172 protein-coding genes and 2 pseudogenes (1 of these 174 cut by a window edge) are annotated in these 181,878 nt (G+C 64.6%); 67 read left to right on the forward strand and 107 right to left on the reverse strand.

Going from position 1 to position 181,878, the window contains the following annotated elements:
• The 4 genes in view from L0976_RS15015 to L0976_RS15030 are tightly spaced (at most 14 nt apart) and all read left to right on the forward strand, a layout consistent with a single transcriptional unit that may run on beyond the window.
• A protein-coding gene (locus tag L0976_RS15015; protein ID WP_234188114.1) for a branched-chain amino acid ABC transporter permease crosses the window boundary here: on the forward strand, positions 1-678 show its 3' portion. Its footprint begins 213 nt before the window's first position; only the last 678 of its 891 coding nucleotides appear in the window; its start codon lies beyond the left edge, outside the window; the stop codon is at positions 676-678.
• 13 nt (positions 679-691) lie between these two features.
• Positions 692-1,720, forward strand: a complete 1,029-nt coding sequence (locus L0976_RS15020) for a branched-chain amino acid ABC transporter permease (RefSeq protein ID WP_234188115.1) — start codon at positions 692-694, stop codon at positions 1,718-1,720.
• The gene (locus tag L0976_RS15025) at positions 1,717-2,385 is read left to right on the forward strand and encodes a cysteine hydrolase family protein (protein ID WP_234188116.1); all 669 of its coding nucleotides are present in this window, start codon (positions 1,717-1,719) and stop codon (positions 2,383-2,385) included. Before L0976_RS15020 ends, L0976_RS15025 begins: the two co-directional genes overlap by 4 nt.
• A 14-nt stretch (positions 2,386-2,399) precedes the next feature.
• Entirely contained in the window at positions 2,400-3,713 is a 1,314-nt protein-coding gene (locus L0976_RS15030; RefSeq protein WP_234188117.1) for an aspartate aminotransferase family protein, read from the forward strand.
• A gap of 73 nt (positions 3,714-3,786) precedes the next feature.
• Here L0976_RS15030 and L0976_RS15035 read toward each other — a convergent pair whose 3' ends face one another.
• The 5 genes from L0976_RS15035 to L0976_RS15055 all read right to left on the reverse strand — a co-directional run bounded on the left by L0976_RS15035 (position 3,787) and on the right by L0976_RS15055 (position 7,524).
• The gene (locus tag L0976_RS15035) at positions 3,787-4,476 is read right to left on the reverse strand and encodes an MOSC domain-containing protein (RefSeq protein ID WP_234188118.1); all 690 of its coding nucleotides are present in this window, start codon (positions 4,474-4,476) and stop codon (positions 3,787-3,789) included.
• On the reverse strand, positions 4,473-5,018 hold the full coding sequence (locus L0976_RS15040; RefSeq protein WP_234188119.1) for a TlpA family protein disulfide reductase: 546 nt from the start codon (positions 5,016-5,018) through the stop codon (positions 4,473-4,475). Before L0976_RS15040 ends, L0976_RS15035 begins: the two co-directional genes overlap by 4 nt.
• A gap of 120 nt (positions 5,019-5,138) precedes the next feature.
• The gene (locus L0976_RS15045; RefSeq protein WP_234188120.1) at positions 5,139-5,855 is read right to left on the reverse strand and encodes a hypothetical protein; all 717 of its coding nucleotides are present in this window, start codon (positions 5,853-5,855) and stop codon (positions 5,139-5,141) included.
• 37 nt (positions 5,856-5,892) lie between these two features.
• The gene (locus L0976_RS15050) at positions 5,893-6,540 is read right to left on the reverse strand and encodes a MarR family winged helix-turn-helix transcriptional regulator (RefSeq protein ID WP_234188121.1); all 648 of its coding nucleotides are present in this window, start codon (positions 6,538-6,540) and stop codon (positions 5,893-5,895) included.
• Between the two features lie 60 nt (positions 6,541-6,600).
• Entirely contained in the window at positions 6,601-7,524 is a 924-nt protein-coding gene (locus tag L0976_RS15055) for a LysR family transcriptional regulator (RefSeq protein WP_234188122.1), read from the reverse strand.
• A gap of 131 nt (positions 7,525-7,655) precedes the next feature.
• On the opposite strand from L0976_RS15055, the gene lysA reads away from it, so the two are divergent.
• From lysA to L0976_RS15095, 8 genes are all read left to right on the forward strand, one after another.
• A complete protein-coding gene (gene lysA, locus L0976_RS15060) occupies positions 7,656-8,972 on the forward strand; it encodes a diaminopimelate decarboxylase (RefSeq protein WP_255695984.1) in 1,317 nt (438 codons plus the stop codon).
• 398 nt (positions 8,973-9,370) lie between these two features.
• The gene (locus tag L0976_RS15065; protein ID WP_234188124.1) at positions 9,371-10,951 is read left to right on the forward strand and encodes an ABC transporter substrate-binding protein; all 1,581 of its coding nucleotides are present in this window, start codon (positions 9,371-9,373) and stop codon (positions 10,949-10,951) included.
• 97 nt (positions 10,952-11,048) lie between these two features.
• Positions 11,049-11,987, forward strand: a complete 939-nt coding sequence (locus L0976_RS15070) for an ABC transporter permease (RefSeq protein ID WP_234188125.1) — start codon at positions 11,049-11,051, stop codon at positions 11,985-11,987.
• Positions 11,984-12,874: an ABC transporter permease gene (locus L0976_RS15075; protein ID WP_234188126.1), complete on the forward strand. Its 891-nt coding sequence runs from the start codon at positions 11,984-11,986 to the stop codon at positions 12,872-12,874. The genes L0976_RS15070 and L0976_RS15075 overlap by 4 nt, the downstream gene beginning before the upstream one ends.
• Positions 12,875-12,880: 6 nt before the next feature.
• Positions 12,881-13,879: an ABC transporter ATP-binding protein gene (locus L0976_RS15080; protein WP_234188127.1), complete on the forward strand. Its 999-nt coding sequence runs from the start codon at positions 12,881-12,883 to the stop codon at positions 13,877-13,879.
• Positions 13,876-14,853, forward strand: a complete 978-nt coding sequence (locus L0976_RS15085; RefSeq protein WP_234188128.1) for an oligopeptide/dipeptide ABC transporter ATP-binding protein — start codon at positions 13,876-13,878, stop codon at positions 14,851-14,853. Before L0976_RS15080 ends, L0976_RS15085 begins: the two co-directional genes overlap by 4 nt.
• Before the next feature lie 89 nt (positions 14,854-14,942).
• Positions 14,943-15,455 carry a L,D-transpeptidase gene (locus L0976_RS15090; RefSeq protein ID WP_203317848.1) on the forward strand — a complete coding sequence of 171 codons (513 nt, stop codon included), beginning with the start codon at positions 14,943-14,945 and terminating at the stop codon, positions 15,453-15,455.
• Positions 15,456-15,467: 12 nt separating this feature from the next.
• Positions 15,468-17,030: a D-aminopeptidase gene (locus tag L0976_RS15095; protein ID WP_234188129.1), complete on the forward strand. Its 1,563-nt coding sequence runs from the start codon at positions 15,468-15,470 to the stop codon at positions 17,028-17,030.
• Positions 17,031-17,181: 151 nt separating this feature from the next.
• Here L0976_RS15095 and L0976_RS15100 read toward each other — a convergent pair whose 3' ends face one another.
• From L0976_RS15100 to L0976_RS15110, 3 genes are all read right to left on the reverse strand, one after another.
• On the reverse strand, positions 17,182-19,869 hold the full coding sequence (locus L0976_RS15100; RefSeq protein WP_234188130.1) for a hypothetical protein: 2,688 nt from the start codon (positions 19,867-19,869) through the stop codon (positions 17,182-17,184).
• 235 nt (positions 19,870-20,104) lie between these two features.
• Positions 20,105-21,574, reverse strand: a complete 1,470-nt coding sequence (locus L0976_RS15105) for an FAD/NAD(P)-binding protein (RefSeq protein ID WP_234188131.1) — start codon at positions 21,572-21,574, stop codon at positions 20,105-20,107.
• Positions 21,567-22,982 carry an LLM class flavin-dependent oxidoreductase gene (locus L0976_RS15110; protein WP_234188132.1) on the reverse strand — a complete coding sequence of 472 codons (1,416 nt, stop codon included), beginning with the start codon at positions 22,980-22,982 and terminating at the stop codon, positions 21,567-21,569. The genes L0976_RS15105 and L0976_RS15110 overlap by 8 nt, the downstream gene beginning before the upstream one ends.
• A gap of 237 nt (positions 22,983-23,219) precedes the next feature.
• On the opposite strand from L0976_RS15110, the gene L0976_RS15115 reads away from it, so the two are divergent.
• Complete coding sequence (locus L0976_RS15115; protein WP_234188133.1) at positions 23,220-24,431, forward strand: acyl-CoA dehydrogenase family protein; 1,212 nt, start codon at positions 23,220-23,222, stop codon at positions 24,429-24,431.
• Between the two features lie 150 nt (positions 24,432-24,581).
• Here the strand turns inward: L0976_RS15115 and L0976_RS15120 are convergent, their stop codons facing one another.
• The 11 genes and pseudogenes from L0976_RS15120 to L0976_RS15170 all read right to left on the reverse strand — a co-directional run bounded on the left by L0976_RS15120 (position 24,582) and on the right by L0976_RS15170 (position 35,437).
• A complete protein-coding gene (locus L0976_RS15120) occupies positions 24,582-25,796 on the reverse strand; it encodes an SfnB family sulfur acquisition oxidoreductase (RefSeq protein WP_234188134.1) in 1,215 nt (404 codons plus the stop codon).
• A 26-nt stretch (positions 25,797-25,822) separates the two neighbouring features.
• A complete protein-coding gene (locus L0976_RS15125) occupies positions 25,823-26,800 on the reverse strand; it encodes an ABC transporter permease (RefSeq protein WP_234188135.1) in 978 nt (325 codons plus the stop codon).
• Between the two features lies 1 nt (position 26,801).
• A complete protein-coding gene (locus L0976_RS15130; protein ID WP_234188136.1) occupies positions 26,802-27,851 on the reverse strand; it encodes an ABC transporter permease in 1,050 nt (349 codons plus the stop codon).
• Positions 27,841-29,373, reverse strand: a pseudogene (locus tag L0976_RS15135) (sugar ABC transporter ATP-binding protein). The gene L0976_RS15130 and the pseudogene L0976_RS15135 overlap by 11 nt, the downstream one beginning before the upstream one ends.
• 156 nt (positions 29,374-29,529) lie before the next feature.
• Positions 29,530-30,531, reverse strand: coding sequence for a sugar ABC transporter substrate-binding protein (locus L0976_RS15140; protein WP_234188137.1), 1,002 nt, complete (start codon positions 30,529-30,531; stop codon positions 29,530-29,532).
• A 402-nt stretch (positions 30,532-30,933) separates the two neighbouring features.
• A complete protein-coding gene (locus L0976_RS15145; RefSeq protein ID WP_234188138.1) occupies positions 30,934-32,295 on the reverse strand; it encodes an O-acetylhomoserine aminocarboxypropyltransferase/cysteine synthase family protein in 1,362 nt (453 codons plus the stop codon).
• A gap of 25 nt (positions 32,296-32,320) precedes the next feature.
• Positions 32,321-32,620, reverse strand: a complete 300-nt coding sequence (locus L0976_RS15150; RefSeq protein WP_234188139.1) for a hypothetical protein — start codon at positions 32,618-32,620, stop codon at positions 32,321-32,323.
• Complete coding sequence (locus tag L0976_RS15155; RefSeq protein ID WP_234188140.1) at positions 32,610-33,398, reverse strand: ABC transporter ATP-binding protein; 789 nt, start codon at positions 33,396-33,398, stop codon at positions 32,610-32,612. The genes L0976_RS15150 and L0976_RS15155 overlap by 11 nt, the downstream gene beginning before the upstream one ends.
• Positions 33,398-33,880: an ABC transporter permease gene (locus L0976_RS15160; protein ID WP_234188141.1), complete on the reverse strand. Its 483-nt coding sequence runs from the start codon at positions 33,878-33,880 to the stop codon at positions 33,398-33,400. The genes L0976_RS15155 and L0976_RS15160 overlap by 1 nt, the downstream gene beginning before the upstream one ends.
• Positions 33,862-34,398: a hypothetical protein gene (locus tag L0976_RS15165; RefSeq protein ID WP_234188142.1), complete on the reverse strand. Its 537-nt coding sequence runs from the start codon at positions 34,396-34,398 to the stop codon at positions 33,862-33,864. Before L0976_RS15165 ends, L0976_RS15160 begins: the two co-directional genes overlap by 19 nt.
• 4 nt (positions 34,399-34,402) lie before the next feature.
• Complete coding sequence (locus L0976_RS15170) at positions 34,403-35,437, reverse strand: ABC transporter substrate-binding protein (RefSeq protein WP_234188143.1); 1,035 nt, start codon at positions 35,435-35,437, stop codon at positions 34,403-34,405.
• Between the two features lie 472 nt (positions 35,438-35,909).
• Between L0976_RS15170 and L0976_RS15175 the strand changes: the two genes are divergently transcribed.
• From L0976_RS15175 to ssuD, 4 genes are all read left to right on the forward strand, one after another.
• The gene (locus L0976_RS15175) at positions 35,910-36,941 is read left to right on the forward strand and encodes an amino acid ABC transporter substrate-binding protein (protein ID WP_234188144.1); all 1,032 of its coding nucleotides are present in this window, start codon (positions 35,910-35,912) and stop codon (positions 36,939-36,941) included.
• Between the two features lie 114 nt (positions 36,942-37,055).
• Positions 37,056-38,240 (forward strand): ABC transporter permease subunit, encoded by a 1,185-nt coding sequence (locus L0976_RS15180; RefSeq protein ID WP_234188145.1) that lies wholly within the window; start codon positions 37,056-37,058, stop codon positions 38,238-38,240.
• Positions 38,237-39,331, forward strand: coding sequence for an amino acid ABC transporter permease (locus L0976_RS15185; RefSeq protein ID WP_234188146.1), 1,095 nt, complete (start codon positions 38,237-38,239; stop codon positions 39,329-39,331). Before L0976_RS15180 ends, L0976_RS15185 begins: the two co-directional genes overlap by 4 nt.
• 95 nt (positions 39,332-39,426) lie before the next feature.
• Complete coding sequence (ssuD, locus tag L0976_RS15190) at positions 39,427-40,596, forward strand: FMNH2-dependent alkanesulfonate monooxygenase (RefSeq protein WP_203317830.1); 1,170 nt, start codon at positions 39,427-39,429, stop codon at positions 40,594-40,596.
• Positions 40,597-40,757: 161 nt separating this feature from the next.
• Here the strand turns inward: ssuD and cysE are convergent, their stop codons facing one another.
• The 5 genes from cysE to L0976_RS15215 all read right to left on the reverse strand — a co-directional run bounded on the left by cysE (position 40,758) and on the right by L0976_RS15215 (position 45,338).
• Positions 40,758-41,606 (reverse strand): serine O-acetyltransferase, encoded by an 849-nt coding sequence (gene cysE, locus L0976_RS15195; RefSeq protein ID WP_203317829.1) that lies wholly within the window; start codon positions 41,604-41,606, stop codon positions 40,758-40,760.
• 53 nt (positions 41,607-41,659) lie between these two features.
• Positions 41,660-42,700 (reverse strand): isopenicillin N synthase family oxygenase, encoded by a 1,041-nt coding sequence (locus L0976_RS15200; RefSeq protein ID WP_234188147.1) that lies wholly within the window; start codon positions 42,698-42,700, stop codon positions 41,660-41,662.
• Between the two features lie 108 nt (positions 42,701-42,808).
• Positions 42,809-43,552: an ABC transporter ATP-binding protein gene (locus L0976_RS15205; protein WP_203317827.1), complete on the reverse strand. Its 744-nt coding sequence runs from the start codon at positions 43,550-43,552 to the stop codon at positions 42,809-42,811.
• Positions 43,549-44,385 carry an ABC transporter permease subunit gene (locus L0976_RS15210; protein ID WP_234188148.1) on the reverse strand — a complete coding sequence of 279 codons (837 nt, stop codon included), beginning with the start codon at positions 44,383-44,385 and terminating at the stop codon, positions 43,549-43,551. The genes L0976_RS15205 and L0976_RS15210 overlap by 4 nt, the downstream gene beginning before the upstream one ends.
• Positions 44,385-45,338, reverse strand: a complete 954-nt coding sequence (locus tag L0976_RS15215) for a sulfonate ABC transporter substrate-binding protein (protein WP_234188149.1) — start codon at positions 45,336-45,338, stop codon at positions 44,385-44,387. Before L0976_RS15215 ends, L0976_RS15210 begins: the two co-directional genes overlap by 1 nt.
• Positions 45,339-46,060: 722 nt before the next feature.
• Here L0976_RS15215 and L0976_RS15220 point away from each other — a divergent pair.
• Positions 46,061-46,396, forward strand: a complete 336-nt coding sequence (locus L0976_RS15220) for a TIGR01244 family sulfur transferase (protein ID WP_234188150.1) — start codon at positions 46,061-46,063, stop codon at positions 46,394-46,396.
• 17 nt (positions 46,397-46,413) lie between these two features.
• On the opposite strand, the gene L0976_RS15225 is transcribed toward L0976_RS15220, so the two are convergent.
• From L0976_RS15225 to L0976_RS15265, 9 genes are all read right to left on the reverse strand, one after another.
• Positions 46,414-47,796, reverse strand: a complete 1,383-nt coding sequence (locus L0976_RS15225) for an FAD/NAD(P)-binding protein (RefSeq protein WP_234188151.1) — start codon at positions 47,794-47,796, stop codon at positions 46,414-46,416.
• Between the two features lie 226 nt (positions 47,797-48,022).
• Positions 48,023-48,724 carry an LrgB family protein gene (locus L0976_RS15230; RefSeq protein WP_234188152.1) on the reverse strand — a complete coding sequence of 234 codons (702 nt, stop codon included), beginning with the start codon at positions 48,722-48,724 and terminating at the stop codon, positions 48,023-48,025.
• Entirely contained in the window at positions 48,717-49,091 is a 375-nt protein-coding gene (locus L0976_RS15235; RefSeq protein WP_234188153.1) for a CidA/LrgA family protein, read from the reverse strand. Before L0976_RS15235 ends, L0976_RS15230 begins: the two co-directional genes overlap by 8 nt.
• Positions 49,088-50,119: an aldo/keto reductase gene (locus tag L0976_RS15240; RefSeq protein WP_234188260.1), complete on the reverse strand. Its 1,032-nt coding sequence runs from the start codon at positions 50,117-50,119 to the stop codon at positions 49,088-49,090. The genes L0976_RS15235 and L0976_RS15240 overlap by 4 nt, the downstream gene beginning before the upstream one ends.
• On the reverse strand, positions 50,109-51,158 hold the full coding sequence (locus L0976_RS15245) for a Gfo/Idh/MocA family protein (RefSeq protein ID WP_234188154.1): 1,050 nt from the start codon (positions 51,156-51,158) through the stop codon (positions 50,109-50,111). Before L0976_RS15245 ends, L0976_RS15240 begins: the two co-directional genes overlap by 11 nt.
• Complete coding sequence (locus L0976_RS15250) at positions 51,155-52,969, reverse strand: hypothetical protein (protein ID WP_234188155.1); 1,815 nt, start codon at positions 52,967-52,969, stop codon at positions 51,155-51,157. The genes L0976_RS15245 and L0976_RS15250 overlap by 4 nt, the downstream gene beginning before the upstream one ends.
• Before the next feature lie 119 nt (positions 52,970-53,088).
• A complete protein-coding gene (locus tag L0976_RS15255) occupies positions 53,089-54,096 on the reverse strand; it encodes an ABC transporter permease (RefSeq protein ID WP_234188156.1) in 1,008 nt (335 codons plus the stop codon).
• Between the two features lie 21 nt (positions 54,097-54,117).
• Positions 54,118-55,686, reverse strand: coding sequence for a sugar ABC transporter ATP-binding protein (locus L0976_RS15260; protein WP_234188157.1), 1,569 nt, complete (start codon positions 55,684-55,686; stop codon positions 54,118-54,120).
• Positions 55,686-56,657 (reverse strand): substrate-binding domain-containing protein, encoded by a 972-nt coding sequence (locus tag L0976_RS15265; RefSeq protein ID WP_234188158.1) that lies wholly within the window; start codon positions 56,655-56,657, stop codon positions 55,686-55,688. The genes L0976_RS15260 and L0976_RS15265 overlap by 1 nt, the downstream gene beginning before the upstream one ends.
• 285 nt (positions 56,658-56,942) lie before the next feature.
• Between L0976_RS15265 and L0976_RS15270 the strand changes: the two genes are divergently transcribed.
• From L0976_RS15270 to L0976_RS15305, 8 genes are all read left to right on the forward strand, one after another.
• Entirely contained in the window at positions 56,943-57,758 is an 816-nt protein-coding gene (locus L0976_RS15270) for an SDR family NAD(P)-dependent oxidoreductase (protein ID WP_234188159.1), read from the forward strand.
• A gap of 36 nt (positions 57,759-57,794) precedes the next feature.
• Positions 57,795-58,658, forward strand: coding sequence for a sulfurtransferase (locus L0976_RS15275; RefSeq protein WP_234188160.1), 864 nt, complete (start codon positions 57,795-57,797; stop codon positions 58,656-58,658).
• 6 nt (positions 58,659-58,664) lie between these two features.
• Positions 58,665-58,985 (forward strand): hypothetical protein, encoded by a 321-nt coding sequence (locus L0976_RS15280; protein ID WP_234188161.1) that lies wholly within the window; start codon positions 58,665-58,667, stop codon positions 58,983-58,985.
• Positions 58,986-59,316: 331 nt separating this feature from the next.
• On the forward strand, positions 59,317-60,363 hold the full coding sequence (locus L0976_RS15285; protein ID WP_234188162.1) for a fatty acid desaturase: 1,047 nt from the start codon (positions 59,317-59,319) through the stop codon (positions 60,361-60,363).
• Positions 60,364-60,434: 71 nt separating this feature from the next.
• A complete protein-coding gene (locus L0976_RS15290) occupies positions 60,435-60,674 on the forward strand; it encodes a hypothetical protein (RefSeq protein ID WP_203317809.1) in 240 nt (79 codons plus the stop codon).
• A gap of 336 nt (positions 60,675-61,010) precedes the next feature.
• On the forward strand, positions 61,011-61,238 hold the full coding sequence (locus L0976_RS15295; protein ID WP_234188163.1) for a hypothetical protein: 228 nt from the start codon (positions 61,011-61,013) through the stop codon (positions 61,236-61,238).
• A gap of 268 nt (positions 61,239-61,506) precedes the next feature.
• The gene (locus L0976_RS15300) at positions 61,507-61,860 is read left to right on the forward strand and encodes a response regulator (protein WP_203317807.1); all 354 of its coding nucleotides are present in this window, start codon (positions 61,507-61,509) and stop codon (positions 61,858-61,860) included.
• A 90-nt stretch (positions 61,861-61,950) separates the two neighbouring features.
• A complete protein-coding gene (locus tag L0976_RS15305) occupies positions 61,951-62,973 on the forward strand; it encodes a sensor histidine kinase (protein WP_234188164.1) in 1,023 nt (340 codons plus the stop codon).
• A 91-nt stretch (positions 62,974-63,064) separates the two neighbouring features.
• On the opposite strand, the gene L0976_RS15310 is transcribed toward L0976_RS15305, so the two are convergent.
• Positions 63,065-63,214 carry a hypothetical protein gene (locus L0976_RS15310; protein WP_234188165.1) on the reverse strand — a complete coding sequence of 50 codons (150 nt, stop codon included), beginning with the start codon at positions 63,212-63,214 and terminating at the stop codon, positions 63,065-63,067.
• A gap of 328 nt (positions 63,215-63,542) precedes the next feature.
• Here L0976_RS15310 and L0976_RS15315 point away from each other — a divergent pair, with 328 nt between their 5' ends.
• Positions 63,543-63,830, forward strand: a complete 288-nt coding sequence (locus tag L0976_RS15315; RefSeq protein ID WP_234188166.1) for a hypothetical protein — start codon at positions 63,543-63,545, stop codon at positions 63,828-63,830.
• Positions 63,831-64,082: 252 nt separating this feature from the next.
• The gene (locus tag L0976_RS15320; RefSeq protein WP_234188167.1) at positions 64,083-65,168 is read left to right on the forward strand and encodes a PHB depolymerase family esterase; all 1,086 of its coding nucleotides are present in this window, start codon (positions 64,083-64,085) and stop codon (positions 65,166-65,168) included.
• A 134-nt stretch (positions 65,169-65,302) separates the two neighbouring features.
• Here L0976_RS15320 and L0976_RS15325 read toward each other — a convergent pair whose 3' ends face one another.
• From L0976_RS15325 to L0976_RS15350, 5 genes are all read right to left on the reverse strand, one after another.
• Positions 65,303-65,701: a hypothetical protein gene (locus L0976_RS15325; protein ID WP_234188168.1), complete on the reverse strand. Its 399-nt coding sequence runs from the start codon at positions 65,699-65,701 to the stop codon at positions 65,303-65,305.
• A gap of 154 nt (positions 65,702-65,855) precedes the next feature.
• Positions 65,856-66,137: a DUF1488 domain-containing protein gene (locus tag L0976_RS15330; protein WP_203317801.1), complete on the reverse strand. Its 282-nt coding sequence runs from the start codon at positions 66,135-66,137 to the stop codon at positions 65,856-65,858.
• Between the two features lie 271 nt (positions 66,138-66,408).
• Positions 66,409-66,648 (reverse strand): hypothetical protein, encoded by a 240-nt coding sequence (locus tag L0976_RS15340; RefSeq protein ID WP_234188170.1) that lies wholly within the window; start codon positions 66,646-66,648, stop codon positions 66,409-66,411.
• A gap of 33 nt (positions 66,649-66,681) precedes the next feature.
• On the reverse strand, positions 66,682-66,825 hold the full coding sequence (locus L0976_RS15345; protein WP_203317799.1) for a hypothetical protein: 144 nt from the start codon (positions 66,823-66,825) through the stop codon (positions 66,682-66,684).
• Complete coding sequence (locus L0976_RS15350) at positions 66,818-67,120, reverse strand: hypothetical protein (RefSeq protein ID WP_234188171.1); 303 nt, start codon at positions 67,118-67,120, stop codon at positions 66,818-66,820. Before L0976_RS15350 ends, L0976_RS15345 begins: the two co-directional genes overlap by 8 nt.
• Positions 67,121-67,716: 596 nt before the next feature.
• Between L0976_RS15350 and L0976_RS15355 the strand changes: the two genes are divergently transcribed.
• The 4 genes from L0976_RS15355 (at position 67,717) to L0976_RS15370 (ending at position 69,601) form a co-directional block, all read left to right on the forward strand.
• A complete protein-coding gene (locus L0976_RS15355; protein WP_003504088.1) occupies positions 67,717-67,926 on the forward strand; it encodes a cold-shock protein in 210 nt (69 codons plus the stop codon).
• Positions 67,927-68,056: 130 nt separating this feature from the next.
• Positions 68,057-68,281: a hypothetical protein gene (locus L0976_RS15360; protein ID WP_203317797.1), complete on the forward strand. Its 225-nt coding sequence runs from the start codon at positions 68,057-68,059 to the stop codon at positions 68,279-68,281.
• 33 nt (positions 68,282-68,314) lie between these two features.
• Positions 68,315-68,695, forward strand: a complete 381-nt coding sequence (locus L0976_RS15365; RefSeq protein WP_234188172.1) for a DUF6481 family protein — start codon at positions 68,315-68,317, stop codon at positions 68,693-68,695.
• A 99-nt stretch (positions 68,696-68,794) separates the two neighbouring features.
• On the forward strand, positions 68,795-69,601 hold the full coding sequence (locus tag L0976_RS15370) for a transglutaminase family protein (RefSeq protein WP_234188173.1): 807 nt from the start codon (positions 68,795-68,797) through the stop codon (positions 69,599-69,601).
• A gap of 103 nt (positions 69,602-69,704) precedes the next feature.
• Here L0976_RS15370 and L0976_RS15375 read toward each other — a convergent pair whose 3' ends face one another.
• The 9 genes from L0976_RS15375 to L0976_RS15415 form a co-directional block, all read right to left on the reverse strand.
• Complete coding sequence (locus tag L0976_RS15375) at positions 69,705-70,463, reverse strand: Asp/Glu racemase (RefSeq protein ID WP_304951718.1); 759 nt, start codon at positions 70,461-70,463, stop codon at positions 69,705-69,707.
• Entirely contained in the window at positions 70,460-71,479 is a 1,020-nt protein-coding gene (locus L0976_RS15380) for a carbon-nitrogen hydrolase family protein (protein WP_234188174.1), read from the reverse strand. Before L0976_RS15380 ends, L0976_RS15375 begins: the two co-directional genes overlap by 4 nt.
• 450 nt (positions 71,480-71,929) lie before the next feature.
• Positions 71,930-72,841, reverse strand: coding sequence for a fumarylacetoacetate hydrolase family protein (locus L0976_RS15385; RefSeq protein ID WP_234188175.1), 912 nt, complete (start codon positions 72,839-72,841; stop codon positions 71,930-71,932).
• Between the two features lie 11 nt (positions 72,842-72,852).
• Positions 72,853-73,977: a cupin domain-containing protein gene (locus L0976_RS15390; protein WP_234188176.1), complete on the reverse strand. Its 1,125-nt coding sequence runs from the start codon at positions 73,975-73,977 to the stop codon at positions 72,853-72,855.
• A gap of 104 nt (positions 73,978-74,081) precedes the next feature.
• Entirely contained in the window at positions 74,082-74,651 is a 570-nt protein-coding gene (locus L0976_RS15395; RefSeq protein ID WP_203317791.1) for a flavin reductase family protein, read from the reverse strand.
• Positions 74,652-74,715: 64 nt separating this feature from the next.
• Complete coding sequence (locus tag L0976_RS15400) at positions 74,716-76,179, reverse strand: carboxylesterase family protein (RefSeq protein ID WP_234188177.1); 1,464 nt, start codon at positions 76,177-76,179, stop codon at positions 74,716-74,718.
• Positions 76,180-76,190: 11 nt separating this feature from the next.
• Positions 76,191-77,381, reverse strand: a complete 1,191-nt coding sequence (locus tag L0976_RS15405) for an acyl-CoA dehydrogenase family protein (protein ID WP_234188178.1) — start codon at positions 77,379-77,381, stop codon at positions 76,191-76,193.
• A complete protein-coding gene (locus L0976_RS15410; protein ID WP_234188179.1) occupies positions 77,378-77,797 on the reverse strand; it encodes a nuclear transport factor 2 family protein in 420 nt (139 codons plus the stop codon). Before L0976_RS15410 ends, L0976_RS15405 begins: the two co-directional genes overlap by 4 nt.
• 44 nt (positions 77,798-77,841) lie before the next feature.
• Positions 77,842-78,270 (reverse strand): cupin domain-containing protein, encoded by a 429-nt coding sequence (locus L0976_RS15415; RefSeq protein ID WP_234188180.1) that lies wholly within the window; start codon positions 78,268-78,270, stop codon positions 77,842-77,844.
• A 373-nt stretch (positions 78,271-78,643) separates the two neighbouring features.
• On the opposite strand from L0976_RS15415, the gene L0976_RS15420 reads away from it, so the two are divergent.
• Both L0976_RS15420 and L0976_RS15425 read left to right on the forward strand, forming a co-directional pair.
• Positions 78,644-79,588 carry a helix-turn-helix domain-containing protein gene (locus tag L0976_RS15420; RefSeq protein ID WP_203317786.1) on the forward strand — a complete coding sequence of 315 codons (945 nt, stop codon included), beginning with the start codon at positions 78,644-78,646 and terminating at the stop codon, positions 79,586-79,588.
• Between the two features lie 338 nt (positions 79,589-79,926).
• Complete coding sequence (locus tag L0976_RS15425; protein ID WP_234188181.1) at positions 79,927-80,841, forward strand: transporter; 915 nt, start codon at positions 79,927-79,929, stop codon at positions 80,839-80,841.
• Positions 80,842-81,145: 304 nt separating this feature from the next.
• Here L0976_RS15425 and L0976_RS15430 read toward each other — a convergent pair whose 3' ends face one another.
• The 11 genes from L0976_RS15430 to L0976_RS15480 form a co-directional block, all read right to left on the reverse strand.
• Positions 81,146-82,531, reverse strand: coding sequence for an NAD(P)-dependent oxidoreductase (locus L0976_RS15430; RefSeq protein ID WP_370643689.1), 1,386 nt, complete (start codon positions 82,529-82,531; stop codon positions 81,146-81,148).
• Between the two features lie 52 nt (positions 82,532-82,583).
• On the reverse strand, positions 82,584-84,017 hold the full coding sequence (locus L0976_RS15435) for an NAD-dependent succinate-semialdehyde dehydrogenase (RefSeq protein WP_234188182.1): 1,434 nt from the start codon (positions 84,015-84,017) through the stop codon (positions 82,584-82,586).
• A 47-nt stretch (positions 84,018-84,064) separates the two neighbouring features.
• Positions 84,065-85,324, reverse strand: a complete 1,260-nt coding sequence (locus tag L0976_RS15440; protein ID WP_234188183.1) for an FAD-binding oxidoreductase — start codon at positions 85,322-85,324, stop codon at positions 84,065-84,067.
• A 24-nt stretch (positions 85,325-85,348) separates the two neighbouring features.
• Positions 85,349-86,131 (reverse strand): HpcH/HpaI aldolase/citrate lyase family protein, encoded by a 783-nt coding sequence (locus L0976_RS15445; protein ID WP_234188184.1) that lies wholly within the window; start codon positions 86,129-86,131, stop codon positions 85,349-85,351.
• Positions 86,132-86,154: 23 nt separating this feature from the next.
• A complete protein-coding gene (locus L0976_RS15450; protein ID WP_234188185.1) occupies positions 86,155-87,846 on the reverse strand; it encodes a GMC family oxidoreductase in 1,692 nt (563 codons plus the stop codon).
• An 11-nt stretch (positions 87,847-87,857) separates the two neighbouring features.
• Positions 87,858-89,336, reverse strand: coding sequence for an aldehyde dehydrogenase (locus L0976_RS15455; protein WP_234188186.1), 1,479 nt, complete (start codon positions 89,334-89,336; stop codon positions 87,858-87,860).
• A gap of 105 nt (positions 89,337-89,441) precedes the next feature.
• Positions 89,442-90,254, reverse strand: a complete 813-nt coding sequence (locus L0976_RS15460; RefSeq protein ID WP_203317778.1) for an amino acid ABC transporter ATP-binding protein — start codon at positions 90,252-90,254, stop codon at positions 89,442-89,444.
• On the reverse strand, positions 90,251-90,907 hold the full coding sequence (locus L0976_RS15465) for an amino acid ABC transporter permease (protein WP_234188187.1): 657 nt from the start codon (positions 90,905-90,907) through the stop codon (positions 90,251-90,253). Before L0976_RS15465 ends, L0976_RS15460 begins: the two co-directional genes overlap by 4 nt.
• Before the next feature lie 92 nt (positions 90,908-90,999).
• Positions 91,000-91,839, reverse strand: coding sequence for a transporter substrate-binding domain-containing protein (locus tag L0976_RS15470; protein WP_234188188.1), 840 nt, complete (start codon positions 91,837-91,839; stop codon positions 91,000-91,002).
• A gap of 45 nt (positions 91,840-91,884) precedes the next feature.
• The gene (locus L0976_RS15475) at positions 91,885-92,877 is read right to left on the reverse strand and encodes a proline racemase family protein (RefSeq protein ID WP_234188189.1); all 993 of its coding nucleotides are present in this window, start codon (positions 92,875-92,877) and stop codon (positions 91,885-91,887) included.
• The gene (locus tag L0976_RS15480) at positions 92,874-93,554 is read right to left on the reverse strand and encodes a GntR family transcriptional regulator (protein WP_234188190.1); all 681 of its coding nucleotides are present in this window, start codon (positions 93,552-93,554) and stop codon (positions 92,874-92,876) included. Before L0976_RS15480 ends, L0976_RS15475 begins: the two co-directional genes overlap by 4 nt.
• A gap of 765 nt (positions 93,555-94,319) precedes the next feature.
• Between L0976_RS15480 and L0976_RS15485 the strand changes: the two genes are divergently transcribed.
• From L0976_RS15485 to L0976_RS15515, 7 genes are all read left to right on the forward strand, one after another.
• The gene (locus L0976_RS15485) at positions 94,320-95,492 is read left to right on the forward strand and encodes an L-rhamnonate dehydratase (RefSeq protein ID WP_234188191.1); all 1,173 of its coding nucleotides are present in this window, start codon (positions 94,320-94,322) and stop codon (positions 95,490-95,492) included.
• A gap of 90 nt (positions 95,493-95,582) precedes the next feature.
• Positions 95,583-96,308: a GntR family transcriptional regulator gene (locus tag L0976_RS15490; protein WP_234188192.1), complete on the forward strand. Its 726-nt coding sequence runs from the start codon at positions 95,583-95,585 to the stop codon at positions 96,306-96,308.
• 25 nt (positions 96,309-96,333) lie between these two features.
• Positions 96,334-97,233, forward strand: coding sequence for an ABC transporter substrate-binding protein (locus L0976_RS15495; RefSeq protein ID WP_234188193.1), 900 nt, complete (start codon positions 96,334-96,336; stop codon positions 97,231-97,233).
• Positions 97,230-98,204: an amino acid ABC transporter permease gene (locus L0976_RS15500; RefSeq protein ID WP_234188194.1), complete on the forward strand. Its 975-nt coding sequence runs from the start codon at positions 97,230-97,232 to the stop codon at positions 98,202-98,204. Before L0976_RS15495 ends, L0976_RS15500 begins: the two co-directional genes overlap by 4 nt.
• Complete coding sequence (locus tag L0976_RS15505) at positions 98,201-98,959, forward strand: amino acid ABC transporter ATP-binding protein (RefSeq protein WP_234188195.1); 759 nt, start codon at positions 98,201-98,203, stop codon at positions 98,957-98,959. The genes L0976_RS15500 and L0976_RS15505 overlap by 4 nt, the downstream gene beginning before the upstream one ends.
• A complete protein-coding gene (locus L0976_RS15510; RefSeq protein WP_234188196.1) occupies positions 98,960-100,216 on the forward strand; it encodes an FAD-binding oxidoreductase in 1,257 nt (418 codons plus the stop codon).
• A gap of 29 nt (positions 100,217-100,245) precedes the next feature.
• Complete coding sequence (locus L0976_RS15515) at positions 100,246-100,635, forward strand: RidA family protein (protein ID WP_234188197.1); 390 nt, start codon at positions 100,246-100,248, stop codon at positions 100,633-100,635.
• Positions 100,636-100,990: 355 nt separating this feature from the next.
• Here the strand turns inward: L0976_RS15515 and L0976_RS15520 are convergent, their stop codons facing one another.
• The 3 genes from L0976_RS15520 to L0976_RS15530 all read right to left on the reverse strand — a co-directional run bounded on the left by L0976_RS15520 (position 100,991) and on the right by L0976_RS15530 (position 103,623).
• The gene (locus L0976_RS15520) at positions 100,991-102,562 is read right to left on the reverse strand and encodes a GMC family oxidoreductase (RefSeq protein WP_234188198.1); all 1,572 of its coding nucleotides are present in this window, start codon (positions 102,560-102,562) and stop codon (positions 100,991-100,993) included.
• 77 nt (positions 102,563-102,639) lie between these two features.
• A complete protein-coding gene (locus L0976_RS15525) occupies positions 102,640-103,170 on the reverse strand; it encodes a gluconate 2-dehydrogenase subunit 3 family protein (RefSeq protein ID WP_234188199.1) in 531 nt (176 codons plus the stop codon).
• Positions 103,171-103,227: 57 nt separating this feature from the next.
• The gene (locus L0976_RS15530) at positions 103,228-103,623 is read right to left on the reverse strand and encodes a VOC family protein (RefSeq protein ID WP_203317765.1); all 396 of its coding nucleotides are present in this window, start codon (positions 103,621-103,623) and stop codon (positions 103,228-103,230) included.
• 213 nt (positions 103,624-103,836) lie between these two features.
• Between L0976_RS15530 and L0976_RS15535 the strand changes: the two genes are divergently transcribed.
• Positions 103,837-104,145 carry a ribbon-helix-helix domain-containing protein gene (locus L0976_RS15535; RefSeq protein ID WP_203317764.1) on the forward strand — a complete coding sequence of 103 codons (309 nt, stop codon included), beginning with the start codon at positions 103,837-103,839 and terminating at the stop codon, positions 104,143-104,145.
• Positions 104,146-104,471: 326 nt separating this feature from the next.
• On the opposite strand, the gene ggt is transcribed toward L0976_RS15535, so the two are convergent.
• The 10 genes and pseudogenes from ggt to L0976_RS15585 all read right to left on the reverse strand — a co-directional run bounded on the left by ggt (position 104,472) and on the right by L0976_RS15585 (position 115,683).
• Positions 104,472-106,064, reverse strand: a complete 1,593-nt coding sequence (gene ggt, locus L0976_RS15540; RefSeq protein WP_234188200.1) for a gamma-glutamyltransferase — start codon at positions 106,062-106,064, stop codon at positions 104,472-104,474.
• An 18-nt stretch (positions 106,065-106,082) separates the two neighbouring features.
• Positions 106,083-106,776 (reverse strand): annotated as a pseudogene (locus tag L0976_RS15545) (ABC transporter permease).
• Positions 106,773-107,486 (reverse strand): ABC transporter permease, encoded by a 714-nt coding sequence (locus tag L0976_RS15550; RefSeq protein ID WP_234188201.1) that lies wholly within the window; start codon positions 107,484-107,486, stop codon positions 106,773-106,775. Before L0976_RS15550 ends, L0976_RS15545 begins: the two are co-directional and overlap by 4 nt.
• A gap of 67 nt (positions 107,487-107,553) precedes the next feature.
• Positions 107,554-108,405, reverse strand: a complete 852-nt coding sequence (locus L0976_RS15555) for a transporter substrate-binding domain-containing protein (RefSeq protein ID WP_234188202.1) — start codon at positions 108,403-108,405, stop codon at positions 107,554-107,556.
• Between the two features lie 91 nt (positions 108,406-108,496).
• Positions 108,497-109,171 carry a GntR family transcriptional regulator gene (locus tag L0976_RS15560; protein WP_234188203.1) on the reverse strand — a complete coding sequence of 225 codons (675 nt, stop codon included), beginning with the start codon at positions 109,169-109,171 and terminating at the stop codon, positions 108,497-108,499.
• Positions 109,172-109,944: 773 nt separating this feature from the next.
• A complete protein-coding gene (locus L0976_RS15565) occupies positions 109,945-110,919 on the reverse strand; it encodes a carbohydrate kinase family protein (RefSeq protein ID WP_234188204.1) in 975 nt (324 codons plus the stop codon).
• A 48-nt stretch (positions 110,920-110,967) separates the two neighbouring features.
• Entirely contained in the window at positions 110,968-111,960 is a 993-nt protein-coding gene (locus L0976_RS15570) for an ABC transporter permease (protein WP_234188205.1), read from the reverse strand.
• Entirely contained in the window at positions 111,908-113,437 is a 1,530-nt protein-coding gene (locus L0976_RS15575; protein WP_234188206.1) for a sugar ABC transporter ATP-binding protein, read from the reverse strand. The genes L0976_RS15570 and L0976_RS15575 overlap by 53 nt, the downstream gene beginning before the upstream one ends.
• 74 nt (positions 113,438-113,511) lie before the next feature.
• Positions 113,512-114,681 carry a substrate-binding domain-containing protein gene (locus L0976_RS15580; RefSeq protein ID WP_234188207.1) on the reverse strand — a complete coding sequence of 390 codons (1,170 nt, stop codon included), beginning with the start codon at positions 114,679-114,681 and terminating at the stop codon, positions 113,512-113,514.
• 87 nt (positions 114,682-114,768) lie between these two features.
• A complete protein-coding gene (locus L0976_RS15585) occupies positions 114,769-115,683 on the reverse strand; it encodes an alpha/beta fold hydrolase (RefSeq protein ID WP_234188208.1) in 915 nt (304 codons plus the stop codon).
• Positions 115,684-115,983: 300 nt separating this feature from the next.
• Here L0976_RS15585 and L0976_RS15590 point away from each other — a divergent pair, with 300 nt between their 5' ends.
• Entirely contained in the window at positions 115,984-116,670 is a 687-nt protein-coding gene (locus tag L0976_RS15590; protein WP_234188209.1) for an HAD family phosphatase, read from the forward strand.
• On the opposite strand, the gene L0976_RS15595 is transcribed toward L0976_RS15590, so the two are convergent.
• The 4 genes from L0976_RS15595 to L0976_RS15610 all read right to left on the reverse strand — a co-directional run bounded on the left by L0976_RS15595 (position 116,657) and on the right by L0976_RS15610 (position 121,214).
• Positions 116,657-117,592, reverse strand: coding sequence for a sugar-binding transcriptional regulator (locus L0976_RS15595; protein WP_234188210.1), 936 nt, complete (start codon positions 117,590-117,592; stop codon positions 116,657-116,659). The two genes, L0976_RS15590 and L0976_RS15595, sit on opposite strands and share 14 nt — an antisense overlap.
• A gap of 92 nt (positions 117,593-117,684) precedes the next feature.
• Entirely contained in the window at positions 117,685-118,677 is a 993-nt protein-coding gene (locus tag L0976_RS15600) for an ABC transporter permease (RefSeq protein ID WP_233290699.1), read from the reverse strand.
• A 35-nt stretch (positions 118,678-118,712) separates the two neighbouring features.
• A complete protein-coding gene (locus L0976_RS15605) occupies positions 118,713-120,203 on the reverse strand; it encodes a sugar ABC transporter ATP-binding protein (RefSeq protein ID WP_234188211.1) in 1,491 nt (496 codons plus the stop codon).
• A 63-nt stretch (positions 120,204-120,266) separates the two neighbouring features.
• Complete coding sequence (locus L0976_RS15610) at positions 120,267-121,214, reverse strand: substrate-binding domain-containing protein (RefSeq protein WP_234188212.1); 948 nt, start codon at positions 121,212-121,214, stop codon at positions 120,267-120,269.
• 372 nt (positions 121,215-121,586) lie between these two features.
• Here L0976_RS15610 and L0976_RS15615 point away from each other — a divergent pair, with 372 nt between their 5' ends.
• Positions 121,587-122,624 carry an alcohol dehydrogenase catalytic domain-containing protein gene (locus L0976_RS15615; RefSeq protein ID WP_234188213.1) on the forward strand — a complete coding sequence of 346 codons (1,038 nt, stop codon included), beginning with the start codon at positions 121,587-121,589 and terminating at the stop codon, positions 122,622-122,624.
• Positions 122,617-124,290: a glycerol-3-phosphate dehydrogenase/oxidase gene (locus L0976_RS15620; RefSeq protein ID WP_234188214.1), complete on the forward strand. Its 1,674-nt coding sequence runs from the start codon at positions 122,617-122,619 to the stop codon at positions 124,288-124,290. Before L0976_RS15615 ends, L0976_RS15620 begins: the two co-directional genes overlap by 8 nt.
• 45 nt (positions 124,291-124,335) lie before the next feature.
• On the opposite strand, the gene lpdA is transcribed toward L0976_RS15620, so the two are convergent.
• The 6 genes from lpdA to L0976_RS15650 form a co-directional block, all read right to left on the reverse strand.
• Entirely contained in the window at positions 124,336-125,781 is a 1,446-nt protein-coding gene (gene lpdA / locus L0976_RS15625; RefSeq protein ID WP_234188215.1) for a dihydrolipoyl dehydrogenase, read from the reverse strand.
• 201 nt (positions 125,782-125,982) lie between these two features.
• Positions 125,983-127,260: a pyruvate dehydrogenase complex dihydrolipoamide acetyltransferase gene (locus L0976_RS15630; protein ID WP_234188216.1), complete on the reverse strand. Its 1,278-nt coding sequence runs from the start codon at positions 127,258-127,260 to the stop codon at positions 125,983-125,985.
• Position 127,261: 1 nt separating this feature from the next.
• Positions 127,262-128,260 carry an alpha-ketoacid dehydrogenase subunit beta gene (locus L0976_RS15635; RefSeq protein ID WP_234188217.1) on the reverse strand — a complete coding sequence of 333 codons (999 nt, stop codon included), beginning with the start codon at positions 128,258-128,260 and terminating at the stop codon, positions 127,262-127,264.
• Position 128,261: 1 nt separating this feature from the next.
• Entirely contained in the window at positions 128,262-129,296 is a 1,035-nt protein-coding gene (locus L0976_RS15640; RefSeq protein WP_234188218.1) for a thiamine pyrophosphate-dependent dehydrogenase E1 component subunit alpha, read from the reverse strand.
• A 2-nt stretch (positions 129,297-129,298) separates the two neighbouring features.
• Positions 129,299-130,624 (reverse strand): NAD(P)H-dependent oxidoreductase, encoded by a 1,326-nt coding sequence (locus tag L0976_RS15645; RefSeq protein ID WP_203317744.1) that lies wholly within the window; start codon positions 130,622-130,624, stop codon positions 129,299-129,301.
• A 310-nt stretch (positions 130,625-130,934) separates the two neighbouring features.
• Complete coding sequence (locus tag L0976_RS15650) at positions 130,935-131,897, reverse strand: sugar-binding transcriptional regulator (RefSeq protein WP_234188219.1); 963 nt, start codon at positions 131,895-131,897, stop codon at positions 130,935-130,937.
• A 279-nt stretch (positions 131,898-132,176) separates the two neighbouring features.
• Here L0976_RS15650 and L0976_RS15655 point away from each other — a divergent pair, with 279 nt between their 5' ends.
• The 3 genes from L0976_RS15655 (at position 132,177) to L0976_RS15665 (ending at position 134,042) form a co-directional block, all read left to right on the forward strand.
• Positions 132,177-132,824: a hypothetical protein gene (locus L0976_RS15655; RefSeq protein ID WP_234188220.1), complete on the forward strand. Its 648-nt coding sequence runs from the start codon at positions 132,177-132,179 to the stop codon at positions 132,822-132,824.
• Positions 132,817-133,404 (forward strand): hypothetical protein, encoded by a 588-nt coding sequence (locus L0976_RS15660; protein WP_234188221.1) that lies wholly within the window; start codon positions 132,817-132,819, stop codon positions 133,402-133,404. Before L0976_RS15655 ends, L0976_RS15660 begins: the two co-directional genes overlap by 8 nt.
• Positions 133,405-133,592: 188 nt before the next feature.
• Entirely contained in the window at positions 133,593-134,042 is a 450-nt protein-coding gene (locus tag L0976_RS15665; protein WP_234188222.1) for a hypothetical protein, read from the forward strand.
• Here L0976_RS15665 and dhaL (L0976_RS15670) read toward each other — a convergent pair.
• The 5 genes from dhaL (L0976_RS15670) to L0976_RS15690 all read right to left on the reverse strand — a co-directional run bounded on the left by dhaL (L0976_RS15670) (position 134,037) and on the right by L0976_RS15690 (position 139,427).
• The gene (dhaL, locus tag L0976_RS15670) at positions 134,037-134,678 is read right to left on the reverse strand and encodes a dihydroxyacetone kinase subunit DhaL (protein ID WP_234188223.1); all 642 of its coding nucleotides are present in this window, start codon (positions 134,676-134,678) and stop codon (positions 134,037-134,039) included. The genes L0976_RS15665 and dhaL (L0976_RS15670) overlap by 6 nt on opposite strands.
• Before the next feature lie 56 nt (positions 134,679-134,734).
• Positions 134,735-136,813 (reverse strand): bifunctional sugar-binding transcriptional regulator/dihydroxyacetone kinase subunit DhaK, encoded by a 2,079-nt coding sequence (locus tag L0976_RS15675; protein WP_234188224.1) that lies wholly within the window; start codon positions 136,811-136,813, stop codon positions 134,735-134,737.
• A gap of 162 nt (positions 136,814-136,975) precedes the next feature.
• Positions 136,976-137,617, reverse strand: a complete 642-nt coding sequence (gene dhaL / locus L0976_RS15680) for a dihydroxyacetone kinase subunit DhaL (protein ID WP_234188225.1) — start codon at positions 137,615-137,617, stop codon at positions 136,976-136,978.
• Positions 137,618-137,631: 14 nt separating this feature from the next.
• Positions 137,632-138,624, reverse strand: coding sequence for a dihydroxyacetone kinase subunit DhaK (locus tag L0976_RS15685; RefSeq protein ID WP_203317737.1), 993 nt, complete (start codon positions 138,622-138,624; stop codon positions 137,632-137,634).
• 29 nt (positions 138,625-138,653) lie between these two features.
• Complete coding sequence (locus L0976_RS15690; protein ID WP_234188262.1) at positions 138,654-139,427, reverse strand: SDR family oxidoreductase; 774 nt, start codon at positions 139,425-139,427, stop codon at positions 138,654-138,656.
• Positions 139,428-139,868: 441 nt separating this feature from the next.
• On the opposite strand from L0976_RS15690, the gene L0976_RS15695 reads away from it, so the two are divergent.
• Genes L0976_RS15695 through L0976_RS15720 form a run of 6 tightly spaced genes read left to right on the forward strand, consistent with a single transcriptional unit; the run spans position 139,869 to position 146,437 of the window.
• Positions 139,869-141,383 (forward strand): sugar ABC transporter ATP-binding protein, encoded by a 1,515-nt coding sequence (locus L0976_RS15695; RefSeq protein WP_203317736.1) that lies wholly within the window; start codon positions 139,869-139,871, stop codon positions 141,381-141,383.
• A gap of 51 nt (positions 141,384-141,434) precedes the next feature.
• Positions 141,435-142,451 (forward strand): ABC transporter permease, encoded by a 1,017-nt coding sequence (locus L0976_RS15700; RefSeq protein ID WP_203317735.1) that lies wholly within the window; start codon positions 141,435-141,437, stop codon positions 142,449-142,451.
• Between the two features lie 54 nt (positions 142,452-142,505).
• Complete coding sequence (locus L0976_RS15705; protein ID WP_203317734.1) at positions 142,506-143,498, forward strand: substrate-binding domain-containing protein; 993 nt, start codon at positions 142,506-142,508, stop codon at positions 143,496-143,498.
• Positions 143,499-143,556: 58 nt separating this feature from the next.
• Positions 143,557-144,459 (forward strand): ribokinase, encoded by a 903-nt coding sequence (locus tag L0976_RS15710; protein WP_203317733.1) that lies wholly within the window; start codon positions 143,557-143,559, stop codon positions 144,457-144,459.
• A 59-nt stretch (positions 144,460-144,518) separates the two neighbouring features.
• Positions 144,519-145,478: a sugar-binding transcriptional regulator gene (locus tag L0976_RS15715; protein WP_233290697.1), complete on the forward strand. Its 960-nt coding sequence runs from the start codon at positions 144,519-144,521 to the stop codon at positions 145,476-145,478.
• A 56-nt stretch (positions 145,479-145,534) separates the two neighbouring features.
• The gene (locus L0976_RS15720) at positions 145,535-146,437 is read left to right on the forward strand and encodes an SMP-30/gluconolactonase/LRE family protein (RefSeq protein WP_234188226.1); all 903 of its coding nucleotides are present in this window, start codon (positions 145,535-145,537) and stop codon (positions 146,435-146,437) included.
• Between the two features lie 398 nt (positions 146,438-146,835).
• On the opposite strand, the gene L0976_RS15725 is transcribed toward L0976_RS15720, so the two are convergent.
• The gene (locus L0976_RS15725) at positions 146,836-147,684 is read right to left on the reverse strand and encodes a transporter substrate-binding domain-containing protein (protein WP_234188227.1); all 849 of its coding nucleotides are present in this window, start codon (positions 147,682-147,684) and stop codon (positions 146,836-146,838) included.
• A 248-nt stretch (positions 147,685-147,932) separates the two neighbouring features.
• Between L0976_RS15725 and L0976_RS15730 the strand changes: the two genes are divergently transcribed.
• The 7 genes from L0976_RS15730 (at position 147,933) to L0976_RS15760 (ending at position 154,977) form a co-directional block, all read left to right on the forward strand.
• A complete protein-coding gene (locus tag L0976_RS15730) occupies positions 147,933-149,330 on the forward strand; it encodes an MmgE/PrpD family protein (protein WP_234188228.1) in 1,398 nt (465 codons plus the stop codon).
• The gene (locus L0976_RS15735; RefSeq protein WP_234188229.1) at positions 149,327-150,151 is read left to right on the forward strand and encodes an aspartate dehydrogenase; all 825 of its coding nucleotides are present in this window, start codon (positions 149,327-149,329) and stop codon (positions 150,149-150,151) included. The genes L0976_RS15730 and L0976_RS15735 overlap by 4 nt, the downstream gene beginning before the upstream one ends.
• A 73-nt stretch (positions 150,152-150,224) precedes the next feature.
• Entirely contained in the window at positions 150,225-151,979 is a 1,755-nt protein-coding gene (locus tag L0976_RS15740) for a thiamine pyrophosphate-binding protein (RefSeq protein ID WP_234188230.1), read from the forward strand.
• 45 nt (positions 151,980-152,024) lie between these two features.
• Positions 152,025-152,762 carry an amino acid ABC transporter ATP-binding protein gene (locus tag L0976_RS15745; RefSeq protein ID WP_234188231.1) on the forward strand — a complete coding sequence of 246 codons (738 nt, stop codon included), beginning with the start codon at positions 152,025-152,027 and terminating at the stop codon, positions 152,760-152,762.
• Positions 152,763-152,804: 42 nt separating this feature from the next.
• On the forward strand, positions 152,805-153,455 hold the full coding sequence (locus tag L0976_RS15750) for an amino acid ABC transporter permease (protein ID WP_234188232.1): 651 nt from the start codon (positions 152,805-152,807) through the stop codon (positions 153,453-153,455).
• 2 nt (positions 153,456-153,457) lie between these two features.
• The gene (locus L0976_RS15755) at positions 153,458-154,117 is read left to right on the forward strand and encodes an amino acid ABC transporter permease (RefSeq protein ID WP_234188233.1); all 660 of its coding nucleotides are present in this window, start codon (positions 153,458-153,460) and stop codon (positions 154,115-154,117) included.
• Positions 154,118-154,269: 152 nt separating this feature from the next.
• The gene (locus L0976_RS15760; RefSeq protein ID WP_203317723.1) at positions 154,270-154,977 is read left to right on the forward strand and encodes a GntR family transcriptional regulator; all 708 of its coding nucleotides are present in this window, start codon (positions 154,270-154,272) and stop codon (positions 154,975-154,977) included.
• A gap of 153 nt (positions 154,978-155,130) precedes the next feature.
• On the opposite strand, the gene L0976_RS15765 is transcribed toward L0976_RS15760, so the two are convergent.
• From L0976_RS15765 to L0976_RS15835, 15 genes are all read right to left on the reverse strand, one after another.
• A complete protein-coding gene (locus L0976_RS15765) occupies positions 155,131-156,327 on the reverse strand; it encodes a CaiB/BaiF CoA-transferase family protein (protein WP_234188234.1) in 1,197 nt (398 codons plus the stop codon).
• 54 nt (positions 156,328-156,381) lie between these two features.
• A complete protein-coding gene (locus tag L0976_RS15770) occupies positions 156,382-157,125 on the reverse strand; it encodes a cyclase family protein (protein ID WP_255695989.1) in 744 nt (247 codons plus the stop codon).
• 2 nt (positions 157,126-157,127) lie between these two features.
• Positions 157,128-158,120, reverse strand: a complete 993-nt coding sequence (locus L0976_RS15775) for an ABC transporter permease (protein ID WP_234188236.1) — start codon at positions 158,118-158,120, stop codon at positions 157,128-157,130.
• Between the two features lie 17 nt (positions 158,121-158,137).
• The gene (locus L0976_RS15780; RefSeq protein ID WP_234188237.1) at positions 158,138-159,664 is read right to left on the reverse strand and encodes a sugar ABC transporter ATP-binding protein; all 1,527 of its coding nucleotides are present in this window, start codon (positions 159,662-159,664) and stop codon (positions 158,138-158,140) included.
• 61 nt (positions 159,665-159,725) lie between these two features.
• Positions 159,726-160,772 (reverse strand): sugar ABC transporter substrate-binding protein, encoded by a 1,047-nt coding sequence (locus L0976_RS15785; RefSeq protein ID WP_234188238.1) that lies wholly within the window; start codon positions 160,770-160,772, stop codon positions 159,726-159,728.
• A 72-nt stretch (positions 160,773-160,844) separates the two neighbouring features.
• Complete coding sequence (locus L0976_RS15790; RefSeq protein ID WP_203317717.1) at positions 160,845-161,705, reverse strand: cyclase family protein; 861 nt, start codon at positions 161,703-161,705, stop codon at positions 160,845-160,847.
• 27 nt (positions 161,706-161,732) lie between these two features.
• Positions 161,733-162,749, reverse strand: a complete 1,017-nt coding sequence (locus tag L0976_RS15795) for a hypothetical protein (protein WP_234188239.1) — start codon at positions 162,747-162,749, stop codon at positions 161,733-161,735.
• 42 nt (positions 162,750-162,791) lie between these two features.
• The gene (locus tag L0976_RS15800) at positions 162,792-163,403 is read right to left on the reverse strand and encodes a DAK2 domain-containing protein (protein WP_234188240.1); all 612 of its coding nucleotides are present in this window, start codon (positions 163,401-163,403) and stop codon (positions 162,792-162,794) included.
• A complete protein-coding gene (locus L0976_RS15805; protein ID WP_234188241.1) occupies positions 163,400-164,398 on the reverse strand; it encodes a dihydroxyacetone kinase subunit DhaK in 999 nt (332 codons plus the stop codon). Before L0976_RS15805 ends, L0976_RS15800 begins: the two co-directional genes overlap by 4 nt.
• An 11-nt stretch (positions 164,399-164,409) precedes the next feature.
• A complete protein-coding gene (locus tag L0976_RS15810; RefSeq protein ID WP_234188242.1) occupies positions 164,410-166,158 on the reverse strand; it encodes an acetolactate synthase catalytic subunit in 1,749 nt (582 codons plus the stop codon).
• A gap of 69 nt (positions 166,159-166,227) precedes the next feature.
• Positions 166,228-167,043 (reverse strand): CoA-transferase, encoded by an 816-nt coding sequence (locus L0976_RS15815; protein WP_234188243.1) that lies wholly within the window; start codon positions 167,041-167,043, stop codon positions 166,228-166,230.
• The gene (locus tag L0976_RS15820) at positions 167,040-167,942 is read right to left on the reverse strand and encodes a CoA transferase subunit A (RefSeq protein WP_234188244.1); all 903 of its coding nucleotides are present in this window, start codon (positions 167,940-167,942) and stop codon (positions 167,040-167,042) included. Before L0976_RS15820 ends, L0976_RS15815 begins: the two co-directional genes overlap by 4 nt.
• A gap of 25 nt (positions 167,943-167,967) precedes the next feature.
• A complete protein-coding gene (locus L0976_RS15825) occupies positions 167,968-168,957 on the reverse strand; it encodes an ABC transporter permease (protein WP_234188245.1) in 990 nt (329 codons plus the stop codon).
• A gap of 54 nt (positions 168,958-169,011) precedes the next feature.
• Complete coding sequence (locus L0976_RS15830; RefSeq protein WP_234188246.1) at positions 169,012-170,073, reverse strand: sugar ABC transporter substrate-binding protein; 1,062 nt, start codon at positions 170,071-170,073, stop codon at positions 169,012-169,014.
• 38 nt (positions 170,074-170,111) lie between these two features.
• Complete coding sequence (locus L0976_RS15835; RefSeq protein ID WP_203317708.1) at positions 170,112-171,155, reverse strand: LacI family DNA-binding transcriptional regulator; 1,044 nt, start codon at positions 171,153-171,155, stop codon at positions 170,112-170,114.
• Positions 171,156-171,382: 227 nt separating this feature from the next.
• Here L0976_RS15835 and L0976_RS15840 point away from each other — a divergent pair, with 227 nt between their 5' ends.
• Genes L0976_RS15840 through L0976_RS15860 form a run of 5 tightly spaced genes read left to right on the forward strand, consistent with a single transcriptional unit; the run spans position 171,383 to position 176,445 of the window.
• Complete coding sequence (locus tag L0976_RS15840) at positions 171,383-172,147, forward strand: ATP-binding cassette domain-containing protein (protein ID WP_203317707.1); 765 nt, start codon at positions 171,383-171,385, stop codon at positions 172,145-172,147.
• 4 nt (positions 172,148-172,151) lie between these two features.
• Positions 172,152-173,087, forward strand: coding sequence for a CoA transferase subunit A (locus L0976_RS15845; protein ID WP_234188247.1), 936 nt, complete (start codon positions 172,152-172,154; stop codon positions 173,085-173,087).
• The gene (locus tag L0976_RS15850) at positions 173,084-173,863 is read left to right on the forward strand and encodes a CoA-transferase subunit beta (RefSeq protein WP_234188248.1); all 780 of its coding nucleotides are present in this window, start codon (positions 173,084-173,086) and stop codon (positions 173,861-173,863) included. The genes L0976_RS15845 and L0976_RS15850 overlap by 4 nt, the downstream gene beginning before the upstream one ends.
• Positions 173,860-174,675 (forward strand): CoA-transferase, encoded by an 816-nt coding sequence (locus L0976_RS15855; RefSeq protein ID WP_234188249.1) that lies wholly within the window; start codon positions 173,860-173,862, stop codon positions 174,673-174,675. The genes L0976_RS15850 and L0976_RS15855 overlap by 4 nt, the downstream gene beginning before the upstream one ends.
• A 39-nt stretch (positions 174,676-174,714) precedes the next feature.
• Complete coding sequence (locus L0976_RS15860; protein WP_234188250.1) at positions 174,715-176,445, forward strand: AMP-binding protein; 1,731 nt, start codon at positions 174,715-174,717, stop codon at positions 176,443-176,445.
• Between the two features lie 11 nt (positions 176,446-176,456).
• Here the strand turns inward: L0976_RS15860 and L0976_RS15865 are convergent, their stop codons facing one another.
• From L0976_RS15865 to L0976_RS15880, 4 genes are read right to left on the reverse strand one after another with little or no spacing between them, the layout of a single operon-like run.
• Positions 176,457-177,188, reverse strand: coding sequence for a cyclase family protein (locus L0976_RS15865; protein WP_203317702.1), 732 nt, complete (start codon positions 177,186-177,188; stop codon positions 176,457-176,459).
• Between the two features lie 26 nt (positions 177,189-177,214).
• Positions 177,215-178,195: an ABC transporter permease gene (locus tag L0976_RS15870; RefSeq protein ID WP_234188251.1), complete on the reverse strand. Its 981-nt coding sequence runs from the start codon at positions 178,193-178,195 to the stop codon at positions 177,215-177,217.
• 10 nt (positions 178,196-178,205) lie between these two features.
• Positions 178,206-179,675 carry a sugar ABC transporter ATP-binding protein gene (locus L0976_RS15875; RefSeq protein ID WP_234188252.1) on the reverse strand — a complete coding sequence of 490 codons (1,470 nt, stop codon included), beginning with the start codon at positions 179,673-179,675 and terminating at the stop codon, positions 178,206-178,208.
• A gap of 29 nt (positions 179,676-179,704) precedes the next feature.
• Positions 179,705-180,673: a substrate-binding domain-containing protein gene (locus tag L0976_RS15880; RefSeq protein WP_234188253.1), complete on the reverse strand. Its 969-nt coding sequence runs from the start codon at positions 180,671-180,673 to the stop codon at positions 179,705-179,707.
• Positions 180,674-181,076: 403 nt separating this feature from the next.
• Between L0976_RS15880 and L0976_RS15885 the strand changes: the two genes are divergently transcribed.
• Entirely contained in the window at positions 181,077-181,340 is a 264-nt protein-coding gene (locus L0976_RS15885) for a hypothetical protein (protein ID WP_234188254.1), read from the forward strand.
• Positions 181,341-181,878: the final 538 nt, after the last annotated feature.

A 181,878-nucleotide genomic window follows, 5' to 3' on the forward strand; every position in this document is an offset into this window, starting at 1 on the left:
ATCGTCTTCGGCATCCTTACCGACTATGTCGCGTTCCGCCCGGTGCGGGCGAAGTCGGTGACGGCCGTGCTGATCACCTCCTTCGCCTTCTCGAACCTCCTGCAGAACGCCGCCCTGCTCTTCATTTCGCCGCGTCCGCGCAACGTGCCGCTGCCCGACATCTTCTCGCAGACGGTCTCGATCGGCGGCGCCATTACGCCGGTGCGCAACCTCATCACCATCGTTGCCTCCATCGTGCTCCTCGCCGCCGTCGCCTTCCTCATGCGCAAGACGACGCTCGGCATCGCCATGCGCGCGGCGGCGACGAACTTCACCATGGCGCGCATGCTCGGCGTTCCAGCCAATCTCATCATCACCTCGGCCTTCGCGCTCTCCGGCTTCCTCGCCGGCGTCGTCGGGCTGCTGTGGATCGGGCGCATCGGCACGGTCGTGCCCGGCGTCGGCCTGGAGCCGCTGCTGGTCGCCTTCATCGCCACCGTCATCGGCGGGATGCGCAGCCTGCCGGGCGCGGTGGTCGGCGGCTTCCTGCTGGCGCTCATCGACACCACGCTCAACTACACCCTGTCGCAGGACCTCCTGAAATTCCGCGACGCCTTCACTTTCAGCCTGGTGATCCTGATCCTGCTCTGGCGGCCGGAGGGCCTGATCAAGGGTCCTGCCAGCGGGCAGCGGACCTGAGGGAAACGAACCGATGAAACATTCCTATCTCACCGCCCTCATCCTCATCGCCGTGATCGCGATCATCGCCGTCGGAAGCCATGTCCTCGGCATCCGTCTCTACGACCGCATCGCCACCAACCTCCTGATCTCGCTCGTGCTCGTCGTGGGCCTCCAGACCTTCATGGGCAATTCCGGCCTGCTCTCCTTCGCGCATATCGGCTTCATGGGCTTCGGGGCATACACCTCGGCCGTGCTCACCATCCCGGCCCAGATGAAGGGCATGGCGCTGCCCGACCTCTACGAGTTCATGAAGGTCGTCGAGATCTCGCCGCTCCTCGCCATGCTGGCGGCGGGCGTGGTGGCCGCGCTGGTCGCGGCTTTCGTCGCCTATCCGCTGATGCGCCTTTCGGATGCGGCGGCCGTCATCACCTCGTTCGCGCTGCTCGTCGTGCTCTACACGATCATGAACAACTGGAGCGCGCTCACCAACGGCCCGCGCACCCTCTTCGGCCTGCCGAAGACGACGGACATGCCGATCGCGGCCATCGTCGCGGGCGTGGTGGTCGTCGTCGCCCTGCTCTTCAAGGAATCGCGCACCGGCAAGCTGCTGCGCGCCTCGCGGGAAGACGAGGTCGCCGCCGCCGCGCTCGGCGCGAACATCCCGCAACTGCGCTGGCGCGCCTTCATCCTCGCCGCCTTCATCGCCGGCGTCGGCGGCGCGCTGTGGGGGCACTTCATAACATCCTTCGCGCCCAAGTCCTTCTACCTGAAGGAGACCTTCCTCATCATCACCATGCTGGTGATCGGCGGGGCGAACACCGTGACCGGCGCCGTCGCCGGCACCATCCTCATCACCTTCGCCTATGAGGGCCTGCGCGGCACGGAAGGCGCGCTGAATGCCGGCGCGACCGGCGCGGGCCAGGTCGTCGGCCTCACCGAGATCGTGCTGGCACTCGCCATGATCGCCGTCATGATCGTCAAGCCCGGCGGCCTCTTCCCCAACCGCGAGATCGGCCACATCCTCACCCGCACCCGTCGCCGGAAGGAGACCTCGGCATGAACTGGAAAACCGACTACCGTTCCTTCTACTATGCCAATGCCGAAGAGCCTGACGACATCGTGCTCGATCCGGAAACGACGGCGCTGCTGGTCATCGACATCCAGAACACCTATCTCGATCCGAAGGACACGCCGGAGGAAACCGCGCGCTGGCAGCCCTTCTACGAGCGGATGCGCAAGACGGTCATCCCGAACACCGCGCGTCTCATCGACGAATGCCGCAGGCGCAAGGTCGAGGTCATCTTCGCCCGCATCGCCTGCCTCAAGCCGGACGGACGCGACCGCTCGCTCAGCCAGAAGAAGCCGGGCTTCAACTACCTGCTGCTGCCGAAGGAACTGCCGGAAGGACAGGTCGTTCCCGAACTGGAGCCACGCGCCGACGAGATCGTCATCACCAAGACGACCGACAGCGCGCTGACCGGCACGAACCTGCGCCTCGTCCTGCACAACATGGGCATCCGGAACGTCATCTGCTGCGGCATCTTCACCGACCAGTGCGTTTCCTCGACGGTGCGAAGCCTCGCGGACGAGAGCTTCGGCGTCGTCGTGGTCGACGATTGCGGCGCGGCCGCGACGGACGAGCTGCACAGGCGCGAACTGGAGATCATCAACATGATCTACTGCCAAGTCGTCCAGCTCGACGAGGTTCTCACCTTCTTCAAGTAGGCAAGGATTGCATCATGGCCGGCCTCTACGCCCGCGAAAGCCGATCGGTCTCGAAAATGGCGCATCTGCGGTTCTTCCCGCAGGCCGTGGTCGGCGGCAGCGGCGCGTACCTGACCGGCGACGACGGCCGGCGGCTGCTCGATTTTTCCGCCTCCTGGGGCGCCGCCAGCCTCGGCCACGCGCATCCCGCGCTCCGCGACGCGGTGAACCGCGCGCTGCGCGACCAGGCGGGCGCGAGCTATCTTTCAAGCGCGAACGAACCCTGCGTGCTGCTCGCCGAAAAGCTGCTGTCGCTGGTGCCGGAGCGCGCCCGCGGCCGCGTCTGGTTCGGCCATTCCGGCTCGGATGCCAACGAGACGGTCGCGCGCGTGGTCGTCGCGGCCACGGGAAGGCCGCGTCTCCTCGCCTTCGAGGGCGCCTATCACGGCGGCACCGTCGGCTCCATGGCGGTGTCGGGCCATCCGGCCCAGCAGGGCGCCCGCGCGGCGGGCCTGACGCTCGTGCCCTATCCGAACAGCTATGCCGCAGGCGGCCCCGAGGCCGCGAAGGCCGCGGCGCTCGCGCATATCGAACAGCTCTTCGCGACGGTGCTGCCGCCGGAGGAGGTCGCCGCCTTCTTCATCGAGCCGATCCAGTCCGACGGCGGCATGCTGGTGCCGCCGGACGGCTTCTTCCAGGCGGTGGAGGCCATCTGCCGCAAGCACGGCATCCTCGTCGTTTCCGACGAGGTGAAGGTCGGGCTCGGGCGTACCGGCCGTTTCAACGCCTTCGAGCATTCCGGCATCGAGCCCGACATCGTCGTCTACGGCAAGGGCCTCGGCGGCGGCCTGCCGATCTCGGCGGTCGTCGGCCCGGAAGCGATCATGAACCACGCCGTCGCCTTCTCGCTGCAGACGGTGCACGGCAACCCGGTCTGCGCGGCGGCGGCGCTGGCGGTGCTGGAAACGATCGAGCACGACCATCTTGCCGAGAATGCCGCCAGCACCGGCCAGGCCCTGCGGGAAGCGCTCCAGGGCGTTGCCGCGCGCCACGCCCTGATCGGCGATGTCCGCGGCCGCGGCCTTGCGCTGGGCGTCGAGCTCGTCGTCGATCGCGCCACGCGCGAGCCGGCCGCGCGACAGACGGCGCTTGCCGTCTTGCGTGCCTTCCAGCTCGGCCTCGTCGTCTACTATGTCGGCGTGAACTCCAACGTGCTGGAATTCACGCCGCCCCTGACGCTGACCAAAAGCCAGGCCCTCGAAGGCGCAGCCCTGCTCGATGAAGCCCTTGCCGACGTCGCAGCGGGACGGGTTGACGAGACGCTCCTGGCCGATTTCGCTGGGTGGTAGACCCCGCGCCGGATGATCCGGGCGCTGATCGACCGGAGCATTCCCGGTCCCGGCATCGTCGTGAGGGAAGCCCTCACGCACCTCCGTCCAGACGCTTCGACCAGTCCTCAACCCGGTTGCTTTCGAGCCGGCGGCGGGCGTGGCTTCGCCAGCCTTCGGCAAGGCGTTCGAGCGCGGCGATGCCGGAGAGCTCCGCCCGGTTGAGCGTGTCGACATAGAAAGCGCGCCAGATGCGCGCGAGCGTCCATTCGGGCGCACGGCGCTCCTCAAGGACGAGGCTGTCCTGCGGTGCGACGATGCCGGGTTCGAGCACGCGGTAGTACCAGCCGGTGCGCCCCGTCGATTGCACGAGGCGCGCCATGTCGGTGCGGCCGAAGCGCTCGTTCAGCTTCCAGCACGGCTGGCGGCCCTGGCTGACTTCGATGAGGGCGGCGCCCAGCCTGAAGACGTCGCCGATCGCGACCGTGTCCTCGGCGAGACCCGATGTCGAAAGGTTCTCTCCGAATGCGCCGGGACCGTCCAGCAGCCGATGGCCGCCGAGATCGCGAGCCCAGCCGGCATAGTGCTCGAAGGGATAGTGGTGCACGGCCTTTTCCGGCCCGCCATGCCGCACGGGATCGCCCTGCCGGTCGCCGGCAAAGCCGGTCGGCGAGAGGGCGAGCGGCCCGGCGACGGCGGATTTCGCAATGCCGCTCGGCGCCGCGCGCGGCCCCAGCGGCGCGATGGCGCCGATGCGCAGGCTGAGCAGCGGAACGGAACTCATGCTCCGGCCTCCCCTGCGGGCGCCTCGCAGCGGCCGTCCGCACAGGCCGCGGTCCCGGCGGGGGACGGGGACGCGGCGAGCGCCATGGCGATCCGTGCGCCGACGGCGATGTCGTCCTCGATACCGAAGACGTGGCTGAGCACGGTGCCATCCCGGCCGATCAGGATGGAGGAAGGCGTGCCGCGCAGCCCGAGGCGGCGCATGGTCACGGGAATCTCCGATCCCTCCTCGGCAAGGTCGACGGCGACGGGGGATGCCAGGCGATATTCGTGGAGGAAGGCCTGCAGCGTCACGGGCGTCATCGCGGCATGATGCTCGAAGACGGTATGGATACCGATCACCTGCAGGTCGGTCCCGGCGAAGGCCCGCTCGATGCGCTTGACCTGCGGCAGGGTCTGCGACACGCAGCCGGGGCAGAGAAGCTGGAATGCGTGCAGGAAGACCGGCCGCCCGCGAAGACCGGCGAGCGTCAGCGGCGCCGGAGTGTTGAACCAGGCCGATGCCGCGATCTCGGGGGCAACGCGCACGTCAGGCTGCGACATGCGCGCCTCCCGTTGCCTTTGACGGGTCGATGGGGATAATCCTTGCCATGTTCTTTCCTTTCATGCCTGGAGGGGAGGAATGGCCGGCCCGGCGATGGCAGTCGCCGGGCCGGCGCTTTCTCATTCCGCCGGCGCGACCTTGCCCGGCAGGCTGAGATCGCCGGAGGCGACCTTGAAGACATTGCTGACGCACAGCAGCGGCGCATGCAGGTTGCCGTCGACCTTCAGGCCCGCCGTGACCCCGTCATAGGAGGCGCCCTTGATGCCGCCGATCAGCGAGAGCGGGATTTCCACGTCCACCGTGTCGCCCTTGAAGGTTGTCCCGTAGTCCGGGCTGTCGATCAGCAGCGGCACGCCCGGCCATGTCTCGGGCACCTTCGGCTTTGCGCCCGCGGGAATGTCGACCACCTTCAGGCCGCCGCCGCAGGCCTTGTCCCCGGCAAGCACCACCCAGTGCGGATGCCAGACATGGCGGTTCCTGCCGCCGCGGGCGGCATCGTCGAAATCCGGGTGGAAGGTGACGGCGAGCGCCACGATGCCCTGCGCCTTGTCGAAGCCGATCTCGCCGCTGTCGAGGCTGGTCGGCCAGACATAGGCGTAGACATCCGATCCCTCGAACCTGCCCGTCGCGTCGGGCTTGTCCTTGCCGGCCTCGCCGCGCACGCGGGTGGTAAAGACGGCCGTGTCGCCCTTCGTCACGATCGTCGTCTCGATGATGTCGAAGGCGGCCTGCACCGCCTCGGAAGGCCCGGCCTCGATGGAATGGGCCGCGGCCGCCGTCAGCCATAGCGCGGCCGTTCCGGCGGCAAGGGCGCCGGTCAGAAGTCTTGCAGACATGGTGGTATCGTCCTTTCGTTTGCCTGGAGGGTTTGGATCATCCCGTTGAAAAGGCATCCCGGGTGGCAGCCCGGAACGCGGGATCGGCTTCTTCGTGTTCGCGGCAATCGATGCGCAGGTCCGGCTGGCCGAAGGCCGCGTCCACGAAATGGCAATGATGCGGGCGTGCCGCATCGGCATGGGCGAAGGGCGCGAAATGGCGACAGGTGACGCACATGCGCTGGACGGGGATGGCGCCCGCCTCCTGCAGGTGGCGGATCAATTTCACGAGGGTGAGAAGCAGATCCGCCTGGGCGGTCTCATCGAGGGCGGCCACCGCCTTTTCGGCGAGGCTCTCCCTGCCTTCCGCCGCTCTCAACGTCCTGCGCCCCTCTTCCGTCACCGCCACACGCACCGCGCGCCGGTCGGCGGCGTCCGTCCGCTTTTCGAGCAACCCCTTGCGCTCCAGCGCATTGATCGAATCCGTCGCCGTCGGCTGCGAGACCCCGAGATGGGCGGCGACATCCTTGACCCCGAGGCCATCCGGGCCGCGCCCTTCCAGAAGACCGAGGATGGCGAGCTGGGTGGGGTTGAGCCCCGTCGCCTTGGCCTTGTTCCACTCGTCGATGCGCATCGCCATGGCCACGCGGGACAGGCCCTCGCGAATGCGGTCATTGATCGAAAGCGGGTCCTTCGGCGTTTCCATGGCCTAATAATATAGGAGTCCTATTTATTATCAAGCCATGTCGTGAGATCTTCCGCGCCGTCAAGTCAGGCTGAGCGCCTGGTGCACCTTCGACCTGATCTCGGCGACGGCGTCATGCAGGCCCCTGGTGAAGCGCAGCGCGAAGGTTGCGCGCGGTGCTTTCGTGGTGCGCCACAGATGGATGCGGTACGCAATCGGGACGGAAAACTTGCGCACCACGAGGCCCCGGTTGAGATTGTGCGCGGCCGTCAGCGGATTGACGATGGAAATGCCGACACCGCGCGCCACCATGGCGCAGACGCTCGAGGCGGTCGTCGTCTCGACGATATAGCGCCGCGTGACGCCTGCCGTCGTGAAGACGTCGTCGAGCTTGCGGCGGTAGGGGTCGTCCTTGGAGAAATAGACGAACTCCGAATCCTCGAAATCGGCCGGCGCGAGAACCTGCTTTTGCGCGAGCGGATGGCCGGCCGGCAGAATGCACACGACGTCGCCCGCGTCGATGGCCTCGGTCGCGACGCCGCCGAACTGCTGTCCCTGCTCGGCAAGCCCCAGATCGAACATCGCCGCGGTCAGCTCGTTCTGCAGCGCCGCCTCCTCGATCGAATGGATCGAGATCAGCGCGCCGGGATGCATCTTCAGGAAGGATTCGATGGCGATGGGCAGCACCGTGTCGGCATAGGCCGGCAGCGAGGCCACGCGCAGTTGCGCCGTGCTGCGCCCGCCGATGGCCGTCGCGGCGCGGCTGATTTCCTCCAGCCCCACATAGGAGCGCCGGACGACGGTGTAGAGCGCCTGGGCCTGTTCGGTCGGCGTGATGCGCTTGCCGAACCGGTGGAAGAGGTCATAGCCGAGATACTGCTCCAGGTCGCGCAATTCGCGGCTGATCGTCGGCTGGGACGTGCGCAGCGATGTCGCCGCCGCGGTAACGCTCTTCTCCGTCATGACGGCGTGGAAAATCTCGATCTGTCTCTGGCTCAGCCGCATCGCATCTGCTTCGGTTCATATTGAATTCGAATAAAACGTCTCTCTAAATGCATTTCCCAGTCACAATGCCCTGTGAGATTTTACGTGCCGCGGCAGCAGGCAGCTACGCCGGGAATGGAGCGGTTGATCTCATGAACAAACACGTCGGTACAAGTGTCTCCGGGGCCGAAGGGGAAGACCTTTCGAAAAATTCCGAGATTCATCTTGATGCGGGATTCATGGCTTCGGTGGCCGGCGCCGTCGGCACGCCGTTCTATTGCTATTCGCCTGAGGTCATAGCACGGGCATATGAAGAATTGTCCGCGGCGCTCTCACCGGTCGACGTGTCGATTTGCTATGCCGTGAAAGCTAACGGGAATCTCGCCATTCTTCAACTGCTCTCCCGGTTGGGATGCGGAATGGATATCGTGTCCGGCGGCGAGCTGGAGCGCGTGCTGGAAGCCGGTGCGCCGGCCTCCCGGGTCATCTTCTCCGGCGTCGGCAAGTCGGCCAGCGAGATCGCCAAGGCTCTTGTGGCGGGCGTGCACCAGATCAACGTCGAATCGCCGGCCGAATTCCATCTCGTCGCCGACATCGCCGCCTCGCTGCGCCGGCGCGCGCCGGTGGCCCTGCGGGTCAATCCGGACGTGGACGCCCGCACCCACGACAAGATTTCCACCGGCAAGAAGGGCGACAAGTTCGGCGTCGCGCTTTCGGAGGTCGCCGGCCTCTTCGAGGCGGCCGCCGCGCGGCCGGAGATCGACATGGTCGGCCTTGCCGTCCATATCGGCTCGCAGATCCTCGACCTTGCTCCCTATCGACATGCCTATGGCGTGCTCGCCGACCTCGTTCGGGACCTCAGGGCCAAGGGCCATTCCGTTCGGCGCCTCGATCTCGGCGGCGGGATCGGCATCGCCTATGGTGCGCAGGGCGCTCCCGAGGTTTCGGAGCTTGCCGCCATCATCGACGAAACGTTGGGCGATCTCGGCTGCGCGCTGACGGTCGAGCCGGGTCGCTGGCTCGTCGGCCGCGCCGGCGCGCTCGTCACGACGGTTCTCTACACGAAGGAGGCGGGGGATCGCATGCTGGCGATCGTCGATGCCGGCATGAACGACCTCATGCGCCCGGCCCTCTACGGCGCCGTGCATCCGCTGGAAGTCGTGCGCAGTGCGGCCGGCGGCGAAGGGCAGTCCTACGGCCTCGTCGGTCCGGTCTGCGAGAGCTCGGATATATTCGGCCTTTACGACGGCCTGCCGACACTTTCGGCCGGCGACCTCGTCGCCTTCCGCTGCGCCGGCGCCTATTCGGCATCGATGGCCTCCACCTACAATGCCCGCGACCTCGTGCCCGAAGTCTTCGTCAGCAACGGCCGCTTCCGCATCGTGCGGCGCCGTCAGACCACGGCGGAGTTGCTGGCACTGGAGAAGGACACGACCTGGCACGACATCGCCTCCAGCCAGGCGCCGTGACTTATGCCGGAACGCGGTATTTGCATATCGAATATGAATAAGTCCGGCGTAGCAATTATTTCCAAAGGCCAGCGTTCTTTGACAGTATCGCGGCGTTGGGGATGGGGCGAAAGCCCCGTTCCTGACAAACAACAAGAAGCAAAAAATGGGAACGAAAAAGTTCAGGGGATGAATCGGAATCACGACTGACGTGCTTCGGTTGGTGGCATTAAGGTCGCAAGCGCGGCGACGAAGATTGCAAGCGTCGCCGCAATCACTCGCCGGCCGGCTGAGTGAGTGTTCGTACTAAACAGATTTCAAAGAACCGATTGGCCTCCGCTTTGCGGCTGGCCTCGCGCTATCTCGCGCCCTGCACCCACCGGAACGGTTCGGGCAGGGCCAAGCCAGGAGGGAATGGAATGCTCACGAAAGTCAAACTCATGATGGCGACGGGCCTTGTCGGGCTCGCGCTCGCGTCTCCGGCCATCGCCGCGGATCTGCGCATTGCCTTCACGGAAGATCCGAAGAACGTCGATGTCCAGCTGACCACCGACTTCTACACGCTGCCGCTCAATGTCTACGACCGCCTCGTCGATGCGGAAACGACGGAGCCCGGCAAGTCCGAGCTGGTGCCTGCCCTCGCCGAGAGCTGGGATGTCTCGCCCGACGGCAAGGTCTATACGTTCCACCTGCGCCAGGGCGTCAAGTTCCACAATGGCGAGGAACTGACGGCCGACGACGTCGCCTATACCTTCGACCGCATGCTTGATCCCAAGACCAAGGCGCTCAGCACCGATATCCTCGACTTCATCGACGGCGCCAAGGAGCGTCTCGACGGCACGGCGACCACGGTGCGCGGCCTCGAGGCCGTCGACAAGTACACCGTGAAGATCACGCTGCGCGAGCCCTATGGCGCGTTCCTGGCGCTGATGGCGAGCCCCGCCGCGTCGATCTACAACCGCAAATTCACCGAACCGCTCGGTGACCAGTACGGCCTCACGCCGGAAACGACGAACGGCACGGGTCCGTTCAAGCTGGAGGAATACAATCTCAACGACAGCCAGGTGCTGGTCGCCAATGACGAGTACTACAGGGGCCGCCCGAAGCTCGACCGGCTCATCGCCCGCGTCGTCGGCGACGCCGAGACGCTTCGCCTGCTGTTCGAGAACGACGAGATCGACATCTTCGACGTGGACGCCGCTCCCACCCAGCTCCCCTATTTCGCGGGCAGCGACCAGTGGAAGGGGCAGATCCGCTCCGGTCCGCGCGTCGGCATCTATTATTACCACATCAACCAGGCGCTCAAGCCGTTCGACGACGTGCGCGTGCGCAAGGCCTTCCAGATGGCGATCAACCGCCAGCAGATCCTCGAGAAGAACTTCTACGGCAAGGGCATGATCGAAAACGGCGTCATGCCGCGCGGCGTCGCCTGCTACGAGCCGGCGACCCCGATCGAGTACAATCCGCAGAAGGCCAAGCAACTGCTTGCCGAAGCCGGCTATCCCGACGGCGTCGACATCAAGCTGACGCAGGTCAGCAGCTGGTCCAGCAAATGGTCGGACATGAACCAGATCATCCAGGCGCAGATCAAGGATGCGGGCTTCAACGCCTCGATCAACACGATCGACGAAGCGGCCTATTTCGCGACGCGCAAGGAAGGCAAGGTCGAAAACTACACCCAGAACTGGTCCGCCGACTTCAACGACCCGGACAACTTCTTCTACACGTTCTTCAGCAAAAGCGGCACGGCCGTGCGCGCCTTCAACAACAACGACGAGACGGTCTTCGCCGCGCTCGACAAGGCCCGCACGCTGACCGATCCGGACGAGCGCTGCGCGCTGTACCGCGAGATGAACAACCGCATCGTGCAGGAAGACGCCGCCTGGGTGCCGCTCTTCAGCCTCGACCATGCCTATGTCGTGCAGCCGCGCGTCAAGAACTTCGTCGTTCCGTGGAACGGCTGGAGCGACATGAGCTACTACAAGATGGAAGTGGAATAAGCCTGCCTTAAAGAGGAAGAGGCGTCGCCACGGCGGCGCCTCTCCCGGCGGGCCGCCTTTGCCGCAGTCTTCCCCCTGTCCATGAAAGAGTTCGTCGATGCTTGTCTTCGCGCTAAAGCGCATCGCGGTTTCGATCCCCGTCCTGATCGGCACAACGGCCCTGCTGTTCGTCATGCTGAACGTCATCCCGGGCGATCCCGTCGCGCTCCTGATGAAGGAACATGCGAGCGCCGAGGTCATCGAGCGCGTGCGCAGCCAGATGAATCTCGACGATCCGATGATCACCCGCTATTTCCGCTTCCTGTTCGGGGCACTGCAGGGCGATCTCGGCGTGTCGATCAAGCTGAACCGTCCCGTCACCACGCTCATCCTCAACGCCTTCCCGAACACGCTGATCCTGGCGCTGAGCGCGGCGGCCGTGTCCTGGGTGATCGGCATCCCCGCCGGCGTGCTCTCGGCGGTCCGCCGCGATTCCCTGCTCGACAATTTCTTCATGGGCTTTTCGCTGCTCGGCGTGTCCATGCCGATCTTCTGGTCCGCGCTGCTCCTGCAATATGTCTTCGCCATGCAATTGAAATGGCTGCCGGTCTCCGGCTTCTACGGGCCGAAATACGTCATCCTGCCGGCCATCGTGCTCGGCTGGAGCTCGGCCGGCGTCATCGCCCGCCTCACCCGTTCCAGCCTGCTTGAGGTGATGCGGCACGATTATATCCGCACCGCCCGCGCCAAGGGCCTGCGCGAAATCCGCGTCATCTCGCGCCATGCCCTGAAGAACGCGCTGATCCCCGTCGTCACGATCATGGCCATCCAGGTGGCGAGCCTGCTTTCCGGCGCCGTCATCACCGAGGCGATCTTCGGCATCCCCGGCGTCGGGCGCATTTCGGTCAATGCCATCCAGGCGCGCGACATGCCGCTGCTGCAGGGTTCCGTGCTCTTCGCCACGGCGCTTGTCATCCTCGGCAACCTCATCGCCGACATCCTCTATTCCGTGCTCGACCCGCGGATCCGCCACCAGATGAAGGGAGGCGTCAAATGAGCCAGGTTGCCGAAATGACCGAAGAGGTGATCGAGACCGGCGGAGAAGACAGCTTCCTGCGCGACGCCGTGCGCGCCTTTCGCCACAATCGCATGGCGATGATAGGGCTGGTGCTGATCTGTCTTCTCATCCTGCTCGCGCTGTTCGCGCCGCTGATCAGCCCGCACGATCCCTACCGCGTCGCGCTCGACGAGCAGCTCCTTCCGCCGTCCTCCAGCTACTGGCTGGGCACGGACAATTTCGGCCGCGACCTCGTCACGCGCATCCTCTACGGCGCGCGCATCTCGCTCGTCGTCGGCATCGTGCCGAGCTTCATCTCCCTGGTCATCGGGGCGGTGCTCGGCATCGTCAGCGGTTACTATGGCGGCAAGGTGGATTTCATCATCATGCGGCTTGCCGACATGATGATCGCCTTCCCCTCGCTGCTGCTGGCCATGGTCGTGATGTACACGCTCGGCGCCAATCTCTTCAACATCTTCATCGCCCTCAGCCTCGTCGGCTGGGCGGGCGTCGCCCGCGTGGTGCGCTCGCAGACGCTGGCGGTGAAGGAGAAGGAATTCATCGAGGCCGCCCGCGCCAACGGCACCTCGCGGGTGACGATCATGTCGCGCCACGTCTTCCCCAACGTGGTGCCGACGCTGATCGTGCTCTTCTCGCTCTCCATCCCCGAGGCGATCATGTGGGAATCCAGCCTCAGCTTCCTCGGCGTCGGCGTGCAGCCGCCGGAGGCGAGCTGGGGGCTGCTCGTGGCCAAGGGCAAGGAATATCTCTTCGCCGCGCCCCTCGTGGCGATCATGCCCGGCGTCGCGATCCTCGTCACGGTGCTGGCGTTCAACTTTGTCGGCGACGGGCTGCGCGATGCCCTCGATCCCTACATGAAGGACTGACGGGGTATGATGCAGCCACCTCCCCTGCTCGCCGTGCGCAGCCTGCGCACCGAATTCTCCTCCCAGAACGGCCCCGTGCGCGTTCTCGACGACGTCACCTTCTCGGTTCCGGCCGGCCGCATCGTCGGCCTCGTCGGCGAAAGCGGCTCGGGCAAGAGCATGACCGCGCTGTCGCTGATGGGTCTCGTGCCCGCGCCGCACGGCAGGGTGACGGCCGAGAGCATAAAGCTTTCCGGCACCGAGATGACGCGCCTTTCGCCCGACGAGATGCGGCGCAAGCGCGGCCGTGAGCTCTCCATGGTGTTCCAGGAGCCGATGACCGCGCTGAACCCGGTGAAGACCATGGTGCAGCAGGTCGGCGAGCCGCTCGCCATCCATACCGGCCTCGGCAGGCGCGAGATCCGCGAGAAGGTGCTGCGCATGTTCGAGATGGTGGGCATTCCGGAACCCGCCGCGCGCCTCGACGTCTATCCGCACCAGCTCTCGGGCGGCCTGCGCCAGCGCGCGATGATCGCCATGGGCCTCATCTGCGAACCGAAGCTGCTGATCGCCGACGAGCCGACGACGGCGCTCGACGTCACGACGCAGGCGCAGATCCTGCGCCTCATGGTCGAGCTTCGCGACCGGGTCGGCACCGCCATCGTGATGATCACGCACGACCTCGGCATCATCGCCGAGATGTGCGACGAGGTGAACGTCATGTATGCCGGGCAGATCGTCGAGCAGGCGAATGTCTTCGACCTCTTCGACCGGCCCTCACATCCCTATACGCGGGGCCTGCTGGCCTCCATCCCGAAGGCGACGGAAAGGCGCACAAGCGCCCGGCTGAACAGCATCAAGGGCGTCGTGCCCAATCTTGCGAAGCTGCCCGGCGGGTGCCGGTTCAATCCGCGCTGCGGCGATGCCATGCCGATCTGCCGGCAGCAGCAGCCGCCGCTCGCCGATCTCGGCGGCGGGCATCTCGCCCGCTGCTGGCTTCATACGAAGGAAGGGGCAAAGGCGTGAGCGACGTCCTCATCTCCACCAAGGCGCTCAGCAAGCACTATACGATCGGCAAGGGCCTTTTCGGGGCCAACAGCCGGGTGGTGCGCGCGGTCGACGGCGTCGACCTCGAAATCCGCGCGCGCGAGACCTTCGCCCTCGTCGGCGAGTCCGGCTGCGGCAAGACCACGCTGGGGCGCACGCTGCTGCGGCTGATCGAGCGCACGTCGGGCGAGGTGCTTTATCGCGGCGAGCCGCTCGGCGCGCTGGACGAAAAGACCATGCGCGCAATGCGCAAGAAGCTGCAGATCGTCTTCCAGGACCCGTTCGCCTCGCTCAATCCGCGCATGCGCGTGAAGGACATCCTCGCCGAGCCGCTGCGCGCGCATGGCTATGGCAGCGAGGCGGAGATCGAGAAGCGCTGCAAGGAACTGCTCGACATGGTCGGCCTGCTGCCGCACCTCCTGCGCCGCTACCCGCACCAGTTCAGCGGCGGCCAGCGCCAGCGCATCGGCATTGCCCGCGCGCTCGCCAACAGCCCGGAATTCGTCGTCTGCGACGAGGCCGTCTCGGCGCTCGACGTGTCGATCCAGGCGCAGGTTCTGAACCTTCTGCGCGACCTGCAGGAGCAGCTCAAGCTCACCTATCTCTTCATCACCCACGACCTCAGCGTGGTGCGCCAGTTTGCCGACCGCATCGGCGTGATGTTCCTCGGCCGCCTCGTCGAGGTCGGCACGACGGAGGAGATCTTCGCCAGCCCGCGCCATCCCTATACGATGTTCCTGATCTCGGCGGTGCCGCGGCCCGACCCGCACCAGCGCAACCGCGAGCGGCCCATGCTGGTCGGCGATATTCCAAGCCCGATGAACCTGCCGCCGGGATGCCGCTTCCATACGCGGTGTCCCTATGCGCAGGCGATCTGCAAGCAGGAGGACCCGCTGCTGACCGATCGTTCGGGCCGTGCGGTCGCCTGCCACTTCCCGCTGGAGGCGACGTAGCGGCCGGTGTATTCCTCAGCCGCCCTGGCGCGGCGCGGCATATTCTTGCGGGTATGTCCCATCGTGAATTCGTAATGGAAGGAAATCTCATGGACCTGATCGTGACCCCCGCCGGCGACGGCTGGCAGGCCAGCTATGGAGACCAGCGCTGGCGCTGCGCGGTCGGGCGGGGCGGCATCAAGGTGGAAAAGGCCGAGGGCGACGGGGTGAGCCCGGTCGGCCGTTGGCCCATCCGGACGGTCTACTATCGCCCGGACCGGATCGCAAAGCCCGTCTCCCCCTTCCCCACCCGGGCGATAGAGGAACTGGACGGGTGGTGCGACGACCCGGCCCACGCCGACTACAACCGGCCGGTCACCTGCCCCTTCACGGCCAGCCACGAGGAGATGTGGCGGCAGGACGACCTCTACGACATCGTCGTCGTGCTCGGCCACAACGACGATCCGCCGGTGCCGGGCGCCGGCAGCGCCATCTTCCTGCACGTCGCGCGGCCCGATTATTCCCCCACCGCCGGCTGCGCGGCCCTTGCCAGGCAGGACCTGCTGGCGTTTCTTGCGCAGGCGCAACCCGGAACGCATCTCGAGTTCCGGGCAACGGCCTGACGGGGTGACAGGATGACGATGCTCGATTTTGCGGCGCTCGAACGGGCGCTGAACCGCCTGCCTCTTCGCTTTCGCGGGCCAGGCGGGGTGGCCGGCGTCGTCAAGGACGGCAAGGTGGTGGCGCGGCGCGCCTGGGGCTTTGCCGACATGTATCGCCGCCTGCCGATGACGGCGCAAACGCGCCTGCCGATCTGCTCGATTTCCAAGCAGTTCACCTGCGCGCTGCTGCTCGACCAGTTCGGCGACCCCGCCGTCCTCGACGGGACGGTCGGCGATTTCCTGCCGCTCTACCGCGACCGGCTGCCGACCGTCGCGCAGCTCTGCCACAACCAGTCGGGGCTGCGCGACTACTGGGCGCTGACCGTGCTGCACGGCGCCTATCCCGAGGCGGAGTTCCGCCGCGAGGACGCTCTGCCTCTCATCGCCAGCGCCAAGACGGGGCACTTTCCGGCCGGCGCGCACTATTCCTACAGCAACGGCAATTTCCGCATTCTCGGCGAGATGATCGAGCGCGGCACGGGGCGGGATTTCGCCGACCTCCTCGCCGAGCGCCTGTTTGCGCCCGCCGGCATGTCCACCGCGGTGCTCGCGCCGGACGCCCGCGTGCCGCTTGACGGCGTCGTCGGCTACGAGGGCAACGACGATGTCGGCTTCCTGCCCGCCGACAACGGGGTCTACTGGTTCGGCGACGCCGGCATTTCCGCCTCGCTCGACGACATGCTCGCCTGGGAATGCCATATCGACGCGACGCGCGACGATCCCGAAAGCCTCTACAACCGCCTCTCGGCGCCCGCCTTCTATGCGGACGGCACGCCGGCGACCTATGCCTACGGCCTACGCCGGGACGTCCATAACGGCCTGGAATTCACCGGCCATGGCGGCGGCCTGCGCGGCTTCAGCTCCTATCGCATGCATGTGGCCGGGGAACGGCTGTCCGTCGTGGTGATCTTCAACCACGACACCAGCACCTTCACCGCCGCCGCCGCGCTGGTCGATGCCGCGCTCGGGCGTGAAAGCCGGAGCGAGGCCGTGCGCCCCGAGGATTGGGACGGCCTGTGGCTGGACGAGGCGCAGGGGCTTGTCGTGCGGACGGCGGCGGATGCGACGGGCGTGAGGCTCCAATACGGGCCCTCTTCCGCACGGGCGACGCTGTCGTCCGACGGCAGCGCCCGCGGCCAGGGGCTGACCCTGCGCAAGGAGGAGAACGCGCTTGTCATGCGGCGGGAGAGCGAGCATCTGACCGTCCGCGCCCGCCGGCTCCAGCCGGTCGAATGGGCGGACCCCGCACCCGTTGCCGGCCGTTACTGGTCGGAGGAACTGGAGGCCTGGCTGGAGATCGAGGCCCGCGACGGCGCGGCCTTCGCGGTCTTCGAGGGGCTTTACGGCAAGGGCCCGATGGAGCGCATGTATGCGCTCGCCGCCGACGTCTGGATCATAACCAGCCGCCGCGCCATCGACGCGGCGGCGCCGGGTGACTGGACGCTGCTGGTAGAGCGGGACACGGCCGGCACGGTCACGGGCCTCAGCATCGGCTGCTGGCTGGCGCGCCGAATAAGCTATCGCCCCGCATCATGAACGCCATCAGGCCCGCCTCGCCCCATCCGCGATCAGGAGCCGGCAGCGGATAACGAGACACGGCGTTCGAGCGGCCTTGAGCATTTCCGCTTTTCTTTGAACCGCGAAATTCAGGACGCAAGACCGCTACACATTTTTTTCTGGAACTGTGCTAGCCGAGACCGAGGTGCGATTTCAGCTTGTCGAGGAGACGCTGTACCTCTTCCGGCCGTTCCGGAACATGTTTTTTGGGGTCGGGGTCGGTCATGGCATGGAATCCGAGAGCCCTGTAGGCTTCCATCTGCTCCTCCGAGAAGAACTGATCGCCTGTCGATTCGTGCGGGAAAGACGGATAGCGGCGTTCGTAGTCGAGCACGTAGTCCGGCTCGTCGCCCGTGACGGATGCCTTCACATAGAGCAGGAGGCCTTTCTCCCCGCTGCCGTAATCGATCTCTCCGATCGCGAAATGGCGGTCGTGAACGGGCAAATCCTCCGGGATGTCTCGTTCCGCACCGCCTTTGCGGCTGAGGGCCGCTGCCCTGATCGGCTGCCACTTGATATCGATCCGCACGCCAAGATCGATGCGGGCAAATCGTTCGGCGTCGACGAGAGCGCCGAAGGTCATGGCCGGATCGGCTTCGCCATCGGCCACGATGATGACGCGGCATTTGCGCTTAAGGAGCTGATAGAGGCCGATATTGTCGATGTGGCCGCCGTCCGTGAGATAGATTTTCGCGGCATCGTCGGACAGCAGGCCGAACGATTCGGCGATCAAATATGCGCGGAAGAAGTCGTACCAGCGGGTGTATTCCAGCGCCGGCCGGCCGGCCGGGCCATCCAGCGAGGCCGATTTCATGAAGCGAGGGTTCGACATCCAGTATCCCAGGCGCAGATTGAGGAGCGCCAGCGTGGGGCGCAGCAGTCCGATCGGCACCCGGCCCATATTGGATGACACTGCGGCACCCGAGATCGCGATGGCGGTCGCCAGATCGAGCTGGCTCGAATGCCGCTCCATGAGCTCGGATTTTATGTAGCCCGTCAGGTCACTGCCGACGAACCCCTGGGAAAAGATGAAGAATTCGGCGTTCCTTCCGCGCTTGACGGGGTCCGGCTCGCGGAGTTTGCGATCGCCGGCGGCGACCGCCATCGTGATGGCCTCGCGATCCTTCGCCTCGTCGGCCCTGCGCGCGGCACCGGCGGCCGGCCCCAGCGCGGACCGCTGCCGCGCATTCAACGTGGCGTTGACCAGGAGGTAGGGTGCATTGGCGACGTCGATGCGCGACAATGGAAGCGGATCGGAGCCCGCGGCGTTCGCGCCCAACCGGAACGCCGCATTGAGCCGTTCGCGATAAAGCCGGTGCAGGCCATTGGCATTCTCCGAAAAATTGATCGTGAGCATCAGCACGACCGCGGTCGCCAGGAGGTAGATCTCCACCATCTCGTAGCCGCCCGCCGGTGTCCTCGTGACGACGGCCGCCGCTGCCAGGAAGGCGACAAACATGATCAGGACAAGCACGCCGAGGCCGAAAACATTCCTGTCGGTTGCCACCAGATCGACAAAGACCCTCAGCGTCTCACGGCCGGGCTTGCGCAGGACGAAAATCCAGGTCTCCCAAAGCAGAAGAGCGCCCGCCGCCAGCCACAGCCCCGTGACGAGATGCGTGCTGAAAAGAAAGCCCGGGCTCAAGGGATAGTGGCAAATCTCATGCTCGAAGATGCAGCTTTGCGATATTCCCCAAAGCGACAGGGCAAGATAGGCCGCATAAATCAGGAAAGGCACGATCAGCCCGGCCGCCATGAAGACGACCTTCGAAGCAATTGCGCGCAGCTTGACCGCCGTCGTCGCGTTCGTCATCGCCTTTTGGATCCAGCCGGCCAAGGTGGCGCGCAAACCTGCCGTGGCGCCGGCAAAGGCGACCAGTCCAACGGCGATGGAGGAGGTCGCGGTCCGGGTCGGGGGCTCCTCCGCCAGATTGCGATAGAGAAAGGAAAGGATCGGTCCCTGCGCTTCGGTGACGAACGAGGACACCGTCAATGCGATCAGAACGCCCGAAAGCTTCGCGCCGAACGACGTGACCTCCTTGCCGCTCAGCCCTGTGCCCAGGCCATGGCGTTCGGGCAGGGATCTCCACAGGCCCCACGCGATGAAATACAAGAGCGAGACAACCGCGAGAACCACCGTCGCCAGGAACGGAAAGTTGCACCATCCCTGATCCTGGCACTTCACCTTCCCCAAGGTCAGAAGCGGTGCGAAGACCTGCACGAGAATGCTGCGGTCGAGGTCAGCGACAGTGGGGTTGGCGATGACGGTGATCGCGGCCAGCGGCACGATCAGCGCCAGTATGAGAAAGGCATTGACCGCCAGGCCGCGGAACACGATCGCCACCGACGGCAGGATGTCTCTCATCCCGTTGGGGATGAGGTAGCGGCTGTGGTCCCTGATGTGACTGACGGGCTCGCTGTCACGGACGTCCGCGCTGCTGACCTGCTGGTCGCCACGGGGAGCAGCCTGCGAACGTCCGGAGGGATCGTCTGCGAACGGGAACTGGCCGGGCTCGCTTCCACGGCTCATCGCCGCGACCATGCTCGCGCCGATATGCCCCCCTCCGGAAACGGTGGAAAGGTAGTCCATCCGCCGAATGAGGCCGCGTGCGTGGAGCGCCTGGAGGACGCCGAGGCAAAAGCTTGACGAACGGATGCCGCCCCCGGACAGGGCGACGCCGAAGAGAGAGGCGGGCACGTCTTCCCCGGATACGCCCTCCCCCCGTCCGGGCCCGCCGCCCCGGCGCGTTTTGATGGCGTCGTACTCGGCCTTGAGTATTTGGTCGAAACCGTAGTTCTCGACATCCCCATGCTGCATGATCGCCCCCACGAGAGGCCGGCGCCCGGTTTCAACCCCGAGTCTATATCCCATCCGCCGACTTCGACCAGCCAAGCCTAATATTACAGCCGCCGGCTTGCAACTTGCGGAGTTCCGTTTCGCCAGGCGCTGTCGCTCAAGTAGCGTATCGGCTGCGGCCGAAGCCGCGAAGGCAGGCGTTCAAAGGGCCTGAACCTGCCTACGGCGATCCGGACTGCTGGAATTGCTCGGTAAACTAGCGTGACGGGGAAGGCAGGCTGGCCAGCGATCTCACCCGGCTTGCGATGCTTTCAGAGACGAGAACCGCATGATTTACCACCTGGGGCAGACCCATCAGTTCCCCGAACGTGCCGCGCGCCAGCGGGCCGGCGATATAGAGATTGTCCGCCACCTGCCCGGTCGCATCGATAGCACGGCTTTGTTCGTCGACGGCGATGCCGAGCCCGACGGCATCCGGCTGCAGCCTCCCCGCATCCGAAAGGCCTTTAAGGAACGACTGGCTTGAGAGAACGGCCCCGTGGGCCGGGCCGGTCGTCACGACCACGCTGTCGTACTGCTCCTGGAACGGCTGCCGTCCATGGGGCGGGCGAAAGTCTACAGAAACGGCGCCTCCCCCGCTGCGTTTCACGCCGGCGATGGCCGCGGCGTGAAATGAGAGGGTCCCGGCCGCCAGCCGTCGTTCGATGATCGCCTCCACCTGCGGTGCGATACGGAATCGGTGCACATCCCAAAACGGCCGAAGGTAGCGTACGAGGCGACGGCGCTCCACGATCGGCAACGCACGCCAGATATCGCCGCCCTGTTTGCGAAGCTGGTCGAAAACCGCATGCCAGGAAAGCCCCGAAGCCTCGGCCACGGCCACGCTGTCGCGCACGCGCCGGAGCAGGGCGCGCGCGGAGCGCGACGGGGGATCGGCAAACTCGCCGAATGGTTCCTGGGGCGAAAGGTTATGCCCGCGCGAGCGAAGGCCGCGGCGCGAGACGGCCGTGATCCTGCCCCGATGGCCCCCGGCATCGAGCGTCGCAATGACATCCGCGGCGGTGAGCCCCATGCCGATGATCAGCACCCGGTCGTCCCTGCCAATGTCCATGAGGGCACGGGGAACCGTGGCATCGGGGATATAGCCTGCGTGGCCTGAAAGCGCGCGATCGACCATGGACGGCGGCGACGGACTGGGATGCGTCGTCGCGATGACGACGATATCGGCTTCCAGCGCCCCACCGTCCCCGGCCTCAATCGTCCAACGCCCGGCCCTTGTCGCCGCAACCTTGCGGACGGGATCGCGGCGATGCTCGATCGCGCCGCTTTCGACAAGTGGGGCAAGACTTGCGGCGACATACGAGCCGAATGCCGAGCGGCGCGCGAAGACATGCCCGCCCGGCGTGACGGCATCCGGATCGGCGGCAAGAACACCGCTCCCCTCAAGCCAACGCTGAAAATGGTCGCCTTCGTCCGGGACCAGCGACATGAGCGCCGCGGGCACATTGATGCGGTGCGCCTGCTCGGCCGTATCATAGGCGAGGCCGCCGCCGAGCATCGACCGCGGTTCGAAAACGACGATCCTCGCGAGGCCGTCGGGAAGCGTACCGGCGAGGTGAAAGGCACAGGCAGCACCGGTAAAGCCGCCGCCGATGATGGCGACGACCGGGCGAACAGGGCGTTGATCGGTATTCGAGGGCGTCGTCATGGAAATGATGTCATGCACCGACAGACTTCAGCGCCGGCGCATTCCCGGCTTCGCGGCGCTTCAGGGCCGCGATATCGCGGTATCCCTCCGCCGGATGGGACTGCGGCAGATACGGCCCTGCACCGAACAGCTTCTCCCGCAACGTTCCAGGCTTGTAGGCCGTCGGATAGGCGCCGCGCTTCTGCAATTCGGGCACGACATGGCCGACGACATCCTCGAAACTGTCCGGCGTCACCGCATAGGCGAGGTTGAAGCCGTCGACATCCGTGTCCGCGACCCATTCCTGCAGGATGTCGGCAATGCGCTCCGGCGAACCGACAAAGACCGGCCCCATGCCGCCGATGCCGCCGAACCGGGCGAGTTCATCGATGGTCCATGACTTGTCGCCGCCGGCAATGTGCTCGACGAAGGAATGGATGGCGTTCGTCTCGATCTTCTCGACGACGTCCGTCGGCGCATACTGGCCGAAGTCGATGCCGCTCCAGCCGGACATGAAGGTCAGCGAGCCGTCATAGGAGACGTAGCTCCTGTAATCCGCGAACTTCTGCTGCGCCTTCTCCTCGGTCTCGTCGGTGATGATGGTGACGAGGGTGTAGATATAGACCTTCCTCGGGTCGCGGCCGGCAGCGGCGATGCGCTGGCGAATATCGGCGACATAGGCCTTGAGCACCGATTTCGTCGGCGCGGCGACGAAGATGCATTCGGCATGGGCGGCGGCGAAGGCCTTGCCCGGCCCGGAAGCGCCGGCCTGATAGAGAACCGGCGTGCGCTGCGGCGAGGGCTCGGTGAGGCCGTAGCCCGGCACCTCGAAATACTTGCCCTTGTGGGCGATCTCATGGACCTTTTCCGGATGGGTGAAGACGCGCCGGTCGCCGTCGCGCACCACCGCCCCCTCCTCCCAGGAGCCTTCGAGCAGCTTGTAGAGCACCTCGACATATTCGGCGGCGACCTCGTAGCGGTTGTCGTGCCGGCGAAGGCCGCCCTGCCCGACATTCTTCGCGCCGCTCTCCAGATAGGAGGTGACGATGTTCCAGCCGACGCGGCCCTTGGAGTGATGGTCCGCCGTCGCAAGACGACGGGCGAAGGTATAGGGATGCTCGAAGGAGGTGGAGGCCGTGATACCGATGCCGAGATGTTCCGTGGCGAGCGCGATGGGGGCGGCGAGTTGCAGCGGATCGTTCACCGGGATCTGCGCGGCCTGGTGGATGGCGTGGTAGTTCGAGCCCTTGTAGACGTCGTAATAGCCGATGACGTCGGCGATGAAGATGCCGTCGAAGATGCCGCGCTCCAGCGTGCGGGCAAGGTCCTGCCAATAGTCCAGGTCCTTGTACTTGAAGGACTTGTCGCGCGGATGCGCCCACAGGCCGGGGGACTGGTGGCCAACGCAGTTCATGTCGAAGGCGTTGAAACGGATATGGCGTGCCATGGGTATCTCCAGGTATCGAGGATGCCTGACGGCATCGACCGGAGGCGAAGATAGCGCCTTCATCGCCAAAATACAGAAATTCTATCTTTTATATAGATTAATTTCGGAAACGGCTTTTCTGGTTGCCGGCCGGGGCGTCTGGGAAGATGCGCGCAAGCGGCGGGGACCGTCGCCGCCGTTCACCCCGCCCCGACCGCGCGCTCCGCCCGGTATCGGCCGGACAGCAGGAGACAGACCATGACCGCATTGCATCTCGTCAAGGAAGCAGACCCTCGGGAGATCAGGACCCGCCTCTTTGCAAGGGCCGGGGAGATTGCCGCCGACCTTGCCCGCCGCGGCGCGCAGCTCGATGCCGAGGGCAGGCCGCCGCTGGCGGAAATCGACCGATTGAGGCAGGAAGGCCTGCTCACCGCGCTGCACCCCGCCGAGATCGGCGGCGGCGGGCTCGACTGGGTGGACGGGCTGCGGCTGGTGCGCATCCTCGCGCGCGGCGAAAGCTCGATCGGCCAGTTGCTCGGCTATCATTTCGTCAACAGCCAGTATGTCTACTGGGCCGCCGACGACCCGGACAAGGCCTGGGACCTCGGCGTCGAGACGGTCGCCAAGTCGCTCTACTGGGGCGCTGCCGTCAACCCGCGCGATCCCGGCCTGACGCTGGCCCGCAGCGGCGACCACTATCTCCTCAACGGCAAGAAGACCTTCTCGACCGGCGCGCATGTCTCCGACCGCATCAACGCCAATGCGGCCTTCGGCGAGGAGGTCGCCAATCTCGTGCTGCCGACGGACCGGGCCGGCTACATCGCCAATGACGACTGGGACAATATCGGCCAGCGGCTCTCCGACAGCGGCAGCGTGGAGTTCAGGGATTTCCCGGTCTACGAAAGCGATTTCCTGCTGCCGCTCGCGGGGAAGGATGCCGCCCCGCCGGTGCAGGCGACGTTCAACACGCCGCTGATCCAGCTCGTCTTCGTCAACTTCTATATCGGCACGGCCGAGGGCGCGCTGGCGGCGGCCGAGGACTATGTGCGGACCACGACGCGCCCCTGGGTCACGTCCGGGCTCGAAAAGGCGAGCGAGGATCCGTATATCCTGGAGCGCATCGGCGAGTTCCGCGCGGCGCTGAAGGCCTCCGCCGCCCTTGCCGACGCAGCGGCATCGGCCGTCCAGTCGGCGCTTGCACGCGGCCGGGGCGTCACCGCGCGCGAACGCGGCGAGGCGGCGATCGAGGCCTATGCGGCAAAGGTCAACGCCACCCATGTCGCGCTCGAAGTCACGTCCAGGGTATTCGAGCTGACCGGCGCCCGCTCGACCGCCTCGCACCACCGCTTCGACCGCTACTGGCGGAACGTGCGCACCCACACGCTGCACGACCCGGTCTTCTACAAGGCCCGCGAAGTCGGCGATTTCGCGCTTAACGGCCGCGTGCCGGAGCCGAGCCTCTATAGCTGAGGCAGGACCCGGGCAGGAGAACCGGAGGCGGCCGATGGCCGCCTTCCGTCGTTGGCAACCTGTATTCCCGACCGAGGCATGCTCCCGCAAAAAGGCCGCAACCCCGAAGAGTTGCGGCCAGGCGACCACCCTCACCACGAGGGGCGGATGTCAGAGCGCGCCGCTTTTCGGCGGCGTGACGCCGTTGAGGTGATAGTTGCCCACGACGTGGTACTTCCAGCGCACCGGATCGTGCAGCGTATGGGTGCGGGCGTTGCGCCAGTGGCGCTCGAGGTTGAGGCCGCGCCTGGTGGCGGACGAGCCGGCCAGTTCGAAGAGCACGTTGGTGGCGTCGATGGCGAGCTCCGTCGTCAGCACCTTGGCGGCGGCCACCGCCAGCGTCGCGGCGACGGCATTGTCCGCATTGAGGTTCACCTGCGCCTGGTCGATCTTGCGCCCTGCCCGCTCCAGCGTCGCCTCGGCGGCCTCGACGCGGATGGCGAGTTCGCCGATCCGGGCGATGGTCAGCGGATCGTCCGCGGCGCGCTCGACGCCGCTGTCGGTCCAGGGTCGCGCCCGGTCGCGGACGTAGCCGATCGTCTCCTTCAGGGCGGCGCGCGCGATGCCGAGGTCGATGCCGGCATGGATGATCTGGCCGACCGAGCCGATCGTGCCCGGGCGCTCGAACCCTTTCTGGTGCGGCACGACGGCATCGGCCGGCACGTAGACGTCGTGCAGGATCGTCGTGCCGCTCCCGGTCGTGCGCTGGCCGAAGCCGTCCCAATCATCGACGATCTCGATGCCCTCGGTCTGGCGCGGGGCAAACGACATGGTAAGGCGATCCTCCTCGTCGAGCGCGAAGATCGCTACCCAATGGGCGAAGAGAACGCCCGTCGAATAGAATTTCCGCCCGTTGATGCGGAAGCCCGCGCCATCGCGCGTGATGCGGGTGTTGTAGTCGCCCACCGTCTTCGTGCCGACCTCGGAAAGGGCGTTGCCGAAACGCTCGCCGGCAAGCGCCCGGCCGAAATAGAAGCGCTTCTGCGCCTCGCTGCCGTCGTGGCGGAGCGCTTCGAGAATGTAGAAATGGTTCTGCGGGATCTGGCCGATCGAGCTGTCGGCCTCCGAGAGGATCGCCGTCACCTCGGCGAGCACGGCGTTGGAGACGTCGATGCCGCCATATTCGGCCGGAACGGTGATGGCGAGGAGGCCGGAGGCGGAGAGCCTGTCGAGTTCCTCATGCGGCAGCGCCCGCTCGTAGTCCCGCCGGCTCGCGCCGCCGGCGAACTCGGCGGCAAGCGTGCGGGCAACGGAGAGCGCCTCCTCCTCGCTGGCGATGCGACGGGCGGTTTGCGGGGGTTCGGAGAGCCGGGTGACGCTGCTCATGAAGAATCCTTTCGATGAATCCGGGTTCAGGCCCGGCCGGCGGCCTTGCGGTTGGCGAAGCCGATGGCGAGGACGGAGAAGATGAGGAGGCCGGTGCCGACCTGCTGCCAGTAGAAATTGAGGCCCGACAGCAGGAGCCCGTTGGCGACGACGCCGAGCAGCAGCACGCCGAGAACGGTGCCCGGCACGTTCGGCCGCCCGTGCGGATCGAAGGTCGTGCCGATGAAGGTGGCGCCGATGGCGTTGAGGAGGAAGGCATTGCCGGAGGACGGGATGTAGACCGTGACCGTCGAGGTGAGGATGAGGCCGACCACGGCGGCGATCGTCGAGACCAGAATGTAGGTGGCGGCGGTGATGCGCGGCAGGCGCAGGCCCGAATAGCGCACGACGCTCGCCTGGATGCCGGTGGCGAGCGCCACCCGGCCGAAGCGCGTGCGCGAGAGCACGACCCAGGCAGCGCCGATGACGAGCGCGGTGACGACGAGCGGCATGGGTAGGCCGGCGAGCGTGCCGTGGCCGAGGAAGCGGAAGGCTTCCGGCACGCCGGCCGGCGGCAGGTAGACCGGGTTGCCGCCGTTCGTCAGCAGTTGCTGCACGCTGCGCCCGACGAAGAGCGTGCCGAGCGTGGCAAGGAACGGCGAAATGCCGATGCCGGCGATGAGCACGGCGTTGAAGAGGCCGACCAGCGCCCCGCCGGCAAGCCCGCCAAGGGCGGCAAGCGCGACCGGCTGCCCGGCAAGCACCAGCGAGACGAAGGCGAAGCTCGAAAAATCCACCGCCGTGCCGACCGAAAGGTCGATGCCGCCCGCCGAGACGGCGAAGGTCATGGCGATGGCGACGATGGCGAGCAGGGCAAAATTGTTCACCAGCACGCTGAGAAGGTTCGCGCCGGTGAGGAAACCGGGCGCAAGCGTCGCGAAGAGGGCGAAGACGGCGGCGAGCGCCGCGACCAGTGCATAGCGGGCGGCGCCGCGGCCGAGGGAGGAGAGAGCGACGGTCGCCATGTCAGGCATTCTCCTTGCGGCCGAGCAGCGTGGTGGCGGAAACGACGAGCAGGATCAGCAGGCCCTGCACGCCGCTGACCAGCGTGCTGGAAATATTGAGAAGCTGGAAGCCGTTGATGAGGAAGCCGACGAAGAGCGCCGACAGCAGCGTGCCCGTGACGGTCGGCACCAGCCGGCGGGAAAAGACCGTGCCGAGCAGCGCGGTGACGACGACCGGCAGCAGCATGTCGCCGGCCCCGGTGGTGCTGCCCGAGAGGTAGGAGACTGAAAGGATGCCGGCAAGCCCGCCGCACAGGCCGCTCGCCAGGAACGAGCCCGCGACGAAGGTCTTGACGGGCAGGCCCGCCGCCCGCGCGGCATCCGGGAATGCGCCGACCGCGTAGAGGCGCAGGCCCAGCGGCGTGTACTGCACGATGGCGGCAACGACGAGCGTGAAGCCGAGGAGGAGATAGGCGAGCACGGGAATGCCGAACGGACCGCCGGCCGAAAGCGCCGAGAGGAACGCGCTCGAAGCCGGGACGACGGTGTTCTGGGTCAGCACCAGTTCGAGGCCGGCGACGACGTTCATGACGGCCAGCGTCGCCAGCAGCGGCACGATGCCCGCGAGCGTGACGGCGGCGGCATTGACCGCGCCGATGGCGAGCCCGGTGGCGAGCGCGCCGGCAATCGCGACGCCGTCGCCATGCCCCGCCTGCACCAGTGTGGCATAGACGGCGGCGCTGAGGCCCATATTGGCGGCGAGCGACAGGTCGATGCCGCCGGTCACGACATTCGAGCCGCCCGCGATGATGACGATGGTGAGCCCGATGGCGAGCACGCCCGCAATGGCCGACTGGCCGAGCACGTTGCCGATATTGCCGACCGTGAGGAAGAACGGCGCGGCGGCGGAGAAGACGACGAGGACGCCGACGAAGACGGCGAGCGCGCCGCCCCGGAGCGCCAGCGTGGCGAGGCGTCGGCCGAAGGCCGGGCCGGTACGGGGCGTCTCGAATGCCTTCTGCGCCTCGACTTCGAGCGCGGAGGCCGGGATATAGGGGGCGTCAACCAGCATGGCGAAGCGTCTCGTAGGCGCCCGTCACGTCCGCAAGGACCTGATCCGGGCTCGTTTCGGAGGAGATGAACTGCCGCGTGACGCGGCCGCGGAAGAAGACGAGCAGGCGATCGGTGACGCCGAGCAGTTCCTCGATATCGGAGGAGAGCACGAGGACGCCCGCGCCGCGCTCGGCAAGTTCCCCGATCAGCCGGTAGATCTCCACCTTGGCGGCGATATCGACGCCGACCGTGGGCTCGTCGAGCAGGTAGATTTCCGACTGGCGGCTCAGCCACTTGGCGATCGCCACCTTCTGCTGGTTGCCGCCCGAGAGCGTCTTCACCAGCGCATCGACGCCGTCGGTCTTGATCTGCAGCCGCTTGACGAGGTCTTCCGTCTGCCGCCGTTCCGCGCCGCGGTCGATGAGGCCGCGGGAAAAGCGGCCAAGGCTGGCGAGCGTGGTGTTCTCGGTGACGGAAAGGTCGAGCGCGACGCCGTCGCGGCGGCGGTCCTCCGGCACGAGCGCCAGGTGGCGGTCCGTCGCGGCGGCGGGATCGGCGGAGAACACCGTCTCGCCCTTGACGGAAACGGTGCCGCCGGTCGGCCGGTCGAGGCCGAAGAGCGTGCGCACCACCTCCTTCGCGCCCGAGCCGACGAGGCCGGTGAGGCCGAGGACCTCGCCCTTGCGCAGCGAGAAGGAGACGGCGTCGAAGCGGTCTGCGAGCGCCAGGTTCTCCACCTGCAGGATCGCCTCGCCGGGTGTGACGGCGGGCTTCGGATAAAGTTCGCCGATATCGCGGTTGACCATCAGCGCGCCGATCTCGGCCGCCGAGGTCTCGGCGACGGGCAGGGTCGCGACGTCGCGGCCGTTGCGCAGCACCGTGACCGTGTCGCAGAGATCGACGATCTCGCCGAGATAGTGCGAGATGTAGAGGACGGTAACGCCCTCGGCGGCGAGGCGGCGGATGAGCTGGAAGAGAAGGTCGGCCTCGCGCCGGACGAGCGCGGCGGTCGGCTCGTCGAAGACCAGCACCTTGGGATTGGCAATGAGCGCGCGGGTGATCTGCACGATCTGCTTTTCCGCCGCCGAAAGGTCGGCGATCAGCGCCGAATGGGGCAGCGAGAGACCGAAGTAGCGCTGAAGGATCTCGGCGGACCTGCGCCGCATCGCCGCGCGGTCGAGGAAGGGGGTGCCGGGAATGCGCGGCTCGCGCCCGAGGAACAGCGCCTCGCCCACCGTGAAGGTCGGCACGAGCAGCCGATCCTGGTGGATGAAATGGATGCCGAGCTCTTCCACGAGATGCGGCGTCAGCCGGTCATGGGCCTTGCCGTCGATCTCGACCGTGCCTTCGTCCGCCCGGTGAAGGCCGGCGATGAGCTTGATCAGCGTCGACTTGCCCGCGCCGTTCTGGCCGACGAGGCCATGCACCGAGCCGCGCCGGACCGTGAGCGACGCCCCCGAAAGCGCCTACGCGCCGCCGAAGCGCTTGACGATGTTTTCGAGCCGGACGACCGCCGCGCCGCCCTCTGCCGTATCCGCCATGGCCGTTGTCCTCATTGTAAAAGCCCCCCCTCATCCGCCTGCCGGCCCCTTCTCCCGAGGGAGAAGGGGAAAACGAGGGGCCGCATCCCCTCCCTCTCCTTCTCCCCGGCGGGGAGAAGGTGGCCCGAAGGGCCGGATGAGGGGGTCGCTTCAAAATCAGCCGATGCCGAGTTTCTTCGAGATTTCGCCGACATTCTGCTTGTTGGCGAGAAGCGCCGGCACGTAGGTCTCGCGCGGCAGCGTCTGCCCGGCGAGGTGGCGGGCGACGTTCTGGATCGCGACGCGGCCGAGCTCGGCCGGCTGCTGGGCGACGTCGGCGGCAGCCGGCGAGTTCGGGTCGGCGACGAGCTGGAGCACTTCCGGGCTACCGTCGACGCCGTAGGTCCTGATCTCCGTGCGGCCGGCGGCGGCAAGCGCCTGCGTGGCGCCGAGCTGCGGGATGTCCCAGGCCGACCAGATCGCCTTGATCGACCCCTTTTCCGGATACTTGGCGAGGATCGCGGTGATCTGGGTGAAGGCGTCCTGGACGGTGTTCGGGATCACGTCGCGCAGCTCCGGCTGCACGATCTGCACCTTCGGGAAATACTTCACGACATTGACCAGCTGGTCGTAGCGGATGGCGCAGGGCGTGACGCCGTAGAAGCCGTTGAAGACGACGATGTTGCCCTCGCCGCCGATGTCGGAGACGAGCTGGAGGGCGAGGTCCTTGCCGATGCCCCAGTTGTCGGAGGTGGCGTTGTTGATCGAATTGACGGAGCCGACGTCGATGGTGAGAACGGGGATATCGGCCTCGCGCGCCTTCTTCAGCCAGGGATCGATGACGCTGAGCGTACCGAGAAGCTGGACGATGGCATCCGGCTTCTGGGCGATCAGCGTCTGGAGCTGCGAGACGAGCTTGCCGTCGTTGCGGCCGGCATCGACGGCGATCGGCTCGCCGCCGAGGCGCTTCACCTCCTCGATCTGGGCATTGTAGGCCTGGAGATCGAAGAAATGGTCGGTCCCGGCGGTGCTGATGCCGATGCGCTTGCCCTTGAGCGAAAGCTCCTCGCCCGCGGCCGTGCGCGCCGAAAACAGGCCGGTGCCGGCCACCACGCCAGCGACGGCGGTGAGCTTCAGGAGATTGCGGCGGTTGACGCCGGAACGGATGTCGTCGGTCATGATGTCCCCGTTGGATCGATAAGCATATAATCTATAAATTATATGGACTAATGCGCGGAAACAGGCAGGATTTTCCAAAATGCGCGGCGTTGGGAAAAGATTCAGCTCCGCGCACAGCTCCCGGAATCGGGGCTTCTCCCCCTACTCCGTTACCTCCCCCCGCTGCGGAACACACCATAACGGCGGCGCCGCGGCTTGCGGCGATTTCCGCAATGATGGCCGAACGGTACGGCGGCTCCTCACCGGGGCCGGCGCTCCAGACAGTCTCGATCTGCGCCAGCACCTGCTCGTCGCGGGGCCGGCAGACCGGTCAGGCGTGGAATTGATGGGAAAGCGGCGACCAAGGAAAGACCCCGGCGCGAGGAGGAGCGCCGGGGTCGCACGCCGATCGGGTGGCCGGCCTCAGGCCAGCGCAATGGCTCGTTCCAGATCGGCGATCAGGTCATCCGGGTGTTCGAGGCCGATGGACAGACGCACGTAGCCGGGGGTGACGCCGGTTGCGAGTTGGTCCTCCAGCGTGAGCTGCGAATGGGTCGTCGTCGAGGGATGGATGGCCAGCGAGCGCGCGTCGCCGATATTGGCGAGATGGTAGAAGAGCTGGAGGCTGTCGATGAAGCGGCGGCCGGCTTCGCGCCCGCCCTCCAGTTCGAAGCCGACCAGCGCGCCGAAATGACCGGGCGTGAAGTACTTCTCCGCCCGGGCCCGCGCCACGCCGTCCTGGAACTTCGGGAAGATGACGCGCTCAACCTTGGCATGGCCCTTGAGATATTCGGCGACCTTCACCGCATTCTCGTTGTGCTGGCGAAGGCGCAGCGGCAGGGTTTCCAGGCCCTGGATGAACTGGAAGGCGTTCTGCGGGCTGATCGCCGCGCCGAGGTCGCGCAGCAGCACGGCGCGGGCGCGCAGGATATAGGGATGGAAGCCGATGGCCTCGGCTTTCTCGATCCACGTCTTGCCCTGGTAGCTTGCGTCCGGCTCCGTCAGGTTCGGCTGGCGCGCCGCATGGTCCGCCCAGGGGAAGTTGCCGCCGTCGACGATGGCGCCGCCGATGGAGGTGCCGTGGCCGCCGATATATTTCGTGGTCGAGTAGACCACCACCGCCGCACCATGGTCGAGCGGCCGGATGATCAGGGGCGCCGCCGTGTTGTCGACGATCAGCGGAATGCCGTGCCGGCGGCCGATGGCGGCGACGTCGGCAATCGGGAAGACTTCCAGCTTCGGGTTGGGCAGGGATTCGGCGTAGTAGGCGCGCGTGCGCGCGTCCGTTGCCTTTTCGAAGGCGTCCGGATCGGCGGCATCGACGAAGCGGGTCTCGATGCCGAAACTCTTCAGCGTCGCGGCGAAGAGCGCCCAGGTGCCGCCGTAGAGGCCGGCGGCGCTGACGATGTTGTCGCCGGCGCGCGCGACATTGAGGATGGCGAAGGCCGATGCGGCCTGCCCGGAGGAGAGCGCCAGCGCGGCCGCGCCGCCCTCCAGTTCGGCAAGGCGCTGCTCGAAGGCATCCTGCGTCGGGTTCGAGACGCGGGTGTAGAGATGGCCGGGGGCTTCCAGCGCGAAGAGCTTGTCGGCGCCATCGGTGCCGGGCAACTGGAACGACGACGTCTGGTAGATCGGCACGGCGACCGCGCCGGTCGCCGGATCGTAGCGGAAGCTGCCGCCATGCAGCGCGATCGTCTCCGGGTGACGGCTCTTGAAGGTGGCGGTTCCCGCCGGCACCTCGACGATGTCCTGCTCGGCAACCTCGGGGGCTTGATGGATCGTCATGACACTTCTCCTTTGATGAGCGCCCTCAGGCGCGCGCGGGACGGGCCGACAGAAGGACGCCGGCGACGAGCATGCTGGCTGCGGCCCAGAAGGCTTCCGGCGCGTACCACCGGATGCCGTAGAGATGGTCGTCGGTGCAGAGCGCCTGGGCGAGCGTGCACAGGTCGCTCGCCCCGGCGATGCAGGTCACGGCCTGCCCGACCGTCAAGTAATCGGCCGCGACGACCTTGCTGAAGATCAGCCACCACCAGCCGAGCGACAGCAACGCGAAGGCACCGCCGGCAATCGCCACGGCCTGGGAGGAAAGGCGTGCGCTAGACGTCATGGGAAATCCCCAGCTTTTCCAGCAGCGCGCGGCGCAGCGCGACGAGACCGGCATCGTCCCGCCGGCGCGGATGGGGCCGGTCGACGCGCACCTGCGCGATGATCGAGGCCGGCCGGTCCGAAAGCACGATCACCCGGTCGGCCAGCAGCAGCGCCTCCTCCACATCGTGGGTGACGAGCAGGGCGGTGAAGCCGGTGCTTTTCCAGAGGTCGAGCAGTTCGTTCTGCATGCGTAGCCGCGTCAGCGAATCGAGCTTGCCGAAGGGTTCGTCCAGCAGCAGCAGCTTCGGATCGTTGACGAGGGCGCGGGCAAGCGCGGCACGCTGCGCCATGCCGCCTGAAAGCTGGTGCGGATAAAAATTCGAGAAGCCTTCGAGCTTCACCAGCTTCAGCACCTCGTCGATCCGGTGCTCAAGCGCGGTCAGGAGGCCGCGCGCTTCAAGCCCTGTCGCGATATTGGCGCGCACCGTGCGCCAGGGAAACAGCGTCGCATCCTGGAAGACGAGGATACGGTCCGGGTTCGGCCCGGTGATGGGCTTTCCGTCTTCCAGCACCCGCCCCCTTGTCGCTTTTTCAAGGCCGGCGGCAAGGCGCAGCAGGGTGGACTTGCCGCAGCCGGACGGGCCGAGCAGGGCGACGAATTCGCCCGGCGCGATCGTCAGGCTCACGTCGTCGAGAACCTGCAGGTCCCTGCCGTCGCTTTCGTAGCGATGGGAGACGCCTTCCACATCGAGCGCGATACTGCCGGCGGCGTTGGTTTCTGCGAGCGCAAGGGCCATCAGAGGATCCCCTTCTGCCAGCCGAGCAGGCGATCGCGCACCACGAAGAGCAGGCGCACGAGCCCGGCGCAGATCAGCGCCATGACGATGAGGGCGGCATAGACGTTGGCATAGGCCGAGTAGGCCGTGTTGAACTGGAGATACCAGCCGAGGCCGAACTTGGCGCCGAGCATCTCGGCGACGACAAGCACGGCGAACGAATAGTAGAGCCCCATGAAAAGGCCGACGAAGACGTTCGGCAGCGAGGCCGGGATCGCGACCTTGAAGATGAGGAAGCGGTTGTCCGCACCCAGCGTGCGGGCGACGTCGTAGAAGGAGCGGTTGACCTGGCTGACGCCCGCCGCCGTGAGGATCGCGACCGGAATGCCGGAGGCGAGCGCCACGAGGAAGATGGAGGCGTGGAAGGTCGACGGAAAGATGAAGAAGGTGCAGGGAATCCAGGCGCTGGCCGGCACCGGGCCGATCAGCTTGAGAAGCGGCATGCCCCAATAGGCGAACCGCTTCGACCAGCCGAGAGCGACGCCGCCGGCAAAGCCGACGAGGATGCCGGAGAAGAAGCCGAGGCCCCAGAGCCCCCGGTATAGGCGATGCAGACAAGCAGGCGGTCCCAATCCGTCACATAGACGTGCAGCAGGCCCTGCGGCGGCGAGAAGAACGGCTTGGGCAGCCAGCCGAGCTTGGCCGTCAGCACTTCCCATACCGCGAGCCAGAGGCCGAGCACGATGAACCACGGCCCGTAATGGACGAGCGTGCGGCCGAGGCTTCCCAGCCTGCCGACCGTGACCGACAGCGCGAGGAAAATCCCCGCGCCGGCCAGCGCGACGGCGGCGAAAAGGTCCGTCGCGCCCCAGTTGATGGCATCGGGCAGCCCATAGGTCAGCGCCGCGGCGAGTGACCATGTGCCGGCCGCGAAAAGCCCGTTGCGCCAGATGCCCGGGAAGGAGAAGGCGGCGGTTTGCCGCCCTGCCCCGTCGAATGTCTGCTCGACCGCCGCGCTCATGGCATCACGCGAAGATGTCGATGGTGATGCGGTTTGCGATCTCCTCGGGATCGGTGCCCGCGTCGATGACGCCGGTCAGCTTGAGGTCCTCGTAGCCGATCCGCACCTCCTTCAGGAGGTCCTTGCCGAACCAGTGGTCGTGATAGGTGAAGGCGGCGAGCACTTCCGTCAGGTCCTCCAGCGAGAGGCCGGGCTTCAGCGTGTCGAAATACCACTTGGCCACCTCGTCCGGATGCCTGGCGGTGTACTGGTGGATTTCCAGATTGGCGGCGGCGACCCGCTTGATGGCGTCCTTGTTGGCCTCGTAGTAATCGCCGTTGACGCCGAGCACGCAGCAGACGCGGTCCTTGAACGTGCCGGTCTGCGTATCGGCGACGCGGCGGAAGCCGTGCTGCTTCTCGTAGGAATAGGCCCATGGGTCCATATGGGCGACGGCATCGGCCTCGCCCTTCAGCACGCCCTCGGCCACGAGATCGAAGGGGAAGACCTTCCAGGTGACGTCGGTCTCCGGGTCGAGGCCGGCCTTGGCGAGCGCGACCGAGAAGGCGACGCGCGAGGGCGACATGACGTCGAAGGTGCCGATCGTCCTGCCCTTGAGGTCGGTCAGGGTCTTGATGTCGGAGTCCGGCTTGACGAGGATGCTCTGGCAGCCGCCGTGCGAGCCGGCGAAGAGCCGCACGTCGAACCCCTGCTCGATCGGCTTCAGCCAGTCGTAGAGCAGGCCCGGGCCGGCCTCGGCCTTGCGGGTGGCCAGCGCCTGGATGAGCGTCTGGCCGCTCGCACCCTGGTAGAAGAGCTCCACGTCGAGCCCGTGCTTGGCATAGATGCCCTTGGAGAGGCCAAAGCCCACAGGCGAATGGCAGGCGGCGACCTCGGTCCATTCCAGCTTGATCGGAATGAGGTTGCCGGCGATGGCATAACGCGTCGAGCGCGCGCCGATCATGCCGGCCGTGGCGGCGACGGCCGTGACGCCCGCCGCCTTGATCAGGCCGCGGCGCGAGAAGCCCCTGGGAGGGTTGGTTTCGGGTTGCTGGCTCATCTTCTATCCCCCTTTTGCGAAACGATGAGGCCAGCCTAGCGCCTTTGATAATAGTATATAGATTTTATAGATTATTATGCGGACGCGGAGGAGAATATTCTTTCGCGGATGGAGGAGCCGGTGGATTTGCGTGCCGCCGGCCTCGCAAAATGCCTGCCATCGCAGCGCCGGAAACCCACCAGCGCCTCGTGGTCCCCGGCTTGGCAGCTTCGGGGCCGGCTAGCGTCATGGCGATGCATGAGATTGCCAACCTCACCAGGATCGACGCGGAGGCCTCCGCATCACTTGCCCCTGCCGAAACCCCTTCCATTTTGCATCGTGCTGGAAGCAATTTCCGCATCAAGGTCGAATTTTGGCATGCCCGTCTCTTAATTACACTAATTTTATAGATAATATAAAAATAACTTCTGCCAGCTTGCGAAACCTCCTTGCGGCAGAAGCCTGGTTCTTTTGAAAATGGGGACATTTCAATATGATAGCGCACAAGACCCTCCGGCTGGCGATCCGGTCTGCCGCGGCCGCCGCCTTCCTGGCCACGACCATGCTGTCCGGCCTTGCCCATGCCGGCCCGACGCTCGACAAGATCAACCAGCGCGGCGCCATCAAGGTCGGCGTCGGCACCACGCCCGGCTTCTTCGCGCCCGACAGCAACGGCAAGTGGCAGGGCTTCTTCATCGATTTCGGCCGCGCCCTGTCCATCGCCGTCTTCGGCACGCCCGACAAGGTGGAGTTCACCTCCTCCTCGCCGCAGCAGCGCCTGCCGGCGCTTCAGAGCGGCGAGTTCGACATCCTGCTTTCCGGCGTGACCGTCACCACCACTCGCGCCTTCAAGCTCGGCTTCCATTTCGGCCCGACGGTCTTCTACGACGGCCAGGGCATTCTCGTGCGCAAGGACCTCGGCGTGACGAAGGCCGCCGATCTCGACGGCGCGACCATCGGCGCGCAGAGCGGCACGACGGGCGAGCTGAACGTCGCCGACTTCTTCCGCAAGACCGGCAAGACCTTCACACCCGTCACCATCGAGGATACGGGGCAGTTCATCGATGCGCTGGAATCCGGCCGCGTCGACGCGATCACGCAGGATTCCTCCGACCTCGTCGGCAAGCGCACTCAGCTCAAGAAGCCGGACGACTACGTGCTCCTGCCCGAGCGCCTGTCCAAGGAGCCGCTCGCACCGGCGATCGCCGGCGGCGACGACCGCTGGCTGGAACTCGTCAACTGGACGGTCAACGCCACGATCCAGGCCGAGGAATGGGGCATCACCTCCGCCAATGTCGACGAGTTCCTGAAATCGGAAGACCCGGCGATCCAGCGCTTCCTCGGCGTCGACCCGTCCTTCGCCAACGATATCGGGCTCGATCCGAAATGGGCCTACACCATCATCAAGACCGTCGGGAACTACGGCGAGATCTTCGAGCGCCACCTGAAGCCGCTCGGCTGGGAGCGCGGCTACAACAGCCTGTGGACCGACGGCGGCCTGCTCTACTCGCCGCCCTTCCGCTGAGCAAACCCGGCAAAGGTGAGCCGCGGCTTGCATGCGGAACTGTATAAGGGCAACGGGATGGAGCATTTTCGCAAATCGGGGAAAAGCGGAAATGCGTCCGTTCCGGGCCGCCGCGTGTTGCGCACCGTGCTGCCGGGCCCCTTGCGGCCCGGCATGGTGGAAAAAATCCGCGCCTGGTGGGGCGGCTGGCCCCTCGGCCAGCTCGCCTTTCTCCTTGCGGTCGGCGCGCTTGGTGCGCTGTTCATCGCCAACGTGCTGGAGACCATGGCGCGCATCGGCATCCTGCCGGGCTTCGGCTTCCTGTCGAGCTCGGCCAATTTCGAGATCGGCGAAAGCCCGATCGCCTTTCGCGCCGGAGACACCTACCGGCGCGCGATCCTTGCGGGCCTTCTCAACACGCTGAAGGTCTCGCTGCTCGGCTGCGTCCTCGCCACGATCCTCGGCGTCGCCGTCGGCATCGCCGGCCTTTCGCGCAACCTGCTGCTCTCCCGCCTCGTGCGCTGGTTCATCGAGATCACCCGCAACACGCCGCTCCTGCTGCAGCTCTTCTTCTGGATGGCGCTCGCCAAGGCGCTGCCGGCGCCGCGCCAGGCCTCCGCGCTCTTCGGCTCCGTCTTCCTCACGAACCGGGGCGTCTACATCCCCTCGCTCTCTCTGGAGGGCGGGCCGTTCGGCCTCGCCGCCGCCCTCGTCCTGACCGGCCTTGCCAGCCTCGCGTTCATCCTCGTCCTGCGCGCCGCCGGCCGCCTGACGCGCCGTTCCGGCACATTTGCGGTGATGCTCGCCCTCGCCGCCCCGCTTGCATTCCTCGTCCTTTCCGGCGCCCGGCCGGCGGCCGAACTGCCGGCGCTTTCCGGTTTCAACATTCGCGGCGGGCTCAACCTCTCCCCGGAATTCGCCGCGCTCCTGACCGGCCTCGTCGTGAAGTTCGCCGCCCTGATCGCGGAAATCGTCCGGGCGGGCATCCAGTCGGTCGGCGCCGGCCAGTGGGAGGCGGCGCGCGCGCTCGGGCTGCATGACGGCCAGATCATCCGCCTCGTCGTGCTGCCGCAGGCGCTGCGCGTCATCACGCCGCTGACGACATCGAGCTACCTCGACCTCACCAAGGATTCGAGCCTCGCCGTCGCCATCGGCTTTCCCGACCTCGTCAGTATCGTCAACACGACGGCCAACACGACCGGCCAGTCCCTCGAAGCCCTGATCATCCTGATAGGCGCCTTCCTCACCATCAACCTCGCGCTCTCGGCCCTGATGAACGTCTACAACAACCGCGTCGCGCTCAGGGGAAGCAGGCGATGACCGCCGGTCCCCCCCGCCTGCTGCCGGCCCTGCGCGCCGGCCTTTTCGGAACGCGCGCCAACACGCTCATAACGCTCGCGACGCTCCTCGTGCTCTCGCAGGTCGTGCCGCCGCTCCTGCGCTGGGCGGTGCTCGACGCCACCTTCTCCGGCAATGCCGGTGCCTGCACCCGCGAAGGCGCCTGCTGGGCGTTCGTCGCGGCCAAGCTCCGCTTCATCCTCTTCGCCTTCTATCCGCCGGACCTGCAATGGCGGCCGGTGCTGGTCATACTGCTGCTGGGCGCGATCCTTGCGGCGAGCGCGGTGCCCCGCCTGTGGGGCCGGCCGCTGATCCTCGCCTGGCCGCTGACGATCCTGGCGTGCTGGCTGCTCCTGCAGGGTGCCTTCACCGCAACGCCCATCCCCTCCAACCAGTGGGGCGGCCTGCCGGTGACGCTCTTCGTCTGGGCCTTGTGCCTTGCCGCGGCGACGCCCATCGCCATTCTCCTCGCGCTCGCCCGGCGCTCGACGCTCGGGGGGCTGCGCACCTTTTCCGTCCTCTATATCGAGCTCATGCGCGGCACGCCGATGGTCGCCATCCTCTATGTCGCCATGCTGATCCTGCCGATGGCGCTGCCGGACGGGCTTTCCATCGACAAGATGCTCCGCGCCATCGTCATGGTGACGCTGTTCTGGGCCGCCTATATCGCCGAGGTCATCCGTGCGGGGCTTCAGGCCATTCCCCACGGGCAGGCGGAAGCGGCGACGGCGCTCGGCCTCGGATACTGGCGCACCCAGCGCCTCGTCATCCTGCCGCAGGCCCTGCGCATCGTCATTCCCGGCCTGGTGAACCTTGCCATCGGCTTCCTGCTGGCGACCTCGCTGCTCGCCGTCATCGGCATCTTCGACCTCCTGAACGCCGCCCGTGCCGCCGCCGCCGATCCGCAATGGCTCGGCTTCTACAACGAGGCCTATATCGTCGTGGCCGTCATCTATTTCGCCATCTGCTTCGGCGCCTCCCGCTACAGCCGATGGCTCGAACGGCGGCTGGCAGGCGGCAGGGCAGCACCGGCACCGGCCGGCGGCACCTCCGCCACATCACGCAAGGAATAACCCTTCGGCGGCCGTACAAGAGAATATAATTCCTTACTCAAACTATAGATTTTATTATTATGAGCGGGATTTCATTCCCAATCGGAAGACAGCGCATGAGCGAAACCGACAAGCCTCTTGATTTCCTCTGGTTCATCCCCAGTTCCGGCGACGGTGCCTATCTCGGTTCGGACGAACTGAGCCGCCCGCCGGATCCGGGTTATTTCCGCGAGATCGCCGTTGCGGCCGACCGGCTCGGCTATTCGGGCGTGCTCATTCCCGTCGGCGCGGCCTGCGAGGAGTCCTTCGTGCTGGCCGCCGATCTCGCCGCCCGCACGGAGCGGCTCAAGTTCCTCGTGGCGATCCGCCCCGGCACCGCCACGCCGGCCTACTACGCCCGCCTTGCCTCCACGCTCGACCGGGTATCGAACGGCCGCCTGCTGCTCAACATCGTCGTCGGCGGCAGCGCGCAGGAGCTGGCCGGCGACGGCATCTTCCTGCCGCACGACGAGCGCTACGATCATGCGGCCGAATTCTTCAAGGTCTTCAACGAGCTGATCGAGACGGGCCATTCCACGCTCGACGGCAAATACATCAAGGCGGTCGATGCGAGGCTCGGCCTGCCGCCCGTCCAGCAGCCGCGACCGCCGATCTATTTCGGCGGCTCCTCGGATGCCGCCATCGATTTTGCCGGCGGCATCGTCGACAAGTACCTGACCTGGGGCGAACCGCCGGCACAGGTGGCGGAAAAGATCGCCCATGCCCGCCGGGCCGCCGCCGCCAGGGGGCGGGAAGCCACCTTCGGCATCCGCCTGCATTTCATCGTGCGCGAAACGGACGACGAAGCCTGGGAAGCGGCCGACCGCCTCATTTCGAGGCTCTCGGACGAGGCCATCGCCTCGGCGCAGGACGTGCTGACGAAAAACTCCGATTCCGTCGGCCAGGCCCGCATGGTGGCCCTGCACAACGGCCGACGCGACAAGCTGGAAGTCTCGCCGAATCTCTGGGCCGGCATCGGCCTCGTTCGCTCGGGCGCCGGCACCGCGCTTGTCGGTTCGCCGAAGACCGTGGCCGCGCGCCTTCGCGAATATCAGGCGCTCGGCATCGATACGGTCATCGCATCCGGTTATCCGCATGTCGAGGAGGCCTATCGCGTCTCCGAACTGCTCTTCCCCGAGCTCGGCCTGCCCGGACCCCGCAACCAGCTCCGCGCGTCCTTCGGCGACCGCCAGGTCTTCGGCGGCGGCGGCCATGGCGGCAATGTCAGGCTGACTTCCGCCTCCTAGCGCATTTCCGCTTTTCTCCGAATCGCGAAAATGCTCCATCCTTTTGTTTTTACGCAATTCCGGGCGCAAAGCCGCGAGGGCCGGTCGCAAAGCCCGGCCCTCGCGCAGGGTCATTCGCGGACCTTGCCGGCGTTGGCCTGACTGGCTCCGGCTTCGACCGTTCAGATGATGTATTCCGGCTCGCTCAGGGTCTGGTCCATGGTCACGCCCGGCAGGGCCGTGTGCGGCTTGCCCACCGGCCTCGCCGGAACGCCGACGACGGACGTATAGGGCGCGACGGGACCGACGACGACGCTGCCGGCCCCGATCTTGGCACCGATTCCCACCTCGATGTTTCCCAGGATGTTGGCCCCCGCGCCGATCAGCACGCCGCGCCGCACCTTCGGATGGCGGTCCCCGGTTTCCTTGCCGGTCCCGCCGAGCGTCACATTCTGGAGAATGGAGACGTCATCCTCCACAACCGCCGTCTCGCCGATGACGAGGCCGCTGCCGTGGTCCAGCATGATGCCGCGCCCCATCACGGCGGCGGGGTGAATGTCGATCGCGAAGGTTTCCGAAATCCGGCTCTGGATGTGGCGGGCAAGATGCCGGCGACCCGTCGTCCAGAGCCAATGGCCGACACGATAGGCCTGCAATGCGGAAAAGCCCTTGAAGTAGAGGAAGGGCGTCAGCACCTCGCCATTGCTGGGATCGCGGTCCTTCACCGCCTGGAGGTCGGCCGCCGCCGCCCCGAGCAGGCCCGGCTTGTCCGTGTAGGCGCCGTAGATCAGCGCCAGCAGCTCGTCACGGTCGACATCGTGGTCGGCGAGCTTGATGGCGAGGCGATGGGAGAGCGCATGGCCGAGGCTGGCATGCATCAGCACCGCCGAATTCATGGCGCGTGCCAGCGCCGGGTCGCGCTGCGCCGCCGCGGCCGCCTCCTTGCGCAAGGTATCCCACAGGGCGGTGACCGCGCCACGGGCGGCGTCCTCGACGGGAAGGGAAACGACGTTGCTTTCGTGTCCGGGCATGGCTCGGTCTCCTGCGCGGGAATGGGGCCCGCCCCCGAGGGCGGGCGCCGGGATCAGGCCTTGGCCGGCTTTTCCAGGAGGTGCAGCAGATCGGGGTGATGCCTGGCCGCGACATCCGGGTGGGAGCGCAGGCGGCTCTTCAGGTGGTTGATGCCGACCTCGCGGAAGATCGGGTTGAGCGGGTCGACCGTCACGCCGCGCTCGCCGCGCTTCAGCTCCTCCGGCAGCGGGATGACCGGGATGGTCGCGTCGTAGCGCGCGCCGAGGAAGAAGGCCACGGAGAAGCGTTCCGTGCCGGCCGGCGGGGTGACGACATCGTGCACGTCGGCGCGCACGAAGCCGTTGGTGGCAAGTTCGAGGAGCTCGCCGCTGTTGATGATGAAGGTGCCCGGCACCGGCGGCGCCTCGATCCAGACGCCCTCCTCGGTGCGGATGCGCAGGCCCGGCGTCGTATCCTGCAGGAGCACCGTGACGAAGCCGCCGTCCTTGTGCGCGCCCACGCCCTGATCGCTGCCGGCAGCCTCACGGCCGGGATAGCGGATGATCTTGAGCAGTTGCGAGGGCGACGGCTCGTAGATTTCGGCGAAGGCGCTCTCCGGCTGGCCGAGCGAAAGGGCGATGGCCTTGAGCACATCGATGCCGATGCGCGTGACCTCGGCCTGATAGCGCAGCAGCAACGGCTTGAGTTCCGGCAAGGCCTGCGGCCACTGGTTCGGCCCGTAGAGGCGGTTCCAAGGCGTCTCCGGCCCGGTCTCGACGGGTGCGCCTTCCGTGTTGATGTCGAGCTGCTCGCGCCAGTCCTGCTCGCCGCGCGTGCGCTCGTAGCCGGCCCGGTTATAGCCGCGGAAGTGCGGCGACTTGACCATCTCGATCGACAGCTTGTCCGCCTCCGGCAGGGCGAAGAAGCGCCTGGAGGCGGCAAGGACGTCGTCGATCAGGCTTTGCGGCACGCCATGGCCGGTGAGATAGAAGAAACCGTGATCGTGCAGGACGCGGGTCAGGTCCCCGATGAAGGCGGCGCGTTCCTCCGGGACGCCATAGAAGCGGGAGAAGTCGATCGTCGGCAGATGGACCGGTTTGGCATGGATGGTCATGGAATGCTCCTCGATGAGATTGATCGCCGCCAACCGGGCTCTGGAACGACCCCGGCAGGCGGAATTTCGACCGGCGCGCGACCGCGCCGGTGGGTGAAACCGACTGGCCTACACCGCGTCCAGGATCTGCCGCTGCAGGTCGACGGCGCGCGGATCGGCGAGCTCGCGCCGGGGACGGTCGAGATCGATGCCGATGTCGAGGGCGACGGCGCCCTCGCGCAGCACGACGACCCGGTCGGCCAGCGCGACGGCTTCCGCGACGTCGTGGGTGATCAGAACCGTGGTAAAGCCGCGGCCCGCCCAGATCCCTTCCAACAGGCGATGCATCTCGATGCGCGTCAGCGCGTCCAGCGCGCCGAAGGGCTCGTCGAGCAGCAGGATCTGCGGCTCGCTGACCAGCGCACGCGCGAGCGCCACGCGCTGCCGCTGCCCGCCGGAAAGGACGCTCGGCCAATCGCCCCCGCGGCCCTCCAGCCCGACATCGGCAAGGGTGCGCCTTGCCTTTTCCCGCCAGTCCGGGCCGCGGGCAATGCCGACATTCTCGATGACGCGCTGCCACGGCACGAGACGCGCCTCCTGGAACAGCAGGCGCACGGAAGGATGAAGGCGCCCGACCTTGCGCCCGCCGATCTCCACGCGGCCGCTGCCCGGCGCGTCGAGGCCGGCGATGAGGCGCATCAAGGTCGACTTGCCCCCGCCCGACCGGCCGACCACGGCAAGGAACTGGCCCGCCGGGATCTCCAGGTTGACGTTTGCAAGCACGTTCAGCCGGCCGAAGGACTTCTCCACCCGCGACAGCGAGATGGGCAGGCCGGCCGCGCTGTCCGGCACGTAGGAAACGGCGGCGCTCATCGCTCTTCCCCCTGCCGGGCCTGGTAGGCGGGATGCCAGGCCAGCACGCGTTTTTCGATCGCGCGGGTCGCCACGTCCGCGAGCTTGCCGAGAAGGGCATAGACGATGATGCCGAGCAGGACGATGTCGGTCTGCAGGAATTCCCGCGCGTTCATCGTCATGTAGCCGATGCCGCTGGTGGCGGAGATCGTCTCGGCGACGATGAGCGTCAGCCACATGAAGCCGAGCGCATAGCGCAGGCCGACGAGGATGGAGGGCAGCGCGCCGGGCAGGATGATGCGCCGGATCAGCGCCCCGCGATCGAGCCCGTAGACCGACGCCATCTCGACGAGCTGCGGATCGATCGTGCGCACGCCGTGGAAGGTGTTGATATAGATCGGGAAGAAGACGCCGATGGAAACGAGAAAGATCTTCGCCGTCTCGTCGATGCCGAACCAGAGGATGACGAGGGGGATGAGCGCAAGATGCGGGATGTTGCGCACCATCTGGAGCGTGCTGTCGAGCAAGGTCTCGGCCGGCTTCCACAACCCGTTGACGACGCCCGCCACGAAGCCGAGCCCGCCGCCGATGAGAAGGCCGATCAGCGCGCGCTGCGTGGAGGCGAGCGTGTGGACGAGAAGCGAGCCGTTCAGCAGCGATCGCCAGAAGGCGATGGCGACGGTCGTCGGCGCCGGCATGAGGCGGGCGGTGACGAGGCCGGTGCGCGCCGCGACCTCCCAGACGATCAGCAGCGCGAGGGGAAGGAACCACGGCGCCAGCGCGCCGCCCAGGCCCCTGAGATCGAACCTGCGGGTTTCGCCGGCAGCATAACCGGCCACCGACGTCTCCGCCATCAGGCACCACCCTTGCGCACGACGTCCGCGATCGAAATCTTCTCGGGGATCAGGCCGAGATCGAAGAAGGTATCGGCGATCGACTGCTGCTGCCTGACGACGCTCTCGTCGATCGCCTTGACGCCATAGGACTGGCGCTCCAGCGCGACGGCGAGCACGTCCTCGGGAATGCCGACGGAGGGCGAGAGCTCGGCGGCGGCCGCGGCGGTATTGGCCTTCGCCCATTCGTCGATCTCGGCAACGGCCTCGATCACCACGTCGACCGCCTCGGGATTGTTCTCCACGAAGGTCTTGGCGCCGAGATAGAACTGGTGGTTCGGCACGATGCCTTCGCCGTTGCGCAGCTCACGCGCCTCGATGGCCACTTCGGCGGCCGCCTGGAAGGGATCCCAGATCACCCAGGCATCGACCGCGCCCTGCTCGAAGGCGGCGCGGGCATCGGCCGGCGGCAGGAAGGAGGTCTTGATGTCGCTGTATTGGAGACCCGCCTCCTCCAGCGCCTTGACGAGCAGGTAGTGAACGTTCGATCCCTTGTTGAGCGTGACCGTCTTGCCCTTGAGATCCGCCACCGTCCTGATGGGGCTGTCCCTGGGCACGAGGATCGCCTCGCCGCGCGCGGCCGGCGGTTCGTGGGCGATGTAGACGAGCGGGGCGCCGGCGGCCTGTGCGAAGATCGGCGGCGTTTCGCCGGTCGTGCCGAAATCGACGGCGCCGACATTGAGCGCCTCCAGCAGTTGCGGCCCGGCGGGGAACTCCGTCCAGGTCACCGTATAGCCGATCTTCTCCAGCTTCTCCTCGAGAAGGCCCTTGCCCTTGAGCAGGACGAGCGTGCCGTATTTCTGGTAGCCGATGCGGACCGTCTTGTCGGAAGCATGTGCCGGTCCGCTACCAAGAAGCGGCAGGGCGAGCAGGGCGGCAAGAGCCGTCGAGAAAAAGCGGCGTGAAATCGTCATGGCGTTCCCCTGGGTCAAGATCAATTAGATCATATAATCTATAGAAAATAATTGATTTCGAGGGCGCCCATTCCAACGTTCCCGGCCCGCGTAGTTTTTTCTCCTATGGCGCCGGCTTCACCGGACATCGGCACCGCAGGCAGGCGGATGCCTGGCGCCCGCGCCGGCTTGGCATCGCAGGACCGTTCCGGCACGCACCATCGTATCGCGGAAAATCCCCCGTTATCCGGGAGACAGGTATTCCCCCCTAAGGCAAGCAACGCCGCCAGCGCCGGGAAGGCTACGGGATCATGGGTGATCTTTCCTCCGGGCGCGGAGAAAATAGCGTGTTTTTGCTTTAATCGATAATTTTTATAGAGAATTATCGATCGCAGTGGAGGATGCCATGCCGATATCCAGGCTTGCCAGCACAGGCAGCGACAACGGCCGTCAGGAACCCAGGCGCTCACCGGGCGTGTCGACACCTTTATGTCGAACCTGTCCGACCTTTTTCCGGCCTTCGGCAAGGATGCCCGCCATGCGGCGTGACATTCGCCGCAAGCCCACCGGGAGCCGGCCTTGAGACCGTCGGGCGAACTGGCCTGGTTTTTCGTCGGTGTGGCGGCCGCCGTGGCGCTCGTCGCCGCCGCCTTGTGGCTCGGCCTGTCGGCGCGGACGCTGGGCTTTTCTTGACACGCCGAAGGGCAGCGCGCCTTCGCCAGAAAGACAAAGGAATTACAAGCATGGACATCCGCAAGATCGACGAGGATTACTCGGTTTCGCCGCAGATCGAGGCAGAGGACGTCGACATCGTCAGCCTGCTGGGGTTCCGGTCCATCGTCTGCCACCGTCCCGACCGCGAGCAGGCGGACCAGCCGGCATTCTCCTCGATCGCCGACCGCGCTGCGCAACTCGGTATCGAGGTACGGCACATCCCCGTCCTTTCCACGGGACTGACGGACGAGGCGGTAGGCAGCATGGTCCGGGCGCTCGACGACCTTCCCCGGCCGATCCTGGCCTATTGCCGCTCCGGCACCCGCTCGACGAAGATCTACGAACAGGCCCTGCTGCCCCGCTAGGCCGGCAAAGCAAGCAGCTAGAGCAAGCGAGACTCCTGGGCTTTGCCGCTGAAAGCTTCCGCAAGCCAAGCCCCGAGGGCGTCCGCCGCCGCGTGGGCCTGGACGACGATCTGCGGGACGAGGTCTATATCCGGCAGGCTTCCAAGACCAAGCGGCCCCATCGCGAAGAGGCCTTCAAATGCCCCCGCCTGCGAGAAGACCCGGCCGTCACCGTCGACGATGATGCCGAGGTCGAGTTCGTCCCGTCGCGCAAGATGCGCCGACAGGAGCGAACGGAAGAGCGGGGAATCGAGATCGGTCAGCCGGACGCGACAATCGATCGTCCGGTCCGCCGGCAGAACCTGCAGCCCGCCCGCGCCGGAAAGCAGCACGCCGTTGATCGCAATGCGCTCGACCTTGCCCTTGTGCACTGTGATCGCCCCGCTGTCGATTGCCTCGCGCAGCCGCTCGTATTGGCCGAGCGGGAGACGGTTGCGGTGACTGTCGTAGATTGGTTTGACATGGCGCTTGAAGCGGCGCCGTTCCTCCGGCGTCAGGCCCTGCCAGAGCTTACGGGCGCGCAGGCGGAAATCGTTCATGATCCCCTGCCAGCCCGTGCCTTCCAGTGCCGCCCGGTTCGCCGCCTCGCGCAGATGACGGAAGGCGCCGCGCAACGTGTTCGGAAACGGACGATCGGACGATACGGAGCCGACGGCCGACGGCGCATGCGGCTGCGGCAGGAAACCGGACGCGGAAATGAGCGTGACATGGGCCGCCTCCCCTGCCGCAAGCAGCCGCAGCGCACGGTCGACGGCATGAACGCCGCCGCCGATGACCAGCACCTCCCTTGCACCGGTGAGGCCTGCATCGCTATCGGCAATCTCGCGCAGGCCGTAGCCCGTCGCCAGGAAAACCGCATCGAAGCGCGCCCGATCTTCCTCGCCCGCAGTCACCGAAAGACCGCCCCGCGGGTGGCGCGCGACGGCCGCGACACTCTCGGCGCGCACCTGGACCATGACATCAGCCCGTTCGCGCAGCGCTTCGGAAAAGCGCTGATAGACATAGGCGCTGAACACCTCTCCCGGCACGAAGGCATGAGCGACATCGGAGAGCACCAGATCGCGGTCGCGCCAGTCGCCGCGGGCCTCCAGCCAATGGCGAAAATCGTCGCGCGCCGCCGGATCGACCGAGAGATCGCGGACGCGGCTGTTCAACAGTTCGGAGGCCGGACGGCCAATGCCTTCACCGCCGTCGATTTTCGGATAGGGATCGAACATTACGAGGTGGAACGGGCTGCGGACAGTCTTCAACAGCGCGATCGCCGTCATGAGGCCGGTGAAGCCACGGCCGACGATGGCGATCCGCGCGAGCGTGTCGGCGTCCTGCGATTGCGGAAGGAAATGGGCGGGCACAAGCGTCATCGATGGTTCCCTTCCTGCACGGCGTGCGGGCGGCTTCCAGGAACTCGTCCTGTGCGACGAGTGGCGACAAAGCATTTTCTACTAAAACAATAGAATATTTTCCTGAAAATCAAGCCCACCGGGCGAGGCTGCGCTCACCCTGCCGCCAAGGGGGCATGAATCGGCCGCCCATCCCGATACGATGGGGATCATCCTCTTTTTGAACGGGCGCACGGCTGTCCTCCCGCTATGCACTCGCCACCGCGACCAGGGCCAGCCCGTAAAGGGCCGCCGCCATGAGCGCACTCAGCAACATGCCGCAACTGGCGAGCGAGACATGATCCGGCGAGATTGCCAGCGTCCGGGCGATCCCCATGGCGTGCGAGGAAAGGCCGAGGGAGAAGGCACGCTCCTCGGGGCCGCTTTTCGGGACGAGGGCCTTCCAGAGCGCGCTCGAAATGAAGGAGCCGCCGACGCCGTTGCACATGACGCAGAGCATGGCGAGATTGTCCCATCCGCCTGTCAACCGCGACAATGGCAGGGCGACAGCGAGCGTCGTCATCTTGGGGCCGATGCTCGCCAGATACGGCCGGTCCAGGCCAAGCAGCCAACCGATCGCGACGGCCGCCAGAATGCCCGTCACGGTCGATGCCAGCGTCGACAAAAGCATCGCCCGTGCATTGGCGACGATCAGCCTGCGCTGCTGCCAGAGCGGCAAAGCCAGTGCCACCGTCGCCAGGCCAACCAGAAAGGTCAGCGGCTGGACATGCGCGAGATAGTCGCCCGGGTCGATACCCAGCAAGGACAGAAGAATGCAGAGCGCAATGATACCGAAGAACAGGGGATTGCGCAGCGCCGGGATACAGATTCTCTCCGCCAGGCGCTGGCTGATCCACCAGATCAGGATCGTCACCGCCAGCCAGGCGGCCGTGAGGACAATGTCAGCCATGCTTGTTCTTGAAGAGACGGAAGACCTGGACGCCAACGACGAGCGACAGCACAAGCGATACGAAGACGGCAAGGACGATTTTCAGGAGGACCATGGCGCCGAGCCCGTGAAGGGAGAGGAAGCCGGCGCCCAACGGATAGAGGAACAATGGAAACTGGCGCAGCAGCGTAAGCCCGGCGGGTTCGGTGGCGACCACCAGGGACGGCGAAAGCCGGAAGCCGACGAAAAGCATCGCCAGCCCGATGAGGGCAGCCGGCACCGGCAGATACAAACCGGTCGCGATAGCCTCACCCGCCGCCCATGCCACGAAAATGACCGCAAACGCTACGATCCAGCGCCCGGCAGCCAGGACCTGGGCTCTGATCATGCGTCTGCCGGGAGCGGAATGTCAGGGTGCACCAGGCGCTCCGCGCGCAGATCCGACCAGAATGCGGCCGGGATATTGCTCGTGAAATGCGCCACATTCGCCTCTATTTCAGCAGGCTTGACCGCCCCGAACACCACGGAGGCCACCACAGGCGCCGCCAGGGGAAACTGCAGGGCGGCGGCGGGAAGGGAAACGCCATGCGCCCGGGCCACATCCGCAAGCTTGCCAACCCGCTCGACGACGGACGGCGACGCCGCGCCATATTCGTATTTCGCGCCTTCGACGGCACCCGTCGCCAGAATGCCCGAGTTGAACACCCCACCCACCACGAGGCTCGCCCCCCGCCTGCCGGCACGGGCGACCTCATCGAAATAGATATCGTGCTCCAGCAACGTGTAGCGTGAGGCGACCAGGAAGACATCGAGATCGAAACGGTCGAGGAAACGATCGATCATGCCCCTTTCGTTGACACCGGCGCCGACGGCCTTGATCTCGCCGCTCCGCTTCAACTCCTCCAATGCGCGATAGCCACCCTTTTCCAGATCGCCGAGACGGGCGCTCAGTTCCTCCTCGCTGCGGAAATAGCCGCTGTCGAGGTCGTGGATATACAGTGCGTCGACGCGGTTTATGCCGAGGCGCTGCAGGCTGTCCTCGTAGGATCGCATGATGGCGTCATAGGTGAAGACGTGATGATGTTCGAAGGCCAGCGCGCCTTTCCAGTTCGCGGGCCTGAAGGCGGTTCGGTCGCGCGGCGCCTTCAGCACACGGCCCACCTTGCTCGTCAGAACATAGGAGCTACGTTCCTTTTCATACAGCGCACGGCCGGTTCTATGTTCGGCCTGCCCGAGGCCGTACCAGGGGGCGGTATCGTAGAGCCGCAAGCCGGAATCCCAAGCCGCGTCGAAAGTAGCCCGCGCCACCGTTTCGCCGACCGCCTCGTAGACCCCACCAAGCGGGCAGGTTCCAAGCCCCAGAACGGGGATATGGAGGCCGGTCTGGCCGACGCGTTTCGTTGTATCAAGCTGCATGCGATGTGTCCCAAAGGGTTCTGGCCTCAATCACGCGGCCCGTTTCGGCGGAGCGATAGGCCGCCTCCGCCAAGGCATAGGTTTTCAGGCTGTCTTCGGCAGATGTCTCGAAATCGCTTCCGCTGCGAAGCGCGTCGATGAAATGCTGCTGGGTCCGGGGCACGCTGTCCTGGATCTGCGTCCACGGCGCCGCAGTCCAGCCGCGATCGTCGGCTTCTATCCGTTCGCGTCGTTGTTCGCCGCGGGAATGGACGACGAGAACCTCATCTTCCAGGATCTGGATCGTGCCCTGCCGTCCCTCGATCTCACCCAGCGTCTGGGGAAAGGGATTGGGAAAACGGTGGGAGGCGTAACTGACATCGATGATGGAAGTCGCCTGGTTTTCGTGGCGCAGAAGGATCGTCGCCGCATCCTCCCCGGCAAGCCCTGGCTTTACGGACTGGGTAAAGCACGAGACGCCGCCCGCATTGCCGAACAGGAAGCGGGCGAGGTCCAGCATGTGGATGCCGACATCCATGATCATGAAACGCCTCGTTTTCAGAAGATAGGGCTGGTTCGAATAGACGTCGATCGCATTGCGCCAGGAAAGACGCCCGAAGGTCAGTTCGCCAATCTCCCCGCTGTCGAGGATCTCGCTGATACGCCGGAAGATCTTCTGGAAGCGGAAATTCTCATGCACCATCACAGGCACGCCAGCCGTCGCTGCATGCGTCACGATGCGACGGCACGTCTCGATATCCGGGGCAAACGGCTTTTGGACGATGACGGGCACGCGGTGCCGCACCGCCAGGGCCACAAGCTCCTCGTGCGTTTCCATCGTGGTGCAGATGTCGACGAAATCGAAGGCGCCGGACGACAGGACCTCCGCCGTATCGTGCCATGCGGGGATGGCGAACTCATCGGCATAGCGGCGCGCACGCTGCGCATCGCGGTCACACACCGCGACGATCGCCGCGCCCTCGGTTTCCGTCCATGCATGAAGCTGGTTGCGGGCAAAGAAGCCGCAGCCGATCAGCAATCCCTTCAGAATCTCGGTCATCGGGCATCTCCACCGACCAGATGAAGAACGCCATAGCCGCCGATGCGCACGGCGCCCGCAAATTCCCGCGGCGTATCGAAAGCGGTGCGATCGAGCGCGGCCACCTCGAAGCTTCGCTCATCCAGCAAGTGGCCGCTGGAGGTTTCTCCCGCGAGGTCGAAGACCATCGGCTCGGGCCGAAGATTGGCAAGAAGCGCTGCCCTGCGGCCATCCTTCTCCCACCTCACATGGGCCAGGGAGCCGTCGATACCGGCCGAGATCACCGCGCCGCCCGCAGCGTGCGCAATCCAGCGCGCGACGTGATAGAGTGGATAGACCGCACCATCCGGCCAGTGATCCCAGCCATCGCGCGCATGGGCCTGGCGCGAGGCGATAAGACCGAAAGCCCCTGTCGGCGCTCCGAAGGAGAAGCGCTCTATACCCCAAGGCGCGATCTGCGCGAAATAGCCCACATGCCAGGCAGCAGCAAAAAGCCCGCGCTGGCGGGGGTCGCGAGCGGCCATGCCGATGCGCTCCTCCGGCGCATTGTCGACCGGCGCGCGACCGTACGGGTTCAGCCGCGCACCGATGCCGACAGGCCCGATCGCCAGTGGATGGGCGCCCGACAGCGCCCGAGCCGAGTGCAGGATATGCGGCAGGGACTGCAACGTCTCCAGCACGGAGGCGTCGTCAGCCGCATGCACCACCGGGGTGGTCGCGAAGGCAAGGTATTCGGCCACGGCGGGGTTGGGCCGCTTGCGGTTGAATTCGGTGAAGAAGGCCGGCGTGCCGCCACCGCGACGGCTTTCCGGAAACGCCGCGGCTAGCGCGGCCGCCAGTTGCGCCTCGGAAAGGTGCGGCGGGCGCGCCTCCCCCGGCTGGAACGACTGTTCGTCTGTTTTCGCAAAGGCGGTGATGGCAGCGACGGCAATGCCCGCCTGCCGGAAGGCGCGCGCGAGCTCCTCGAGCGCCCTCCGGGCAGCGGCGTCATCAACGCCACCGAGAACGGCCTGCACTTCCAGAGACGCGCCGGTGCGGCTCATGAGATCGGCGAGCCCTTCAGCCGAGGCTATCGTGTCGCCCCGTGCCGTGTCGTAGCGTAGCAGAAGCCGGGCGGGCTTCACCTCGGCCAGCACATCGGCGAAACGGAGCGCCTCCGTGACGTCGTCCAGACGGTCGAGCGGCAGGGCGTAGTCAGGCAGAAGCTGACCATGCGGAGGCGGCGTGGAAACGGGGTCCTCCACGATGCCGCCAGTACCGTCATCGGTGATTTCGATGGTGACAGACTGCGCCACAGGGACGCCCGGCTCCAGAAGATAGGGATAGGGCAAGCCGATGGGACGGCTATAGATCTTGAACGAGGCATCGGACCAGTTGCGATGATCCTCCATCTCGAAGACGTCCCCTGCAAAGCGGGTGGATACGCAGAGCCCCGCATGGGGACGGTGCGCAATCGCCCGAATGTCGAAAACCGGCTGGCCGGGGCTGATGTGCAGCGGTATCGTCAGCCTCTCATGCTGCCCGCTGGCATGCTCGACCTCCGCCTCCCTGCCCGCGAAGCCGAGCAGGGGATGCAGGATGACGAAGCCGGTACGGTTCGTGCTGAACGGGACATCCGCGCGAATGTCGGCCGTCGCCTCGATATGCCCCTCTGCATGCGCAGTGAAATCGATCTTCGCGAGAACGCCGTTCCCGGCCCCGCCGAAACAGGCTTCATAGCCGATATGAAAGCTCCGTGCGTCCTCATCGACTTGCAGATTACCGATGACGGGAGACGGCGTGCCCCAGCCGGGTGTGCGCAGCAGGAAACCGATGCCGCGGATGACCTCCACGCCGTTCCAGCGTATCCAGCGTAACGCTCCCGCATCGAGTGTCGCCTCGAGCGCGCCGGCCTTGAGAACCCGCTTTGCCGGTTCCTCTATAGCGGTGCCTGTCAGGATGACGGAAGGTTTCATCGGGATTGCCTTTTCACGAAACTGTCGAAGGCTACGGCAGCGACGATGATGAGGCCGACCAGAATCTGCTGCACGTAGGGGGAGACGTTGAGGATGACGAGACCGTTCAGCAGCACGCCTGTCAGCAGGGCGCCGATGACCGTGCCCACGATGGAGCCGGTACCGCCCTGCAGGCTGGTTCCGCCGATCACGACCGCGGCAATCGCCGTCAGTTCATAACCCGAGCCGGCGACCGCCTCGGCCGAATTCAGCCGGGATGCGAGCACGAAGCCGCCGAGACCCGAGCAGAAGCCGATCACGGCATAGACGGCCGTCGTCACGCGGGTCGTGTTGATACCGGACAGCCGCGCCGCATCGGGGTTCGACCCGACGGCATAGACCGCACGGCCGAAGCGCGTCTGGGTCAGCACGAAATGCGCGAGCAGCGCCACGATGAGAAACAGGATGACCGGAACCGGCACGGGTCCGATCATGCCACGTCCCCACCAGCCGAAAGCCTCGTCGAAGCCCGAGACGGGGCCACCGTTGCCTATCGTAAGCGCCACGCCGCGGAACACCGTCATCCCGCCCAGGGTGACGACGAAGGCCGGTACGGAAAGACGCGCGACGGCAAGCCCCTGGAGATAGCCGGCAAGGGTGCCCGCGGCGATTGCCGCGAGGGCGGCGAGCGGCCATGCATAACCGGCGCCATCCGCACTCAGCAGAAACCGCCCGTCTATGCCGCCCTTCGCGACAACGGCCGCCACCAGCCCGGACATGGCCACGAGGGAGCCGACGGACAGATCGATGCCGCGCGCCAGGATCACGAAGGTCATCCCCACGGCTATGATGCCGTAGATCGAAACCTGCCTGAGGATGTTGAACAGGTTGAGCGGCATGAGGAAGCGCGGCTGCAGGATGGCGAAGAGCACCACCAGGGCCAGGAGGAAAATGAGCGGTGCGATCCTGCCGAGAATGGCAAAGGTCTGCGCACGGTGCGTCGTGGTGAGGGAAATGCTGGACATTGTTCTTTCCTTGGAAGTTCGTCAGCCGTGCGGGGTCATCCTGGTCATCAGATCTTCGGCCGAGGCCGATGCGGCGTCGGTCTCGAACACCGAACGGCCTTCGCGCAGGACGACGATGCGGTCGGATAGCGCCATCAGTTCCGGAAGGTCTGAGGAGATGACGAGAACCGCGACGCCCTCTGCCGCAATGTCGCGCAGAAGCGTGTGCACGTCCTCCTTCGCACCGATGTCGATACCTCGCGTCGGCTCGTCGACGACCAGCACCTTCGGCTTGCGCGCGATCCAGCGGGAAAGGATGACCTTCTGCTGGTTTCCTCCCGAAAGCGTCGCAATGGGCGCGCTCAGCGAACTCGCGCGGATGCCGAGCCGCTCCACGAAGCCGCGGAACAAGCCTTTTTCCCCTGCCCGGTCGTTGACCCAGCGATAGCGTGGCGTGCGGACGCCGGCGAGCGCGAAGTTCTCCACGACGGCCCGCTGCGGCAGGATTGCCTGTCCCTTGCGGTCTTCCGGCACGAGGCCGATGCCGGCCCGCATGGCCTCGATCGGAGAGGCTGGCGAGAAGGCTTGCCCACCGAGACGGATTTCGCCCGCACCGATCGGATCGGCACCGAAGATCATGCGGGCGGTCTCGGACCGACCCGCGCCGACGATGCCTGCCAAACCGACGATCTCGCCGGCACGAACATCGAAGCTCACGCCCACGACACGGGCCGGTGCGCGCGCCGATGCAGGTGCTGCGAGATCGCGCACCGAGAGCGCAACCCCGTCCGGCGACGTGGCCTGCCGTCTCCCGCCGATCTCGACATCGCGGCCGGCCATCGCGCGAATCAACTGCGCATTGTCGACGGCGACCACGTCGCCCTCTTCGACCATCTTGCCGTCCCGCAGGACGGTGTAGCTCTGGCAGAAGGCCCTGATCTCATCGAGCCGATGGCTCACATATAGGATTGCAACACCCTCCCGCGACAGGCGCGCAATGATCTCGCCGAGATGGCCGACCTCTTCGGGAGACAGCGATGCCGTCGGCTCGTCCATGATGACGAGACGCGACTTGCGGGTCAGCGCCCGGGCGATTTCCACCATCTGCTGTTGCGCGATGGAAAGGCCGGCTACGGGGCGGCGGACGTCGAGCGACGAGACGCCGAGTTGCCGTAACGCCTCGCGGGCTGCGTCCCGGACGCGCTTCCAGTCGACCAGGCCAAGACCAGTCACCGGCAGGTGCCCGGCAAAGATCGCCTCGGCGACAGACAGATCGGGAAACAGCGACAGCTCCTGGCGGATGACGCTGATACCGGCCTTGTCTGCACCACGCGGCCCGCCGAAAGCGGCGGGCACGCCGTCGACCTCGATTGTCCCGGAATCGGGGGCGAACACGCCCGACAGAAGGTTGATGACGGTGGATTTTCCAGCACCGTTTTCGCCAAGCAGCGCGCGCACCTCGCCGGCTCCCAGGGACAGCGAGACGCCGTCAAGGACCGTTACCCCGAAGAAGCGTTTGACGAGACCGACCGCAGCTACAAAAGGTGCGGGGCGCTCAGCGCGCCCCGACGTCTCGACATCCACGATAACCGGACGCGGATGTACGGTCATCAGTTGATGAGTCCCACGCGCTCTGCCTGCTCGAGGTTTGCGGGCGTGATGGCGACGGGATCGACCAGCACGTCGCTGGTTGCCGGCTTCTTGCCTTCGCGGATGAAGTCCACGAGCGTGCGAATGGCGACACGACCCTGCTGCCCCGGAAACTGGTCCACGGTGCCGGCAAGGCTGCCGTCCTTGACGGCCTTCAGCGCATCTTCCGAGCCGTCATAGCCGTAGATCTTGATCTTGCCCTTCAGACCACGCGCTTCCACCGCCTGAGCGGCACCCAGCGCCATGTCGTCGTTGCCCGCGACGATGACATCCGGAACCTCGGAGAGACCCGTCAGGATGTTTTCGGTGACGGCCAGGCCCTTGTCGCGGGAGAAATTGGCTGCCTGCTCGGAAACGAACGTATACTTGCCGCCGGCGGCATCAAGCACCTTGTGGACGCCGCCGCTGCGATCGTTGGCGGTCTTGTCGCCTGGAATACCTTGGAGGTTCACGACCTTCGCACCGTTCGGAAAGTCCTTCACGACGGCCTCGCCCTGCGATTCAGCGCCCTTGAAATTGTCGGCCGCCACATTGGCCAGAACCTCCGGCACGCCATTGACCGGACGGTCGACGGTGACAACCGTAATGCCTGCCGCAATGGCTTGCTTGACGACCGGTGCGAGCGCATCCGCCTCCACCGGCGCCAGGATGATGCCGTCGACGCCCTGAACGATGGCCGCCTCGATGTCCGCGATCTGCTTCGGCGCGGACAACTGGCCATCCGCCTTGACGATGGTGACGCCGCCGATCTTCTTCGCTTCGTCTTCCAACTGGTCGGTCAGGAACACGAAGTGGGTAAAGGCGAAAGTCAGCGGCGATACGAATACCGTCACCGGGGCATCCTTGCCCTTGGGCTCGGCATGAAGCGCCGAAACGCTGGCGGCGAAAAGGAGAATACCGGAGGCAGCTGTCAAAATTGTCTTGCGAAACATGTCGTTAGGCTTCCTTGTGTCGATGAGGAGAAGCTAACGGTGACAAGCGCCCGAGCCAAAGGCAAAATCACTAAATTCTATAGAAAAATAGAAAATTAAACGCGACCGTGCGAACGCGATTGGCAAAAATTATCTACTAATTTTATGGATAACATATATTTTAGGCGCCCTTGGCATTCGCCAATTATATCAGCCGCTTACGCCTCCCACAGGCATGCGAATGCCCGCCAACAGCAGGAAGAGCCAGAGAGCGCGCGGCCTGCTCTCTCCTTCGAAAGGAATACGATGTCCCACTATCTTTCCTCCCTCTTTTCGCTCAAGGGCAAGACAGCCCTGATCGCGGGCGGCGCCGGCGCCATCGGTTCGGCGATCTCGGAGGCCTTTGCCAGGGCGGGTGCGCGTGTCATCGTCCATGATCTATCCGCCGACCGCCTCGCAGGCTTGCAGGAACGCTTCGAGGCTGAGAACCTGTCCTTCCATGGGCTACAGGTCGACCTGGATTCCGCTGCGGCCTGCGACAATCTGGTGGCTCAGGCGCGGGGGATAACGGGCCGGCTCGACATTCTCGTCAACCTGCAGGGCACGAACCGCCGCAAGCCCATCGTGGATGTCACGCAGGACGATTTCGACGTCATCACGTCGGTGAACTTTCGAAGCGTCTACTTCCTGTCGCGCGCCGTCCAGCCAGTCATGAAGGCCCAGGGCGGCGGCAAGATCCTGCATTTCAGCTCGCTGTCGGCCAACATCTCCTTCGACACGATCTCGGTCTATGCTGCGACGAAGGCAGCCGTCACATCGCTGACCCGCTCGATGGCGCATGAATGGGCCGCAGACAATATCCAGGTCAACGCCATCGAGCCGGGCTTCGTCCAGACCGAGTTCACGCGACCGCTTTGGGACGACGAGTACAGGAGCCGCTGGTTCGCCGACTATATCCCGGCCGGGCATCTCGCCGTGCCGCAAGACCTGATCACCACCTCGCTCAGCCTTGTGGCCCCGGCTTCGCGCTATATCACGGGCAGAAGCGTCGTGGTCGACGGTGGCGTGCTCTCCGGAGATTCATGGGTCGAAAAGCAAGGCCGTCCTTCGGCCTATCCCTGACCGCCCCTCCCCCAGACTTCAAGAAGAAGGATCGTCATGACCAACTGGCTCATCCAAACAGGAGAACTCGCCGCTCTCCTGGAAAACCGGCCCGACAATGTCGTCGTCCTGGATTGCTCCTGGTATCTGCCCGAAGCCGGCAAGCATGCCAAGGACGACTTCGCCGCGGGGCACATCCCCGGTGCACGCTTCATCGACCTCGGCGACATATCGGACCCGGATTCGCCCTATGTGAACATGCTGCCCGCCGCCGACCTCTTCGCGGCTCAGGCCGGCCGGCTCGGGATCGACGACGAAACCGATGTCATCATCTACGACGGGGGATACGTCTCCTGCCGTCTATGGTGGATGTTCCGCGTTTTCGGCCACGACCGCGTCCGCATCCTGAACGGCGGCTGGCGGAAATGGAAAGCCGAAGGCCGGCCGATCGAAACCGGCGAAAGCCTCCCGTCCGAAGCGCGCACCTTCACGGCGCGCCTGGTTCCCGGGCGGGTCGCGACGCTGGATGATGTCCGCACCGCCATCGACAATGGCGGCGCGACGATCGTGGATGCGCGGACGGCGGCGCGTTTCGACGGGCTGGAGGGCTCCGGTTATCCCGGCGTCGCTTCCGGCTACATGCCGGGCGCCATCAACACGCCCTGGGCCCGCTTCTTCGATGCCGACAGAAATTTCGAGTTCGTCTCGCCCGAAAAGGCACGCACGGTCTTCAAGGATGCGAGCGCCGACATTTCCGGCGATGTCATCACGACCTGCGGTTCGGGCGTGACCGCCTGCATCCTGGGTTTCATGGTCGAGCAGCTGGGCAATCCGCACTGGCGTCTCTATGACGGCTCCTGGCATGAATGGGGCCAACGCGAGGACGTCCCGAAGCTGGTGAAAGAACGAAGCGGTTCTTGAAGGGACATGAACGCCGCGCCGGCAACAGGTGGCGATGCCCTGCAGGTCTGCATCGATGATGCAGGATCCGAAAAGCCGGTAGCGGCGAGCGACAGGAGCTGCTCGAAAAAATATCATTCGCCAATATTTGATGTTTCTTCAGAGGAAAATCCGATATCCGCTCCAGAATTTCACTTATCCATCTGCGCACCCTTGTGTAATTTTCAGAAGACATATACCAAAAAGAAGAAACCTGCTTTGAAGCTTGTCTTTGCCTCATTGGCTTTGTCATATTTCTTATCATTGTCGATTTATCTGCGCGCACTCTGGCGTCGGTTTTCTCTATGAAGATAAAAGGAATATCGCTGCCAATTCAGGCACAGTTAATTTTTTCTCACCCGAGGGCCGCAAGGTGAGCTACGGCGTGGCGCGGGACCACAAGACGGCCGGAACCTCGCAGACAACATGCGCGCCGCATAGAATTCATGCGCCTCTTTGCTGACCACGAATGGAACTTGGCGGCAAAGACGGCGGGGGACGAAGAGGCCGGGGGGTATGCCCGGCCTTTTTGTTTCGTGCGCCCGTAGCGAATTGCGCGCGCAGGCTTCATGGCAGGAGGCATTGCCGGGCAGCAAGCTTCTGCCCGCAACAAGAAACCGGAAGGACGCCACAGTTACCGATGACCCCGACAAACGCAATTGCCCCCAGCGGCGCCGATCGTGAAAAAGCCTGGCTGAAAATCCTCTCCGCCTATCGCAAGCCCCATATTGGCCGAAGCACGCTCGAACTGGCGGTAACCCTCGTGCCCTTCGTTCTCCTATGGGCCAGCGCCTGGGCATCGGTGCACTTCGGCTACTGGCTCGGCCTGGTCCTCATCGTGCCGGCGGCCGGGTTCCTCCTGCGCCTGTTCATGCTGCAACATGACTGCGGTCATGGCGCCTTCTTCGGCCGGCGCCGCCTGGACGACTGGGCGGGCCGCGCGATCGGCGTACTGACCTTGACACCCTACGACTACTGGCGAAGGGCCCATGCCGAACACCATGCCTCGGCCGGGAACCTCGACGAACGCGGCGTCGGTGACATCACGACGCTCACCATCACCGAATATGAGGCCCTGACGCCTCGGGGGCGGCTCGGCTACCGCCTTTACCGGCACCCGCTCGTCATGTTCGGCATCGGCCCCGCCTGGCTCTTTCTCTTCAAGCAGCGTCTGCCGTTCGGCATGATGCGGTCCGGCGCCCTTCCCTGGGTTTCGACGATGGCAACGAATGCCGCCATCGCCGCGCTCGCCGCCCTTCTCGTCTGGGCGGTCGGCGCCGTTCCGTTCCTCGTCGTCCACCTGCCGATCGTACTGCTTGCCGGAGCGGCAGGCGTCTGGCTGTTCTACGTCCAGCACCAGTTCGAAGACACCCACTGGTCCCGGCCTCCGGAATGGACGTTCCAATACGCGGCCATGCATGGCGCCTCGCATTACGACCTACCCCGGCCGTTGCGTTGGATAACCGGCAATATCGGCATGCACCATATCCATCACCTGTCGAGCCGCGTTCCCTTCTACAGGCTTCCGGAGGTTCTGCGCGACCATCCTGAACTGGCGGACCTGGGACGCATCACGATCAGGGAAAGCCTCCGCTGCGTGAAGCTCGTCCTCTGGGATGAAACGTCGCGCCAAATGCTGTCGTTTCGCGACGCAGGAACACGCCGCACCGCCGCGAGCGCAGGGTGATGACTGGAAACCGGTACAGCAATTTGGCGGCCTGCCGCCGTCCCCATCACCGTATAGATCGAGGTTAGACAATGAAGACCCTGGATGAAAAATTTCTCATTATCTTGAGTGCTTTCCATAGCGCTCGATATGGCGTGTCCCCGTCCGTACTGCTCGGTGCCGTCGAAAACCATTCCAAGAAGTATGGCCTGGCGGGAAAGGACTACACCGAGACCGTCGAAGCGGCGATTGGCGCTGGACTTGTCGCCCTCTCGTCGGACTCGTCTCTTTCGATCAAGGGGGCGGGACGGGCGAAGCTGGGCAAGCAGTAGTCCCACCGGCCATACAAGCCTGCGGCGCGAACCGGCTATCGGCGCCAGGCCTTCATCTTCCATTCCGGCAGACCGGTTTCACCCGGGCGGTCGAAAGACTGCTCCGGGTGCCCTGCCAGCGCGGGGGAAGACGGAGAGGCGGACAATGCTGAGTGGGGCACGTCCAGGATTGCGGCCCTCGGAGGGCGTTGTCCGGCGCCAGCCTTGCGATGACCTTGATTGATTGGTTGCTAAATCTGCGCGTGGGGCGCATTGTCCGAGCTTCGGTGGCCATCGACACGGGCGCTGCCGCTTGTAGGATAACCTCCTTCGCCCGCAATATGGAAGGAGGACGGCATGTCTTCCAAAGTCTCCGCCATCGATTTCAATCCAGCCTGCAACCGCATTCTCAACCAGATGCTTCACAAGGCGGGCTACGTCACCGCCAGGATGCAGCCGCTGACGGGTCCCCTCGCGCGGCAATCCAAAGCGGTACTCGTCCGGTTCATGTCTGGCGTTATGCGCGACGGCGCTACCGGCACGCCCCGCGAACCGCACTGCGTCTTCGCGTTCGGCCGCGCCTAGAGCCTTGATGGCCCGCTCGCCGGGCCATGAGGACCTTGCAACGCACTTCAACCGGCAAGATCAATCACCGGCTCATGGCCGCCCACACCGGCGGGAAATTCGCGGGATTTATCTGCCGCACCGCGTCAGCGACGGCTGTTCTATCGTGCTCGGCTCAGATCCTCGCGCAGTGCGCGATAAAGCGCGCGCTTCAATGACACGGCCTCTCGGATCAAAGAAGGAACGTTGCGCGGTCCCAGGGGTTGGTGAGGATTGACAGGAGAACCCCGTGCGCAAAGTCCTGGTAGTGGAAGACGAAGTGCTGATCCGCCTGACATTGGTTGACGCGCTGCACGAGGCGGGCTTCGACGTCGTTGATACCGGCTCGGCAGACCAAGCCGTCGAGATCATAAACGAGCAGACGATCCACCTTCTTTTCACCGATATCCAGTTGCCGGGCAAGCTGACGGGCCTCGATCTCGCCCAAAGGGTTGCCGAGCGGTTTCCCGAGGCCGGAATCGTCGTGGCATCCGGCCGGATACAGCCAGCGAGCGCGGATCTGCCGCCCGGGGCGAAGTTCTTCGCAAAGCCGTTCCGCTTCGACCAGATCATCGCGTGCCTGAAGGAAATGCAGCCCCGCTAGATTTCGGCTGCGCTCCCGCAGGCACATATATGGCTGCGCAAGCGACATGATCCGTGGCATAACGTGTAGGGCCGAATTCGAGGGACCTTCATGAAGATCGCCGGCGCTGACGAAACGATTTCATCACGAGAGCGCTTCCTTGAAGCGATCGTGCAGAGCGCGATCGATTACGCCATCATATCCATGGACCTCGACGGCCTCGTGACGAGCTGGAATGAAGGCGCTGTCAAGATACTGGGCTGGGAAGCCGAGGACATGATCGGAAAACCGGCCACGGTTTTCTTCACGCAGGAAGACAGGGAAAACGGCGTTCCGCAGAAAGAGATGACGGCCGCCCTCAACCGCGGCCGGGGAAATGACGAGCGATGGCATCTGCGCGCTGACGGCACGATGTTCTGGGCCTCCGGCGAGATGATGGCTTTGCGGGCGCCCGACGACAAGACCATCGGCTTCATCAAAATCCTTCGCGACAGAACCGGGGAACGCGAGCGGGCGGAGCGCGAGCGCCTCCTCATGCACGAGCTCGCTCACCGCATGAAGAACACGCTGTCCGTCGTCCAGGCGATCGTGACGCAGTCCCTGCGGAATGCCGTTTCGCTGGGCGACGCGACCGACAAGCTCCAGTTGCGTATCGCAGCCTATGCCAAGGCCCATGAAATCCTGTTGCAGAGGGACTGGGTAAGCGCAACGCTGGCTGACGTCGTGGCGGCCGCCAAAACGAACATCGGTTTGGACGAGAGCTCCCGGATCAGGTGGAGCGGGCCTGAAGTGCCCCTCGGGCCCCAGGCGGCTCTATCCTTTGCAATGGTTTTTCACGAACTTCTCACGAATGCCTCGAAATACGGCGCTTTGTCGAATGCAAAGGGGCATGTCGAGATAACGTGGGGCATCGAGCGCCGCGATGCCGCGGAGACGCTCGTCACATGCTGGCGGGAGATCGGCGGTCCGCGCATCGCGAATTCCGAACCGGACCGCAAGGGGTTTGGCTCGCGCCTCATCGTTTCCAGCCTGCAAGCCTTCGGCGAGGCGAGCGTTTCCTACAGGCAGGAGGGGTTCGTCCTCCTTGCCGAGTTCCCGCTCGCGAAAATTCAGATCCAAAGTGATTTCGATTGAAAAGCCGGCAGGCTGACTGGCAAGCCGGGTTGCGGCATCCTCGCACTCGCCAGCGAACAAAAAGGCCGGGGCGATACCGCACCGGCCTTCTTCACAATCGCTTGCCTGCCAGTGCCAGTACATCCGTGGTCAAAAGCGTGAAGCGATGGCGGCAATTGCGAGCGGCAGAGTTTTTCCAGCGCTCATCAGCAATGCCTATGGACGACATATAGGCAGCCGCCGTGTCGAAAACAAGCTTCATGCGGTATTCTTACTTCCGAACTGCGGCCGATCTTCGCTCCACACCTGGAAGCCAGCGAAATGATGTGTTGCCAAAGGAGGGGAATGGGTCCACTGTGCTTGTTCCAGCAGCCATCTTACGGGCGCTGCTGTTTGAGGGTTCATTACCCTGGCCCCAAGCGAGGAGGACGGCATGTCTTCCCTATTTCACCAATCGAAGAAATACGATCTTGCGACCCTGGCGGGTTACCTCTTGTCCGCAACGAGCCTTGCGATGATCGCCTATATTCTGGTCGAGGGATGGCTATGATGAGCCTCCACGACAGGACGGTGGGAAAGCGGCGTTCAAGATGACCGAGAGAACCACGGAAACCGAAATCACATTCACGCATCCGTTTCGCCTGGAGTCCCTTTCGGAGCCCCTGGAAGCGGGCACATATCGTCTGGTCGTCGACGAGGAACTGATAGAAGGCCTGAGCTTTACCGCGTATCGGAGGGTGGCGACCCACCTTGAGATTCCCGCGATTTCCGTCGCGATGGCAAGACGCCAGTTCCTTCAGGTGTCACCGGCGGAGATCGACGAGGCCTTGGCACGCGATGGGCCATTCGTGGCAGTCGGCCCACGCAACATTCCATGATCACGGGATTGATCGCGCATCGCCAACGCGCTGTTGCGACGACGGCACGCGCCTCATACCCTGCCGGCGGAGAAACGTGGCAGATGGCGGCCTGAAACGCCCCTGGTGCGCGCGTCCTGTTCGATCTCGGCCGCCGCTGTACGGGATGGTTTTCGATCCCGCAGCACAGAATTATTGTGCAGCGCAGCAACCTTATCGCATTCGAAGGGTTAAAGTGTATGCGCCAGTCCGGCGCACCACCCGGAGTCCCCCATGAGATCCCTATCCGATACACTCGAACGGCTCGCGCGGCTGCGCTCGATCAAACCCGCCGCGCCGGCCGGCTCCATCCTGAGGAAACTCGATCATTTCGGAGACAACCCGGGCGCTTTGGCGGCGTGGCAGCATGTCCCGAAGCAATTGCCGGCGGCACCGCCCCTGGTGGTCGTGCTGCACGGCTGCACGCAGACCGCCGCCGGTTATGATGCCGGCTCCGGCTGGTCGGCGCTTGCGGAAGACTACGGCTTCGTGGTGCTCTTTCCCGAACAGAACAGGCAGAACAATGCGAACCTGTGCTTCAACTGGTTCAATGCCGCGGACACCCGACGAGACCAGGGCGAAGCGCGCTCCATCCGGCAGATGATCGCCTCCGTCGTCGCCGACCATGGCATCGATGAGCGCCGGATCTACATCACCGGCCTTTCCGCCGGGGGCGCCATGGCAAACGCCATGCTGGCCTGCTACCCGGAGGTCTTTGCCGGCGGCGCCATCATCGCCGGCCTGCCCTATGCCGCCGCCTCGACCGTTCCCGAGGCATTCGACCGCATGCGCGGCCAAGGTCTTCCCGGCGCGGGCAGCCTCCAGGCAAGCCTTCGCGCCGCCTCGCGACATGACGGCGCCTGGCCGACGGTTTCCGTCTGGCACGGCACGGGCGACAACACGGTGGTTCCGGACAATGCGTCCGCGATCGTCGCGCAATGGCGCGGCGTCCATGCGGTTGCCGACCAGCCGACGGAGGTCGAGGCGATCGATCGGCATTCACGATCCGTATGGCGCGACGACCGCGGCATGGAGGCAATCGAGCTCTACAGGATTTCCGGCATGGGGCACGGCACGCCGATCGACACGTCCAGCGGCTATGGCAGGGCCGCACCCTTCATGCTCGACGTCGGCATGTCCTCGACGGTGCAGATTGCAAGAAGCTGGGGCCTTGCCGCTTCCTTCGAGCGCCGCGACCGACCACGTGCCTCGCCGCCCGCAGAAAGAGCGGCAGCGCAGCAGCCCCTGTCCGGCGGCTCCGGCAACGGCATCCAGTCGGTGATCGAGAACGCGCTGCGTTCCGCAGGTTTGATGAAGTGAGGCCGGCTTCGGCGCCAAGGGCGGTGCATGGATTTTTTTCCGCCGGCCGAACGTCGTCGCGGCTTCGGATTGTGCGAGCCCATCCACCTTGGAAATTTGAATGGATTCTCCGGTCCCTGCGGAAAAGACCTTGGTCAGTGGACGGATCCACGGGGTGGAGCCTTGTTCGAGGCCCCGCCTTCATTTTCCCATTCCTGCAGATCGCCTTCACCGGATCGCAGGGGCACGCGGATCGGACGAAACGCCGTCCTGCGAACGAGCGGCAGGCCCTGGATGGCGTATCGGGGCAGAAGGGGGGCGAAGAGCACCTTCGACTTCACCGGGCGGCCGAAAGACTGTTCCAGTTGCTCCGCCAGCGCGCGCGGCGAGGCTTCGCCGGAAAGGACCAACTGCATCAGCAGCCGGGTGGCTGTGTTGAATTGGTGCCCATCCTCGACTAGGCCATCCGGGCTGTAGCCAGCCGTGCGCAGCACGGAGCGGATCATTTCCATCTCATGCGGTGAAATCTCGGGAATTGCGGCATCGGAAGACATGTCGTCCTCCTTTGGTTGGGGCCAGGGTAACCAACCCTCAAGCAGCAGTGCCCGTGATCATGGCTGCTGAAGAGGCAAGTGTGAGCCTGTCCCAGGCCATTGGCAAGGATTCAATTAAGGCCAATTCGAGGTGCCCCGCCGCATCGGCAAAAGGTCAGCCGCGAGCGCGGCCGAAGTCGGAAGCCGTCAGCGTGTTCGAATTGCGCCGGTGCTTGGCATACACCTTCCTTGCGGCATCGTAGATGGGCGCGCGCATGGCATCGAAAGCCGAAAGGCACTGCGCTTCCGACATGCCCGCCGCCCGCGCCCTCCCCTCGGCAAGCGCCTCCGCCTCGACGAAAAACCGGATCTCGAACATGCCGTCATGGCCGAAAAAGCGCACGGCATTGCGCACCTCGTCGAAACTGCGGGCCGGGTTGGGGAAAGCCAGCGTCATGGCTGGCACCCGTCGCGTTCGTTTCTGCGCCGAGCGTTGCGCCGGTTGAGCCGCAGCATGCCATTGGTCGCGTCCGATATGCTGAGGTCCGTCAACGTGCAGCCATCGATCCGCGCCGGGACGCCCGTGAACACATGGTATATGGTCCAGGTCCGATCCCTCTCTATCCTCCTTCCGTATTGATGGTCGGACACGTCGGTAGCCACGGCCCCGCCTTCGTTCTCCCAAACCTCGATCCTGAGCGCCCGTCGCCTGCGTTCGACATGAATGTTCATGGTTTTGACCTTTCGTCCGGAGTTCCCGCGCGGATGTCACCCGCGTAGAGACTGTTTCCGTCTGGATCGCTCAGGGACAGCCCGTCGGGTTTCTGCGGCAAGGCGAGGGTTTTCGAAAGCTGATGGGCGATTTCGATCGCGCTGGCGAGGTCGATGGCATCCACGGTTTCACGGCCGATGACGGCATGGGCAGCGTCCGTTGCCCGGGTCCGGTAGAACGCGATCACGAACTTCATCGCTGTCCCGCCCTTCCCGGACAATCGCCGCCGTCAGGCCTTGTCCTTGGTACGCGGCGCATTGCTGTTTGCGGCGAGCTTCAATTGACCGGCGAACGATGCGTCGGGCTTGGGTGCGGCCTTTTCCTGCTTGGGTTTCCTGGTCTCGCGATTGCTGCGTTTCTGTCCCTTAGCCATTGCCGAAGGTCCTTTCGATAAGAGTGGCTTTCCCGCCCGATGCGGTGTTCACCGGCGCGAGCATGTCCTGTGTCGTCACCCGTTCGTGACGTTCGTCGTCATTGCGAATACGGTATTGCGGGAACGCGCCGGCCGACGGGAGGGTGCCGGTGATGCGATAGATGTCGTCGGCCGCAAGCTGCGATCGGAACCCGCCCTTCAGCCGCACAGCCTGCCCCACGGCGTAGAGATGCCGCGCCGTATCCGGGCGGGCCTGGCGTGTGGCGCGTTGGGAAATGATCTGGATGTTCGTCATGTCCGGGTGTCCCTTTCAAGGTCGGCGGAATGGATCGGAGCCATCTGGTGGGCCGCGCCGTGAACACCGGCACCGGCAGATGGAGGGGAAGGACGTGATCCGGCGCCATGCAAGCCAGAAGCGTTCTGAAGAAATGCACGATGATCTACGCCGTGCGGTCGGTTACGGTGGGCCGTGCCGAGGTGCGGTCCCGCTGCTCGCCCGAGCCGCGTCCGCCCGTTCCAATGCATCGGCTGGAACGGCATACCGCGCCATCGGCGCATATCGTCGCTATCGAAGAATCAAGAAAAGACGCGCGTCTCTGACATCGCGAGGCCAAACCGGCTAAAATCGAACAACTTATTCATGCGCCTCGATTGCGAGGAAAGCAAGGCGTGCATGCGAGCACAACTTTTTGTCGAGGCGAAGCATTGAAAAACTAATGGTTGACGCAGAGACTTGGAAGCGATACACATCCTCATCGAATTTGCTTGCTGAGCTTTGCTTGTCACGCGTTGGCACCGCGTTCTGAACGAACCTTTCCTTTCAAAGTCGCTATCATCATCCGCAACGCCTTGGCGCGGCGGTCTCTCAATGTTGCTATGAAAGGGTTCATCATGACCACCGGCACAGTTAAATGGTTCAATTCCACCAAGGGCTTCGGCTTCATCCAGCCTGACAATGGCGGCGCCGACGCGTTCGTCCACATCTCCGCCGTCGAGCGGGCAGGCATGCGCGAGCTTGTCGAAGGCCAGAAGATCGGTTTCGAGCTGGAGCGCGACAACAAGTCGGGCAAGATGTCGGCCTGCAATCTCCAGGCCGCCTGAACGGGTCTCGTGCTTTCCTTTGACCACGGATGTACTGGCACTGCCGGAAGCACGCCAACCACGCAAGGCCAGGCAAATCGCCTGGCCTTTTGTTTTCCGCTCGCTTGCGGGCCTTACCACCGGAATTTCCATGACAGAAAAATACAGCATGTCGCGCCAGAAGGCGGAGATTGCGTTCAGCGCCATCCAGGCGCCGTTCTTCGCAAAGGACGAGGCGGTGCAGGAGCTTGAATCCATCACCCAATCCCGTGAGGCCAAGACCCAGCGGCTTCGGGAAGCACGCCTTGCCAAGGAACTGAAAGACCGCGCGTCCGCCACGTCCGCCCTCCTCGCCAAGCGCACCGGCGCGCGTTGACCACCTTCCCACCACAATAGACAGGACGACGATTTGAAAAACGCCAGAGACAACCAGCTTTCCGACCGCCGCGCGGCATCAGCCGATGCGAAGTCGGCGCTGTTGAATGCTTACCGTGCGGCCCAGGCTACCGCGGCCCCCGCCAGAGCGGCGCGCCAGGCGGAGCGGGCCCTCATCGCCGCGGCGCGGGAAGAGCGGCGCCTCGAGCGCGAGCGGGCGAAAACGGAAGAGCAGGCACGGATCGAAGCCGAGGCAGCCGAATTGCAGGCCGCAGCGCATGCGGCGGCGCTTGCCGAAACGGAGGCTCGCGAGGGCGCCGAAAAGGCTCGTGTCTCGCGCGTCATCGAGGACGAGGCAGCGCGAAAGGCCGCACGCGATCTGCGTTACGCCAACAGAAAAGCCAGGCAGGCATAGACTTGCCCCCGGGGCCATCCGTTTACCCCGACCGAAACGTCGTGCGCGCGAAAGCGTTGCTGGTCGAGCGGCCTGATCACGGCTCGTCCAGGGAGCACCATGAAAATACGCGCCGGGTTTGACATCGGTTACGAATGCGAGAACGAGACGGCGATGCTGCTTGTTCTCAGCATCCATCCCGGCCGGCGCGCGGATCTGCTCACAGAACACACCCTGACCTTCGACCGGCCGATCGAGGCCTGGGGATGCCTGGACGCCTTCGGCAACGCCTGCAGCCGGATATCGGCACCGGCCGGCCTGACGACGATCTCCACCCGGTTCGAGATCTACGACAGCGGCCTGCCGGATCCCGTTCCGGAAAACGCCGTTCAGCACGATATCAAGGATCTGCCCGACGACGTGCTGGTCTTCCTGCTCGGCAGCCGCTACTGCGATACGGATCGCCTGGCCGATTTTGCCTGGAAGAGATTTTCCGCCACGCCGCTCGGCTGGCCGCGCGTGCAGACGATTGTCGATTTCGTCCAAGCCCACATGACCTTCGATTATGAGAAAGCCGATCCGCTCCGGACGGCCTATGGCGGGTTCACCGACCGGATCGGCGTTTGCCGCGATTTCGCGCATCTGGCGATTGCCCTTTGCCGCTGCATGAATATTCCCGCCCGCTATTGCACCGGCTATCTCGGCGATATCGGCGTTCCCAAGGATCCGCATCCGATGGATTTCAGCGCCTGGTACGAAGTGTATCTCAGCGGACGCTGGTACACCGTCGACGCCCGCCACAACACGCCCCGCATCGGCCGCATATTGATGGCGACAGGACGCGATGCGACCGACGTCGCCCTGTCCACCGGCTTCGGACCGGCCCTCCTGAAGCGGTTCGAAGTCGTGACGGAAGAGCTGGCATAATAGCGGCGGCTTCCGCATGGCAGTTTCGCAGAGCTTGCGGCCCAAGCGGCCGAAAGGCCGCCCCCACGTTCGCTGCGCGAATTTCGATGAGACCCGTTTCGCGTTAGAACTTGCCCGACAGCAGCGAACCAAAGCCGGGAACAGCCGTGGTCAGGCCGAGTTGCTTGAGCATCATGTATGTCGTCGCGACGGACGAGGAGATGACGGGAAGCCCCGTTCGGTCTTCGATCACCTGGATCGAGCCGAGAGACGGCATCTGCACGCAGGCCGAGGCGACGATCGCGTCGACACCGTTGATGTCCAGCCGCTTCGTGATCTCTGCCGGCGCCAGCGGATCCTGGCGTCCCACCTCCAGGTTGTCCGCAATCTCGAGCGAGATGCTATCCACCACTTCGATCCCCTCGTTCTCGATATACTCGATGACGAGCTTGGTCAGCGGCTTCATGTAGGGCGCCAGCAGGGAGATCTTCCTGGCCCCGATTGCGTGAAGGCCGTCGACCAGCGCCCCGGCGCTGCTCACCACGGGCGCTGGGGCACCGTTGTCGGCGGTGACCTTGTGCAGGCGCTCTTGAGATACGCGGTGGTAGCCCAGCCCCATGCTCATGATGGCGACGAGGCAGGCATAGCCGAGCACATCGACGCGGGCATCCGACAGCTCCAGTGCGCAGCGGTCGCTGTCACAGTCCATCGCCGCCAGTTCTTCCTTCGTCACCCTTTTCATCCGCATGCGGCTGGAATGGAAGGTGAAGCGTTCGGGCTGGCTCGCTTCGCGGGCTCTCAGGATCGCCGGGATCTCGGTCTCCATGGTGGTGTTCGAGGACGGGACGATCTGCCCTACACGGATCAGGCGCGCGGCGCTCATTGGTCGGTCTCCAGATTGGCTTCGGAAAGGGAAACGAAATTCGCATCGAGGTCGCCGTCGTCGAAGCGGGCCGGCTGGAGCGGCCTGCGGTTCACGCGAAGGTCGAAAACGTCGAAGCGATTGTAGTGGCCGGTAATGTCATGCATCTGCCGTGGCTGAATGCAGCGCGCGAGATCGATCTCGGCATAGACGATGCCTTCATCGTCAATCAGCGGTTCGCCGATCACCCGCCCGTCCGGACCGAGGATGCCGGAAAAGGCGCTGTTGCGCCGTGCCAGCAAATCGCGCGCCTGGGGATGCGAGGCCGACATCGCTTCGACGATCTCTTGCGAGACGGTCGAGCAGGAGACGATCGTGAAGACCTTGCCCTCGAAGCAGTGCGCCGCGGCGCGGACCTTGATCGCCTCAGCCATATCGTAGTCGGCGGGCGCGACCGGCAGGGCGATGTAGCTGGCCACATGCACGAGCTCGCCCTGCGCCAGCAACGAGAAGCGCGCCAGCGTGTTGGTGTTCTCGCCGCAGGCCAGGGCGCCCAGCGGGCCGATGCTGGTGTCATGGACCTTTAGCGCCGAGGCATCGCCCGGTGCCCAGGTCAGCTTCTCGGCCCAGGTCGGGACCAGCTTGCGGTGCCGGCCGAGGATGCGACCGTCATCGGCGATGGTGACCAGAGTGTTGTAAATCGTGCCGATCCCGTTTCGGCTGCGCTCGTTCACGCCGATCACGACGTTGATCCGGTGGCGCGCGGCGGCCTCGGCGATCTTGGCGATCTCGGGGCCTGGAACGTGAACGGCCGAGCGCACCAGCTTTTCGAACCAGGGGCTACCCTCAACCGGGTTCATGACCCAGCTCCAATAGGGATACGCCGAGACAAAGACCTCGGGAAAGGCGACCAGTCGAGCGCCGTTGCCGGCCGCCTCTCCGATCAAGGCGCACACCTTGTCGACGGTCGCCTCGGTGTTCAGAAAAACCGGTGCAGCCTGAACGGCCGCAGCTTTGAAACGGGGAAGATCGAGCATGAACATGCCTCCAATCGGGCTCGGGTGTTGGGGCGGAGACCTGTTCTCGCGGACGAGGGCAAGTTCGCTCCCGTTCGAGAAAAGCCGCCTGATTTTCGTGGGCCTCACACTATTCCCGATCCCGGGACCATTGCCGCGACAAGGTCATGACCCGACGACGGAGATCTCATGTCGGCGAACTGGTTCTGCCCTGCCGAAATGTCCGGCCTCGGGGCATTCCGGCATCCTTCGCATCGTTGACCGCTTGCGGCCGCGGCACAGATCGGAACAGGCCGGTCCTCGACGGAATGCTTCACCTGGGGCTCGGGAACGGCTTCATGGCAAGTGCTCTCGTCCAGAAGCCGCATGTCCCGAGAGACGGAACCAAACCAGCACATCGACCTCTTCCTTTCTGGGTTGCCGAGAAGACGGCGCAGGCCGCGCCTGCGGCCTGCGCCCCGGTTGCGATCCCTAGACAGCGACCACCGAGTGACGGAGCCTGCCGATACCGTCGACACCAGCTTCGATCACGTCTCCGGGCCAGACCCATTCCTGCGGATCGCGCCCCGCCCCCACACCGTCCGGCGTCCCGGTGGCGATGATGTCGCCGGGCTCCAGCGTGATGCCGGCACTGATGTCGGCGATCAGCGCAGGAACCTTGAACAGCATGTGACGGGTGTTCGACTTCTGCTTCACCTCACCGTTGACCGTCAGCCACAGGTCGAGGCTGTGGGGATCGGCGATCTCGTCGGCGGTGACGATGCAGGGGCCGAAGGGCGCATACGTGTCCTGCCCCTTGGAGAAGATCCACTGGCTCGCCCGGCGGCAGTCGCGCGCGCTCATGTCGATCATCACGCTGTAGCCAAAGACGCAGGACAGCGCGTCCGCCTCGGTGACGCGGCGCGCGGTGCGGCCGATGATCACCGCCAGCTCGACCTCCCAGTCCAGTTGCCGGGTGATCCTGGCGTTGTGCTCGATGGCGTCGCCCGGGCCGACGACCGTCGTCGGCGGCTTCGAGAAGATCACCGGCTGCTTCGGCAACTCCTTCGAGGTATCGAGCGTGCGCGCGGATTCGGCGACATGCTCGACATAGTTCAGGCCTATGCCGAAGATGTTCTTCCGCGGCCGCGGGATCGGGGCGAGCAGCTTCACGTTTCCGGCCGGCACCGCGACGCCGGCCTGCCAACGGCCGCGCGTGTCGGCCAGCGCCGTCCCCAGCACGGCCAGTGCGGCCGGCCCCAGGTCGATCAGGTCGAGCATCCGGGACGGCAGGGGAAAACCCGCCTGCGCGCCCAGGCGTTGGGCATCGACGACCAGATCGCCGTCGAGGACACCGAGACGGGCTTCCGCCTCGGTATTGCTGCGATAAGTGACAAGACGCATGACGATCTACCTCAGGTCAGGATCGGCTGATGGCCGTCGTTCTCGCCGAACGCCTGCTCGCGATAGAGGCCGAGGGCATTGATCGTCGGCGAGTCGTTGAAGTTGAACAGGCACGCGTCCTCACTGTTCGAGGCGTTGCCGTGCTCGTGCCACGCCCAGGCCGGGACGCAGAAGATGTCACGCTCCTGCCAGTCGAAGCGCTTGCCGTTGATGATCGAATAGCCCTTGCCCTTCGACACCTGATAGACCGCGCATCCGGTGTGGCGATGGGCCCTGGTGTGCTCGCCGGGCCGCAGAAGCTGCATCGCCGCGCCGGTGGTCTGCATCACCGGGCCGCCGGTCAGCGGGTTGACGTAGTTCATCAGGATCCCGTCATAGGGCGAGCCGTCGGTGACCTTGCTGTACTTCACCAGCGCCTCATAGGTCGGGCCCCACTCGAACTTCAGCAGCGGCGAATAGGGATTGTTCCACTCCTCGCCATAGGGCCGCAGGCCAGCATTGCCCCAGGCGGCGACCGAGTGGTTGACCGGATGAGTCACGACCTGGGTCAGGTCCTTGTGCACCGCATAGAAATTGGTCTCCAGCGCATTGGTCAGCGGGATATCCAGCCCGTCCTGCCAGATGCAGGGCTTGCCGTCCTCGACCACGCCATGCTCATGCCAGCAGCCGTTGGGGGTGATCACGAAGTCGTTGGCGCCCAGCGTCAGCTTGCGGCCGTTGACGATGGTGTAGGCCCCTGCCCCTTCCATGATGAAGCGCAGCGCCGAGGCCGAATGGGCGTGGGCCGAGGCCCGCTCGCCCGGATGCATGACCTGAAGGCCCGAGAAGAGCCAGCCCACGGCGGCGGAGTATTCGCGCCGGCCCGGGTTGTTCAGGTAAACCACCCTTCGACCCGCCTTCTCGGGCGTCACCATGCTGACGGAGCGCAGCACGAGCTCGCGCATGTCCTTGTAGCGCCACAGGACCGGAACCGAGTCGGACTTGGGCTCCCATGGCTCGATCTTGTTGGCGACGGTCCAGAGCGCGCCGGCTTCGAGCTTTTCCAGCTCATCGTAATAGGCGAGGAGCTCTGGGGTATCCTCGACGTTGGCGCGGCCGGCCACGTCTTCGCGGTAGTTCTCTCTGGGTCTGGACATCGGTATCTCCATCTTCTGTTGGGCGTCCTGCGGGTTCCCGGTCGGTGGTGAACCTCGGGACGGTCTGGTTGCGTCGAAGCTGGCTTCGCCTGCCGGGGCGCCGCTCACTGGCGGCCGGAGGAACCCGTCCCTTCCACGGCGGGCAGGGTCGTGAAGCGGCCGGCGTGGAAGACGAGCGGCTCGCCCGGTCGGCTTGCCGTACGCACCACCCGCCCGATCATCAGGAGGTGATCTCCGACGATGCGGCTGTCGTCATGCGCGCAAACAAGTATCGTCAGGGCGCTCGCGATGGCCGGAACACCCTCGGGCGTTTCGTCGATATCGACGCCGGCGAACTTGTCCTGGATCCGCGAGTTCGAGAACTGACGCGCCAATTCCTCATCACGCCGGTCCAGGACGTTGATCGTGAAGTGCTCGCAATCACGGAACACATCGAGGTTCGAGGATTGGACGCCGAGACTCCACAGTACAAGCGGCGGCTCGAGCGACAGCGACGCAAAGGAACTGATGGTCAGCCCCACCGGCCTCCCGTCGGGGGCGCGCGTGGTGACGATCGCCACACCCGTCGGATAGCTGCCGAAAAGGTTGCGCAGGGTACGCGACTGCAGATCGATGTTGCCCCAGACCTGCTCGTTCGAGGACGGCGGCGCGGCTATGGTAGAGCAATAGGACATGTGCCTCTCCCGTTGGCTGGTTTCGAAATCCGGACTGCCAAGTCCCGGCTTGCTCGTGCGACGATCATCGAGCGCATGTTTCGTCGTTCCCGTCTGTCGGGTGCGTGACATGCCTCGCTGCCGAGAAGACACGATGCGAACTGTCGTGCCGCCCACGGACGAAATCCGCGAGATCGCCGCGCAATTCGCGGCTGATCTCTTCGAAAGCTCCGCCTTGCCATCCCGCCAGCATCGGCGCGTCATCCCAGTCCGCCCGGTTGCCGAACTGGAACGGCAGGTCGATACAGTGGACCGCGCCGAAACCGGGCTGCCCGGCCTCCACATCGAACTCGCGCGAGATGACGGGCCGACCGCGCTTGCGGGCCTGCGTCGCTATCTCGTTGGCGAAGCGGCCGAACTCCAGCCAAGACGACAGTTCAACGGCCTCGGCATAGCGAGAATCCCAGTGCCGGGGAGCCGGATGGTGCGGAACGGCCTCCCTTCGGCAACGCGCCCGCAACGCTTCCATGAGCATGTCGCCCGCCGCCGATCCAGGCTCCAGCGGCGGCAGGAATACCGACATTTCATGCCGGGTGATGCGGACGTAGAGCGCGTCGGCATGCAGGTGCTCAGCCGCGCTGGTCGCACTTTCCAGAATGCCGGCCGCTTCCCCCGACAGCATGGGGAGGTACATCGGCGGCATGGCGCCGGCGATACGCGGCGTTTCGCTCAACACCTGCGCGGCCGCACGCAGCAGGCTCTCACTCCCCGGCGCGGCTCCGGATTCGCGCCGGATTGCCTCAACCCGGTTCGTGAAGGCCACGCGATGGTCAGGCGTCCACGGCTTGATTTGCGGGATGCTGAGAATTGCCGCTTGGCGGAACAGACCTCTGGCCTCCGGCAGGCTGGCAAGAGCCCAGGCATACCAGGCACCCGCCGACTGCCCGCCGAGCGTCACCCGATCCGGATCGCCCCCAAGCTCCGCGACGTTCTGCCCGACCCATCGCAGGGCCTGCAAAAGATCTCCGAATGGCCGGTGGTCCTGGTCGGCATCATCGTCAGGAGCGAGGTGACCTGCCGGGCCAAGCCGGTAGTTCACGGTGACAACGACAATTCCTTCGCAGGCCAGCCGTTCGCCGCGATACCAGCGCATCGCACCGCCGCCGCTCGCCCAGGCCCCGCCATGGACGAAGACCAGTACCGGGAGGCCTTCGGCTCCCTCCGGCGCCCACACATTGAGGTAGAAGGCCTCATCGTCCTGGGGATTGATACGGCCGGCGGGACCCGTGACGATTTCCAGCCGGCTGGGAAGCTGCCGGAAGACCGGCACGTCCGTCAGGCCCGCCACATCGAGTTGCCCCGATGCGGCGGTCGCCTTCGAACGCGGACGCTTCGCATCCGACAGCCGCGCGTAGCGGATTCCGTAATAGCAGGCGACTGCGTCGCGCAATTCGCCCACCCACGGCCCGCGAACGAGCGGGTTCCCCTGGGCAACGGACGGCACAGCCTCTCCCGTTCGCGCAATGCGCGTTCCGACGGAATCCGACATGTTACGTCTCCTTAGACCAGCGGCGTCGGCGGCTCGACACCGAGCAACGCAGCCCCGCCGATCTCGTAGCCGAGCGGCGCGGCGGCCATGGCGTGGCGCACCCCGGTCTGGACGTCCCGGTACAGCCGGCCGATCGGGTTGGCGTCCGCGAAGGTCGCGGTGCCATGCAGCCAGGCAATGTCGTCCATCGCCTCGGACAGGTTCTTGGTGGCATGGGCGATGTCATTGCGGATGCCCGCGCGCGCATCGCGCGACATCGGCACGATCCCGCGCGCGGCGACGTCAATGGTGTCGCAGGCGCGGCGCAGGAACATCGCTGCGGTGTCGATCTTGGCGCTGGCCGCGCCGATCCCCTGGGCGAAAGCGCCCGACGTGTTCTGGGGGGCGTATTTCGAATAGGTCACCGGCCGTCTGGACGCAGCCTCGATGGTCAGGTCGAGCGCCGCACGCGCCGCTCCCAGAGGACCGGAGACGATCACCGTCGGGAACATCGAAACCGGCGCAAGCCTTTGCAGAAACGAGGCTTCGGCCGAAGCTTCCAAGTCCGGACCCAGCATCACGCCCGCCCGCACCACCTGATCGGCCGGAACGAACTGGTCCTTGGCAACGAATGTGTTGCTGCCGGTGCCGCGCATCCCGATCGTGTACCAGGTATCCTTGATCGTGTACTGGTCCTTGTGCAGGATGGCGTAACCGAGCTCAGGCTCTGCGTCGGGCGTCTCTTTGATCGAGACCACGCCGAGCGCCCAATTCGCATGGAAAATGTTCGACGCAAAGGGCCATTCACCGCTGACGCGATAGCCATCCCCTTCGCGCACGGCGATGCTGCCGGGGGTGACGATTACCGAGGCCATCCGAAGCGGCCCGCCACCGGCCCACAGCCGCTCGATCACCGCTTCGGGAAAGCGCAGCGGCAACATCACCGAGACGTTCGAGATGACGCTGATCCACGCGGCATTCGTGCAGTAGTAACCGATGGTGCTGGCCGCCTCCAGCAGCATCCGCGCTCCGCCCTCATGGCCCCCGAAGCGCTTGGGCGTGTTGATCTTCAGCGCTCCGATCGAGGTCAGCGCCTCGACGCATTCATCGGGGACGCGCCGTTCGCGGTCCGCCTTGGCGGCGTTCTCGCGCAGCAGCGGCCCGATGCCGTGGATGCGCGCGACCAGCTCATCGGTCGCCAGAGTCTTGTCCAGGATGTTCATTCTTGTTCCCCGTTGCCGAAGCCGAAGGCATTGTTAACCTCGGCCAGATCCATGATTTCACGCACTTCGACGATCTTGCCGTCGCGCACCTTGAAGATGTCGACGATCTCGTGCTCGACATCGACGCCGCCCTGCGTCGTCGCGGTCTCGAAAAGGTGCAGGATGCCGACCCCTTGCGCCTCGTCCGCATAGCTGCCCAGCAGTTTCATGTTCAGGCTGCCCGGCCTGAACGCGGTCGCGAGACCACCCAGAAGTTCCCCCAGGAATCCAGCCCAGCCGTGATAGGTCTTGGCGATGGGGCACGTCCGGCCGACCACCGTCCAGGTGAAATCCTGGTCCAGGACCTTTTTGAGCGCTTCATGGTCGCCCGCTTTATGGGCGGCCCAGAAGCCTTCGATTGCGTCCTTGACGCTCATTGGTTCCTCCCGTTGATTTCGGTCGATTGCGACGCGGCAGCCCTTCAGACGAAGGGAACCTCATGCACCGCAGCCAGACGGGCCATCTCGTCCCGGTCGGTCATGCCGTCGATCTTCTGCATGTATTCGTAGAAGCGACGGGTCGGGGAGACGACGACCAGCGCGGTCACATCTCTGTCGGAACGATTGTAGATGGCGTGAGGAACGCCCATGGGCATCGTCAGATGGGTACCCGGGCCGGCCGTGATCTCCTTGCCGTCGAGTTCGAAAACCATCGTTCCTTCCAGCATGTGGAAGAACTCGTCCTGCGTGTCATGGATATGGCGCGGAACGAAGGTTCCGGCAGGAAAGACCGCATGGATGGCGAAGGAGGTCTGCGTGACGTGCAGCGGGGTGTAGATCTGCCCCAGGATATCCCACTTCTGAGCCTTGAAGCCCTCTTCGACCGTTACCGCACCCAAACTGACGTCCATGAGTATCCTCCCTGTTTGATGTCGTGTTTCATTTTGCTGACGTGCGCTGCTCAGATCATGAAGCGCATGGGCGAACCCCGCTCGACATGCCGAGCGATGCTTTTCACCGGCAAGCACGGCGCAACTTGAGCCTTGCAAGAATCCGTTTGCCTAAGTCCTGGCCCCACTCGTCATGTCTTCTTCCCCCGACGTTTTTCGGTGCCTTCTGCACTCGGTTAACGGCCCGATATAAGCAAATCGCGCATGGCGAGTCCTGCATGTTGGTGCACAAAACGCTCTGAACTTTGTGCACTCTGCTGGCCATGGAAGCGGTGGCCTTGCAAGGCGGCAGGGCCTCGTTTACGCTTTCGAGCGGGAGGTGAAGCGCTGTGCCATGATCACTATTCTATCCACGGAGCACGTTGCTCCGTCCGCTCAGTTCGGCATCTTCAGCAAGGCAATCCGCAGGATTGCCGATCTCACGGCGCATCGCCTGGACAGCAGGCCTTTCAACGCCAAGATCCAGATCGCACGGATCGGCCTGGTCGAGTGCTCATTCATAGACAGCGATCCAGTCATCATCGAACGCGGCTTGTCCAACATCGAGCGCGACAAGGGGAATGACTACTTTCTCGCCCTGCAAGTTGCGGGCATAGGCACCGTTCGTCACCTGGGACGGGACATGCGCCTGAAGCCCGGAGACTACTCTATCTTCGATAGCGCACTTCCCTATTCTATCGAGGTGGATAGCCCGGTTCAGCGAATTGTACTGCGCTTTCCGAAAGAAGAGTTCTTGCGTCGGGGCATGCTGACCGACACCGTTTGCGGGCGTATCTTCAACGGTGAAAGCGGCACGAGCGGTCTCGTTTCACGGATCGTGCGCGCCCTTCAAAGTGAAAAGGCCGACAGCTTCCCCGAAATCGGGCATTCCCTTGCTTCCGCGATGCTGGATCTGATTTCGGAGGCGGAAAGCGAAGACGGCGCCAAGGCCCAGACGACCAGGTCGAACGACCAGATACTCAGACGCATCCGCATGATCGTCCTGGAGAATCTCGCGGATCCCGACATGTCGGTTTCGCAGATTGCCGAGAAAGCCGGTATTTCGGTCAGGTACATTCACAGGATATTTGGCTCGACAGGAACCACGCTGCACAAGTGGATTGAAAACGAGCGCCTGGACCGGGCTTATCAGGCATTGAAAAACCCCAACCATCGACATCGTACCGTGCAGGACATTGCCTTCAGCAATGGATTTAACGACTCGGGCTATTTCAGCCAGCGGTTCGGCAAGAAATACGGCAGGAGCCCAAGTCAGGTCAGAACCGAGAACTGTCCCTAGAACTGCGCCTCGCTATTGGCGGGCGAGCAGGCTTCCATCCGGGAATTCCGAATGGCTGAGCCGCTGCCCCCGCTTGCGGGTTTCGCCCTCCGCGACGCCTCAGCCTCCTGCTGTTGGCTGTCCGGGCGGAAACGCATGGAAGACAGATGTTGAATGGTGAAGGAACGGGTGCAGGATTCATCCACCGACACCTTGAATGGGCACAAAACTGGCATCTGTCGTGCACATAGTTGCAGGACAATATTGAACCCTCCCGCTCTACTGCCGTGATCGTTGCCCGCCCTCCCGACCCGACGGGTCGAACAGGGCGGGTGCAGTTCTCGTCCAGGGGAGGAAAAATGAGAACGCTGTCCAAAACCCTTCGCGCGTCACTTCTGAGCGGTATGGTCGCCCTATCCACACCCGTCGCGGCGCGCGAGCCCGGCGTCCCGACCTCGATGCCCCCGGGCGCGAGCATGGGGGTGCCCGTCGGTGCATCGCCGCCGCCTGGGCTGTATTTCAGCAGCCGCAGCGGATATGCCGACCTCAGCCTCTACGACGGGGACGGCAACCGGCTGGGCGCTGACGTCACGGTGAAGGACACCGCCCTGCAGTTTCTCTGGGCGCCCGAACTCAATCTCTGGGGCGGGCAATACAAGGCGTTCGTGACCGTCCCGGTACTCGACCTGGATCAGACGCTCTCGCCGCCCTTCGGAACGGGAACGGCAGATCGGCTCTCCCTCGGCCAGATCGAGGTCCATCCGTTCGATCTCTCCTGGCAGGTCGCGCCGGGAACCTTCGTCAGCACGGGTTTCAGCGTCTTCGCCCCGACCGGGAGCTGGGATGCGACGAAGCCGGTCAACACGCAGGGCAATTTCTGGACCTTCGCACCGAGTCTGGGCTTCAGCCACCTTCGCGACGGATGGAACCTTTCGCTCAATGCGATCTACTTCACGAACACGCGCAACGAGGACAACGACTATCGATCGGGCGACGAAATCCAGTTGCACATGACGGCAATGAAGGACTTCGACGGTTGGAGCATCGGCCCTGTTGGATACTACCGCAAGCAGGTCACGAACGACGACAACAAAGGTCTCGCCTTCGGCGGAACCATCGCCGGCAAGGCTGAGCAGCTCGGGCTCGGCCTAGGTGTGACGCGGCAGTTCGGGCCGGTGCAGGCGAACCTCATCTATACCAGGGACGTGATCCACCGGAACACTCTCGGCGGCAATCGGCTCTGGTTGAACTTCACCGTTCCGTTCGGAAATTGACCCTTCAAGCGGCCCCTGGCCGGGGCCGCTTTTCCATCCCGGTCAATGGCAGATATCTTCCCGTGTCACGGCTGAAGCGTGTCGCATCTGACCAGATCGGGATTCCGGTCTGCCGTGACCTGCGATTCACTTGACGTGCCCTCCCGGAATGGCCTCGGTTTGAGAGGATACCGTGAACCGGGCCGTGAAGGAGAAATGCCATCCGCAGCGTCGGCCAAAGGCGGCGCTGCGGCTATCGTCGCCTGCTCCCACGGCATTCCTGTCAGCGGGACTGGACGGCTTTCAGTTCCTGAACCGACTCTGATCAACCTTGAAAGGGTCCTTCCAGGGACTGCGCACGCAGCAGCGTGGCGAGGATATTGCTTTGGAGCAGCAGATCGCCACCCGCTGTCCGTGCACCTTCATTCGCCAATCTGTCGAGCGCTGCGAGAAGGCCCTGAGCGGCGGTGCGCAGCGCTTCCATTCGGGCCTCGTCGCAACGCAGTTCCTCCAGATCGCCCGCGGTCATGCCGCCAAGTCCGGCTGGTGTGCCGGCTCCGGCGTCGGTGTAGCCTTCGGGCAGGTCGCCCTTCAGATTGCGGACGACGCGCCGCTCGATGGCGTCGAGAATCTGGTCGATCGCCTGTATCGCTCCCACCACGCGGGTCGGGTGATCCGTATCCGCGGCGGCGTGGGGCAGCAGCGACAGCCTGGCGCCATGCTCCGGGACTATGGACAGATACGGAGCCATAGGGCCGGACAGCGCGCCGCTCGACGGGTCCCGAAAGAGATCGGCATCTATGGCTGCGTGGGAGACCCGCCCTGAGGAAAGGGCGGCGGCGAGAGCCGGGACATCGACCAGCTCGCCGCGATCATAGTTGATGAGCACGGCCTCCTCGGCGAGCGCCGACAGCACCTCCGCGCCGATCAGCCCGGCATTGGCGTGGCCTTCCGGTCCGAGCGGCCCGAGGCCGACATGGACGGAAAGCACGTCCGCGTCGGCCGCGGCTTCAAGGAGGCTGGCCGCATGGATGAAGCCCTCGCTCTCGATCCACGCCCTATGGTGCGGGCGGGCGAAGATGCGCACCGTCATCCCGAAAGCCCGGGCGAGCTTCGCCACTTCCCGGCCGATATTGCCGTAGCCGATCACCGCGAAGGTCCGGCCCTCCAGCTTGGCGGTCGGAAAGCGGACCAGATCGGTCCCGGTGTCGAAACGGCCCGCAGCCACCAGCGCGTTCATTTCGTCAACCGGCAGGTCGGGGCGCACCCTGAGCAGCGCCTTCATCACCATCTGCGCGGTGGCGCGTGCATTGATGCCGGGCGTGTTCATCAGCGGGGCGATGCCGCCCCGGCCATCGCCGCCGCCCCAGCTCGCGGACCCCATATTGCCGGTTCCGGTGCCGATCCGAACGCCGCCGAGATCGAAGCGCGTGCCCTTCGGCAGGAACGTCGCCGCCGCAATGACGGCATCGTAGAGACCGTCTCCCGCCTCGGCCAGAAGCTCGGCCTCGGTGGAGAGCATGGGCTGATAATAGAAGTGTGGCCTCCCGGATTCAGGAGCCGGCATGGCACGCGCCGAGCCTTCATGGAAAACGCCGCCCCGGGACTCGACATGCGCCTTGACGGCGGAGTGGTCCGGAAACCCGTCCGGGCCGATGGCAAGGCCCACCAGATCGGCGATCAATATCCTGGGCGTGGTCCTGTCGGTCATCTTTCCTCCTGCCGCGAAACGGTCGGGCGTCCCACCGTTTCGTCGGGATATTTCAGAACAGTTCGGAGACGAACTTGGTGCGCTGGAAGGCTTCCAGCCCCTCGATACCGCTCTCGGAACCGAAGCCGGATTCGTTGACGCCGCCGAACGGTGTCTCGGGGGTCGAGATCATCGTGTGGTTCACGCCCACGAGACCGGCTTCCAGCGCCATTTCCGCATCGCGCGCGGTCGCGCCATCCTTCGTGAAGACAAAGGAGGCAAGGCCGTAGGGCAGAGCGTTCGCCCGGGCGATGACCTCATCGAAGGTCGAGAACGGCACGATGGAGGCGACGGGACCGAAGGGTTCCTCGGACATGATCCGGGCGCTTTCCGGCACGTTGGAAAGCACGGTCGGCGCATAGAAATTGCCCGGCCGGTCCAGACGCTGGCCTCCGGCAAGCAGTTCGGCCCCCTTGCCGACGGCATCGTCGACCAGCGACTGGATGGCGTCGCAGCGGCGCGGGGCGATCATCGGTCCCATCTGTGTTTCGGGATCGAGCCCGTTGCCGAGCTTCAGCGCGGCGGCCTTCGCGGCCATGCCGGCGGCAAAGGCACCCGCGATGCTCTCATGCACGAAGAAGCGGGTGGGCGAGGTGCAGACCTGCCCGGCATTGCGGAACTTGGCGGCGGCAAGCGTCGCCACCGCGTGGTCCACGTCGGCATCCGCAAAGACCAGCACCGGGGCATGGCCGCCGAGTTCCATCGTCGTGCGCTTCAGCGTGTCGGCGGCCCGCTTCTGCAGGAGCTTGCCCACGGCAGTGGAACCGGTAAGGGACACCTTCCTGGGGATCGGCGAAGCGAGAAGATGGAGCGAGACCTCGTCCGGCACGCCGAAGACGAGATTCAGCACGCCCTTCGGCAGGCCGGCGTCCTGGAAGCAGCGGGCGAAGGCCACGGCCGTGCCGGGGGTTTCCTCGGCGGTCTTGAGGATGATCGAGCAGCCGGCGGCGAGCGCGCCGGATATCTTGCGGATCACGTTGGAGGCCGGGAAGTTCCAGGCCGCGAAAGCCGCGACCACGCCCACCGGCTCCTTGTAGACCATCTGGCGCTGGCCCGGAACGCGGCCCGGTACGATGCGCCCATAGGCGCGCTTGCCTTCCTCGGCATACCAGCGCGTCGCTTCCGCCGAGAAGGCGACCTCGCCCCTGGCCTCGGCGAGCGGCTTGCCGTTCTCCATGGTGAGGATCCGGGCGATGGTCTCCAGCCGCTCGTCGATCAGGTCGGCGGCCTTCATCATGATCTTGTAGCGATTGACCGCCGGCAGCGCCTTCCAGGGGCCGAATGCGCGATCGGCAGCGGCGAGCGCCGCGTCGAGGTCGGCGGCCGACGCATGCGGCACCGTGGCGATCTCCTCGCCGGTCGCGGGATTTACGAGCGGCTGGCCCTTGCCCTCGCTGCCCTTGCGGAAAACGCCGTCGATCAGCAGGTCGATTGTTTCTTCATACATCGGTTTCTCCTTGTCCGGCGCATGGCCGTGTTGCCGCGCGGGCCCGATCAGAACCGGGACGAGCGGAAATGCGATATGTCGATGGAGGTCGGCCGACCGGCGGCAAGCTCCGCCACCAGGCGGCCCGTCACCGATCCGCCCATCAGGCCCTGATGGCCGTGGCCGAAAGCGAGGATGACGTTGTCGTGGCGCGGGGTAACCTCGATGACCGGGATGCTGTCCGGCGTGCCGGGACGGTTGCCCATCCAGCGCTCCATGCCGCCGAGGTCGGCTCCGGGGAACATGTGGCGTGCCTGGCTGAGCAGGATATCCGCCCGCCGCCAGTTCGGCGCAGCCTCCGGCCGGGCGAATTCCACCGTGCCGGAAAGACGCAGTCCCCCCTCCATCGGCGCGGCGACGAACTTGCGCTCGGCGGCGTTGACGTTGACCTTCAGTCCCGTGTCCGCGTTGGGCAGCATGATGTGATAGCCGCGCTCGCTGATCAGCGGAACGCGCACGCCGACCTGCCGAGCGAAGGGCGCGGAAAACGCACCGGCGGCGATCACCACCTTGTCGGCCGGGATCACGCCGGCCTCGGTCGCGACGCCCGCCACCCTGCCCCTCTCCAGCACGAGCGCCCTTGCGCTTTGGCGGGTGAAGACAGCGCCCTTGCCCGACGCAAGCCGCGCGATGGCGGAAACGAGCCGGCCCGGATTGGGGCACTGGCCCTGCTCCGGCAGGAAGACGCCGGCGCGATAGGCCGGCGAGATGGCCGGCTCCAGCTCTCGCATCTGGCGGGCATCGAGAATCTCGACCCTGACGCCGCGCTCGCGCCGCATGGCGATGGAGAGCGCGCTGCCTTCCGGGCCTTTCGGGTTCTCGTAGGCGAAAAGCTGGCCGCGGTGAAGGATCAGATCCTCGCAACCCGCCTCCTTCACCAGCGGCTCATAGCAGGCGAGCGTGAGCCGGTTCAGCGCGATCATCCCGTCCGATATGCGCTTCACGCGCGAGAGACGGGAATTGGCGAGGAAGCGGAGGAGCCACGGCAGGGCGTGGGGAAGATCGAGGAGACGCAGCCCGATCGGCCCCTCCGGATCGAGCAGCATGCCCGGCACCTGGGCTGCGATGCCGGGCATGGCATTGGGAATGCAGGAGCCCGGTGAAAGCCCTCCCGCATTGCCATAGGAGCATTGTCCCGGACTGCCGGGATCGAGCGGGTCGACAACCTCGACCGCGAAGCCTTCGTCAGCAAGCGCGTTGGCCGCACAGACACCGATGATGCCCGCGCCGATGACGATCACTTTTTCGCTGCGACGCGACTGGGTCATCTTCCCGCTCCCTTCCTGCCAGCCTCAGGGCGCGTCCGGCGCCGGCTTGCCAGCGCGGAAGGCCGGCAGCGCGCGTGCATAGGCGATCTGCAGCATGCGGAAATCCGAGAGATAGGCGATGAACTTGTAGCCGAGGTCGCGCATCTTCTGCCCGTACTCGACCGAGCCGACATGGATGCCCGGAACGACGCCGGCCTTGATGCAACGGTCGGCGATCAGCGCGATCGCTTCGTTGACGTCGTCCCACTTCGGATCGAAGCCGGGCGTGTGTCCCATGGACACGGCAAGGTCCGACGGGCCGACGAAGATCGCATCGAGGCCCGGCGTGGCGAGGATCTCGTCCAGATTGGCGACGCCGTCCTTATGCTCGATCATCGCCATGGTGATGACCGTCTTGTTGGCATTGGCGAAATAGTCCGCACCGCCGTAGAGGCCCGCGCGGATCGGTCCGACGGAACGGCCGCCCTCGGGATAGTAGCGGCAGGCCTCGACGAAGGCGCGGCATTCCGCGGCGGTGTTGACCATCGGCACGATCACGCCGAAGGCGCCGGCATCCAGCACGCGGCCGATGATCGCCGGATCGTTCCACGGCACGCGCACGAAGGGCGTCTTGTCGGTGGTGGAAATCGCCTGCAGCATCGACAGCATGTCGGAATAGTCCGCGCAACCATGCTGCATATCGACCGTGACAGCGTCGAAATCCTGCTGCGCCATCATCTCGGCGGAAAGGCCGGAGGGGATCGCCAGCCAGCCAGTGACGGCGCATTCGCCTTTGGACCAAAGGGTCTTGACCTTGTTCTCACGCATTTCGGGCTCCTCTTATATCTGGTTCAGGAATTCAGGATGAGATCGGCGGCCTTCTCGGCCATCGCGATCGTGGTGATATTGGTGTTGGCCGCGATGACGGAGGGCATGGCGGACGCGTCGACCACGCGCAGGCCTTCGACACCGCGCACCCGGCACTGGTTATCGAGCACGGCCATCGGATCGTCGTCGCCGCCCATCCGGCAACTGCAGGAGACATGCCAGCCCGACCAGACCGCCTTCTTCGCCCAGTCGACGATCAGGTCGCGGTTCTGCATCATCTGGTGCATCCGCTCCGTGGTGCCGAACTTGTGGCGCAGGAGCGTCTCGCGGAAGAAGGGCGCATAATCGAAGAGCAGCGCCGCGGTCCCGGTCTTGACGTAGTTCGACAGCTTGCGGACGGAAAGCGAGCGCGCTTCCTCGGTATAGCCGGCGAGGAACCACGTATTCACATGCGCCTGCACGCGCGGATCCTCCATGATGCGGTATATCCTCTCGAAACCGTCGACGAGGCGCATCAGGTCGCGCTCATCGCCACCGAGGTTGAGATTGACCACCGGCTCGTCGCGCCAGTCAGCCGTCTTCAACGTCACGCTTCCACGGGAATAGGACTTGTTCACGCAGACGTTCAGCGCGCCCATCGCCTTGCCGAGCGGATGCCAGCCGGCGCGGTTGACCGGCATCAGCAGCATGTCGGACGGCGAACAGCCGTCGTAGCCGGAGGAATAGCGCACGCCGAGGAAGATGTGGCGGCGCTGGCCGGGCTTGAGCCGCGCGGAACGCTTGAAATGCGCGCCCACGGAAAGATGCGGGTGATCCATCAGATTGGCGCCGACACCGGGCAGGTCCGCGACGACCGGAATGCCGAGCGCGCGAAGGTCCGCGGCCGGGCCGATGCCGGCGCGCAGCAGGATCGGCGGCGTATGCAGCGCGCCGGAGGACAGGATGACCTCGCGCGCTCGCCAGAGTTCCGGCGGCCGGTCTGCGGTACGGGCATTGACGCCGGTGACGCGCCTGCCCTCGATCTCCAGCCCTTCGACCTGCGTGTGGGCGAAGATATGCAGGTTCTTGCGGCCCCGCACCTTGCGGGTGAGATAGCCGATCGCGGTCGAGACACGACGGTCGTTCTCGTTGGCCAAAGGGAGCGGGAAGGAACCGTCGTCGAAGGAGGCGTTGTAGTCCTCGCTGTAAGGGTCGTCCTTCTCGGTGACGGCGAGTACCGACTTGGTAAAGCCCGCCCAGTCCTCGGGGAAGACGCGGCGGATCGGCATCGGGCCTTCCCTGCCGTGCAGCGGGCCGTCGAAATCGAGATCGCGCTCCAGCTTGCGGAAATAGGGCAGCATTCCCTCCCAGTTCCAGCCGGCAACGCCCATCGCTTCCCATTCGTCGTAGTCGGCGGGAAGCCCGCGCACGGCGAACTGGCCGTTGATCGACGATCCGCCGCCCATCACCCTCGCCTGCTCCAGGCGGGTCGGGGGCACGACCTCGGAATTGGAACGGGGGTTTCGGGCAAAGACCCTGAGCTTCGTCCAGTGGAAGGCCGGATCGAAATAGGAAAGGCCCGGATAACTGTCGGAAATCACATCCGGCACATTGTCAGGCGGGGTGTCGGGACCTGCTTCCAGCAGCGCCACCTGCTTGGCAGGGTTCTCGGACAGGCGGCCCGCAAGCGTCGCGCCGGCCGAGCCGCCCCCCACGATGACGTAATCGTAGATCATTTGGGAAGTCCTCAGAGATAGTTGATCCACACGGCCTTCTGCCGGGTGAATTCCTCGATGCCGGCGCGGCCCATGTCCTTGCCGAAACCCGAGCCCTTCCAGCCGCCGGCGGCATAGGTGAATTCGGGATCGCGCCCGTGCTGGTTGACCCAGACCATGCCGGCCTCGACGGAGTCGGCGACCTTCATGGCCAGCTTCAGGTCCTGCGTGTGTACGGAGGCGGCAAGGCCGTAGATCGGGTGCTGCGCCTCGGCGATGGCCTCCTCGATCTCGTCATAGGTCGCCACCGACATGACCGGACCGAAATACTCCTCCGTGAAGCCGATATTGGCGCGCGAGACGTTGGCCAGCACCGTCGGGGCATAGAAGTTGCCCTGGTTGGGACCTTCGAGACGCGACGCGCCGGTCAGCACCTCGGCGCCCTGCTTCACCGTCTCCTGCACGAGCGTGTCGATCCGCTCGAACTGCCGGGCGGAAATCACCGGGGCGAAGGTGGTGGCCTCGTCCCAGGTGGGGCCGGCATTGATCTCCTTCGTCCTCGCAAGGACACGGTCGACCAGTTCGTCCGCGACCGAGCGGTCGACGATCAGCCGCGAGGCGAGCGTACAGACCTGGCCGGCATTGACCATGAAGGCGTTCGCGACACGCGTTGCCACGGCATCCATGTCGCCCGGATTGCGGGTGACGATCTGCGGGCTCTTGCCGCCGAGCTCCAGAACGACGGGCTTGATGCCGGACTGCGCAGCGAGCGTCATGACCGCCGCGCCGGTTTTCGTGGAACCCGTGAAGGAGACGATGCCGATGTCGGGATGGGCGACGATGGCCGCGCCCGTGGTGTGCCCCCAGCCGTTCAGCACGTTGAGGAGACCACCCGGCAGTCCCGCTTCCGCAGCACATTCGGCGAGCGCCAGCAGGCTGTGCGGCGTCAGCTCCGACGTCTTCATCACGACCGCGTTGCCGGCCGCGAGCGCCGGGGCGAATTTCCACGCGGCGGTGATCATCGGGAAGTTCCACGGCACGATCGCACCGCAGACGCCGTAGGGTTCCCGGCGCGTATAGCTCAGCGTGTCCGCCTTGGTCGCGGTGACGATGCCCTCCAGCTTGTCGCAATATTCGGCGAAATAGCGCACGACGCCGGCGGTGCGGATGGCGTCGCCGGTGATCGTGCCCGCCACCAGCCGGCTCGAGCCCATGGCTTCCAGCCGGCCGAGATACCCGGCCTTCTCCTCAATCTTCTCGGCGAAGCGGAACAGGACCTTCGCCCGGTCGCGTGGGTTCATCCGCGCCCAGCCGGAGGCGGCGAGCGCCGATCTCGCAGCGGCAACGGCCATGTCGACCGCCTCCTTGCCGCCATCGGTGACGGGACGCATCGGCTGCTCGTCGGAAGGACGCAGCACGGTGATCTCCTCCCCGGGCAACTCGACGAAACGTCCGCCGATATGGTGGCCCGAGGGGATGGTGACGGTATCGGGATTGAAGCTGAGGGACATGCTATTCTACCTTCATATCTTGCCCGCGACGGGACGCAGGAAACCGTCCGGCCCCAAGGGGCCGGCGCTCTGGATGCGGTTCGGCAATGCGCCGGTCGTTCCGGATCAGCCGCCTTCGAGGAAGGGGCGCAAGAGGTCGGCGGTCTCGTGGAAACGGCCGACGAAGCTCTTCAGCCGGGGATGGGTCGGGCGCAGCAGCACGTCCTTCGGCGGCCCGTCCTCGGCGATGGTGCCGAGGTCGAGGAAGATCACCCGGTCGGCGATCTCGAAGGCGAAGCCGAGCTCGTGGGTCACGATGACCATGGTCATGCCGGTGCGGGCGAGATCGACCATGGCCTTCATCACCTCGCCGACAAGCTCCGGATCGAGCGCGGAGGTCGGCTCGTCGAAGAGCATGACCTGCGGGTGCATGGCGCAGGCACGCGCAATGGCGACACGCTGCTGCTGACCGCCCGAGAGCTGGCGCGGATGCTTGCCGACATGTTCCTGCAGGCCCATCTGCGCCAGAAGGTCGAGTGCCTCCTTGCGGGTCGCCTCGACGTTCGCCCCCTTCACCGTGACCGGCCCCTCCATGACGTTTTCAAGGGCGGTCATATGCGGGAAGAGATTGAACTGCTGGAACACCATGCCGGTCTGCGAGCGGATCCGGTTGACGGTCTTGGCCGGCACGCCATTGCCGTCGCGGCCGGCCGGGTCGGCATCGTAGATCGCCTCGCCGCCGATCGTGATGCGGCCGGCGGACGGCATGTTGAGCAGGTTGATGCAGCGCAGCAGCGAGGTCTTGCCGGAGCCGGAAGCGCCGATCAGCACCACGACCTCACCCTTCTCCACCGAAAGGTCGACGCCCCTCAGTACCTCGCGCTGGCCGAATTTCAGCCGCAGCCCCTCGATTTTCAGAAGCGGATCGGACTTGCTCATTTGACGCGCTCCGAAATGGTCTCCAGCTTGCGCGACAGGAATGTCAGCGGCACGAGCAGGACGAGGAACATGACGCCGACCATGGTGTAGACTTCCATCGGCCGGTAGGTGAAGGAGCTGACATAGCTTGCCTGGTAGAGCAGGTCGGGCACGGTGATCATGGACATGAGGGTGGTATTCTTGATCTGGATGATGGACTGCCCGGCAAGCGGCGGGATCATGCGGCGGAAGGCCTGCGGCAGGATCACGCGGCGCATGCGCTGGCCGTAGGTCATGCCGAGCGCGGTGGAGGCATCGGTCTGGCCCTTGTCGATCGACTGGACGCCGGCCCGAAGGATTTCGGCATAGAAGGCGCCGGCATAGAGGCTGAGGCCCGCAAAGCCGGCCCAGAACTTGGTCACGGCCAGGCCCGCGAAAATGGGGAAGGCGTAGTAGATCCACAGCAGGATCACCAGAAGCGGGATATTGCGGAAAATCTCGACATAGACCCGCCCGAGGGCGGACAGGGCCCTTGAACCGGTAAGCTGGATCAACCCGACGATCAATCCGATCACGAGACCTGCGGCGATGGAGATCGCCGAATAGAACAGCGTGACCAGCAGCCCGTTCCAGAACAACGGCCAGTTCTGCTGAATGACGGAAATATCGAACAAATGCGTGACTCCAGGCTGGTTCGACCGGCACCGCACGGGCGCGCTAGTTATGAGGACCTGCCGAATGAGGCCTCGGCAGGTCCCTTGGCGGATCAGAAGCTGAAGTTGCCGGGCAGGATCGACAGATCGATGCCCCGGTCTTCCCAGGACTTGGCAAGACGTCCCTGCGCAAGACCCAGCGAACGCTGCTGCTGGATCCAGTTGGTCAGGAAGTTGATGAAGCCCGCATTGCCCGGCTTGCGGGCGACGGCGAGCGTGGCCGGATTGCGCAGCATGGGCTCGGGCACGGAAACCTCGCCATTGACCTGCTTGGAGATCTGGAGAACGTCGAAGATCGACTGGATCATGGCATCGGCACGACCGGCCTGCAGTTCCATGATCGCGAGGTTGCGGTCCTCGACCACGGTGATCTTCGCCTTGGGCAGGAGCGCCTCGGCGACGATCTGCATGGTCGAGCCCTTCTGGACGACGACGGTCTTCTCAGGCGTGTTCAGCTCCGCCCAGGTGGCGACCGGCTTGCCCTTGGGCGAGAAGACACCCCAGGCATCGGTGAAGATCGGCTCCCAGAGATAGTCGACCACGAGGCCGCGCTTCGGGTTCGGGTTCACGCCGATGGCGACGTCGATCTTGTTGGCCTGGAAGTCGGCGGCAAGGTTGCCCCAGGTGGTTTCGACCGGCGTGACCTTGACGCCGAGTTCGTTCGCGACGTCGGTCAGGAAGTCGACGTAGAAGCCGCTCCAGGTCCCGGTGGCCGGGTCCTTGATGTAGCCGGGCTCCTCGCCCACCATGACCGGGATCTTCAGTTCGCCGCTGGCGCGGATTTCATCGATCACCGCCGAGGGATTTTCCTGGGCGGTCGCCGGGTTCCATGCGGCAATAGCTACCGCCGCCCCCAGGGCGCAGGCCCGGAGGATGTTTCCGAAAAATGACATTTCAACTCTCCCTGATTTTCTTTCAACGATCGAGCGCGGCGCGTTTCACCGGCTCAGGAACCCCCCGGAAAGCGGATCACCCTTTTCGAGGTATAGTGTGCCCTGGGAGGCGACATGAGCCTCTCCCCGGACGATGACGGCATAACCCGTCGTGCCGCAGGTCTCGCTCTTCTCGGCGAGTTCCGCGGTAAAGGACACGCCGAAAATATTCTCGGCGCGATAGGCATCGGTCTCCGACAGTTCACCGCGGATCAGCAGCTGCGCCATTCGGGCGCAGGTGCCGGTGCCGCAGGGCGAACGGTCGTATTTGTTGGGTGCGAGCACCAGGAACTGGCGCGAGTGACCCCTGCCGAGATCGCTGTGGAACAGGACCGAGGGGGCAGGAAGGCCGCGCATCTCAGGCCGCCCGTCCGTCGCCTTCGCAATGGCTTCCTTGATCCTCCAGCCGAGCGCGAGGCCGGCCGAGGCGTTTTCGGGCGTGAGCGCCAACCCCAGCGGGTCGGCATCCACCATCGCATACCACATGCCGGAATAGAGGATGTCGGTGCGGATCGTACCGAGCCCCGGAACCTCCACCTCCAGACCTTCGATGCCCATATAGGCGGGTACGTTCTTCAAGGAGACTGCACCGAGACGGCCCTCCCCGTCCCATTCCAGCCGGACATCGACCACGCCGGCCGGTGTTTCTAGCGTGAACCGGTCGCCGGTTGCCGGCGAAATCGCGCCCGTGAAGGCCAGCGTCTTGGCAAAGCCGATGGTGCCGTGGCCGCACATGCCGAGATAGACGTAAGACGAGATGAAGATCGCACCGAAATCCGCCACTTCGGAGGAAACCGGAATGAGCCCCACCATGGCTGCATGGCCGCGGGGCTCGTGCAGGAGAGCGGGACGGAGATGATCGAAGCGGCGCTCGAATTCCTCGCGCTTTTCGAGAACGCTACGCCCTCGAAGCGGCGGAATCCCTCCCAGGACGGCGCGAGTCGGATGCCCGGCCGTATGGGTGTCGATATAGGGAAAAGCCGCCTCGACGCCGATCATTTGCGACCCTCTCCGAACTCGGCACGGATGGCATCGCGTGTCTCGCGCCAGATCTTCTCGATCAGGTCGTGCTCCAGCGCGTAGGAACGCTCGGCATCGCCGTCCACGATCGCCTGGAAAACCCGCGCCGTATCGTCGAAGGAGAGATCCACGACACTCCGATCACGCTGGTAGAGGTGATAGCGATAGCGCAATGCCTGCTTTTCCAGGCCCTTGAGCAGCCGGCGCAGCGTGGTGTTGTCGGCGATCTCGTAGATCAGTTCGGAGCCGCGCACGTCATGCGTGAAGAAGAGCCGGGCATCGCCAGCCTCCCGCGCCTTCTTCATCCCATCAAGCACCTGCCAGAGCTGCTCCTTGAGGGCGGCATTGGCCGAGCGCGCCGCCTGCTCGGCCGCAATGGCCTCCAAGGCGATGCGGCAGCGGTAGATCTCGTCGAAATCCCGCAGCGACATGGGTGTGACCCATATGCCCTTGCGCGCCTCGCGCAACACGAGGCCGTCGCGCTCCAGCGCACGCAACGCATCGCGCACCGGAGAACGGCTGACGCCGTAGCGCTCCGCCACGTCTTCCTCGGTCAGACGTTCGCTTGGCGCGAGCTCCAGAAAGACAATCGCATTCTCAAGCACGGCAACGAGGTTGTCCGCGATTCCCGCCGAAAGCTTATATGAGTAGCTCATATCCATGTACTTACCATACTGTACTCTGTATACAATGCAAGCTCCTTTTCGGTTTGCCCACAGGGCTATCGATTCCCGCCAATCAATAGCCGCAAGGGATTGCGGCATAATCGAACAGTGAACGCCAATAGGATGAAAACTTCTTATGCAGTGGGCCACCGATTTGATCCGGACACCGACTTAGCGCGACGATCGCACACTACTTCAGCGCGTGAGCCATCTGGCGAAAGCACGCGAGAATCCGACCTAATCCTCACCCCGGGTTCCATTGCGGAGGCAGCGCTCATTCGACGAGCGTTCCCGCCGCGCCGAGGCTTGCCGCCGTCGCCAAGCCGGCGAGTGCTAGCTTCTCCGGCGATCGGCGCAGGCCGGAAAGCAGGGGCAGACGAGGCGCGAACCGTCCGCAAACGCCTTGTCTGCTGCGCTCGTTACCTTATTCCGTCGCTTGACTTCTGCTGGACATGCCGAAGTCCCCTTATGCATGAAAGTGCGGCCGGACATATCGATACCTGCTCGTAGTGACGATCATGCCGCCGCGCATCACAGAGCCGGGAAATTCCGCGAAAGGAATCCCCGATTCCGACCTTGCTTGCCTAAGGGCTTAGGTGGTCTGCCTTTACCGGTCCTACAAGCCCGGCCGGCAAACGCTTCCGATGATCCTCGGTAGAGGTGACGGCACGGTCGCGAGACCCTGATCCCGCCCTCTTGATCTCTCAAATAATTTGGTATACCAAATCCTGAATTCAATAAAAGCATGAGCAGGCCGTGACCAGGATCGTACGCGTCAGAACAAGAGTTTGGAGCTGGAAGGGGCCGATCGTGCCGCCGCAGCCGCATTTCTGCACCAATGCCAGCGACGTCCTCTACGAGCGCGGCGATGCCATGGGGAGCTTTCGCTTTCATCAATGGCTGACCTGCGAGGTGGAGGCCGATACGGGCGAGATCGGCATCGGCAATGCGGCCCTGGTGCCGGACTTGGTCAAGAAGGCGATCGACGGCTACTATGCCCCGCTCGTCATCGGCGAGGACCCGTTCGACTACGCCTATCTGTGGGAGAAGATGTATCGCCGCTCGCTTGCCTGGGGCCGCAAGGGCGTCGGCATGACGGCGATCAGCGCCGTCGACATCGCGATCTGGGACCTCATGGGCAAGCTGACCGGAAAGCCGGTCTTCAAGCTGCTCGGCGGGCGCACCAAGGAAAATATCCCGGTCTATTATTCCAAGCTCTACGCCGACGGCATCGAAGCGATGCAGCGCGAGGCGCAGGCGGCCGTGGATGCTGGCTACAGCGCCGTCAAATCCCGCTTCGGCTTCGGCCCGAAGGACGGCATGGCCGGCATGCGCGAGAACCTGAAGCGGGCCGAAGCGGTTCGCGAGGTGATCGGCTGGAACCGCGACCTGATGCTGGAATGCTACATGGGCTGGAACCTCGACTATACGCGCCGCATGCTGCCCAAGCTCGAACGGCTGGAGCCGCGCTGGCTGGAGGAGCCGGTCATCGCCGACGACCTTCATGGCTATGCCGAGCTCAACCGGGGACCGATCCCCATTTCGGGCGGCGAGCACGAGTTCACGCTCTTCGGCTTCCGCCAGCTTCTCGACATGAAGGCGGTTTCCGTCGTGCAGTACGATACGAACCGCGTCGGCGGCATAACGGCGGCGCAGAAGATCAACGCGCTCGCGGAAGCCCATCAGGTGCCCGTCGTGCCGCATGCCGGGCAGATGCACAACTATCACCTGACCATGGCCAACGCGAACTGCCCGATCGCCGAACATTTCCCGGTCCATGACGTCGAGGTCGGAAACGAGCTCTTCTACTATATCTTCAAGGGCGACCCCGCGGCGAAGGACGGTTTCCTCGATCTCGACGAGACCCGCCCGGGCCTCGGCATCGAGATCAGCGACGAGCACCTCGCGCATTTCGAGGTCGCCGAATGACGCGCGCACGGATATTCACCGGCGCCGGATTTTGCCGCACCGCCACGGTGCGGCATAACTCTCCTCGGACAAACCGCAGGAGGCCGGCCGATGAATAGCCAGATCGAACAGCAGAACGATTGGTCCGATGAGATCGCACCCTTGCCCAAGCGCGACAGCCTCGCCAAGGAGGCCGCCGACAGGCTGCGCGAGCTGATCCTCCTTGAAAAGATCGGCGCCGGCGCCGCAATCCCCGAGCGGGAGCTTTCCGACGCGCTCGGGATCAGCCGCACGCCCATGCGCGAGGCCCTGCGGCTGCTCGAGATCGAGGGGCTGGTGGAGTTCACCGCCACGCGCCGCGTGCGGGTCGCCGATCCCTCGCTCGACGAGCTGGAGCAGCACCTGACCGTGCTCGGCGCGCTGGAGGGCCTGTGCGGCGAGCTTGCATGCATCCACGCGACGGATGCGGAGATCGCGCGCATCAACGACCTCAACGAGACCATGCTCGCGGGAAGCAACACGATGGAGCCGCTCGACTTCTTCCGCACCGACATGGCCTTTCACCGCACCATCGTCGAGGCGAGCCGCAATGCGCCGCTGATGGAGACGCACCGGCAATACAACGCCCGGCTCTGGCGGGCGCGGTTCATCTCCTCGCGCCGCCGGCCAGACCGGGCCGGCACCCTGTCGCAGCACAGCGATATCGCCGCCGCCATCACCCGGCGCGATCCCGCGGCGAGCGCAGCCGCGCTGCGCGGGCACCTGCGGTCCACCATCGTTAATATCGGCAAGTCCTGGAGCGAGCGGCACAGTCTCGCCGGGCCCGCCGAGCCGTAAGAAGTTCAATCATCGGGAGGAGAGCATGATGAAACGAACGATCCGCATGACCCTGGCGGCCAGCGCCACGGCCTTCGTCATAGGCCTTGCGCCGGCCACCATCGCGGCCGCCGCCGGCGTCAATGCCGAAGCCGCCGCGCAGGTGCCGGCAGAGATAAAGGAACGGGGCGTCCTGCGGGTCGGGACCAACCTGCCCTACCCGCCGATGGAATTCTTCGCCGACGACGGCAAGACGCCAACCGGCGTGGACGTCGACCTTGCGAGCGAGATCGCGACGCGCATCGGCCTCAAGGTCGAATTCGTCAACATGAACTGGGACGGCCTCATTCCGGCGCTCAACAGCGGCCGCTTCGAGATGATCGCCGCATCGGTCGGCGACTTCCCCGAGCGCCAGAAGCAGGCGGACTTCGTCGACTACATGACGACCGGCGTTTCCGTCGTCGTCGCCAATACGGACACGGCCGACTACCGGACCAATCTCGACCTGTGCGGCAAGCGGCTGAGCGCGGCCAAGGGCACCGACGCCTCGCGCATCGCCAGCGAACTGGCGAAGGAATGCACCGCCAAGGGCACGGCCGGCACGACAGTCAACCCGTTCCCCGACGACAATGCCGGGCTGCTCGCCCTGCGCAGCAAGCGCGTCGACGCCCACGCGATGGACTCGATCTCGGCCGCCTACGAAGCCTCGACCGAGCAGGGCAGGACCCATTACCGGAACGTCCTGCCGGACTTCGCCCCGACCAAGGCGCTCTACGGCATGGTCGTCGCCAAGCGCAACAAGCCGCTGACCGACGCCGTCGCGCTGGTGCTCTCCGACATGATCGCCGACGGCGCCTACAAGGCGATCCTGGACAAGTATGGCGTGGGCGGCGAGGCGCTGACCGCCATCACCGTCAATGCCGGCGGCAAGCAGGACGCGCAATGAGCCCCGGCGCGGCAGGGCATGGACAGGACGAAGGAAGCGGCACGCCGCTTCCTTCCATCCCGCTTCTGCCGGTGGAGGCCGTTCCGGCCCGCTATCCGGGACGCTGGGCGAGCGCGATCGTCTGCCTCGTCCTCGTCGCCCTCCTGGCCCGCGCCTTCGTCGAATCCCCGCATATCCAATGGCCGGCGGTGGCGGAATATCTCACCGCCGAGGCGGTGCTGAACGGCCTCTGGCTGACCATCGTCCTCACCTTCGCCGCGCAGGCGATCGGCATCGTCGGCGGGATCATCCTCGCCACGATGACCATCTCGCCCAATCCCGTGCTGAAATCCGTCGCGGGCGCCTATATCTGGCTGTTCCGCGGCACGCCGGCCCTCATCCAGATCATCTTCTGGTTCAATATCGGCCTCATTTTCCCGGACATCTTCCTCGGCATTCCCTGGACCGACATCGGCATCAAGGTGGAGACCAACGTGGTCATCACGCCGCTGATCGCCGCCGTCATCGCGCTGGGGCTGAACGAGGCCGCCTATATGTCGGAAATCGTGCGGGCCGGCATCATCTCCATCGACCGCGGCCAGTCGGAAGCAGCGGCCGCCATCGGCCTCACCCATGGCCAGTCGATGCGCTACGTCATCCTGCCGCAGGCCGTGCGCACCATCATCCCGCCGACCGGCAACGAACTGATCGGCATGCTCAAGAACACCTCGCTGGTCTCCGTCATCTCGGCGCAGGAGCTGCTCACGTCCGTCCAGCAGATCTACGCCATGAACTTCCTGACCATCGAGCTGCTCATCGTCGCGAGCATCTGGTATCTCGTCATGACCACCTTCGCCACCGTGGCCCAGGGCTATCTCGAACGGTTCTTCGACCGCGGCGCGCGCCGCCCCGCGCGCGCCGGCATCGCGCCCCTGCTTCGTGCCCTCTTCGGCCGGACCGGCCGCTGGATGGGCGGGGGAGCGCACCAATGAGCCTCCTGCGCGCCGAACATGTCCACAAGACCTATGGCAGCCTCGAAGTGCTGCACGACATCTCGCTCACGGTGGAAAAGGGCGAGGTCGTCTGCCTGCTCGGCCCGTCCGGCTCGGGCAAGTCGACCTTCCTGCGCTGCATCAACCATCTCGAACGCATCGACGCCGGGCGCATTCATGTCGACGGCAAGCTCGTCGGCTACGAGGAGCGCAACGGCCGGCTGCACGAACTGAAGGAAGCCGCGATCAGCGCGGGCCGCCGGCAGACCGGCATGGTCTTCCAGAGCTTCAACCTCTTCCCGCACCTGACGGCGGCGGAAAACATCATGCTCGGCCCGCGCCGGGTTCTCGGCGTGAATGCCGCCACGGCCGCGGCGGAGGCGGAGGCCCTTCTGGAGCGGGTCGGCCTCAAGGGACGTGGTCCGAGCTATCCGCGCCAGCTTTCCGGCGGCCAGCAGCAGCGCGTGGCGATTGCCCGCGCCCTTGCCATGAAGCCGAAGCTGATGCTCTTCGACGAGCCGACATCCGCGCTCGACCCGCAGCTTGTCGGCGAGGTCCTCGGCGTCATGCGCGAGCTTGCCGATACCGGCATGACGATGATCGTCGTCACCCACGAAATGGCCTTCGCCCGGGACGTCGCCGACCGCGTCGTCGTGCTGGCGGGCGGCCGCATCATCGAGCAAGGCGCACCGCGCACCGTGCTGGACACCCCGTCCGACCCGCGCACCGCCGCTTTCCTTGGAAAGAGCATCTGAATGGCAGACATTCTCGACGGTCAACGGATCGCCATCGTCGGCGGTGGCCTCATCGGCCTCTTCAGCGCCTATTATCTGGCCGAGCGCGGCGCGAGCGTCGTCATCGTGGAGCGCAAGCAGCCGGGATCCGGCGCGGCGCGCGGCAATGGCGGGCTCATCGTCTGGACGGAGTGCACGCCGCTCGCCGGTCCCGGCGTGCTCGGCCATACGCTGCGCACGCTGTTCTCCCGCACCAGCCCGTTCTTCGTCAAACCGTCCTCATTGCTGGAGAATGCCGGCTTCCTGTACGGTTTTGCGCGGCAATGCTCCGAACATGCCTTCCGCGAGAACCTCGCGCGGCTCGATTTCCTGAACCGCCGGACGGAGATGCTCTACCGGGACCTCAAGGAAAAAGGCGTCGGGACCCGCATCGCGCCGATCGGCATCCTCAGGGTCTTCGCCTCGAAGGAAGCGGCGCTCGCCGACCGGGCCCTTCTTGCGGACTTCGCCGGCCGCGGCCTCGGCCCGCCGCCGGGCCCATTGATGGAAGACGGCGAGCTCAAGACTTTCGAGCCCGCTCTGGCGGGCGCCGCCCGCACGGGCTTCGTGCAGCAGGGCGAAGCCTTCACCAATCCTTCCGTCACGGTGGACGAGCTCATCGCCGCCGTGCGCGCCAAGGGCGTGGAAATCCACGAGGACGCGGCCGTCACCGATATCGTGGAGGATGGACGCGTCGTGCGGGTGATTGCCGGAGCGCGCGAGGTGAAAGCGGACAAATGCCTGCTTGCCGCCGGCGCCTGGTCGCGCGACCTCGCGCGGCGGATCGGCCTTGATCTCCCCCTCGTGCCCGGCAAGGGCTACAGCTTCACCGTCCGGCCTGCCGTCGTGCCGCAAAGGGCGATCGCGCTGGGCGACGCCCATGCCGGCGCCACGCCGCTCGGCGAAGGCCGCCTGCGGTTTGCCGGGACGATGGAATTCGACGGCACTTACGACCGGTTCAACCCCCGCCGCATCACGGCGATCAAGGCCGCCGCTGCCCCCTATTTCCAGGGCATCGACTGGGAGGCAAGCGAGGACGAATGGGTCGGCCCGCGCCCGATGACTCCCGACGGCGCGCCCTTCATCGGCAAGGTGCCCGGCCGGGAACGCACCTTCATTGCGGCCGGCCACAACATGCTCGGCCTCAGCCTCGGCCCGGCGACGGGCACCGTCGTCGCCGAGATGATGGCCGGAACCGCCGAGCCCGCCCTGCTTCAGGCCTTATCGCCCCGGCGCTGACCCTTCCCCACCCTCAAGGAGACACCAAGATGACCCAGACCACAGCCCCCTTCTTCATCCCCGACAGCGACGAGGAATCCATCTCCTCGGATGTATCCGGCATCGGAAACCTGCTCGTGACGACGCAGATCCCCCTGCGCCCGGACGGCTCGATCGAGCTCGGCGACATCACCGCGCAAAGCGAATGCACGCTCGCCAGCCTCAGGGCTTCGCTCGAAAAAGCCGGAAGCCGCCTCGAGGACGTGCTGCACCTCACGATCTACCTGACCGACATGGCCGACCGCCCCGGCTTCAACGACGTCTATTGCCGCTTCTTCAAGAAACCCTACCCGGTCCGCTGCGCCGTCGGCATCAGCGCCCTCGCCATCGAAGGCATGCGCGTCGAGGTGACGGCGATGGCGGTGAAATCCGCCGTTTGAAGGATTTCGAGCGCAGCGGTCGCCCCGAATGGCCAGACAGCACCCTGACGCGCCCGATATTTTTCGGCTCCATACAACGTCAAAAGCCCCGAGACCTTTCGGCTCTCGGAGCTTTTGCTTGCTGATTTGGTTGCAGGGCACGCGGTCATCTTTAACTTGCGCTCAAAGCAAGCTTAAATCGTTCGTCGGCAGGGGGAAGCGAAAGGCAGGTGGGGACGGCGATAGCGTTCATGTCTGTTCTGTTTGACGATGGCAAAAGGTGGCCGGCCGGGGCCGGCCGGAGGTGGCGTGGCTCGGTGGAGCCCCGCGCGATCACCGGCCGCCCGAAGGCGACCGGGGAGGATCGCGGCAAACCTCAGATCGAGCCGGCCGCCATCTCCCTGGCGATGTAGTCGGCCTGGCGGATCGCAAGGGTGACGATGGTCAGAGTCGGATTTTCCGCCGCCCCCGTCGTGAACTGGCTGCCGTCCGAGACGAAAAGGTTCTTGATGTCGTGCGTCTGCCCCCATTTGTTGACGACACCGTCGCGCGCCTTCTCGCTCATGCGGTTGGTGCCGAGATTGTGCGTCGAGGGATAGGGTGGCGTCGGGAAACTGCGTGTCGCGCCGACCGCCGCATAAAGCGCCTCGCCCTGCTTGTAGGCGTGGTTGCGCATGGCGACGTCATTGGGATGGTCGGTGAACCAGACGTCCGGGATCGGCATACCGTATTTGTCCTTCAGTTCGCCATGCAGCTTCACCGCGTTCTGTTCCTGCGGCATATCCTCGCCGACGATCCAGAGGCCCGCCATGTTGGCGTAGCTGTCCATGGCGGATGCGAAGGGTCTTCCCCAGCCGCCGGGATCGAGAAAGGCCGCCATGAAGGGCACGCCAAGCGCCAGCGTCTCAAGCTCGTAGCCACCGACGAAGCCACGCGACGGATCGTGTCTCGCCTCGTCGCGCACGATGCCGGCCATGGTGGTGCCACGGTAGAAATGCACCGGCTTTTCGAACACGGCATAGACCGAGCCCGTCGTGTGGCGCATGTAGTTCCTGCCGACCTGGCCAGAGGAATTGGCAAGCCCGTCCGGGTATTTGCTCGATGCGGAATTGAGCAGGAGGCGCGGGCTTTCGATGGAGTTGCCGGCGACGCAGATGATGCGGGCCTTCTGGCTCTGCAGCTTGCCATCCTTGTCGGCATAGACGACGGCGGTCACCTTGCCGCTGTCATCATGCTCGATCTTGACGACGTGGGAGTTCGGACGCACTTCCAGCCTGCCGGTCGCTTCGCCCTTGGGGATTTCCGTATAGAGCGTCGACCATTTGGCGCCCCATTTGCAGCCCTGGAAACAGAAGCCGGTCTGCTGACAGCTCATGCGGTCGTCGCGGTCGGCCGAGTTGATCGCCATGTTGCCGGTGTGACATTCCTTGTAGCCCAGCTTGTCGGCGCCGGCCTTCAGGATCTTGAAATTGTTGTTTCCGGGCAGGCCCTCGATGCCGTTGGTGCGGGTGACGCCCATCTTGTCTTCGGCCTTGGCGTAGTAGGGCTCAAGCTCGGCAAGCGTCACCGGCCAGTCGAGCAGGTTGGCGCCCTCGACCTTGCCGTAGTTGGTGAGCGTCTTGAACTCGTGCTCCTGAAAACGCAGCGATGCGCCGGCCCAATGCGTCGTCGTGCCGCCCACGGCCTTGACAATCCAGGCCGGCAGGTTCGGAAAATCCTTCGAGACGCGCCAGCCGCCGCCGGTGGTGCGGTGGTCCAGCCAGGCGAGCTGGGCGAAGCTGTCCCACTCGTCGTTGATGAAATCCTCGTGTTCTATGCGCGCACCGGCTTCGAGCACCACGACGTCGATGCCCTTCTGCGCCAGTTCATTGCCCAGCGTGCCGCCACCGGCACCGGAGCCGATGATGACGACCACGCTGTCGTCGTTGAGATCATAAGGAGCTGCCATGGTTTCCTCCCGAAACATGTGCGGTCGCCGTCAAGGCCGCGGGCGCGCCTCCTCCGGCGCGTTCCGTCAGACCGCCGTCAAAGCCATTCGATGTCGTCGAAGCCCCGGGCGATGTAACCGCCCTTGGAATAGGATTCGCCCTCGTAGCCGAAATGCGGCCAGAGCTCCTTCTGGTTATAGAAGGAAACAACGAGGTCGCCGCGTACCGCCTGGAAGAACGGCGTCGTCTCGATGTCGCGCAGGATCTTCACGCGATCGTCCTCCCAGCCGAGGCCGCGATAGCCGCCCTCGCCCGCTCGCCTGTCGAGATCGGCGATGCCCGCCTCGATCAGTTCCTTGTGTGCGGCGTCCGTGCCGGCCTTGGTGTCGTGGCCTTTTACGGCGATAGCGTAGAAGCGGTCGGCAACCGTATCGTGCGGGTAGATGTCCCGGGCGAGCCTGATCAGCGTCGCCATCGTTTCCGGCTTCAGGGCCGTCGCCTGCATGCCCCAGGCTTTGTCGGGGCTGATCACCGCGCTGCCCGTGATGATGAGCGCCGCACCGATCGTGCCGCGCTTCAGAAGCTCGCGGCGGGAAAGCCCCGGGCGCTGCTCGTAGATCGTCGTCATATCAGGTTCCTCCCATTGCGTTCGAAACCGGCGGCCCTCCTCCGGCCGCCGGCCCTTTCATTTGAAGCGACCGTGCCGCTGCAGGACCTCGATCCTGTAGCCGTCGGGATCGGTCACGAAGAAGAAGCGGGCGAGAAGGCCGCCGTCGCGGTTGAACTCCACGATCTTGCCGGTGGTGAAGCCGAGCCCGGAGATGCGGGCGTGCTCGCCGTCGAGGTCGGAAACCGACACGGCGAGATGGCCGTAGCCGTCGCCGAGATTGTAGGCTTCGGTGCGATCCTTGTTGATCGTCAGCTCGAGTTCAAATTCGCTTTCGGCATTGCTCATGTAGACGAGTGTGAAGGTCTCGAAGTCCAGCCGTTCAGCGACCGCGAGCCCGAAAGCCTTGTTGTAGAAATCCACGGACCGGTCTTCATCCAGAACGCGGATCATCGAATGAATGGACTTTGCCACGCTGCCCTTCCCCTGCTTGCAGTTCGACTTGTGGAAGGAAGATTGCGCCGGGAATCGCGGTCCTAGGTAGCAGCCTGTTACCGCACGCGGATTTTAATTTCTGGAGTTTTTCGCGAAGCATTTTTCTTGTTTCACGGCGACACAGGATGATTTGACCAAGTTCAAGGGCCGCCGCATAATCGCCCGTATAAAAACAAGACCGGAGGATAAACCATGTGTGAGGTGTTTGCGGGCCAGGACCCGCAGCGTTACCGGCCTGTCAACCGCTCGGTGCGGATAGGCGGCCACTCGACGAGCATCCAGATCGAGGCGGCCTTCTGGGATTTGATCGACGAGATGGCCGCGGGCCAAGGCCAATCGACATCCCGCTTTCTTTCGACGCTCTATGACGAGGCTTTGGAAATCAACGGCTCGGTGCCGAATTTCGCCTCTCTGCTGCGGACGAGCTGTCTCATCTTCATCATGGGTGGCGCAAAGAAATGTGACGGCGCGCGGGAGTTCCACATCGTCGCCGCGGAGTAGACGGACATCCTCTGCGGGGACGGCACGACCTGTGCCGAATAAGTGCTCGACATGAGCGCGGTGTCGCCCAGCGCAGCACACCGCAGGGGATGAGGAGGGCCTTGCCGCCGTCGCACAAGGCGTACAACATCAGGGCAGCGTCAATGTTGCCGACATCGCCGTCGGAAACGAACGGCTGAAACTGAAGATTGCCAACCGCGTCGCCGTCGACCCGACGATCCGCATCACCCTGCCGAAGTCGAAAATTCGGGCCTATGTGGATGATGCGCTTCCTGACCTGTCGGGCAGATGACCAGCGCGCCGCCCGACCGGCTGTGATGCCGGCGTCACAGGCCGAGTGCGACCCCGTCCTTGCGCGGCTCTGAGCCGCCGGTGAGCGTTCCGTTTTCCCAGTCGATGCGGATCGCCTGTGCGCCGCCGATCGGGTCCTCGGCGGGCACGAGGACGAAGCCGCGCCGCTGGAGTTCGGCGGCGGTCGCCGCCGGCAGCGTGTGCTCGGCCTCGACCCGCGTGCCGTCCGGCTTCGGGATCAGCCGGGGCAGGTCGATCGCCTCCTGAAGGTCCATGCCGTAGTCGAACACCTTCGAGATCAGGTGGGCGTGGCCCATCGCCTGATAGTAGCCGCCCATCACGCCGAACGGCATTTCCACCCTGCCCTCGCGCGTCACCATGCCCGGTATGATCGTGTGCAGCGGCCGCTTCGAGGGCGCCACGCAATTGGGATGGCCGGGCTTCAGGGAAAAGCTCTGGCCGCGATTGTGCAGCACCACGCCCGAGCGCGGCGCGACGAGGCCGCTGCCGAAACTGTCGAAGACAGAGTTGATGAAGCTGACGGCGTTGCGGTCCCTGTCGACGACGGAAACGTAGACCGTGTCGCGATGAAGCGGCATCTCGAAGGGCGGCAGGTCGGTGAGGGCGCGGCCGAGGTCGATCATCCCCGCGAGCCGGTCCGCCAGGTCGCCCGAGAGCAGTTCCCCAACCGGCACGTCGGCCTTGTCGGGATCGGCGAGCCAGGCATCGCGCGCGGCATAGGCGAGCCGCGTCGCCTCGATTTCGATATGCAGCCGGTCGGGCGACTGTGGATCGCCCTCGGCCTTGAAACGCCTGAGGATGTTGAGGATGAGCAGCGCGATGATGCCCTGGCCGTTCGGCGGGCATTCGTGCACCGTGTAGCCGCGGAAGTCCGTCGTGACCGGCGTCACATAGTCGCCGCGCGCCGAAGCGAAGTCCTCCAGCGTGTGCACGCCGCCGAGCGAGCGGAGATAGGAGACCATGTCCTCCGCGACCGGCCCCGTGTAGAAGCCGTCGCGGCCTCGGGCGACGATGCCCCGCAGGGTCTCCGCAAGCTCCGGCTGCCGGTGCACCTCGCCGACCTTCGGCGCGCGCCCGGCGGGCAGAAAGATCCGCGCCGCCGTCGGATCGGCCGCAAGCAGGGTCTCCTCCAGCCGCCAGTCGCGGTGCACGCGCGGGGTGATCGCATAGCCCTCCTCGGCAAGGCGGATGGCCGGCGCGATGACGTCCGCGAAAGGGAGCCGACCATGATCGGCATGCAGTTGCAGCCAGGCGTCGATGGCGCCGGGGATCGTCACGGCGCCCGGCGACGTGCGCGGGACTTCGGTGAGGCCCCGCTCGGCGAACCAGCCGGGCGTCAGCGCCGCAGGGGTGCGGCCCGAGCCGTTATAGGCCCCGACCCTGTCGGACCCCTCCGGCGCGAAGAGCGCGAAGCAGTCGCCGCCGATGCCCGTCGATCCCGGCTCGACTGCGCATTGCACGGCCGAAGCGGCAATCGCCGCATCCATGGCATTGCCGCCGGCCTCCATGACCTGCAGCGCGGTCAGCGTCGCGGCCGGATGCGAGGTGGCGGCCATTGCATGGCGTGACACGGCAATGGACCGTGTCGGCTTCTCGAAGTTGCGCATCGTGTTCCTCCCCCTGGATCAGGCGCGGGCTCGATAGGGTGTGAGCCAGTGTTCGAGCGCGTTCAGCGCACGGATGATCGTGAAATTGAGCGCGAGATAGATCGCGCCGGCCGCCGCGAAGACCTCGACTGCCCGGTAGGTCTGGGAAATCAGCCCCTGGGCGATGCCCGTCACCTCCATCAGCGTGATGATCGAGGCGAGCGAGGTGCCCTTGACCATCAGGATGATCTCGTTGCCGTAGCTCGGGATCGCCTGCCGGAAGGCGAGCGGCAGCACGACGAGCCGCAGCGTCAGGAGGCGCGACATGCCGAAGGCCGACGCCGCCTCGACGAGGCCGCGCGGAACGCCGCGGATTGCCCCCCCGCAGGATCTCGCTGCCATAGGCGGCGGTGTTGAGGGTAAGCGCGAAGATGGCGCACCAGTAGGGCTCGCGCAGCAGCCACCACAGGCCGACCGCCTGGAGCTCGGGGCGGAACTGGCCGAGCCCGTAATAGACCAGGAAGATCTGGATGAGCAGCGGCGTGCCGCGGAAGACCGCCACGAACGCGCGGATCGGCCAGACGACTGCGGGATGCTCGCCGAGCTGGGCGAGCGCCAGCGCGACGGCGAGCACGAAGCCGAGCGCCAGCGACGTGCCGGCAAGCTGCAATGTCAGCGGCAATCCCGCGAGCAATGCCGGGACGATCGAGACGAAGAAGCCGGGATCGATCATGCGGGCACCGTTCCCCGCCATGCCCGCGCCTCGCCGCGCCGGAAGGCGAGGCCGGTCACGCCGGCGATCAGGAAATAGAGCGCGGCGGCCGCGATGTAGAAGACGAAGGGTTCGCGCGTCGATCCGGCGCCGATCTGCGCCTGGCGCATCAGTTCGACGAGGCCGATCACCGAGATCAGCGCGGAATCCTTCAATACGAGCTGCCAGATGTTGCCGAGGCCCGGCAGCGCATGACGCATGAGCTGCGGCACGATGACGAGTCGCAACGCGCGGTACTGCGAAAGGCCGAGCGCCTTGCAGGCATCGAACTGGCCGCGGTCGACGGCGAGATAGGCCCCGCGATAGACCTCCGCCTGATAGGCCCCGGAAATGATCGCGAGGGCGAGGACGCCGGTGGCAAAGGACGGCAACCCCACGAAGCCCGCGCCGCCGAACAGCCTGCCGGCCGCCGTCAGCGCGACGCTGCCGCCGTAGTAGAACAGGTAGATCGTCAAGAGATCGGGAACGCCGCGGAACACCGTGCCGTAGACGCCGGCCAGCCAGTTCCGGACCCGCGAGGATGACAGGCGGGCGGCAGCGGCCAGCGCGCCGAAAACGGCGCCGAGCAGGAAGCCGAGAAGCGAAAGGGCGAGCGTGACGCCCGCCGCCGCCAGGAGGGCGGCGCCCCAGCCGCCTTCGCCGAAGCCGAGGATATGCGCTGCATTGACCATGGACGTCCACGCCTTCCTGCACGCCACCCGGCGGACACGCCGTCCGCCGGGTGGGGCCCGCCCGCACCTACTTGACCGGCGTCACGTCCGTCTTGACCCACTTTTCGGAAATACGCTTGATCGTGCCATCGGCGATCGCGCCGTCGATGGCCGCGTTCAGCATCTCCTTGAGCCTGGTATCCTCCTTGCGCAGGCCGGCCCCCGTGCCGAGGCCGAAAATGCCGCCCACGAAGCCCGGTCCGGCCAGCGTGAACTCGGCGAATTCGGGCTTGGCAAGCGTCGCCGAAAGCGCCGTCTGCTGGGCGAAGAGGGCATCGATACGCCCGGCCGCCAGGTCGAGATCGTGCTGCTCGGTCGTCTTGTATTCGCGGATCTCCACGGTATCGCCGAAATATTTCTTCACGAATTCGAGGTTGGTGGTGGCCGCCTGGACGCCGATCACCTTGCCCTTGAGAAGCGGCTTCATCTTCTCGACCGCGGCGGCGGTGGCGGCCTCGTCCTCCAGCTTGAACCGCTCGGCGGCGAGGCCGAGCTTGCCGAGGTCGCTGTCCTTCGCGGCGGCGAAACCGGACGGATCGACCGCATAGGGCTGGGTGAAGGCGATGGTCTCCAGTCGCTTCGGCGTGATGAACATGCTGGCCATGATCACGTCGAACTTGCCGACGGTCAGCGAGGGGATGAGCCCATCCCAATCCTGGGCGACGATGGTGCACTGGATCTTCATCCGGGCACACAGGTCGTTGGCGAGCTCGACCTCGAGGCCATCGAGCTTGCCGTCGGCGGTCGTGAAGTTCCAGGGGGCGTAGGCGCCCTCGGTGGCGATGGTAATGGCGCCCGGCGCATCCTGGCCGAGGACGGCCGGGGCAAAACCGAGCATGCTGAAGGCGGCCGCCAACGCGACCATGCGACGCTGCGTCATGGACTTTCCTCTGTCTGTCGTGCCGCCGAGCGGCTGTTCCCCTACCCGCGCCCGGCATTCCTCCGGGCTTCGGGCCTGTCACCGGCCGGCGTCAGCGCCGGCTCGGACTCGCGAACTCAGCCAGCATGGGCGCCGTGCCGAGAATATGGTCCTGCATCACCTGTTCGGCATGGCGCGCATCGCCCGAGCGCAGCGCGGCGATCAGCGCCGCGTGCTCCTCGCGCGAGGAGAGCGGCTTGTCGACATAGTCGAACCAGATGCGCATATAGGGCTCGATCACCACATGAAGCGCGGCGATCTGGCGGATGAGCTTCGGCCGCCCGCTGAGCGCGTAGATCCGGCCGTGGAACTCCTGGTGGCGCACGACCCAGTCGCTGCTGCCGCTCTGGCCGGCGCGCTCCATGCGCTCCAGCAGCCGCTCCAGTTCGTCGAGCACCTCCTCGTCGATACGGTGAATGGCGAGGCGCACGGCGAGGCCCTCCAGTACGGAGCGTATCTCGAAGACCTCGTAGAGTTCGTCGAGCGTGAGGCCCGCGACGATGCAGCCGCGATTGGGCCTCAGCACCACGAGACCATCGGCCGCCAGCCGCCGGAAGGCTTCCCGCACGGGCATGCGGCTCGTACCGATCTCCGCGGCGATGTCTTCCGCGATCAGCCGCTCGCCGGGCTTGTAGCGCCCGAGCCGGAGCGCCTGCTGGATGTGGCGATGAGCCTCCTCCTCCGCGGTGACGGGTGAACTCGGCGGGCTGGAGAAGCTGGCGGGCATGAAATGAACCAGATTGGATTTTTGTATCCAATTATCCAATCACTGCACACCCCCGCCGTCAAGACGGTCGAGGAGGAAATATCCGGGATATGTTTCTCGCCCACGGCTGCGGCCGCTTTCTTGCGCCCGCCAGCGTCATGCGTCATTCGCAAGCGACGTGCGGAAGCCTTGCGGCCGACCTGCCCGAAAGGAAAGGACGGCCGCCGATGCCGAAAATCAAAAGGCGGTCGGCGATACCGGCGGCAATCGCAGCAAGGGAAGTCTTCTGGTTCGCAACGGATTTTCAGGATGAGCAGAGGTTGGCCGACGAGGCGATTGTGATCCAGGCAGGCCGCCAGCGACGAGTAGGAGTGCCGGGTGGTTCCGCTGGTGACGGTCGGGCCCATCGCATGGCTGGTCGCCGGGTCGCCAAAGGGCTCGGGCGTGACCGCGGGCACCGGGCCGTTACCGATCCGTCCGTGCAGGTCGGACGGGATGGCGAGTTCGCCGCCCCGTATCGCAGGGCAGGACACTAGGCGACTGCGGATCGCCCTTGCTGGGGACAAGCCGGAGTTCCAGCGATTTTCCCTCCCGCGCGCCAGCGGCCATCGGCACGACACGCATGCCGCCGGGCGCCGCCCGTCCGCGAACTCGTCAACGAGTTCGGCGGATGGCGCAAAACCGAGATGAACCACTCCGCCGCCGTGGCGACCATGGCCAGCGGCCGGGTGACGCGCACACGCCGCCCGGCGAGGCTCGTCAGGGCGGCAAACGCCACTATGCTGGAGTGGGCGTCAGCCGACGCGCTGGAGAACCTTTGCCGGGCCCTTGACCTTCGTGTGACGGATGAAGTCGAGCGCCGCCTCCAGATCGGTGACGCCCGCCTGGCTGCCGAGCCCGCTGGCATTGAGCGCGGAGGAGGCCTGGGCGAGGCGCATCGTCTCTTCAGGATTCATGCCCTTGATCAGCCCGGTCGCAAAGCCGGCATTGAAGGCATCGCCGCACCCGCAGGTGCACACGACGTCGATGTCGAAGGCCGGCATGTGCAAGCGTGTTCCGTCGCGGTGGTGGTAATAGGCGCCCTCGGCGCCCATCGTCATGACGATGCAGCCCACCCCGAGGTCGATGAAGTGGCGGCCGATATCCTCCTTGTCGGCGAGGCCGGACAGCGCCTGCGCCTCCTCGATGGAGGGGATGAAGTAGTCAGTGTTCGGAAGAAGCCCGGCGACGTTCGCCATGTCCTTCCTGTCCGCGGCGAAGACGTCGAGGGTGGTGATGCGTCCGCGCCGGCGCGCCTCGGCCATCAGCGCGAAGCTCTTCTCGCCGTCCATCCGGTCCATGAGGCCCGTGCCGCCCATATGGACGACCTTGGCGTCCAGCACCTGGTCGACATGCTCGGGCCGCACCTCGAAGGCGCCGGTCGCCCCGCGCATGTGGAGCGCCGGGCGCTGCCCGTCGGGCCGCGTGGTGACGATGGACGAGGAGGTGCCCACGCCCTTGCAGAGTTCCATGCGGGAGGTGTCCACGCCGAACTGGTCGAGGCGGTCGATCACCCATGCGCCCATCAGGTCCTCGCCGATGCCGCCGACGGCGAGCACCTTGAGGCCGTACTTGGCGGCGACGATCGCCGCCGCGCCGGCGGCGCCCGAGACGGCCATGGTGATTTCCTCGACGAAATAGGTGTTGCCGCCCGGCGGAATGGCCGTCACCGGCCTGCCGAGGCAATCGAAGGTGTAGAAACCGATGGATGCGTAGTCGTATGTCGTCATGATCTTCCTCCCGCACCGCCTCCCGACGGTGACCTCAAACTGACGGTATTAGGAATTTCGCTTGCGGGCAAAAGCGACCGCAAGGATGATGATGGCGCCCGAGATCATCATCTGCTCGGAGACGTCGAGGCCCATGATGATGAGCCCGTTGTTGATGGTGCCGATCATCAGCGCGCCGGTGAAGGTGCCGATGATGGTCGCCCGGCCGCCGAAAAGGCTGGTGCCGCCGAGGATCACCGCCGCGATGACCATCAGCTCGGCGCCCTCGCCGAAATTGTAGCGCGCCGTCTGCATCATGCCGGAATAAAGCAGGCCCGCGAGCGCGGCCGCCGCCGCCGTCAGCAGGAAGGCGAGGAACTTGATGCGCCGTGTCTTCACGCCGGAATATTCCGCCGCCAGGCGATTGCCACCGGTGGCGAGGATCTGCCGGCCGAAGGATGTATAGCGCAGGACCACATGGCCGAGCGCCGCCACGATCACCGACCAGAAGAGCAGCGAGGGAATGCCCCAGAGGCTTCCCGAACCGAACAGGCTGTTGAAGGTCGTATTGGAGATCGAGATCGGATTGGTGTAGGTGACGCGCATGTCGAAGCCGCGGATGAACTGCATCATGCCGAGCGTCACCAGGAAGGACGGAATGCCGACCACCGTGACGAAGAAGCCGTTGAGGCAGCCGACGACGAGACCCGCGCCGAGCGCCGCCGCCACCGCAAATCCCCAGCCGTAGCCCGCCTGCATGACGAGCGCGCAGACGAGGGCTGAGAGCGCCGCGGTCGAGCCGACCGACAGATCGAGCTCGCCCGCGCCGATGACGAAGGTCATGGCCGTCGCCATAACGACGATCATGGCGGTGGTGCGCGCGATGTTGAACATGTTGCGGACGGTCAGGAAGCCGCTGTCGCCGATCATGATCGCGAAGTAGACGAAGACCGCCGCGAAGACGATATAGACGATGTAGTCCTGCAGGGCGCGGATCTTGAACATGCCGTCAAGCCGCGGCGCCTGCAGGGGCCGCTCCGAGACGATGGCCTTGGATTGCATGGTGAAGCTCCTCCTCCGAGCCGATATCCTGACGCTGCACGTCCTGGAATATGCGTCCGTTGTGCAGGACGAGCAGCCGGTCGCTGACGGCCAGCAGCTCCTCCAGTTCCGATGAGATGATGACGACCGCGACGCCCTCGTCGGCCATTTCGCGGACGACGCGGGCAATTTCCGACTTCGCGCCGATATCGACGCCGATGGTGGGCTCGTCGAGGACGAGCAGGCGCGGCCGGCGCGCCAGCCATTTGCCGAGAACGATCTTCTGCTGGTTGCCGCCCGACAGAAGCCGGGCCGGCTTGTCGGCGCTTTCCGTCTTGATGTTGAGCGCCTCGATCATCCGGCGGATCATGCGGGCCGCGCCGCGGTCGTTGACGAAGGCGCCGGCGGTAAAGAGGCCGAGGCTAGGCAGAAGCATGTTCTGTCCGACGGAGTGTTCCAGAACGAGGCCGAGGCGGCGGCGATCCTCCGGCACGAGCGCGATGCCGGCGGCGATCGCCTGCGCCTGGCTGGTGACCGGCTTGCCGTCGATCAGGATCTCTCCGGCGGCCAGCGGCCGGCGCCCGAAGATCGCCTCGGCGATCTCGGTGCGCCCGGACCCCATCAGCCCGGCGATGCCGACGATCTCGCCCGCGCCGACCTCGAAGCTGACATCGCTGATGCGGGGCGGCAGGCTGACGCCGCGAAGCGTGAGAAGCGGCGCGCCCGAGCGACGGTAGCCGCGGTCGTGCCACTTGAAGCCTTCCACCTCGTCCGATCCCAGCATGGTCTCGACCAGCTCGGCCATGCTCACCTCGCTGCAGGGCGCCGTCAGGCGCACCCCGCCGTCGCGCATGACGGTGACGCGGTCGCACACGCTGAAGATCTCCGCCATGCGGTGCGAGATGTAGATGATGGAAATGCCGCTCGCCTTCAGCCGCCCGACCAGCGCGAAGAGGGCTTCCGTCTCGGCTTCGGACAGCGAGGCCGTCGGCTCGTCCATCACGAGGATCCGCGCCTGGCGCGACAGCGCCTTGGCGATCTCGACCATCTGGCACTGGCCGACGCTCAGCTCGCTGACGGACATCCGCGGATCGATGTCGACGCCGAGCTCGTCGAGGATCCGGCGCGCGCGGCGCACGGCCTCGCCGTCACGGATGAAGATGCCCTTCTTCGGCTCGCCGTTGAGAAAGATGTTCTGCGCCACGGAAAGCGTTGGAACGAGGCTGAATTCCTGGAAGATCATGGCGATGCCGGCGCGCCGCGCGTCGGTCGCGTCGGCGAAGGCGACCGCCTCGCCCTCGATGCGGATGGTCCCGCCATCCTTCTCGTGGACGCCGGACAGGATCTTCATCAGCGTCGACTTGCCGGCGCCGTTGCCGCCCATCAGCGCATGGACTTCGCCGCGGTTCAGCGTGAAGTCGACCTTGTTCAGCACCCTGTTGTGCGCAAAGGACTTCTCGATGTCGCGCATTTCGAGAACGGCTCGATCTTGCGGCATTGGATCGGTCTCCGGTTCGGGCAAGGCGTCGAAGGAGCGCTGCCGGGCAGCGCCCCTCCGTCCTGCCGGTTCTTTTACTGCGAGAGCGCCGAGCTCATTTCCTGCGGCAGATCGATCCGGTAGATCGTCTTGTAGGACTGCGGCAGGTTGGCGCGCTTCACGGCCAGCGGCGGCACGACCACATAGGGCGGAACCGTCTCGCCGATCAGCGTCAGCGCGCCGATCTTGGCTTCCGCGGTGCCCTGGTCGTAGGGACGCTGCGAGGAGATGCCGGCGATGAAGCCGTTCTGCGCCATGTTGAGCGCGACGATCTGGTCGAAGTTCTCGTTGACGATCTTGAAGTCGGACGGCGTGCGGCCGTTGACATTGGCGGCCGTCACCGCGCCCATGGCCGGGATCGACCAGCTCGCATACATGCCGTCGATATCCGGGTAGCGGGCGAGCACGCCCTGCGCCACTTCCTGGCCCTTGTTCGGGTCGTCGTGGCCGGCGGCGGCGACGAGCTTGACGTCCGGGTACTTGGCGCGCAGGCGGGCGATGAAGCCCTCATAGCGCAGGTTCGTCACGTAGAAGTCGTTGGCGAAATAGAGCGCCGCGACATTGCCCTTGTAGTTGATCGATTCGGCCAGAAGGTCGGCGAGATACATGCCGAGCGCAAGATTGTCGGACGAGATGATCGCCGCATAGTCCTTGCCCGGATCCATGCCTTCCACGGCCTGGTCGATGAAGACCACCTTGGTGCCGGCCTCCGAGAGGCGCTTGTAGGCGCTGGCCGTCGTCTTGCCGTTGAGCGGGATGGAGACCAGAAGGTCGGGCTTCAGGACGGAGATGGCCTCCAGGTCGGCGATCTGCTTGGCGTCGTCCCAGTTGGCATTGGTCTCGGCGACGACCTTGATGCCGAGCTTCTCGAAATTCTCCTTGAGGCCGATGAGCTGCTGGGAGGCCCAGTCGTCGCCCAGCCAGCCCATGGAGATGGCGACGGTGAAGTTGCCGGCCTTGATCTTGGCGAGCTGTTCGTCGGTGATGGCGATCCTGGAGGCGGGGAAGCCTTCCTCGCCGCGCTGGCCGTCGGAGACCACCACGTCGGTGAGGTCGTCGATCGCAGCGAGCTTCATCGTCTTTTCCGACGGCTCCTTGTACCAGAGCGGGTGCTTGACCCCTTCCGTGTTGTCGGCGAGCGCCGCCATCGGCAGGGACGCGACCACCATGGTCACGAGGGCTTTCTTCAGGACATGCAGGGACATTGCTTGGTTCTCCTCCCAAGGTTACGGCCACCTCTCCCCGAGGCAGCGGAAAGAATGCTGGCAGGGGCCGGCGTTGCCGGCCCTTCGTCACCCGTTTTCGCGGATGAAATCGAGCAGCGCGGACGCCAGGCGGTCCGGCGCCTCGAGGGCAAGGCTGTGGCCGCATTCCTCGAACACGTCGGATTTGACGACGCGCTCGGCGACGCGCTCCATCTGGTCCCTGACCAGCTCGCCGAAGAATTCCGGCGCGCCGAGGGTCATCACCGGCATCGTCAGCTTCGTCTTGATCAGCTCGTCGTTGATGCGGGCGTTCTTGAGGCCGGCCCGGTAGGTCTCCAGGCAGCCGCGCAGGCCGCCGGGCGCCGAAAGGCGGGCGATCCATTCGGTGATCGCCTCGTCGGCGATGGCATTCGGGTTCCAGGTCTCCGCCTTGATCCAGAACTCCCAGAACTCGCGCTCGCGGCCGGAGATCAGCATTTCCGGCAGGTGGGGGATCCAGAAGAAGGGGATGTGCCAGAGCCAGACGCCCGCCATGCGGAACTGCGAGGACACCTTCTCCGGCGTGAAATTCGACCATTCCTCCAAGCCCTGCCCCGACAGGAGCATCTCGGCGAAGGAGAGGGTGCGCACGCGATCCGGCTCGCTGGCGGCCAGAACATAGGCGAATTCCGCGCCGCGGTCCTCGCCGTGCAGGTGGAAGGTCTCGTGCCCGAGCTGCGTCATCAGCTCCGCCATGTCGCGGGCATTGGTGCGGCTGTCGTAGCCCTCCTCCGCCGGCGGCTTGTCGGTATCGCCGAAGCCGCGCAGGTCGGGCGCCACGACGCGGAAATGCGGGGTCAGGAGCGGGATCAGGCGATACCAGTAGAAATGGGTCTTGGGCGTACCGTGCAGAAGAAGCAGCGGCTCGCCTTCCCCCGCCGTCACATAGTGCATGCGGATGCCGTTGACGCGGGCGCGCCCGTGCTTCACCGCCTTGCCCTCATGATCATAGATCTCGACCAAGTCTTCCTCCCGACCTGCTTGAACATTAACGAGTTAGTATTTACAACTGTACAAACAGATTGTCAACGGCTCGTACGAAAAGTTCACTCCGGCAGCGAAGTGACGCCAAAACCGAAAATCAACGAATCCAAGGAAAAGAACGGCACACTCCATCAAATTCAATGGGAAATTTCAAAGTTCGGGGCCACCACGGCGTGCAAAGCGGCACCATACAAAAGCAATCGGATACGTACTTTTGATTACAGTCATTAAATTTTGTTCGCACATGCGAGAACATATGGAAGGCAGGAACGGTTCGCCATGACACATCCGGAACTCTTCATCTTCGATTGTGACGGCGTACTCGTGGACAGCGAGATCCTGTCGGTGCGCGCCTATGTGCGGGCCTATGCCCGCCACGGGCTCGCCATCGAGGAGAGCGACGTCGCCAAATGCTTCGGCATGAAGCAGGCCGACATCTTCCAGTCCATCGGCGCGGCGACCCGCCAGGTCTTTCCGCCCGAACATGCGGGCGACCTGTGGGAGGAAATCCGTACGCTCCTTCAAGCGGAGCTCGTCGCGATCGAGGGGATCGACAGGCTTCTCGATGCGCTGCCGGCAAGGCGCTGCGTCGCCTCCTCGTCGGCGCCGGAGCGCATCGCGCTCAGCCTTTCCCTGACGGGCCTCACGCAGCGCTTCGGCGAGGCGGTGTTCAGCTCGACGATGGTGAAGGCGGGAAAGCCGGCGCCGGACCTTTTCCTCCACGCGGCCGCCTGCATGGGCGCGGCGCCGGCGCAATGCGTGGTTTTCGAGGATTCCATCTACGGGATCATCGCGGCCCGGGCGGCCGGCATGCATGCCATCGGCTTCACGGGCGGGCGGCATCTGCCGCCCGGGCATGGCGCGCTGCTGTTGGAAGCCGGCGCCCATCGCGTCTTCGGCAATTGGCGGGAGGCTGGCGAGGCGTTCGGCCTTGGCGCCGAAATGGCGCGCGTCACTCGTCGATGAGGCGCTGGGCGATCTCGATATCGGTCAGGACCACATGCGGCGACAGCAGCTTCAGCGCGCCGCGGAAGGCCGCATATTTATGCCAGCCGCCGGAGGCGAGCACGACCTTGCGCGCCGTGCGCAGCGAACGCGGGTCGACGGCCACGACGCGGCGGTTGACCTCGTGGTCGATGATCTCGCCATCGGCATCGATGAAGCGGCAGAGGATGTCGCCGACCGCGCCGGCCTTCTGCAGCGACATAAGCTCGTCGCGCTCGAGCAGGCCGTAGCGGCTGAAGGTGGAGCCGGGCGAGAGGTCGCCGACGCTGACGATGGCGACGTCGAGGTTTTCCGAGCGGCGGAAGACCTCGCGGATGCCGGGATGGGTCAGCAGCGCGTCGCGGGTGCGCTCGTCCGGGGCGAAGACCGGCGCGGCGATGAGATAGGCTTCCGCGGCAAGGCGGTCGCCGAGGCGCCAGGCGAATTCGGACGGGTTGAAGGCGCTGACGCGGGTCAGCCCGCCCAGCAGCGACACGACGGAGATGTGCGCGTCCGCCTGCTGCGGGATCGCCGGCAGGCAGGAGCTCAGCGTCTTGCCCCAGCCGAGGCCGATGATCATGTTCTCCTTGAGCAGATCGGTGACATATTCGCCGAGCACGCCGCCGATGATCTCGGGAAGCTGCTCCGTCTGCTTGGGAACGGGCACGACGATCGCGCGCTCGAGATTGTATTTCTTCTCCAGCTCCCGTTCCAGCGCGACGCAATTGCTCTGCTTGGACAGGACGCGGATCTGCACCGTGCCGTCGAGGCGGGAGGCCGCCAGCATGCGCAGCACCTTGGCGCGGTTGAGGCCAAGCTCCTGCGCCACCTGGTCCTGCGTCATGCCTTCCTTGTAGTAGAGCCAGGCCGCCCTCGTGCGCAGATCATCGGACAGGTCGGACACGGTCGTCGCTTCTCCAAGACATCAGATGCCCCACCTATAGAGCAGGCCCGGACGTTTTTCCATGCGCCACAAGGGCCGGTTGCCAACAACCCTCAGTTTTTGCGCCGGAAGAGATCGACGAGGACGGCGATCAGCACCACGCAACCGACGATCACCCGCTGCCAGAAGCCGGAGACGTTCAGCAGAACCGTGCCGTTGGCAAGGACCGTCAGCAGCATGGCGCCGAGCATCGTGCCGACGATGGAGCCCTGCCCGCCGCGCAGGCTCGTGCCACCCAGAATTGCGGCGGTGATGGCGCCCATCAGCCAGCCTTCGCCCACCGAGGGCTGGCCCGCATCCATGCGGCTCGCAAAGAGGATGCCGGCGAGCGCGGCGAACATGCCGGCAAGCCCGAAGACCAGGAACTCGACCAGCTTAACGCGGATGCCGACGAGGACGGCCGCCTCCCGGTTTCCACCGACGGCGAAGATGTTGCGGCCGAACCGCGTCTGGGTCAGCATCCAGATGAGGACCACGCCGGCGAAAAGGAAGATGAGAACCGGCACCGGGACGCCGAGGATCTCGCCCTTGCCGAAGAAGCCGAACTGTTCGCCGAGCGGCCGGATCGGATAGCCCTTGGTCAGCACCATCGTCATGCCGGCGAAGATTTCCCAGGTCGCGAGCGTGACGATGAAGGGATTGAGCCTGAGGCCCGCGACGAAGAAGCCGTTGATGAAGCCGAGCGACAGGCCGAAGAGCATCGTCAGGGGAATGACGAGATAGGGATGGATGCCCAGCATGTTGAGCATCATCGCGCCGACGATGGCCGAAAGCCCGGCCGCCGCGCCGACGGAAAGATCGATGCCGCCGACGAGAAGCACGAGCGTCTGCCCGAGCGCGACGAGGCCGACGAAGGCCGCCTGCCGCGCCACCACGGACATGTTGTAGGACGAGAAGAAGTTGTCGGCCGCCAGCGACAGGACCACCATCAGCGCGATCAGCGCCACGGTAATACCGCTCGCCTCCCAGCGCCAGAAGCGGGCGACAAGGCTCGGCCGGCGGTCGTTCTTGCGGATCGCGCCATCGGACATCGTGTTCTCACTCATGGTCGTCAACCTTTTCTGTGTGCTGTCGCGCCGGCTCAGCTCATCGCAAGCTGGAGCAGGGATTCCTGGGTGGCTTCGGCAGCCGTGGGCATCCCCTTCACCCGGCCCTCATGCATGACGAGGATGCGGTCCGAGACGTCGAGGACCTCCTCGAGCTCGGAGGAAATGAAGATGATGGACAGGTTCTCCCGGTCGGTGAACCGGCGCAGCTCCTGCTGGATCTCGAACTTGGCGGCGACGTCGATGCCGCGCGTCGGCTCGTCCATGATCAGCACGCGGGCATTCTTCATCAGCCAGCGGCCGATGATCACCTTCTGCTGGTTGCCGCCCGAAAGCGACGTGATCGGATCGCCGGTGGACCCGAGCTTGATGCGCAGGCGGCTGACGAAACCGTCGACCTCCTTCATCATGTCGCCGTTGCGCAGGCGCAGGAGCCCGCCATAGCGCCCGAGCGAGGGCATCGCCATGTTCTCCGAGATGGACAGCAAGGGGAAGATCCCCTCCTGCTTGCGTTCCTCCGGCAGGTAGACGAGGCCCTTGGCGATGGACGCCAGCGGGCTGCGGTTGTCGAGCCGCTCGCCGAACAGTTCGACGCTGCCCGCATCCGCCCGCGTGAGGCCGAAGATGCACTTGGCGACCTCGGTGCGCCCCGCGCCGACGAGGCCCGAGACCCCGAGGATCTCGCCGCGGTGCAGGTCGAAGGACACATCCTCGAATTCGCCCTGGCGCGTCAGCCCGCGCACGGAGAGCACGACCTCGCGGTTTTCCAGCTGGACATGCGGCGCCGGATTGCCCTTGCCGATCGCCCGGCCGGCCATGGCCTGCACCATCTCCTCCTTGGTCGTCGTCTTCGGGTCGAGCTCGCAGACGAAGGCGCCGTCGCGCAGGACGCTGATGCGGTCGGAAAGCTCCAGGATCTCGTCCAGCCGGTGGGAGATGTAGAAGATCGAGCCGCCGGCGGCGCGGAAGGCGCGGATATAGGCAAACAGCTTTTCGGTCTCGCGCGAGGTGAGCGTCGCGGTGGGCTCGTCCAGGATGAGAATATCGGCCGAGGTCGCCGCCGCGCGCGCGATCTGCACGAGCTGCTGCTGCGCCTTGCTGAGCGCGGACACCCGCGTGGCCGGGTCGATGGAATGATCGATCTTGAGCAGGTGCTCGCTCGCCAGCGCGCGCGTCGCCTTCCAGTCGATGCCGAGCGGGCCGCGCCGGTGCGCGCCGAGCATGATGTTTTCGGCCGCCGTGAGGTCGGGAACGAGGTTGATTTCCTGCGGGGCGATGGAAATGCCGGCCTGCTGCGCATCCAGCGGCCGATGGAACTGGACCGGCTTGCCGTTGCGCCGCAGCTCGCCCGTGGTCGGCGGGGCCTTGCCGCAGAAGATGCTCATCAGCGTGGACTTGCCCGCGCCGTTCTCGCCGATGATGGCGTGCACCTCCCCGGCCCTGATGCCGACGGAGACGCCCTTCAGCGCCCTGATGACGCCGAATGACTTTGCAACGTCTACGGCCTCGAAAATAGCCATGCTCATAGCCGTTCCTCCCAAAGCGGAAAATGCGGGGCCGAAGGCGGCCCCGCATCCTCGCCTGCATGCTTACTTGCAGTCGTCCTTCGTGATGAAGCGCGAGCCGGTGTCGTGGAACATCGGGTAGGTGTGGTTCTCGTTCATCGCCACGAGATACTTCACCGTCCAGTAGCCCATGTCCCACTGGCGCTGGGCCTTCAGGGCGGTGATCGTCCCGTCGCATACCGCATCGACGGCTTCCGGCAAGTCGTCCATGCCGACGATGGCGACCTTGCCGGCCAGCCCGGCATTCTTCACGGCACGGGCCGCGCCGATCGGGTTGGAGGCGTTCGAGCCGAAGATGCCGGCGATGTCGGGATTGGCCTGCAATGCGTTCTCCGTCAGCGTGACGGCATCCTCCAGCACGTCGTTGTCGGGCTGCTCGAAGACGATCTGCATGTCCGGATGGCTTTCCAGCGCCTTCTTGAAGCCCTCGATGCGCTGGACGTGGTCGGAGGCCGTAAGGCTGCCGGCGAGGATGCCGATCTTGCCCTTGCCGTCGAGCGTCTTGGCGAGGAACTCGCCGAGATCGAAGCCGTCCTGGTAGCTGCTCTTCGGGCCCACGAAGGGGAAGGCATCGTCGCAGAACGAGTTGAAGGTGATGACGTTGACGCCGGCCTTGCGCGCTTCGCCGAGGAGCTGCACGTTCGTCGCCTGGTCGAGGCAGGCGACGGCCAGGCCGTCGGGCTTGCGGCCGATATTGGTCTCGATGCGCTGGTTCTGGTCCGCCACGTCCGCCTGCGGCGGCTGGTCCCAGATGACGTTGACCTTGATGCCGGACTTGGCAAGCTCTTCGGCGGCGAACTTCGCGCCTTCGGCCACGACGTCGTACCAGGGATGGATGACCTTCGGGATGTAGACGAAGGTCAGCTCCTTGTCGATCGGCTTGATCAGGTCCTGCTGGCTCTGTGCCTGCGCGGCACCGCCGGCCGCAAGCGACAAGAGGGCAGCGCTCATCAGCATTCGGTTCAGTTTCATCGATAATCCTCCCAATCTCGATTGGCCGGCCGACAGGGCGTCCGGCACCCGTAAACCACGTTTGCGCGGAATGCCGCCGGGGAACCCCGAACGGGTTCCCCGGCATGCTCGTGGAGCCCGAAGGCTGAATTCGAACATTTATTCCGGTCTTTTTATCTTTGTGCATTTCCCGTTGTCTGTCAACGGTGAAGCGTGCGGCGAAATGGTATCGGATTTAACCAACTGTTTTTTCTCCATTTTATTTGGAGCCCTCATCAAAACTGCCGCGAGGCGTGACCTCCACCCGCAACATTTCCCGCGGCAGGACTGGACAAACCGCTCTGTATTTTTGTAATTGTAATTTCATTATTGTGCATTCACGGAGCGGAAACGATGAAGGCTGGACTATTGAAGGCGCCGAACCGGCTGGATTTCGAAACGGTCGGCGATCCGGCCTTGAAGCCGGGCGATCTCCTGATCCGCGTGAAGGCCGCGACCGTCTGCGGCACCGATATCCGCATCTTCCGGGGCCGGAAGACGGCCGGCATCCGCTACCCCTCGATCCTCGGCCATGAATTCTCCGGCGAAGTGGTGGAGACCGGCGGGCACGGCGGGTTTTCCTGCGGCGATGCGGTCGCCGTCTGTCCGGCCATACCCTGCGGGCATTGCGCCCATTGCATCCGGGGCTACGAGAACATCTGCAAGAACCAGATCGCCATCGGATACGAGATCGATGGCGCCTTCGCCGAATATATCCGCATTCCCGAACAGGCGGTCCTTTCGGGCAACGTGTTCAAGCTGCCGGCGGGGCTGTCATGGGAAAAGGCCGCGCTCATCGAACCGCTTTCCTGCGTGCTGAACGGGCAGGAGCGCATCGGCGTCGGCATTGCCGACCGCGTGGTCATCCTCGGTTGCGGACCGATCGGCCTGCTGCATGTCAAGCTCGCCCGCCTTTCCGGCGCCGCGCGCATCATCGTCTCCGAGCCGAGCGCGGGGCGGCGGGCGGCGGCGCTGGCGGCCGGTGCGGATGTCGTCGTCGATCCGGCATCGGAAGACCTGAAAGCCATCGTGCTGCGCGAGACGGACGGGCTCGGCGCCGACAAGGTCATCGTCGCGATCGGCGTGCCGCGGCTTGCCAACGACGCGATCGGCCTCGTGCGCCACCGCGGCGCGGTCAGCCTGTTCGCCGGCTTCTCCGCGGGGGAGACGGCGACGCTCGACGTCAACGCCATCCACTACAACGAGATCATCGTCACCGGCTCCTTCGGGCTCGACCGGCTGCAGTTCGAAAAGGCGCTGGCCATGATCGCCTCCGGGCGGCTGGAAGTGGAAAGCATGCTGACCCACCGCTTCCCGCTCGAGGAGATAGCGACCGCGCTCGAGACCGCGGAACGGGGCGATGCCATCAAGGTCGCGATCCTCAATGCCTGACACCGCCGCGCGCCTCCTCGGCCTGCCGGAGCATGCCACGGTCCTCATTCTCGGCGGCGGCATCAACGGCTGCGGCCTTTTCCGCGATCTGTGCGAACAGGGCGTCGACGTCCTGCTGGTGGAGAAGGGCGATTTCTGCTCGGGAGCGAGCGCGGCCTCCTCGCGGCTGATGCATGGCGGCATCAAATATCTGGAGACCGGTGAGTTCCGGCTCGTCGCGCAGTCGGCGCGCGAGCGCAACCTGCTGCTCTCCAACGCAGCCCATTACGTCAAGCCTCTCGAAACCGTGCTGCCGGTCGGCTCGGTGTTCGGCGGCATCATTCCCTCCGTCCGGCGCTTCCTCGGCCTCAAGGCGAAGCTTGCCGACCGCGGGGCGCTGATCACCCGGGCGGGGCTCCTGCTCTACGACCTCTTCGGGCGGCACTTCCGCACCATGCCCAACCATCGCATGATGGGGCGGCGCAAGGCGCTCGCCCTGATGCCCGAGCTCAACCCGTCCATCCGCGCCGTCGGGCTCTATTACGAGGCGCACATCACCCATGCCGAGCGGCTGGGCCTGGAACTGATCCTCGACGGCGAGGCGGCCAATCCGGCGGCGCGGGCGCTGAACTATGCCGAGGTGGCGCTCGTCGACGGCCGGCTGCGGGTCAGGGACCGCATCAGCGGGCTTTCCCGCGACGTCAGCGCCGACATCGTCGTCAATGCCGGCGGCGCGTGGATCGACAAGGTCAACGCCGCGCTCGGCATCCCGTCCCGGCACATGGGCGGCAACAAGGGTTCGCATCTGGTGGTGCGCAACCGCCGCCTGCACGATGCCCTGCGCGGCCGCATGGTCTATTTCGGCTCGGCCGACGGGCGTGTGAACCTGCTCTATCCCTTGATGGGCAATGTGCTGATCGGCTCGACGGACATTCCCGAACCGGACCCGGATGCGGCGCACTGCAGCGAGGCGGAGATGGGCTACATGGCCGCCGTCATCTCCGAGGTCTTCCCGGACATTGCCGTCACGCCCGACCAGATCGCGCTCACCTGGTGCGGCGTGCGCCCGCTGCCGCGCTCGGAAGGGCTCGCGCCCGGCGAGGTCAGCCGCGACCATTCCATCGCCGAAGACCGCATTCCCGGCCTCGGCCTGCCCGTCCTGTCGCTGATCGGCGGCAAGTGGACCACTTTCCGCGGTTTCGCCGAGGAAGCCGCAGACCGGATCCTCGCCATGACCGGGCGGGAACGGCGGATCGGCACCGAACGGCTCGCCATCGGCGGAGGAAACGGTTTCCCGGCGAAACCGGACGCCTTCGAGGCGGCGGCGGCAGAGCTTTCAGCCCGGTTTTCCGCGCCGCCGGAGACCTGCCGGCGACTGCTCGCCCGCTACGGCACCGGCGCACGCACCATGCTTGCGCAGGCCGGCGGGCGCCTGACGCCGCTCGCTTCGCTTCCCGCCTATGCCGGCGAGGAAATCGCCTTCCTCTGCCGGCGCGAGAAGGTCGAGACGCTGGAGGACGTGCTCTTCCGCCGGACCGACATCGCCCTTTCGGGCGCCCTGACGGGCGATGTCCTCGACGAGGTGGCGCATGTTGCCGGGCAGGCCCTCGGCTGGGGCGATGACCGCATCCTCAGGGAGCGTGAGGCGAGCCGCGCCGCCGCCGCCCGCAATCACATCGCCCTCTGATCCCTCCCCCGCCGGCCGTCACCGCAGCCGGCGGGAACCGCGCCGTTAGGCGTTCAATGCACGCCCATAGGCATCCAGCACGCTTTCCTTCAGCGTCTCGGAGATCGTCGGGTGCGGGAAGATCGTGTGCATCAGTTCCTCCTCCGTCGTCTCCAGGTTCATGGCGATGACGAAGCCCTGGATGAGCTCGGTCACTTCCGCGCCGACGAGGTGGGCGCCGAGCAGTTCGCCGGTCTTCCTGTCGAAGATCGTCTTGACGAGGCCCTGGTCCTCGCCCAGTGCAATGGCCTTGCCGTTGGCGACGAAGGGGAAGCGGCCGACGCGGATGTCCCGGCCCTGCTCCTTGGCCTTGGCTTCCGTCAGGCCCACCGAGGCGACCTGCGGGTGGCAGTAGGTGCAGCCGGGGATCTTCGACTTGTCCATCGGGTGGACGTTCGGCAGGCCGGCGATCTTCTCGATGCAGATGACGGCCTCGTGCTCGGCCTTGTGGGCGAGCATCGGGGGACCGGCGACGTCGCCGATGGCGTAGAGGCCGGGAACGTTCGTCCTGCCGTAACCGTCGATGGCGATGAAGCCGCGGTCGGTCTTCACGCCGAGCGCCTCAAGGCCGATCGTCTCGATGTTCGCCTGCACGCCGACGGCGGAGATCATCCGGTCGGCGGTGATCTTCTCGACCTTGCCGTCCTTCATCTCGACATGGGCGGTGATGGAATTGGCGCCCTTCTCCACCCTGGCGACCTTGGCCTCCAGGTGGATCTTCATGCCCTGCTTTTCGAACTGCTTCTTGGCGAGCGCCGAGATCTCCGCGTCCTCGACCGGCATCACCGTCTTCATCACCTCGACGACCGTCACCTCGACGCCGAGCGTGCGGTAGAAGGAGGCGAACTCGATGCCGATGGCGCCCGAGCCCATGACGAGCAGCGACTTCGGCAGCGCCTCAGGCTTCATCGCCTCGAAATAGGTCCAGATCAGCTTGCCGTCCGGCTCGATGCCCGGCAGGGCGCGCGGGCGCGCGCCGGTGGCGATGACGATGTGCTTGGCGGTGTAGGTGCCTTCGGGCAGCACGGTCTTCGGCAGCGGCGCCTGCGGCTGCTGGATCGCCTTGGTCGTCCTGGACACCACGATCTCGCCGGGCTTCGTCAGCTTGGCCTCGCCCCAGATGATGTCGACCTTGTTCTTCTTCATCAGGAAGCCGACGCCGGCATTCATGCGCTGGGCGATGCCGCGCGAGCGGGCGACGATGGCGGCAAGGTCCGCCGTCACCGTGCCGTCGATCTTCACGCCGTAATCATCAGGATGCCGGGCATAGTGGAAGATCTCCGCCGAGCGCAGCAGCGCCTTGGTCGGGATGCAGCCCCAGTTGGAGCAGATGCCGGCGAGGTGCTCGCGCTCGACGATGGCCGTCTTCAGGCCGAGCTGGGCGGCGCGGATCGCCGCGATATAGCCGCCGGGGCCGGAGCCGATGATGATGACGTCGTAGGAAGAAGCCATGGATGTTCCTTCAAAAAAGAAGGGGAAGCGTCATCGCCTTCAGGCGCATGGCCACTTCCCCAAGTCGCGGGAGGAAACGTTGTCAAACGGTCGGGACGGCTAGAGCATTTCCGCTTTTCTTCGAATCGCAAAAACGCTCTATCCTTTTGTTTCCACGCAATTCCGGACGCAAAACCGCTGCGCACTTTTGCTGGAATTGCTCTAGACCAGCATCGACATCGGGTTTTCGATGAAGACGCGGAAGCGGCCGATCAGCTCGGCGCCCAGCGCGCCGTCGACCGCCCGGTGGTCGGTGGAAAGCGTCACGCTCATCACGGTGGCGGCGGCGATGCTGCCGTCCTGCAAAACGACCGGCCGGCGCTCGCCCGCGCCGACGGCGAGGATCGTGGCGTGCGGCGGGTTGATGATCGCCGCAAATTCCCTGACGCCGAACATGCCGAGATTGGAGACGGCGCCCGTGCCGCCCTGATATTCCTCGGGCTTGAGCTTGCCGGCGCGCGCACGGGCGGCGAGATCCTTCATCTCGTTCGAGATGGCCGAGAGGGACTTGGCCTGCGAATGACGGATGATCGGCGTGATCAGCCCGCCCGGCACGGAGACCGCGACGCCGACATCGACGAAGCGATGGCGGACCAGTTGCTCCTCCGTCCAGGAGACGTTGGCGTCCGGCGTTGCGGCAAGCGCCAGCGCATAGGCCTTGATGACCATGTCGTTGACGGAGAGCTTGTAGGCCGGCGCTCCGTCTACCGAGGGTGCGGCCGCGTTCAGCTCCGTGCGCAGCGTCAGGAGCGCATCGAGCCGGCAGTCCGCCGTGAGATAGAAATGCGGGACCGTGCTCTTGGCCTCCACCAGCCGGCGCGCGATGGTGCGGCGCATGCCCGTATGGGCCTGAAGCGTGTAGGAATCATCCGGGAAATGCTTGAGCGCGGCGTCCGGGCCGGGCGCGGGCACGGCAGGCGCCGGAGCGCTGCGAGCGGCACATGCGGCCGCAGGCGCTGCGCCCGCGGCAAGCACGTCGGCGCCGACGATGCGGCCATGCGGACCGGAGCCGGAAAGACCGGAAAGGTCGAGGCCCTTGTCCCGGGCAAGCCGGCGGGCGAGCGGCGTCGCCCTCACGGCACCGCCGGCGCTATCGGCCTTGGAAACGACGGGGGCAACGGGCGCGGCATCAGCCGGCGCGGCGGCAGGTTCGGCCTTGGCCTCCGCCGCGGGCGGCGCGGCTGCATCCGGCACGTCCTCGCCGGCGGCGACGATCCAGGCGACGGGGGAGCCGACGGGTATGTCGATCCCTTCCCTGCCCGTCACGTTGCGCAGTGTGCCGTCGGCCTGCGCGTCGATCTCCATCGCCGCCTTGTCGGTCTCGATCTCGAAGAGCACGTCGCCCTTCTTCACCTGGTCCCCTTCGGAGAAGAACCATTTCGAGATCTTTCCGGTCGCCATGTCCATGTCGACCTTGGGCATGATCACTTCGCTCGCCATGTCAGCGCACTCCCCTGACGAGGTCGCGCGCGGCTGCGAGGATGTCCGGCATCTGCGGCACGGCGGCCTTTTCCAGCTCCGGATTGTAGGGGATGGGCGTTTCCGAGCCGCCGAGGCGCACGATCGGCGCATCGAGATAGTCGAAGGCTTCGCTCTCGGCGATCATGGCGGATATCTCCGCGCCGATGCCGAGCGTCTTCACGCCCTCGTAGACGCAGATCAGGCGGGAGGTCTTCTTCACCGAGGCGATGACCGTCTCGCGGTCGATGGGGCGGATCGAGCGGAGGTCGACGACCTCCACGCTTATGCCCTCTTCGGCAAGCTTTTCCGCCGCCTCGAGCGCCTTGTGCACCATGATGGAGGTTGCCACGATGGTCACGTCGCAGCCCTCGCGGCGCACCTCCGCCTTGTTGAGCGGAACGGTGTAATAGCCCTCGGGGACCGGTCCCTTCATCTTGTAGAGCAGCTTGTGCTCGAAGATCATCACCGGATCGGGATCGGCGACCGCGGCCAACAGCATGCCCTTGACGTCATACGGCGTGGCGGGCTGGATGACCTTGAGGCCGGGCACATGCCCGAGCCAGGCCTCGATGCTCTGGCTGTGCTGGGCCGCCGCGCCCGTGCCGGACCCGGCCGGAAAGCGCATGACGACAGGCACGGAGACCGCCCCGCCCAGCATGTAGCGCATCTTGGCCGCCTGGTTGACGATCTGCTCCATGGCGAGCGCCGCGAAATCCGAGAACTGGAATTCGAAGATCGGCCGCAGGCCCGTCACCGCCGCGCCCACCGCGACGCCGGCGCCGCCGAGCTCGGAGATCGGCGTGTCCATGACCCGGTCCGGGCCGAAACGCTCGATCAGGTCGCCCGTCACCTGGAAGGCGCCGCCATAGACGCCGATATCCTCGCCCATCAGGATGACTCGCTCGTCCGCCTCCATGGCGAGCGCCATGGCTTCCTGGATCGCCTGCGAGTAGCTCAGTTCCCTCGGCACCGCGTTCATCTCACGCCCCTTCGGTATAAACATTGTCGGCGAGGCCGGAAATCTCCGGCATCGGGCTGTCCTTGGCGAATTCGATGCCGGCGGCGATTTCCTGCCGGACCGCCTCGCGCACCGCCTCGATCTGCTCGGGCGAGGCGATGCCGAACTCCTGGAGCTGGGCCTCGTAGCGGGCGATCGGATCGCGGTTGGTCATCCAGTCCTCGATCTCGTCCTTGGTGCGGTAGCGGTTGCGGTCGCTCTTGGAATGGCCGCGATAGCGATAGGTCTTGGTCTCGATCAGCGTCGGCCCCTCGCCCCGGCGCGCGCGCTGGACGGCGTTGTGCGTCGCTTCCGCGACGTCGGACAGCACGTTGCCGTCGACGATGACGCCCGGCATCCCGTAGGCCGGCGCGCGGTCGGCGATATTGGCGACCGCCGTGGAGCGGGCGGTCGAGGTGGACATGCCGTAGCCGTTGTTCTCGCACACGAAGATGACCGGCAGCGACCAGACCGCCGCCATGTTCAGCGATTCATGGAAGGCGCCCTCGTTGTTGGCGCCGTCGCCGAAGAAGCAGACGACGACCTTGCCGGTCTTCAGCCGCTTGGCGGTCAGCGCCGCCCCGACGGCGATCGGCAGGCCGCCGCCGACGATGCCGTTCGCGCCGAGATTGCCGGTCGTCACGTCGGCGATGTGCATGGAGCCGCCGCGGCCGGCGCAATAGCCCGTGGTCTTGCCGAAGAATTCGGCGAACATGCGCGCCACGTCGGCGCCCTTGGCGATGCAATGGCCATGGCCGCGATGGGTGGAGGTGATCTGGTCCTCCACGGTGAGCGGCATGCAGATGCCCATGGCGCTCGCCTCCTGCCCGATTGACAGGTGCATGGTGCCGTGGATGAGGCCGCGCATGTAGCTTTCCTCGGCGCCTTCCTCGAACTGGCGGATGAGATGCATCCTGCGCAGCGCATCCATCAACTGCTCGCGGCCGTATTCGCGATAGATGAAGGGCAGATTGCTGCTGTCGGGTTCAGCCTTCAGGGCACGGGCGTGGTCCGCCATGATCAAGCCTCCTTGCCGTAGACGAGCGCATCCTGCCGGGCGCGGAGCGCCGCGATGCGCGAGCCGGGCGCCACGGAGGCGTTCCGGTAGGTGATGAGGTCGCCCTTGCGGATCGGCGCGGTGACGACGCCGCCCTGCAGCAGGCCGCAGGGAATGGCGTTCGCGGCGCGCGCTTCCGGCGCGGTCATGATCCAGGCGCGGTAGCAATATTCACCGATCGCATCGAGACTTTCGCCGGGGGCCATGTCCTTCTTGGCGACGGCGCAGACCTCCGCGACGGGCGTTGAAAGCGGCACCATGTCCGGCTTGCCGTAGAGCACCACGCGGGCGCAGGTCAGCGGCACCTCGAGCGAGGTGAGATGGTAGGGCCGGTGGAAGGTGAAATAAGGCCCCTTGCCCATCTTCAGGTCCTCCATGCGCTCGGAAATGCGCGGATGCGACATGTCGGCGACCACGAACACACCGGGCGCGACGCCCTTGCCGATGGAATAGTCGACGACGCCGACCTTCGAGAGGACGCCCCCGTCCTTTTCCGGAACCAGGGTGGAGGAAAGCTGGTCGAGCGTCGCCGCCGGGCCGTGCATGCCGGGCTTGTCGGGCACGAGGCCGGTCGCGTTGGCGATCGCCGCCATCTCGACCATGGTCTTCGAACCGTCGACGAACTCGACCAGCATGCGGACATTCATGTTCCGGCGGTTCGCCTCCTCGGCATACCGGTCCGGCGTCGCATCGACATTCAGCGGATTGTTCTTGCCCTTGCCGGCGGCGACGATGGTGTGGCCCATCGCCGTCACGAACTCGATCAGTTCCATGCAGGAGGACGGCTCGTCGCCCGCGCCGAGCGAATAGGTCACGCCGAGGCGCTCGGCCTCGCTCTTGAGATAGGCGCCGATGGTGACGTCCGCCTCCACGTTCATCATCACCAGGTGCTTGCCGTGCTCCATCGCCGACAGGCCGATCTCCGCACCGACGGCGGGCACGCCCGTCGCATCGATCACCACGTCGATCAGGCCGCTGTTGAGGATCGCACCGGAATCCGAGGTGATCGCGATCTTGCCCTGTTCCATGGCCGCGTTGAGCTCGTCGGTGCCGGAGGCGTCGCGGTGATGGCCCTGCGCACGGTAGGCGATGTCCACCGCGCCGCGGGCACGGGCAATATTGAGGTCGCAGATCGCGCCGATCTCGATGCCCGGCATGTGGGCGACGCGCGTGACGATGTCGGTGCCCATCTCGCCGCTGCCGATGAGGCCGATCCGGATGGGCTTGCCGGTATCCGCACGCGCCAGCAGATCGCGCGCAAGACCCGTGGGGGCGACATTGATGGACATTCCATTCCTCCCGATTGACTTTGCTCTCGTCTATTGCACATTTGTGATTATGTCAATGTGAATGTTCTAGACAAGACAACGCACAGAGAGCTGCAAATCGCTATCGGCCCATAGAAATTTCTCTATTTTTTCAATGGAATTTCACACAGTCGACGCCTCCGCCCGCGACGCAAAGCCGGGATAGCTCTCCCAAATTCATTTGTACAAGCCTGATTTTATAATTTTTTTTGTTCATGCGGTGATACAAAAAACCGGCGCGTCCGGAAAGGCCGCACCGGCTTGGGGATTTGCAGCGCCGGATCGGGAGAGCCTATCCCGCCAGGAGGGCGCTGGCCGTCTGCTCGTCCGTGATGAGGGTGGTCGGCGCGACGGTCCGCAGCGCGGCGCGGATGGCGATGCGCTTTTCCCTGCCGCCGGAGACGAGGATGCGCTCCGGCGTCCGCCGCAGGCGCGGCAGCGCAACGGAGATCACCCGCTCGTTCACCTCGTGATCGAGCACATTCCCTTCGGCATCGATGAAATTATAAAGAACGTCGCCGACGGCGCCCGCTTCCACCAGGGACCGGCGGTCGGCCTCCGTCAGGTAGCCGGTGCGATAGCTGGTGGTGAGATTTGCGATCCCGCCGACGGACAGAAGCGCCACGTCGAGCTTGTCCGCCATCTCGAAGATCGCCGCCAGGCCACACCGCTCCAGCAGCGCATGCTTCGTCTCCGGGCTGTCGACAACGGCCGGCGCGGGCACGAGATAGCCCTCGCCGCGGAAAAGCTCGGCGAACTGCCAGGCGAATTCCGCCGGGTTGAAGCGCCGCGCCGCGGAGATACCGCCGAGCAGCGAGATCACGCGGAAATCCTCGAGCGCGCCGCCGGCTATGAAGGGGAGCGTGTTGTAGAGGGTCGTTCCCCACCCCACCCCGACGGTCATGCCGGGCGCCATCAAACCGGAAATATGCGCCCCCGCCGCAGCGGCGATCACCTGCGCAGGATCGCCGCCCTCTTCAGCGAAGGGGGCAATGACCACCCGGCGGATATCGAATGCCGCCTCGATAGCCCGCTCAAGCGCGACCAGTTCGGAAAGCGGGGATGTGATCGAAATCCGCACCTCGTTTCGGCGACGCGCCTCTGCGAGCATGCGCACGACCATGACACGGTTGATGCCGAGGCGGTTGGCGATCTCGTTCTGGGTGTGACCCTCCACATGATAGAGCCAGGCCACGCGTGCGCGCAGCCGATCGGCCTCGCTCTGCACAACAGGCCCGCCGACGATCTGGTTCATGCCACCTCCATGACGGCGAGACCCGCCGTTCAACCTGCCAGGCCCGCAAGCGTGTCGCGCCGGGCCGCCCGGCACCATCGGAGTTTTAATCTCCGGTAGTGCACATTATTCTTTTTTGTATCACGATTGTTCTAGCCACTTCAATGCGCGAAGCCACCGGGAACGCCTTGACACCGCAGGACGGTCAAACATATGATCCTGCTCGCATCTGTTTGTTCAAATTAAATGCGGCAAACGCCTTTCAACCGGCTTGAAACGGCGGCGAAAAGGTAAACTTCCATGGCCCAGACGCGATTGCCATTTTCCGAGATCCCGCCGCTTCGCGCCGCGTTTCGCAGCGTGAAGCGGGCTTTGCGCGACAGGCATGGCCGGCTGGAGACGGAAATGGCGACGGCGCTGCCTGGGCCCATATCCCGCCCGGCGCTCCACATGCTGCGCCACATCACAACCGTGGCGAACGGAATCGACGGGCTTTTGTCGGGCGTCGCCGACCGGGTGTTCGGGGACGATCCGCAGCGCGGCGAAGCATATGCGCCGCACAGGCGGGCACCCTCGCAGGCCGAGGCGGAGGCGGCCTTCCTGCTCTCCCTTACCGCGCGGCGTCTTGGCGTCACCGACCCGTCCGGACTGCTCGCATCGGCCGCCCCGGCCTTCGTCGCGCAAGACGAAACGATCGATGCCGACCGGGCATCAGCGATCCTAGTTGGCCTTCTCGACCGTGTCGGCGCGCCCAAGGAGCGGCTTGCACTCTTCTCGGCGCTTTTGGCGACGCTTGCGGCCCGCAGGCAAGCCGCCCTGCGGGAGACGCTTGCGGAGAGTGCGGCCGACCTCTGCGCCGCGCTTCAGAGCGAGATTCTTGCCGCCCTTGCGACCGGGGATCCGGCCCGGGCTTCGCTCCTGCTCGAAAAGTACTCCGCCCATGTTTGACCTTGCCGAACTCGTCGCGGCATTACCGCCGTCGAACCAGCCGTTGCGGCAGGCCGTGCGCCGGCTGCACTGGTTCCGCGCCGCCTTCGAGGCGACCGCGCGCCACTGCGGCGAGACGATGGGCTGCACATTCGCCGTCGACGAGCACAGGCTCGCCGGAATCTTCGTCCGGTGGCTGAAGTCGATCGAGGCGCAGAAGCCCGGCGCCCGGTCGGAGCGCGAGGAATTCTTCGATTTCGTGCCGTCGCTCGTGCTGCGCGAGCTTATCGCCGACATGCCGCTGAAGGCGCTTTGCCCGCCCGACAACGTCGACGGCAATCCACCGGCGGAATTCTGGCCGGAAGGCTATGTTTGTACGATGTTCTGCCTTGCCGTACATGCCAAGGCGCTGGACGAGGAATTTCACACCCGCCGCGAGATCGACCGCATGGTCGACGACCTGCGCAGTTGGTACTCGTTCAAGGAAAACGCCGCGGAAGACACGGCGTTCGCGGCGGGCTTCTTCCAGAAGCTGCTTGGGCATGAACCGAACTGGACCATGCCGGCCACGTTCCGCGCCCGCAACCGTGCGCCCCAATAGCGACGCGGATGGCCCCGGCTTTGCTCCGGGCGATGCGCTGAGAATGAGCGGAAGGTTATTCCGGTCACCGTCCAATGGACGCACCCGATATTAACGGCTGTGCGGCAAGCTCCTATAGCGGAGCGCTTGTCGTGACCCGACATAGGCGGCCTCTATTTCCTCTGGCTCATCGCAAGGGAGAGCCGGAAATGACCGGCAAGGCTGAGAACACGCCCACCGTCCGCCTGCATGGCTGCGACCTGAAACTACACTACGACGAGCGCACGATCTCGCAGGGCCTTTCCGCCAGCATTGCCGACGGCTCATTCACCGTCATCGCCGGGCCGAATGCCTGCGGCAAGTCCACCCTGCTTCCGCCGGCACTGTCATCCTCGACGGCAAGGCCATCGGCCAGCAAGAGATGTCGCCCGCCGATTAGGTCTGCTGCCGCAGAGCGCGACCGCCGTAAAGCGGGAGGTGTTGAAATGCTTCGCCGCCTGGCGCTTCCTCATCCCTTCAAAAACACCAGACGCACCTTCAGATATAAGTCCACGGTAAATATCCCCCTCGCCTCTCCTGCGCTTGTTGCAAAAGAAAAATGGGTGGCCGAATTTTACTTCGCCGATCTCGTCTATTCCGGCCGACCGCCATCCCTATAGCCTTATCGCCTCGGCCATGGCGTGGATCATCACGGCGGCCGAGGCTGCGCCGGGATCCATGTGGCCGAGCGAACGTTCCCGCAGCTTGGCGGCCCGACCCCTCGTCGCGATCATCGACCGTGTTGCGGCGGCACCGTTGTCGGCCGAGGCGATGACATCCGCCCAGAAAGCGTCTGCGGTTTTATTCCGGGCGACCGCGTTGCCCGCCGCATCGGCCGCCGGAAGCCAGACATCCAGCATGGTCTTGTCGCCGCGCTGCCCCTTGCCGCGCTCGGCTATCCCGCGGGATATGCCGTCGATAATATCGGCGCAGGCTTTTGTATCCAGCACCGCGTGAGAGGCCAGCGCCTGTGCCGCCCGGCGGAAGCCAGTGGAATACAGCGGGCCGGACGACGCGCCGACGGCATTCAGGAAGGCAGTGGCAGCGGTCGACATGACATCGGAAAGGCTGCTCCGATCGAGGTCGAGTTTCGAAAGCGCTCCATGGACGGCGACGAAGCCGATCGACATCGTGATCCCGTGGTCTCCATCACCGATCGCGCCATCCAGCTCGGAAAGATGATCCCTTTCATCCTCGATCGCCCGCGATATCATTTCAAACATTCTTGCCAAACGGCTTGCCGGGCTTTCCGACATTCAATCCTCCCAGTATTACAGGATCACATCATACCCGTGGCCAGAACCTGCGACACCTATCCGTTGATGCGCAACGCACTTGTTTCGCACGGATGCGAGAGCAGATCAGTCAGTTCCTCGTCGAGATGGATGATGGAAATCGACGCTCCCACCATATCCAGCGACGTGCAATAATGGCCGATCCAATTCGCCTCGATATCGATCTTCTTGGCGGCCAGCCGCTGTACCACGCGACGGTAAAGAATATAAAGTTCCATCATCGGCGTGCCTCCGAAGGAATTGACGAGAACGGCCACCCGTTCGCCCGGCCCGGCCTTCATTTCCGAGAAAATCCTGTCGATCACAGAATCGACGATTTCATCGGCCGCGCGCATGCGCTCACGCGACACACCCGGCTCGCCGTGGATGCCCATGCCGATCTCCATATCGTCCGGCCCGATGTCGAAGTTGCGCCGGCGCGTCTGCGGCATGGAGCCGGATTCGAGAGCGACGCCGATCGTATAGGTGCGCGCATTCGCCTTTCTCGTGACCGCCTCGCATGCATCTAGCGTCAGGCCGCGATCGCAGGCGGCCCCCGCGATCTTGAAAATGAAGAAACTGCCGGCAACGCCGCGCCGACCGTCACGGTCTTCCCGCGAAGACGATGCCACATCGTCCGTGGTCAGCACCGTCCGCACCGCGATGCCCTTCTCCATCGCCAGTTCCGCGGCCATTTCGAAATTCATGACGTCGCCGGCATAGTTGCCGTAGACGAAAAGCACGCCGGCATCGCCGGAGGCGGCGACGGCGCAGCGCAGAATGGGATCGGGCGGGGGTGAGGAGAAGATGTTACCGACCGCCACCGCATCGGCAAGCCCCTTGCCGACATAGCCGGCGAAACAGGGCTCGTGGCCTGCGCCACCGCCGATCACGAGGCCGACCTTGCCCGTCCTCGGGCCATCGCGCGCGACGAGCGCGCGGTGGGAGCCGTCGATCGGCCGGATATACTTATCGTGCGCCTTCAGAAAACCGTCCATCATCTCCTCGACGACGTCGTCCGGCCTGTTCAGGAACTTCTTGACCTGCGTCCGGTAGAAGCCTGCCGGCTCGCGGGCCTTCGGCCGCTGCTGCGGCTTGTCGTTAAGGCTCGTCGCGCCGTCCGCCCGCAATATCCCTTGCGCGGTTTCCGCATCGGTGACCAGCACATTGATATAACCGCCCCGCAAGGCCGCGAGCAGGGCCGGAACCTTATCGAAACCACCGGCGACGCCGATGCGCGTACCGATCCGCCGCAGCGCGTCGAGGGAAATGCCGATGGTGCGCTCATCGAGCGGGCCTGGAACCGGCCGGCCCTTTTCATCGATGAAACGCCCGGCGACGACACCGGCGACACCATGCGCGAGGTAATGCTGCAGCGAGGCCGGCTCCAGCAGGCCGCTGGTGTGAATGGTGGAGTTGGGACGCAGGGACGATACGCCGAAAACGATGCGGTTGGCCTGATCGAGCGTGGAAAACTGCTCCTTGAGCAGTGGCTCGTCGAGCAGCAGATGGCGCAACTCCGCCGTGGCGACAATGGCAGGCGCCGTCAGGTTCACGCAGCGCGCTGCGAGCGCATCGGCGATCTTCGCAGCGCACAGCTCGGGCGTATAGGCAAAGCTGGCGTTCATTCCGCCGGTCGCCTGCACGACCGTCATATCCTGAAGCGTGCTGCCCTTCATGTGCTCACCGATCGCGAGCACCGTCCGTCCCCAGGCGACAGCCACGGTATCGCCGGCCTTGAGCAGGTTGGGCAGCGCCTGGGCACCGGCGGCGCCCAGCCTGTCGATCAGCGACCGTCCGCTTTCATCGCTCGGCACCACAAGGCAATCCAGGAGGCCGAAATGGCTCTTGAGTTGCTGTGCGACGGTGAGCGATGCGAGACGGGCCGGCTCCAGGGATATCTTGACGATGCCCTTCTCGCGCGCGTCGGCGAGGTAGTTGTTGACGGTGGCGCGCGATACCCCCATCGCATCGGCGATCTCGCCCTGAGTCATTCCGTCTTCGTAATAGAGCCAGCAGGCCCACACATAAGGGTCATCGCCATAGCGCAGCGGCATCGCATTGAGCCGCTCCATGCTTCCGTTCCTGCCTGCGCCGCCTTTACGCACCAACGTCATGGATCTGTGCAGCTCCTTCATTCACCGGTGGCTAGGATGGAAGCAACGTCAACGCTTTGCAACCGCCCTGCCCCGGAATAAGGGCGTGACCGCGTCACGATGAACGCGGCCACGCCGTCTTGGGAGATACATACCGGATCCGGCCGCGTCGGCCGGCGTTCCTCACCGAAGCCGGGTACGTGCCCCGAGCGACAGTTCTTTCAAAATGAGGGCGCAGGAGGTCGCACCGGCATCGAGAACTCCGAGCGAGCGGTCGCCAAGGCGGCTTGCGCGGCCGATTTTCGCCACGAGATCAAGGGTCGAATCGCGACCGGCTTCCGCGGCCTCGACGAGACGGAGAAGCGCATCGCCGAACGAATCTCCCTTTGCATGCGCCGCGTCGAAGGCCTCCACGGCTGGCACCAGCGTATCGAGCATGGTCTTGTCGCCGACCTTGGCCGAACCGATCGACTGGATGCCTTCGAGCCCGGCATGCAGCATGCGGCTGTAGGCATCCGCATCGACGGCGGCGGCGCCCTGAAGTTTCCCGGCGAATTCGGTGAACATGACGCCGTAGAGAGGGCCCATGGAACCACCAATCTCCGTCATGAGCACGGTGCCGAGCGTATCCAGTGCATCCGCGAGGGAGGAAGACGTGCCTTTCAGCCGGTCGGCCGCAATGCCGAAGCCCTTCGCCATGTTCACACCATGGTCACCGTCCCCGATCTTGCCGTCGATCTCGCTGAGATAGGCCCGGTTCTCGATGATCCTATCGGCGATCGACAGGACGATGGAGCCGGCCGAGGGATTGTCGAATGTCTGCATGATAAGTCCCTCGCTCACAATGCGACCGTGCAGCTTGCATCGGCATCGATGAGCGCCTTCAGCTCGGCGTCGAGCGCCATGACCGTCAGCGTCGCGCCTACCATTTCGAGCGATGTGAAATAATTGCCCACGAAGGTCCTGTGGATGGTCAGGCCCCTGGCCGTGATCTCACGCTCGATCGTGTCGTTCAGGATGTAGAGCTCGTTCAGCGGCGTTGCGCCGAGGCCGGAGACGAGAACAACGACCTCGCTACCGGCCGGCAGATTGTGATCGTCGAGGACGATGGCGCACATGCTTCTGGCCACTTCGTCCGCGCTCTTGAGCGGCTCTACCCGGACGCCCGGCTCGCCATGATGGCCGATGCCGACTTCCATCGTGCCCGGTTCAATCCGGAAGTTCGGGTGCCCGACGGCCGGCAGCGTGCAGGGGCCGAGCCCGACCCCCACCGAGCGGCAATTGTCGATCGCCCTTTGCGCGGTGGCACGAACCTCTTCGAGGCTTGCGCCGGTGGCCGCCTTGGCACCACCGACTTTCCACATGAAAATCTCGCCCGCAACGCCGCGGCGCTTGTGCCGCTCTTCAGCCGGCGCCGAGCAGACGTCGTCGTTGGCAACGACGGTAGCAACCTCGATGCCCTCCTTCTCGGCCAGCCGGACGGCCATCTTCACGTTCATGTTGTCGCCGGCATAGTTGCCGTAGAGGCAGACGACGCCCTTGCCGCCATTGGCTTCCCGCATGGCGTCGGCGAAGCTCTTGGCGGTGGGGGACGAAAACAACTCGCCGACCGCCACGGCGTCCAGCATGTTCCTGCCCGTATAGCCGACGAAGGCCGGCTCGTGGCCCGATCCGCCGCCCGTGATGATGCCGACCTTGCCCTTGACCGGCGCATGTTTCGAGACAACGACCCGCGGATTGTCGGCAAGCCGCACGAGATCGGAATGGGCCTTGACGAACCCCTTGATCGTGTCTTCGACCACTTCGTCAGGATTGTTGATGAACCTCTGCATGTTATCTCCCATGTGTGTCGTATGGACCGTCAGAGGATCGTGTAGCCGCCGTCGATCAGAAGATCGGCGCCGTTGATCATGTCCGCCCCGGCGGATGCGAGGAACACGGCGGCGGCGGCAATCTCTTCCGGATAGGCGAAGCGTCCCGAGGGAATGCGCTTCCTCGCCGCCTCCCCCTTCTCCCCGCTCCAGGCTTTCTTGCCGAGTTCCGTCAGAACGATCGTCGGAGACAACGTGTTGACGCAGATACCATGCTTGCCCCACTCGGCGGCGAAGGTCTTCGACATGCCGATGACTCCAAACTTGGATGCGCAATAGGCGACGTGTTCCTCGATGGCCACCGTGCCCGCTTGCGAAGCGAGGTTGATAATCTTTCCGCCCTTGCCGGCCGCGATCATCGCCCGGCCAACGGCCTGCGTCACGAGGAAACTGCCCTTGAGATTGATGTCGATGGTCCTGTCCCAATAGTCGAGCGGCAAATCCTCGGCAGGTGCAAGGAAGACGACGCCGGCGCTGTTGACGGCGATATCGATGCTGCCAAACGCCGACAGCGCGCCCGAAACGGCGGCGTTGACCGATTTGGGATCGGACACATCGCAGACGAAGGGCCTGGCGTCGCCCGCCAGACGGCCCGCCTGTGCACGCGCGGCCTCCTCGTTGATATCGAGAACGGCGACCCGCGCTCCCTTGCCGGCGAAGGCTTCCGCCATGGCCGCGCCGATGCCCGAAGCCCCACCGGTCACCAGGGCCACCTTTCCCGCAAGCGGGAAATTGAGATCAATCTGGGGGGCAGCATCCGTCATATCGTCATACCTCGTTAAGGAAACGGCACGAGTCGGACTCATCGACGACGATGACAACCTCCTCCTCATTTCGACAAAAATCAGATAACAGTCGACAAATGTCAACAAACATTATTCAATACGCAAAACGCACTCAACACCCCCAGCGGCTCTGATATTTTGTGCAATTATTGCGCTATATTGCACATATTCTCGATTCCTTATTCGAGGAATTCCGGCCCGCCCAGGCTACCAAGCAGGAATACCGCCAAGTCTGCATTCAATAATAGACAAAAATCGCACCATATCCACGTCAACGCGATGCGGTCGCCATTTTCCTGCCGCACATATGTTGACTTTTTTCAGAATGAACGATCATATGTAATGAACGAATGCGCAGATGGAATACAAATTCCCATGCGCCCCGCGGAAATCGAGGATTCCGCGATACGGGAGGAGAGAATGTCCGCATCGTCACCCGAAGAGCGGGCCGAAGCCGGCCTTTTGCTGGATGTGACAGAGCTTACCAAGTCGTTCCGCGGCGTGGCTGCGCTGGTGAACGGCCGGTTCGCTCTTCGCCCGGGTTCCGTTCATGCGCTCTGCGGCGGCAATGGCGCCGGCAAGTCGACCTTCCTCTCCATCATCATGGGAATCCACCAGCGTGACGGCGGCGTCGTCCGCCTGCGCGGCCAGGAAGTCGATTTCGCCAATCCCGCAGAAGCCCTGGCCGCCGGTATCTCGATCATCGAGCAGGAACTGAGCCCGGTGAGCGGCCTCACCGTTGCCGAAAACATATTCCTCGGCCGCGAGCCGCTGACCCGGTTCGGCACCGTCGATTTCGCCACGATGAACAGGCGCGCCAAGGCTTTGCTGGACGAGCTCGGCTTTGAGCTGGCCCCGCAGACCTCGATGGGCAACCTGTCTGTCGCACAGATACAGCTTGTCGAGATTGCCAAGGCGCTCGGGCGCGATGCCGAGATCATCATCATGGATGAGCCGACGTCGGCGGTCGGGGTTGCCGAAGCCGATCATCTCTTCGCGGTAATCCGGCGCCTCAAGGCGCGCGGCAAGGGCATCATCTACGTATCGCACCGCCTGAGCGAGGTCTTCGACATCGCCGACGACTACACAGTGTTCCGCGATGGCGCCTATGTCGATTCCGGCGCGATGGCGGATATCAGCCGCAACGAGCTGATCCGCATGATCGCCGGGCGTGAACTCGCCGAAGAGTATGTCAAGACCAGCACGCCGGGCGAACACACGATCCTCTCCGTGACCGGCCTCTACCGCCCGGGCCGGCTCACCGACATCAACCTTGATCTGCGCCAGGGCGAAATCCTCGGCCTTTACGGCCTGATGGGCGCCGGCCGCACGGAAATACTCGAATGCCTGTTCGGACTTTACAGCGGCTGGACGGGACGGATTGATCTCGACGGCAAGCAGATGTCGATCGCGACCGTGCAGGATGCCATGGCCGCCGGCTTCGGGCTGGTGACGGAAGACCGCAAGCAGAGCGGCCTCATCATGCATTCGAGCGTGCGCAGCAACATCTCCCTGGCGATCCTGCCCACGCTCACCAACACCATCGGCGTCGTCGACAAGCGTCGTGAAACGAGCCTGGCGAAGGAGATGATCGCCAAGTTCCGCATCCGCACCGCATCCGATCAACTGGCCGTCACCGCCCTTTCGGGCGGCAACCAGCAGAAGGTGGTGATGGGGCGCTGGCATCTCACCAAGCCCAGAATCCTCCTTCTGGACGAACCGACACGCGGCGTCGACGTCGGCGCCAAGCGCGAGATCTACGCGCTGATGTCGGAATTCGCCCAGGCAGGCGGGTCCATCATCATGGTCTCGTCCGAAGTCGAGGAGGTCCTCGGCATGTCCGACCGCATCGTGGTGATCCGGGACGGCCACGTTTCGGGCACCGTCGCCCGTGCCGAGGCCAATCAGGAAACCCTTCTTCATCTGGCGGCATGAGATCGGGGCAGGCTACCGGCACCGCATCGAAAGAACAAAGTGGATAGGACGATGAATACCCAGAACCAAACCGCTCCCGGCAGCAGTCCGAAAGTATCGGCGGTTCCGCTGCCCGGCCGCCTTCTGCGAGACTACGGCATCATCATTGCCTTCTTCGTGCTGTGCGCCCTTCTGACGGTCATCTCGCCCTATTTCCTGACGTCGCAGAACCTCCTCAACATGCTGCGCCAGTCCTCGATCAACGGCATCCTGGCGATCGGCCTCACCTTCGTGATCCTGACGCGCGGCATCGACCTTTCCGTCGGATCCGTCGTCGCCCTTGCGGGCATCGTCGGCGCGAGCTTCGCGACGACGTCGCCGGTCGCGGGCGTGTCGGGCACCCCCTATCCTGCGCTCGTCGCGATCGCCGTCGGTCTCGTCATCGGCCTTCTGTGCGGCACCGTCTCGGGCATCGTCGTGACGCGCTTCCGCGTTCCCTCCTTCGTGGTCACGCTGGGCATGCTATCCTCCGCGCGAGGGCTCGCCATGCTCTATACCGGCGGCAAGCCCGTCCCGAGCCTGACGCCGGAGTTTCGCTGGATGGGCACCGGCCACGTGCTCGGCGTGCCCGCCCCTATTCTCGTTCTGCTCGTCGTCTTCGCCGTTTCCTGGTGGGTGCTGAGCAAGACGCGGTATGGCCGGCATGTCTATGCGGTCGGCGGCAACCCGCGCGCGGCAAACACATCGGGTATCCGCGTCTCGCGCATCCGCCTCTCGGTCTTCATGATCTCCGGCGTGACGGCAGCGCTTGCCGGCCTGCTTCTTGCAGCACGCACGGGCTCCGGCCTGACGCAGGCCGGCGTCTCCTATGAACTGGACGCCATCGCGGCGGTCGTCATCGGCGGTACCAGCCTGTCGGGCGGCACCGGTTCGGTGACGGGCACCCTGTTCGGCACCCTCATCATCGCCGTCATGAACAACGGGCTCGACCTGCTTGGGGTCGACTCGAACTACCAGCAGATCATCAAGGGCCTGATCATCGTTCTGGCCGTCATGATCGACAGCTCTCGCCAGAAAGAGGCCGAGTGAAGGGCAACATGCCCACCTTACCATCCATGTAACAACCCAACGGGAGGAACCGCAATGAGACTTCTTAAACTCGGTATTGTCAGCGCACTCGCCTTGTCAGCGATGACCAGCCTGTCCAGCGCCGCAGACCCCATCAAGGTCGGCGTATCGCTTTACGGCCTCAAGGCCGAATTCATGCAGCTCTGGGCTGCTGCCGTCCAGGAAAGCCCGGCCGTCAAGAACGGCAAGGTCGAGGTCACGGTCTTCGACGGCCGCTACGACCCGCTGGTCCAGCAGGAGCAGTTCGCAACGATGATCAGCCAGAAGTACCAGGCGATCATCTTCGCTCCGATCGACGCCGATGCCGGCGCGACGGCTGTCAAGATGGCACATGACGCCAATATCCCGGTCGTCGGCACGAACACCCGCGCCAACACGGACCTCCTGTCCTCTTATGTCGGCTCCGACGATACCCTGTCGGGCTACATGGAAGCCAAGGCCGTGCTCGACAAGATCGGCTGCAAGGGCAATGTCGTCGTCATCCAGGGCCCGATCGGCATCTCCGCGCAGATCCAGCGCAGCGAAGGCAACGACAAGGCGCTCGCCGAATGCCCGGACGTCAAGGTTCTTGAAACCAAGACCGCCAACTGGTCGCGTGCGGAAGCACAGGCCCTGATGGAAAACTGGCTGACCCGCTATCCGGGCCAGATCGCCGGCGTCATCGGCCAGAACGACGAAATGGCGCTCGGCGCGATCGAAGCCATCAAGAGCCAGGGCCTGAACGTCAGCGACTTCGCGATCGCCGGAATCGACGGCATCACGGACGCGCTGCTTTCGGTCAAGTCCGGCGAGATGACCTCCATCCTGCAGGACGCCCGCGCGCAGGCGATGGGCTCCCTCGACGTTGCCGCCAAGCTCGCCGACCCCAGCTACGAGCCGCAGTCGGACGTCTGGACCCAGTATCCGGACATGCCGTTCGCTGACGGCAAGGCCGCCAACTACAATGTTCCGTGGACCCCGGTCACCGCAGAGAACGTCGATTCCCTCCTCGCGTTCCGCAACAAGTAATGGCTGAGACCGGCCGGCCCGGCATGTCCGGGCCGGCCATCCGCAGAAGGTAGACGCCATGATCGTTGTCTTTGGATCCGTTGCTCTGGATCTCGTGACCAATGTCTCACGCATCCCCTCCCCCGGTGAATCGCTCGCCTGTCCGGACTATGCGCTCGTGCCCGGGTCGAAGGGCGGCAATCAGGCGCTTGCGGCGGCGCGCTCCGGCGCGAAAGTCGTCCATGTGGCCACGGTCGGGCGCGACGAGCACGCCGAGCTTGCAACCGCCTTGCTGAAAGCCGAAGGCGTCGACCTGTCGCATCTTGCCCGATCGGACCGGATGACCGGGCTTTGCCTCGTCACGGTCGCCGCCGACGGCGAGAACACGGTGATCGCAGCCGCAGGCGCCAACCTCGATACCCGCGTGGCGCAGCTCGAAGCGCTCGAATTCGGTGAAGGGGATACGCTCGTCTTCCAGATGGAGGTGGCACTGCCGGAAAACTTCGCCGCCGTCGTCCTGGCGCGCCGACGCGGCGCAAGGACCGTGCTCAACGCCGCCCCGGCTCAGCGCGTTCCCGAGGAGACGCTGAGGGTGCTTGATGTTCTCGTGGTCAATGAGCACGAGGCGATGATCGTCGCCGAGGCGGTCGGGCTTTCGGTCAGCGGGCCTACCGAGGCTGCCGAAGGGCTGCATCGCACCTATGGCTGCAGCGCCATCGTGACGCTAGGCTCCAAGGGAGCGCAGGCATGGCATGAAGGCATCCTGCTTGAGATTCCTGCGCCGAAGATCGTTCCGGTGGACACAACCAGCGCAGGAGACAGTTTCGTCGGTGCATTCGCTGCCGCGCTCGACGGGGGAAGCGATTTTCCAACTGCCGTGAGACGCGGCGTCGTGGCGGGAAGCCTTGCCTGTACGCTGCCGGGCGCGCAGACCTCCATTCCCCGACTTGCCGATATCTTGTCTTTTTCAACCGATTTCTGATACCCCGGCATCTTCCCTCCTGCCCCGACGGATGCTGTCAGATGGTCAAAACAACGACAATGAGTGATTTGGATATCGATCAGTCGACCGAGATCGCCGCGCTCTATTACCTGCAGGAGGTGACGCAGGAAGAGCTGGCGCGGCGATACAACATGTCCCGCTCCCGGATCAGCAGGGTCCTGAAGCGCGCTCGGGAAACGGGCATCGTCAGCATCCAGATCCGCGCCAATCCCAATCTCGCATGGCAATTCGAAGCGGAGTTTCAGCGGCGCTTCGGCCTGACGAAGCTCCTCGTCGCCATCAACCAGCCCTCAGAGGAGGCCCAGCGCAGCACGACCGGCGCCCTCGTGGCGGCCTATCTCGACCAGATTTTGACCGATGGCATGACCGTCGCCGTCGGAATGGGCCGCAATGTCGCATCGATCACCGAGGCGCCAAGTTCACCGACACCCCGCAAGGTCATCTTCGCGCCGTCGATCGGCGGCTCGGTGCACGGCGCGGCGACGCTTAATCCCGATCACATCGCGCGGCGGCTGGAGGAACGTTTCGGCGGGCGTAGCAAGACGCTCTATGCGCCGGCCATCGTGGCGACCCGCGAGCTGAAGGAAGCGCTGTTGCGCAACGAGACGGTCAAGGAAACGCTTGACTGTGCACGCCGCGCAGATGTCGCGCTCGTCGGGCTTGGCGATCTCTCGGAAGACAGCAATCTCATCCGGATGGGGCTTTTCACGCCGCAGGAGCTCACCCAGGCGCGCGTCGCCGGCACCGTGGGCGATGTCATGGGCCATGATTTCATTTCGATCGACGGACGAAGCCTCGGCGGCATGATCGAAGGCAGGGTTATCGGCCTTTCCCTGCAGGAACTGCGCGGCATCAACAATGTGATCGCGATCGCCTCGGAAGCTACGAAGACCGCCATCATTCTCGGCGCGCTGCGCACCGGCGCGATCAACACGCTGGCGACCTCGCTTGCCAATGCCGCTGCCGTCATCGCCCTTGATGATGCAACCAAAACCTGACGCCAGCCGACGGCCGACCGGCCGCGGGCATGGCAAAGTACTCAAAGGATAGTGCGATGCGGCGGCTCTCCGACACGCCGGGAAGCGTGGATGTCATCCATAGCAAGGTCGTGGCTTGCGAATCTCATCTAGACGGTCTCATTGCGCCGGAAAGCCCGTTCTGGGACGCGGATAGCGGCTGCGTCTGGCTGGTCGACATGTCGCACCCGGCGCTGATCCGCACCCATCCGGGAACCGGAGAAACCCGGACCTGGACCATGCCTGAAACCATCGGCAGCTTTGCACTGTGCGAAGGCGGCGGCGCGATCGTGGCCCTCAGGAGCGGCGTCCACCTGCTCGAGCTCGACACCGGCAGGCTGACCCTATTCGTAACGCCCGAACCCGATCGGCCAGACAACCGTCTCAACGACGGAAAGGCCAGCCCCGAAGGCCGCTTCTGGGTCGGCAGCATGAACCTCTCCGATCCCCGCACGCCCGACGCCGCGCTTTACCGCATCGATCGCGACGGGCGCTGCACCCGCATGATCGACGGGCTCTACACATCCAACGGCCTCGCATGGTCGGCGGACGGACGCCGGATGTTCCATTCGGACAGCCGCGGGCAGGTCCTCCGGGTCTTCGACTATGACCCCATCGACGGCGGTCTTTCGAAAGGCCGTGTCATCGCGCGTCCTGGAGAAAACGACGGACGCCCGGATGGCGGCACCGTCGATCGCGACGGCTGCTATTGGAGCGCCGGCGCCTCCGCCGGATGCCTCAACAGATTTTCCGACAAGGGCCACCTTCTCGAGAAAATGCAGCTCCCGGTATCCGCCCCGTCGATGATGTGTTTCGGAGGACCGGCCCTGGACAGGGTTTTCGTTACATCCTTGTCACAAGGGCAGGAAGCGGGACGATTGATATCCTTCCCGGTAACCGCAAAGGGACTGCAAGGGCATCGTTTCCGCCTCCTGCAGTAGATACGCGGTCCCGGACTGGGCGTTCTCATATCCGCCATTGGATCGCACATAAGTGGAGTTTTCGGCGGTATAAACGATCTCCAGGGACGCTATCTCCCGTTCGAGGCGCTAATGCTGCGGTCGATCCGGCCAAGCCGTTTACCAATCGCGGCTTCCTTGCGCTCATCGCCTTACTGATTGCGCCAAGAACCTCAGCGAAGTGGATCCGTGCGCGAGGGCTGTCGGCAGGCCTGTCATTCTCTTTGCCTCATGATCATCAATCACGTCGTCCAGGAGATCACGTTTCTGAATGATCGTGGCGCGAACGGCAGATTGCACCGGTTCTCGACTGCCTTAGTTCCTGGCTTGAGCCCGTCCACCGGATGCACCTCACTCCATCCGGTGGATATCGGCCCTCTCTATTTGGAGGTCAGCGAAGCGGCATAACGGTCGGCGGCTTCGGTAGGGGGCAGGCCGAGCCATTCTTCACGATCGGCGGGCAGAGTCTCGGCAATCCATTTCCGGTATGCATCATCGTACTTGCCGTTCTTGTCGATCCCCGTCAGCGCCGCATCGACGGCTTCCCGGAGGCTGTCGTCTCCCTTTTTGAAGGCGAGACCGAATGTTTCATAGGTGAACGGCTTTCCTGCCAGGCGAACGCTCGGGTCGGCCTTTGCGAGGTCCATGAGCGAGAGAAAGCCAGTGGAATATGCGTCGCACCTGCCGGCCTTGATCGCCATCAGCCCTTCGGAATCTCCGTTCAGCGCGAGGACCTGCGCCTTTGGCAGCCGATTGCGAATGACCATTTCAGGGGTCGATCCAAGCGGAGCGCAAACCGTGGCATCCTGAAGGTCGTTCACGTCATTGACCTTGGAATCCTGGGGAACGAGCAGGGACTGACCGACACGAATGTAAACGTTGGAAAAGTCGACCTCGCGCAACCGGTCGTTCGTTATCGAGAGGGTCGCCGCGACCATGTCCACGCGGTCGGTCGTCACCGACGCGATGCGGCCGGCCTGTGCGACGGGAACGAACTCCACCTTGGCGTTCTCACCGAGGATCTGCTCGGCGATTGCGTTGGTAATATCGACGTCGAAGCCCGTGATCTCGTTGTTCTCGGGGTTGATCGATCCGAAGCGGGGCGAGTCATTGCGCACGGCGACGATCATGTAGCCGCGTTCCTTGATTTCGGTGAGTTTGTCCGCGGCGTGCACGGGTGTGAGGGGGAGGTTCGCCGCCAATGCCAGCGCCATGACTATCTTTTTCATCTGTGTATTCTCCTCTGGATTTTTGCGGATCCCGCCCGAAGGCGGACGGCAGGGCCGCGACCTCGCGGGCGTGACGAAATGCAGCTTCTTCGTCTACATTACCGCCTGAATTCAGGCTCGCATTCAATTGCGGCGCTGTCAATTCACCGCCACCAGAAATAATATAGACCTGAATACAGACCTGTATTGACAAGGTCCCGGTGATCCGTATCCTCGCGGCACGGCCTTGGAAATCTGGGAGATCACATATGGCGCAAGAGACTGTGGCGGCGATGACCAACGAGCTCGCGGAATTCGTGGCTTCCTTCAGGGCAGACGACCTGCCGGCGGCCGTGCGGGACATGGCCGGGACGCTTGTTGTCGATGGCACGGCTGCGCTGGTTGCCGCCGCAAATGTGGAATATTCCACGGGGCGGATCATCGCGGACTTCGCGCGGGAGCAGGGCGGCAACCCGGTCGCCAGCGTCGTTGGACACGGTTTCAAAACCTCGCCCGTCATGGCTGCGCTGGCCAACGGCACGATGGGATATGCCTGCGATGTGGAGCCGCACCATCCGGAAGGTATTCTCCACCCCGTTGCCGTCATGATCCCAACCGCGATGGCTCTCGGGGAGGGCCTCGGCATCGAGGGCTCGCAGTTCATCGCGGCTGTGGCGCTTGGCCTTGAGGTTGAATACCGGGTGTCGATCGCGCTCGGTCCCTCGGAGCAATATGCGCTCGGCTTCCATCCGTCAGCGGTTTGCGGCGCTTTCGGCGCCACGGCCGCATCGGCCTATCTTCTCGGTCTCGACCGGGAGGCGACAGTGAGGGCGTTTGGCCTTGCGGCCTGCCAGGCATCCGGCATGATGGCTTGGGAAAGCGATCCTACCGAAAATGCCCGCCCCTTCCAGATGGGCGTGGCGGCACGCAATGGAGTGACGGCGGGTCTTCTCGCCAGGAAGGGGTTCGGCGGTCCATCCGGCATTTTCGACCACGGACATACCATCTTCAACGCATTCAGCCGCAAGCCCTCGCCGGAACTGCTGGTCCGGGACCTGGGATCCGCATGGGACGGCGTCATGGAAATGGCCATCAAACCCTATTCCTGCGTGGCATTTCTGCATCCTGCGCTCGACGCACTCCACAGCATCATGGACGAATCCGGGATCACTCCGGATGACGTCGAGTCGATCGTCATGCGCTTCCCGAAGGATGGCATCCACTGCGTCGATGGAAATCCATTGAAGAGCCATTGCGCGCAGTACATCCTTCCCGTCACGCTCAGCAACGGCCGTCTCCGGGTAGAGGATATCTTCGTTGACCGCCGTATCGGGAACCCGGCCTTGCAACGGCTATGCGAGGTCGTTTCCGTAACGTCGGATCCGGCGCTCGATCCATTGTTCCCCGATTTCTACGCGACAATTCTCGAAATCAAGACCAGGGACGGGCGAGTATATTCCCGCCGGCAGGATATCGCGCGCGGCTATCCCGAGGCGCCGATGACCGCCGACGAGCTTTCCGGAAAGTTCCGCGCACTCGCCGGGTCAGTCTTCGATGCCGATCACGTCGAGAGGCTTGAAAGAACGGCGGGCGCGCTTTGGGCGAGCCCCGATATCGGACCCTACATCGATCTGGTGAGTGCACCGGTCAGGGGGCTGCAGTTGTGAACGCGCGACCTGATCTAAAGGTGGGGATTGTCGGCTTCGGCAATGTCGGGCGCGGAGTTGCCGCGCGCCTTGTCGCCGGCGATATCCCGGGCGTAACACTCCATGCGGTCGCTTCGCGTGACACCGAGAAGGCAGCCGAGGCCGCGGCCCTGCTTTCGCCCGTGCTCCGCGTGCTCGACCTGCATGAGATCGTCGGGCAAGTCGATGTTGTGGTCGAATGTACGACGGCCGCTGCTTTTCCCGAGATCGCTCGCGCCGTCATCGACGCTGGCCGCTCCATGATTTGCGTCAGTGCCGCGGGCATTCTGGATTTCCCGGACATGATTGCGGAGGCAGCACGTACGGGCGCCCGTATTCAGATAGCAACGGGTGCGTTTCCGGGCTTTGACGCGATTCGCGTTGCCGCGGAGGGGACCATTACCTCTGTTCGTCACAGCTCCCACCAGAAGCCAGACTCCCTTGCAGGGGAGGAGTATGTCCGCCGGCAGGGCCTTCACTTCGAAGAAGCGCCGCCCAAGGACCCTGTGAGGGTTTTCAGCGGAACCGCGCGTGAAGCCGCCGAGGCTTTCCCGCGACACTTCAACGTCGCGGTTTCATTGAGCTTGGCCGGAATTGGTTACGACAGAACTACGGTCGAGGTCTGGGCGGATCCCTCGGCGAGCGGTGCGGTTCACACCGTCGAACTGGAGTCGGATGTCTCATCCCTGTCTCTTACCATCCGAAACAAGCCATCGGACAATCCGAGGACAAGCAAGGCGGTTTTGCCCAGCATTCTCGCGGCATTGCGCAGTCTGGTGACGCCCCTTCACGTCGGCAGCTGAACCGCGAACTGCAAGGTCAGGCCTGCCCGTAAACAGTATGCCGCTTAGTGTTCAGCGGTCTTAATCAGGAGCAATGACGGTGAGTCTTACAAAGAACAATTCCTCGGCAGGCCTGCAGGCGGACGGAGACAATACCGTGATCAACGGGGCAGAGGCGGCGGTTCTCACCCTGAAGGAGCATGACGTCACGCATGTTTTCGGGCTTTGCGGCGACACGAGCCTACCGTTCTACGACGCCTTGGCGCGGCTCGATCATGGTATAGAGCACGTTCTCACCCGCGACGAACGCAGCGCGGCCTACATGGCCGATGCATATGCCCGCGTCACCGGCAAGCCGGGGGTATGCGAGGGGCCGAGCGGCGGCGGCGCCACCTACATCCTGCCGGGCCTTGTCGAAGCGAATGAGTCGTCGGTCCCGGTGCTCGCCATCACAAGCGACGTGCCTGTAACCGCGCGCGGCAAATACCCGTTGACGGAGCTGGATCAGGAAGCCCTTTTCCGGCCTCTGACGAAATGGAATACCGTACTGGACCATGTCGAGCAGATTCCCGGCGCATTTCGCGCGGCATTCCGTTCCATGACGACGGGAAAGCCCGGCTCCGCCCATATCGGACTGCCGTATGACCTGCAGAAGCAGAGCCTCAGCTCCAGCACCGTCTGGGCCCAGCCCGAGCACGTGCGGTATCCCGCGTTTCGTACGGCACCTGATCCGGATCTCGTGGCTGCGGCAGCAGATGTCATTCTTGCAGCGAAATCCCCTCTCATCATCTGCGGCGGGGGCGTTTTGCTGGCGGATGCGACCGACGAGCTCGACCAGTTTGCGACGGCGCTGGATATCCCGGTCGCCTTCACAGTCAGCGGCCATGGCGTTATTTCGGATGCGCATCCGCTTTCGGTCGGTGTTGTGGGCACGAACGGCGGTGTGGAGCAGACGCGCGAAATCGTGACGGCGGCGGACACCGTCATCTTCATCGGATGCCGCGCGGGCTCGACATCGACGGAACACTGGCGCGTTCCGGCCCGCAACGTACCGATCGTACATATCGACATCGATCCTATGGTCATCGGCGCCAACTACAGATGTTCGGCCGGGATCGTCGCGGACGCCAAGCTTGCGCTCGCGGCCCTTGTCAAGGAAGTCACCGGGCGCCTACCCTCCTCGATCCGGAGGAACCGCGCCGACATCGTCGCGCGGCTCGACTCGCTTCGGGAGAAGAAATGGCGCAACTTCAACGTACTTGCCCAAAGCCTCGACCGTCCCATCCGGCCCGAGCGTATTGTCCGTGCGCTCCAGATGCATCTTCCGAACGACGCGATCATCGCAGCCGATCCCGGTACGCCCTGCCCCTATTTCTCCGGATATTACGCCTTCCCGCTTGCCGGTCGGCACTTCATTACCAACCGCGCACAGGGCGCTCTCGGCTACTCCCTTGCTGCCGCAATCGGCGCGTGGCACGGCCGGCCGACGTCGAAGTGCGTATCGGTCATGGGCGACGGGAGCTTCGCATTCACCGTGGGTGAACTCGAGACGATCGTCCGCAGGCGTATCCCGCTTCTCATGATCGTGTTTTCAAACTCGTCCTTCGGCTGGATCAAGGCGAGCCAGAAAGAGGGCTATGGGGAACGGTACTTCTCGGTCGACTTCACCCGCACCGATCATGCGCGCATCGCGGAGGCCTATGGAATCAAGTCCTGGCGCGTGGAGGATCCTTCGCTCCTCGACGACATCGTGAAGCAGGCGATCCAGTTCGACGGCCCCGCATTGATCGACGTAATATCGCAGCCTCTCGAGCAATCAGCCGTGCCGGTCAGTCAATGGATGGGCTGAGGCTTCCGGTTTGACTGACAAGCAGGCGAAACAGAAGGGGATCCTATGTCGAAAACGCCCTGCGTCGAGTTTATCAATGTCTTCAAGAACTATGGCGCCTACAGCGTCTTGCGGGACATAAATCTCACGATCAACGAAGCCGAGGTCGTCGTTGTCGTCGGGCCTTCAGGATCCGGCAAAAGCACGCTCATCCGCTGTATCAACCGGCTCGAGACGATCAATTCGGGTTCAGTCTGCGTAAACGGAGTGGCGATCGAACTGCTGTCGACCGACATCCGCGCTATACGCCAGGAGATCGGCATGGTGTTCCAGCAGTTCAATCTTTATCCCCACATGACGGTGCTTGAGAACGTGACGCTGGCCCCGATCAAGGTCAAGAAGGTCCCCGAGGCCGAAGCCGTCAAGAGAGCCAAGGAACTGCTCGATCGGGTGGGCATCGGCGACAAGCACAATGCCCGCCCCGGTTCCCTGTCCGGCGGACAACAGCAGCGGGTCGCGATTGCAAGGGCGCTTGCAATGCAGCCCAAAGTGCTGCTTTTCGATGAGCCGACCAGCGCTCTTGATCCGGAGATGGTTCGCGAGGTGCTCGACGTCATGCGCGGCCTTGCACACACGGGGATTACGATGCTCGTCGCCACGCACGAAATGGGATTCGCGCGTGAGGTCGCTGATCGGATCATCTTTCTCGACGGCGGCAGCGTCGTCGAGGACAGCCCGCCTGATCAGTTCTTTTCAAAACCGAAGCATGAGCGGACCCGCGTCTTTTTGTCGAAAATGCTGTGAGCTCCAGAGAATGGCGGTCGCAGATATAGGATGGGTGCACGGATGACCTGGAGCGTATTGAGCGAATACCGAGATCTTTTTGTCTGGAGCATTTGGACGACATTCCAGCTCGCCGTCATCTCCTGGATCGTCGCCGTCACGATTGCGCTCGTGATGAGCGTGATGCGGACCTCTCAAAATATGACGCTCCGCTTTGTCGGAGCGGCCTATGTCGAGTTCTTCCGCAATGTCCCGCCGCTGGTGATCATCTTCGTTCTGTTCTTTGCGTTTCCGCAATTGGGAATCCGCCTTTCGAACTTCGCCTCGGTCGTTTGGGGCGTGGGCCTCTACGGCGGCGCGATGATGACGGAGTTCATTCGCAGCGGCATAGAGTCCCTTCCGCGCGGGCAGTTCGAAAGCGCCATTTCGTCAGGAATGAGCCGTGGTCAAGCCATGCGCTACGTCATCCTTCCACAGGCCATTTCAATAGTGGTGCCTCCGCTCGGATCGGAGACCATCAATATCATCAAGAACACATCGCTCGGAGCCGCGATTTCCATGACCGATGTCCTTGGAACGGCAAATCTTCTGGGCGCGCGGACGTTCGCCTATGACGTCGTCTTCCTGGCGGCGGGCTCGATCTACCTTCTGTTCAATATCCCTACGGCGGCAGCTTTCAAATATTTCGAGGCCCGGACGCGGATGGGAAGGTGACCATGTTCGAACTTGACTGGCTTTTGCGCGGCAGCATCCTGCTTTTCCTCCTAAAGGGGTTTGGGGTAACGCTCGCGCTTGCGTTCCTGTCGGGGGCGATTGCGTTTTGCCTGGCGATTTTCCTGGCTGCTGCCCGCACATCCCGCAGCCCTTTCATCAGCCTTCCGGCCGCAGGCTACATCGAACTGGTGAGAGCGCTCCCGCTGATGCTGCTGATCTTTGGGGTCTTCTTTCTCTCGAAGCCGTTTCTCGGCATAGCCCTTACCCCTTTCCAGGCGGGCATCATCGCCCTCTCGGCATTCATGGCTGCGTTGCTCGCCGAGACCCTGAGAGCAGGATTAAACTCTATAGAAAAAGGGTTGATCGAAGCCGGGAAATCACAAGGGCTTTCGTCCGTGCAGGTGTTCCGGCTGATCCAGTTCCCCTTGATGGTAAGGCGCATGGCGCCGGCGCTGGTCAGCCAGTTCATCGCGCTCCTCAAGGCGACTTCGTTGACGGTGGTAATCGGGGTTCCAGAGCTTCTGGACAGGGCGACGGTGCTTTCAAACAGGCCACCATTCCAGCCGCTTCCAGTCTACCTGCTGATCGCGTTCGCATTCTTCGCGACAAACTACCTTCTGTCGCTCTTCTCGAACTGGCTCCAGAAAAGAGCAGAAAAATAGACGAAGCTGTATTCCTGGATGAACACTGGTATTGTCACTACAAACTTTCCCCGGCATTGACGCTGCACGCCAAACGCGCAGTCGCCTAGGCCCCGGATAGACATGAAGGCAGGTTTTACATGGCCAGGATTCTAGGCGCGAAGGACGACCCTATGCAACTCGTTACCGGCAGGAGCCAGGAGCCAGGCGGGAGCCTCGTCGACCAGATCGCCAACGAAATTGTCGGGATGATCAACAGCTTTGAGATCAAGCCGGGCGAGCGCCTCAACGAGGGCGAGGTTGCCAGACGGCTCGGCGTCAGTCGGACCCCGTTGCGCGAGGCGTTGAACAGGCTATCGACGGACGGCTTTCTGACGGTCCAGCCGGCCAAGGGCTTCTTTTCCCGTGGTCTCAGTCCCGTGGACATCTATCAGCTCTATCAGTTCCGGGCGCTCATCGAGGCCGAGGGCGCGCGCCTGGCCGCCGCTCACGGCAGCGCGAAGGCGATCGACGACCTGGAAAAATTCCTCGACGATACTGCAACGCCTGACGACGAGACGATCAAGAACCTCGTCTGTTTCGACGAAACCTTCCACGAGTCGGTTTTGCAGATGGCAGGAAACGATGAGATGCTTCGCGTTCTTCGTAGCCTGAACCAGCGCATCCGGCCGGTGCGATGGGTAGACCTCAGCCGGCGAGGACGCTCGACCACACAGAGCGAGCATCGCCAGATTCTCGCCGCAATACGCTCGGGCGACGCATCGGAAGCAGCTAAGCTGATGAGCTTTCATGTTTCCAAGCGGCTGGAGGAAATTGATGCCGCCGTGAGGCAGTTGTACGGACAGATATATGTCGATGGCGTCAAGGCCATCGCCTATTGAAGAAATGCGTGCGGCTTCCGAGACCGCCCCTCGATCACCGAAAGCGCCATCTCCGCTCGACGCAACGGCGTCAAACGGGCCCCGTCCGATGGATGCCGAAGCCTGGTAACTCCAGCCTCTTCGCTCACGTCCGAATGAACAACCTTCCAAAGCTCACATCTGGATGAGCCGCTTTTCCCTCAGTGCCTCGATGGCGTCCTCATCCAGGCCCAGCCAATCGCCGAGGATTTCGTCGGTGTGTTCGCCCAGAACGGGCGGCGGGCGGCGGATTGCGAGCGGCGTGTCGCTCAGGTGCATCGTCACACCGGCCAGCGTGATCTTTCCGGCCTTCGGATGCTCCATCTCGACGAGCTGACCCCTGTGATGCAGTTGCGGGTTTTCGACCACGTCCTTCATGGTGGCGATCTTGCAGGCGGGGATGCCGTAGGTGTTCAGCGCCTCGATCACGGCTTGCGTGTCATGCTCCAGGCACCAGGCCTGGACGACATCCTCGATCGCCGCCGCATTCTGGAGGCGCAGCGGCACCGTTTCGAAACGCGGATCCTGTACCAGTTCCGGCTTGCCGATCATGGCGCAAATGCGCGCGAAAAGCGGATTGGTGCCGGACACAATCAGCACATATTCGCCGCTCCCGGTAGAAAAGACATTGGCGGGCGACGAATAGCGGTCACGGTTGCCGGTTCGCAGCGGCGTGACGCCCTGATCGGCCTGGGACGACAGGCCAGTCGTCAACATCGAAACCGCGCTGTCGAGCAGGGCGACGTCGATCATCTGCCCCTTGCCGGTGCGCTCGCGGGCGTAAAGGGCGGCCACAGTGGCATTGGCGCCGTACATCCCGGTCATGTAGTCGACGTAGAATGTGCCGGCGAGCATCGGCGGCCCTTCCGGCTCGCCCGCGAGCGACATCAGGCCGCTCATCGCCTGGGCAATGCCGTCGAAGCCCGGCCGCATCGCATAGGGACCATCCTGGCCGAAGCCCGACAGGCGCGTCATCACCAGTCGAGGATTTGCCGCGTGAAGCACGTCCCAGCCGCATCCCATCTGTTCCATGGTACCGGGTCGAAAGTTCTCCACCAACACATCGGCCTGCCTGGCAAGCTCGATGAGCATCTGCGGCGCATCGGCATGCCGGAAGTCGAGGATCATCGAGCGCTTGTTGCGATTGAGCGACATGCCGTAGAGGCTCTCGCCGTTCTGGAAAGGCGGGAAATGCCGGCCATCATCGCCATAGCCGACCTTCTCGACCTTGATGACGTCGGCGCCCATGTCGCCAAGGATTTTGGTGCAATGCGGTCCCGCGATGAAACGGGAGAGGTCCAGAACTTTAATACCGTCGAGTGGGGCAGTCATCGTCGTCTCTGTTTCCGTTTCAAATCCGTTTGGCGGCATGAAGGCGACCGTGCTTTAGCTGGTTTCATCTGCCGCAGAGCTTTGCACCGATATCGCCCTTACAGGCGCGCCGGTGCCGCCTGCGACATTCAACGGCAGCGCCATGAAGAAGCTCTCGGTCTCGATCTGCGACAGATTGCAGACGTTCTCGAGAATGAGGATGCCGCGCGGCAGGAGCGTGAGGTGCGCGGCCAGATCGTCGCCGCCATCGCCGGGATCGAGACTTATGCAATCCGTGCCGACCAGCTTGACGTGCTTTTCCGCCAGATATTCCGCGGCCGAACGGGAAAGGCCCGGCCAGCTGTCGAGAAAATCGAACCCCGCCTCGCCAGTCGCCCACTTGTCGCCCCAGCCGAAGTCGAAGAGCACGATATCGCGCTCTTCGATCAGGATGTGGGCGGCTTCCCAGGCGCGGATATCTTCGGCGGTAACCTGGATATTGTTGGCCGGGAACGGACCGAAACAGAGCTTTACGGCCCGGCCGATGAACTGGTCGATCGGTACCTCGTCGATGTTCTTGCGCGCCGGGTCGCCTTCCCGCACGAAATGCGAGGGCGCATCGACATGCGTCCCGCTGTGCTCGCCCAGGACGAGCTGGTTCATTTCGGCCGGATCGCCCATCGAGCACCAGCGCATCTGGAAGAATTTCGGATGCGTCGGATAGGTCGGCATGCCGAATTCCATCCGTCGTGTCAGGTCGGTGATGCGGGAGCTGCCGAATATCTTCAGAAGCGAACGCGTGTTTTCACAGCCGCACATATCTAGCCTCTCTTGAGTTGCCGCGCCTCGGAGCGGGCCGTGATGACGGCGATGATGAGGACCAGGCCGTTGAAGATCGGCTGCATCCAGAAGGGCGCGCCCAGAAGGTTCAGCCCGTTGAAGCCGACCGCCAGCAGCAGGATCGCGACGAGCGTTCCCGGGACGTTGAAATAGCCGGGCTTGTAGGTCGTCACGCCGAGAAAGGCAGCCGCATATCCCGGCAGGAGCAGGTCGGGGCCGAAGCCGGCACTTGCTGCACCGCTCTGGCCAAGTTCGAAGACACCCCCGATCGACACGATCAGGCCGGCAAGCGTGAAGGCGAGCACCTTCACCCGTTTCGTCTTGATGCCGGCCAGGAACGCCACGCGCTCGGAACCGCCGACCGCATAGAACTTGCGGCCCATCGGCATCTGTTCCAGCAGGTAGAAGAGAACCACGGCAATCAGGAGGGTGAACCACACACTGACCGCCAGCCCGACGAAGGATGTCTGGCCGATCGCGAGAACGAAGGGCGGAATGCCGTTGAACAGCACCTGGCCGCCACTGAGGCTGAGTGTCAGGCCGCTGAGCAGGATGCCGATGCCGAGCGTCGAGATGAATGAACTGATCTTGAAGGTCACCGTCAGCAGACCGCTGAGGAAGCCGACGCCCGTCCCCGCGATGATCATCGACGGGATGACCACGGACGCGTCAAAGCCGGCACCGCCGAGATAGGCGCCGAGCATGACAACGAAGCCGATCAGATAGCCGAGCGACAGGTCGAACTCGCCGACGATCAGCGGGAAAAGGGCTGCGAACGCGACGCAGGAGACGACCGTCTGGACGACGAGTATGTTCTGCAGGTTGCGCGCCGTGACGAACTGGTTGCTCAAGGAGGCGAAGACGATGATCAGCAGGACGAACAGAAGCACCGTCGCATACCGCGTCAGAAGCGCCTTTCCGAAGGCGGCGAGCGAAGAGTGGTTCTCGCCGGGATGTGCGGAGGTGGTGGGCATCGGGCTTGGCTCCGTACTCATGAATAGGACCATTCGGAAATCTTGCCGCGCGTCACCTCTTCACCTTCGAGGCAGGCGCAGATACGCCCGTTGCGCAGCACGAAGATTTTCTGGCAATGCGCCGCCAGCTGATCAGGCTCGGTGGACAGCAGGATGATGGCAACGCCGTTTCTCGCGGCGGCATGCATGGCGGCAAACAGCAGGTCGCGGGCATTCGGATCGACGCCCTGCGTCGGGTCGTCCAGCACCAGCACGGCCGGTGCAAGAGAGAGCCATTTCCCCAGGATGACCTTCTGCTGATTGCCGCCGCTCAACGTGCCGAAGATCGCCGAGGCATCCGGCGGGCGAACGTCGAGCATGCGGATCAGGCGGGCGGCGAGCTCGGATTTCTGCCTGCCGCGATGCCACCATCGTTCGCTGGAAGGCAGGGTCAGGTTGTCGCCCATGGAAAGCGTCGCCACGCCGCCGGATCGCAGCCGGTCGGCCGGAAGGACGCACAGACCGGCCTTGATGGTGATGCTCGGATCGGCCTTTCTGGGCAGAACCTCGCCATCGACGAGAATATCGCCGGAGCTGCAAAAGATCTCGCCGCCCAGCAATTGCGGAATTTCCTGGAGGCCGCTGTCCGCCAATCCAGCAAAGCCGACGACCTCGCCCGCGCTCACCCTCAGGTCGATGTCTCGCAGGATCGAGGCGGACACCTTGCGAAACTCAAGTGCGGGATACGTCGATGCCGCGCGCCTGGCGGAGCGCGCCTGAGCCCAGTAGGCGTCGATATCCGCGGTGCTCACCGGAGAACCCTTTGTCGCGGCTTTGCTCGGCCCCGCCATGTGGGCGACGATCTCGTTGTTGGAGATTGCCGCCTTCGGTCCACTGTGAACGAGCCGTCCATCCCGCAGGATGCTGACGGTCTCGACGCGTCCCTCCAGTTCGGCCAGTCGGTGGGTGACCATCAGAATGGCAAGATCATCGTGCGCGACATCCTGGACATGCTGGAGGAAGGCTTCAGCCTGTTTTTCCGTCAACGAGGCGGTCGCTTCGTCCAGGATCAGAAGTTCGATGCCCGTCTCGACGCGGTCGAGCGCGATGACCAGCGATATCAGGGCACGCTCGTTGGCGGTCAGCGAGCCTGCGATGCGTTTGGGATCGATCTCGACCTTATAGCGCGAAAGCCGGGCGGCGGCCCCGGCATAGAGGTTGGGCCAGTCGATGCGGCCATGCCGGCAAGCGTATGACCCGAACAACGCCATGCACTCGCCGACCGACAACGTGTCGATCAGCGGCGCTTCCTGGTGGACGACCGCCACGCCCATGGCATTGGCATGATTGGGCGAGCTGAAAGCCGAAAGCTCCTTCCCGCCGATACGGATCAGGCCGCCATCCGGCTGGTAGACACCCGAAATGATCTTGCTCAGCGTCGACTTGCCGCTGCCGTTCGCGCCCAGCAGGGCGTGCGTCTGCCCCGGCAGGAGCGTAACGCTCACGTCGTCAAGCGCCTTGAGCCCGGCGAAAGTCTTGGTAATGCGCGCAACTGAAACGGTCACTTCGATGCTCCCGCGAACGCACCGGAGAGCCGGGACATCCCGGCTTCTCCGGTGCACACGATCACTTCCACAGGGCGTAGAACCTGTCTTCGTAGCTCGGGTCGGCTGTCCAGTCCTTGCCCGGGGCCGGCATGTTGTCCTTGTGCAGCACCGTGAAGGGCAGGCCTTCGCCATGCGGTTCGGCCAGCGGCTGCTTGTTGAGCAGGCGGATCGTCTGGTCGACGATCGCAAAGCCCATATAGCGGTTGTCATAGGCGGCATCGGCCACCTGGATGCGTCCGGCGCGGATGAAATCCAGGTTCTGCTGGTTGCCGAGGACGCTGACCAGCTTCACCTGGCTGCCGAGATTGGCGAGCTGCAGCGCCGTCACCTGAGCTGCAGCCGCCGGATCGAAGGGCGAAAACAGGTAGTTCGTATCGGGATTGGACCGCACGAAGCCTACGGTCTGCTGGCCGAGCGTGGTTCCGACCTGGCTGCCGGTGAAATATTGCAGATCGGAGATCTTGCAGTTCTTGCAGTCCTTCAGGCCATCGAGCAGGCCGGCCTGCAGCGCCATGACGGAGGGAAACTCCTTATCGCTGAAGACGCCGATATTGGCCTTGCCGTCCGAGTCCTTGACGATCCATTCCGCCGTTTCGCGGCCGAGCGCTGCATAATCGGGGGCGACGTCGAAAGCGTAAGTCAGAGCACCTTCCGCAGGCTTTGCGACCGGATTGGGCGTATCTATGCCGTTGGAGCCGGAAACCACCGGAATGTTCGCCTTCTCGGCCGCAGCCAGGCCGAGCTGGACCAGGTTGGGATCGATGGCGATATTGGCGATGACATCGGCGCCCGACGAGACGGCGTCCAGCATGGCCGCGTTCTGCTGGCGCGCATTGCCGCCGCCATCGAGCACCGTGACCTTCCAGCCGAGATTCTTGCCGATTTCGCTGATCGCGTCCGCCGGTGCGACGCAGCCATGCAGGACCGAAAAGCAGGTGATCACGGTGACGTTCAACTGCGCCGGCGCCTTGGCCGGCTCGGTCGGTCCCTTGAAGTCATCGGCTGCGGCAAGCGTCGCACAGGATGCGCAGGCCATGAGGGCTGCCCCCAGAATAGTACCCTTCATTGTCGTTCTCCTCACCTTGTTGTTCTAAAAACAGGACCGGCCACGGCCGGCGCCTTTCATGGCATGACAGCCTCAGGCGATTGCCAGCGGCCGAACAAGTGATCCCGTCGCGCCCGAGATCGGCAGCGGCATGCACAAGAACAGGAATTCGGAAATGCCGTCGCGCGACAGTTCCTCCTGGTAGACCCATTCGAGAATGGGCACGCCGTTCTCCTGCAGCAGGAAGCGGTGGACGGGCTGCGGATCGCCGTCGATGCCGGACGGCACCACCTCCAGCACGACATTGTCGGCGCCGACGGCCGCCGGGCCGAACTCCATCAGCCATTGCGCGCCTTCCAGATTGAGGCCCGAGCCCTCCGAGCGCGCCACCAGTTCCTTGTCCGGCCAGCCGTCCATGGTTCCGGTGCGGATCAGCACGACATCGCCCCGCGCCAGCAAGATGCCTTGCCGGGCACATGCCTTTTCCAGCTCCGCCTTGCCGATCGGCTGATGCGCCTCGAGCCGCTGAAGTCCGAGCGCTGCGGGGATGTCAAGCATGACGCCGCGGCAGACGAAGGGCGGCAGGGCGGCCGCGTCCTGGCACATGGGCCCGAAGTCGCCCAGGCACTCGTCGGCACTGTAGCCGCCATGCCATTCGGAATGCGCGCCGCAGGTGACATGGGCAAGGGCGTCGATATGCGTGCCCGTATGCGTCGTGCACATCAGAAGTTCGGAGATGAAGCCGAAGTTCACCCTGTTTTCGCGCAGGAACTCGAGGTCCTTCTGGTTGCGCTGGCCTCTCGGCGTCCGGTAGGTCAGCACCTGGAACTGCGGATGTCCCTCTGCCAGCGGCATTCCCGGCCACCACCCCGAGCAGAGATCGTATGCCTTTCCTGTCCTGGGAATGCTCAGGGCTTCCAGCGGGATGTCGAGAACCGGAAATCTTGATGACATGAGCTTCTCCGATGTTGGCGGGCGCGATCACAGACCGAGTGTGCAGGACGCCCAGCCGACGACGGTCATGCGGCTGTCGGAAGCCCGTCGCACCCAGACCTCAAGCTCGACCCTGGTCCTGCCGTCAGCATCCTTCGAGACCGCCGTGATCTTGCCGGTGAGCGCGATCGGGTCGAAGACCTGCAGCGGCGCGATAAACTTCAGCTGAAACCATCCGCCGGTGAACCAACTCGGGCCGAAGGCGCCCGCCAGCATTTCGCCGACAAGACCCGCCTGCTGCTGGCCCTGGACGATCGGCACCGGAAGATCACCGTTTCGGGCGATACGGATGTCGCTGTGGATGTTGGTCACATACTCGCCGATACGCGAGAAGACGGCTGCCTGCTCGGCCGTGATGATCTTCTCCATGGGAGCGATCACGTCTCCCACCTTCGAACCGGCATCGATGCGGTCGATGTAGCGTGGATTGTCCGGAAGCTCGCCGGTCACGGCGCGAGCGGGCGCCTCGCTGCTGGCGCGTCCGCCGATCGCGCCGGGCACCGTGCGCAGGATTTCGACGCCGCGGTGGCGGACCAGGCTTCGCCCGTCCTCGCCCGTCGCCTGCGCCTCCATGATTACGTAACCCTGCCCGCGCCGCACGTAGGATTCGACGTAGGCACCCTTCATCGTGACCTTTTCACCGAGGCGGACGGGGTTGTCGAACCACATCTGCTCCTCGGTGTGGAAACCGACCGTCTTGCTGCCGCGGTATTTCAGCGTGAAAAGCTGCACCAGATCGTTGCCGAGCAGGCAGGGATGGCCGATGCGGCCGCCACCGAAGGGGCCAGCACTCAGATACCATGGATTGTAATCATCCTGGGTGAAGGCGAACCGCTTGATCTTGTGGTCGTCAATGACGATCAACACGGGGCCGAATTCCTCGGGAATGTCGAGGTTTTCGAACACCGGCTCCTTCAATCCGGCTTCGAGGTCATCGACGGTCAGGGCCCGCCGGGGATCGGTCAGGTCGCGCCAGAGCGCGGCTTTGTCGGCATTCACGGTCATTGCAGTCTCCTCATCGGCATCGATACGTCCGGCGCTCGGCGCTCAGTCGTCGGCAGTTTGATCTTTCGCCAAAGCCTCGGCGATTTTCGCAACGGCAAGCATTCCCGGATCGTCGACCCCGATCGTGGCGTCGCCGAACATGCGCGCCCTCCCGACCCTGTTGGGACGGCTGCGGAATGTCTCGAGCGCGGACATCGCAGCGTCGGCCGCAGCCGGCAGCGTCGGCTCTTCGGATACACGCCGGACTATGGCATCGATCGAATCGAGGACGGTCTTGTCGCCCAGCGAAGCCTTGCCGCGTGACATCATCGCATCCAGCGCCGCGGCGAGCAGCGTTGCGAACTCGTCGGCATCGACCGCAACCCTGCCCTTGGTCTCCCGTCCGAGCGTCATCAGAGCGGTGGCGACGAGCGTTCCGAGGCTTGATCCGGTCGAGACGGCGGCCGCGCGGGCGAGAGCCGAAAAGGCTGCCCCGACATCGGCTGTCTGGGAGATATCCGTCTTTGCCAGGCCGGCAAACAGACGTGCCAGCATGGTGCCGGTGTCCCCATCGCCGAGCCTGGCGTCGGCGGCGTTCAGCGCCTGCTCCATCTCGCCCATGGCGCCGTTGACGGTCACAACGGCAGAGGAAAGGCCGGCCGGTGTGATGCTCATGGCTGAACCTTCCAGAACGGGCAGGATGAAGGCGATGCGAGCAGCGCCTCGATTTCCGGATCGGCGAAGCACAGGCTGACCGACACGCCGGCCATTTCCATCGACGTGGCAAAGTGGCCGACGAGCGGCTGGACGATCGTGATGCCGGCCTCGCCAAGCTTCTTCGAAACCCGGCGATAGAGGATGAACAGCTCTTCCAGCGGGGTTGCGCCGAGGCTGTTGACGAGCACCGATGCGCGCGTGCCGCTGCCCTCCGGCCGGTCGGCCAGCAGCCGCTCGACCATCTCGTCGGCAATCTCATCGGCGGGCCTGAGCTTGTCGCGCCAGATCCCCGGCTCGCCATGAATGCCCATGCCCATCTCGATCTCGTCTTCGCCGAGAACGAAGGATGGCCGGTCTGCGCCCGGAACCTGGCAGGGCGACATGGCCACGCCGATCGTTCGGGTCAGGTCGACGGTGCGCTGCGCGATGGCTGTAACCGCGTCAAGATCGGCTCCGGCTTCGGCAGCCGCGCCGGCCGCCTTGTAGGCGTAGATGATACCGGCGACGCCGCGGCGCTTCTGACGCTCCTCCGGGCCGGCGCTGGCGATGTCATCGGTGCCGAGGACCGTCGTGGAGCGGATGCCCTCGTCCTCGAGCATCTCGCCGGCCATGTCGAAATTCATCCGGTCGCCGCCGTAATTGCCGTAGAGGCGCAGCACGCCCCTGCCCTGGTCGGCAAGCTTCATCGCCTCGATGCACGAACCGACCGTCGGCCCTTCGAACACGTTTCCGATCGAGCATGTGTCGAGCAGGCCTTGGCCGACATAGCCGGTAAACAGCGGCAGGTGACCGGATCCGCCACCGGAGACGACGCCCACCTTGGGCGCGGCAGGCGTGGTCCGGCGGATCACCCGGCCGCTTTCGCCGTCACGCGTCAAAGACGGATTGGCCTCGACCAGACCGTCAAGCATTTCGTCGACGAAGTCCTGCGGACGGTTCATCAGTTTCTTCATGAACCTTCTCCTCAGTAGCTCAGCGCCGGATTGTCGTTGAACATGGTGATCGGCGGATAAGCGAGCTCGTCGGTGACGACATCGAGGACCGTGGTCCTGTCCGAGGCGAGCGCGGCCTTCAAGGCCGGCAGGAAGTCCTCGGCCTTCTCGATGCGGATGCCGTCGCAGCCAGCCGCGCGCGCAATCGCCGCATGATCGACCGGGGTAAAATCGCAGGCATCGGAATATTCGCCGAAGATGACCTTCTCGGCATGCTTCTCATAGCCGAGGATCGAATTGTTGAGCACTGCGACGACCACCGGAAGCTTCATGCGCCGTGCCGTTTCAAGTTCCGACCAGACATGCGCGAAACCGCCATCGCCGACCAGTGCGAAGACTGGCGCCTCTGGATTGGCGGCCTTTGCGCCGATGGCAAAGGGCAACCCCCAGCCGAGCCCGGCAAGACCGCGCGGCGTGATGAAGCGCTGGCCGGGCTTCCGGGCCGTGAGGAAGTTGGCGACCCAGATCGACGAGTAGCTGGCATCCGAGACGACGATCGTGTCGGGCGTCAGCAGGCTATCGAGGTCGCTCATCAGACGCTCGGGCCGCAGCGGGCTCTGATCGGAACGGGAAACCGCCTCGCCGTCCTTTCTCCCCTGCTCCAGCGCCGTGGCGATGGTCTGCTCCAGGGCGGCGCGAGCACCGTGTCGCCTGGAAAGGTCGAGCTTTTCGAGGGCTTCCTTCAACGCAACGATGCCGAGCCTGGCATCGCCCACCAGACGCAGCGCCTCGTAATTGCGGCCGACCTCGCTGGAATCGATGTCGAGATGGATATAGGTCGCGTTCTTCGGGTAGAGCTGCCAGCTATCCGTGCCGTTCTGGTTGGTACGGTTGCCGATCAGCAGGATGACGTCCGCCTCGGTGACCAGCGAGCGAAGATGCTTGCTGCGGCTCCTGTCGGCCATGAAGTACCCGACGACACCGGCGCTCAGCGGATGCGTCTCATCGACGGCACCCTTGCCCATCACCGTGGTCGCGACGGGAATGGACGCCGCATCCTGCAGGGCGGCGAGTTCGGCGGCCGCATCGGAGATATGAATCCCGCCGCCGGCGATGATCAACGGTCGTTCGGCCTTCGCGAGCAGGGCGGCAGCCTCGGCGACACGCTTCGGATCCGGACCACAGCGATCGACCGGAAAACGACCGAGGGACGCATTCCTCGGCATGGCTTCCTGCGTGGGCGTATCGACGAACATGTCGATCGGCGCAATCAGGACCGCGGGGCCGGGTCGGCCCGACGCCGCTGCGGTGAATGCCATATCGACATATTCGTCGATTCGGTTGACGTCGGCTACGCGCTTGATCCACTTGGCGACTCCCTTGAAGAGATCGAGGTGATCGAGCTCCTGGAAGGCGTTCTTGTCGGCGAAGGGACGCGCCACATCCTGTACGATGGCGACGACCGGAACGGAGGCCTTCATTGCTTCGGCGAGCCCAGGGACCAGCAGCGTCGCGGCCGGGCCGTTCTGCGCGGTGACCACCGGAACCTTGTGCGACATGCGGGCATAGGCGTCCGCCATCACGGCGCCGGCATTTTCCGTGCGATAACCGATCTGGCGAATGCCGTAATGGGGCGTGGCGAGAAACAGGGCGGCGGGAATGGCCTGGCCGAAAATCACCTCGACGCCGTGCCGCTTGAGGGCAGCCGCGAAGACGTGCGCCCCGGTTGCGTTGGACCGCTTGGCGGTATCGGGTTTAACTGCTGTGGTCGTGTCGTTCATAAGAGTATTCCATTCATTAAAGGCAAGGCGCCGATGTCGTGTTTCGCTTGGGAGGCTCGATCGGGAGGATCAGGTCGGGCTGAAGAGGATCCGCCGCGGGTCGATCTCGCGGCGAATGATGGTGAGCTCGTCGTCGCTCGGCCGCGGCGTGGTGGGAACACCGCTCAGGTCGCCGAGATCGAAGCCCGTCGCATCGCGAAGCTCGTCATGCCCGACGCCTTCGTGGATCGACCGCACCCGGATCCGGCCGGCGACGCGGTCGAAATCGAAGACGCATTTGGGGGTGAGCACCAGCGCCGGGCCGCCCCAGGCGAGGCCGAGCGACTTGCGGCCGGCCTCCCCGCCGGGAAAGCCGACGCCGGAGATGAAATCCACCTTCTCGACGAAGTTCCGCCGGTCGTGATGCGGCATCATGATGTATTCTCGCCGGAAGAGCGTCATGTGCTCCGGCTGCAGGATGGGACCGACCAGCCGTACCTTGGGCTTGTCATAGGGACCGATGCAGACGCTGTTGATGTTGCCGACCGTATCGACCTGGACGGCACTGGAGAAACCGAAGCTGATATCGCCGCGCTTCAGCGCCCACTGGCCGGGATAGTCATAGGTCTGTGCTTCCGTCGACAGGTCGCGCAGCACGGCGTCGTGCTCGCTGTCCGGCATGGCCTCGAGCTGGCTGAAATCGGGATTGTGATAGCAACCGGCAAGAAGCAGTGTCAGGTCGGGCGCATGCGTCCGGCGCGCCAGTTCCATCGCGACGATCGGGATGGCGGTGCCGAACATCGCGGCCGCCTTGCCGGTGAGCAGGCCGGTGAAGCCGACTTCGCCGTTGAGGAATTCCTTCGCCAGAACCGCGGCAAGGGTTTCGTAGAGGGTGGGCTCCGTCATAGCAGGCTGTCCATATCCTTGAGCCGCGCCAGCTGTGCCGCACCGACTGCTTCGAGGTAGGCGTCGTTGCCGCCGTCGAGATGAACGAATTTCTTAAGGTAGGCCGCCGTCGCTTCCGCGCTCTCGGATGCGGCGACATACTCGCCATAGTGCTTTTCGTCCGCGTGATAGGCGCCGAGCGCCGGCGTCGGATGCGCGCCATAAGGCAGTTCGACGACCGAGCTCACCTTGTAGGAGGGCAGTTCCACCAGGCGCGAATGCTTGCGGATGAAGGCGTTCGACACGAGCTTCTCGACCGTGACGATGACGGTGTCGCAGGAGCGGCCCATCAGCACGTCATTGCTCTGCGGCAGCAGCCGGCGCGCCGGAAAGACCACATTGCCGCGCTCGTCGGCCGCCAGCGCATGGATCACCACGACATCGACATCCGCTGCCGGGACGGCGTGCATGGGATGCCCGGTCATCGGGCAGGCGAAGGGCTTGATCGCCGGATTGTACCTGACGATGTCACTGCCGCCGAGAAAGGGAACGGGCCAGAAGGCGAGCCCTTCCTGACTGGCGCGAAAGCGATCCCAGCTCACCATTTCCGGATAGTCGACGACCTTGACCTTGCCGCGCTCGACCGCCCGCCGATAGTGGCGGGCAAGGCCATGCTTCTCCAGGCCGACATAGGACGTCTCGACGCACGACAGGCAACCGCCTGCCGCAAGCAGATCGACGTCGTAGGATTGCGCCGAACCGACGACCGTCAGGTTCTTGCGGCCCTGGCGGACGAGTTCGCGCACGAAGCCCATCGGCTTCTGGTAGACCGCAAAGCCGCCGAAGGCCAGGCGCGTCCCGTCCGGCACGCGCGCGGCGGCCTCTTCCAGGGATTGCAGTTTCGAGGAGGGACTAGGCATTGTCTGTGCTACCACCGTTAAAGGTTCAGGCCTGACGCTTGCGGAGCATGCTCCACCAGACCGCCAGAATGATCACGAATCCCTGGGCAATCAGGAAGACGACGGGATCGAGGCCGTTCAAGACCATGCCGTTGCGCAAAACCGCGACGAAGAGCACGCCGATGACGGTGCCGACGATGCGGCCGACGCCGCCGGTCAAAAGCGTTCCGCCGACGATCACCGCGGCGATCACGTCGAGTTCCATCAGTTCGCCGACGGTCGGCGTTCCCGAATTCAGCCGCGAGACCAGGAGCACGCCGCCGATTGCCGCAAGAAGCTGGATCATGATCATCACCGTGATCCGCAGCCGTCCCACATGGACGCCATAGCGGGCCGCGGTTTCCGGGTTGCCGCCGACCGCATAGACATGCTGGCCGAAGCGATGCTGGGACAGGAAGAACCACCCGAGCAGGATCGCCAGGATCATCACCCAGACCGGCAGCGAGAGGCCGAGGAACATCGCATACCAGATGTTGCCGAACGCCGGCGGCAGCCCGCTGATCGTCAGTCCGTCGCTGATGTAGAAGGCGATCCCGCGCAGGCCCGAAAGCAGGCCGAGCGTGGTGATGAAGGTCGGGATGCCCCAGACGACCCGCAGCACGCCGGTAAACGCGCCGACGGCAGCCGCCTCGACCAGCACCAGCAGGAGGGCAGCCGGCACCGGCATGCCATGGTTGACGACCAGCAGCGCAAACAAAGTGCCGGAAAGACCGACCTGGGCGCCGACCGAAAGATCGATCTCGCCGGCGATGATGACGAAGGTCATCCCGACCGCGACCATGGCGATCACGGAGGTCTGCTGCAGCATCGTCGCCCAGTTTTCGAGCGTCAGGAAATTCGGCGCGTTGAAGCTGAAGAAGATCGACAGCGCCACCAGGGCGACGGCGACACCGATTTCCGCGCGCCAACCGGAAAGGTTGAGTTTGCGGTCGGCATGCGCCGGGGAACCGGCAGTTGCGCCAGCAGTATTCGACATGGAAACCTCTATGATTGAATGGCCGACGGATCGGCCATGAAGACGACCGACACGTCAGTTGTTCGCGAGGGATTTCACGAGGTCGAGATATTCCTGGATCTCGTCGGGATTTTCGCGCGTGTAGACCTTGCTTTCGACCGCAACATTGCGTGGAACGTTCTCGCCCTTCAGGTGCCTGGCAGCAGCCTCGATCGCCGAATAGCCAACGACATAAGGCTGCTGGTCGGCAACGGCGAAAACCTTGCCGTTCGGATCGAGCAGGTCGGCTGCCAGCTCCTGGCTCATGTCGACGCCATAGAGCCGGACTTCGGCCGACTTGCGCCGCGCGGCCTGGGCAGCGCCCGACAGGGAGCCGGAATTCGAGGCCCAGATCGCCGCCGTCTTCGGGTCGCGCTGCAGGATGTTCTCGTAGGCGTTGGCGCCGAGTTCCGGGGTGGCCGCAGCGACTTCGCTGCCGATCGTGATTCCCTCGCCCTTGAGCGTCGAAAGCAGGCCGTTCTTGCGCGGCAGCATGTTGGGGTTGGTGGGCGGCAAGGTGATCAGGCTGACGGTATTCTTGCCGCCGTTGAGCTTCGAGAGCTGCTCCGTCATCACCGTTCCGAGCTCGGCGGCCATTTTGAAGCCGTCGACACCGATCGTGTGCTTGGCGATCGACTTGTCGGCGAGCGCGGTGTCGAAATCGACGATAACGATGCCGCGATCGGCGGCGCGCCTGGCAGCCGCAGCAGATGCGTTGACATCAAGCGGGGGCATGACAATCGCCTTGACGCCGCGGGTGACGAAGTCCTCGATGACCTGAGCCTCGGTCGGAAGTTGGCGGCGGTTCTGGCCGACCTGCAGGGTCACCCCGTATTTCTCCGCAGCATCGCTCATGCCGCGCTCGACCTGCTGCCAATACTGCGAGTCGCGGGCATAGACCACGGCGCCGATCACATCTGCGGCCTGGGACTGACCGGCCGTCATCACGGCCGCAGCCGCCAGCAATCCAGCAACGAATTTCTTCATGATCCATTCCTCCCTTTTTTGTAGAAGCGAAGCCACCTCCCGGCTCGGGCTGCCAAAGACAGCGCCACACTTCACGAAACGTTTTCTGAAAACGTTTTTATAAAAAATCACAGGCGTGGATTGCTGTCAAGCGGCAGAATTTTTTGTTGTCAGTCCGTATAGGTGGACATGTCGGCGGCGGCCGGCGGCGCGGTTGTTCCCCGCACGATCAGACGGGTCGGCAGAATGATCTGCTTGCCGGTCTTGGACGGCTGCCTGATCCGCTTCATCAAAAGTTCCGCTGCCGCCGCCCCCATGTCGCGCTTCTGCAACTGGATGGTCGTCAGGTTGATCGTCTTGAGATTGGCGAGAACGATATCGTCGAGGCCGATGACGGAAAGATCGCCGGGGATGCGCAAGCCCTGGTCGAGCGCAACCTGCATCACCCCGAGCGCGTTCATGTCGCTACTTGCCAGGATGCAGGTCGGACGATTCTTCAGCTCGGTGAAATATCGGCCGGCCTCAAGGCCGCTGTCGAACGTGTACCGGCCCTGGAAGATCATGGACCGCGACTGCGACAGCCGCAGCCTGAGGCTTTCCTGCCGGAAGGTCTCGAGCCGCTCGCGCGCCGAACTCGATTCGAGAGGCCCCGTCACAAAGCCGACGCGGCGGTGGCCGAGTGCATGGGCATGCCGGATGGCCTCGGCCAGCCCTTCCTCATTGTCGGAGCCGACATAGTCGTCTTTCCATTTCGGGCTTCTGCGCTGAACCAGAACATAGGGCGTGCCGGCATCGAGCAGCGCCCGCACGCGCGGCGAATCGCAATGCTGCGAAATCAGCACCATTCCATCCACCTGGCGGTCGTGCAGCGTCTGCATGTGCAGGATCTGCCGCTCCTCGTCCTCGTCGGTGTTGCAGAGCAGCATGGTGCATTTTTCGCGCATCACCACATCCTCTACACCGCGGACGAAATCGGCCGAGGAGGGGTTTGCGACATCGGAAATCAGCACCCCGATGGTGAAGCTTCTCTGCATGCGCAGGGCGCGCGCGACGGTCGAAGCGCGATAGCCGAGCTTTCGCGCCGTCTCGTTGACGAGCTCGCGCGTCTCGTCTCGGACATACTGCTTGCCGGACAGGGCATTCGATACCGTCGAGAGGGCAAGCCCGGAGGCCTTGGCCACGTCCTTGATGGTGACTTTCTTTCGCTCTACCATTTCACCCCCTATCCTAAGCGTCCCAGCATATGCCGCCTGCCACAGGTTCGACCAGCCATTGACATCACATGTCCAGCGGATATATCAAATTATAGAAACGTTTTCCAGAAACGTTTTTATATCATTTCGGAGATGTCGAGGAGGCGCATCGGTGGATGCGGCGACATGGCCGTAGCGATGCAAGAGTGCAGCCAGAGTCGCTGCTGCCGACCGGAGGAAAACCACACATGACGAACGACTTCCTTTTGCGGGTGAGCAATCTCGGCAAGTCATATGGCGCCGTGCAGGCCCTGCAGGACGTGAGCTTTACCATGCGGCCGGGCGAGACGATCGCCCTTGTCGGCGACAACGGCGCCGGCAAGAGCACGCTGGTCAAGCTGCTCTCCGGTGTCGTGCGGCCGACATCCGGCTCCATCGAGATCATGGGCCGCGCGGTCGATCTCACCTCGCCCGATGTCGCCCGCGCGGCCGGGATCGAGACTGTGTATCAGGATCTCGGTCTCTGCAACAATCTCACCGTTGCCGAGAACATCTTCCTCGGCCGCGAGGAAATCGTCGGCTGGGGGCCGTTTTCGTTTCTTGCACGCTCGCGCATGCGCGAGCGGTCGCGGCAGGCCCTGGCGGGCCTTTCGATCAACGTTCCCTCGCCGGACCAGAATGTCGCGGGCCTGAGCGGCGGCCAGCGCCAAGCGGTCTCGATCGCGCGCAGCCGGCTTTGGGAAAGCAATCTCGTGCTGCTGGACGAGCCGACGGCGGCGCTTGGCGTGCAGGAAACCGCCAAGGCCATGGAGGCCGTGCGCCAGTTGCAGAAGAACGGCGTCGCCATCATCCTCATCACCCACAGCATGCCGATGGCAAAGGAAATGAGCGACCGGGTGATCGTCCTGCGTCGCGGGAAGAAGGTTGGCGACGTGCGCACCGCGGCGGTGTCGGGCGACGACATCGTATCCCTGATCACCGGCGCGCGCGACCACCATATCGAGGCTGCCTGACATCATGGGACATTCAAAGCTTGTCTCGCTCGACGATGCCGTCGCACTCGTCGAAGACGGTATGTCGATAACGGCCGGCGGGTTTGCCCATTCGCACCAGCCGATGGGCTTCTTCCGCACACTGATGCGGACGGGCCGCAAGGACCTGACGATCATGGGCGTCGCCGAGTGCTGGGTCGCCGAATGGCTCGCCGCCGCCGGCATGCTGCGACGCGCCTACTTCTCCAATTTCATGTTCGAAGGCTTCGGCCGGTGCCGGCGCTTTTCCGAAGGCATCGAGAACGGCACGATCGAAGCGGAGGATCACAGCCATTTCGGCATGGTGATGCGGCTGGCGGCCTCAGGGCTCGGCCTGCCCTTCATGCCGATGCGTTCGCAGGCCGGGACGGACATCATGAATGTTGCGGGGTTCGAGCATCCCGCGGCCAAGGCGCAGATGTTCCGCTCTCCGTTCGACGGCACGGTGGTCAGCCTGGTCTCGCCGCTGAAGCCTGATATCGCGGTGATCCATGCCGCACGCGCCGACGAACTCGGCAATGTCGAGCTTTACGGCACGACCTCCGTCATCGAGGAGCAGGTACGCGCCGCCGCCAAGGTCATCGTCACCGTGGAAGAAATCGTCACCACCGAGGAAATCCGGCGCAATCCGCAGGCGACCCTCATTCCGGGCATGATGGTGGACAAGCTCGTCCACCTTCCCTTCGGCGCCTTTCCGCTCGGCGTCTACGGCTATTACGAATATGACGGCGCAGCGCTTGCAGACTACTACGAGGCCTCGCGCACGCCGGAAGGCACACGCGTTTGGCTTGATACCTGGGTGCACGGGATCGCCACGCATTGGGACTATCTCGACGCGCACGGCGCTTCGCGCCTGCTTGCGCTCAGGACCGATCCGCATCTCGGATACAGATACGATATCCCCGAAGGAGTGGCACGATGAGCGGAACGAGTCGTGACGCCCTGATGGCGGTCGCCGCCTCCCGCGAGATACGCGATGGCGAAACGGCCTTCATCGGCACGGGCCTGCCGATGGTCGCTGCCTATCTCGCCAAAGCAACCCATGCGCCGGGCGTCAACCTTGTCTTCGAATCGGGCATCATCGATCCCGCGCCGCTGGAACTGGCCTCGGGTGTCGGCGACTATCGGCTGGCCTATGGATCGACCAAGATCGCCGGTACCTTCTATGCGCTATCGTTGCTCCAGCAGGGGAAGATCGACATCGGCTTCCTGGGAACCGCGGAAATCGACGCCTTCGGCAATCTCAATTCCACGGTTATCGGCAATTACCGCAGGCCCAAGGTGCGCCTGCCGGGTTCGGGCGGGGCGAACGACATCGCCTCCATGGCCAAGCGCTTCGTCATCATCGCGCGGGCTGATCCCAAGCGATTTGTCGAGAAGCTGAACTATCTGACGACACCGGGCTTCCTCACCGGTCCCGGCGCGCGCGAAGCGGCTGGCCTGCCCGGCAGTGGGCCTGTAAAGGTCATCACCGATCTCGGCATTCTCGGCTTTGATCCAGCGTCGAAGAGAATGCGGCTGGAAGAGACTTTCCCTGGCATAAGCCCGGCGGAGGTCCAGTCCGCGATCGGCTTCGAGCTTGTGCCTTATGCCGATACCAGAGCGGCCGTGGCCCCGACCGAAGAGCAGATCGACCTCCTGAGAACGAAGATCGATCCGAACGGCATGTACGTCAAAAATCTCCAGGCTTCCCGATGACCCGATCCGATACAAAGCATGTGAGCCTGGAGCAGGCAGTCCGCTCGGTCCCCGATGGCGCCGTTGTGGCCCTTGCCGGCGCCGCGCAGACGCGCCACCCCATGGCGATCCTGCGTGAAGTCGTTCGGCAGAAAAAGCGGGGGCTTCGCCTCGTCGGCTATCGCGACGGCATGGATTTCGACATGCTAGCGCGTGCCGGCTGCGCTTCGGATGTCGATGTGCCTGCTTCGGCAGGGAGCGAAGAGGCCGCGCAGGCGAGGTTCGAAGCTGGTGCGGCGGGCCTGCCCTATGCGATCATCGGCATGGCTGGCGAAGGTGCCGTGACGAAGGCGATTGCCCTCCACGACGCGGCTGGCAACACCGTGATGGCCGTGCCGAAGATCAATCCCGATATCGCAATCCTCCACGCCCACGCCGCGGACATCCATGGAAATGTCCTGATGGACCTGGAGACCTGCGCGGGTTTTGCGCGTGACGTCATCGTCGCACGTTCGGCTGCGCGCGTGATCGTCTCCGTCGAGCAGATCGTCAGTCCGCAAACGCTCGCCAATGCGCCGGCACGGCTGGTGCTTGCCGCCGACACGGTGGACATGGTGGTCGAAGCGCCATATGGCGCCTATCCGACGCAGTGCGAACGCCGATATGATGGCGACGACAAGGCCCTTGCCGCCTATGATGAAGCCGCACGCGACGCCGGGGCCTTCCGCCAATGGCTGGAGGACGAGGTCGATGCAAAAGGCAGCCACGCACTCTATCTGGACAGGCTTGGGATGGAGCGGTTGCAGGCGATCACGACCAGGCGGTCGGCTTGAGGTCCGGCTGAAGCGAGACCATCGAAAGGTTTGCAGTTCATGGCCAAGGCCAGTGAGATCGGTCGAGTCTGCGATGGGACGACCGAAGAGAGCTATCTCGCCCTGCTCCGCCAGTTGTGGCGCAAAAACTGGCCGGATGGCCTGAAGGGCACCCTGCAGGATCCGATGCCCGGGCTCGACCTGCCGCAGCGGCTCGCCGCCTGGGCGCGGGCCGAGCCGCAGAAGACCGCAATCTGGTTTTACGGACGCAGCTTCAGCTATGCCGAACTGCATGAGATGAGCGGTCGTCTTGCCGCACGGCTTGTCAGCGATGGCATCGTTGCCGGCGACAGGGTGGCACTCGTCATGCCGAACTGCCCGCAATTCACCATCGCCTTCCTGGCCATCCTGCGTATCGGCGCGGTTCATTGCCCGATGAGCCCATTGGCGAAGCAGCGCGAGCTCGAACATCAATTGAAGGATTGCGGCGCGAAGGCCATTATCGCCCTGCAATCGCTCATGCCTCTCGTAGAGTCGTGCGAAGGCAATGCGCTCGGCCTTTTCTACCGGACCCGGATATCCGACGCACTGCCGGCAGCGGCCGAACTTCCGGTGCCGCCGATGGTCAGCGAGGAACAGGCTTCGGGCGGAACGGCCGTCGACTTCTTCGACGCCATCGCCCATGCCGATCCGCTTCCCGCCGAAGCTGCGGCTGCCGACCTCGATCGGACGGCCTCGATTAACTACACGAGCGGTACGACCGCCTATCCGAGGGGCTGCCTGCACAGCCAGGGCCACATGATCTATACGGCGGCGGCCAACCATCTGCGCAGCGACAGTTTCGCCGAGACGACGCTGAACTTCTTCCCGCAATTCTGGATCGCCGGGCAGAACCACGGCCTCGTCTACCAGATCTTTTCCGGGACGACGCTGGTGCTGCTGTCGCGCTGGGATCCCCTGGCCTTCATGATGGCGGTCTCGAGCCAGCGCGTCGCGGCGACGACCATGCTGGTCGACAATCTCGTCGAGGTCATGGACCATCCACGCTTTGCGGAATTCGACCTGTCGTCGTTGCGGCTGATTCGCTGCGTTTCCTTCGTCCAGAAGCTTGGCATCGAAATCCGCAATCGATGGCTCTCACATTACCCGGTTGCGGTCCTGTCGGAATCGGCCTGGGGCATGACCGAAACCCATACGGCCAACACGGTGACGATCGGATTTCAGAAAGACGACTTCGACCTCGCCTCCCGGCCAACCTTCGTCGGCCTTCCCTCACCCGGGACGGATTTCAAGATCTGTGATTTCGACACCGGCGAAATCCTGCCGCTGGGCGCCGAAGGCGAAATCTGCTGCCGCTCGCCTGCGGTCTTCAACGGCTATCTGAATGCAGCCGAGGCGACGCAGGCCGCATTGCGCAACGGCTGGCTCCATTCCGGCGATATCGGACAGATCGACGAGGACGGCTTCATCCACTACCTGGGACGAAGGAAGGACCTGATCAAGGTCAACGGCATGAGCGTCGGCCCCGCCGAGATCGAGGCCGTTGTCGCCGAACATCCGGCCGTCTTCGCCGTCGCCGTCGTGCCCCGCCCGGATGCGTCGCGCGGTCAGGTTCCTGTCGCCTTCGTCCAGCTCGTGCCCGACACAGCCTCGGCGACGGAAAGCGAGCTGGTTCAATGGTGCCGTAGCCGCATAGCGTCCTACAAGGTGCCGGAGGTGCGCATCGTCGCGGCCCTGCCCGTCGGACAGACGGGCAAGATTCAGAAGGACATTCTCAAGCAGCAGACGTGACTTGCGTCCGCTCAGCGCTCGCAAAAGGCGATCGGCCGCAGCGGCGAGCCGGAGCCCTCGGCGAAGGGCAAGGGGGCGGCTGCGAAAAAGCTTCTCAAGGATAGTTGCTCCAGCCGCGCCAGCATCTCCATGATCAGGATGCCGTTCGGCAGCCAGTGCTTGTCATGGCCGAGCGAATGACCGGCCTTGCCGTCGACGATGGCGATCTCGCACGCAACCGTATCGGTTCCGATCGCCCGTATGCCGCGCTCCTTGAACAGGATGACGGTTTCCTCGGTCATGCCGGGAGCATTGGTGGCGTACCATTGCGCATGGCAATCGCAGCGCCAATGCCGCTTCATCCAGCCATAATTGACCAGGGCGATCTCGCCGCTGCCGACCCTGATGTCGTTCTCACGCTCATAGCGCTCGACCATGTCGGGGGTGATCAACTCCCCGGCCTCCAGACCAAGGCTGGAAAAATCGTAGAGGACGGCCGGGGCAAACAGCTTGTCGACCTCGATCTGGTCGACCGTCTGGGCGCCGGGATGATTGTGTGCCGGAGCATCGACATGCGCGCCGGTATGCTCGGCCATGACGATGCCCTGGCAGAAGTAGCCGTCATGCTCGTGGTTCATCGTCTTGTCGATGATCAGGTGCGGATGTGTCGGCCAGCGCGGGATACCGCGCTCGAGCCGCGGCGCCAAGTCGACCGGCCGCAATTGGCCGAACAGGCGGGAAATTTCGGAAATCGTGTCCGTCATGAAAAGCCTCCCAATGTCGATGCGCGTCAGCGCCGGCGAAATTCGATTGCGCCCGCAAGGACGGCTACGAGAATGACGACGCCGCTGATCAGGCCCTGACTGTAGGGCGCGACACCGAGCAGCACCATGCCGTTCTTCAGTGTCGTCATGAACAGGGCGCCGAGAAATGTCCCGACCACGCTTCCGCGTCCGCCGAACAGGCTGGTGCCGCCGATGATGACCGCGGCGATGACATCGAGCTCCCAGCCGTCGGCGACCGTCGGCGTCGCCGAGTTCAGCCGTGACGTGAGCATGATCCCGGCAAGGGCCGCCAGAAGCGCGCTGGTGACGAAGACCGCCGTCTTGACGCGCGCAACATTGATGCCCGAAAGCCGTGCCGCCTCCTCGTTGCCTCCGACGGCATAGACGGAGCGACCGAAAGTGGTGTGGCGCAGGCCGATATAGCCTATCACATAGACCGCGATCATGATCAGCGTCGGCAGCCTGACCGGGCCGATGGTCGCGCCATCCAGCATGGTAAAGCCCGGCGGCATGGGCGCGATGGGAAAGCCGCCGCTGATCAGGAAACATCCGCTGCGCAAGGCAGTGAGCAGCGCCAAAGACGTGATGAAGCTCGGAATGCGAAACGTCACCCGCATGAAGGCGATGAGGCACCCCGAACACGCACCGATCAGCAGCGTGCAGGGTATGGCGATCCACAGCGGAAAACCGAGCCGCACCGCCATGTAGGCGAGGCAGACGCTGCAGAACGCCGCCAGCGCGCCGACGGAAAGATCGATCTCGGCGCAAATCACGACATAGGTCATGCCGACCGCGATGATGGCGATCATCGCCGTCTGCCGCAGGATGTTGAACTGGTTGAAGGACGTCAGAAAATTGTTCGCCGTGACGCTGAACACCAAATACAGCACGACGTAGGCTACGAAAAGAAGAGCGATGTGACGGGTAATCGGCGACAGCCGGATCGACCCGCTTTTGCCTTTGCTGGAGATTGACGTTGTCGTCATTTGATATCCTTCAGGAAGTCGCAGCCAGAACAACGTCGTTCAGATCGGCGGTGTCGGCATCGTGTACGGATGTGATGCGGCCCCGCGCCATCGTCAGGATGCGGTCGGAAACCTGGAGCACCTCCTCGATTTCCGAGGAGATGAAGATGATCGCCAGGCCCTCGGCGGCAAGCGCCTGCAGGATTCCGACGATCTGGGCCTTGGCCTGCACGTCGATGCCGCGGGTCGGCTCGTCGAGAAGCAAGACCTTCGGCGCAGTGGCAAGCCACTTGCCGAACACGATCTTTTGCTGATTGCCGCCCGAAAGGGCGCGAACCGGGACTTCCGCGTGGGCCAGCGCCACCTGAAAACGCTCGACGACATCATCGACGATGGCGCGCTCCTTTGCATGGCGGAACAGCCCGAGCCTGGAGCCGAGCTGCGCCAGAACGGCAAGCGTGGTGTTCTCCCGAACGGTCAGGTCGAGCACGAGGGCCTGATGCTTGCGATCCTCCGGCAGGAAAGCCATTCCCAGCCGCTTCATCGTCGCGATCGTCGGATGCAGGACGCGCGTCCCGTCGATGTCGATCGTGCCGGAATCGATCCTGTCGACGCCGAACAGCGCCCTGACGAGCTCTGTCCGCCCTGCCCCGACGAGGCCGGCGATGCCGAGGACTTCGCCGGCATGAAGATCGAAATCGATGTCGGTCAACACGCCGCGCCGGGTGAGCCCGCGCACCGACAGGATCACGTCGGGTCTTGCGGTGCGTCCGGGTTGAGGGACGGTCACCGTCTGCCCGACCATCATGTTGACGATGTCGCTGCGCTTGTGGTGACCGATCGCGGTTTCTCCGACGGTCTCGCCGTTGCGCAGGACGGTGACATGACTGCAGACCGCCTCGACCTCGGCCAGGCGGTGGGAAATGTAGACCACCGACACCCCGGCTTCGGCAAGATCGCGGATCACCTGCAGCAGCCGGGCGGAGTCCGCGTCGCCGAGCGCCGATGTCGGCTCGTCGAGCACCAGCACGCGCGGCGCCTTCGCCAGGGCCTTGGCGATTTCCACCATCTGCTGGTCGGCGATGCTGAGTTCGGAAACGATGCTCGACGGCGCGATCTTGGACTTCAATCGTGCGAGCACTTCCGAAGCCTGGCTGGAAAGCCCCTGCCAATCAACCAGCCCGCGCCTCTTCGGCCAGGAACCCAGAAAGATGTTCTCTGCCGCCGACATGCTCGGCACGAGGCTGAGTTCCTGGTGGACGATGGCAATTCCGGCCGCATGCGCATCGGCCGGCGCACGAAAGACAACCGGCTTGCCGTCGATCAGAATCTCTCCGGAATCCGGCTGCGTGACGCCGGAGAGGACTTTCATCAGGGTCGACTTGCCGGCACCGTTCTTGCCCACGAGGGCGTGGACGGTGCCGGGCGCAAGATCGAGGTTGACGCCGTTCAACGCCATCACGCCGGAATAATGCTTGGTGATCCCGCGCATCTGGAACATTGTCGATCCCCCGACCGCTGAAGGATGGTTCAGCGGGTTGCCAGCGACTGATATTTTTCCAGATAGGCCTTCACGTCGTCCGGCTTGTCGTTGGAGTAGAGCGCCAGCGGAATGGTGTACTTGCCAGCCACATTCTTGCCGTTGACGGCCTCCACGGCAAGCTGCAGGGCCTTTTCGCCGATAGAGTAGGGATCCTGCGTCGCGACGGCGACCACGCCACTCGACGGATCGGTCAACGATGCCGCCGTCTGAAGGCTCATGTCGGTGCCGAAGATCTTGATGTCCGCGCCCGTCGAGCGCTTGGCCGTCTGCGCGCCGACAAGACCGCCTTCATTCGCAGCCCAGACGAGCTGGATGTCGGGATGAGCCTGCAGCATCGTCTCGAGATTGGTGGAGGCCTGCTCGGGCATGACGCCTTCCTGCTCGGCAACGATCTCGATGCCCGGCGCCTTCTTGATCTCCTCGACGAAGCCATCGCGGCGCAGCACCGACTGGGCGTAGCGGACCACGGTGAGAAGCGCGATCTTCGCCTTGCCGCCCATCTCCCTGTTGACGTAGTCCACCACATGGCGGCCCATCATCGCGCCGAGTTCCTTGTTGTCGACGCCGACGAAGGTATCCATCAGATCCGACTCGACAAAGGAATCGTAGTTGATGACGACAATCCCGGCCTTGCGAGCCCGCTCCATCGCCGGAATCGAAGCCTTGGAATCGACGACGCTGATGATGATGCCCTTGACGCCGCTGGCGATGAGGTTGGAAACCGCCTCATCCTCCTTGTCGACCTTTCCCGCCGAATTCGCCAGCACGACCTGGGCATTCAGCGTCTTCGCCGCTTCCTGGGCACCCATCTCCACCGTGCGGTACCATTCGTACTGCGAATCCATCTGGACCGCGCCGATGACTGGCGCCTGCTGCGCCTGAGCGATGGACGCTACCGACAATGCCACGGCTGCCGCCGCCGTCATTATCCTCGTGCCTCGTGCAAACTTGTTCATGACTCTCCTCCCATGGAAAAGCCGATGGCGCGCCCTCCTGCCCACCAACGGCGACAAAATATAGAAACGTTTTCCGAAAACGTTTCTATACCTCTCATGCGACCGTTCCCGTGTCAACATTTAAAATGAGCGGGCGGCAAATCCAGATCGGCATTCATCGTCTCCCTATCGAGGATCGGCGATTTGTAAGAAGCTGAGCTAGTGCGCAGCGCGCCTGTCGGAGCAGGCCGTGATACGTCCAGAGTGTCCGATAGATGTTGATCTTGCGATCCGCCCACCCTCCTTAAATGGCAGGCAGACTTTTGCGTAAAACGCAGCGCCGTCTCTTCCGGCTACCGGTTGAGAAGGCGCAGAGTAGGCGTGACCTTGATGGACAAACATATAATGGCCTGAAAGCTTTCCGGTGAAGACGACCAAGCAGGACAACAATCTGCAACGCCGCGTGGTCTGGAAAGATCTCGCCCAATGGTGGAACGGCCGACTGGGTTCCGTTCGCTGCGATTTTTCACCGCCCGCGAAGTGCTGCGCCTTTCACAGGATCGTTCAGGGCTGGGATGCTCTCTCCGCGAGGCTGAACGCGAACGGCAATCTGGCCGCGATTGCTCCCGGTCTCGATTGGAGAGACAAGGACACTTCGCTTTCTGTTGTCTGCTCCATGGCACGCTGATGGACTTGTTTGGCTTATTGCAGGGGTGAATCCTCCCGGACAAATCAGCGCGGCGCACGGTTTTGCTCTTCCTTGCGCTGTCGGCCCGATGTTAGGCGGCTTGTCGGAAAGGCGCTTCGGCTGCTGCTCTTTGTTCGGCGCACCGGTCGTCGCGACATGGGCGACGGTGTCCACCCTTTGCGACGACCTTCTGTCCCTCGCCCAGCGCAAGGCTCTACACTGCCGCGATCGCAGCGGCGCTGGTTATGCAATCCCTTTGCAATCGTACCTCCCAGCGCGTGCTCTGGAGGACGGTGTTGAGACGCGTGTGGGTGAGGGTGGCGCGCGCCTATCGGCGGTGAGCCAGAGGCTCGCGATAGCCCGCGCCATCCTGCTTATGCTCCAATCACACTGCTGGACGAATCGACGGCCTCCGTGTGTCCCGGATCAGCGCCCTTGAGACAGAACTGGTTTAGTTGAGAAGAGAGGATTTTCGGCTCATCGTAGCTCTATCAAAGGAAGCGAAGATGAGACAGAAATCCGGGCCGCAGTCGTCAGC

The sequence above is a fragment of the Shinella sp. NM-101 genome, assembly GCF_021401195.1.
In the GTDB taxonomy this organism is placed as follows: Bacteria; Pseudomonadota; Alphaproteobacteria; order Rhizobiales; family Rhizobiaceae; genus Shinella.

What these genes read in the sequence shown, in the direction of transcription:
- L0976_RS15790 (WP_203317717.1), bottom strand. Translation starts at nt 161,705, where the DNA reads ATGTCATCAAGATTTCCGGTTCTCGACATCCCGCTGGAAGCCCTGAGC.
- L0976_RS15620 (WP_234188214.1), top strand. Translation starts at nt 122,617, where the DNA reads ATGCCTGACACCGCCGCGCGCCTCCTCGGCCTGCCGGAGCATGCCACG.
- L0976_RS15590 (WP_234188209.1), top strand. Translation starts at nt 115,984, where the DNA reads ATGACACATCCGGAACTCTTCATCTTCGATTGTGACGGCGTACTCGTG.
- L0976_RS15495 (WP_234188193.1), top strand. Translation starts at nt 96,334, where the DNA reads ATGATGAAACGAACGATCCGCATGACCCTGGCGGCCAGCGCCACGGCC.
- L0976_RS15405 (WP_234188178.1), bottom strand. Translation starts at nt 77,381, where the DNA reads ATGAACATCCTGGACAAGACTCTGGCGACCGATGAGCTGGTCGCGCGC.
- L0976_RS15260 (WP_234188157.1), bottom strand. Translation starts at nt 55,686, where the DNA reads ATGACCGTACATCCGCGTCCGGTTATCGTGGATGTCGAGACGTCGGGG.
- L0976_RS15755 (WP_234188233.1), top strand. Translation starts at nt 153,458, where the DNA reads ATGTTCGAACTTGACTGGCTTTTGCGCGGCAGCATCCTGCTTTTCCTC.
- L0976_RS15425 (WP_234188181.1), top strand. Translation starts at nt 79,927, where the DNA reads ATGAGAACGCTGTCCAAAACCCTTCGCGCGTCACTTCTGAGCGGTATG.
- L0976_RS15320 (WP_234188167.1), top strand. Translation starts at nt 64,083, where the DNA reads ATGAGATCCCTATCCGATACACTCGAACGGCTCGCGCGGCTGCGCTCG.
- L0976_RS15415 (WP_234188180.1), bottom strand. Translation starts at nt 78,270, where the DNA reads ATGGACGTCAGTTTGGGTGCGGTAACGGTCGAAGAGGGCTTCAAGGCT.
- L0976_RS15290 (WP_203317809.1), top strand. Translation starts at nt 60,435, where the DNA reads ATGAAGACCCTGGATGAAAAATTTCTCATTATCTTGAGTGCTTTCCAT.
- L0976_RS15550 (WP_234188201.1), bottom strand. Translation starts at nt 107,486, where the DNA reads ATGGTCAATGCAGCGCATATCCTCGGCTTCGGCGAAGGCGGCTGGGGC.
- L0976_RS15835 (WP_203317708.1), bottom strand. Translation starts at nt 171,155, where the DNA reads ATGGTAGAGCGAAAGAAAGTCACCATCAAGGACGTGGCCAAGGCCTCC.
- L0976_RS15185 (WP_234188146.1), top strand. Translation starts at nt 38,237, where the DNA reads ATGACCGCCGGTCCCCCCCGCCTGCTGCCGGCCCTGCGCGCCGGCCTT.
- L0976_RS15810 (WP_234188242.1), bottom strand. Translation starts at nt 166,158, where the DNA reads ATGAACGACACGACCACAGCAGTTAAACCCGATACCGCCAAGCGGTCC.
- ggt (WP_234188200.1), bottom strand. Translation starts at nt 106,064, where the DNA reads ATGCGCAACTTCGAGAAGCCGACACGGTCCATTGCCGTGTCACGCCAT.
- cysE (WP_203317829.1), bottom strand. Translation starts at nt 41,606, where the DNA reads ATGCCCGGACACGAAAGCAACGTCGTTTCCCTTCCCGTCGAGGACGCC.
- L0976_RS15720 (WP_234188226.1), top strand. Translation starts at nt 145,535, where the DNA reads ATGCGGCGGCTCTCCGACACGCCGGGAAGCGTGGATGTCATCCATAGC.
- L0976_RS15380 (WP_234188174.1), bottom strand. Translation starts at nt 71,479, where the DNA reads ATGCTCGATCTTCCCCGTTTCAAAGCTGCGGCCGTTCAGGCTGCACCG.
- L0976_RS15875 (WP_234188252.1), bottom strand. Translation starts at nt 179,675, where the DNA reads ATGTTCCAGATGCGCGGGATCACCAAGCATTATTCCGGCGTGATGGCG.
- L0976_RS15725 (WP_234188227.1), bottom strand. Translation starts at nt 147,684, where the DNA reads ATGAAAAAGATAGTCATGGCGCTGGCATTGGCGGCGAACCTCCCCCTC.
- L0976_RS15340 (WP_234188170.1), bottom strand. Translation starts at nt 66,648, where the DNA reads ATGAAGTTCGTGATCGCGTTCTACCGGACCCGGGCAACGGACGCTGCC.
- L0976_RS15295 (WP_234188163.1), top strand. Translation starts at nt 61,011, where the DNA reads ATGTCTTCCAAAGTCTCCGCCATCGATTTCAATCCAGCCTGCAACCGC.
- L0976_RS15275 (WP_234188160.1), top strand. Translation starts at nt 57,795, where the DNA reads ATGACCAACTGGCTCATCCAAACAGGAGAACTCGCCGCTCTCCTGGAA.
- L0976_RS15635 (WP_234188217.1), bottom strand. Translation starts at nt 128,260, where the DNA reads ATGAACGCGGTGCCGAGGGAACTGAGCTACTCGCAGGCGATCCAGGAA.
- L0976_RS15565 (WP_234188204.1), bottom strand. Translation starts at nt 110,919, where the DNA reads ATGACGACATACGACTACGCATCCATCGGTTTCTACACCTTCGATTGC.
- L0976_RS15860 (WP_234188250.1), top strand. Translation starts at nt 174,715, where the DNA reads ATGGCCAAGGCCAGTGAGATCGGTCGAGTCTGCGATGGGACGACCGAA.
- L0976_RS15845 (WP_234188247.1), top strand. Translation starts at nt 172,152, where the DNA reads ATGGGACATTCAAAGCTTGTCTCGCTCGACGATGCCGTCGCACTCGTC.
- L0976_RS15480 (WP_234188190.1), bottom strand. Translation starts at nt 93,554, where the DNA reads ATGAGCTACTCATATAAGCTTTCGGCGGGAATCGCGGACAACCTCGTT.
- L0976_RS15095 (WP_234188129.1), top strand. Translation starts at nt 15,468, where the DNA reads ATGACGATGCTCGATTTTGCGGCGCTCGAACGGGCGCTGAACCGCCTG.
- L0976_RS15560 (WP_234188203.1), bottom strand. Translation starts at nt 109,171, where the DNA reads ATGCCCGCCAGCTTCTCCAGCCCGCCGAGTTCACCCGTCACCGCGGAG.
- L0976_RS15685 (WP_203317737.1), bottom strand. Translation starts at nt 138,624, where the DNA reads ATGCAGAGGTTCATCAACAATCCTGACGAAGTGGTCGAAGACACGATC.
- L0976_RS15090 (WP_203317848.1), top strand. Translation starts at nt 14,943, where the DNA reads ATGGACCTGATCGTGACCCCCGCCGGCGACGGCTGGCAGGCCAGCTAT.
- L0976_RS15610 (WP_234188212.1), bottom strand. Translation starts at nt 121,214, where the DNA reads ATGAAACTGAACCGAATGCTGATGAGCGCTGCCCTCTTGTCGCTTGCG.
- L0976_RS15615 (WP_234188213.1), top strand. Translation starts at nt 121,587, where the DNA reads ATGAAGGCTGGACTATTGAAGGCGCCGAACCGGCTGGATTTCGAAACG.
- L0976_RS15145 (WP_234188138.1), bottom strand. Translation starts at nt 32,295, where the DNA reads ATGACGATCCATCAAGCCCCCGAGGTTGCCGAGCAGGACATCGTCGAG.
- L0976_RS15125 (WP_234188135.1), bottom strand. Translation starts at nt 26,800, where the DNA reads ATGGCGACCGTCGCTCTCTCCTCCCTCGGCCGCGGCGCCGCCCGCTAT.
- L0976_RS15410 (WP_234188179.1), bottom strand. Translation starts at nt 77,797, where the DNA reads ATGAGCGTCAAGGACGCAATCGAAGGCTTCTGGGCCGCCCATAAAGCG.
- L0976_RS15820 (WP_234188244.1), bottom strand. Translation starts at nt 167,942, where the DNA reads ATGCCTAGTCCCTCCTCGAAACTGCAATCCCTGGAAGAGGCCGCCGCG.
- L0976_RS15420 (WP_203317786.1), top strand. Translation starts at nt 78,644, where the DNA reads ATGATCACTATTCTATCCACGGAGCACGTTGCTCCGTCCGCTCAGTTC.
- L0976_RS15110 (WP_234188132.1), bottom strand. Translation starts at nt 22,982, where the DNA reads ATGGCACGCCATATCCGTTTCAACGCCTTCGACATGAACTGCGTTGGC.
- L0976_RS15675 (WP_234188224.1), bottom strand. Translation starts at nt 136,813, where the DNA reads ATGACGTTGGTGCGTAAAGGCGGCGCAGGCAGGAACGGAAGCATGGAG.
- L0976_RS15760 (WP_203317723.1), top strand. Translation starts at nt 154,270, where the DNA reads ATGCAACTCGTTACCGGCAGGAGCCAGGAGCCAGGCGGGAGCCTCGTC.
- L0976_RS15730 (WP_234188228.1), top strand. Translation starts at nt 147,933, where the DNA reads ATGGCGCAAGAGACTGTGGCGGCGATGACCAACGAGCTCGCGGAATTC.
- L0976_RS15370 (WP_234188173.1), top strand. Translation starts at nt 68,795, where the DNA reads ATGAAAATACGCGCCGGGTTTGACATCGGTTACGAATGCGAGAACGAG.
- L0976_RS15240 (WP_234188260.1), bottom strand. Translation starts at nt 50,119, where the DNA reads ATGCAGCTTGATACAACGAAACGCGTCGGCCAGACCGGCCTCCATATC.
- lysA (WP_255695984.1), top strand. Translation starts at nt 7,656, where the DNA reads ATGAACAAACACGTCGGTACAAGTGTCTCCGGGGCCGAAGGGGAAGAC.
- L0976_RS15880 (WP_234188253.1), bottom strand. Translation starts at nt 180,673, where the DNA reads ATGAACAAGTTTGCACGAGGCACGAGGATAATGACGGCGGCGGCAGCC.
- L0976_RS15280 (WP_234188161.1), top strand. Translation starts at nt 58,665, where the DNA reads ATGAACGCCGCGCCGGCAACAGGTGGCGATGCCCTGCAGGTCTGCATC.
- L0976_RS15605 (WP_234188211.1), bottom strand. Translation starts at nt 120,203, where the DNA reads ATGAGCATGGCTATTTTCGAGGCCGTAGACGTTGCAAAGTCATTCGGC.
- L0976_RS15740 (WP_234188230.1), top strand. Translation starts at nt 150,225, where the DNA reads ATGACGGTGAGTCTTACAAAGAACAATTCCTCGGCAGGCCTGCAGGCG.
- L0976_RS15245 (WP_234188154.1), bottom strand. Translation starts at nt 51,158, where the DNA reads ATGACCGAGATTCTGAAGGGATTGCTGATCGGCTGCGGCTTCTTTGCC.
- L0976_RS15870 (WP_234188251.1), bottom strand. Translation starts at nt 178,195, where the DNA reads ATGACGACAACGTCAATCTCCAGCAAAGGCAAAAGCGGGTCGATCCGG.
- L0976_RS15600 (WP_233290699.1), bottom strand. Translation starts at nt 118,677, where the DNA reads ATGAGTGAGAACACGATGTCCGATGGCGCGATCCGCAAGAACGACCGC.
- L0976_RS15665 (WP_234188222.1), top strand. Translation starts at nt 133,593, where the DNA reads ATGACCGGCAAGGCTGAGAACACGCCCACCGTCCGCCTGCATGGCTGC.
- L0976_RS15225 (WP_234188151.1), bottom strand. Translation starts at nt 47,796, where the DNA reads ATGACGCTTGTGCCCGCCCATTTCCTTCCGCAATCGCAGGACGCCGAC.
- L0976_RS15310 (WP_234188165.1), bottom strand. Translation starts at nt 63,214, where the DNA reads ATGAAGCTTGTTTTCGACACGGCGGCTGCCTATATGTCGTCCATAGGC.
- L0976_RS15065 (WP_234188124.1), top strand. Translation starts at nt 9,371, where the DNA reads ATGCTCACGAAAGTCAAACTCATGATGGCGACGGGCCTTGTCGGGCTC.
- L0976_RS15160 (WP_234188141.1), bottom strand. Translation starts at nt 33,880, where the DNA reads ATGCCGCTTCTCAAGCTGATCGGCCCGGTGCCGGCCAGCGCCTGGATT.
- L0976_RS15035 (WP_234188118.1), bottom strand. Translation starts at nt 4,476, where the DNA reads ATGAGTTCCGTTCCGCTGCTCAGCCTGCGCATCGGCGCCATCGCGCCG.
- dhaL (WP_234188223.1), bottom strand. Translation starts at nt 134,678, where the DNA reads ATGTCGGAAAGCCCGGCAAGCCGTTTGGCAAGAATGTTTGAAATGATA.
- L0976_RS15355 (WP_003504088.1), top strand. Translation starts at nt 67,717, where the DNA reads ATGACCACCGGCACAGTTAAATGGTTCAATTCCACCAAGGGCTTCGGC.
- L0976_RS15645 (WP_203317744.1), bottom strand. Translation starts at nt 130,624, where the DNA reads ATGTCCATCAATGTCGCCCCCACGGGTCTTGCGCGCGATCTGCTGGCG.
- L0976_RS15305 (WP_234188164.1), top strand. Translation starts at nt 61,951, where the DNA reads ATGAAGATCGCCGGCGCTGACGAAACGATTTCATCACGAGAGCGCTTC.
- L0976_RS15205 (WP_203317827.1), bottom strand. Translation starts at nt 43,552, where the DNA reads ATGAGCGCCGCCGTTTCCTACGTGCCGGACAGCGCGGCCGGCCTGCCC.
- L0976_RS15570 (WP_234188205.1), bottom strand. Translation starts at nt 111,960, where the DNA reads ATGCAATCCAAGGCCATCGTCTCGGAGCGGCCCCTGCAGGCGCCGCGG.
- L0976_RS15150 (WP_234188139.1), bottom strand. Translation starts at nt 32,620, where the DNA reads ATGACGTCTAGCGCACGCCTTTCCTCCCAGGCCGTGGCGATTGCCGGC.
- L0976_RS15580 (WP_234188207.1), bottom strand. Translation starts at nt 114,681, where the DNA reads ATGTCCCTGCATGTCCTGAAGAAAGCCCTCGTGACCATGGTGGTCGCG.
- L0976_RS15705 (WP_203317734.1), top strand. Translation starts at nt 142,506, where the DNA reads ATGAGACTTCTTAAACTCGGTATTGTCAGCGCACTCGCCTTGTCAGCG.
- L0976_RS15075 (WP_234188126.1), top strand. Translation starts at nt 11,984, where the DNA reads ATGAGCCAGGTTGCCGAAATGACCGAAGAGGTGATCGAGACCGGCGGA.
- L0976_RS15805 (WP_234188241.1), bottom strand. Translation starts at nt 164,398, where the DNA reads ATGAAGAAACTGATGAACCGTCCGCAGGACTTCGTCGACGAAATGCTT.
- L0976_RS15525 (WP_234188199.1), bottom strand. Translation starts at nt 103,170, where the DNA reads ATGACGACGATCTACGAGCAGCGCCCGGGGCTTTCCCGCCGCGAGCTT.
- L0976_RS15215 (WP_234188149.1), bottom strand. Translation starts at nt 45,338, where the DNA reads ATGACGATTTCACGCCGCTTTTTCTCGACGGCTCTTGCCGCCCTGCTC.
- L0976_RS15120 (WP_234188134.1), bottom strand. Translation starts at nt 25,796, where the DNA reads ATGAGCAGCGTCACCCGGCTCTCCGAACCCCCGCAAACCGCCCGTCGC.
- L0976_RS15360 (WP_203317797.1), top strand. Translation starts at nt 68,057, where the DNA reads ATGACAGAAAAATACAGCATGTCGCGCCAGAAGGCGGAGATTGCGTTC.
- L0976_RS15345 (WP_203317799.1), bottom strand. Translation starts at nt 66,825, where the DNA reads ATGGCTAAGGGACAGAAACGCAGCAATCGCGAGACCAGGAAACCCAAG.
- L0976_RS15375 (WP_304951718.1), bottom strand. Translation starts at nt 70,463, where the DNA reads ATGAGCGCCGCGCGCCTGATCCGTGTAGGGCAGATCGTCCCGTCCTCG.
- L0976_RS15660 (WP_234188221.1), top strand. Translation starts at nt 132,817, where the DNA reads ATGTTTGACCTTGCCGAACTCGTCGCGGCATTACCGCCGTCGAACCAG.
- L0976_RS15055 (WP_234188122.1), bottom strand. Translation starts at nt 7,524, where the DNA reads ATGCGGCTGAGCCAGAGACAGATCGAGATTTTCCACGCCGTCATGACG.
- L0976_RS15850 (WP_234188248.1), top strand. Translation starts at nt 173,084, where the DNA reads ATGAGCGGAACGAGTCGTGACGCCCTGATGGCGGTCGCCGCCTCCCGC.
- L0976_RS15750 (WP_234188232.1), top strand. Translation starts at nt 152,805, where the DNA reads ATGACCTGGAGCGTATTGAGCGAATACCGAGATCTTTTTGTCTGGAGC.
- L0976_RS15045 (WP_234188120.1), bottom strand. Translation starts at nt 5,855, where the DNA reads ATGTCTGCAAGACTTCTGACCGGCGCCCTTGCCGCCGGAACGGCCGCG.
- L0976_RS15505 (WP_234188195.1), top strand. Translation starts at nt 98,201, where the DNA reads ATGAGCCTCCTGCGCGCCGAACATGTCCACAAGACCTATGGCAGCCTC.
- L0976_RS15650 (WP_234188219.1), bottom strand. Translation starts at nt 131,897, where the DNA reads ATGAACCAGATCGTCGGCGGGCCTGTTGTGCAGAGCGAGGCCGATCGG.
- L0976_RS15140 (WP_234188137.1), bottom strand. Translation starts at nt 30,531, where the DNA reads ATGACCGACGACATCCGTTCCGGCGTCAACCGCCGCAATCTCCTGAAG.
- L0976_RS15455 (WP_234188186.1), bottom strand. Translation starts at nt 89,336, where the DNA reads ATGTCCCTCAGCTTCAATCCCGATACCGTCACCATCCCCTCGGGCCAC.
- L0976_RS15270 (WP_234188159.1), top strand. Translation starts at nt 56,943, where the DNA reads ATGTCCCACTATCTTTCCTCCCTCTTTTCGCTCAAGGGCAAGACAGCC.
- L0976_RS15555 (WP_234188202.1), bottom strand. Translation starts at nt 108,405, where the DNA reads ATGACGCAGCGTCGCATGGTCGCGTTGGCGGCCGCCTTCAGCATGCTC.
- L0976_RS15445 (WP_234188184.1), bottom strand. Translation starts at nt 86,131, where the DNA reads ATGCGTGAGAACAAGGTCAAGACCCTTTGGTCCAAAGGCGAATGCGCC.
- dhaL (WP_234188225.1), bottom strand. Translation starts at nt 137,617, where the DNA reads ATGCAGACATTCGACAATCCCTCGGCCGGCTCCATCGTCCTGTCGATC.
- L0976_RS15050 (WP_234188121.1), bottom strand. Translation starts at nt 6,540, where the DNA reads ATGGAAACGCCGAAGGACCCGCTTTCGATCAATGACCGCATTCGCGAG.
- L0976_RS15390 (WP_234188176.1), bottom strand. Translation starts at nt 73,977, where the DNA reads ATGTCCAGACCCAGAGAGAACTACCGCGAAGACGTGGCCGGCCGCGCC.
- L0976_RS15475 (WP_234188189.1), bottom strand. Translation starts at nt 92,877, where the DNA reads ATGATCGGCGTCGAGGCGGCTTTTCCCTATATCGACACCCATACGGCC.
- L0976_RS15435 (WP_234188182.1), bottom strand. Translation starts at nt 84,017, where the DNA reads ATGTATGAAGAAACAATCGACCTGCTGATCGACGGCGTTTTCCGCAAG.
- L0976_RS15440 (WP_234188183.1), bottom strand. Translation starts at nt 85,324, where the DNA reads ATGACCCAGTCGCGTCGCAGCGAAAAAGTGATCGTCATCGGCGCGGGC.
- L0976_RS15450 (WP_234188185.1), bottom strand. Translation starts at nt 87,846, where the DNA reads ATGATCTACGATTACGTCATCGTGGGGGGCGGCTCGGCCGGCGCGACG.
- L0976_RS15460 (WP_203317778.1), bottom strand. Translation starts at nt 90,254, where the DNA reads ATGAGCAAGTCCGATCCGCTTCTGAAAATCGAGGGGCTGCGGCTGAAA.
- L0976_RS15170 (WP_234188143.1), bottom strand. Translation starts at nt 35,437, where the DNA reads ATGAGCCAGCAACCCGAAACCAACCCTCCCAGGGGCTTCTCGCGCCGC.
- L0976_RS15470 (WP_234188188.1), bottom strand. Translation starts at nt 91,839, where the DNA reads ATGTCATTTTTCGGAAACATCCTCCGGGCCTGCGCCCTGGGGGCGGCG.
- L0976_RS15115 (WP_234188133.1), top strand. Translation starts at nt 23,220, where the DNA reads ATGACCGCATTGCATCTCGTCAAGGAAGCAGACCCTCGGGAGATCAGG.
- L0976_RS15315 (WP_234188166.1), top strand. Translation starts at nt 63,543, where the DNA reads ATGACCGAGAGAACCACGGAAACCGAAATCACATTCACGCATCCGTTT.
- L0976_RS15840 (WP_203317707.1), top strand. Translation starts at nt 171,383, where the DNA reads ATGACGAACGACTTCCTTTTGCGGGTGAGCAATCTCGGCAAGTCATAT.
- L0976_RS15535 (WP_203317764.1), top strand. Translation starts at nt 103,837, where the DNA reads ATGTGTGAGGTGTTTGCGGGCCAGGACCCGCAGCGTTACCGGCCTGTC.
- L0976_RS15715 (WP_233290697.1), top strand. Translation starts at nt 144,519, where the DNA reads ATGAGTGATTTGGATATCGATCAGTCGACCGAGATCGCCGCGCTCTAT.
- L0976_RS15520 (WP_234188198.1), bottom strand. Translation starts at nt 102,562, where the DNA reads ATGGCAGCTCCTTATGATCTCAACGACGACAGCGTGGTCGTCATCATC.
- L0976_RS15400 (WP_234188177.1), bottom strand. Translation starts at nt 76,179, where the DNA reads ATGTCGGATTCCGTCGGAACGCGCATTGCGCGAACGGGAGAGGCTGTG.
- L0976_RS15350 (WP_234188171.1), bottom strand. Translation starts at nt 67,120, where the DNA reads ATGACGAACATCCAGATCATTTCCCAACGCGCCACACGCCAGGCCCGC.
- L0976_RS15655 (WP_234188220.1), top strand. Translation starts at nt 132,177, where the DNA reads ATGGCCCAGACGCGATTGCCATTTTCCGAGATCCCGCCGCTTCGCGCC.
- L0976_RS15080 (WP_234188127.1), top strand. Translation starts at nt 12,881, where the DNA reads ATGATGCAGCCACCTCCCCTGCTCGCCGTGCGCAGCCTGCGCACCGAA.
- L0976_RS15745 (WP_234188231.1), top strand. Translation starts at nt 152,025, where the DNA reads ATGTCGAAAACGCCCTGCGTCGAGTTTATCAATGTCTTCAAGAACTAT.
- L0976_RS15815 (WP_234188243.1), bottom strand. Translation starts at nt 167,043, where the DNA reads ATGACGGAGCCCACCCTCTACGAAACCCTTGCCGCGGTTCTGGCGAAG.
- lpdA (WP_234188215.1), bottom strand. Translation starts at nt 125,781, where the DNA reads ATGGCTTCTTCCTACGACGTCATCATCATCGGCTCCGGCCCCGGCGGC.
- L0976_RS15510 (WP_234188196.1), top strand. Translation starts at nt 98,960, where the DNA reads ATGGCAGACATTCTCGACGGTCAACGGATCGCCATCGTCGGCGGTGGC.
- L0976_RS15710 (WP_203317733.1), top strand. Translation starts at nt 143,557, where the DNA reads ATGATCGTTGTCTTTGGATCCGTTGCTCTGGATCTCGTGACCAATGTC.
- L0976_RS15785 (WP_234188238.1), bottom strand. Translation starts at nt 160,772, where the DNA reads ATGAAGGGTACTATTCTGGGGGCAGCCCTCATGGCCTGCGCATCCTGT.
- L0976_RS15100 (WP_234188130.1), bottom strand. Translation starts at nt 19,869, where the DNA reads ATGCAGCATGGGGATGTCGAGAACTACGGTTTCGACCAAATACTCAAG.
- L0976_RS15155 (WP_234188140.1), bottom strand. Translation starts at nt 33,398, where the DNA reads ATGGCCCTTGCGCTCGCAGAAACCAACGCCGCCGGCAGTATCGCGCTC.
- L0976_RS15210 (WP_234188148.1), bottom strand. Translation starts at nt 44,385, where the DNA reads ATGGCGGAGACGTCGGTGGCCGGTTATGCTGCCGGCGAAACCCGCAGG.
- L0976_RS15230 (WP_234188152.1), bottom strand. Translation starts at nt 48,724, where the DNA reads ATGGCTGACATTGTCCTCACGGCCGCCTGGCTGGCGGTGACGATCCTG.
- L0976_RS15165 (WP_234188142.1), bottom strand. Translation starts at nt 34,398, where the DNA reads ATGAGCGCGGCGGTCGAGCAGACATTCGACGGGGCAGGGCGGCAAACC.
- L0976_RS15040 (WP_234188119.1), bottom strand. Translation starts at nt 5,018, where the DNA reads ATGTCGCAGCCTGACGTGCGCGTTGCCCCCGAGATCGCGGCATCGGCC.
- L0976_RS15695 (WP_203317736.1), top strand. Translation starts at nt 139,869, where the DNA reads ATGTCCGCATCGTCACCCGAAGAGCGGGCCGAAGCCGGCCTTTTGCTG.
- L0976_RS15490 (WP_234188192.1), top strand. Translation starts at nt 95,583, where the DNA reads ATGAATAGCCAGATCGAACAGCAGAACGATTGGTCCGATGAGATCGCA.
- L0976_RS15385 (WP_234188175.1), bottom strand. Translation starts at nt 72,841, where the DNA reads ATGCGTCTTGTCACTTATCGCAGCAATACCGAGGCGGAAGCCCGTCTC.
- L0976_RS15500 (WP_234188194.1), top strand. Translation starts at nt 97,230, where the DNA reads ATGAGCCCCGGCGCGGCAGGGCATGGACAGGACGAAGGAAGCGGCACG.
- L0976_RS15825 (WP_234188245.1), bottom strand. Translation starts at nt 168,957, where the DNA reads ATGTCGAATACTGCTGGCGCAACTGCCGGTTCCCCGGCGCATGCCGAC.
- L0976_RS15265 (WP_234188158.1), bottom strand. Translation starts at nt 56,657, where the DNA reads ATGTTTCGCAAGACAATTTTGACAGCTGCCTCCGGTATTCTCCTTTTC.
- L0976_RS15070 (WP_234188125.1), top strand. Translation starts at nt 11,049, where the DNA reads ATGCTTGTCTTCGCGCTAAAGCGCATCGCGGTTTCGATCCCCGTCCTG.
- L0976_RS15690 (WP_234188262.1), bottom strand. Translation starts at nt 139,427, where the DNA reads ATGACGGATGCTGCCCCCCAGATTGATCTCAATTTCCCGCTTGCGGGA.
- L0976_RS15855 (WP_234188249.1), top strand. Translation starts at nt 173,860, where the DNA reads ATGACCCGATCCGATACAAAGCATGTGAGCCTGGAGCAGGCAGTCCGC.
- L0976_RS15025 (WP_234188116.1), top strand. Translation starts at nt 1,717, where the DNA reads ATGAACTGGAAAACCGACTACCGTTCCTTCTACTATGCCAATGCCGAA.
- L0976_RS15515 (WP_234188197.1), top strand. Translation starts at nt 100,246, where the DNA reads ATGACCCAGACCACAGCCCCCTTCTTCATCCCCGACAGCGACGAGGAA.
- L0976_RS15030 (WP_234188117.1), top strand. Translation starts at nt 2,400, where the DNA reads ATGGCCGGCCTCTACGCCCGCGAAAGCCGATCGGTCTCGAAAATGGCG.
- L0976_RS15800 (WP_234188240.1), bottom strand. Translation starts at nt 163,403, where the DNA reads ATGAGCATCACACCGGCCGGCCTTTCCTCTGCCGTTGTGACCGTCAAC.
- L0976_RS15775 (WP_234188236.1), bottom strand. Translation starts at nt 158,120, where the DNA reads ATGCCCACCACCTCCGCACATCCCGGCGAGAACCACTCTTCGCTCGCC.
- L0976_RS15765 (WP_234188234.1), bottom strand. Translation starts at nt 156,327, where the DNA reads ATGACTGCCCCACTCGACGGTATTAAAGTTCTGGACCTCTCCCGTTTC.
- L0976_RS15325 (WP_234188168.1), bottom strand. Translation starts at nt 65,701, where the DNA reads ATGTCTTCCGATGCCGCAATTCCCGAGATTTCACCGCATGAGATGGAA.
- L0976_RS15795 (WP_234188239.1), bottom strand. Translation starts at nt 162,749, where the DNA reads ATGACCGTGAATGCCGACAAAGCCGCGCTCTGGCGCGACCTGACCGAT.
- L0976_RS15330 (WP_203317801.1), bottom strand. Translation starts at nt 66,137, where the DNA reads ATGACGCTGGCTTTCCCCAACCCGGCCCGCAGTTTCGACGAGGTGCGC.
- L0976_RS15130 (WP_234188136.1), bottom strand. Translation starts at nt 27,851, where the DNA reads ATGCTGGTTGACGCCCCCTATATCCCGGCCTCCGCGCTCGAAGTCGAG.
- L0976_RS15255 (WP_234188156.1), bottom strand. Translation starts at nt 54,096, where the DNA reads ATGTCCAGCATTTCCCTCACCACGACGCACCGTGCGCAGACCTTTGCC.
- L0976_RS15630 (WP_234188216.1), bottom strand. Translation starts at nt 127,260, where the DNA reads ATGGCGAGCGAAGTGATCATGCCCAAGGTCGACATGGACATGGCGACC.
- L0976_RS15020 (WP_234188115.1), top strand. Translation starts at nt 692, where the DNA reads ATGAAACATTCCTATCTCACCGCCCTCATCCTCATCGCCGTGATCGCG.
- L0976_RS15200 (WP_234188147.1), bottom strand. Translation starts at nt 42,700, where the DNA reads ATGACCATCCATGCCAAACCGGTCCATCTGCCGACGATCGACTTCTCC.
- L0976_RS15575 (WP_234188206.1), bottom strand. Translation starts at nt 113,437, where the DNA reads ATGCCGCAAGATCGAGCCGTTCTCGAAATGCGCGACATCGAGAAGTCC.
- L0976_RS15175 (WP_234188144.1), top strand. Translation starts at nt 35,910, where the DNA reads ATGATAGCGCACAAGACCCTCCGGCTGGCGATCCGGTCTGCCGCGGCC.
- L0976_RS15285 (WP_234188162.1), top strand. Translation starts at nt 59,317, where the DNA reads ATGACCCCGACAAACGCAATTGCCCCCAGCGGCGCCGATCGTGAAAAA.
- L0976_RS15430 (WP_370643689.1), bottom strand. Translation starts at nt 82,531, where the DNA reads ATGACCGACAGGACCACGCCCAGGATATTGATCGCCGATCTGGTGGGC.
- L0976_RS15865 (WP_203317702.1), bottom strand. Translation starts at nt 177,188, where the DNA reads ATGACGGACACGATTTCCGAAATTTCCCGCCTGTTCGGCCAATTGCGG.
- L0976_RS15700 (WP_203317735.1), top strand. Translation starts at nt 141,435, where the DNA reads ATGAATACCCAGAACCAAACCGCTCCCGGCAGCAGTCCGAAAGTATCG.
- L0976_RS15395 (WP_203317791.1), bottom strand. Translation starts at nt 74,651, where the DNA reads ATGTCCTATTGCTCTACCATAGCCGCGCCGCCGTCCTCGAACGAGCAG.
- L0976_RS15770 (WP_255695989.1), bottom strand. Translation starts at nt 157,125, where the DNA reads ATGTGCGGCTGTGAAAACACGCGTTCGCTTCTGAAGATATTCGGCAGC.
- ssuD (WP_203317830.1), top strand. Translation starts at nt 39,427, where the DNA reads ATGAGCGAAACCGACAAGCCTCTTGATTTCCTCTGGTTCATCCCCAGT.
- L0976_RS15640 (WP_234188218.1), bottom strand. Translation starts at nt 129,296, where the DNA reads ATGGCGGACCACGCCCGTGCCCTGAAGGCTGAACCCGACAGCAGCAAT.
- L0976_RS15220 (WP_234188150.1), top strand. Translation starts at nt 46,061, where the DNA reads ATGGACATCCGCAAGATCGACGAGGATTACTCGGTTTCGCCGCAGATC.
- L0976_RS15235 (WP_234188153.1), bottom strand. Translation starts at nt 49,091, where the DNA reads ATGATCAGAGCCCAGGTCCTGGCTGCCGGGCGCTGGATCGTAGCGTTT.